This is a genomic window from Streptomyces sp. 5-10 (assembly GCF_014712245.1).
Taxonomy (GTDB): domain Bacteria; phylum Actinomycetota; class Actinomycetes; order Streptomycetales; family Streptomycetaceae; genus Streptomyces; species Streptomyces violaceusniger.
Genome location: NZ_JACVYG010000016.1, coordinates 1 through 176461, shown reverse-complemented (window position 1 = coordinate 176461; position 176461 = coordinate 1). Strand labels below are relative to the sequence as shown.

The window sequence follows — 176461 nt, the reverse complement described above, 5'->3', positions numbered from 1 at the left end:
CGCGGCCGTGCCGGGCGCGGCGCGGGCGCGGCATGCGGGATCACCCGCCGCGCACGCGGACGGGCCGCACCCCCGCCAGGGGTGCGGCCCGTCGCCGGCACCGTGAGCTGCTGAGCCGCGCTTACTTGCGGATCAGCGAGCGCAGCACGTACTGCATGATGCCGCCGTTGCGGTAGTAGTCCGCCTCGCCCGGGGTGTCGATGCGCACCTTGGCGTCGAACTCCACCTCGCCTGCCTTGACCTTCACCGTCTCCGGGATGCCGCCCTCGTTGAGCGCGGTGACGCCGGTGATGTCGAAGGTCTCCTCGCCGGTCAGGCCCAGCGACAGCGCCGAGGCGCCCTCGGGGAACTGGAGCGGGAGGACGCCCATGCCGATGAGGTTCGAGCGGTGGATGCGCTCGTACGACTCGGCGATGACGGCCTTGACGCCGAGCAGCGCGGTGCCCTTGGCGGCCCAGTCGCGGGACGAGCCGGAGCCGTACTCCTTGCCCGCCAGGATGACCAGCGGGATGCCGGCCGCCTGGTAGTTCTGCGAGGCGTCGTAGATGAAGGAGACCGGCCCGCCGTCCTGGGTGAAGTCGCGGGTGAAGCCGCCCTCGGTGCCGGGCGCGATCTGGTTGCGCAGCCGGATGTTGGCGAAGGTGCCGCGGATCATGACCTCGTGGTTGCCCCGGCGGGAGCCGTAGGAGTTGAAGTCGCGACGCTCGACACCGTGCTCGGTGAGGTACTTGCCGGCCGGGGTGTCGGCCTTGATCGCACCGGCCGGGGAGATGTGGTCGGTGGTGACCGAGTCGCCCAGCTTGGCCAGCACCCGGGCGCCGGCGATGTCCTCGACCGGGGCCGGGTCCATCGTCAGGCCCTCGAAGTAAGGGGGCTTGCGGACGTAGGTGGACTCCGGGTCCCACTCGAAGGTGTTGCCGGTCGGCACGGGCAGCGCCTGCCACTGGGCGTCACCGGCGAAGACGTCCTGGTAGGACTTGTTGAACATGTCCTCGCCGATGGCGTTGGCCACGACATCGTTGACCTCGGCCTCGGTCGGCCAGATGTCCTTCAGGAAGACCGGCTTGCCCTCCTGGTCGGTGCCCAGCGCGTCCGTGGTGATGTTCACCTTCATCGAACCGGCGATGGCGTACGCGACGACCAGCGGCGGGGATGCCAGGTAGTTCATCTTGACGTCGGGGTTGATCCGGCCCTCGAAGTTCCGGTTGCCGGAGAGCACCGAGGTGACGGCGAGGTCGGCCTCGTTGACGGCCTTGGAGACCTCGTCCGGCAGCGGGCCGGAGTTGCCGATGCAGGTGGTGCAGCCGTAGCCGACGAGGTTGAAGCCGACCTTGTCGAGGTAGGGGGTCAGGCCCGCCTTGTCGAAGTAGTCGGTGACGACCTTCGAGCCCGGGGCCAGGGTGGTCTTGACCCACGGCTTGCGGGTCAGGCCCTTCTCGACCGCCTTCTTGGCCACCAGCGCGGCGGCGACCATGACGTACGGGTTCGAGGTGTTGGTGCAGGAGGTGATCGCGGCGACGGTGACGGCGCCGTGGTCGATCTCGTACGTCGAACCGTCGGGGGCGGTGACCTGAGTCGGCTTGCTCGGCACGCCGTTGGAGACGGCCGGGGCGTCGGAGGCCGGGAAGGACTCCTTGCCCGCCTCGTCCTCCTCCGCCTCGGCGACGTAGTTGCGGACGTCCTGCGCGAACTGCGTCGCCGCCTCGGCGAGCACGATGCGGTCCTGGGGCCGCTTGGGGCCGGCGATCGAGGGGACGACCGTGGAGAGGTCCAGCTCCAGCTTCTCGGAGAAGTCGGGCTCGGCGGCCGGGTCCAGCCACAGGCCCTGCTCCTTGGCGTACGCCTCGACGAGCGCGACCTGCTGGTCGGAGCGGCCGGTGAGCCGGAGGTAGTTCAGGGTCTCGTCGTCGATCGGGAAGATCGCGGCGGTGGAGCCGAACTCCGGCGACATGTTGCCGATGGTGGCGCGGTTGGCGAGGCTCGTGGCCGCCACACCCTCGCCGTAGAACTCGACGAACTTGCCGACGACGCCGTGCTTGCGCAGCATCTCGGTGATGGTCAGCACGAGGTCGGTGGCGGTGGTGCCGGGCTTCAGCTCACCCGTCAGCTTGAAGCCGACGACGCGCGGGATCAGCATGGAGACCGGCTGGCCCAGCATCGCGGCCTCGGCCTCGATGCCGCCGACGCCCCAGCCGAGCACGCCGAGGCCGTTGACCATGGTGGTGTGGGAGTCGGTGCCGACGAGGGTGTCCGGGTACGCCTGGCCGCCCCGGACCATGACGGTGCGGGCCAGGTGCTCGATGTTGACCTGGTGGACGATGCCGGTGCCGGGCGGGACGACCTTGAACTCGTCGAACGCGGTCTGGCCCCAGCGCAGGAACTGGTAGCGCTCCTTGTTGCGGCCGTACTCCAGCTCCACGTTCTGAGTGAAGGCGTCGTTGGTGCCGAACTTGTCGGCGATCACGGAGTGGTCGATGACCAGCTCGGCCGGGGCCAGCGGGTTGATCTTCGCCGGGTCGCCGCCGAGCTCCTTGACGGCCTCACGCATGGTGGCGAGGTCGACCACGCAGGGCACGCCGGTGAAGTCCTGCATGATCACGCGGGCCGGCGTGAACTGGATCTCCTGGCTGGGCTGGGCCTGCGAGTCCCAGCCGCCCAGCGCACGGATGTGGTCGGCGGTGATGTTCGCGCCGTCCTCGGTACGGAGCAGGTTCTCCAGCAGCACCTTGAGGCTGTAAGGGAGCCGGGCCGACCCCTCGACCTTGTCCAGCCTGAAGATCTCGTACGATTCGTCGCCCACTTGCAGGGTGCTGCGGGCGTCGAAGCTGTTCGCCGACACGACAGTCTCCTTCATGCATGTTTTCGCGCGTACCACCGCAATGCTGCCGTCACATGCCCGCGCCGATCCGCTAAGGTATGACTAAGTTAGGTAAGCCTTACCGACGCGGGGCGGCGATGCGCCTTCCAGCAGATATCTCGATGTCGAGATAACTCTAGTACATCGCCCTCGTGCGGTCATGTCCTGCCCGGGTGCGAACGCGGTCCGGGTCGGCTCACCGGCGTTCACCGTGCTCACTCGCGTGCGGCGGTGTTCGCCCGTGGTGCTCTGCCGTGTGCACCCGTGTGCCGCCGTTGTGCTCACCCGTGTGCGCCCGTGTTCCCCGTCTTCCCCCGTCTTCACTGGTAAGGGTGATCGCCGACTGAGCCACCTCCGCCACCGCGATACTGCTGCCATGGACCCGCATCTGCTCCGCACGTTCGTCTCCGTGGCCCGCTGCGGATCCTTCTCCGACGCCGCCCATGAGCTGAGCTTCACCCCGGCGGCGGTCTCCGAGCACATCGCGTCACTCGAAGCGGATCTGCGGACATCGCTGTTGACCCGGCGGCCGGTCATGCTCACCAGCGCGGGCGCCCGGCTGCTGGAACACGCCGGTCCGCTGCTGCTCCGTCTGGACGCGGCACGGGCCGACGTCGAGCGGCTGTCGGGGTCGGGCGCCGCCCGGCTGGTGGTGGGGGCCTCACCGCTGGCGATGACCCCGAGAATCGCCGCGGCCCTGGAGCGGGTGCGGCAGGCGCATCCGGCCGCCAAAGCCTCCCTGCGGATCCTCGGCCGCCGGGAGATCCCGGCCGCGGTGGCGTCCGGGACCCTGGACCTGGGGCTGATCGACGGCCCGGCCACCCCCGCCGACGCGCTGCCGCTGCCCGAGGTGGGCCCGCTCACCGCGGTCACGGTCGCGGAGGCCCCGCTGGTGGTGGCCTTGCCCACCGGCCACCCGCTGGCCCGCCGCCTCGGCCTGCGGCTGGCCGACCTCGCCGACGCCCACTGGCTGGACGCCCCGGACGCCGCCATGCCGCTGGAGCAGCTGCGCGCGGTCAGCCGGACCGACGGCTTCCGCGCCTCGCTGACGTACGAGGGCACCGACGTCCGCGGCCTCCTCGCCCTCAGCGCCACCGGCCACGGCCTGGCCCTGCTCCCCCACCCCGCCACCAAGGGCACCCCCGGCATCGTCACGTCCCCCCTGATCGCCCCCCGCCTGGTCCACCGCACCGAACTCCTCCACGGCCCCGCGGTCGACGGCCCGGCCCGGACACTGGCGGCGGTGGTGACGGGGGATCGTCACCGGTATGGGTGACTACTGGGCACATTTGCCCATGCCCGTGGAGGATTGCGATAGACCTTGCGCAGTCGTCATGCTGCAACTACGCCGCCAGGTGGAGGACCGATGAGCGCGCAACCCCATTCGGAAACGGCTTCGTATGTGGCCGACGACCCCGAAACCGCATTGAAATACGCGATCCAGCACATCCGGGGGGATGACCGGGTGCAGATCGTGGAGGGGGTCATCGAACAGTTGTCACCGACGTGGGACCACGAGAACGCCGCCGATGTGATCCGCGAACAGATCGGGCCGGTGATGCGCAAGCTCGGCTGCAGAGCTGGGTCGGGAAATCTGGACTTGCCGGGCAGCAGCAATTGGTACGTACCGGATCTGGCCGTTGTGCCACGCGAACTCGCCAAAGGCGCCGGGGCCCTGCTCCCTGACCAGACCCTCCTGATCGTCGAGGTGACCTCCGACTCGAACGGAGACACCGACCGGGTCGTCAAGCGGCGCCGCTATGCCGAGTACGGCGCCCCGCTGTATCTGCTGGTCGACCGGCAGCAGCGCGCCTGCACGCTCTATTCGGTGCCCGGGAACCTCGGCTACACCAAGGTGGACGGCCCCCACCCCTTCGGCACCCCGCTCCCGCTCCCCGAGCCGTTCGGCCTGGAGCTGGACACCTCCGAATTCTGAATCCTGATCGGCCTCAGCCGCCCGCGAGGCGGGTTCTGACCAGGGTCAGGACCTCCTCGTCGGAGAGGCCCAGGGCGCGGGCCTGGTCCACCAGGCCCTGGACGCCCTCCAGGAGCCCGGCGCGGGCCCTGGGCTGGTCGCCGGTGACGACCGCGCCGCGGCCTCGGCGGAGTTCGATCAGGCCCTCCTCGCGGAGCCGCTGGTAGCCGCGCAGGACCGTGTGGACGTTGACGCCCAGGGATTCGCCGAGCGCGCGGGCGGCGGGGAGGCGTTCGCCGGGGCGTACGGTGCCGTCGGCGATGGCGCCGCGTACGGAGGCGGCGATCTGGTCGGCCAGCGGGACCGCGGAGCCGGGGTCGACGCGGAAGAGCATCTCAGCCGCGCTCCCCCGCCGTCGGGCGGTCGCGCTCGATCAGGGTGTTGAGCAGGGCGGCGGCGGTGGCGGCGTCGTCCACCGTGACCGCGAACTCCCGGCCCGTGGCGAGCGTCAGGAACAGCGCGTCGCCGGAGCGGAACACCAGGGCGCTGCCGCCGCCGCGGACCCGGTAGCCCCAGCCGCCGAGGCTCAGCGCGGCGACCTCACGGCTGGTGGCCCGCTCGATCCGGTCCAGCGGCATCCGCATCCGGGGCCGCGGGGCGAACCATAAGGCCACGGCGAGGCCCCGGCGGTCGACGGTCACCCGGCAGCGGGCCAGTGCCGTGCAGACCAGCCCGATGACGATCAGCCCCATGCCGATCAGCCACGCCGCCGTCCCCCGGCCCACGGGGACCAGCACAGCGGCCAGCAGCGCGGTCCCCGCGCCCACGGTGAGCAGCACGGGCGATCCGACGGTGCGCGTCCAGATGGCCACTTCGCCCTTGGTCAGCGGGAGCCGGGGCGCGGCGGCCCGGCGCCCGGCATCGGTCTCCGGCGCCACGTCACGGCTCGCGAGCAGCCATCCCAGCGCGCCCATGACGGCCGCGACGGCGAGGGCGATGCCCAACTGCCACAGGGGCTGGGAGACGCGGGAGGCGCGGGAGGCGTCGGCGTTGGCGAAGAGCAGGGAGGCGAAGGCGTAGCCCAGCAGTCCGGACATGCCGTAGCCGAGGGCGACCGCGAACCGCTGGACGCCGAGCCCCTTGGTCAGGCGGAGGGCGGGTACGAGGGTGAGGAGGCCGGAGCCGAGGAGGACGGCGGTGACCACCGAGAGGAACGCACCCGTACCGGTGAATCCGTCGGCCTTCCCGTCCGCGCCGAAATGCGTGGCGAGCGGATCCGGCAGCCGGTCGCGCAGCCCGGCGAACGCCGCCATGACCACGGCCCACGCCAGCGCGAAGGGCAGAACGACGATGAGCGCGCGCCGCCGGACAGGACGCATATCGACCCCTCACTTCACCACGCGTTCTCCCATTTGTTTGCATACTAATAGAACAATCGTGGGTGGAGAACCGCCACTCCTTCCACCTCCCCCGTCGCGTGTGCATCTCATATGTGAGATAACATCTCCCCCATGACTGACGACTACCTCTCACGTATCGGCAAGCTCATCCGTGACGCCCGTCAACACCGGGGCTGGACCCAGTCCCAGCTCGCGGAGGCCCTCGGCACCAGCCAGAGTGCGGTCAACCGCATTGAGCGGGGAAACCAGAACATCAGCCTTGAGATGATCGCCAGGATCGGCGAGGCCCTGGACAGCGAGATCGTCTCCCTCGGCTACGCGGGCCCGATGCACCTCCGGGTGGTCGGCGGCCGCCGGCTGTCCGGGGCCATCGACGTCAAGACGAGCAAGAACGCGTGTGTGGCGCTGCTGTGCGCCACGCTCCTCAACGCGGGCCGTACGACGCTGCGGAGGGTCGCCAGGATCGAGGAGGTCTACCGCATCCTCGAGGTCCTGGGCAGCATCGGCGTCCGCACCCGCTGGATCAACGACGGCGCCGATCTGGAGATCGTGCCGCCCGCCGAGCTGGACCTCGAGGCCATGGACACCGAGGCCGCGCGCCGGACGCGCAGCGTCATCATGTTCCTCGGCCCGCTGCTGCACCGGATGGACCGCTTCCGGATTCCCTACGCGGGCGGTTGCGACCTCGGCACCCGCACCGTGCAGCCGCATATGACCGCCCTGCGCCACTTCGGCCTCGAAGTGACCGCCACCGACGGGATGTACCACTCCCACGTCGACCGCTCGGTCGCCCCCACCCGCGCCATCGTGCTGACCGAACGCGGCGACACCGTCACCGAGAACGCGCTGCTGGCGGCCGCCCGGCACGACGGCGTCACGGTGATCCGCAACGCCTCGTCCAACTACATGGTCCAGGACCTCTGCTTCTTCCTGGAGGAGTTGGGCGTCAAGGTCGAGGGCGTGGGCACCACGACGCTGACCGTCCACGGCGTGGCCCACATCGACCGCGATGTCGACTACTCCCCCTCCGAGGACCCGGTCGAGGCGATGAGCCTGCTGGCCGCCGCCGTCATCACCGAGTCGGAGCTGACGATCCGCCGGGTGCCGGTGGAGTTCCTGGAGATCGAGCTGGCCGTCCTGGAGGAGATGGGGCTGGACCACGAGCGCGGCCGGGAGTACGCGGCGGACAACGGCCGCACCCGGCTGGTCGACCTGACCGTGCGCCCGTCCAAGCTGCAGGCCCCCATCGACAAGATCCACCCGATGCCGTTCCCCGGCGTCAACATCGACAACGTGCCCTTCTTCGCGGCGATCGCGGCCGTCGCCCAGGGCTCGACGCTGATCCACGACTGGGTCTACGACAACCGCGCGATCTACCTCACCGAGCTCAACCGACTCGGCGCCCACGTCAAACTCCTCGACCCGCACCGCGTCCTGGTCGAGGGCCCGACCCGCTGGCGCTCCGCCGAGATGATGTGCCCGCCCGCCCTGCGCCCCGCCGTGGTCGTCCTGCTGGCGATGATGGCCGCGCCGGGCACCTCCGTGCTGCGCAACGTGTACGTCATCAACCGCGGTTACGAGGACCTCGCGGAGCGGCTGAACTCGATCGGCGCCCAGATCGAGACCTTCCGCGACATCTGAGCACCCCTTCGGGGGCAGGCCGCCGCGATCCTCGGCCCAGCGGAGGGCTGTTTGAATGAATGACGGATAATCCTTGACAAGGTTTCGGCCGCGGGCAACAGTCTTCGCCGTGACGCCGCCGACGCCCTGTCCGAGGGCGGCCGCTCCGCGCCGTCCTGGACGATTTGCCTCGTATGGCGTGAATGCACCATTCGGTGCCTAGGTCCCGCCAAGAGTGGTCCACAGCCCCTTCCGGAACTATCGTCCGCTTCATACCGTCAAGGGCCGCGGTACTCCGCTTCACGCCGACCGACTGGACGCCTTCCGTGCCCGATCCCTCCCACGCCGCCACCTGGCGCTTCGCCCTGCCGCACACGGCGGCCGCCGTACCGCTGGCGCGTGCGCTGATCCGGAACACCCTGGCCGACATCGGGGCGCCCGTGGACGGCGACACGGCGGAGCTGCTGACGGCCGAGCTGGTGGCCAACGCGGTGCGGCACACGACCGGCGACGAGCCGATAGAGCTGGTGGTGGAGCTGGTGCCGACCGGGGGCTGGCAGGTCGAGGTGCACGACCAGGACCCGAATCCGCCCGGCGGGCTGGACTCGCTGGGGCGTCCCGAGGGGCCCAAAAGACCCGACGGCCTCGCCGAGGGCGGACGCGGTCTGCTGCTGATCCGGACCCTCAGCGCGGACGCGGGCTACCGGCCGACCCCCTACGGCAAGGCCGTCTGGTTCGTCCTCCCGCCGACGGAGGGCTGAGGGCCGCCCACCGACGGCCGAGGGCCGCCCGTCGAGCGCTACCGGGCGCCGAGCGTCGCGACCAGCACCGCCTTGATCGTGTGCATCCGGTTCTCCGCCTCGTCGAAGACGACGGAGTGCTCGGACTCGAAGACCTCGTCGGTGACCTCCAGCTCGGTCAGCCCGTGCCGCTCGTGGATCTCCCGGCCGACGTCGGTGCCCAGGTCGTGGAAGGCCGGCAGGCAGTGCAGGAACTTCACGGCGTCGTTGCCCGTGGCGCGCAGCACATCCATCGTCACCGCGTACGGCCCGAGCAGCGCTATCCGCTCGTCCCAGACCTCCTTGGGCTCGCCCATGGACACCCACACATCGGTGGCGACGAAGTCCGCGCCGCGCACGCCCTCCTCGACGTTCTCGGTGAGCGAGATGCGGGCGCCGGAGGCGGTGGCGAGCTGCCGGGCCAGCTCCACGATGGTGTTGTCGGGCCACAGCAGGCTGGGGGCGACGATGCGGACGTCCATGCCCAGCAGGGCGCCGGTGACGAGGTAGGAGTTGCCCATGTTGTACCGGGCATCGCCGAGGTACGCGTAGGCGACCCGCTCCAGCGGCTTGTCGCTGTGCTCGGTCATGGTCAGCACGTCGGCGAGCATCTGGGTGGGGTGCCACTCGTCGGTGAGGCCGTTGTACACGGGCACCCCGGCGTGGGCGGCGAGCTCCTCGACGACGCCCTGGCCATGGCCCCGGTACTCGATCGCGTCGTACATCCGGCCGAGCACCCGCGCGGTGTCCCGCACCGACTCCTTGTGACCGATCTGGGAGCCGACCGGATCGAGGTAGGTCGTCGAGGCGCCCTGGTCGGCGGCCGCGACCTCGAAGGCGCAGCGGGTGCGGGTGGAGGTCTTCTCGAAGATCAGGGCGATGTTCCGGCCCCGCAGCCGCCGCTCCTCGGCCCCCGCGCGCTTGGCCGCCTTCAGCTCGGCGGCCAGTTCGATCAGGCGGCGGAACTCGTCGGCGGTGAAGTCCAGCTCCTTGAGGAAGTGGCGGCCGGTGAGGTCAATCGCCATAAGGGGGGCTCCTAGGTCACGGCGAACACGTGGCGGATCTGCGGCTACGGCGGGGGTGCCGCGGCCCGGAACCATGGAAGCATATACGATGCTCTGCATATATGCGGAGACGGGTGGGTGAATCCTGGCCTGACGGCTCGAGCGCGAATACTGGCCTTACGGCTTCAGGGCGACTACTGGCCTTACGGCTTCAGGGCGACTACTGGCCCTGCGGTTCGAGGGCGAAACTTCGGCCCTACGGCTCCACCGGGTCCCGCTCGACCGGACAGCTCATGCACCGCGGCCCACCCCGGCCCCGGCCCAACTCGCTGCCCGGGATGTCGATGACCTCGATCCCGCACTTGCGCAGATGGGTGTTGGTCGTCGCGTTCCGCTCGTAGGCGACCACCACGCCCGGCTCGACCGCGAGCACATTGCAGCCGTCGTCCCACTGCTCGCGCTCGGCCGCGTGAACGTCCTGGGTGGCGGTGAGCACGCGGATGGAGTCCAGGCCGAGGGCCGCGGCTATCGCGCGGTGCATATGCTCCGGCGGATGGTCGGTGACCTTGAGGTCCTGGCTGCCCGCGCCCGGCTCGATGGTGTACGAGCGGAGCATCCCCAGCCCCGCGTACTGGGTGAAGGTGTCCCCGTCCACCATGGTCATCACGGTGTCCAGGTGCATGAAGGCCCGCCCCTTGGGCATGTCGAGCGCCACGATCGTCCGGGCCGAACCGGCCTCGAAGAGCCGGTGGGCGATCATCTCCACCGCCTGCGGGGTGGTCCGCTCGCTCATCCCGATCAGCACCGCGCCCTTGCCGAGCACCAGCACATCGCCGCCCTCGATGGTGGACGGGTACGCGGCCTGGCCCTCCGACCAGACGTGGAAGTCCTCCTTCGCGAAGAGCGGGTGATGGCGGTAGACGGCCTCGTAGTGCACCGTCTCGTGCCAGCGGGCGGGCCAGCGCATCGCGTTGATCGACACCCCGTCGTACACCCACGCGGAGGCGTCCCGGGTGAAGAGGTGGTTCGGCAGCGGATTGACCAGGAAGTCATCGGGTTCCATGGCGTGGAAGCGGACGGAGACCGGCTCCGGGTACCGCTCCAGATACTCCCGCTTGGTCATGCCGCCGATCAGCGCCTCGGTCAGCTCCGGAGCGGTCAGCTCGTCGAAGGCGGCGCGCAGGTGGTCGGTGGCCAGCGGCCCGTACTCCTTCTCGTCGAAGACCCGGTCCAGCACCAGCGCCCGCGCGTCCGGCAGGCTCAGGCTCTCGGTGAGCAGGTCCCCGAAGAGATGCACCGCGACCCCGCGGTCCCGCAGCACGTCGGCGAAGCCGTCGTGCTCCTGGCGGGCGCGGCGCACCCACAGGACGTCGTCGAAGAGCAGGGCGTCCTTGTTGGTGGGGGTGAGCCGCTTGAGCTCCAGGTCGGGGCGGTGCAGTATGACGCGGCGCAGCCGCCCGGCCTCGGAGTCGACATGGAATCCCATGCCCCCATCTTCGCCGCTCGCGGCCTCTTGTGAACGCTCCACGACACGGATCTCTCGGTCTCTCGCGCCGGTCGCCTTCGGCGGGGTGGGGAAACGCGCGCGCCGTAGGGCGGCGCCACCTCGGCCCGCCACGGGCGGAGAGCGGGCGCCGACCGGTCCCCGTTGGTTCCGCCGCGGGGCGGAAGAGCCGCCAGGCGCCCGGTGGGCAGGGAAGCGGAAGCGGCCGCCCGGCGGAGGCAGGGTCCGTGTCGGCCCCGGCCGGGGAGAACGCGCGCCGTATGGGAGGCGCCACCGCGTCCGCCACGGGCGGTTAGCTGGCGCCGGTCGGTCCCCATCGGTTCCGCCACGGGCCCGGATAGCCGCCACGCCGCACGGCGGGAAAGCCGCCAGGGGCCCGGTGGGCGGGAAGCGGGAAAGGGGCCCAACGGCCTCCCCGGCCGGGACGGGGTCCGTGTCGGCCCCGGCGAGGGCGCGCGCCGTTTGGCGCCGGTCCGTCCCCGTTGGTTCCGCCGCGCGGCGGAAGGGCCGCCACGCCGCGGGGCGGGAGAGCCGCCAGTGGTCCGGTGAGCCGGGCGGCGAGGATGCGCGCGCCGCGCGGAGGCGCCACGCGGGCGGTCCGCGGGCGGGAAGCAAGCGTCCGGTCGACCACCATCGTTCCGCCGCGACGCGGGAGGCCGCCAGCAGCCCGGTGCGCCGGGTGGCGGGAATACGCGCGCCACGCGGGAAGCGCCGTCGCGGCCCACCGGCCGGCCCCGGGCGGGGGCGGGGCCCGTATCAGCCCCAGCAGGGGCGGAGCTCGTGTCAGCCCTGGCGGGGGCTCGAGTCGGTCCCGGCGGGGGTCCGGGTCGGTCCCGGCGGGGGCCCGGGTCGGTCCCGGCGGGGGCCCGGGTCGGTCCCGGCGGGTCGGGGGCCGGGTCCGGGTCGGGCGGCTAGCGTGCCGCGATTACCACGATCAGCACCAGCGCCACCGCGATGAACCCCAGCAGCGCGGAGACCCACAGCTGGCCGGGCTTCAGGTCGATACGGCTGCCGTCCTCGGCGCTCCCGCGCCGTCGGCGGCGCCGTGTCGCGCGCCGGGCGGCGTCGGCCGCCGCCTGCTGGTGCTCCCGGCACTCCTCGGCCACGCCGCCGAACAGCGCCTTCCAGCCCTTCTCGCCGAACCCCGTGCTCTGCCGGGTGCCGACGATCCGGCGCACCACCTCGCGGCCCGCGCCGTCCCCGGCCGTCCACAGGCCGGGCAGGACGCACGCCATCAGCTCCGGCACCGCGCCGCGCCGCGCGTACGGGCGGACCAGCCCCTCGTACAGCATCAGCGCGTTGCGCACCCGCAGCCTGCGGTCGGGGTCCGGGGCCGGTCCGCCCGCGCCGCCCGGGGCGTGGTGCGGCGGGTCGAGGTAGAGCTGGGCGAGCAGCACCTTCTCGCAGATCGCGTCCGCCAGCTCCGGTCCGCGCTCGGGCGCGCGGCGCACCAGCTCGACCACGACGCGGGTGGCCCGCTCGGCGGGCAGCCCCTCGTCGAGGGCGCTCAGCAGCAGGCCGTCGTCGGCCTCCCGCAGCGCCGCGGACAGGGCGTCCCCGCCGTGGCGCAGCGCCTCGCGCAGCATCCGCGCCCCGGTGACCGAGATCCGGCGCGCCCCCGCGCGCGCCGGCCGCTCCTGGGCGTGGTCGTGTGTGGTGTCCCGTGTGGTCTCCGTACCCGTCGGGTCCTCTGTCTCTTTCACCATCGACGTCTCTCTCCTCACAGCGCCTCCAGCACCTCCCGTATCCGCGTGGCCGCCCCGGCGTCGAGCGGCTCGTCGCCGTCCTGTGCCAGCCGGGGCAGGAAGTCGCACAACACGGCCAGCTGCCGCTCGTCCCCCACCGCCCGCCGGATCCAGCCGACCAGCGCGTCCTCGGCCGCACCGGCGGATCTGGCCCAGGTCAGCGCGGCCCGCAGCAGTTCGGCCAGCCGTGGCCCGCACCCCGGATGGGCCGCGAGCAGCGCCGTGGCCAGCGGCCAGGCGGCGTACGGCTCCAGCTCCGGCACCTCGCCCAGCCCCCACAGATGGGAGGTGCGGGTGGTGACCGCGCGCAACGTCGCGAGCAGCGCCAGGTCCCGGCGGGCCCGCCGGGTGTCGCGCAGCCAGTGGGTGAGCGCGGCCAGCACGGTCTCCGGCTCGGCCCCGGCCAGCAGCCGCACCACGCTGTGGGAGGTGGTGCGGCCGTCGTCGGCGCGGGCGAGCCGGCCGAGTTCCTCCAGGGACGCCGCGACCGAGCCCGCGGCGAGGCCGTAGCCGTGGGCGAGCGCGGCGGTCTCGCGCTCCCGTTCGTCGTCGCCGCGCGCCCAGTCGTGCAGCAGCCCGTTCACGGCGGGGCGCACCTCCGGGGCGCGGGACGCCTCGGCGAGCGCGGTGGCCGCGGCCATCCGCTGCACCGGGCTGTCGGTGCGGCCCAGCGGCAGCGCCAGCTCGACCAGGCCGTAGAGGTAGTCGCGGGCGCACAGCACGCCCGCGGCGACCGCCGCGCGCACCCACACCTGGGGGCGCGGGTCGTCGCACAGCGCGCGCAGCCAACGGGCCATCGGGCCGCGGAGGTTGTGGTGGGCGTCCCAGGACTCGTGGAGCACGGCGGGCGCCAGCCGCCGCCCCTCGAACCACACCGCGCGCACGGGCACCGAGGCGTCCCCGAGGTCCTCCACCCCCTCGCCGTGGACCGCGCGCGCCGTGGCGAGGCAGGCCCCGGGGCGGGCGGAGAACAGCGGGCGGCCGGGCGCGTACTGCGGATCGAGCGTGACGGCCAGTTCCCAGGCCAGCAGCTCGGCGGCCTCCGCCACGAGGCTGTGCGCCGAGCCGTCGAAGACGGCGAGCGCGATCCGCAGCGCGGCGGCGCGCAGCGCGGGCAGGGCGGCGGGCAGGGTGCCGGGGTGCCCGGCCTCCAGGAACCACTCCCGGGCCTGGTGCGGGGCGAACGACCGGCAGTGCTCCAGCAGCCGCTCGTCGGACAGCCGGCCCTCGGCGTGCGCGGCCAGATGCCCGGCCAGCCGGGCGGCCTCGCCGGGCCGTGGCTCGTCCAGGCCGAGCGCCTCGGCCAGCTCGGGGCGCCGGGCGGTGGCCCGGGCCGTCTCCAGCAGTCCGGCGGGGCGGTCGGCGAGCAGCTCGGTGAGGTGGCGGTCGAGGACGTCGGCGGCGGCCGGGGACCGGTACGCCACGGCGTGGCGGCGGCCGCGCAGCAGCCGGTCGGCGGCCGGGCCGCCCGCGACCAGCACCACGCAGAACGCCTCGTGCTCGGCGAAGTGGGCGCGCAGCCGCTCCAGCAGGGGCTCGGCCGTCACGTCGGCCTGGTCGGCGGGGAGTTCGAGGAGATAGCCGTGGCCGCGCTCGGTCTTCTCCACGCCGGACGCCCCGTCCGGACCGGCGTATCCGAGCCGGGAGACCCCGCCGCCGGTCAGCTCGGCCAGCTCGGCGAGGAGGGCGAGCCCGGTCCAGGCGCGGCCGGTGCCGGGTTCGCCGCACAGCGCCAGCAGGTGGGTGCGGCGCAGCTGGTCGCGCATCGCGGCATGCCCGGGGACGGCCCGGTGGAGCCGGCGCAGCCGGGCCAACTCCTCGCGCGGCACCGGGCCTTCGGGCAGGGGGTACGGCGCCGGATCGTCGTACGGCCGGGCGGGGCCGCAGCAGACGATGTGCAGATGGGCGCGCGCCTCGCGCGCCGTACGGGCGCCGCCCGGCTGGCCCGCCCCGTCCAGCGGGCCGCCCTGGGGGATGTCCAGCCGTCGTCCCCGCGAGGGTGCCGGGGCGCTCACGCCTTCGGGTGCGCTTGTCTCTTCCGGTGCGCTCATCGCCCGCCTACCTTCATGCCGTGGCCCCCGTCTCATGCCGTGGCCCCCGTCTCGCTATGTGGTGGTGACGGGGTGCCGGTGAATGCCGGAAGCGGGCGGCGGGGCTCGTCCCCCGGCCCACCCCGCCGCCCTTCTCCGGTGCGGGGCGCTCGGGCCCTGTCCGGCAGACCCGCACCGGACAGCGGCCGGGCCGTGCGCACCCCCGTCGCCCACGGTCCCGCGCCCTGTGCCAACTCCAGGGTCGCCGGGGAACGGCGGGACGGCTGTAGCCGTTTACACAGTCGCGTCGAAACGCGGGGGAGTGCGCGCCCGCGCTCAATCGCGGGGGCGCGCCGGGATCTGCTCCCCCGTCGCGCGGCCCTCGGCCAGCAGCCGCAGCAGTCCGATGTCCATCACCTCGAAGCGGCGCGATGCGGTCCGGACCACGCCCTGGCCGCGCAGCAGCCGCAGCGCCTTGGCGACCGCCTCCCGGGTCGAGCCCACCGCGGCCGCGATGTCGTGCTGGGGCATCTGGAGATCGATGGTGATGGTGCCGTCGGCGCCGGGGTGGCCGGTGCGCTCGGCGAGTTCCACGAGCCGGGCCGCCAGCCGCTGGAGCACCTTCTCGGAGGCGAGTGACCGCCGCTCCCCGTCGGAGCTGCGCAGCCGGGAGCTGAACTGACGCATGATCAGTACGGTCGCGACGGGACGCGCGGCCAGATACGCCCGGAACCGGTCGCCGGAGACCACCACCGCCTCCATCCGGCCGAGCGCGGTGACGGTGGCGCTGCGCGAGCCGTGGTCCACGGCGGCCTGGTCGCCCACGACCTCGCCCGCCCCGCGCAGCGCGAGGATCAGCCGCACCCCGCGCTCGGTCTCCACCGAGACGGTGGCCCAGCCGGAGGTGATGGCCACGACGAAGGTCGTACGGTCGTGCTCGCGCAGTACGACCTCACCGGGGGCGTAGTCGCGGGGGGTGCCGAGGGCGAGCAGCGCGCGGCGGTCGTCGGCGGGGAGCGCGTGCAGGAAGGGACGTCCGTCCTCGAAGAGACTCATCCGCCCTCCCCGCTCAGCTCGTCGTCGTCATTGCCTGCGGAGAACCCAGGGACCGCTCAGCACGCTAGGCAGGTGGCACGGGCACGTCAATGGTGCCGTATCGGGTCCGTGCCGGATCCACGGTTCTCGCCGGTGGCGGCAGGAATCTCCGCCGGATCGGTGCGAACGCGCGTGCGCAGGGCGGCGCCCGCGACGGCCGCGAGCGCGGCCGTCACCGCCGTGAAGACCCACCCGGCGCGCAGCGCGTCAAGACCCGGCCGTGCCGCGCCGCCGGTGATCACGACCAACGCCGCGACGCCCAGGGCCGAGCCGCCCTGCCGGGACATCATCAGCACCCCCGAGCCCAGGGAGAGCTGACGGGCCGGAAGCAGTCCGGCGGCCGCGAACATCACCGGCTGGTAGAGCCCCGCGCCCAGCCCGGTGAGCACCAGGCCGGGCATGAACTCCACCGCGTAGTGCCCGCCGTCGCCGCCCGCGAGGAGCAGCCACCACATCGGCCCCGCGGCGAAGCACACCCCGCCCACGATCGCCGTGGTCCGCTCCCCCAGCGCCCGTACGATCCGCCCCGACAGCATCGACACCACCAGGACGGTGAGCGGCCAGGGCGTGACGGCGAGGCCCGCCCCGGCCGGGGACCAGCCCCACACCCCGGTGAACAGCCACGTCGCGGCGAGGAGCGCGGAGGCGTAGGCGAGGAAGTAACTGAGCAGACCGAGCGCGGCGGAGGTGAAGGCGCGGGTCCGGAACAGCGCCGGGTCCACCACCGGATCCGGGTGGCGGCGTACGTGCGCCACGGCCAGCGCGCCCAGGACCAGGCCGGCGGCGAGGAAGCCGAGGGTGGCCGGGGCGCCGTAGCCCCAGTCGGCGGCCTCGACACAGGCGGTGGTGACGGACCCGGTGCCGAGGAGGACCAGCAGCGTGCCCAGCGGATCGAGGCGGCGGCGGTCACCGCGGACGGGCCCGGTGCGCGGCAGCAGCCGCAGCCCGGCCAGCCAGGCCACCAGCACCACGGGCGGGTTGATGAGGAAGATCCAGCGCCAGTCGGAGGCGGCCAGCAGACCGCCCGCCACCGGCCCCGAGCTCGCCGCGACCGCGCTCACCGCCGTCCAGACGCCGACGGCCGTGGCCCGTTCGCGCGGCGGGAAGGCGGGCAGGGCGAGCGAGAGGGAGGTGGGCACCAGAACGGCCGCCGCCACGCCCTGCACGACGCGCGCCGCGATCAGCGTGCCGAGCCCGGGGGCGGCGCCGCAGGCGAGGGAGGCGAGCCCGAACAGCGCGATGCCGGTCAGGAACGAGCGTCGCCCGCCGATCGCGTCGGCCAGCCGCCCGGCCGGGACGAGCAGCGCCGCGAGCACGATGGTGTATGCGTTGAGCACCCAGGACAGCTCGGCGGTGGACGCCGAGCGGAAGTCCGCGCCGATCGCGGGGAAGGCGACATTGACCGCGATCATGTCGAGCACGGCGAGGAACTGGGCCGCCGACGCGACGGCGAGGACCAGCCAGCGGCGGCGGCCGGGGGCCGCGTCGGGCGCGGCAGCCGCGTCGGGCGCGGCGGGCGTATCGGCCGCGTCGGCCGCGTCGGAGGTGGGTGTGCCAGGGGCCGGATCGAGGGCGGGGGCCGCGTCGGGGGCGGGCACACCGCTCCCCTGGGCCTTCGGGGAAGGGGTCGTCATGCCCCTCCAGCATCGTCCCCGGGGCACGGCACAACGAGTGGCAGGAGTGACAGCATGCGCTACATTTCTGCCATGCGGTCCATAGCCCTCGCCGTCACCCCGGGCATGCCGATCTTCGATCTGGCGGTGCCCTGCCATGTCTTCGGCTCCGATCGCCCCGGCCTCCCCGACCCCTGGTACGAGCTGCGGGTCTGTGCGATCGGGCCGGGTGGCGAGGGGGCCGGTGCACCGGTCGCCGCCCGCTCGTGGTTCGCCGCCCACACCCCGTACGGCACCGAGGAGCTGATCACGGCGGACACGGTGATCGTCCCGGCCTCGGCCGATGTGCGCGGCGATCCGCCCCAGGAGCTGATCGACGCGCTGCGCGAGGCCCATCGGCGCGGCGCCCGCATCGTGTCGCTGTGCTCGGGCGCGTTCACCCTCGCCGCGACCGGACTGCTCGACGGCCGTACGGCGGCCACCCACTGGATGTACGCGGCGCTGTTCGCCGAGCGCTATCCGGCCGTACGGCTCGATCCGTCCGTGCTCTACGTCGACCACGGCGATGTGCTGACCGGGGCGGGGTCCACGGCCTGCATCGACGTCTGTCTGCATCTGGTGCGCGAGGACTACGGCACCGAGGCGGCGAACGCCCTGGCCCGGCAGCTCGTCGCGCCCGCCCACCGGCCGGGCGGCCAGGCCCAGTACATCGAGGCGCCGCTGCCGGAGCGCACCGACGACTCGCTCGCCCCGCTGCTGCACTGGGCCGCCGAGCGGCTGCACGAGCCGCTGACCGTGACCGACCTCGCCCGCCGCGCCCACACCAGCCCGCGCACGCTGGTCCGCCGTTTCCACGCCGCCACGGGCACGACACCGCTGCGCTGGCTCCAGGGCCAGCGGATCGCGCGCGCCCGGGAGCTGCTGGAGGGCGGCGATCTGCCGGTGGACCGGATCGCGGAGCTGTGCGGCCTTGGCACGGCGGCCAACCTGCGCCGCCACTTCACCCGGGCGGTCGGGGTGCCCCCACACGACTACCGCCGCGCCTTCCGCGCCCGGGAGGCGCGGGTCCCCTCGGCCGTCTGACGCGGGGCGCGCCGGGGCCCGGGGCCTGGGGCGCCAGGCCCTACNCGCCTTCCGCGCCCGGGAGGCGCGGGTCCCCTCGGCCGTCTGACGCGGGGCGCGCCGGGGCCCGGGGCCTGGGGCGCCAGGCCCTACGGGTGTCCGACGGTACGCGTACGCCTGCGGCGGGCTGTTCCCCTCCCCGCCCCTTCCCGGCAGTATCGATATGCGGCTCCGCCGCGTGGGGGGCTCCGCCCCAGACCCCGGGTCCAGGGGCGAAGCCCTTGGTATCGGGAAGGGGCGGGGAGGGGAGCCTTGGGTTCTAGGAGTCGTTGCAACACCCCAGTTCAGGGGATGCAATGGACTTCGAGATCCGTAAGGACCGGACGAAGCCTCAGGGGCGGAAGAAGCTCACCCGGGAGCGGGAGGCATACTCCCGGCTCATGCAGCAGGGCGTGAGCAACCGGGAAGCGTGCCGGATCGTCGGGATCGACGAGCGGACCGGCCAGAAATGGCGCAACGGGCGTCACGCATACGGGAACCGGAAGGCGCTGCCACCGATAGACGTGGTGGCAGCGCCTTCCGGGCCGTCCCGGTACCTGCGCGAGACGGACCGCATCCACATCGCCGACCGGCTCCGGGAGAAGGCCACGATCCGTGTGATCGCTGCTGAACTGGGCCGCAGTCCGTCCACGGTCAGCCGGGAAGTCCGCCGCAACCGCACCATGGGCACGCGCGGCCAGTGGCACTACCGGCCGCACGCCGCCCAGGCCCGAGCCGATGCCCGCCGCCCCCGCCCCAAGCCCCGCAAGATCAGCCAGACCCCCGAGCTGCGTGATGAGGTCCAGGGGATGCTGGAGGAGAAGTGGAGCCCGGAACAGATATGCCACGCTCTGCGGGCAAGGTTTCCCGACCGGCCGGAGATGCACGTGGTCCACGAGACCGTCTACCAGGCCCTCTATGTCCAGGGCAGGGGCCAATTGCGGCGCGAGCTGGCCGGCGCCCTGCGCTGCGGACGCGCCCGCCGCAGGCCCCAGCGGCAGGCCAACCGCCGTCGGCCACGCTTCACCACACCCATGGTGATGATCAGCGAACGCCCCGCCGAGGCCGCGGACCGGGCCGTCCCCGGCCACTGGGAGGGCGACCTGATCATCGGCAAGGACGGGAAGTCCGCGATCGGCACCCTGGTCGAACGCGCCACCCGCTACGTGATGCTCCTGCACCTGCCCGGCGATCACAGCGCCGAAGCCGTCCTGGGAGCCCTGACCGCCACCGTCCAGACGCTGCCCGCCCAGCTGATGCGGTCCCTGACCTGGGACCAGGGCAGCGAGATGGCCCGCCACGGCGAGTTCACGCTCACCACGGACATCCCGGTCTACTTCTGCGATCCCGCCAGCCCCTGGCAACGCGGCTCGAACGAAAACACCAACGGCCTGCTGCGGCAGTACTTTCCCAAGGGCACCGACCTGTCCCACCACAGCTCCGAACACCTCATCGCCGTCGCCGACCAGCTCAACCGCCGCCCACGCAAAACGCTCGGCTGGGAAACCCCAGCCCAGCGCCTGCATAAACTGCTCACGGCCTAGACAACCGACCACGTGTTGCAACGACCGCTAGAAACCGCCAAAGATTCCTGAACCGTCGCCGCTACAGCCGTGGGTCCACCGGCTCCGACTCCAGCGCGAGCACCGCGAAGACCGCCTCGTGAACGCGCCACAGGGGTTCGCCCTCCGCCAGTCGGTCGAGCGCCTCCAGACCGAGCGCGTACTCGCGCAGGGCGAGTGAGCGCTTGTGGCCCAGGTGTCGCTCGCGCAGCCGGGAAAGGTTCTCCGGGCGGGTGTACTCCGGGCCGTAGATGATGCGCAGATACTCGCGGCCGCGGCACTTCACGCCCGGCTGGACCAGCCTGCCGTCGCCCTTGCGGACGAAGCCCTGGAGCGGCTTGACCACCATGCCCTCGCCGCCCGCGGCCGTCAGGTCCAGCCACCACCGCACCCCCTCGGCGACCGACGCCTCGTCCTCGGTGTCGACGACCAGCCGGCGGGTGGGGGCCAGCAGCCGGGCGCCGTCGGCAGCCGGCTTCTCCGCCTCGACCATCCGGTCGATCAGGGCGAGCTGCTGATCGTGCGGAAGCGCGGTGGCGAGGTTGCGGCCCTGGACGGCCAGGATCTGGAACGGTGCCATCCGGATACCGTCCAGCCCGTCGACCGGCCAGCAGTAGCGCCGGTAGGCATCGGTGAACGCGGCCGCGTCCGAGGCCCGTTCACGCTGCTTGCCGAGCAGCGCGGACACCTCGACGCCGCGTGCCTCCGCGCCCTCCAGCGCCGCGAGGACCCCGGGGAAGACGGCGCGCGAGGCGGCGCCCACCGCCGCGTACTGGTGGCGCAGCAGCCCCTCGGCCTTGAGCGACCACGGCATCAACTCGGCGTCCAGCAGCAGCCAGTCGGTGTCCAGCTCCCGCCACAGCCCGGCGCGGTCGAGGCAGCTGCTCAGCCCGCGCAGCACCGTCTCCGTGAGCCGGGCGTCGTCGAAGAACGGCCGTCCGGTACGGGTGTGGATGGCGCCGCAGACGCCGTCCGGCGCGCCGAAGCGCTCCCGCGCGATGTCCGCGTCACGGCACACCAGCGCCACCGCGCGCGAGCCCATGTGCTTCTCCTCGCAGATCACCTGGCGCACCCCGTCCGCGCGGTAGGCGGCGAACGCCTCCGCCGGGTGCTCGAGGAAGCCGCCGTCGGCGGCTCCGCCGCCGGTCCCCTCCTTGGAGGTGGCGGTCGGCGCCATGGTGGGTGGCAGATAGCCGAGCAGCCGGGGGTCGACCGCGAACCGGCTCATGACCTCCAGCGCCGCCGCCGCGTTCTCCTCCTTGACCGCGATCCGGCCCATGTGGCGGGTCTCGACGATCCGGCGGCCGCGTACGTCGGCCAGGTCCAGCGGACGCCCGTCGGTGCCTCCGGGGGCCTCGGTGGTGAGCGGTTTGACCGGCTCGTACCAGACCCGCTCGGCCGGGACGTCCACCAGCTCGCGCTCCGGCCAGCGCAGCGCGGTCATCCGGCCGCCGAAGACACAGCCGGTGTCCAGGCAGATGGTGTTGTTGAGCCAGGAGGCGCGGGGGGTGGGGGTGTGGCCGTAGACGACGGCGGCACGGCCGCGGTAGTCCTCGGCCCACGGATAGCGCACGGGCAGGCCGAACTCATCGGTCTCCCCGGTCGTCTCCCCGTACAGCGCGTGCGAGCGGACCCGGCCGGAGGTACGGCCGTGGTACTTCTCGGGCAGCCCGGCGTGGCACACCACCAGCGCCCCGCCGTCCAGTACGTAGTGGCTGACCAGCGAGTCGATGAAGTCCCGCACCCGGTCGACGAAGGCCGGGTCCGCGGTGTGCTCGCGGTCCAGCTGCTCCACGGTCTCGGCGAGGCCATGGGTGACCCGGACCTTGCGGCCCCTGAGATAGCGGCCGAGCTTGTTCTCGTGGTTGCCGGGCACGCACAGGGCCGCGCCGGAGGCGACCATGCCCATCACCAGGCGCAGCACCCCGGGGGTGTCGGGGCCACGGTCGACGAGGTCGCCGACGAAGACCGCCGTACGGCCCTCGGGGTGGGCGGCGTCGACCGGGCGGCCGAGGTCGTCGCGGCGCAGGGCGTAGCCCAGCTTGCCGAGCAGGGTCTCCAACTCGGAGCGGCAGCCGTGGATGTCGCCGATGATGTCGAACGGGCCGGTGAGATGGCGCAGATCGTTGTAGCGGCGCTCGGTGGCGACCTCCGCGGCATCGACCTCCTCGACACCGCGCAGCACGTGCACCTTGCGGAACCCCTCCCGCTCCAGGGACTTCAGCGAGCGGCGCAGCTCACGGCGCTGGCGGGGGATGACATGGCCGGGCATTCCGGCGCGGTCGGGGCGCTGGGCGTTGCGCCGGGCGCACTCGCCCTCGGGGACGTCGAGGACGATGGCCACGGGCAGGACGTCATGCTCGCGCGCGAGCCGGATCAGGCTGCGGCGGGACTCGCTGCGGACGTTGGTGGCGTCGACGACGGTCAGCCGTCCGGCGGCAAGCCGCTTGCCCGCGATGTAGTGGAGCAGGTCGAAGGCGTCGGGGGTGGCGCTCTGGTCGTTCTCGTCGTCGGCGACCAGCCCGCGGCAGACGTCGGAGGAGACGACCTGGGTGGGCAGGAAGTGGCGCCGGGCGAAGGTGGACTTGCCGGAGCCGGTGGTGCCGACGAGCACCACGAGGGACAGGTCGGGCACGCCGATGGTGCGCTTCTCCTCGGTCATGCTGCGGCCTCCTTCGTCGTGGTCGCGGTGGTCGCGGTGGTCGTCGTGGTCTCGGTGGTCGTGTCGGTCGTGTCGGCCGTGTGGTCGCCGCCGATGCGGAAGAGCGCCAGCTGGGTGGGCGGGCCGACCTCGGGGTCCTCGGGGCCGACGGGGCGGAACTCCACCGCGTACCCGTGCCGTTCGGCGACCTTCCCCGCCCAGGCCCGGAACTCCTCGCGCGTCCACTCGAAGCGGTGGTCGCCGTGGCGCATCCGCCCGGCGGGCAAGGTCTCCCAGCGCACGTTGTACTCCACGTTGGGCGTGGTCACCACGACGGCCTGGGGCCGGGCGGCGCCGAACACCACATGCTCCAGGGCGGGCAGCCGGGGCGGATCCACATGCTCGATCACCTCGCTGAGCACCGCCGCGTCATATCCGGCGAGCCGGGAGTCGGTGTAGGTGAGCGCGCCCTGGGTCAGCTTCAGCCGGGCCGACTGCCGCTCGGCCGCGCCCGTGTCGAAGCCGGGGCGGTCCAGCCGCAGCCTCCGCGCCGCCTCGTTGAGCGCGCGCATCGACACATCGACGCCCACGATCTCGGTGAACCGCGCATCCTTCAGCAGCGCGCCCAGCAACTGCCCCTGACCGCAGCCCAGATCGAGCACCCGGGCCGCCCCGACCCCGCGCAGGGCGTCGAGTATCGCCTCCCGCCGCCGGACCGCCAGGGGCACCGGCCGCTGCTCGGAACCCTCCTCGCTCTCGTCCTCCTCCATCAGCTCGGCCGCCGCCGGTTCGCCGACGGCGTTGTCGATCTCCTCCGCCGCGGTGTCGTCGGCCTCGGCGAGCCGCGCCAGCTCCAGCCGCTCCAGCGCGCTGCGCGTCAGCGACCAGCGCCGGGCCAGATAGCGGTTGGTGATCAACCGCTGCTCGGGGTGGCTCTCCAGCCAGCCCTCTCCGGAGCGCAACAGCTTGTCGACCTCGTCCGGGGCGACCCAGTAGTGCTTGGCGTCGTCGAGCACGGGCAGCAGCACATACAGATGGCGCAGGGCGTCGGCCAGCCGCAGCTCGCCCTCCAGCACCAGCCGTACGTACCGCGAGTCACCCCATGCCGGGAACTCCTCGTCCAGCGCCACCGGCTCGGCCGTCACCGCCCAGCCCAGCGGCGCGAAGAGCCGCTCGACCAGGGCGGCGCCTCCGCGCGCGGGCAGCGCGGGCACCTCGATCCGCAGGGGCAGCGCCCGCTCCGGCAGCTCGGGCCGGGCCTTGCACTGGCCCCGCAGCGCGCTGGAGAAGACGGCGCTCAGCGCGACCGCCAGCAGGGAGGAGGCGGCGTACGGGCGGTCGTTGACGTAACTCGCGAGCGCGGAGTCGGGGGCGCCGCCCCGGCCCTTGCCGCGGCCCCGCCGCACCAGCGCCACGGGGTCCACTTCCAACAGCAGTGCCGCGGTGCAGCGTTCGGCGGTCGCCTCGGGGTAGAGGACGTGCGCGGTGCCGTAGGAGGTCGAGAACCGCTGCGCCTTGTCGGGATGCTTGTGCAGCAGAAACCCGAGGTCGGTCGCGGGGCGCTCGGCGGTGCCGGTGGTAGTTATCGTCAAGAACACCCGTCCGAGTATCGCCCGGCGGTCCTCCCTCACCTAATGGTTTCTCACCACGGCCGCCAGCTCCGCGATCCGCTCCGGGCCCACCCGGCAGCAGCCGCCGATGAGCCGTGCCCCCGCATCCCGCCATGCCTTCACCCGCCCCGGGTCGAAGGTCGCCCGGCCGCGCCAGCTCCGTGCCGTGGCATCCCACTCCTCTCCGCTGTTCGGATAGACCACCACCGGCTTGCCGGTGATGTCGGCCGCCATCTCCACGGCCCGGTCGGCGTCGTCCGGCTCACAGCAGTTGACGCCGACGGCGATCACCTGGTCGACCCCCGCGGCCAGGGCGAACGCCTCCCTCAGCGGCTGCCCGGCCCGGGTGGTCTCCCCCGCGATGCTGTAGGAGAGCCATACCGGCACCCCGCATCCCTCGACGGCGCTCAGCAGCGCCGCGGCCTCATCCGCGTCCGGCACCGTCTCCAGCGCCAGCGCGTCGGGGCCGGCCGCGGCCAGGGCCTCGATCCTCGGCCGGTGGAAGCGCGCCAGCTCGGCCACGCTCAGCCCGTACCGCCCGCGGTACTCGCTGCCGTCCGCCAGCATCGCCCCGTACGGGCCGACGGAGGCGGCGACCCACACCGGCTCCGCGCCCGGCTCGCCCGCGCCCCACTCGCCCACGGCCCGCTCGCCCTCAGCCGTCCGCTCGGCGGCCGCCCGCTCGGCCCCCGCGCGCGCCAGCTCGACGCTGCGCCGCAGCAGCGCCGTGGCCTCCTCGTGGCCCACGCCCCGGTGGGCGAACCCCTCGTAGGTGGCCTGATAGCTGCCGGTGATGAGCACCCGGGCGCCCGCCCGGGCGTAGGCGGTGTGGGCCGCCTCGAGCTGCCCCGGGTCGTCGGCCAGCAGCCGGGCCGACCACAGCTCGTCGGAGAGATCGCAGCCCTGTGCCTCCAGCTGGTTGGAAAGACCGCCGTCGAGGACGAGCGGTCCGCGCTCCAGCGCGGCGGCCAGGGAGGTGGAGATTACGGACATCACGGGTGCTCCTGGTGGTGCGCTCAGCCCAGCTGGGCCTGGACCTGCGAGGAAATCAGCTCCAGGTGGTCGAGGTCGTTCAGGTCCAGCATCTGGAGGTAGAGCCGGGAGGCGCCCGCCTCCGCATAGCGGCCGATCTTCTCGACCACCTCGGCCGGGGAGCCCGCCAGACCGTTCTCCTTCAGCTCCTCGACCTCCCGGCCGATCGCCGCGGCCCGCCGGGCGACCTCGGCGTCGTCCTTGCCCACGCACACCACGAGCGCGTTGGAGTACACCAGGTCGTCGCCCTTGCGGCCGACGGCCTCGGCCGCCTCCCGCACCCGGCCGAACTGGCGCTCGCTGTCCTCGGGCGAGGCGAACGGCATATTGAACTCGTCCGCGTACCGCGCGGCCAGCCGCGGGGTGCGGGTGGCCCCCTGGCCGCCGATCAGCACCGGCACCTTGCTCTGCGCGGGCTTGGGCAGCCCCGGGGAGTCCACCAGCTGGTAGTGGGCACCGTCATGGCCGAAGGTCTCGCCGACCGGGGTCTGCCACAGCCCTGTGACGATGGCCAGCTGCTCCTCCAGCCGGGCGAACTTCTCCTTGGGGAAGGGGATCCCATAGGCCCGGTGCTCCTCCTCGAACCAGCCCGCGCCCAGGCCCAGCTCGACTCGCCCACCCGACATCTGGTCGACCTGCGCGACCTGGATCGCCAGCACACCGGGCAGCCGGAAGGTGGCGGCGGTCATCAGGGTGCCCAGCCGGATCCGCCGGGTCTCGCGGGCCAGCCCGGCCAGGGTGATCCAGGCGTCGGTGGGGCCGGGGAGGCCATCCACGTCTCCCATGTGGAGGTAGTGGTCGGACCGGAAGAAGGCGTCGAATCCGAGGTCCTCGGTGGCCTTGGCGACGGTGAGCAGCGTGTCGTAGGTCGCCCCCTGCTGGGGCTCGGTGAAGATGCGAAGATCCATGACCCCCATCCTGCCTCCTCACGCGGCACCACCCCACTCCCCACCCCACTCGCGGAAGGTGAGGTGCCTGAGCATGCCGTGCACCCGGTCCCGGGCCTCGTCCGCCGCGTCGATCGCCTCCACGCACTGCCAGTACAGCGCCTCCTCCTCGGTATTGGAGGCGACCCCGACCAGCGCGAAGCCCGCCTCCGCCAACAGCTCCCCCAGCGCCAGCAGCACACCCCTCGGGTCGCGCACCTCCGAGAGCTGGGCGGCCCGTAAACCGCCGCCGCGCAGCGTGGGGTGGTGCAGCGCTGGGCGGAACAGGGCGCCGCGCGCCCGCCCGCCCGCCTCGCACAGACCGCGCGCCTCCGCTCGCGCGGCCGCCGGGCCGCTCACCACGAAATATCCGCCGACCGCTTCGGCCAGCGCTTGAACCTGCCAGGCTTCGGCCACGATGTCGTGCACGCTCCCGGCCTTCGCCAGGGCGTGCCGGGTGACACCGATCAGCCGCATCGCGTCCATTCCCCGCACCCCTCTCAACGGACTTTCGAGCCCGTCACTCCTCCACTACCCAGAGTGATGACTAACAGGCCGAAAAGCTAGGGGAATTCAGGAATCTGTTGACAACAGTTGCGATGTGGATAACTTCTTCACTACGGAGAGTGACGAATCAAGGGGTCGGGGCCCGGCGAGACACCGGAGATCACGGTTCACCGCCACGGCCCCCGTTCACCGCCATAGCCCCCTGTTCACCGCGAGATCACCCATTCACCGCCAAAGCCCCCGTTCGCGATCAGCCCCCGTTCGCGATCAGCCCTCGTTCGCGGTCAACCCGCGTTCGCGGTCAACCCCGTCAGCGCCGCGCCCCGCACCCGTACGCGCCCCGCCCCCGTACGCCGTCACCGCGCCCCGTTCACCGGAAACCGCACCTCGTTCCGGTCGATCTTCGCCGAGAGCGCCGCGAGCGCGTCGATCCCCAGCACCTCGCAGAACTGGAGCAGATACGCCAGCACATCCGCGACCTCGTCCTCGACCCGGGCCGCCTTCCCCTCGTCCTCCATCACCCGCACCGACTGCTCAGGCGTCAGCCACTGGAAGATCTCCACCAGCTCCGACGCCTCGACGCTCAGCGCCGCCGCGAGGTTCTTGGGGGTGTGGTACCGCTGCCAGTCGCGCGCCGCCGCGAAGGCGGCCAGTCTGCGCTGAAGGGCCGCCACATCCAGGCCGTCGGTTCGTCGCTCGCTCTCATGGGACTCGCTCACGCCCCAGGTTTACCACCGTGACGGGGGCGTCCCCGACCGCCCCCGTCACGTCCCCCACCGTCCCCACGAGCCGGATGTGCCCCCGTGCGCACATCCGGGCCGCCACCCCCAGGAGTTCCCGCGCCTGCCGCCGGTCCAGACACCGGTCGAAACCGTCGGCCAGCACGGTCAGCACCTGCCGCGCGGGGAGCACATCGGCCGCCGGGTCCACGGCCAGCACACCGGGCCCGGTCAGCAGCACCAGCGCCAGCGCGAGATACCGCAGCTCGCCGTCCCCGAGGCGCTCCACGGGCATCGCGCCGAGCTCCCCCTGCTCGACCAGGGCCCGCACCACCCCGTCCGAGCGCCCCTCCGTGACCAGCCCCTCGACCGGCCCGGCGCACCCCGCCCGGACCGCCGCGACCAGCGCCGCGTGCCGCGTACCGCACTCCCGGCTGGTCCGCCGCAGCACCGCCGCCAGGTTCTCGCAGCCGCCGCGCAGCCGCCCGTCCCTCGGCGGCGCCGGCGCCCGCATCCGGTCCGGCCGCGGATCGCAGGGGAAGACCGAGCGCAGCGCGATGACCACCTGCTCGGCGGCGGCCAGCGCGAGCCGCTGCCCCTCCGTCGTGCCCGCGACCCGCAGCGGCAGCAGCGAGGTCGCCAGCCGGTCGTCGGGCAGCGGGGCGCGGGTCACCGCGACCGCGCCCGCCGTGTGCCAGGCGGCCTGGACACAGCGCCGCCCCGGGTCGCGCAGCGCCGTCTCCAGCAGGGTCTCCCCCGCCCCCGTCATCCGCTCGCCCACGATGCGCAGTTCGGGCTCGGCCTGTACGGCGACATCGAGCCGTACGGGCCCGACCGGGCCGTCCACGGTGCAGCCGATGCGGAAGCCGCGCCGCCCCTGCCGGTCCGGCCGCGCCCGGCGCGGGATGTACGCGGCCGGATCGCGGAACACCTCCGCGAGCCGGGCGCCGCCCGCGAGCCGCGCGAGCGCCGCGTACGCCTCCAGCACCCCGGACTTGCCGCTGCCGCTCGGACCGGAGATCAAGGTCAGCGGTCCCAGCCGAAACGCGGCACGGCGGTGGCTCTTGAAGGCCGACAGCCTCAACTCGGAGACGATGGGCCGAAGTTCGGTCCTGGCGGGCAGCAGCCCGGATGCGCTCATGCTCCGGAACATATCTGTGGCACATACCGCCGAACCGTTACTCCTTCCGTATCTTCCTACCATCGGGGGATAGCCGCCGTGGCCGATGATGACCAAGGGACGGCAGATGTTCAGCGCTCGAGGAGTTGAGGACGGTACGGGGGCCCATGGCTGACAGCACGTTCTGGATAGCGGCCCTCACCGGCGGCACCGCCGTCCTGGCCAGCTGGGTCACCAGTCGCGGCAACACCCGTGCCGCCCGGATCCAGGCGGACACCGCGGCGCTCGCCCAGCGCGCGGAGCGGCTGCGCGACAGCAGGCGCACCGCGTATCTCGACCTGATCGAACAGACCCACAGCATCGGCGAGTTGTACTGGGAGGTCGACGCCGTCCGGCGCACCGGCGACGCCGAGCGCCGCACCGCGCTCCTGGACGAGCTGGCCGAGCGCGAACGCGACGAGTACGGCAGGATGCGCCGCTGTGTACGCGTGGTCGAGCTGGAGGGCCCGGCCGCCGCGGCCACCGCGGCGAACGCGCTGCAGAAGGCCACCGGCCCGTTCCACCGCGCGCTGAGCGCGATGCGCTCCGGCGAGCCGGAGGCGGGGCAGCGCTTCCACGCCGCCTTCAGCCCGTTCTGGCAGGCCCTCACGGACTTCGTGGACGCCGCGAAGACGGCCCTCCAGGAGGTCTGACGCTGAGTGCCGGCAAGGCGTAGCAGGGCGTCCTGACAAGGTGTTCCGGGACGTCCCGGCAGGGCATGGCGGACCATCCTGACCAGGCGTTCCGGGGCGTCCTGACGAGGCGTATGGGTGGGTTGTCAGGAAGCGGACGGGTCGGGCGGGAACGCGCCCGCGAGAAGCCGCCGGACGCGTCAATTTTGTCAACTACATGTCAGTCCGGCCCACTTCACGACCCGCCCGCAGCGCGACCCCCGAAACTCGGACGGTGGCCGTCGGCCCGGGACTCGAGGGGCGCCATCAGCACGGATGCCGAGACGCGGACCGCCTCCCTAAACCCTTTGGCGGAGCCCCCCTCACCCCCCAGGCCGATTTCCACGGGGACACGTGGTGTCACCCCGAACGGATGTCCTAGCGTGCCCTCTTACTGGAACCTTAACTCCCTAAGGAGCGTCATGTTCGGGCGAATAGGACGGTTCTCCGTCAACCGTCCATGGCTGATCGTCGCGTTGTGGGTCATCGCGGCGATCGGCCTGGCCATCCTTGCCCCACCGCTGAAGTCCAGCACCGACCAAGCGGACTTCCTGCCGTCGCACTACGAATCGGTGCGGGTGACCAAGCTCCAGGAGCACGCGTTCCCGCAGCAGGAGAGCGCGGCCGCCATCCTGGTCTACCAGCGGTCCGACGGCGGAAAGCTCTCCGAGGCCGACAAGGCCGCCGTCATCAAGGCGACCAAGGGGTTCCAGGACAAGAAGTACAAGACCTTCAAGTCCGTGCTGACCACGCCCGAGGCCGTCTCCAAGGACGGCAGGATGGCGCTGGCCAACATCTATTCGACCAAGAAGGACGCCTACAACGAGGACACCCAGAAGTCGGTCAAGGATCTGCGCGCGGACCGCGACAAACTACTGAAGGGCACCTCGCTGAAGGTCGATGTGACCGGTCCGGCGGCCTCGGCGCTCGACTCCACCGAGTCCTCGGGTGACACCGACGCCATGATCATGATGGCCACCCTGGTCCTGATCATCGTGCTGCTCGGCGCCATCTTCCGCAGTCCGCTCATCGCACTGATGCCCGTGCTGATGATCCTGGTGATGTTCATCATGGCCCAGGGTCTGATCGCCACCGCCAGCGACCTGTTCGGACTCGAGGCCGACAGCAGCGTCTCCGCGATCCTCATCGTGGTGCTGTTCGGCGTCGGCACGGACTACATGCTGTTCCTGCTGTTCCGCTACCGCGAACACCTCCGCCAGGGCCAGGAGCCCAAGGAGGCCCTGATCAAGGCGGTCTCCCGGGTCGGCGAGACCATCGCGTCAGCGGCCGGCGCGGTCATCGTGGCGTTCCTCGCGCTGACGCTGTCGACGATGGGCAGCATGCGCGCCATGGGACCCTCGCTGGCGATCTCCGTCGCGGTGACCCTGGTGGCGGCGCTCACCCTGGTGCCCGCGGTGTTCTCGCTGCTGGGAACGAAGGCGTTCTGGCCGTCCAAGGCGTGGAAGCAGGCTCCCCGCAACCGGCTCGCGGGCGCCACCGGCTCCCTGGTCTCGCGCCGTCCCGGCCTGATCGCCACGGTGTCCGCCTGTGTGCTGGCGGCCCTCGCGGTGGGCGCGCTCGGCTTCAAGGCCGAGTTCGACACCGACAGCTCGCTGCCGAAGGACCTGGAGTCCGTCCAGGCCATGGCACAGCTGCAGAAGAGCTTCTCGGCCGGTGAGTCCGACCCGAGCCTGGTGTACGTCCAGTCCGAGGGCGGCGCCAAGCTGGACGCCGCGGCGCTGGCCGGGTTCCGGAAGAAGCTGGAGGGGGTCGAGGGCGTCGGCGAGGTCTCCCCCGCCGTGCCCAACCCCAAGGGTGACGTGGCCCAGTTCAGCGTCGTGCTGAAGTACCGGCCCGCCTCCGAGAAGGCCATCTCGCTGGTGGCCGGGGAGCTGCGGGACACCGCGCACGACTCCGCGCCCCAGGGCACCGAGGCCCTGGTGGGCGGGACGACCGCGGTGCTGGCCGACATCGAGGACGCGGTCAACCACGACTACCGGCTGGTGTTCCCGGTCGCGGGCGTGGCCATCATGCTGATCCTCGGCCTGCTGCTGCGCAGCGTGGTGGCGCCGCTGTACCTGATGCTCGCCGTGGGCCTCGGCTTCGCCGCGACCCTGGGCTCGACGGTCTGGCTGTTCCAGGACATCAGGGGTGAGAACGGCCTGCTCTTCATGCTGCCGATCGTGGTCTATCTGTTCGTGGTGGCGATCGGCACGGACTACAACATCCTGATGGTGGCCCGATTGCGGGAGGAGGTCGGGAAGGGCAAGTCCCCGGCCGAGGCGGCCCGGCTCGCGGTGGCCCAGTCGGCGCCGACGATCGGTTCGGCCGCCATCATCCTGGCGGGCACCTTCGGTGTGCTGATGCTGGCCAGCAACACCATGCTCCAGCAGATGGGCTTCGCCGTCGCCTTCGGCATCCTGCTCACCGCGTTCATCATGGCGCTGCTGCTGGTGCCGACGGTGACCGCGATGCTCGGCTCCAAGGCGTGGTGGCCCAACCACCGCTTCGACTCCCCCCACTCCTCCGGTGCCTCCGGCCCGGGGCGGGCCGAGGAGACCGACACCGCGGCGACCGTACGGGTGTGATCCGCGGCTCACACGGCCGCCGAAACGCCGCGGTGGCCCTCCGCGACATCGTCGCGGAGGGCCACCGGCGGGGGGCCCGGGCGGATCAGGGACCGACGGCCACCGAGTGCGAAGGGATCGCAACGCGCGGACGGAGAGGTGAGCTGGGCACACCCGCCCCGAAAACGGCGAGAGGGTCCGCAAGACAAAAGGACGTCACCGCTCGAACGGACCTTTAAAACCACGGGTCAGGAGCGCTTGGTCACCGGTTCGAGGATGGCGACGCACTCCACATGATGCGTCACCGGGAAGAGGTCGAAGGCGCGAATGCGGCGCGGGGCGTAGCCCTCCTGGCGGAAGTACTTGAGGTCGCGGGCGAGGGCCGCCGGGTCGCAGGCGACGTAGGCGATGCGGCGGGCGCCCAGGGCCGCGAGGCGGGTCACGGTCTCCTTGCCCGCGCCCGCGCGGGGCGGGTCCAGGACGATCAGGTCGGCCTCGGTGATTCCGGTGCGGGGCAGCACCTGCTCGACCTTGCCGTGCTCGATGCGGACGCGCTCCAGGTCCTGGAGGTTGTGCCGGGCGTCCTCGACCGCGCGCTTGCTCGACTCGATGCCCAGCACCGCGCCGCGCTCCCCCACCCGCTCGGCGATCGCGCCCGCGAAGAGGCCGACGCCGCAGTACAGATCCAGGGCCATCTCGCCCTTACGGGGCATCAGACCCTGCATCACGGCCTCGACGAGGACGTCCGCCGCCTTCGAGTGGACCTGCCAGAAGCCGCCCTCGCCGACCCGCCAGGTGCGGCCCGCCGCGCGCTCGCGGACGAAGGGGCGGCCGTGGACGCGGTGCACCAGACGGGTCCGCTCGCGGCCGCGGGACTCGCTGACCCGCAGCACCGAGACCGGCCGGTCCAGCTCCACGATCGGCAGCCGCCCGCCGGGGCGCGGGGTGAGGACCACCTGCCGGTCGGAGGAGCCGGTGGCGGCGATGGCCTCCACGGTGGCGATCTGGGGCCATTCGCGCTTCTCGACGCCGAGTTCGGTGACGCCGGGGGCGGCGATCAGGCAGTGGTCGATCGGCTCGACCTCGTGCGAGCGGTGGCGGCGCAGCCCGGGACGGCCCTGCTCGTCCACCGCGTAACTCACCCGGGTGCGCCAGGCGGGGACCTCGCCGCGGGCCACCTTGTCGCCGGGCGCGGGCTCGACCGTGCCGTCCCAGGCCGCCTCTTCGGGGGTGAGCCCGGCCAGCCGGGCCAGCTGCTCGGTGATCACGTCGGCCTTGAGCCTGCGCTGGGCGCCGGGGGCGGCGTGCTGCCAGTCGCAGCCGCCGCACTTGCCGGGGCCCGCGAACGGGCACGGCGCCTCGACCCGGTCCTTGGAGGCGTCCAGCACCCGCACCGCGTCGGCGCGCAGGAAGCGCGCGCCCTCCTCGCCCTCGGTCACCCGGGCGACGACCCGTTCGCCGGGCAGCGCGTGCCGGACGAACAGCACCTGGCCCTCGGCGGTCCGGGCGATGCAGTGGCCGCCGTGCGCCACCGGGCCGACCTCGACCTCGTACTCCTCGCCGACCAGCGATGCCTTGGGTTCACTTTGCATGGCGGGCTCAGGCTCCAGAAGGGGTGAGGGGGCGCGGTGGGACAACAGCCCACCAGTCTACGTCGCGCCGGGCCTCACCCGTCACGGCCGCCCCTCACCCCGTCACGGCCGGAGGACCGGGGGCAGCGGCCTGAAGGGGCGCGGGGCCGTGCCGATGTACGGCTCCGGCTCAGCGACCCGGCACCTGCGAGGTGACGCCCGTCTCGCCCTTGGCCCCCTTCTCGCCCTTCTCCCGCTTGGGCGGGATCACCGGGCCGCGCCGCACCGCACCCGGCGCGCTCCACTCGGCCCGCTTGCGGGCCCGCTTCCGGGCCAGCTCGGAGGAGTCCAGCTGCCACGGTACGGAGGTCACCATGACGCCCGGGGTGAACAGCAGCCGCCCCTTGAGCCGCAGCGCGCTCTGGTTGTGCAGCAGATGCTCGTACCAGCGGCCGACCACGTACTCGGGGATGAAGACGGAGACGACATCGCGCGGGCTCTCCCGGCGCAGGCTCTTGACGTAGTCGATGACCGGCCGGGTGATCTCGCGGTAGGGCGAGTCGAGGATCTTGAGCGGTACGTCTATGCCGCGCTCGTGCCACACCGTCTGGAGCGCCTTGGTCTCGGCTGGGTCCACGTTGATGCTCAGGGCTTCCAGCCGGTGGGAGCGCATCAGCTTGGCGTAGGCCAGGGCGCGCAGCGTCGGCTTGTGGACCTTGGAGACCAGGACGATGGAGTGCACCCGGGAGGGGCGCACCTCCTCCTCGTCGAGCTGTTCGGTGGCCGCCGCCAGCTCCTCGGAGACGCCGTCGTAGTGGCGCCTGATGGCCGTCATGGTGACGTAGAAGATGACCATGCCGAGCAGGGCGACCCAGGCGCCGTGGGTGAACTTCGTCAGCAGCACCACGACCAGCACCAGACCGGTGAAGAAGGCGCCGAAGGCGTTGATCGCGCGGGAGCGGATCATACGGCGGCGGACGTTCGGGTCCCGCTCGGTGGCCAGATGGCGGTTCCAGTGCCGCACCATGCCGGTCTGGCTGAGGGTGAACGAGACGAAGACGCCGACGATGTAGAGCTGGATCAGCCGGGTGGAGTCGGCCCCGTAGAGGTAGACCAGGACGGCGGCGGCCGAGGCCAGCAGCACGATGCCGTTGGAGAAGGCGAGCCGGTCGCCGCGGGTGTGCAGCTGGCGGGGCAGGTAGCGGTCCTGGGCCAGGATCGAGCCGAGCAGCGGGAAGCCGTTGTACGCGGTGTTGGCGGCCAGGAACAGCACCAGCGCGGTCGCCGCGGCCAGCACCACGAAGAAGAACGAGCCGTCGCCGAAGACCGCGGCCGCGACCTGCGAGATCACCGGGTTCTGGGTGTAGTCGGCACCGAGCGGTGCCCCGTTCTTCAGCAGGTCGTGCGCGGGGTTTTCGGCCATCTTCACGTCGGTGGCCAGGGCGAGGGTGATGATGCCGACGAACATGGTCACGGCGAGGCCGCCCATCAACGCCAGCGTCGTGGCCGCGTTACGGCTCTTGGGCTTGCGGAAGGCGGGTACGCCGTTGCTGATCGCCTCGACGCCGGTCAGGGCGGCGCAGCCGTCGGAGAACGCGCGCAGCAGCAGGAAGATCAGCGCGAAGCCGGCCAGCCCGGTCTGCTCGGCGTGCACCTCGAAGCCCGCGGTGGGGGCCTTCATGTCGTCACCCAGGACCAGCCCGCGGTAGGCGCCCCAGAGGATCATCGCGAAGACGCCGCCGACGAAGACATAGGTCGGGACCGCGAAGAGCTTGCCCGACTCCCGTACGCCCCGCAGGTTCATCAGCGTCAGCAGCAGGATGATCCCGACCGCGCAGAGCGTCTTGTTCTCGACGAAGAAGGGGACGGCCGAGCCGAGGTTCTCCACACCGGAGGAGATCGACACCGCCACCGTGAGGACGTAGTCGACCAGCAGGGCGCTGGCGACCGTCAGCCCCGCCTTGGGGCCGAGGTTGGTGGTGGCGACCTCGTAGTCACCGCCTCCGCTGGGGTACGCGTGGACGTTCTGGCGGTACGAGGCGACCACCGTGAACATCAGCACGATGATGGCGATCGTGATCCACGGGCTGTAGTGGTAGGCCGACGCACCCGCCACGGACAGAACGATCATCACCTGCCCCGGCGCGTACGCGACGGAGGACAGGGGGTCGGAGGCGAAGACGGGGAGCGCGATGCGTTTCGGGAGGAGGGTCTCCCCCAGCTTGTCGCTGCGCAGCGCCCGCCCGATCAGGATCCGTTTCGGGAGGTCGGTCAGTTTGGACACGCAGAGGATCGTAAGGGGTAGCCCCGGCCCCCGCCCACCCGCCCACCCCGGGAAAGGGGGCGGGCGGGCGCGGGGATCTCCGGGCGGTCAGGCCAGCCGCGCGGGCAGGGTGCGGTGGCCGTTGGAGATGAAGGACTCCACCGGCTCCAGCGGCTCCTGCCCGGAGGCGAGCGTGAGCCCGGGGAAGCGGTCGAAGAGCGCCGGGAGCGCGATCGCGGCCTCCAGCCGCCCCAGCGGGGCGCCGACACACAGATGGACGCCGTGGCCGAACGCCAGATGGCTCTTGAGCCGCCGGGTGACGTCGAAGGCGTCCGCGTCCTCGCCGTGCACCTCCGGGTCGCGTCCGGCGGCCGCGTAGGCGGCCAGGATCGCGTCGCCCTTGCGCAGCACCACGCCGCCGTCCAGCTCGATGTCCTCCACGGCGTAGCGCAGCGGCAGATTGGCGACCGGGGCGGAGTGTCGCAGGGTCTCCTCGATCACGTCCTCCCAGGTGGCCCGGCCCGTCCGGACGTGCTCGAGCTGCTCGGGCCGGGTGAGCAGCGCGTGGATGGCGTTGTCCAGGAGGTTGACCGTGGTCTCGTGGCCGGCCGAGAGGAACAGGGCGAGGGTGTCGGTCAGCTCCTTCTCGCTGAGCCTGGAGTCGCTCTCCTCGTCCCGCACCGCGATCAGCCCGCTGGTCAGGTCGTCGCCGGGCTGCTCGCGCTTGGTGGCCACCAGCTCGCCGAGGACGGCGTACATCTCGCCATAGGTGGCGGTGACCTCCTCCGCGGAGGCGGAGGTGTGGAAGATGCTGTCCACGACCCGGCGCATCCGCTCGCGCAGGTTCTCGTCCTCGAGCCCGAACAGCTCGGAGATCACCTGGATGGGCAGCGGGTACGCGTACGCCTCGCGCAGATCGACCACCTCGCCGGGCCCCGCGGCGGCCAGGTCGTCCAGGAGCCTGGCGCAGATCTCCTCGATGCGCGGCCGCAGGGCGGCGGTGCGCCGGGCGGTGAACGCCTTGGAGACCAGGGTGCGCAGCCGCCGGTGCTCACCGCCGTAGGCCGTGAACATGTTCTCCACGGCGACCCAGGTGATCAGCGGCCACTCGGGCGAGATCTCACCGTTCTGCCACGCGGGCCAGTGCTGCCGGGGGTCCTTGGAGACCCGGGGGTCGGTCAGCAGCTGTTTGAGCGTGCGCTGGCGCGTTATTGCCCACGCCACCACGCCGTCAGGAAGCTCAACAAGCGTCGCCTCGCCGCCTGCTGCGACTCGGGCTGCCTCTCCGACGATGTCGCGGCCGGCGGGGTCGAGGACGATGGGGCGGGTTTCCACTGGCTGCCTCCAGGGCTCGCGTCGAATGGGGCCGAGTTGGACACGGACGCCGCGAACGGCTCGACCTGAGCCGCCGCCTGGGCGGGGAAGCGCACCGGCAGGGCGGCCAGGGCGCGGTGGAAGGGTCCGGTACGCCAGGTCAACTGCTCGGCGGGGACCGCCAGTTCCATGTCCGGGAGGCGGTCCAGCAGCCGCTCGATGGCCACGGAGGCGATCACCCGGGCGGGCCGCTCGGCGGGGCAGCGGTGGGCGCCCGCGCTCCAGGCCAGGTGGGCCCGGTTGCCGGAGCGGCGGTCGGAGGCCAGGGCGGCCTCGTGGTTGGCCGCCGCGTAGCTGATCAGCACCGGGTCGCCCTTGCGCAGCCGTACGCCCGCCACCTCGCAGTCGTACCGGGGGAACCGGGTGCCGTAGTTGGCCATCGGCGGATCGTTCCAGAGCACCTCGTCCAGGGCGTCCTGGACGGGCATGCTGCCGCCGGACAGCTCACCGGCGAAGCGGTCGTCCGACAGCAGCAGCCGCAGCGCGTTGGCGATCAGGTTCTGCTGGGGGTCGGTACCGGCCGCCATCAGCAGGATGATCTGCTGCATCAGCTCCTCGTCGGCGAGCTGCGAGGGGTGCGCGATCAGCCAGGAGGTGACGTCGGCAGCGAGGTGCTCGCGCTTTTCCGCCACCAGACCGGAGATCCACTGGAGCAGTTCGTCGTTGGCCGCCGCCGCGTCCTCGCCGCTGTCGAAGAGCTTCATCATCGTCTCGACCAGCTTCGGCCCGTCCGCCGGGCGGGCGCCGAAGAGCTGGTTGAAGACCAGCAGCGGGAGCACCGACGCGTACTCGCTGATCAGCTCGGCCCGGCCCCGGGAGGCGAAGGCGTCGATCAGCGTCTCCGCGCTGCGCTCGACGTACTCGCTCAGGGCGTGCGGATCCACCCGGTCCAGGCTGTCGGTGATCGCCCCGCGCAGCCGGGCATGGGCCTCCCCGTCGCTGAACAGCGCGTTCGGCCGGTACATCATCATCGGCGCGACCGGGTTGTCCAGCCCCACGGTGCCGTCCTGCATCGCCCGCCAGCCGCGCGGGTCCTTGGCGAACCGCTCGGTGTCGCGCAGGATCTCCAGGCCGAGTTGATAGCTGGTGACCAGCGAGGCGTACACCCCCGGCGACAGCTCGACCGGTGCGATCGGCCCGAAGGTGGCGCGCATCCGCGCATAGGCGCCGTGCGGATCGTCGGCGAACTCGGAACCGTACATCGGCACGGCCGCGCGGGATCCGGTGGCGCCCCCGGCCTCGGCGGGGGCGGCGTGCGCGGGGCAGCCGGGCGGCGGAACGGGTCCGGCGGCTGGACTGTTGCTCACACAATCTCCTGAGAACTACGGGTCTGGCGGGCCTGTAGGTACTGGACGAGGGCGATCAGCGCGTGGGTGGAGGAGGTCCGGTCCCGGGCGTCGCAGGTCACCAGGGGCGTCTCCGGCAGCAGATCGAGGGCCTCCCGGACCTCCGACTCGGCGAAGCGGGGAGCGCCCTCGAAGTGGTTGACGGCGACGGCGTACGGCAGTCCGTGCTCCTCCAGGACGGCCATCACCGGGAAGGACTGCTCCAGCCGCCGGGTGTCGGCCAGCACGAGCGCGCCCAGCGCCCCGAGCGTCATGTCCCGCCACAGCCGGGTGAAGCGCTGCTGCCCCGGCGTGCCGAACAGATAGAGCACCAGGGACTCGCTGAGGGTGAGCCGGCCGAAGTCCATGGCGACGGTGGTGGTCGTCTTGTCCTCGGTGCCGCGCAGATCGTCGGTGAGCGCACCGGCCTCGGTCATCGTCTCCTCGGTGCGCAGCGGCCGGATCTCGGACAGCGAGCTCACGTAGGTCGTCTTGCCGACCGCGAAGTGCCCGACGACCAGGATCTTCGCCGCCACCCGCACCGTGGCCGGGAGGTAGGCCGCCTGCTCAGAGGCGAGCGCGGAGTCCATCGAGCACCTCCTGGAGCAGCTGGACCTCGGGCAGCTCGGCGGGCGGGATGGGGGCCCGCGCGCTGATGTGGCCGCTGTCCACGAGGTCGCCGAGCAGGACCTTGGTGACGCTGACGGGCAGCTCCAGATACCCGGCGACCTCGGCCACCGAGAGCGCGCCGCCCAGACACAGCTCCATGACCCGCCGCTTCTCCGGGCTGAGCCCGGTGAGCGGCCGGTCGGGGTGGGCCATGACCAGGGTCACCAGGTCGAAGGTGTTACGAGTCGGGTAGGCACGGCCGTCGGTCACGACATACGGCCGTACCAATCCTCGTTCGCGCCTGCCCGGGCTCATGCGTGGCTGCCGATCCCCTGCCGCGGGAGGCCCTGCCGCGGCGGGCTGGTGAGCTCCTTGCCGAGCCGGTCGACGAGTTTCTGCATCCGGTAGCTGACCGCCTCCATGTCCACGGCCTCGGTGGCCGAGACCGCCAGATACGCACCGGGCCCGGCGGCGATCAGGAAGACGTACCCGCCGACGAACTCGACGAGCGTCTGCTGCCAGGGCGTCTCGTGCGGATCACAGAACTCGGAGGTGGAGCGGCTGATCGACTGAAGCCCGGAGAGTGCGGCGGCCTGGCGCTCGGCCTCGTCGCGCGCGATGCCCTGGGAGTGTGCCCGGAGCATCCCGTCCGCGGAGAGCAGGATCGCGTGCCGCGCCTCCGGCATCTTGACGACCTCGTCGAGCATCCAGCCGAGCTCGTTGTTGAGATGGTCGTTCATGCCTGGCGATTCCCTTCGTCATGGTGAGGGGCGGAGTCCTGGGTGGCGGAACGGCCGGAGCGGGTGCCGCGGGCGAACGCGCCCATCCGCGAAGCGGTTTCCTTCGCCGACCGCGCGCGGAACGCGCCCGTGTCGGGGTCGGCGGCGCCGCCCTGCCCGGCGCCCGTGGTCCAGTCGCCGGGCGGCGGGGTGGCGGCGGCCTGCCGACGGCGGCGCTTGGGCAGGCCGCCCGCCGTGGTGCCGTACACGCGGGTGCCCTCGCCGTCGGGGGACAGCTGGGGCGCCGGGGCGGGCGCCGGTTCCGGGGCGGGCGCCTCCGGGGCCGGTGCCGAAGGCTGGGCCTGGTGCGGGGCCGGGGCCTGGTGCGGGATCGGGGACGGCTCCTGCGCCCGGGCCGGGGCGGTCGGCGCCTGCGGCGCTCTTCTGGGGGGACGGGTCCGGCGGGAGGGCAGGGTGTGCAGCGGCTCGGCGCCCTCGGGGTCCTGCCCGGCGGTGCCCGGCCGCCCGTCGGGGTCGATGTGGGTGAGCAGCTCGGTCGGCAGGAACAGCACGGCGCGCACACCGCCGTACGGGGACCGGGTGTCCACCGAGACGCTGAAGCCGTACCGCGCGGCCAGCAGGCCCACCACGGCGAAGCCGAACTGCGGCGGGTCGCCGAGCCGGGAGACGTCCACCGCGCGCTGGCCGGAGAGCAGGTTGGCGGCCCGCTGGACCTCCAGGCCGTCCATGCCCACACCGGCGTCGTCGATCACGATGCAGGCCCCGTTGTGCACCGGCTGGAGGCTGACCTCCACCGAGGTGTTGGGCTGCGAGTGGCGGGCGGCGTTGTCCAGCAGCTCGGCGACCGCGAGCACGACGGGCTCCACGGCCCGGCTCACCACGGCGACGTCGATCAGGGCGTGCACCTGAACTCGCTGGTAGTCACGGATGCGCGACTTGGCGCCGCGGACCACATCGGTCAGCGAGGAGGCCAGCCGCTGCCGGCCGGGCCAAGAGCCGCAGAGTACGGCGATGGCCTGGGCGCGCCGGCCGAACTGGGCGTTGGCGTGGTCGATCTCCAGCAGGTCCCGCAGCACATCGGGGTTGTCGTGCCGCTCCTGCATCTCGGAGATGGAGACCTGCTGCTCGTTGGCGAGTCCCTGGACGGCTCGCATGGACGCCTTGAGCGCCGCCTTGGCGGAGGCGTCGGCGCGCGACTGCGCCCGGTCCACGGCCCGGGTGAACTGCTCCATGACGGCGTGCAGACTCTGCGCGAAGGCCGTACCGGCCAGCTTCTCGTCGCGCAGGCCCGGCAGCGGGCCGGGCTGGCTCAGCGCGTCGGCGATCGAGGGGAGGCGTACGTCGACGAGGTGGCGCACCTCCTCGTCACGGGCGCGCAGGCTGTCCTCGAGCGTGGCGTTGCGCCTGCGGACTCCGGCGGTGATCTGCCGCTGGCGGATCAGAAGCACCAGGACGACGAGAAGCGCGACGGCCAGACACCAGCTCACCGCCTCCGATATGTGATCAGTCATCAGGAACCTCGTGCAGGAGAAACGCGGGCGCGGAAGGAACGTTCAGAGCCCTGATGTCCCGTCCGGAAACGGAATACGACGATCATCTTAGCCATGTCGTGACCTAGCGTCCGACACCCGTGACAAAGTTCGAACCAGCGGGAATCGCCGGGTTTTTGTCATGGGGTTTCGGTGAAGATCCGGGATTTCAGGCGAAGATGAAGGGTCGCGACCACCTGAGGAGCGCCGTAACCCGGGCCCACCGTAGTGGTCACGGCTGATCACCGACAGTCCTTTCACCGGGCATCCGCAACCGGAAATGATCGTTACCTCTTTCCTCCCGGCGTGTCCGCGACCACCTCCGGCCACCTCCCCCCATCACCGATCACCGTGGGAACTTTCGCGCTATGTCATACGTCACCACCTTCATTTCCGGACCGTCGCGCGCGGACGGCGGAGCGGGCCGCCGGTACGGATACGGTGGGGAGAGGTGCCGCGGCGGCCGACTCACGTCGTCCCCGGGCACCGGCATCGGGGTCCCGCCCCGCTGTCGCCCCGTAGGTCCTGGAAGGAAGATGTGAGCAGGGTGTTTGCGCAGGTCGGCACGGTCATCAGGAGTGCGGGGTAGGACGCATGCATATCGTGATCATGGGCTGTGGCCGGGTGGGCGCGGCCCTCGCCCAGACCCTGGAGCAACAGGGGCACACGGTCGCGGTCGTCGACCAGGACCCCACCGCCTTCCGCCGCCTCGGCGCGGGCTTCGGCGGGCGCCGGGTGACCGGCGTCGGCTTCGACCAGGACACCCTGCGCGAGGCGGGCATCGAGGAGGCCGGGGCCTTCGCCGCGGTCAGCAGCGGCGACAACTCCAACATCATCGCGGCCCGGGTGGCCCGCGAGATGTTCGGCGTGGAGAACGTGGCGGCCCGGATCTACGACCCCCGTCGCGCCGAGGTCTATCAGCGCCTCGGCATTCCGACCGTGGCCACGGTGCGCTGGACCGCCGACCAGATGCTGCGGCGGCTGCTGCCGTCCGGCGCGGAGCCGCTGTGGCGGGACCCCAGTGGCGGGGTCCAGCTGGCCGAGGTGCACATCTCCCCCTCGTGGGTGGGCCACAAGGTCAGCAAGCTCCAGGAGGAGACCGGGGTGCGGGTCGCGTTCCTCACCCGGCTCGGCGAGGCGATGCTGCCGACCTCCGAGACGGTGCTCCAGGAGGGCGACCTGGTGCATGTGATGATGCGCACCGATGAGGTCGAGAAGGTCGAGGCGGCGTTCGAAAAGGGTCCCGAGGAGGCCGGCCGATGAGAGTTGCCATTGCCGGTGCGGGCGCCGTGGGGCGTTCCATCGCGAGCGAGCTGCTGGAGAACGGGCACGAGGTGCTCCTCATCGACAAGGCGCCGACCGCCATCTCGGTGGAGCGGGTGCCGCAGGCCGAGTGGCTGCTGGCCGACGCGTGCGAGATCACCTCGCTGGACGAGGCCGCCCTGCAGCGCTGCAACGTGGTCATCGCGGCCACCGGTGACGACAAGGTCAACCTGGTCGTCTCGCTGCTCGCCAAGACCGAGTACGGGGTGCCCCGGGTGGTCGCCCGGGTCAACAACCCCAAGAACGAGTGGCTGTTCAACGAGGCGTGGGGCGTCGATGTGGCCGTCTCCACCCCGCGTCTGATGTCGGCGCTGGTCGAGGAGGCGGTGAGCGTCGGCGATCTGGTGCGGCTGCTCCGCTTCAGCCACGGCGACGCCAACCTGGTGGAGCTGACGCTGCCGCCGGAGGCGGCGCTGGTGGGCACCCGGGTCGGCGATGTGGAGTGGCCTGAGGACACCACGCTGGTCACCATCATCCGCGGCACCCGCGTGCTGACCCCGAACAAGGACGATGTGCTGGAGGCCGGGGACGAGCTGCTGTTCGTCGCGGCGCAGGCGCGCGAGGAGCAGCTCGAGCAGCTGCTGTCCGTCCAGCGCCAGGACGCCGCCGGTTAGGCCGTGAACTCCTGCCCTGGGCTCCCGGCTCGGGAGCCCAGGGCGGGACCCCAGGGCGGCGGGACTCAGTGCCGGGGCGGCTAAGCAGGTCGGAGGAAGTCCGCTACGGTTCGGGCAGCGCCCCGAAGGGGCGCGGGGAACTGCGCGACCAGCCACGATGCGGCCGCAGACGCACGACGGCATCTCGTGGCACTTCCAGCGGAGCGCTTAGTGCCGGGGCGGCTGCCGGTCGGCGGATTCGGTACGGGTCTCGGACACGATCTGGCCGGTCCACTCCGAGAGCAGCGGATCGGCGATCTTGTCGGCCTCGGCCTTCGCCCGCTCCCGGTCCCGCTCGGCCTTCTCCTCCGCCTCCATCTCCGCGATGACGTCGATCGGCGGCGGGGCCTTGGCCAGGAAGATCCAGGTCAAGTAGACGCAGAGCAGGAACGGCGGAATGCCGAGCGCGACCTTGACCCAGCCGAGCTGGGTGGCGTCCCCCCACCAGTAGAGCGGGAACAACACCGCCGACTTGGCCAGCAGGATCAGCCCCCACGCCCAGGTGGACCGGGTGTAGGCGCGGAACCGGCCGGGGTTACGGGTGCGCCAGGAGAGGTTCTCCTTCAGCATCGGCCCGAGCAGTACCCCGATCAGCGGGAAGCGGAAGATCGCCGAGAGGATGTAGGCGATCGCCAGGCCCAGGGTGTAGAGCATGCCCGGCAGATAGAAGTTCTTCGCGTCGCCGGACATCATCGCGAAGATCGCGCCGAACGCGACCCCGAAGACCCCGCTGAAGGCGTGCTTCAGCGTCTCCTTGCGCACCAGCCGGGCGAGCCCGAGCAGCACGGTGAGGCCGAGCGCGGCGATCGCGGCGAGGTGGATGTCCCGCTTGATCGTGTACAGCAGGACGAAGACCAGACCGGGGACGGTGGTGTCCACCATGCCCCGCACCCCGCCGAACGCCTCCAGGAGCGCGGTGTCCGCCGCCGCCCTGCTGTCGGCGGCGGTGCGTCGGTGCCCGGTCGGGGGCGTCTTGTCGTCTGGCGTCACCGGCTACTCCTGTCCGAGCGGTCGGAGTTCGTACTTCGGATTGAACAGCACCCGGCGCCCATGGCTCATGGAGATCCGGCCGGAGGCGATCAGCTTGCGCCCCGGTTCTATCCCGATGATGGAGCGACGGCCCAGCCACACCACGTCCAGCGCGGCGGTGCCGTCGAAGAGCTCCGCCTCCAGTGCGGGAACTCCGGCCCGCGGTCTGAGCGTCACCGTGCGCAGCGTGCCCGTCACCTTGACGATCTGACGGTCGCCGCAGTCGCCGATCTTGGTACAGCCCGCGGCCTCCGCGTCCTGCTGCAACTCGGCGGAGTGCAGTTCCTCCTGGGAGCTCGACAGCCGGTCCAGCATCCGCCGGAACCGGCCGGCCGGCTTGTCGGACCTGTCTCCCCTGTCGGCCCCGTCGGAGGGGTGGCGTACGGAACTCATACGGCCAGCGTACCGGTGAGCCATCGCCGAAACGCCGTCCCCGCGCTCATCGCTCGAACCGGTACCCCATGCCCGGTTCCGTGACGAAGTGGCGGGGATGGGAGGGGTCGGCCTCCAGCTTGCGGCGCAGCTGCGCCATGTACACCCGCAGGTAGTTGCTCTCCGTGCCGTACGAGGGCCCCCAGACCTCCTGGAGCAGCTGCTTCTGGCTGACCAGGCGGCCGGCGTTGCGCACCAGGACCTCCAGCAGATGCCATTCGGTGGGGGTCAGCCGCACATCGCGGCCGTCGCGGTGGGCCTTCTTGGCGGCCAGGTCGACGGTGAACGCGTCGGTCTCCACCACCACCGAGTCCTCCGGCCGCCCGACGGGCTCGGCGCGGCGGACGGCCGCGCGCAGCCGGGCGAGCAGCTCGTCCATGCCGAACGGCTTGGTGACGTAGTCGTCCGCCCCGGCGTCGAGCGCCTCGACCTTCTCGTCCGAGGTCTGACGGGCGGAGAGCACCAGGATCGGCACCCGGGTCCAGCCCCGGAGCCCCCTGATCACCTCCACCCCGTCCATATCGGGCAGTCCGAGGTCGAGCACGACCACATCGGGATGGCGGGCGGCGGCGAGCCGGAGTGCGGTGGCGCCGTCCGAGGCCGCGTCCACCTCGTACTTGCGCGCCTTCAGGTTGATCACGAGGGCGCGCACGATCTGTGGCTCGTCGTCCACCACGAGCACCCGGTTCATCTGGCGGGCCTGCCTTTCCGTGTCGTTGTGCCTGACGTGGAGCCGACCTGGACCGGGGGGCCGGGCGCGGCCGGCCGGCGGTCGCGGGCGACACGCAGCGTGAGCACCATGGTCATCCCGCCGCCGGGGGTGTCCTCGGCGGTCAGCCGCCCGCCCATGGCCTCGGCGAAGCCGCGGGCGACGGCGAGCCCGAGGCCGACCCCTGCCCCGCGCGGGGCGTCCCCGTACCGCTGGAAGGGCTCGAAGATACGGTCCTTGTCGCTGTCCGGCACGCCAGGCCCGCCGTCGGCGACGCGCAGCTCCACCCGGTCGCCGAGGGCGCTCGCGGAGACCAGCACGGGACGGTCCGGCGGGCTGTACTTCACCGCGTTCTCCACGATGTTGGCGACGGCGCGCTCCAGCAGCCCGGGGTCGACCGCGACCATCGGCAGCTCCTCGGGGATGTCGAGGGCGACGTCGGCCTCGGGGACGCCGACGAGCGCCATCGGCACCACCTCGTCCAGGTCGATCTCCCGGATGAGCGGGGTGACGGTGCCGGTCTGCAGCCGGGACATGTCCAGGAGGTTGCCCACCAGGTGGTCCAGCCGGTCGGCGCCGCTCTCGATGCCCTCCAGCAGCTCGGCCTCGTCCTCCGCCGACCAGGCCACGTCGTCCGAGCGCAGGGAGCTCACGGCCGCCTTGATGGCCGCGAGCGGGGTGCGCAGATCGTGGCTGACGGCGGCGAGCAGCGCGGTGCGGATGCGGTTCCCCTCGGCCAGCTCGCGGGCCTGTCCGGCCTCCTGGGCCAGCCGCTGCCGGTCGAGGACGACGGCGGCCTGGGCGGCGAAGGCGGCGAGCACCCGGCGGTCCTCGGCGGGCAGGACCCGGCCGGAGAGCGCGAGCGCCATATGGTCGCCGACCGGCATGTCCACCTCCGCGTCCTCGGGCCGCTCGGGCGGCGGGGTGCCGCCGTGGCCGCCGACGCTGCCCGCGCAGGTCCAGGGGGCGACATCGCTCTCCCGCTCCAGCAGCGCGACGGAGTCCATGGCGAACGTCTCGCGGACCCGCTCCAGCAGCGCCTCCAGGCTGGTCTCGCCGCGCAGCACGCTGCCCGCGAGGAAGGACAGTATTTCGGACTCGGCGCGCAGCCGGGCGGCCTGATGGGTGCGGCGGGCGGCGAGATCCACCACGGAGGCCACGCAGACGGCCACCGCCACGAAGATCGCTATGGCGACGATGTTCTCGGGGTCGGCGATGGTCAGGGTGTGGGTGGGCGGGGTGAAGTAGTAGTTGAGCAGCAGCGATCCGACGGCCGCCGAGGCGAGCGCGGGCACCATGCCGCCCAGCAGGGCGGCCAGCACATTGAGGAACAGGAAGAGCAGCACCTCGTTGGCGAAACCGGGCCCGGCCTCCGAGGCGAGGGTGGCGCCGGTGGTGGTGAGCAGCAGCGTGAGCAGGACCGGCCCGGCCACCCCGACCACCCAGCCCGCGATCAGCCGGGAGCGGCCCAGCCGGGCGCCGCGCGCGACCGGCAGCCCGCGGCCCTTGGCGACCTCGTCGTGGGTGACGATGTGGACGTCCAGGTCGGGCCCGGACTCCCGGGCGACGGTGGCGCCCACCCCGGGTCCGAACATGTACTGCCAGGTCTTGCGGCGGCTGGAGCCGAGCACGATCTGGGTCGCGTTGACCCCGCGGGCGAACTCCAGCAGCGCCCGGGGGATGTCCTCCCCTATGACGTGGTGGAAGGTGCCCCCGAGGTCTTCGACGAGGGTGCGCTGGACCGCCAGCTCCTTGGGGGAGGCCGAGGTCAGGCCGTCGCTGCGGGCGATGTAGACGGCGAGGATCTCGCTGCCGGAGCCCTTGGCCGCCATCCTGGCCGCCCGGCGGATCAGCGTCCGCCCCTCCGGGCCGCCGGTCAGCCCGACGACGATGCGCTCACGCGCCTGCCAGGTGGAGCGGATGGAGTGCTCGTCGCGGTACTGCTGGAGGTATTCGTCCACCCGGTCGGCGGTCCACAGCAGGGCCAGTTCGCGCAGCGCGGTCAGGTTCCCGGGCCGGAAGTAGTTCGACAGCGCGGCGTCGACCTTGTCGGGCGCGTAGATGTTGCCGTGCGCCATGCGGCGGCGCAGCGCCTGGGGCGACATGTCGACCAGCTCGATCTGGTCGGCCCGGCGCACCATCTCGTCCGGGACGGTCTCCCGCTGGCGCACCCCTGTGATCGACTCCACCACGTCCCCCAGCGACTCCAGGTGCTGGATGTTGACGGTGGAGACGACGTCGATGCCCACCTTCAGCAGCTCCTCGACGTCCTGCCAGCGCTTCTCGTTCCGGCAGCCGGGGACGTTGGTGTGGGCGAGCTCGTCGACGAGGGCGACGGCGGGGCGGCGCGCCAGCACCGCGTCCACGTCCATCTCGCTGAAGGTGGACCCCCGGTACTCCACCTCCCGGCGGGGCACCTCCTCGAGCCCGTGCATCATCACCTGGGTGCGCCGGCGGCCGTGGTGCTCCACGAAGCCGACCACGAGGTCCGTGCCCCGCTCGACCCGGCGGTGCCCCTCGGAGAGCATCGCGTAGGTCTTGCCGACGCCCGGTGCCGCACCGAGGTAGATCCGCAACTTTCCGCGTCCCATGCCCCTATTTTCCCTGTTGGACGGCGCCTGAACGCTCGGCGAGCCTCCGGCGGGCGGTACCCGTCGAGCAAACCCCGCCCCCGGCCGGACCGGCCGTCCCTTGACGCCTCCCTTACGGCCGGTGGCGCCCTCTTGACGCGTCTCTGACGCGCGGCGCCCGAACGCCTCGCGGCAGACCGGGGAAAGCCGGCAGCCCCCGGGAAAAAGCCGGTGGGCCGTACTCCGCAGAGAAGAGTACGGCCCACCGGTAGACGCTCACATCGGGCCGGGCCTTACGCCGTCGGCTCAGCCGGACGCGAGCGAGCAGCCCGCCAAGGCGTCAAGACCGGAGGGGGCGGTCGAGCCCTGGCGGGAGAATGAGAGTTCGATGCGGTCGATCGTCGAGGCGCGCTTGTCCTTCAGCGGGCCGAGGATCGCGTTCTGGACGAAGTTGGGGCCGCCCTCGCCCGCGGAGGACGCCAGCCGCTTGTTGGCCTCGTCGAGCTGGGTCTGGAGCAGCGCGATATTGCGGTCCACCTCGGCCTGGGCGGCGGCCGGTACGTCGCCGATCTCGGAGGCGACATCGGGGCAGCTGATCGTCTGGCCGGAGCCCGCGCCGGCCCCGCCGCCGCCCTGCTCGGCCCCGCCGCCCTGGTCGGCTCCTCCGCCCTGCTCGTCCGCGGGCTGGGACGCGGCGGCGGTCGGGCTCGCGGCGCCGCCCGCCTCGCCACCCGCGCCGGTGTCGGAGCCCGCGCCCGCCCCGCCGTCCGACAGCGTGCACTCGGCGAGCGCGTCCAGCCCCGCCGGCTTCTCGGCGTGCCGTCCTATGGAGATCGCGATGCGGTCCAGGGTGGACTTCCGCTTGTCCGCCAGCGGGCCGAGGATGGCGTTCTGCACGAAGTTGGGGCCGCCCTCGCCCTGGCTGGTGCTGAGCCGCTTGTTGGCCTCCGCCAGCTGGGTGTCCAGGAGGGCGAGGTTGCGGTCCACCTCGGCCTGGGCCTCCGCCGGGATCTCCGGGAGGGAACCGGCGACGGCGGGGCAGCTGATGGTCGAGGCCGCCTTGGTCGACGCACTGGCGTCGCCGCCGCCGTCCTGACCGGCCATGGCGGCTCCCACCGCGACGGCCGCACAGGTGATACCGCCGATCGCCCCGGAGAGGAGGATTCTCCGGCGGTGGAATAACGGAAGGCCACGCGACATCTGATCACTCACCTCGTTGAGGTCGGACAGGGGGTGTGTCTCGTGACGCGCCCTCTCCCCCTCGGAGCGTCACAAGGTCTCGCGCCCATGAGTACGGCCGGTGCGGCGGGTGTGTTCAACGGGTCCCGGGAAAATCCCGAAAACCCGAAAGGAAGGCTCCGGAACATGCCGAAGGGGCCCGGGGCCCTGCCCCGGGCCCCTTCCGGGCCTTGGCTCTCTGTCGTGCGTGAGCTGACGTATGCGAGGTGCCGTAGTACGCGAGCTGACGTACGCGAGGGCGGCTCAGCGCACCTCGGAGATCTCCGGGCCGCGCTGGAGCCGGTCGGCGCCGCCCGCGAACCGCGAGCCCTGCGCCTCGTCCTGCTGCACCCCGTCGGGCACCATCTGCGCGTCGTCCGGCAGCTTGAGGACGATCGGGTCGCGCGGGGCCATCGGGCCCTCGCCGCGCACCACGACCGTGTCCCGGAAGATCGCTTCCAGGAGACTGCCGGTCTCGGGCTGCACCGCGCCCTGCCCGGAGATCACACCGCGCAGGAACCAGCGGGGCCCGTCCACACCGACGAAGCGGACCACCTGCACCCCGTTCTTGCCGTCCGGGAGCTGCACCGGCACCTGGGCGCGCAGCTCCCAGCCGAGCGGGCCCTCGACCTCGTCCACGATCCCGCCCTGCTGGGTGATGCCGGTGGCGATCTCGTCGCGCACCTCGCCCCAGATGCCTTCCTTCTTGGGCGCGGCGAACGCCTGGAGCTGCACGGCGCTGTCCCGCAGCACCACGGTCGCGGCGACGATCGCGTCCCCCGCGACCTCCACCCGCAGCTCCATGCCCTCCACGCCGGGCACGAACAGACCACCGAGGTCCACCCGGCCCTCGCCGGGCTCGCGCACCTCGGACACGTCCCAGGGGCCCTCGGGGCGCGGGGCCGGCGGCAGGCTCACCCGCCCGCTCTCCACGGGTGCGGCGGTGTCCTCAGCGCCGTCCGCGACCTCCGCGTCCTCGGCCAACTCGTCGGAGGTCACGTCGAGCGACTCGACGTCCTCCTTGCTGCGCTTGCGGCGACGTCCGAACACGTCATCGTCCTTCCCGGTCGGAACCGACCGAAGCGTATCCATTCCCACCCGTTGTGCCGTCCACGGCGGCATGACCGCCGGTGGACCCGAAGCCCCCTTCGGCCCGCGCCGACCCGGGAAGCTCCGCCACCTCCTGGAAGCGCACCTTCTCGACCTGCTGGACGACCAATTGGGCGATCCGGTCGAAGCGCTCGAACCGCACGCTCTCGCGCGGGTCCAGATTGACCACGATCACCTTGATCTCTCCACGGTACCCGGCATCGATGGTCCCCGGGGCATTCACCATGGCGACACCGCAGCGCGCGGCGAGTCCGGACCGTGGATGCACGAAGGCGGCATACCCCTCCGGGAGCGCGATAGACACTCCGGTGGGCAGAACCGCCCGCTCCCCGGGGGCCAGCTCGGCGGGCTCGGTGGTGACCAGATCGGCCCCGGCGTCGCCGGGGTGGGCGTAGCCGGGGATCGGCACCTCGGGGTCCACCCTGCGGATCAGCACGTCGACGGGGAGCGGACTCATGGGTTCACCTCGAAAGCGCGTGCGACCTTCACCTGATCCGGGTCGGCGAGCGCCGCGTCGATCTCCTCCGCCCGGCCGTTCTCGATGAAGTGGTCGACCCGCACCTCTATGAAGAGCGCCTGCGCCCGCACCGCGACGGGGCCATCGGGGGCGTCGATCCGGCCCGTGGCCGAGCAGTAGATCTTGCGGCCGTGCACGGCGGTCACCCGTGCCTCCAGGTGGAGCTCGGCGCCGACCGGCACGGGCCGTACGAAGTCCGTCTCCAGCCGCCCGGTCACCGCGATCACCCGCTGGAGCCAGTTGAGCGACCCGAGCGTCTCGTCCAGCGCCGCGGCCAGCACCCCGCCGTGGGCCAGCCCCGGCGCGCCCTGGTGGCCGGAGCGCACGGTGAACTCGGCGGTGACGCTCACGCCCTCGCCCGCCCGTGTGGTCAGCCCCAGGCCCCCCGCCTGGTCGCCGCAGCCGAAGCACTGGTCGTAGTGCGCGCCGAGGATCTCCCCGGGCGCGGGCGCGTCGGCGTGGCGCACGGGTGCCGTGGCGCCCTCCGGCGGCGTCAGCCCTGTCGTTCGTCCACTCACAACGGCTGACCTTACCCGCGAGAACAAGCCGGGTCGGCGGCCATGCCAAGCTGATACGCATGCAGCCTTACGAAGAACGCCTCAGCGCGCCCCGTTCCTGGTGGTTCATCGCGTTCCTGATCGGGGTCTCGGTGGGGTTGATCATGCTGCCGTTCGGCACCCTGCCGATGCTCGGCGGGCTGATCGGCGGGGCGGCACTGGCCTGTGTGGCGGTGAGTTCGTACGGCTCGGCGCGGGTGCGCGTGGTGGCGGACTCGCTGGTGGCGGGCGAGGCGAAGATCCCGGTGTCGGCACTGGGGACGCCCCAGGTGCTGGACGCCGCCGAGGCGGCCGCCTGGCGGACCTACAAGGCCGATCCGCGGGCGTTCATGCTGCTGCGCAGCTACATCCCGACCGCGCTGCGGGTGGACGTCACCGATCCGGAGGACCCCACACCGTATGTGTATGTGTCCACACGGAATCCGGAGGCGCTCGCCGCCGCGCTCACGGCCGTGCGCTCGGCGTGACGGGGGCGCGCGAGGAGCTCATTTCTCCAGCGGTACGGGGAGGTCCCAGGGGATCTGCTTGGCCCGCAGATCCTTGCGGACCTTGCGCGCGAGCTTCTTGGTGTCGCGCCGGTTCATCGCGGCTCCCACGGCCGCGCCGACCATGAAGGGCGCCAGGGACGGCATGTTCCGGAAGCCGCGTCTGAGGACCTGCTGCCGCAGCTCGCGCTTCATCTGGACGCCGAGAGCCGCGTTGACGGTCGCCGGCTGGGCGACGTCGATACCGCGCTCCTCGGCCCAGGCGCCGAGATAGGCGACGGCGCGCTGACGCGTGGAGCCCGGCGCACGCACTCCGTAGACCTCGTGCAGCTCGGCGATCAGCTTGAACTCTATGGAGGCCACGCCGACGATCTCGGCGGCCAGCTCGGTGGGCATGGCGGGCGGGGCCGGCAGCATCGCCGCGGCACCGACGCCCGCGCCCACTGTGGCGGTGCCGCCCGCGGCACCGGCCACCAGCTTGTCCGCGAGCTCTTCGGGGCCCAGCCCCGGGAACTGCTTGCGCAGCGTCGCGAGATCGCGGACAGGGATACGTGGGGCGTTCGCGATGATCCGGTCGGCGACCGCGTAGACCCCCGCTCTCGCGCGCTCACCGCCTCGTCGCACTCCACGGCCGACAGCGGTCGCGAGCGAGGCCATCCGGCCTCGCTCGGTCTCGTGCATGTCGTCGTGTTCCGCCTCCACGCCGACCACGCGGCTCAGGCCGCGCAGTCGCGGCAGATCGGCTGGCCGTTCTTGGTCTCGGCGGCCAGCTGGCTGCGGTGGTGCACGAGGAAGCAGCTCATGCAGGTGAACTCGTCGGCCTGGCGGGGCAGGACCCGGACGGACAACTCCTCGTTGGAGAGGTCCGCGCCGGGCAGCTCCAGGCCCTCGGCCTGCTCGAACTCATCCACGTCGACGGTGGACGCGGACTTGTCGTTCCGCCGGGCCTTCAGTTCCTCGATGCTGTCCTCGTTGACGTCATCGTCGGTCTTGCGTGGGGTGTCGTAATCCGTTGCCATGTCTGTCTCCCCCTCTGGGTGTCTGTGGTGTCTCCAGCGCACGTAACGCGTGAGAGGCCGGACTTGTGCCCGACCCGAGGCGGAGATTTTGCCTCACATCAAGGTCTGTTACTCAATCGACACCCAACCGCACCCCTGAAGAGGTGATCGGGTTGGATGGCCATCGGGACCGTACACGGTCCGAATGTCGCACTCACATGCGCCATGACGTGTACTTCCCGTGATCACGGCCCCTGAAAACCCGGATTTTCCCGGCTTTCCGTCAACCGTGACGATCACGCAGAGTATATGGCCGGAAAATCGCCCATGTGATCGATCACACACCCTACATCGGGTGGGCGGATCCCGAAAATTCCGCCCAAAGCGAACACATCCCGGCGGGTCCCCGGCAGCGCGCTCTCCTACGTCACACCGGGAGCACCACCCGCATCACCAGGCCACCTCCCTCGCGCGGCTCCGCCGCGATGCGGCCGCCGTGGGCGCGCGCCACGGAACGCGCGATCGACAGCCCGAGGCCGACGCCCTTGTCGCTGCCGGTGCGCTCGGTGCGGAGCCTGCGGAAGGGCTCGAAGATGTTGTCCATCTCGTAGGCGGGGACCACCGGGCCGGTGTTGGCGACCACCAGCACGGCCTGGCCCTGCCGGCTCTCGGTGGTGACCTCCACCCAGCCGTCCCGGGCCACGTTGTAGCGCACCGCGTTCTGGACGAGGTTCAGCGCGATCCGCTCCAGCAGCACCCCGTTGCCCTGGACCACCGCGGGGGCGCGCTGCCCGCGCAGCTCCACGCCCCTGTCCTCCGCCTCCGACCGCACCTGCTCCAGCGCCTGGGAGGCCACCTCGGCGAGGTCCACCGGCTTGCGGTCGACGATCTCGTTGTCGCTGCGGGCCAGCAGCAGCAGGCCCTCCACCAGCTGCTCGCTGCGCTCGTTGGTGGCCAGCAGGGTCTTGCCCAGCTGGGTCAGCTCCGGGGACGCCTGCGGGTCCGAGAGCTGCACCTCCAGCAGGGTGCGGTTGATCGCCAGCGGGGTGCGCAGCTCGTGCGAGGCGTTGGCGACGAACCGCTGCTGGGCGGTGAACGCCCGGTCCAGGCGCTCCAGCATCTCGTCGAAGGTGTCGGCGAGCTCCTTGAGCTCGTCGTCCGGGCCGTCCAGCTCGATCCTGCGGGACAGGTCCGAGCCCGCCACCTGGCGCGCGGTCCGGGTGATCCGGCCGAGCGGCGAGAGCACCCGCCCGGCCATCGCGTAGCCGAAGGCGAAGGCGATCACGGACAGGCCCAGGAGGGCTATCAGGGAGCGGCGCAGCAGCCCGTCGAGGGCCAGCTGGCGCTGCTCCTTCATACACGTGTTCAGGACCGCGTTGAACTGGTCGGGGCTGCTCTGGCCGATGATCTCGGGGCAGGTGTTGTTGGTCGGCTGGACACTGCCGCCGACCAGCTTGAACGGCAGCTCGTTGCCGACGTGCAGGGCCTGGGCGGCCAGCAGGTAGATGATCGTCAGCAGCACCACCCCGGCGATCAGGAACATCCCGCCGTACAGCAGGGTGAGCCGTATCCGGATCGTGGGGCGCAGCCAGGGGTTGGGGCGCGAGCCGGCCTGCGGGTCCCAGCTGGGCTTGGGCGGCACCGTCGGCGGCAGCGGGGTCGGAGTCGTCGCCATGTCCGATCAGATCCGGTAACCCGAGCCGGGGACGGTGACGATCACCGCGGGCTCGCCCAGCTTGCGGCGCAGGGTCATCACGGTCACCCGCACCACGTTGGTGAACGGGTCGGTGTTCTCGTCCCAGGCCTTCTCCAGCAGCTGCTCCGCGGAGACCACGGCGCCCTCGCTGCGCATGAGCACCTCCAGCACCGCGAACTCCTTCGGCGCCAGCTGGATCTCCTTGCCGTCCCGGAACACCTCGCGGCGGTTGGGGTCCAGCTTGATCCCGGCGCGCTCCAGGACGGGCGGCAGGGCCACGGTCGTCCGGCGGCCGAGCGCCCGGACGCGGGCGATCAGTTCGCTGAAGGCGAAGGGCTTGGGCAGATAGTCGTCCGCGCCGATCTCCAGGCCCTCCACGCGGTCGCTGACATCGCCGGAGGCGGTGAGCATCAGCACGCGGGTGGGGATGCCGAGTTCGACGATCTTGCGGCAGACGTCGTCGCCGTGCACGAGGGGCAGGTCCCGGTCGAGGACGACGACGTCATAGTCGTTGACGGCGATCCGCTCAAGGGCGGCGGCTCCGTCATACACGACGTCGACGGCCATGGCCTCCCGGCGTAGTCCGGTGGCCACCGCATCGGCGAGCAGCTGCTCGTCCTCGACGACGAGTACGCGCACGTCGTTGGTCCTTCCTTGATTGCCGCAGTGGGCGGGTGATCTCGCCAAACTCGATGAGTGTTCGGCGCCTCCATCCTGCCTCGAAGTCTCATAAACCGGCGGTAAGAGGGTCGCCCGGGGATCCCGAGTGCGGATCATGGCCGCGGCGGCGGGGGTCCGCGGCGGCTGGAACACCGAATTCAGATTCTTTCGGGTCCGGAGGTTTCCCCCGAAGACGGGGTGGGGAGGACGACTGCACACCCGCGATCACGCCCTGTCCCCGGCATATCTGGCTGGCATTGCCGTCGGCAGGGGCACGCACGTGATCAACCCGCCGTCGGCACACCCCCGTGCCACCGACCCACGACGAGGGGGCGCAACATGGACGCGTTCACCGCAGGCATTCTGCAGCGCATAGAGAACACCAAGTCCGATCTCATTCGCGCCCGTGAGACGGGCGACGACTTTCTTGTGGACGTGGAGCAGTCGGAGCTGGAAGACCTCCGTCGCCTCGCCGCCGAGCACGGCGTCGAAGTAAGCGCCTCGTTCGCCTGATCCCCTGTGGATTCCGGACCCGATCCAGATCCGGTTTCCCTGTGACCGATTCCCATTCACCGCCGGATGGCGATCCAGAAAACATCCGGTAACCACGCCGAAGCGCCCCGGTGTCCTCGTGACTCCGGGGCGCTTCCGCGTGTGTGGACGGGGCCGGGGGGCGTGATCAGTCGTGCCAGGCGCCCAGGTCGTCCAGAAGCCCCCGCAGCGGCTCGAAGAGGCCGGGGGCGGCGGCGATGGTCAGCTCGGTGGAGGCCGGGACGCCCGGCCGCCCTCCGGTGAGCGCGCCCGCCTCGCGCGCTATGAGCGCACCGGCCGCGAAGTCCCAGGGGTTGAGCCCGCGCTCGTAGTAGCCGTTGAGCCGGCCGCAGGCCACATCGCACAGATCGATGGCGGCCGATCCGCCGCGCCGGATGTCCCGCACCCGCGGCAGCACCTCTTGGAGGACCCTGGCCTGCCCGACGCGGCGCTCGCGCACATACCCGAAGCCGGTGCCGATCAGCGACTCCTCGAGCGGGGCCGCGGGGCGGCAGTGCACCCGCTCCCCGTTCCGCCAGGCGCCCTGGCCCAGGACCGCGTGGAAGGTCTCACCGCGCATCGGGGCGATCACCACCCCGGCGACCGTCTCGCCGTCCTTCTCGGCGGCGATGCTGACCGCCCACGACGGCAGGCCGTAGAGGTAGTTCACGGTGCCGTCGAGCGGGTCGATCACCCAGCGCACCCCGCTGCTGCCCTCGCTGCTCGAGCCCTCCTCCCCCAGCACCCCGTCCCGCGGGCGGCGGCGCGCGAGGAGGTCGGTGATCAGCTTCTCGGCGGCGATGTCCATCTCGGTGACGACGTCGATCGGGCTGGTCTTGGTGGCCGCCACCCCGAGGTCGGCCGGGCGGCCGTCGCGCAGCAGGTCCCCCGCGCCGCGGGCGGCCTCCAGCGCCGTCTCGAGGAGTTCGGTCATGAGCGGGTCGGTCATCGTGCTCCTTAGCGGATTGCCCGGAGGGGCGAGCGGCGGTGGCGGGCCGGGGCGGCGGGCGCGGTCGGCCGGGGCCCGGGGCGTGCGGGCGGGCGCGGTCAGTCGGCGCCCGCGGCGGCGGGGCGCGGCGACCGGGCCGGGCAGCAGCCCACCGGGCACACGTCATGGCTCGGGCCGAGGGCGCCCAGGGCGCAGCGCTCCGGGGCGGCCGCCGCCCGGCCCTCGGCGAAGCGCTCGGTGGCCGCGCGCTCCAGCACCAGATCGCGCACGCATGCGGCGAACCGCGGATCGGCGCCGACGGTCGAGGCGCGGGCGACCGGCAGACCGAGCTCGGCGGCCTTGGCCGTGGCCTCGGTGTCGAGGTCGTACTTGACCTCCATGTGGTCCGAGACGAAGCCGATCGGGACCATGACGACCGCGGGCGCGCCCTCGCCGTGCAGCTCCTCGAGGTGATCGCAGATGTCCGGCTCCAGCCAGGGGATGTGCGGCGCGCCGCTGCGCGACTGGTAGACCAGCCGCCAGGGGCGCTCGACGCCGGTCTCCTCGCGCACCGCGTCCGCGATCAGCCGGGCGACGTCGAGGTGCTGGGCGACGTACGCGCCGCCCTCCCCGTCCTCGGTGTGCGCCTCGACCGGGCCCGAGGTGTCGGCGGCGGCGGTCGGGATGGAGTGGGTGGTGAAGGCGAGGTGGGCCCCGGCGCGCCGGTCCTCGGGCAGCTCCGCGAGGGCGGCCAGCGTGGCGTCCACCATGGGCCGCACGAAGCCGGGGTGGTTGAAGTAGTGCCGCAGCTTGTCCACGCGCGGCAGCGGCAGGCCCTCGCCCTCCAGGGCGGCCAGGGCGTCCGCGAGGTTCTCGCGGTACTGCCTGCAGCCCGAGTACGAGGCGTAGGCGCTGGTGGCCAGCACCAGGATGCGCCGGTGGCCGTCGGCGGCCATCTCGCGCAGGGTGTCGGTCAGATACGGCGCCCAGTTGCGGTTGCCCCAGTAGACCGGCAGGTCCAGGCCGTGCTCGGCGAAGTCCTTGCGCAGCGCGTGCAGCAGCTCGCGGTTCTGCGCGTTGATCGGGCTGACCCCGCCGAAGAGGAAGTAGTGCCGGCCGACCTCCTTCAGCCGCTCGCGGGGGATGCCCCGCCCGCGCGTGACGTTCTCCAGGAACGGCACGACGTCATCGGGGCCCTCCGGACCGCCGAAGGAGAGCAACAGCAGTGCGTCATAGGGGTCGGGGGCAGGCTGTACTGACTGATCCGGCATGCTCCCGATCCTGCCACCCGCCTCTGACGGGCGGGAAACGGCCCTGCGCGGACCGGGCGGGGCCCGTAATCTGTATCAGCGCTCGACGATCCTTACCCTGCTCACGGCGGAGTCTGCCTTGCCCAGTGCCAGCCCCTACCGCGCGATCTTCGCCGCCCCCGGCGCCAAGGAGTTCTCCGCGGCCGGCTTCCTCGGGCGGATGCCGCTGTCCATGGCGGGCATCGGCGTGGTCACCATGGTCTCCGAACTCACCGGCCGGTACGGACTCGCGGGCGCCCTGTCGGCCACGCTGGCGCTCTCCGCCGCCGTCATCGGCCCGCAGATCTCCCGGCTGGTCGACCGGCACGGCCAGCGCCGGGTGCTGCGCCCGGCGACCCTCGTGGCGCTCGCCGCCGTCCTTGGGCTGCTGCTGAGCGCGCACCGGGGCTGGCCGGACTGGACGCTGTTCGTCTTCGCCGCCGCGTCCGGCTGTGTGCCCAGTGTGGGCTCCATGGTGCGGGCCCGCTGGGCGGCGATCTACGAGGACTCCCCGCGCGAGCTGCACGCCGCGTACGCGTGGGAGTCCATCGTCGACGAGATCTGCTTCATCGTCGGGCCGGTCATCTCGATCGGGCTGTCCACCTCCTGGTTCCCGGAGGCCGGCCCGCTGCTGGCGGCCTGCTTCCTGGCGGCCGGGGTCTTCTCGCTGACCGCGCAGCGGGCCACCGAGCCCGTACCGCATCCGCGCGGGCAGCACAGCGGCGGTTCGGCACTGCGCTCGCGCGGGCTCCAGGTGCTGGTGGCCACCTTCATGGCGACCGGCGCGATCTTCGGGGCGATCGACGTGGTGACGGTGGCCTTCGCCGAGGACGAGGGCCACAAGGGCGCGGCCAGTCTGGTCCTGGCGGTGTACGCGGCGGGCTCCTGCCTCGCGGGCGCGGTCTTCGGGGTGCTGCGGCTGAGCGGTCCGGTGTCCCGTCGTTGGTTGTGGGGTATTTGTGCGATCGCCGTGAGTATGATCCCGCTCCAACTGGTCGGGAACCTGCCGTTCCTGGCCGTGGCGCTCTTCGTCGCGGGCCTGGCCATCGCACCCACGATGGTCACCACCATGGCCCTTGTCGAACGGCACGTACCACGCGCGCATCTGACCGAGGGGATGACCTGGGTGAGCACCGGGCTCGCGGTCGGGGTGGCGCTCGGCTCGTCGGCCGCCGGATGGGTGGTGGACGCGTCCGGCGCCCGGGCGGGGTACGCGGTGCCGGCCGTGGCCGGGGCGCTCGCGGCCGCGGTGGCGTTCCTCGGGTACCGCCGGCTCCGGCCGGCGCCACAGCGGGAGGGGTCGGGTGCGGATGGCCGTCAGGACCGTGAAGACCGTACGGAGCAGCGTGTGGCGTAACTGGGCGGGGAACGTGATGGCCCGCCCGACGCGGATCGTCGCCCCGTCGTCCACGCAGGAGCTGGCCGAGGTGGTGCGCCGGGCGACGGCGGAGGGGCTGAAGGTGAAGGCGGTGGGCACCGGGCACTCCTTCACCACCGCGGCCGCCACCGACGGGCTGCTGATACGCCCCGACCGGATGGCGGGGGTGCGCGGTCTTGACCGCGAGGCGGGGACCGTGACCGTCGCGGCCGGTACCTCGCTCCGGCAGCTCAACGAGACGCTGTCGGCCCATGGTCTCTCGCTGGTCAATATGGGCGACATCATGGAGCAGACGGTGGCCGGGGCGACCTCCACGGGCACCCACGGCACCGGCCGGGACAGCGCCTCGATCGCCGCCCAGATCAAGGGCCTGGAGCTGGTGACGGCGGACGGTTCGGTGCTGCGCTGCTCGGCGCGGGAGAACCCGGAGATCTTCGCGGCGGCCCGGATCGGGCTCGGCGCGCTCGGCGTGGTCAGCGAGATCACCTTCGGGGTGGAACCGGAGTTCCTGCTCACGGCGCGCGAGGAGCCCATGCCCTTCGACCGCGTGATGGCCGATTTCGAACAGCTCGTGGCCGAGAACGAGCACTTCGAGTTCTACTGGTTCCCACACACCGGCAACTGCAACACCAAGCGCAACAACCGCAGCACCGGCCCCGCCGCTCCGGTGGGCCGGGTCAGCGGCTGGGTGGACGACGAACTGCTGTCCAACGGCATCTTCCAGGTGGCCTGTTCGGTGGGCCGGGCGGTCCCCGCCACCATCCCCGGAATCGCCAAGATCTCCAGCCGCGCCCTGTCCGCCCGGACCTACACGGACATCCCTTACAAAGTCTTCACCTCTCCGCGCCGGGTGCGGTTCCTGGAGATGGAGTACGCCGTGCCGCGCGAGGCCGCGGTCACCGTGCTGCGCGAACTCAAGGCGACCGTCGAGCGGTCCGGACTGCGGGTCAGCTTCCCGGTGGAGGTGCGCACCGCGCCCGCCGACGACATCCCGCTGTCCACCGCATCCGGGCGCGAGACCGCGTACATCGCCGTCCATCTGTACCGGGGCACCCCGCACCGGGCGTACTTCACGGCGGCCGAGCAGATCATGATCGCGCACGGCGGCCGTCCGCACTGGGGCAAGCTGCACAGCCGCGACGCCGCCTATCTGGCCGGGGTCTATCCGCGGTTCGGCGAGTTCGCGGCGGTGCGCGACCGGCTGGACCCGGACCGGCTGTTCACCAACGACTATCTGCGGCGGGTGCTCGGCGACTGAGGCGTCACGGCCTGTGGGTCGGCTGAGGCGTCATGGCGCGTCGGTCGGCTGACGCCTCACGACCCGTCGGCCGGCCGACACCTCACGGCGCGTCGGTGGCGCCGGGCGTGGGCGTGGCCGCGCCGGAACCGTCCGTCCCGCTCTCCGTGGCACCGCCGGACGGGGCCCGGGAGGGGCCCGGGGTGGCGGGCGCGGAGGTGCCGCTGTCGCTGACGGTGGTTCCGGTCCGGTTCTCCCCCCAGACGTTGGACACCGGGCCGCCGGAGAACATCTCGATCCCCGTGATCACGCTCATGGCGAGGGCGAAGACGGCGGCCGCCCCCAGGGCGTGGCGCCGCCGGACGCGCGGCCGGGCACCGTGCGTGGTCGGCTCGCCGTACTCGCCGGGGGCCGGGGTCCGCGCGGGCGCGACCGGCTCGGCGGGTCCGGCCGGCTCGACGGGACCGACCGGCTCGGCGGGACCGGCCCGCTCGACGGGACCGGCCGGACCGCCGTACCGCCGACGCCCGGTCGGCCGCGTCTGGACCCGCACCTCCTTGATCTGCTCACCGGTGCGCCGGAACAGATGCTGGAAGACGGTGCCGCCCGCGGTCGCCACCACGCTCACCACACCGGCGCCCAGGATCGTCCCGTAGACGCCCAGTTTGGACGCGAGCACCGCGGCGGCGACGGCCGCCAGCGCGCTGCCGGCCACATGGGCCACGTTCAGCTCGATCCGCCCGCTCTTGTGTTGTCCGTCGCTGTCGGCCTTGCCGTGCATCTCCCGCCTCGCTTGGACATTCGTTCCAGCCTGTAGGGAGAAGTGACCGATAAACGAAGCAGATCGTTCCGATTCTGTCGTTTCTGTGAAACTTGCCACCCAAATTGGGCCTCACTTCGAAGGATTCAGGCTGCCATCCCCCTCCCGGCCATGAACTCGGCTGGCGTGCCGCTCCACCTGAGCGGCCCGAATGGAGTACTGTGGCGAGCCCTGGCCCCGCTTTCCCGTCCGGCCGCCCGGACCCAGCGGGAGGGGTCAGAGGGCGGCAACCAACCGGCCCGGGCAACTCGGCAAAGTTGTGGCAGGCTGCACCCGGGCAGGCCACACTCGTCTAGCGGGAGAGCAGCGACGCAACCGTGACGTCGGCAGGCACCACCCGGGAGGTCCCCATGCCCGAACTGCGTGTCGTGGCCGTCAGCAACGACGGCACACGGCTGGTGCTCAAGGCTGCGGACAGCACGGAGTACACACTTCCCATCGACGAGCGACTGCGCGCCGCGGTGCGCAACGACCGCGCTCGGCTCGGCCAGATCGAGATCGAGGTCGAGAGCCATCTGCGGCCCCGTGACATCCAGGCCCGTATACGTGCCGGCGCCACCGCCGAAGAGGTCGCGCAGATGGCGGGCATCCCCGTCGACCGCGTGCGGCGCTTCGAGGGCCCGGTGCTCGCGGAGCGCGCCTTCATGGCCGAGCGCGCCCGTAAGACTCCCGTGCGCCGCCCCGGCGAGAACACCGGACCGCAACTCGGCGAGGCCGTCGCGGAGCGGCTGTTGCTGCGCGGCGCCGAGAAGGACACCACGCAGTGGGACTCCTGGCGGCGCGACGACGGCACCTGGGAGGTGCTGCTGGTCTACCGGGTCGCCGGTGAGCCGCACTCGGCGAGCTGGACCTACGACCCGCCCCGGCGGCTGGTCCAGGCGGTGGACGACGAGGCGCGGGCGCTGATCGGCGAGGCCGACGACACGCCCGAGCCGAGCTTCCCGTTCGTGCCGCGGATCGCCCGGCTGCCGCGTGACCGGGACAGGGACCGCGATCGCGACAGGGACCGGGACCGGACCTCGCCCGAGCGTCTCGGCGACGACGACGCCCCGGCGCCCGTGTCCGCCTCGCTGGACGACGGCCTTGGCGAGCGGGACTCGCTCACCAGCCTGCTGGAGGCCGTGCCCAACTTCCGGGGCGACATGGTCGTGCCCGACACGCCGGTCGCGTCGGCGGCCCCTCCGCCGGACGAGCCCGACGAGGAGCCGGAGGCCGTCGAGCCGCCCGCCTCCGCGGCGAGCGCGGGTTCGGCGTACGCGGATGTGCTGATGCCGCGCTCGGTGGCGGGCCACCGCGACCGGCTGACCGGTACGACGGACCGCCAGGCCGAGGCGGACGGCGTCCGCCCGGGCCGCCGGGCCGCGGTGCCGAGCTGGGACGAGATCGTCTTCGGCACCCGCCGCAAGAAGCAGGAGTAGCCGCCGTCGCGCTTGACGGGCCCTGCCACCGCACGCCGGTGGCAGGGCCCGTCGGTGTGGTCAGCCCCGCTCGGGCCCGGTGGCCACCGGACGGGAGCCGTCCGAGGACCATTCGCTCCAGGAGCCCACATACAGGGCCGCCGGAACGCCCGCGACCGCCAGCGCCAGCACCTGGTGCGCGGCCGAGACCCCGGAGCCGCAGTACACCCCGACCTCGGCGTCCCCGGTGGCGCCCAGGGCCGCGAACCGCTCGGCCAGCCGCTCGGCGGGCAGGAAGTGGCCGTCGTCCGTGACGTTCTCCGCCGTGGGGGCGGAGACCGCGCCCGGGATATGGCCGCCGACGGGGTCGATGGGCTCGACCTCCCCCCGGTAGCGCTCGCCCGCGCGGGCGTCCAGCAGCACCCCGCGCCGCGCGAGCGCCGCAGCGTCGTCCGCCTCCAGCAGCGGCAGGGCCCCGGGGCGCGGGACGAAGTCGCCCTCGGGCGCGTCCGGCGCCTCGGTGGTCAGCGAGCCGCCGACCGCCGTCCAGGCGGGCAGACCCCCGTCGAGCACCCGGACGGACGGATGCCCCGCCCAGCGCAGCAGCCACCAGGCGCGCGCCGCGGCCCACCCCTGTCCGCCGTCGTACGCCACCACGCGCCGGTCCTGACTCACCCCGGCTCGGCGCATAGCGGACGCGAACGCGGAAAGATCGGGCAAGGGGTGGCGGCCGGACTTTCCGGGCGGGCCCGCGAGCTCGGTGTCGAGATCGACGTAGACGGCACCGGGCAGATGCCCCGCCTCGTATGCGGGGCGGCCGGGAGGCCCGCCGAGCTGCCAACGCACATCGAGCAGGAGCGGAGGATGATCCTCCGCCAGCTCGCTCATGAGATCGGATGCGGTGATGATGGCATGCATAGGGATCATCCTTGCGTAGGTATCTCTGCGTCGATTGGACCACCCGGTCACCCGGTGTACGTCCGGGTGACACCCGAGCGCAATGAAGCCGAAACGGATGTGCGGTAATAATTCGGGCATTCTGCTGCGGGGCACGGCGAATTGCGGCTCCGCCAGGGCGCTATGTGCGACAGGTGGTGCAAACATCATCGGGCCCCCCGCATCAGCACCTCCGCACGACCGCCCCGCGCCGCCGACCGGCCCGGGGCCGTACGTCCACCACGATGGTCCGAGGAGAGATTGACGTATGACCGAGGCAGCGACTCGGCGCACACCGGGCACGCCCTGCTGGACGAGTCTGATGGTGCACAGCCTTGCCGCGACACAGGACTTCTACCACTCCCTGTTCGGGTGGGAGTTCACCCCGGGCCCCCAGCAGCTCGGCGCGTATGTCCGCGCGGTCCAGGGCGGCCGGCCGGTCGCCGGGTTGAGCGAGCTGCCTCCGGAACGCCATCTGCCCGTGGCCTGGATGACCTATCTGGCCTCCGACGACGCCGATGAGACCGCCGAGATGATCCGCGCGTGCGGCGGCACCGTGGCGGTGGGCCCGCTGGACGCCGACGAGGCCGGCCGGATGCTGATCGCCGCCGACCCCGAGGGCGCGGTGTTCGGGGTGTGGCAGGAGTGCACGTACGCGGCGGCGGAGCCCGGGGCGCCGGGCACCCCCGTCTGGCACGAGCTGCTGACCCGCGAGGGCACCGGGGTGCTGAAGTTCTACCGGATGGTCTTCGGCTACCAGGCGGAGGCGGCCCCGGAGGAGCCGGGCTGCCGCACGCTGCGCCTGGACGGCCGGCCGGTCTGCGCGATCCAGAGCGTGGGCGGCGCCCTGCCGCGCGGCCGCGGCCCGTACTGGATGACCCACTTCGCGGTGGACGACGTGGACGAGACCGTGCGCCGGGTGACCGCGCTGGGCGGTCAGGTGGTGCGGCCTCCGTCGCGGGGAGCGAGCGGCCATCGGGCCACGGTGCGGGACCCGGAAGGCGCCGCCTTCACCGTCGTACGGCGCACCGAGGGCTGAGCCGGAGCGCCCGCCGGAGGGCCGGGGAGCCGTGAGCCGGGGGGGCCGGCCGGAGGGCCTGGGCCACGAGGCGAGCGTCGGCCGGAGGGCCGGGCCACGGGAGGACCCGTCAGTCGACGGGCAGCACATCCGGCGACAGGGCGGCGGCGCGCGCCCGGGCGGCCGTCATCCGGCGCCGGTGGTGGCGCCGGCACAGCACCTCGTAACCGACCTCGCTCCCCGGCCGGTTGACGTCGCCCACGACCACCTGGGCGCCCTCGACGACCATCTGGCCGCCGACCGTACGGGCGTTGTGCGTCGCTCGGGCGCCGCACCAGCACAACGCCTCCACCTGCAGCACCTCCACCCGGTCGGCGAGCTCCACCAGGCGCTGGGAGCCGGGGAAGAGCTTGCTGCGGAAGTCGGTGGTGATGCCGAAGGCGAAGACGTCCACCTCCAGGTCGTCCACCACCCGGGCGAGTTGGTCGATCTGCGGCGGGGTCAGGAACTGCGCCTCGTCGGCGATGACGTAGTCGACCCGGCCCCCGGCGGTCAGCGCCTGGACCACATGGGTGTAGAAGTCGAGGTCGTCGGCGACCTCGATCGCCTCGGTGGCCAGCCCGAGCCGCGAGGAGAGCTTGCCCTCGCCCTCCCGGTCGTCCCGGGTGTAGATCATCCCCTGGAGCCCGCGCGCCGAGCGGTTGTGCTGGATCTGCAGAGCGAGGGTGCTCTTTCCGCAGTCCATCGTTCCGGAAAAGAACACCAGCTCGGGCATGAGGAGGCGGGGCCTTTCGTAGGGCGGGGGTGACCGGGGCGGGCGTGAACGGGCGGGAGTGAACGGGGCGGAGCTGAACGGGGCGGAGCTGAACGGGGGCGCTCAGGAGCGTACTTCGAGGAGCGGCACCAGCTGCTCCAGGGGGGTCATCGAACCGTGCAGCCCGACCATGGCGGACTCCTTGGGCTCGGTGTGCGAGGCGACGATCGCGACGTCGTCGCGCGCGGCGGCCACGATATCGCCGATCCGCTGGTACACCCGGTCGTCGACGCCCTTACCGCCGCCATCGGCACCGCCGGGCCCGCCGAACCAGCCCGCCTCGATGGCCTCGTCACGGCCGGCCACCCACATCCGCTCCCCCAGCACCTCGCGCCAGACGGCCAGCACATCGCCCGCGGCACCGGGGACGGCGTACACATGGCGGGCGCGGCCCTCGCCGCCGAGCAGCGAGACGCCCGCGCGCAGCTCCCAGTCCTCGTCGAAGTCGATGCGCGACTCCGGGTCGAAGGGGATGTCGATCATGCCGTGGTCGGCGGTGACATAGAGCGCCGCGCGGGGCGGCAGCCGCTCGGCGAGCCGCTGGGCGAGCCCGTCGACATAGCGGAGCTGGTCACGCCACTCGGGCGAGTCCACGCCGAAGCGGTGCCCCTTGCCGTCCACCTCGCTGTAGTACGTGTAGACGAGCGAGCGGCCCGCGGCCCCGAGCTGCTCGGCCGCGAGGTCCATCCGCTCCTCACCGGTGAGCCGCCCGTGGAAGGTGCCACCGCTGAGCGCGACCTTGGTGAGCGGGGTCTCGGCGAAGGTCGGCGCGGAGACCTGGCAGGTGTGCACGCCCGCGGCGTCCGCGAGCTGGAAGACGGTCGGATACGGCTGCCAGGCGTGCGGCTCCGTCCAGGGCTGCCAGCGCAGCTGGTTCATCAGCTGGCCGGTGTCCGGGTCCCGCACCGTGTAGCCGGGCAGGCCGTGGGCGCCGGGGGGCAGTCCGGTGCCGACCGAGGCGAGCGAGGTAGCGGTGGTGGACGGGAAGCCCGCGGTGAGCGGCTCCCCCGAGCCGTTCAGCGAACTGGGCAGCAGCGAGGTCAGGAAGGGCGCCTCGTCGGGGTGGGCGCGCAGCAGCTCCCAGCCGAGGCCGTCCACCAGGAAGACGCAGACGCGGTCGGCGGGGGCCAGCAGCAGATCGGAGGAGAGCCCCGGGACCTCCTGGCCCGCGGCCACGGCGGGCAGCAGATCGGCGAGCGAGCCGGTGCCGTACCGCGGCAGGGGCGCGGACCGGGGGTCGAGCGGGGTGGGCTCGGGCCAGAGGGAGGCGGTGGAGGGCAGCGGGCCGGTGGCGGAACCGGACATCAGCGGCCGGTGTCCGGGGTGGCCGCGGTGGCCTCGGAGAGCGCCTGGGCGAAGGCGAGGGTCTGACGGACGGTGTCGGGGCCGTCCCCGGCCTCGCTGACGCGCAGGCTGAGGTCGTCGGCGGTGGAGGAGCCGGTGTAGCCGTGGTCGGCCTCGCAGTTGGGGTCGCCGCAGGCGGCGGGCTCCAAGTCCAGGCGGCTGACGGCGCCCCAGCCGATGGTCAGCACGACCTCGCGGGGCAGCGTGCCCGGGGTGTACGACTCGGGGTTGGCGACGACGCGGCTGAGCACGACCGAGGAGATCCGCTGGAGCTTCACGGACTCGGTGGAGGTGGTGGCGTACGGCGACGGGGAGGTGCCGTCCGCGGCCTGCTCGTCGGTGTGGCTGACGATGAAGCGGTTGCCGGTGAGGACGAGGACCGTCACATGGCGGCGGACCTCGTTGGCGTCGAAGGTGGTCTCCTGGTGGACCAGGTACGACACGATGGGCTCGCCGCCCACGGCGGCCTCCACCGCCTCGGCCACGAGTGCCGGGTAATAGCCGCTGCGCTCGATCGCCGCGCGCAGCCCCTGGGTCGTCGTACCGGTCTTCGCCATGTGCACCATCCTACGGGGCGACGCCGACACGGGCGCCCGTGCCCGCCAAGGCTCGGACGACTCATGAGGCGACTCGGCAGACGACTCGGCGGACGACTCGGCGGACGACTCGGCGGACGACTCGGCGGGCGGCTCAGTAGGCGGGCATGTGGCGGGGGCCGAGGTCGGTGCGCGGGGGCGGCGGGGCGAGCCGCGCCGAGGCGCCGAGCACGGACAGGCCGTGCTGGGCGACGACGACGGGTTCGAGGTCGACGGCGACCATCTCGGGATGGTCGTCCACCAGGCGGGACACCCTCAGCAGCAGCTCTTCCAGGGCCGCGGTGTCCACCGGCTTGGAGCCGCGCCAGCCGAACAGCAGCGGCGCGGTCCGGATGGACCGGATCAGCCCGGCGGCGTCCCGGGCGGTGACGGGGACGAGGCCGTGGGCGGTGTCGCCGAGCAGTTCGGACGGGGCACCGGCGAGCCCGAAGGAGAGCACGGCCCCGGCGGCGGGGTCGATGGCGGCCCGTACGACGGTGTCCACGCCGCGCGGCGCCATCCGCTGGACGACCAGCCCCAGTTCCTCGGGGCGGCCCAGGTAGTCGGTCAACTCGGCGTAGGCCCGGCGCAGTTCCGCCTCGCTGCCCAGCTCCAGCCGGACCCCGCCCAGGTCGGCGCGGTGGCGCAGATGGGAGGCGGTGGGCTTGAGCGCGACCGGGAAGCCGAGCCGTTCGGCGGCCCTTACGGCGGCGTCGGGGTCGGGCGCGGGGAGGGCGGGCAGCACGCTGACGCCGTAGCGGGCCAGGAGGCGCTGGGTGTCGGCGGCGGACAGCTCGACGCCGGGGCCCGGGCCGTCGCCGAGCCCACCGCTCGTGGCTTCGCCGGTCCCGACACCGATGTCACGGCCGGTCCCGCCTCCCATGTCACGACCGGTTCCGCCGCCGGTTCCGGCGCTCGCGCCGTCGCCGGTCCCGACCCCCGCGCCGTCGCCGCCCGGGCCCTCGGCCGGGGCGAGCAGCACCTGGATGTCGGCGGCGGCGCCCGCCTCGTCGATGTCGTCGTACTCCGGGACCCGCCCGGGCTCGGCGGCCTCCTGCCGCCAGCGCGCGTACCGCACGGCCTCGGCGAGCGCGCGCACGGCCCGCTCGGCGGCGGGGTAGGCGGGGATCCGGCGGGTGCCGGGGGCGGGCTCGCCGCCGGTGCCGGCCAGGGCCTGCGCAAGCTCCTGGATCTCCAGGTGGACCACCGCCACCGGTTTGGCCGGACCGGGCCCCGGAGCCTGCGCCGCCTCCCTTACGGCCGCGGCGAGGGCCTGCGCGCTGCCGTCGCCGACCCACGGGATGGCGGTGACGACCACGGCGTCGCAGGTGTCGTCGGCCAGGGCCTCGGTCAGGGCGCGCCGGAAGTCGTCCGGGGTGGCGTCCGTAGTGAGGTCGCGGGGCGGCAGCGGGCGGAGTCCCTCGGTGAGGCAGGCGTCGTAGGTGATCAGGCCGAGCGACTCGGAGTTGCCGAGGATGGCGACGCGTGGACCGGCGGGCAGCGGCTGGGAGGCGAGCAGCACCCCGGTGTCGGCGAGTTCGGTCACGGTGTCGACCCGGATGACGCCCGCCTGCCGCAGCAGATCGGAGACGGTGGCGTCCGGGATCCGGGTGGTGGGCACGGCGTGGCCGGTGGGGGCGCTGCCGGTGTGGCGGGCGCCCTTGACGACGACCACCGGTTTGACGGCCGCGGTGCGCCTGGCGAGCCGCGTGAACTTGCGGGGGTTGCCGATCGACTCCAGGTACATCAGGACGACGTCGGTCAGCGGATCGTCGTACCAGTACTGGAGCAGGTCGTTGCCCGAGACGTCGGCGCGGTTCCCGGCGGACACGAAAGTCGATATTCCCGCGATCCCGGCGAGGCTCGCCAGCCCGGCGCCGCGCCGGTTCAGCCCGGACAGCAGCGCGATGCCGATCGCCCCGGACTGGGTGAACAGGCCCAGTCGGCCGGGGTTGGGCAGATGCGGGGACAGGGAGGCGTTCAGCCGGACGCCGTCGGCGGTGTTGATGACGCCGAAGGCGTTGGGCCCGATGACGCGCATGCCGTAGGACCGGGCCTGGCGGACGAGGTCGCGCTGCCGGTCGCGGCCCTCGCGCCCGCTCTCGGCGTATCCGGCCGAGAGCACGACGAGCCCCTGGACGCCGTGGTCGCCGCACTCGGCCACGACGGCGGGCACCCGCTCGGCGGGGACGGCGACGACGGCCAGGTCCACGGGCTCCTCTATGGCGCGCAGCGAGCGGTGGGCCGGGACGCCCTCGGGCTCCAGGCGCGCCATGCCGTCGGGGAAGGCGTGGTTGACGGCGTGGACGCGCCCGGTGAAGCCGCCGTCCAGGAGGTTGCGCAGCACGGTGCGGCCGACGCCGCCGGGCGTGCGGCTGGTGCCGATGACGGCCACGGAGCCGGGCGCGAGCAGCCGCTGGACGGACCGGGCCTCGGCCCGCTGCTCGCGGGCGCGCATGACGGCCAGGGAGCGGTCGGTGGGCTCGAGGTCGAACTCGAGGCGGACGACCCCGTCCTCGAAGCTGCGCTTCTGGGTGTAGCCCGCGTCCGTGAACACCTTGATCATTTTGTTGTTGGCGGGCAGCACCTCGGCGGCGAACCGCCGGATGCCCCGCTCGCGCGCCACGGCGGCGATGTGTTCGAGGAGCGCGGAGGCCACCCCGCGGCCCTGGTGGGCGTCCTGGACGAGGAAGGCGACCTCGGCCTCGTCGGCGGGGGCCGCGGCCGGCATCCCCCGGCCGTCGATGCGGTCGTACCGAACGGTGGCGATGAACTCATCCCCCACGATGGCCGCCAGGCCCACCCGGTCGACGTAGTCGTGGTGGGTGAAGCGGTGGACATCGCGGTCGGAGAGACGGGGGTAGGGCGCGAAGAAGCGGTAGTACTTCGACTCGTCCGAGACCCGCTCGTAGAAGCTGACCAGCCGCTGGGCGTCATCGGGGGTGATGGGCCTGATCTGTGCCGTACCGCCGTCCCGGAGCACCACATCGGCTTCCCAGTGGGTCGGGTAGGCGTGATGGTCCGACGGGCTCCGCATGGGAGCCAGGGTACGGGCCCGCCCGGTCCGAATGGTGGACACCCTTGCGTCGGGGCCAAGTGTCGGGGGAAGGTCCGTATCGGGCCAGTCCGGGCATGCCCGGGCTCACTCGGACATCGTTCGGGTGAATCCGGACACCGTATGATTTTGGTCTAGACAACAGCACCCGTCACACCTGAAGGGCAACACCATGGCTGAGCGCCGCGTCACCATCGGCTGGGCCGAGGGCCTGCACGCCCGCCCTGCGTCGATCTTCGTCCGGGCGGCCACCGCCTCCGGCGTCCCCATCACGATCGCCAAGGGCGACGGCACCCCGGTCAACGCCGCCTCCATGCTGGCCGTGCTCGGCCTGGGCGCCCAGGGCGGCGAGGAGGTCGTCCTCGCCTCCGACGCGGACGACGCCGAGGTCGCGCTCGACCGTCTGGCGAAGCTGGTGGCGGAGGGCCTCGAGGAGCTTCCCGAGACCGTCTGACCCCGGGCGAGCCCTGTCTGGAATTCCCGGCTGATTCTCAGGCGATTTCAGGGATTCGGCACGGCGGGGCCGCGGTGGCCGTATTGGTCGCCGCGGCCCCGCCGTTTTTCTGTTTCCGCCCACAGAATTCCCAAGGAGTTGTATACGGGAGCTCTGTTAATTCCGGCCGCTCGCCGTGTTGACGGTATGTTTCGAAGTCCTCACCGGAATCGGGCGGCGCAGCCGGTATTCCGACAGCGCGCGCTCGGTGTGCGCGGTGGCGAGCGCCCGCGCGCGGTCGGCGTCGCCGCGCGCCACCGCGTCCACCAGCGCGCCGTGCTCCGCCCAGGACTCCACGGCCCGCGCGGTCGGATCGGGGCGGGCGGCCGGGTCGGGGCGCGCGGCGCCCTCGGGCGGCGCGGGCCGCGCCCCGGGAGCGGCCGCGTACACCCACGCGGTCTTACGGCGCAGCTGGACGAGCAGCGCGGCCAGGCTCGGGCTGCCGGACGCCTGGGCCAGCGTCTCGTGGAACCAGTCGCCCAGCGGCCGCAGTTCGCCGAGCTGACCGCCCTGGGCGCGCTCCCGGCCGAGCCGGACCAGCCCGCGCAGCACCTTCAGATGGGCCTCGGTGCGACGCTGCGCGGCCCGTGCGGCGCCCAGTGGCTCCAGCAGCGCGCGGATGTCCAGCAGATCGGCCGCCTCGCGCTCGGAGGGCTGGGCCACGCAGGCCCCCGCGTGCCGCCGGGTCGTCACGAAGCCCTCGGACTCCAGGGTGCGCAGGGCCTCGCGCACCGGCACCCGGGAGACGCCGTAGCGCCGGGCGAGGAGTTCCTCGGTGAGGCGGCTGCCGGGCTGATACGCGCCGGAGACGATGTCGTCGCGAATCGCCGCGCAGACCGCGTGTGCCGAAATCCGGCGACCGCCCTGGACCGCGTTCGTATCCCCGCTCACTTACGGTCCCGCATTGTCGAACCTCCGCCTTAACGCCCGCGAAACGCGCCATGGAATGCGCGTTGAACGACTCTATTCCACGCGGACGCCTTTTCCGATGGCAGGGAGCATTTCATGGATATTTTTTGGTCAGGCGGGCGGCGGCACGCCGAAGGCCCCGTCCGGCGGACGGGGCCTTCTCGGAAGTCTCGCGGGATCTCATGATCTCGGGTCTCGGGATCGGGAGACCGCGCGGCGTTCGCGTCGGTCGCGCGACGGGTCAGACGTTGACGCCGTGCGTGCGCAGGTACGACAGGGGGTCGATGTCCGAGCCGTAGTCCGCGCTGGTGCGGGCCTCGAAGTGCAGATGCGGTCCGGTGACGTTGCCGGTGGCGCCCGACAGGCCGATCTGCTGGCCGGGGGTGACCTTCTGGCCGACCGAGACGCTGATCGACGACAGGTGGCCGTACTGGGTGTAGGTGCCGTCGTTCATCTTGATGACGACATTGTTGCCGTAGGAGCCGCCCCAGCCCGCCTCGACGATCTCGCCCATGCCCACGGAGTGCACCGCGGTGCCGGTGGAGGCGTGGAAGTCGATCCCGGTGTGGGTGCCGGAGGACCACAGGCCGCTGGACGCCTGGTAGCCGGTGGAGACGTAGGAGCCGCTGATCGGCGACACGAAGGTGTTGAGGCGCTTGCGCTCGGCCTCGCGCGCCGCGCGCTCCTTGGCCTCACGCTCGGCCTTGGCCTTCTTCGCCGCGGCCTCCGCCTTCCTGGCGGCCTCCTGGCGGGCGATCGCCTCCGCCTTGGCCTTGGCGGCGGCCTGCTCGGCGGCGGTCTCCTGGGACTGCGCCTGGGCCTCGATGTGGTCCGCGATCCCGTCGCCGATCACGATCGCCTGGGTCAGACCAGTCTGCTGGGCATTGGAGCCCCCGTCGGCCGCGAACGCCTGTCCGGTGATCCCGGCGACCACACCCGAGGCGACGGTCGTGATGCCCACGACGTTCGCGCTGGTGCGGATGTTGACCTTGTTGGTGCGGCGATGCTTCCCGGTGGCAGTGCGGGTGGACGCCATACTGAGGCGCACTCCTTTCCTTCCTTCTCGCCTACCGGGTTAGCTGACGGGTTCGGAGCAGGAAGGTCTCCTACGGACCCCTCCCCCGGCCGGGGAAGGCGCCCGATTCACCCCTGGGGACGTGTTGGGTCCCCGGCTCCCCTGGCTCGCGCCGTACGGGGACTCGGCGATGACTGTCCGGTGCCGCGGGTGCGGCGGGTCGCTGGCGAACAGCCGGACTGACGCTAAACGGGCCCGCTTTCGATCACCAAACGGTTCCGGTTTTTTGTTGCTCTCCCCACAAACCAAACAAGCAGTCAATCCCATAAATCGGGCATGTTGGAAGGACCCCGACGCCCTCACGGGGCCGGGGTCCTTCCTTCGTCGGCTCATGGACCGGACGTCCGCCGGACCGCCTGCCGGGCCGTCAACGAGCGGGCCGGAGCAACAGCTCATCGAACGGTTCCGGCCAACTCTCCTCGGCTCAGCCGGAGATGACGCGCACCTCGCCGATGCCCAGCGCCCGGACCGGCTCCTCGATCGCCGAGGCGTCCCCGACCAACACCGTGACCAGCCGGTCCGCCGGGAAGGCGCTCACCACCGCGGCGGTGGCCTCCACCGTGCCGGTCTCCGCCAGACGGGCGTACAACTGCGCCTGGAAGTCGTCCGGAAGGTGCTGCTCGACCTGATCGGCGAGGGTGTTCGCCACGGACGCCGCCGTCTCGTACTTCAGCGGGGCGACGCCCACCAGGTTCTGCACCGCGACATCGCGCTCGTCGTCGGTCAGCCCCTCCTCCTTCAGCGTGCGCAGCACCTTCCAGAGGTCGTCCAGCGCGGGGCCGGTGACCTCGGTGGCCACCGAGCCGCTGATCGCCAGCATCGCGGCGCCCGAGGATCCGCCCGTGGGCGACGGGGGCCCGGAGCGCAGCACCTGGCCGAAGGCGCGCACCCCGTAGGTGTAGCCCTTCTCCTCGCGCAGCACGCGGTCGAGGCGGGAGGTGAGGGTGCCGCCCAGGCAGTACGTGCCGAGCACCTGCGCGGGCCAGACCCGGTCGTGGCGGTCGGCGCCCACCCGCCCGATGAGCAGCTGGGTCTGCACCGCGCCCGGCCGGTCGACGATCACCACACGGCCGGTGTCGTCCGCGACGATCGGGGGCACCGTGCGCGGCGCGCCCGCACCGCCCGTCCAGGCACCGAGGGTGTCCGCGAGCGCCCGGTCCAGGTCGACGCCGCCGAGGTCGCCCACGATGACGGCGGTGGCGGTGGAGGGGCGGAGATGTGCCTCGTAGAAGGCCCGCACGGCCGCGGCGTCGATGCCCTCGATGGTCTCCTGGGTGCCCTGCCGCGGCCGGGACATCCGGGACTCGGCCGGGAAGAGCTCCGCGGAGAGGGCCATGGAGGCGCGGCGGGCCGGGTTGGCCAGCTCATGGGGGATCTCGTCCAGCCGGTTGCGCACCAGCCGCTCGACCTCGCCGTCCGGGAAGGCGGGGGCGCGCAGCGCGTCGGCCAGCAGGCCGAGCGCCTTGGGCAGCCGGGAGGCCGGGACCTCCAGGGAGACGCGGACGCCGGCGTGGTCGGCGTGGGCGTCCAGCGTGGCGCCGCAGCGCTCGAGCTCGGCGGCGAACTCCTCGGCGTCGTGCTTGTCGGTGCCCTCCGACAGGGCGCGCGCCATGATCGTGGCGACGCCTTCGAGCCCGGCCGGCTCGGCGTCCAGCGGCGCCTCCAGGTTGATCTCCACGGCGACGACCTGCTGGCCGGGGCGGTGGCAGCGCAGCACGGTGAGGCCGTTGGGCAACACACCGCGCTCGGGGGCCGGGAACGCCCACGGCCTGGGGGCGCCGCCCTTGGGCTGCGGGTGGAAGGTCATGGTCGCGGTGACGGCGTCGCTCACTGGGCCGCCTCCCCTTCTGCGTCGGTCTCGGCGGCTTCGGCGGTGTCGGCTGCGTCCTCGGCGCCCTGGACGGGCTCGTAGACCAGCACGGCGCGGTTGTCGGGGCGCAGCCGCGCCGCGGCCACGGCCCGCACCTCCTCGGGGCTGATGTCGAGCACCCGCTCCACGGCGGTCAGCGCCAGCTGCGGGTCGCCGAAGAGCACCGCGTAACGGCAGAGCTCGTCGGCCCGGCCGCCGACCGTGGCCAGCCGGTCCAGCCACTCGCGCTCGATCTGCGCCTGGGCGCGCTCCATCTCCTGCGGGGTCGGCCCCTCCTCGGCGAAGCGGGCCAGCTCCTCGTCGACGGCGGCCTCGATGGCGGGCACCTCGACGCCGCCGGAGGTCTTCACGTCCAGCCAGCCCAGCGAGGGGGCGCCCGACAGCCGCAGCAGGCCGAACCCGGCGGCCACGGCGGTGCGGTCGCGGCGCACCAGGCGGTTGTGGAGCCGGGAGGACTCGCCGCCGCCGAGGACGGTCAGTGCCAGGTCGGCGGCGTCGGCCTCACGGGTGCCGTCGTGCGGCAGCCGGTAGGCGGCCATCAGGGCGCGGGCCGGGACCTCCTCCTCCACGACCTCGCGCAGCTGGCCGCCGATCACCTCCGGGAGCGTGCCGTCGCGGGGCGGCCGCTTGCCCTCGTGGGAGGGGATGGAGCCGAAGTACTTCTCGACCCAGGCGAGCGTCTGCTCGGGGTCGATGTCGCCGACGATCGACAGCACGGCGTTGTTGGGGGCGTAGTAGGTGCGGAAGAACTCCCGCGCGTCCTCCAGGGAGGCCGCGTCCAGGTCGGCCATCGAGCCGATCGGGGTGTGGTGGTACGGGTGGCCCTCGGGGTACGCCATGGCGACGAGCTTCTCGAAGGCGGTGCCGTACGGGACGTTGTCGTACCGCTGGCGGCGCTCGTTCTTGACGACGTCGCGCTGGTTCTCCAGGCTCTCCTCGTCCAGAGCGGTCAGGAGCGACCCCATCCGGTCGGCCTCCAGCCACAGGGCGAGCTCGACCTGGTGGGCGGGCATGGTCTCGAAGTAGTTGGTGCGCTCGAAGCTGGTCGTGCCGTTGAGCGAGCCACCGGCCCCCTGCACCAGCTCGAAGTGGCCGTTGCCGGTGACCTGCGCCGAGCCCTGGAACATCAGGTGCTCGAAGAGGTGCGCCAGGCCGGTGCGCCCCTTGACCTCATGGCGCGAGCCGACGTCGTACCACAGACAGACCGCGGCGACCGGGGTCAGATGGTCCTCGGAGAGCACCACGCGCAGGCCATTGGCCAGGCGGTGCTCAGTCGCTTTCAAGCCGCCGGAGCCGGCCTGCTGCGTGGCCGTGTGACCCATGGGCATGTACGTCCCTTCGATCGCGTGATGGAGCGCGTGTCAGCCGCTTGCGCAGCGCTTCTGTCACTGTATGCAAGGGGACGGACATCTGGCGAAGTTCCGGTCCACTCCCGTCCCGCCGAGCTGTCCCGAACCGTTTCCGCGCCCCCTCCGGCGCCGGTTCCGGGCCCCTTCGAGGGGGCTTCGCGCGGGGCCGCCGGGCGCGGTTCCGGGGCCCGCCCCGGCCGCGAGCGCCCCGGGCCGTTCCACACTTGTCGGTGGACGGGGCCACAATGGTCCGCGTCAGATCCCGCATCGGCAGTTGAAGGAGCCCCAAGCGCGATGGCCCGCCGCCGCACGAAGACCCCGCCGCCGGACGACTTCGAGGAGCGCATCCTCGACATCGACGTCGTCGACGAGATGCAGGGCTCCTACCTCGAGTACGCCTACTCGGTCATCTACTCGCGCGCGCTGCCCGACGCCCGTGACGGGCTCAAGCCCGTGCACCGCCGCATCCTCTACCAGATGAACGAGATGGGCCTGCGCCCCGAGCGCTCCTATGTGAAGTGCGCCCGCGTCGTCGGCGAGGTGATGGGAAAGCTCCACCCGCACGGCGACGCGTCGATCTACGACGCGCTGGTGCGCATGGCGCAGCCGTTCTCCATGCGCCTGCCGATGGTCGACGGCCACGGGAACTTCGGCTCGCTGGGCAACGACGACCCGCCGGCCGCGATGCGGTACACCGAGTGCCGGATGGCGTCGGCGACCTCGCTGATGACCGAGTCGATCGACGAGGACACGGTCGACTTCTCCCCGAACTACGACGGCAGTGAGCAGGAGCCGGTCACCCTCCCCGCCGCCTATCCGAACCTCCTGGTCAACGGCACGTCCGGGATCGCGGTCGGCATGGCCACCAATATGCCGCCGCACAACCTGGGCGAGGTCATCGCCGCCGCCCGCCATCTGATCAGGCACCCGGGCGCGGACCTGGACACCCTCATGCGGCACGTGCCGGGGCCCGACCTGCCCACCGGCGGCCGGATCGTGGGCATGAGCGGCATCCGGGACGCGTACGAGACGGGCCGCGGCACCTTCAAGATCCGCGCCACGGTGGCCGTGGAGGACGTGACGGCCCGCCGCAAGGGCCTGGTCGTCACCGAGCTGCCCTTCGCGGTGGGGCCCGAGAAGGTCATCTCCAAGATCAAGGACCTGGTCGGCGCGAAGAAGCTCCAGGGCATCGCGGACGTCAAGGACCTCACCGACCGTGAGCACGGGCTGCGGCTGGTGATCGAGATCAAGAACGGCTTCAACCCCGAGGCCGTGCTGGAGCAGCTCTACAAGCTCACGCCGATGGAGGAGTCCTTCGGCATCAACAACGTGGCGCTGGTGGACGGCCAGCCGCTCACGCTGGGCCTCAAGGAGCTGCTGGAGGTCTACCTCGACCACCGCTTCGACGTGGTCCGGCGGCGCAGCGAGTTCCGGCGCACCAAGCGGCGGGACCGGCTGCACCTGGTCGAGGGCCTGCTGGTGGCCCTGCTCGACATCGACGAGGTCATCCGCCTCATCCGGCAGAGCGAGAACGCGGCCGAGGCCAAGCGGTCCCTCATCGAGCGCTTCGGCCTCTCCGACGTCCAGACGCAGTACATCCTGGACACCCCGCTGCGCCGGCTGACCAAGTTCGACCGGCTGGAGCTGGAGTCGGAGCGCGACCGGCTCAACGCCGAGATCGAGGAGCTGACCCGGATCCTCGACTCCGACGCCGAGCTGCGCAAGCTGGTCTCCTCCGAACTGGCCGCGGTGGCCAAGAAGTTCGGCACCCCGCGCCGCACGGTGCTGCTGGAGTCGTCGAACGCGCCGGTGACCGCGGTGCCGCTGGAGGTCGCGGACGACCCCTGCCGGGTGCTGCTGTCCTCCACCGGGCTGCTGGCCCGTACCGCCAACGGCGAGCCGTTCCCGGTCGAGGGGAAGGCCAAGCGCGCCAAGCACGATGTGATCGTCTCCGCGGTCCCGGCCACGGCCCGTGGCTCCGTGGGAGCGGTGACCTCCACCGGGCGGCTGCTGCGGCTCTCGGTGATCGACCTCCCGATGCTCCCGGAGTCGGCCGCACCCCCGAATCTGGCGGGCGGGGCGCCCATCGCCGAGTTCCTCTCGCTGGAGGACGACGAGGAGCTGATCTGCCTCACCACCCTGGACGAGTCCTCACCGGGGCTCGCGATCGGCACGGAGCAGGGCGTCGTCAAGCGCGTGGTCCCCGACTACCCCGCCAACAAGGACGAGTTGGAGGTCATCGGCCTCAAGGAGGGCGACCGGATCGTGGGCGCGGTGGAGCTCTCCACCGGCGAGGAGGACCTGGTCTTCATCACCGACGACGCCCAGCTGCTGCGCTACGCGGCCGGCCAGGTGCGGCCGCAGGGCCGCGCCGCGGGCGGTATGGCGGGCATCAAGCTCGGCTCCGGCGCCAAGGTGATCTCGTTCACGGCCGTCGACCCGGCGAGCGACGCGGTGGTCTTCACGGTGGCGGGCGCGAGCGGCACGCTCGATGACTCGGTGCAGCAGTCGGCCAAGCTCACCCCCTTCGACCAGTACCCGCGCAAGGGCCGGGCCACCGGCGGGGTGCGCTGCCAGCGGTTCCTGAAGGGCGAGGACCGCCTGGTCATGGCCTGGGCGGGCACGGTCCCGGCCCGCGCGGCGGGGGCGAACGGATCCCCGGCGGCACTGCCGGAGATCGACCCGCGCCGGGACGGCTCGGGCGAACCGCTCGCCAAGCCGGTGACGGTGGTGGCCGGGCCGGTGTAGCCCGGACGGGCCGGTCTGGTCGGACGGGCCCGATCTGGCTGAACGGGCCGGACGGACTGGTCAGGCTGGTCTGGCTTGACGGGCAGGGCGGGTCGAACGAGCGCGCAGGGGCGCGGCGCCGCGAGGTGCCGCGCCCCTCGCCGTTCCCGGGCACCCGCGCCGTTCACGCCCCTCGGGCCCGTCCGCACAGGCCGCCCCGCTCCCGGCGCGCGGTACGGCCCGCCGGGGCCCGGCATGACCCGATGTGACGGCCGCCCCGCTCCCGGCGCGCGGTACGGCCGCTCGCCGCGTTGCCGGAGTGGCCCGAGTACGTCTCCCGCCCAGGCCGGGGACGACCCCGCGCCGTGCTCGCGACCGCGCCAGGCTCCCCTGGCTGCCGCCGGGAGAGGCACCTGCTCGCGGCCGGGCGCCCCGGCGAAGGTGGCCCCGGACGGCGGACGGCGGACGGCGGACGGCGGACGGCGGACGGCCAGGCAAACGATTCAGTGCCCACTGCCGTTGCGCCGGGCCCGCATCTGCCGGAGGGCGAGGCGCGCACCGGCGTGGCCACGGTCCGCCGCCCGCTGGAAGTGCCGCTCCGCCTCGCCCAGCTCGCCGTGGTCCAGGTGGACCGTACCGAGCACCACCATGGCCGAGAGATCACCCGTCGCGGCCGCCTTACCGAGCCAGTGGACCGCCTCGGCGTACGCGCCCCGCTGCCCCAGCCCGATGCCGTAGACGGTCATCCCCCGCGGATCACCGGCCTCGGCCGCCTTACGGGCGAGGGATTCGGGGATCGGCCGCCCCTCGTCGTAGGCCGCCCTCACCATGGCCCTCAGCCCGGGATCCAGCGAGCGCGCCCCGCGTCTCCCCCGGCGTCTGCGCCACCGCGCCCATAAGCCGTCCATATCCGCCCCCTCCGCCTCCTCCGCCCCTGGGCGCCATTTTCCCGCCTGCTCCCACCCCATGGAACGGCGAGTACGCGGCGGAATGCGGACTGTCGCGCTCCGCCGCCTCGGGTCGATGAGGCGCGATCCGGCTCCGGTCGTTCGCCCCTCCACCACGGCTCCGGGGCGTACGCGCGGCCCGATGGGCGCTCTCGATCAAGAGAGGTTAGGCTTACCTTCGTGAGCACGTGCGCAACCGCCTCCCGCGACCTGTCCGAGCCGCTCGCCGGGACGGCGGCCACCGCCTCCACCTGGCTGCTGGTGGAACAGCCCGGGCCCTGGGGCACCGAGGCCCTCACCGCCAGTCGGCTCGACCCGGCCGTAGGGCGCGCCCTGGAGCGCGCCGCCGAGGGCACCGGCGTACGGGTCGCGCTGATCCGCCGCCCCGGCCGCCACGCCGATCTGCACACCGGCGCCCGGCACCGGGTGTTCGTGGCCCACACCCGGCCCGGCCGCTCCTGGATCCGCACCACCGCCCTGGACGACCCGGCACGGCTACTCGGCCTGGACTTCGCCGCGCTGGGCGCGGGCGACCCCGGCGGGCTCACCCTGCGGCCCCAGGCGCCCCACGAGCCCCATGACCCCGCCGCCTGGGAGGAGTACACGGGCGATCCGCTGGTGCTGGTGTGCACCAACGGCAAGCGCGACCGCTGCTGCGCCCTCCTCGGCCGCCCGCTCGCCGGTGAGCTGGCCGCCTCCGGGGTCCACGGCACCTGGGAGATCACCCATATCGGCGGCCATCGCTTCTCCCCCACCCTCGTCGTGCTGCCGCACGGCTACGCCTACGGCCGCGCCACCGCGCAGGGCGTCAAGGACGTCATCGAGGCGCTGCGGCACGGCCGGGTGGTCACCGGTGGCTGCCGCGGCCGCTCCACCTGGGAGCGCCCCGGCCAGGCGGCGGAGCTGGCCATCCGCGAGCTGACCGGCGAGGACGGGGCCGACGCGCTGACCGTCGTCGTACGGACCGAGCGCGAGGCCCGGGTCTGGTCCGTGACCGTCGCGCACCGCGACGGGCGGGTCTGGCAGGTGAGCGTCGCGCAGCTCGCCGCGGCTCCGCCGCGGCCGGAGAGCTGCGGCTTCCCCCTGGGCTCCCCGGCCCGGATGGAGGTCGTCGGGATCCGGACCGCCCAGCGGCCCGCACACGGCGTACGGGCGATGGCCGCCGGGCGCCTCTGACGCGTCGCCCCGCCCTCCGGGCGCCTCTGACCCCACCACCCCTCTCCAGCCGCCTCCGGCCTCCGCCCCGCCCCCGCCGCGCCCGTACCCACCCCCGTAGCACCCCGGGAACGCCACTCCGGCCCCCTCCCCAGGTCCTGCCCCGGCCCCTCCCACCCCGCTTGGTTACCCTTCGTTGCCATGAGCGCCGCGATACCGCCGGGGCCGGCCGCCACGGCCACAAGGTGGCGCATCGGCCGACCCCGACGCGTCTTCTCCCAGGTCCTGCTGATGCAGCTGGCCATCGCCACGGGTGTCACCGTGCTCGCGACCGGCCTCTTCCTCGCGCCGCTCAGCGATCACCTCGACGACCAGGCCATGCGCCGCGCCCTCGCCATCGCCCAGACCACGGCCGCCGAGCCCCGGATGGCCGACGCGCTCCAGCACACCCGGCCCACCCCCGGCGGGCCGGTGCAGACGGAGGCGGAACGTATCCGCAGGGCGACCGGCGCCGAATATGTCGTGATCATGGACCGGCGCGGGGTGCGCTGGTCCCACACCTCGCCGGGCGAGATCGGGAAGCATGTCTCCACCGACCCTACCGAGGCCCTCGAAGGCCGGGAGGTCATGGAGATCGACGAGGGCACCCTCGGCCGGTCGGCCCGCGGCAAGGTGCCCCTGCGCGCCAGGGACGGCCGCATCGTGGGCGCCGTCTCCGTGGGCATCTCCTACGAGAGCGTGCGCGCCCGGCTCGTCGCCGCGGTCCCGGAGATGCTCGCCTACGCGGGCGGCGCGCTCGCGGTCGGCGCCCTGGCCGCGTACGTGGTCTCCCGCCGGCTCCAGCGACGCACCCATGACCTGGCCTTCTCCGATATCTCGGCACTGCTGGCCGAGCGCGAGGCGATGCTGCACGGCATCCGGGAGGGTGTCGTCGCCCTCGACGGCCACGGCCGCATCCGGCTGATCAACGACGAGGCGCAGCGGCTGCTGGATCTGCGGCCCGAGGACACCGGGCAGCCCTTGGAGGCGGTGCTGGCCCCGGGCCGTACGCCCGATGTGCTGTCCGGGCGGGTCACCGGCGCCGATCTGCTGACCGTCAGCGGCGGCCGGGTGCTGGTCGCCAACCGGATGCCGACGGACGACGGCGGCGCGGTGGTCACCCTGCGTGACCGCACCGAGCTGGAGCGGCTGGGCCGCGAGCTGGACGGCACTCGCGGGCTGATCGACGCCCTGCGGGCCCAGGACCATGAGCACGCCAACCGGATGCACACGCTCCTCGGCCTGCTCGAACTCGAACTGCACGACGAGGCCATGGAGTTCATCACCGAGGCGATCGGGGTGCACCGGGCCACCGCCGAGCAGGTCACCGAGCTGGTGCACGATCCGCTGCTGGCCTCCCTGCTGGTCGGCAAGGCCACGGTCGCCACCGAGCGCGGCGTCTCGCTGACCGTCGCCGGGGACAGCCTGCTGCCCAACCGGCTGGTGGACCCACCGGGGCTGGTGACGATCGTCGGCAACCTCATCGACAACGCCCTGGACGCTGCGGTCGGTTCACCGGAGCCACGGGTCGAGGTGGAGCTGTGCACCGACGACCGTACGGTGCTGCTGCGGGTCTCCGACACCGGCCCCGGGATACCCGCCGACCGGCGCGACGTGGTCTTCACCGAGGGCTGGTCGACCAAGGAGCCGCCCGCGCACGGCAAGCGCGGCATAGGGCTCGCGCTGGTCCGCCGCCTCGCCGAACGCCAGGGCGGCAGTGTCCGCGTGTCCGACCGCGAGGGCGGGGGCGCGGAGTTCACCGTCGTCCTCCCCGAGGCGCTGGCCGAACAGCCGGCCGGGGCGCCGCTGACCGCGACAGGAGAGCCACGATGACCCTTGGAACCGGACCGGGCGGGCCCCTGGAGGTGCTGGTCGTGGACGACGACGTCCGGGTGGCCCGGGTCAACGCCGCGTACGTCGGCAAGGTGGCCGGGTTCCGCGTCGCCGGGCAGGCGCACACCGCCGCCGATGCGCTGGCCTTCCTGGAGGGCGCCCAGGGCAGCCACGTCGACCTGGTGCTGCTCGACCACTATCTGCCGGACGAGACGGGGCTGTCGCTGGTGCGGCGGCTGCGGCAGCTCGGCCACCACACCGACATCATCATGGTGACCGCGGCCCGCGACATCGCGACCGTCCAGGCGGCGATGCGCCATGGCGCGCTGCAATACCTCGTCAAGCCCTTCACCTTCGCGGGGCTGCGCGCCAAGTTGGAGGGGTACGCGGCGCTGCGCCGCGCCCTGGAGGGCGACGGCGAGGCCGGACAGGACCAGGTGGACCGGATCTTCGGCGCCCTGGGCGGCGCCTCGGCCGGCCCCGCCGAGCTGCCCAAGGGCCACTCGGCGCTCACCGCCGATCTCGTACGGGAGGTGCTGCGGGGCGCGGAGGGCCCGCTGTCGGCGCAGGAGGTGGCCGAGCGCGCCTCACTCAGCAGACAGACCGCACAGCGCTATCTGAAGCTGCTGGAGCGCACGGGCCGGGTGCGGCTCAGCCTCAAATACGGCGAGACCGGCCGCCCCGAGCACCGCTACGACTGGGTCTGAGCCCTCCCTGGCCTCAGGCCGCGCCCTTCCCTGCCTGAGGCAGCGCCCGCCCCTGCCTCAGGCCGCGCCCGCCCCGGTGAGCGCCCGCACCTCCGTCTCGGCGTGCTGGGCGGCATGGGCGGGGACGTCCGCGGGCGCCGGTGAGGTGACCGTCCCGAGCCAGCCCGCGAGGAACCCGAGGGGCACCGAGACCAGCCCCGGGTTCTGGAGCGGGAAGAGGTGGAAGTCCACCCCGGAGAAGATCGCGTCCGGGCCGCCGGAGACCACCGGGGACAGCACCACCAGCACCACCGCCGGAAGCAGCCCCCCGTAGACCGACCAGACCGCGCCGCGCGCGGTGAACCGCCGCCAGAACAGCGAGTACAGCAGCACCGGAAGGTTCGCCGACGCGGCGGCGGCGAACGCGAGCCCCACCAGGAACGCCACATTGAGGTCCTCGGCGAGCAGCCCCAGCCCGATCGCGGCCGCCCCGATCCCCACCGCCGCGATCCGCGCGACCGCCACCTCGCCGCGCGGGGTGCGGCCCGCCCGCCTGCTCAGCGAGGTGTGGAGGTCATGGGCGACGGAGGCCGAGGAGGCGAGGGTGATCCCGGCGACGACGGCGAGGATGGTGGCGAAGGCGATCGCGGCGACGACCGCGAACAGCACCGTGCCCCCGGTCGATCCGGCGCCGCCGCCGAGGTCGAGCGCGAGCAGCGGAACGGCCGTGTTCCCGGCCGCGTTGGAGGTCCGTACGGCATCGGTGCCCAGCACGGCGGCCGCACCGAAGCCGAGCACGATCGTCATCAGGTAGAAGCCGCCGATCAGCCCGATGGACCAGATCACCGAGCGGCGGGCGGCGCGGGCGGTGGGCACCGTGTAGAAGCGCGAGAGGATGTGCGGCAGCCCGGCGGTGCCCAGCACCAGGGCGAGGCCGAGGCTCACGAAGTCCAGCCGGGCGGTCCAGTCGCCGCCGTACTTGAGCCCGGGGGCGAGGAAGTCCACGCCATGGCCGCTGTTCCGCGCCGCGGTGCTGAGCAGGGCGTCGAGATCGCCGCGGAAGCGGACGAGGACCAAGGCGGTCAGCGCGACCGCCCCGCCCATCAGCAGCACGGCCTTCACGATCTGGATCCAGGTCGTGGCGCGCATCCCGCCGAGCGCCACGAAGACCACCATCAGGGTGCCCACGCCGATCACCGTCCAGGCCCGGGCGCGGCCGCCCGTCTCCCCGATCAGCAGGCCGACCAGACTGCCCGCGCCGACCATCTGGGCCACGAGATAGAGCACACAGACCGTGACCGAGGAGATGCCCGCGGCGATCCGGACCCGCCGCTCCCGCATCCGGGCGGCCAGCACATCGGCCAGGGTGAACCGGCCGCAGTTGCGGACCAGTTCGGCCACCAGCAGCAGGACCACCAGCCAGGCCACGAAGAAGCCCACGCAGTACAGCACCCCGTCATAGCCGAAGAGCGCGATCAGGCCGGAGATCCCCAGGAAGGACGCGGCGGACATGTAGTCACCGGCGATGGCGAAGCCGTTCTCCATCGGCGAGAACAGCCGCCCGCCCGCGTAGAACTCCTCCGGCGAGCGGTGCCGCCGGCGCCCCGCCCAGGTGGTGATGGACAAGGTGGCCGCCACGAAGACGCCGAAGAGCAGCAGCGCCAGGCTCCGCTGATCGCCGGTCACCGCCCGTGCCCCCGCATCATCTCCTGTGTGATCCAGCGGAGTTCGAGCGCGACCCGGTCCCGGCGCAGCCGTGCGTGCCGGGCGTACGCCCAGGTCAGCAGGAAGGTGGTGGCGAACTGCGCGAGCCCCGCGACCATCGCCACATTGAGCGTGCCCACGACCGGGCGGGCCATCAGATGGGGGGCGGTGGTGGCCGCGACGACATACGCGAGGTACCAGATGAGGAACGCGGCGGCCGCGGGGAACACGAACCGGCGGTAGCGCCGGCGCACCTCCTGGAAGGCGGCGCTGCCGTGCACCTCCATGTAGACCGCCTGGGCGGCGGGCGGACGGGCGCGCCGAGGTCCGCCGTCCGTGTCGCCCCAGCCGGACGCGAGCGCGTCGTACCACGGATCCTCCAGCCGCGCCGCTCCCGTGTCGCGCGCGTTGTGCATGTCCACCCCGAACACTCCTTGTTCACTGCCGCATTCGCCGCGTGACCAAGGATGGGCAGATCAGAAAGATCCAAGACCCTTCAACCTCGGACCTTCACTCCATCAGGTGACTCAGGTGATGAACGGCCCGGATACGGCGCTCCAGGAGCGGGCGGAGCGGAAGACGCCGAACGGGGTCCCCCGGGTGGGAGACCCCGCCGAACCGGCCCCGCCGAGGGGCCGGGCGTCAGACGTCGATGCGCGACCGGTCCAGGGTCGCCGCCGAGTTGGTGATGAACTCCTTACGGGGCGCGACCTCATTCCCCATGAGCAGGTCGAAGGCGCGCTCGGCGGCCTCCAGGTCGCTGATGTTGATGCGCCGCAGGGTGCGATGGCGCGGGTCCATCGTGGTCTCCGCGAGCTGGTCGGCGTCCATCTCACCGAGACCCTTGTAGCGCTGGATGCCGTCCTTGTAGCGGATCTCGCGGCGCTGGAGGTCCAGCAGCGTCTCCTGGAGCTCCTGGTCGGAGTAGGTGTAGAGGTACTTGCTCTGCCCCCGCTTGGGGTTCACCAGCTCCACCCGGTGCAGCGGCGGCACCGCCGAGAAGACCCGCCCCTGCTCGACCATCGGCCGCATGTAGCGCTGGAAGAGGGTCAGCAGCAGACAGCGGATGTGGGCGCCGTCGACATCGGCGTCGGCAAGGAAGATCACCTTGCCGTAGCGCGCCTGGTCGATGTCGAAGGTCCGGCCCGATCCGGCCCCTATCACCTGGATGATCGCGCCGCACTCGGCGTTCTTGAGCATGTCGGAGACCGACGACTTCTGCACGTTGAGGATCTTGCCGCGGATCGGCAGCAGCGCTTGGAACTCGGAGTTCCGGGCCAGCTTGGCCGTACCCAGCGCCGAGTCTCCCTCGACGATGAACAGCTCGCTGCGGCCCACGTCGTCACTGCGGCAGTCGGCCAGCTTCGCGGGCAGCGAGGAGGACTCCAGCGCGGTCTTACGGCGCTGCGCCTCCTTGTGCTGGCGGGCCGCGATGCGCGTGCGGGCCGCGGCCACGACCTTCTCCAGGACGGCCCGGGCCTGCTGCTTGGCGTCCCGCTTGGAGGAGGTCAGGAACGCCTTGAGCTCCTTGGAGACCACGTTGGCCACGACGCGGGAGGCCGCCGAGGTGCCCAGCACCTCCTTGGTCTGGCCCTCGAACTGCGGCTCCGCCAGCCTTACGGTCACCACCGCCGTCAGGCCCTCCATGGCGTCGTCCTTGACGACGTCGTCCTCGGCGACCCGCAGCAGCTTGGTGGCGCGCAGCGCCTCGTTCACGGTCCTGGTGATCGAGCGCTCGAAGCCGGAGACGTGGGTGCCGCCCTTGGGGGTGGCGATGATGTTGACGAAGGACTTGATGGTCGAGTCGTAGCCGGTGCCCCAGCGCAGCGCGATGTCGACGCCCAGCTCGCGGGTGACCTCGGTCGGGGTCATGTGCCCGCGCTCGTCGAGGACCGGCACGGTCTCCTTGAAGGTGCCCTGCCCGGACAGCCGCAGCACATCGCAGACGGCCTTGTCCTGGGCGAGGTACTCGCAGAACTCGCTGATCCCCCCGTCGTAGCGGAAGGTCTCCTCGACCGGCCCCTCCTGCCCCTCCAGGCCCCGCTCGTCCCGGACCACCAGGGTGAGCCCCGGCACCAGGAACGCGGTCTGCCGGGCGCGGGCGTGCAGCGTCTCCACGGAGAGCTTGGCGTCCTTGAGGAAGATCTGGCGGTCCGCCCAGTAGCGGATGCGGGTGCCGGTGCGGGTCTTGGGAACCCTCTTGCCCTTGAGGATGCCGCTGGACGGGTCGAACGGGGCGTCCGGCCCGGATTCGGTGAAGATCCCGGGGACGCCGCGGCGGAAGCTGATCGAGTGGGTCCTGCCGTGGAGGTCCACCTCCACGTCGAGACGGGCGGACAGCGCGTTCACCACGGAGGCGCCGACGCCGTGCAGACCGCCGGAGGCCGCGTACGCGCCGCCGCCGAACTTTCCGCCGGCGTGCAGCTTGGTCATCACGACCTCGACGCCGGACAGCCCCGTCTTGGGCTCGATATCCACCGGGATCCCCCGGCCGTTGTCCCGCACCTCCACGGATCCGTCGTCGTGGAGGATCACCTCGATGTGATCGCAGAAGCCGCCGAGGGCTTCGTCCACCGAGTTGTCGATGATCTCCCAGAGGCAGTGCATGAGACCGCGGCTGTCGGTGGAGCCGATGTACATGCCGGGGCGCTTGCGCACCGCCTCGAGCCCCTCGAGGACGAGAAGGTGCCGCGCGGTGTAGTTACCGCCGCCCCGGTCTGCTCCGGTCAGCAGCGCAGTGGACGGCACGGACGTGTCGGCGGTCACGCGGTTCGCTCCTCGCTGAATTTCTGGTTGGCCCGGCTGTGGGCACGATGGTGGCATGGTCGCCCGTCAGAGCGTACCGAGGCCTGATAGAGCCTTTGTGCCGCCACCCATGGAAACGTCCATGCTAGTCGCACCCGCCACCGTTTCGCTCGTACGTTCGATATACCACGGCGCTGCCGCACACATCACGTTCCCTTTCAGGCATGAACCATTTAGGCTCCGGGCACGTCCTCATTCACAACCGGCAACCCGGCCGGGAGGGCAAACCAGACAATCGACGCAAAGCATCAAAGCTAGGCAATACGGCTCATTCGCCGCCAAACGTCACCATCCGGCCTACTCAGAAGCAACTTTTGGGAAAAAGCCACGAGCGGGAACGATTTCAGGCTGGTTGGATGTTGACCCTGGTACGACAGCTCGTCGAGCTAGAGAAGAGGCGACGTGACTACTGTTCTGACCCCCGCGAGCCCGTTGACGGCCGCTGACCGCTGCGACCGCTGCGGCGCCCAGGCGTACCTGCGCGTCGTGCTGATCAGCGGTGGTGAACTGCTCTTCTGTGCCCACCACGGGCGCAAGTTCGAGCCGGAACTCAAGAAGATCGCCGCGGAAATACAGGACGAGACCGAGCGGCTCACCGCCGCTCCGGCGTCCGCGTCCGACGACGAACGCTGACGCCTCATACCCACGACGACGAGCGACGCCGGCCCAGGGCCGGATTCCGGGCGGTCTGCCCCCTGAGCGGGGCGGCCGCCCACGCTCGTATCGCGGGTCTTTCGGCATGGCCCAAGGGCGGCCTTTCGGCATGGCCCAAGGGACATTGCCAAGGGCCCCGCGCCGACTCGCTCCAGGCCCTTTCCAGGCTCGTCACATCCCATCGGCGTCCCCGGGCTCCGTGTCAGTCATGGGCGGCCACCAGATCGGCCACCGAAGAGATCCTCGTGTAGACGCCGGGCCGCCCCGCCACGGCGCATCCGCTCCCCCAGGACACCAGGCCCACCAGCCGCCCCCGGACCACCAGAGGTCCTCCGCTGTCCCCCTGACAGGCGTCCCGTCCCCCGTCCGGCAGCCCCGCGCAGACCATGGAGCGCGGGTCGTAGTCCCCCTCCGCATTGCCCGGATAGGCGCTCTCACAGACGCTGTCGGCCAGCACCCGGACCGTCGCGGTGCGCAGCGACGAGGCATAGGTGCCATCGCCCTCCGTATCGCCCCAGCCGTACACCGCGGCCCGCTCACCCGGCCGGTACGCCTGGTCGCCGGTGCCCGCCATGCGGATGGTGTAGGCCGCGGGCACCGCGACCCCCAGAGTGAGCACCGCGATGTCCCCGGCCCGGTTGTCGCCCTCGTACGCCGGGTTGACCCACACCCGCGCGAGCGGGTACTCCACCCCGTCCTTCTTGCGCAGGTCGTTGCGGCCGATGATCAGCTTCAGGTCCCGTACCTCCTGCCAGTCCTTGCCGAGCACCCCACGGCTCAGACAGTGGGCCGCCGTGACGACCGTTGTGGGGCCCACCACCGCCCCGCCGCAGAACTGGCCCGACCTCTTGTCCCCGAAGAGCGCACGGCTGGCCACGGCCACCGCCCAGGGCGCCTCGACCGTACGGGCCGGATGCCCGCCGATCACCACACGGTCGGCCGTCGCCGGGGCGGGTGCGGTGAGCACTATCGCGAGTGCGGCGGCCAGCGGCACCGCCAGGGCGATGAGGAGCGAGCGGGGCGACCTGGGCATGCGGCCTCCTGACCATACGGAGCAAGACGCATACTCAGCGTTACCCTCTCTGTCGCGAAGTGCATCCCGAGTGGGCCAAGCGGGGAACATGGCCCCGGGGAACACGCGCTCGCGCAGCGCGAAGGCCGGGTTCCTCGGAGGGAGCCCGGCCTTCGTGCTGTACCGCTTCCGCCATAAGGCGGCTATGCGGCTGTGCGGCTATAAGGCGGCCATGCGGCGGCGGTCCGCATCAGTCCAGGTAGTCGCGGAGGACCTGGGAGCGGGAGGGGTGGCGCAGCTTCGACATCGTCTTGGACTCGATCTGACGGATGCGCTCACGCGTCACGCCGTAGACCTTGCCGATCTCGTCGAGGGTCTTCGGCTGACCGTCAGTGAGGCCGAAGCGCATCGAGACCACGCCCGCCTCGCGCTCGCTGAGTGTGTCGAGCACGGAGTGCAGCTGCTCCTGCAGCAGGGTGAAGCTGACCGCGTCGGCCGGGACGACCGCCTCGGAGTCCTCGATGAGGTCACCGAACTCGCTGTCGCCGTCCTCGCCCAGCGGGGTGTGCAGCGAGATCGGCTCACGGCCGTACTTCTGGACCTCGATGACCTTCTCGGGGGTCATGTCGAGCTCCTTGGCCAGCTCCTCCGGGGTGGGCTCACGGCCCAGGTCCTGGAGCATCTGGCGCTGGACGCGCGCCAGCTTGTTGATGACCTCGACCATGTGCACCGGGATACGGATGGTGCGGGCCTGGTCGGCCATGGCGCGGGTGATCGCCTGACGGATCCACCAGGTGGCGTACGTGGAGAACTTGTAGCCCTTGGTGTAGTCGAACTTCTCGACCGCGCGGATCAGACCGAGGTTGCCCTCCTGGATGAGGTCCAGGAAGAGCATGCCGCGGCCCGTGTAGCGCTTGGCCAGGGAGACCACCAGACGGAGGTTGGCCTCCAGGAGGTGGTTCTTGGCGCGGCGGCCGTCCTCGGCGATGATCTCCAGCTCGCGCTTGAGCTTGGGGGCCAGCTTGTCGGAGTTGGCGAGCTTGTCCTCGGCGAACAGACCGGCCTCGATGCGCTTGGCGAGCTCGACCTCCTGCTCGGCGTTGAGCAGCGGGACCTTGCCGATCTGCTTGAGGTAGTCCTTGACCGGGTCGGCCGTGGCGCCGGCCGCGGCGACCTGCTGCGCGGGGGCGTCGTCCTCGTCCTCGTCGGAGAGCACGAAGCCCGCGTTCTCCGGCTCGGCCTCGGCGCCCTCGGGACCGGGCTTGCCCGGTGCCTCCTCGATGACGTCCTCGCCCTCGAGGAGCTCGTCGGTGACGTCCTTCTTGGCGGTGGTCTTCTTCGCGACCGTCTTCTTGGCGGCGGCGGTGGTCTTCTTCGCGACCGCCTTCTTGGCCGCGGTCTTCTTGGCGGCGGCCTTCTTCGCGGGGGCCGCCGTGGCCTCACCGGCCGGGGCGGCGCCCGGGTCCGCGGTGGGGGCGACCGGGGCGGCGGGGGCCTTCTTGGCGGTGACCGTCTTGGCCGCGACAGTCTTGGTGGCGGTGCGCTTTGCCGGGCTCTTCGCTGCGACGCTCTTGCGGGTGCGCTTGGGCGCCTCTGCGGCACTGACCATCAGCGTCACACCCTCCTCGTCGAGGATCTGGTTGAGGCTGCGCAGTACGTTCTTCCACTGGGTTGGCGGAATCTGGTCAGCCTCGAAGGCCCGGCGCACATCGTCGCCGGCGATCTGCCCCTCAGCCTTTCCCCGCTCGATGAGCGCCATGACAGACTCCGACTCGGCGATCTCCGGCGGGAGCGTACGGGATGTGCTGGCCGACACGAACAACCTCTCGGAACGTTGGAAACGGCTTCCGGCTCAGTCCACTGGGGACCGGAGCCGACGACCGCCGGCAGGGATGAACCGACGGCGCGGGCGGAGTGCGGAGGGGTACAGCGTTACGAGCGACATCCGTATTCCCTCCGCGGCTGCCACCTCTTTAATCATCGCGCTGCCCCAAAGAGCGTTACGCCCAATACTCGTGGCCCGAGTCACACCCCATAACGGTCTTAATGCCCATCCAACGGGACAGAAAACTCCCAGTCGCGCATCGATGGGAGTCATCGGCGCCGATCGATCAGATCGCGCCGCGCCGCCGAACCCGCGGCGCGGGATCCGGCGACGCCCTCTCGTACGCCGTACGGCATCCATCGGGCCGGAACTCGCCGCCTACTGACACCACCTTGCCGTACGTCGTACGCCGCACGCTCCGGACGCCCGGCGCTCCGGGCAACCGGACGCGCCGCGGATCAGTGCTCGCGCGGCGCGGGCACCCCGACCTCGGCATGATCGAGATCCGGGTGGACGGTCAGCAGCTGGCGCATCGCCGCCTCGGCCGCCGCGGCGTCGCCCTCGCCGATCGCCTCGACGATCCTGCGGTGGTGGGCGACCCCCGCCTCGCTGAGGCGGTCGCAGCCGGTGACCGGTGCCCCGGAGACGTGGAGCGCGGCGGCGACGATGCCCGCCAGGTGCTCCAGCATCCGGTTGCCACCGACCTGGAGCAGCAGACCGTGGAACTCGGCGTCGGCGCGGGAGAAGGTGAGGGCGTCACCCTGTGCCAGCGCATGGCTCATGATCTCGACCATGTCGCCGAGCCGCTGCTGCACCTCCTCGCGGCCGTGCCCGGCGGCGAGACGGGCGGCCAGCGGCTCGATGGTCCAGCGCAGCTCGCACAGCTCACGGCGCTGGTCGTCGCGCTGCGGACCGAAGGCGCGCCACTCGATGATGTCCGGATCGAGCAGGTTCCAGTCGCTGACCGGGCGGACCCGGGTGCCCACATTGGGGCGGGCGCTGACCAGGCCCTTGGCCTCGAGGACGCGCAGCGATTCCCGTACGACGGTGCGGGAGACCTCGAAGCGCTGACCGATCTCCTCGGGGACGAGCGGACGGTCCGCGCCCAGGTCACCGGAGACGATCATCTGGCCCAGCTGCTGAACGAGTTGGCCGTGCAGCCCGCGGCCCCGGTTGCCGGCCGCGCGTCGGCCCACCCGGCCGATCTCCGCCTCGGCACCGTCCCAGGAGGAGGGGGCGCTGCCGCGGTCGGCGCCGGGGGCTTCGGCGTAGGAGTAGCGGTCAAGCTCGCCCGAACCGGCCAGGCCGGAGTCGGCGGGGCGAGCCGCGGTCATCGTGGTGTGCGCAAGGGTACTCACGCATCCTTTGTCGGCGACGCCTCGGAAGCCCTTGAGGTCTTTGGTGAAAAGCACACGAAAGGGTGATCGCCCATTACCTCATAATTGACGCTCAATCGGACAGAAAGAAGCACCTTCGGGGAGTTGCGAGCAGTTCGCGCGATGGCTGTGCGAATCCGCTTCGGGCCTGATCCACTGGCTCGCGGGCGAGGGCGCCCGGCGCGGTGCGGGGTGCTACTGGCGGGTGCTCTTGCCCCGCAGACCGGTGAGGGCATAGGCGCACAGCAGGACGGCCACCGACAACATCAGCGCCTGTCCGACCGGTTGGGACGCGAGCCGCAGCGCGACCGCCAGCCCTCGGTCGATCATGGAGGGCGACCGGTCCAGCGTCGCCGCGCGCAGCCGGTGCGGCAGCATCACCAGCGAACGCAGCGACGGATCCTGCGCCGCGCGCTGGACGACGGGCACCGCGAGGATCGGCACGGCGAGCAGGGTGGCCAGCCCGAGGGCGGTGGAACGGAAGACTCCGGCGGCGAGCAGCCCGGCCCACGACGAGCCGATGGTCAGGCCGAAGACGCCGACCACCAGCGCGGGCCAGTCGCCCGGCAGCGGCACCGCGTTGCCGCCCACGAGCAGCAGGAGCGCCGCGCTGTCGAGCACGATGACGCCGAGCGACAGCAGGACGGCACCGGCCGCGCAGACCGCGAATTTGGCGGCCAGCAGCCCGAGTCGGCGGGGCACGGCGTCCCGGGTCGCCGCCAGTGCCGGAAAGCGGAACTCGTCGCCGAAGGCGAGGGCGCCCAGGAGACCGGCCGCGATGGCGACGGGAGGCAGCGGGAGGTCGGCGGGCCAGCCGGTGAGCCGGTGCAGCTCCCCGGCGTCACCGGCGCGGGCGAGCAGCACGGAGGCGAGGAGGGAGGCCACGATGGAGGCGACACCGATCAGCCAGCCGGTCCTTACGCCGGTGGCGCGGCGCACCTCGTAGCGCATCGGCCAGGCGGGGCCGGGGAAGCGGAGCTTGGGGAGCAGCCGCAGCGGGGGCGCCTGGGGGTCGCGGGCGCGGGCGGCCGCGGGAGTCCCCGGGCCCAGATCGGCGGTCTCCTCGACCAGCCGGTGGACCACGATGCCGTGGCGGTAGGCGGTCTCCCCGACCGATGCGGGGGACAGACCGTAGACGGAGATGTGGGTCTCGTCGTCCCGCACCACGGAGAACGGGTCGGCGGGCGCGGCGACCGGCTCCTCCTCGGCCTCGGTCCCGGCTCCGATCCCGGCGCCGACGCCGACCCCGGTCCGCGCGTGGACCGCTTCGGCGCTGGCCGCGTCGGCGTCGGCAGCGGGGGCGGGGATGGAGGTGGGGGCGGCCTTGTCCGCTGGGTTTGCCGTGTCTGCCTTGTTCGCCTTGTCGCCGGCCGTCTTGTCGTCGGTCGTCTTGTGGCTGGCCGCGGCTTCCGCGGCGGCCTTCTTCGCCTCGGCCCCGGCGGTGGAGCCCCGGGTGGCGAACTGGGCCTTCCTGACCTTGCGCCAGATCGCCCTCTTCCGGACCTTGGGCCCGGCGCTCCCGGCCTTGACGACGTCGCCACCCCCGCCGGCCACGTCGGGCTGGGCGGCGTCGGCGGCCTGGGCAGCCTCGGCCTTGGCCGCGAGCTCGGCCGCCACCCGGGCCTCCTCCGCCGCCTGGGCCTCGGCCAGCTGCCGGGCGGCCTCGACCTCCTCCTCCAGGACGGCGGCGAGGCGACCGACGAGCGGCGAATGGACGACGACACGGGGGCGCAGCCGGGTGCGGGCGAACTCGTCCACCGGTTGATCGGCCACCAGCCGCCCCGATTCCAGGGTGAGCACCTGGTCCGCGAGGCGGATCACACCCTCGGCGTCCTCGGTGGCGACGAGGACGGCGCCGCCCTGAGCGGCGAATTGGCGCAGCAGCCCGTACAGCCAGGTGGTCTCCCGGGCCGACAGGCCCCGTGCGGGCTCGTCGAGGACCAGGGTGTGCGGGTCCCCGAGCAGCGCGGTGGCGATCCCGAGACGACGCTCCGCCCCGGTGGACAGATCACCGAGACGCTCGTCCGCCAGATCGGTGAGGCCGACCACATCGAGCACGACGTCGGCGCGTGCGGCGGGCACCCCGGCCGCGGCACCGAGCATCCTCAGATGCCCCCGCACGGTGCGGCCCGGGTGACCGGGGACGTCCTCGAGGAGAACGCCGATCTCATGAGCCGGGCGCCGGATGCGGTGCAGGGGGCGGCCCCGGAAGAAGGCGGAGCCATGGCCCCGGTCGAGCTGCAGCAGAAGCCGCAGCGCGGTGGTCTTGCCCGCGCCGGGGCCGCCGAGCAGTGCGGTGACCCGGCCCGCCGGGGCCTCGAAGGTGAGGTCGTCGACAACGGGCGGATGGTTGCGGCGGGGGGTGCTGGTCAGTCCGGTGGCCTGGATCATGGCTTCTCCCGCGGGGCATGGAACCGCTCGATGGCACGTGGGGACTGGTGGCGTACCGGAGAACGTTAACCCGCTATGTCCTATTTCTTCAGGACATAGGACCCCCGGGGAGTCGTCGTGTCATGGCCCGTCACACCTCGGGACGAAGCATGGGCGGATTGAGCAGCGTCGCCCCACCGGCCCGGAACAGCTGGGCGGGACGGCCACCCTGACGGGTCGTCGTACCGCCGGTGGGCACCAGGAATCCCGGGGTGCCGGTGACCTTGCGGTGGAAGTTGCGCGGATCCAGGGCCACGCCCCACACCGCCTCGTACACCCGGCGCAGCTCGCCGACCGTGAACTCCTGCGGGCAGAAGGCGGTGGCCAACGAGGAGTACTCGATCTTGGAGCGGGCGCGCTCGACCCCGTCCGCGAGGATGCGTGCATGGTCGAAGGCGAGCGGGGCGGCCAGATCGCTGTCACGCCCGAAGGCCCCGTCCTGGTCGAGCAGCGACTCGACCGGCGCCCAGCGCACACTGTGCGCGTCGCCCCCGGCACGGGGCGCGGGCAGATCGGGCGCCAGCGCGAGATGCGCCACGCTGACCACGCGCATCCGGGGGTCCCGCTTCGGATCGCCGTAGGTGGCGAGTTGCTCGAGATGGGCCGCGTTCGGCGGGACCGGAAGCGTGGGGTCATGCGCGAGCAGCCCGGTCTCCTCGGCCAACTCCCTGGCAGCGGCGACGGCGATGTCCTCATCGGGCCGCACGAAACCGCCGGGCAGCGCCCACCGCCCCTTGAAGGGCGGCTCGCCGCGGCGTACGGCCAGCGCACACAGCGAATGCCGCCGCACGGTGAGCACGACCAGATCAACGGTGACGGCGAATGCCGGGAAAGCCGACGGGTCGTAGGGCATGACGCGATCATAGTCGTCTGCCTGACGATAATCAGGCTCTTGAGCATGATCACCGATGTTCGTGAAATCGCTCTCTCAAGCGCTCGCCTGCACGATTCCCACACTCCCTTCCGAATCTCCCGACCCGCGCCGCCCTCCCGGGCCGCCACATCCCCGACCCGCGCCGCGTCCCCGGTCCGCGCCGTGTCCCCGGTCCGCCGCACCTCGGCCCACCCAGCTGGCCGCCCACCGACCACTCCACCCCCGCGCCTCGGCCCACCTCCTTGCCTTCCCCTGGCCCCCTGCCCCCCCTGGCTCCCCGGACGCCGGGCCTCAGCACACCCTCCTGCCGCCCACCTGCCGCCCCCAGGCCGCCGTGTCTCGGTCGCCGTGCCTCCAGTGGATCGGCATCCCCGAGCTGGAGGGCCCCGCCAGCCGTTCGCTGTCTGCCTCTGGCCACCAGGTCTCGGCCCGCCCGCCGACCGTGACCGCCGGTGGCTCAGCCGCCGAACTCGTCCAGCAGATCGGGCTCCCGAATGGGAGAGCCACTCGCCGACCGTCCACTGTCCGCCCGCGACGGCCGCGCCTCGGCAGACCTGCCTCGCCGCCACCGTCCGCCCCTGGCCACCGGACCTCGGCCCATCCGACTGCCGCCCGTCGGCTGCTCCCGGGCCGCGTGTCTTCAGCCCGAGCCGTCCAGCGGACCGGGATCTCCGAGCCAACCCGCCGGCCGCCCCTGGCCCCCGCCCCAGGGCTCACCGGCCTGGCCAGGTCAACGGCGGCTGCGCGTTCCCCGGCCGCCGGTGCGGCGCCGGGTGCGCGGCCGCCCTTCCGGGCGGCGCTTGCCACCCGGGGCGCTCACCCCTGCCGACGCGCTCCTGCCGCCCGGGCCTACCGCCCCGCTCGGCCGCTCCCGCGCCGGCTGCCGCTCCCTCTGGCCTTCCGCCTCCCCTGATTCCTCCGCTTCCTCCAACTCCTCCGCTTCCTCCGACTGCTCCGATTCCTCCGACTGCTCCGATTCCTCCGACTGCTCCGATTCCGCGCGGGCGGCCGACTCGGCGGGCTCAGCCGACTCGACCGGTCCGGCTGTTTCCATGGCCGTTTCGGCCGGGGCTCCAGCCATCCCCCGCGGCTCGGTGACCGCCACGTCGCCGAGCCGCTCCAGCTCCGCGTGCACCGCGGCGTGCACAGCACGGTCGGCGCGGTCGGCACGGTTGGCACGGTCGGCCGGGTCGGAGCGGTCAGAGTCCTCCCGGCGCAGGCATTGACGCAGCAGCTTCGGATGGACCCCCTCATTGCACGCCTGGTGCAGCAGCCTCGCGAAGAGGTAGTCGGGATCGACCCGCAGGGCACGCCCGAGCGCCACCCGTGCCATGAGCTCATCACCCGCCGACCAGGCGACCCACCCCGCCAGGGTGAGCGGCGCCGCCGCATGCTCCCCGTAGGAGCCGACGCAGCGGCGGGCCAGCGCGCGCCACAGCCGCAGCGCCGCGTCGGCGTTCACTTCCTCCATCCACCCGGCCACCCGGTCCCGGGTCCGTCGGTCCTGCAGTCCGATGATCATGGCCGCCGCCTCCTGGTCGTCGAGCAGACCGTCATCGCGGAGATCGGCCGCGCAGGCGTCGGCCATCGGCGGCGCCGCCTGGAACGTGTCCAGCATCCGGCCCACCAGACCCAGGGTTTGCGCACACACCGTCGCGGAGCCGGCGCCGTCGAGAATCCTCGGCACGAGCTCGGCCCCGGCCGCGTCCAGCGCCCGCTCCTGCCCATCGGCCCGGGGTCCGCCGAGCGGGGCGAGCCTGGCCTCCATCTCGCGCAGCGAGCCACGCACCTGGACCCCCGCGAACGTGGCCGCCGCGGCCATGACCGAGGTGCCCGGCAGGGCGAGCGGTACGCCCTCCGGCGGACAGCAGCGCCGGTCGGGGCAGACATACGACCAGAACCGGCCGCCGGAGATGCACAGCGCCTCGAACACCGGCACCTCCAAACCGCCGCAGGCGATGCGCAGCCTCTGGGCGAGGGGCCGCAGCCGCTCCATCGCCTCCTGCGCGGACTCGCCCTCGGCCGGCTCCTGGCACAGGAACAGAACGACCCCGTCCGGCCGCACGCCACGCCGCTCACTGCCGCTGATCAGACATTCGGCGAGCTGATCGCAGACCTCGGGCCACTCCTCCGGGACCCGGGGAATGCCGAGCCTGAGCCTGCCGCCGAACCGGCCGCGGGCGCCGTGCAGCGCGATCATCACGATGCTGTCGTCCGGCTGGAAGCCCAGGACATACGGCAGGGCATCGGCGAGCTCGGCCGGGCTGCGGAGGGTGACCTGCTCTTCGCCGGGCAGACCGGCCGCTTCGTTGTGTCGAGTCATGGCCCGACGGTCCCTCAGCCCCGCCGACCCCGCCACCCCTGTGGATAACGTTATCCACAGGCTGTCCGGGGCGTTGGCGCGATGTCGGCGGGATCGGGTTGCATGGGGGCATGAGCGACGAAGACCTGCGCCTCTCGGCCGACCGCGTCCTGGCCCGCCTCGTCGGGGACCCCACCGATTCCGCCCGGCTCCGGGAGGATCAATGGCGGGCGATCGAGGCGCTCGTCGCCGAGCGCCGCCGGGCGCTGGTCGTGCAGCGCACCGGCTGGGGAAAGTCGGCGGTGTATTTCGTCGCCACCGCGCTGCTGCGCGAGCGCGGCAGCGGTCCCACCGTGATCGTCTCCCCGCTGCTCGCGCTGATGCGCAACCAGGTCGATGCCGCCGCGCGCGCCGGTATCCACGCCCGCACGATCAATTCCGCGAACACCGAGGAGTGGGACACCATCCAGGCGGAGGTGGCCGCTGGTGAGGTGGATGTGCTGCTGGTGAGCCCGGAGCGGCTCAACAACCCTGACTTCCGCGACCAGGTGCTGCCCCAGCTGGCCGCCGCCACCGGCCTGCTGGTCGTCGACGAGGCACACTGCATCTCCGACTGGGGCCATGACTTCCGGCCCGACTACCGCAGGCTGCGCACCATGCTCGCCGATCTGCCCCAGGGCGTGCCCGTGCTCGCCACGACCGCGACCGCGAACGCGCGGGTCACCGCCGATGTGGCCGAGCAGCTGGGCACGGGCGAAGGAACCGGGCGGGCGTTGGTGCTGCGCGGCCCGCTGGACCGGGAGAGCCTGCGGCTGGGCGTGCTGCCGCTGCCGGACGCCGCGCATCGGCTCGCCTGGCTCGCCGACCACCTCGATGAGCTGCCGGGCTCGGGGATCGTCTACACCCTCACCGTGGCCGCGGCCGAGGAGGTGACCGCGTTCCTGCGGCAGCGCGGCCACACCGTCGCCTCCTACACCGGCAAGACGGAGAACGCGGATCGCCAGCAGGCCGAGGAGGACCTGCTGGCCAACCGGGTCAAGGCGCTGGTCGCCACCTCAGCGCTGGGCATGGGCTTCGACAAGCCGGACCTCGGCTTCGTGGTGCACCTCGGTTCGCCGTCCTCCCCCATCGCCTACTACCAGCAGGTCGGGCGCGCCGGGCGCGGTGTGGAGCACGCCGAGGTGCTGCTCCTGCCCGGCCGCGAGGACGAGGCGATCTGGCGGTATTTCGCCTCGCTCGCCTTCCCACCCGAGGAGCAGGTGCGCCGCACGCTCGACGTGCTCGCGGCGTCGGACCGGCCGGTGTCGCTGCCCGCGCTCGAGCCCCAGGTCGAGCTGCGGCGGTCACGTCTGGAGATCATGCTCAAGGTGCTCGACGTGGACGGCGCGGTGCGGCGGGTGCGCGGCGGCTGGACCGCCACCGGGCAGCCCTGGGCGTATGACGCGGAGCGGTATGCGTGGGTGGCGCGCCAGCGGGAGACCGAGCAGCAGGCCATGCGGGAGTACGCCACGACGGCCGACTGCCGGATGGAGTTCCTGCGCCGGCAGCTGGACGACGAGAAGGCGGCGCCCTGTGGCCGCTGTGACAACTGCGCGGGGGCGCGGTTCACCACGGAGGTGTCCGCCGCCTCGCTGGACGCGGCGCGCGGTGAGCTGGGGCGGCCCGGTGTCGAAGTGGAGCCGCGCCGTATGTGGCCGACCGGGCTGCCCGCGGTGGGCGTCGACCTCAAGGGCCGCATTCCGGCGGATGAGCAGGCCGCTCCGGGCCGGGCCCTGGGCCGTCTGTCCGACATCGGGTGGGGAAACCGGCTGCGGCCGCTGCTCGCGCCGCAGAGCCCGGACGCCCCGGTACCCGACGATGTGGCCGGTGCGGTGGTGACCGTGCTCGCCGACTGGGCCAAGGGCCCCGGCGGCTGGGCCTCGGGCGCGCCGGATGCCCCGGACCGCCCGGTGGGTGTGGTCACGATCGCCTCCCGCACCCGCCCGCAGCTGATCGGGTCACTCGGTGAACGGATCGCCGCCGTCGGCCGGTTGCCCCTGCTCGGGAGCGTCGCGTACCACGACGGCGAGATCGACACCCGGGTGCCGCGCACCAACAGCGCCCAGCGGCTGCGGGCGCTGCACGGCGCGCTGACCGTGCCGCCGCCGCTGGCGGCGGCCCTCGCCGAGGCGGGTGGACCGGTGCTGCTGGTGGACGACCTGGCGGACACCGGCTGGACCTTGGCGGTCGCCTCCCGACTGCTCCGCCGGTCCGGGGCGGCGGGGGTGTTTCCGCTGGTCCTGGCCGTGCAGGGGTAGCGGAGGCCGGGCCGGCGCGGGGCGCGAACCGGCCAGGAATATAGAACGCACATCCAGGTAAAACGGTCAGGGGTGCCGACTGCGCATTGCCGCACGGGGGGCGCTACCGCGAGAATTGTCAGCAGCTCCCCCGCCCCCGGTCCGGCCGTGGTACCGACGGGGCTGTGTCGTGGCCCGCGCCCGTGCCCGACCCTTCGCACGGACCGTGGGCGCAGACGAAGGGAGGACCGTGACCTTCGGCTTCGCTCCGCCACCGTCCGCCGATTCCGCTTCCCGAGCCGGCCGGATACTTCAGCCCGCCGAGTGGGCGGCAGCGGGAATCCCGTTGCTGCGCAATCCGCGCGAGGTGGTCACCGGACTGCACATCCGTCATCTGCCCACGCCCTCGACCGCAGTCGTCGCGGTCCTCGATCCGGACGAACGGCTCACGGCGAGCGCCTCGTTCGTCCGCCGCGGCGCTGCCGCCGTCGACGGCTGGGACTTCCGGAACGCGCTGCTGGCGCAGTTGCGCCGGGTGATCCCGCACGATCTGCGGCGCCGCACACCGATCCGCACCGCCGTGCTGCTCTACTGCCGCGAGGGCGAGAGCCGGTGGACGGAGGAGGACGGCGCCTGGATGTGGGGGCTGCGCGACGCCTGCACCCTGCACGGCCTGCGCTGCGGTGCGTACATCACGCTGACCCACGACGGATGGCGGGTCCTCGGCGAGGGGCGGGGCGGCCGTCGGCCGCACTCCGCTTCGCTGCCCGCCGAGCTGGGCGTGGCCGTCGAGGACGACGGCGACGCCAAGGCGCTGCCGCGGCCCCACCTCGGAGGGCGGCGCACGGCACTGAGCCACTCCGCCGCCGTCTGACCGGTCGCGGGCCGCGCGGCCACCGGCCGTCCGGGCGCCGGACAGCTCCGCCACGGGGGACAGAGACTGCCGGACACCGGGCGTTCGGGGACGTGCGGCCTCAGGCGCCCGGACCGATGAGGGTGTTGATGCGCTTCGGATCGCCGCAGACGATCAGCAGCGTCCCGGCACGGCCCATCGCCTCGGGCAGCGCGCGGGCCACGGCGTCGTTCGCACCGCCGTTGACGGCGACGACCACGACCGGACGGCCCTTGACGCGGTCGGCATCCGCGGCGGCGTAGAAGACATCGTCTCCGGCGTCGTGCTGCGCCCAGTAGGACGCCTCGCCGAAGGACAACTCATGTGCCGCCCACGGATGCTGCTCCCCGGTGGTCAGCACCAGGATGTCACCAGGGGCTCGGCCGGAATCCAGCAGCAGGTCGACCGCCTCGTCCGCCGCGTCCAGGGCGCCGTCCACCGTGGCGGGGATCAGCTGGATCTGGGGCGTGGCCTTCGTGGCGGTGGGTGCGGCCTTGGCAGCCGAAGCCGCCGGGGCGGTCGGCACGGGCTTCGTCGCATCGCTCGTGGTGCGCTGCGACTGAGCCGACGAGGTTCCGGCGGAGCCACGGTTGGGACCGGGGCTTCCGGGCCGCCGCGGTGCGGGCCGGGGGCCGGGACCAGGGACAGGACGAGGGGTCGGCGCGGTACGGCCTGCGGCCGGTGTCGCGCGGGGACCCGGGACACTCTCGTGAATCTGAGGCTCCTCGGGGATGAGAGGCATGGGCTGATGTCTATCAAACGTCGGTGCGAGTCGCATCGGCGGGTGGTGGTTTCGACCGCTTGGTCTGCTCAGAAGTCGAAGCCGAGTTGGCCTTCGTCCTCCAGCCCGACCGGTTCGGATGTGCTGCGGAACCGCTTCAGGTGCCGCCAGCGGGGCAGCCCGTCCATATAGGCCCAGGACAGCCGGTGGTGGGGCGTGGGCCCCAGTTCCCGCAGGGCGGCGCGGTGCGTGGGGGATGGATATCCGGCGTTGTCCCCGAAGCAGAAGTCCGTGTGCTCGGCTCCCAGTTCGGCCATCATCGCATCCCGGCGGACCTTGGCGATCACCGAGGCCGCGGCGACGGACACACAGGACTGATCGCCCTTGATGACCGTACGAACCGTCCAGGGACCGCCGAGGTAGTCGTACTTCCCGTCCAGGATCACCGCGTCCGGCCGGACCGGCAGCGCGTCCAGCGCACGCGTGGCGGCGAGCCGGAGGGCGGCCGTCATCCCCAGGTCGTCGATCTCCTCGGGAGAGGAGTGACCCAGGGCGTGTGCGGTGACCCACGAGTCCAACTCCTGGGCCAGGGCCGTGCGCTTCTTGGGGCTCAGCAGCTTGGAGTCGGTGAGCCCGGTCGGCGGACGGCGAAGACCGGTGACCGCCGCGCAGACCGTCACCGGACCGGCCCATGCCCCGCGCCCGACCTCGTCGATACCGACGACGATCTTGGCTCCCGTCGTGGCGCGGAGCGAGCGCTCGACACTGTGGGTGGGCGGTTCATAGGCCATGGCGAGGACAACCTTACGCCGCTCTTACCTGCGTTCGGAACCCGGATCCCCGGCAGTGATCACCGGCCGCCCCCGACGGTGGCCGTCCTGGTGGATCCGGTGGCCGCTTCCGTTCAACACGACGCGTCGCACGGCGGGTTCGACGGGTGGGGCAAACCGGACGGCGCACCGCATCACGCCCACGCGAAAGGGTCAGCCGGCGCCCGCCGGGACCCACTCCGGCAGCGCCTCGGTGCGGTCCAGCCAGTCGGCGGGCGGCGCACCGGCGGCCTCGGACGCGACCACTCCCCCGACGATGGCGCAGGTGGTGTCCACGTCTCCGCCGGCCGAGGCCGTCCTCCAGAACGCCTCCTCGAAGGAGCCCAGGTGGCGGGCGGCCGCCCACAGGGCGAACGGCACGGTGTCATGGGCGCTGGTGCGGCGGCCGCAGCCGAGCACCGCGGCGACGGTCCCGGCGTCCGCGTAGTCGAGCATGTCGCGGGCGCGGCGCAGCCCCGCCTGGACGGCACTGCGCGGCACCACCTCGACCACCCGGTCCAGCAGTTCCCCGGGCCCACCGTGACCCGCCGGATCGGCCACCAGCGCCGCGGCCGCGGCCACCGCCATGGCTCCCGCCACCGCCTCGCGGTGCTGATGCGTGGTGTACGCCGAGATCTCCGCCTGATGCGTGGCCTGCTCCACATCGCCCGCATACCAGGCACCCAGCGGCGCGATCCGCATGGCGGCGCCGTTGCCCCACGACCCCTGCCCCTGGAACAGTCCGGCGGCCAGGTCGCGCCAGTCGCCGCCCTCCCTGATCAGGCGGAGCATCCGGTTCACCGCGGGGCCGTAGCCCCGGTCGAAATCATGGTGGTCGGCGAAGGACCGGGCGAGATCGTCCTGGTCGATCCGGCCGTGAGTCACCAGGACGGCCAGGATCGAACAGGCCATCTCGGTGTCGTCGGTCCACTGCCAGGGGGTGGGCGGCAGCTCGCGACGCTTGAGGTAGGGATGGTTGGCGGGGACGAAGAACTGGGAGCCGAGGGCGTCGCCCACGGCCAGCCCGCGCAGGCTCCGCAGAGCCCGGTGGAAACGGTCAGCGGTCATCGCTGCGCACTCTAACCGGTGTGGCCGTAGGACTTTGGGGTGCACCAGCGCTCGAAGGGCCGGTCGAGGTGGTAACGCCCGTCGGAACCGAGCAGCAGGGTCCGCATCTCACCGTTGCCGGGGTTCGACAGCGACTCGAATTCGGCGACGCTCCAGTGCAGCCACCGCATGCAGAACAGCCGCATGGTCAGCCCATGGGTCACCAGCAGGACGTTCGGCGGATGGGCCGGGTCCTCGAAGCTGCGCCACAGGCTCTCCAGGAAGGCGTCCACCCGGTCATAGACATCGGCGCCCGACTCACCCTGCGCGAACCGGTAGAAGAAGTGCCCGTAGGCGTCGCGGTACGCCATCTGTTTTCGCACGTCCTCGCGGTCCTGCCAGTTCCCCCAGTCCTGCTCCCGCAGCCGCGGCTCCTCCCTGACCCGGGTACGGGAGGGGTCGAGATCGAGCAGTTTCAGGGTCTGGTGGGTGCGGCGGTACGGCGACACATAGATCGACACGCGCTCGTCGCCGAAGGTGGCGCGCAGCCGCTCGCCCGCCTCCTCCGCCTGACGGCGCCCGGTCTCGGTCAGCCTCAGGGCATGGTCGGGCACCCTTTCGTACACCGAGTCATCGACATTCCCCTCCGATTCTCCGTGCCGTAGGAGGACGATGCGCCGGGGTCGTGCCATGGCGCCACCCTAGATCGAGGCCGTGGCCGGCGCCTCGCTCCCCTCCTCGGCCATGGGCCGGCCTCCTCGTATCTCGCGGCGCCGCCCGGTGAAACGGCTGCGCAGCAGCCGGTCGTGCGAGACCACCACCAGCGCCCCGGTCCACTGGGCCAGCGCCTCCTCCAGCTCCTCCACCAGGCCGAGGGCGAGATGGTTGGTCGGCTCGTCGAGCAGCAGCAGATCGGCGGGGCGGGCCAGCAGCCGGGCGAGCGCCAGCCGGCGGCGCTGGCCCGCGGAGAGCGACCCCACCGGGACGTGGAGGGCATCCGGGCGGAACAGCCCGTACGACAGCAGCAGGTCGGCCTGCTCCTCCGGTGTCCCCGGCAGCCCCCGGCCGAAGGCCGAGAGCAGCCGCTCCCGGGGCCGGGCAACCGATATCTCCTGGGCGAGGTAGCCGATCCTGCCCCGGCGGACCACCCGGCCGGCCTCCGGTTTCTCCACCCCGGCCATGACCCGCAGCAGCGTGGATTTGCCCGCGCCATTGGCACCGTGGACGAGCAGTCTGTCTCCGGCCGCCACCGTGAGCCGGTCGACCGCCAGCCGCTCCCCCACGCGGACATCGTGGAGGTCGACGAGCAGACCGTCCGCCGTGCCCGCGGCGGGGAGCGCCGAGAACCGCAGCGGCTCCGGAGGGCGCGGCACCGGGTCCTCCTGGAGTCTGCGCAGCCTCTCCCGCGCGTTCCGCACCCTGCTGGACATCGAGGACTGCACACGTCCCCGGTCCCGGTCGTAGGCCATCTTGTTGCCGTCTTTCATGCCGCGGCCCGGGGCGACCCGCCGGGCGACGGTGGTAGCGGCCTCGGCGAGCGCGGCCGTCTCCGCGCACCACTCGTCGTACGCCTGCTCCCAGCGGCGGCGCGCGGCGATCTGCTCGGCGACGAATCCGCCGTACCCCCCGCCGTACCGCACCAGGGTGCGCCGGTCGGCGTCCACCTCGACGATCGCGGTCGCCACCCGCTCCAGGAAGACCCGGTCGTGGGAGACCGCGAGGATGGTCCCCGGATGCGCCCGCAGCGCCTCCTCCAGCCAGCCGAGCGCCGCGCCGTCGAGGTGGTTCGTCGGCTCGTCCAGCAGCATCACCTCGGGGGCGGCCGCGATCAGACAGGCGAGCCCGAGCCGGGCCTGCTCACCGCCGGACAGGCTGCCGAGCCGCCGCTCGTACCCGATGCCGCCGAGCCCCAGGCCGTGCAGGCCCTTCTCCACCCGGGCATCCGCCTCATAGCCGCCGCGGGCCTCGAACGCGGTGAGCAGATCGCCGTACGCGGCGAGCACGTCGGGGGCGCCGCCACCGAGATCCGCCTCCAGCTCGCGCAGCCCGCGCTCCATGGCGCGCACCTCGGCGAGGGCGGCGTCCACCGCGTCGCGCACCGTGTGGTCCGGCGGCAGCTCGGGGGTCTGGCCGAGGTGGCCGACACCGCCGTCGGCCACCGTCACCACGGCGCCGTCGTCCGGTGACTCGCGCCCGGCCAGCAGCCGCAGCAGGGTGGACTTACCGGCCCCGTTCTCCCCCACGATGCCGATCCGCTCCCCCGGCCGCACCGCGAAGGACACGTCGTCGAGCAGCAGCCGGTCGCCCCGGGACAGCGTGACGCCTCGCAACGAGATCTGAGTGGGCAAGGGCGCACCTCCGAGCACGCGAGCGGCCGTCCGGACCGCACACTACAAACACAACTGAAGTTGCATTACCCTCAGCATGGCACAGCGAACCCACTAACACAACTGGAGTTGCACTTGTCCGCAGAGAGCGCCGCCCCGACGCCGGGCACCGTCCGCCCCGGCGGGCGCACCGCGCGTACCCGCTCGGCGGTGCGCGACGCCGTGCTCACCGGCCTCGCCGAGCACGGCTACCCCGGTCTGACCGTGGAGTACGTCGCCGAGCGCTCAGGCGTCCACAAGACGACCGTCTACCGGCGCTGGGGCAGCGTCGAGGGGCTCGTGGCGGACGCGCTGGACCTGGCGGGAGAGGACGCCTGGACGCCGCCCGACACCGGAAGTCTGGAGGGCGATCTGCGCGCCCTCGCCCGCGAGGTGACCGAGACCTTCGGCAGCGCGCCGACCGCCGCCGCGCCGACCGCCTTCATCGCGGCCGCGTTCCAGTCCGAGCGCGCGGCGCAGGCGCTGCGCGACTTCTACACCGAGCGCTTCGCGCGCTGCGAACCCGTGGTGCGGAGGGCCGTCGACCGAGGTGAGGCCCCCTCCGGCACCGACGCCGCGGCGGTCGTACGCGCCGTCTCCGCGCCCTTGTTCTTCCGGGCACTCATCACCCGCGAGCCCATCGACACCCCGCTCGCCGACCAGACGGCGGCCGCCGTCACCGCCGCGGTCCGGGCCGGGGCGTATCTCCCCGCCCGTCGCTGATCGGGACCGCCCCTTGACCGGCAGAGGGCTCCGCCTCACACCGTCCAGGCGGATTCGACCCGTACGACATCGCCGGCGATCGCCGCCACATCGGCTTCCGTCTGCGCGCGCAGGCCGAGCCGCTCGACCCGCTCCACGCGGTACTTCCCGTGCTCGGCCGCCGAGTCCCACATCGACAACACCAGGAACTCGTTCCCCGGCGCCTCCCCGAACACCCCCCGCAGCATTCCGGGCGACCCGGCCATCGCCGGATTCCACACCTTCTCCTGCACCAGCGTGAAGTGATCCACCCGGTCGGGGCGCACCCGGCAGTGTGCGACGCGCACCACGTCCGCGTCGGAGAACCGGGGCTCGAAGCCGACCTTCACATCGAATCGGTGCGCAAACAGCCGGACTTGCATATCCCGGTACGTGCCCGACTGCGAGGCCGCCAGCCGGTCGTGCGAGCGCGCCATGAAGGAGTCGTAGAACGCCCGGCTCTCCCAGAACGAGAAGACATGCGCCACATTCGGCCGCCCCCGGCTCCAGCCACCGCCCTGCCCCCGGAATCCCGGTTCGCCGGGCAACCCCGCCCACTTCCGCTGCCCCCGCTCGAAACCCGGGCGGTCCACCACGGTGCAGCGAATCCACTTGACCAGCACCGCGCCATCCTACGGCCGTACGGTGGCCCTCATCACATACCGGAGAGTCCGCCCCCGGTTGGCCATCGCGCCGTACGGCGCCGGGGCACAACGGCGGCGGGGCGCGGACCCGAAGGCCCGCGCCCCGCCTCGGACGTCATCCGCTCGGATGTCATCCGTAAAGGCTCACGATCAGCTAAGGCTCACGATCAGCTGCAGCCGCTCGTCGAACCGCAGCCCTCGCACAGGTAGCAGCTGCCCGCACGGCGCATCTTGGTGCCGCAGGAGAAGCAGAGCGGCGCGTCCGCGTTCAGCCCCAGCTGGATCTCGACCAGTTCGGTGGAGCTGTGGGCCTCCTTCGCCGACTCGGACCCGGTCCGCGACGGCGACGACGACCCACTGCTCTTCGGGGCAGCCACATGACGCGGCGCCGACTGGGCCAGACCCTCGACGTCCACCTCGTCATCGGCGGCCTCGTAGGACCCGGTCTCCAGGTGGCGCTGGCGCTCCTCGGCGGAGTGGATGCCGAGCGCCGAGCGGGTCTCGAAGGGCAGGAAGTCCAGCGCCAGCCGGCGGAAGATGTAGTCGACGATCGACTGCGCCATCCGCACGTCCGGGTCGTCCGTCATACCGGCCGGCTCGAAGCGCATGTTGGTGAACTTCGAGACGTAGGTCTCCAGCGGCACGCCGTACTGCAGGCCGACCGACACGGCGATCGAGAAGGCGTCCATCATGCCCGCCAGGGTCGAGCCCTGCTTGGACATCTTCAGGAAGACCTCACCGAGACCGTCGTCCGGGTAGGAATTGGCGGTCATGTAGCCCTCGGCACCGCCCACCGTGAAGGAGGTGGTGATGCCGGGACGGCCCTTGGGGAGGCGCCTGCGGACCGGGCGGTACTCGACGATCTTCTCGACCTCGGGCTCGGCCTGCTCCTTCTCCTCCTTCTTCTTGGCGGAGAGCGGCTGGCCGACCTTGCAGTTGTCGCGGTAGATCGCCAGCGCCTTGAGACCGAGCTTCCAGCCCTCGAAGTAGATCTCCTCGATCTCCTCGACGGTGGCCGACTCCGGCATGTTGACCGTCTTGGAGATCGCGCCGGACAGGAACGGCTGGGCGGCCGCCATCATCCGCACATGACCCATGGGCGAGATGGAACGCTCGCCCATCGCGCAGTCGAAGACCTCGTAGTGCTCGGGCTTCAGCCCCGGCGCGTCGATCACATTGCCGTGCTCGGCGATGTGGGCGACGATCGCCTCGATCTGCTCCTGCTGGTAGCCGAGCCGCTTGAGCGCCTTGGGGACCGTGTTGTTCACGATCTGCATGGAGCCGCCGCCGACCAGCTTCTTGAACTTGACCAGGGCCAGGTCCGGCTCGACGCCCGTGGTGTCGCAGTCCATCATCAGGCCGATGGTGCCGGTCGGCGCGAGCACCGACGCCTGGGCGTTGCGGTAGCCGCTCTTCTCGCCGATGCGCAGCACGTCCTGCCAGGCCTCGGTGGCCGCGGCCCAGACCGGGGTGTCCAGGTCGTCCATGCGCTTGGCGGCGGCGTTGGCGTCCGAGTGCTGCTTCATGACGCGCTTGTGGGCGTCCGCGTTCCGGGCGTAGCCGTCGTACGGGCCGACCACGGCGGCGAGCTCCGCGGAGCGCTTGTACGAGGTGCCGGTCATCAGGGAGGTGATGGCTCCGGCCAGGGCCCGGCCGCCGTCGCTGTCGTAGGCGTGGCCGGTGGCCATCAGCAGGGCGCCCAGGTTGGCGTAGCCGATGCCCAGCTGGCGGAAGGCGCGGGTGGTCTCGCCGATCTTCTCGGTCGGGAAGTCCGCGAAGCAGATGGAGATGTCCATCGCGGTGATGACCAGCTCGACGACCTTGGCGAAGCGCTCGGCGTCGAAGCGCTGGTTGCCCGCGTCGTCGTCCTGGAGGAACTTCATCAGGTTGAGCGAGGCGAGGTTGCACGAGGAGTTGTCCAGGTGCATGTACTCGCTGCACGGGTTGGAGGCGGTGATCCGGCCCGACTCCGGCGAGGTGTGCCAGTGGTTGATGGTGTCGTCGTACTGGATGCCCGGGTCGGCGCAGGCCCAGGCGGCCTCGGCCATCTTGCGGAAGAGGGACTTGGCGTCGACCTCCTCGATGGGCTCGCCGGTCAGCCGACTGCGCAGCCCGAACGAGGAGCCGGACTCCACCGCCTTCATGAACGTGTCGTTCACGCGGACGGAGTTGTTGGCGTTCTGGTACTGGACGGAGGTGATGTCGTCGCCGCCCAGGTCCATGTCGAAGCCCGCGTCGCGCAGGGCGCGGATCTTCTCCTCCTCCTTGACCTTGGTCTCGATGAACGCCTCGACGTCCGGGTGATCGACGTCGAGCACGACCATCTTGGCGGCGCGGCGGGTGGCGCCGCCCGACTTGATCGTTCCGGCGGAGGCGTCGGCGCCGCGCATGAAGGAGACGGGGCCGGAGGCGTTGCCGCCCGAGGAGAGGAGCTCCTTGGAGGAACGGATGCGGGAGAGGTTCAGGCCGGCGCCGGAGCCGCCCTTGAAGATCATCCCCTCTTCCTTGTACCAGTCCAGGATCGACTCCATGGAGTCGTCCACGGAGAGGATGAAGCAGGCGCTGACCTGCTGCGGCTGCTTGGTGCCGACGTTGAACCAGACAGGCGAGTTGAAGCTGAAGACCTGGTGCAGCAGCGCGTAGGTGAGCTCGTGGTCGAAGATCTCGGCGTCCGCGGGCGAGGCGAAGTAGCCATTGTCCTCACCGGCCTTGCGATAGGTGCGCACCACGCGGTCGATGAGCTGCTTCAGGCTCGCCTCGCGGTCCGGGGAGCCCACCGCGCCACGGAAGTACTTGCTTGTGACGATGTTGACCGCGTTCACCGACCAGAAGTCGGGGAACTCCACGCCGCGCTGCTCGAAGTTGACCGAACCGTCGCGCCAGTTGGTCATGACGACGTCACGGCGCTCCCAGACCACCTCGTCGTACGGATGCACGCCGGGGGTGGTGTGAATGCGCTCGATGCGCAGACCCTTGTTCGCCTTGCTGCCCTTGGAGCGGGAGCCTCGTGCCGGGCCGCTCGTCGTCTCTGTCATTCCGCCTCCCTGTACGGGCGAAAACGCCCTGATGTGCCCATTTCTTCCCCGGGCACGGTGTGTCTGTCTTTCACCCGGACGCGGCAAGCGCCCCGGGCGGGTGTGTGGGCCGCCGGTCAGTCGGCGGCGATGGCCGGCGCGGGGGCCTCCGCGGCCCCTTCGGCGCCGGGCCCGCGATCGTGCGCGGGAGGCCGTTGCTGGTCACGCAGCTCCGCCACGGCGGCCTCGAAGTCCTCGAGGGAATCGAAGGCGCGGTAGACGGAGGCGAAGCGGAGGTAGGCGACGAGGTCGAGCTTCTGGAGCGGGCCGAGTATGGCGAGCCCGACGTCATGGGTGGACAGCTCGGCGCTGCCGGTGGCCCGGACCGCCTCCTCCACCTGCTGACCGAGCTTGGCGAGGGCGTCCTCGGTGACCGGACGGCCCTGGCACGCCTTGCGCACCCCGGAGATGACCTTGTCGCGGCTGAAGGGCTCGGTGACCCCGCTCCGCTTGATCACCATGAGTGACGCGGTCTCCACGGTCGTGAAGCGACGCGAGCAGTCGGGGCACTGGCGGCGCCTGCGGATCGAGCAGCCGTCATCCGTGGTACGGCTGTCGACGACACGGCTGTCGGGGTGCCTGCAGAAGGGGCAGTGCATGACTCCGATCCCTCCCTCACCCTCAAAAACGGCGCATGACTGAACATGCCGGAACATGCCTGATGAGCCCCGTCCGGGCCGTAAGGCCCTCCGAGGCGGCCACAAGCATAGGCCAAAACTCTGTCGGCGGATCCACCAGGGACCACAACCTGTGGGTGGCTTGCATCCATCAAACCACTAGATCTGGTGTCCGGCACTCAACCGAGCCGGATGGCGTGTCACGGGCCGGGAGCAGGCACGAGACTACGCGAACCCCGTGCGTCCCGGATTCACAGGGGTCGGGATGCAAGACTGGGGCCGCCGCACGACGACCGGACCAAACGGCCCATACACCTAACCCTGTGATCACGTCAGTCCATCTGCGAAATTTCACTCGAACGTGTGTTTGGCGCAACCTTTCGAAAGCAACTACCGTTGTCCAACTAGGGAGAACATCTCGAGAGGGGCCGTCGTGACCACCACCGCAGAGAGCGCAACCGTTACCGCCCAGGAGCGCTCCCAGAGCCGACTCGAACAGACACACGCGATGAACCAGACCCACCCGATGAACGACGACACCACGACCCCGGAGGGGCAGAAGCCCGCGCGCTCGCTACCAGGGCGACCTCCAGGCATCCGGGCGGACAGCTCGGGGCTGACCGACCGGCAGCGGCGTGTCATCGAGGTCATTCGCGACTCTGTGCAGCGGCGTGGCTACCCGCCGTCCATGCGGGAGATCGGTCAGGCGGTGGGCCTCTCCAGCACCTCGTCCGTCGCCCATCAGCTGATGGCTCTGGAACGGAAGGGCTTTCTGCGGCGCGACCCCCATCGGCCCCGGGCCTACGAGGTCCGCGGCTCCGACCAGCCCAGCACCCAGCCCCCGGACACCACCGGCAAGCCCGCCGCCTCCTATGTACCGCTGGTCGGCCGGATCGCGGCCGGTGGCCCGATCCTCGCCGAGGAGTCGGTCGAGGATGTCTTCCCGCTCCCCCGCCAGCTGGTCGGCGACGGTGAGCTCTTCGTGCTGAAGGTGGTCGGCGACTCCATGATCGAGGCCGCCATCTGCGACGGCGACTGGGTGACGGTGCGCCGCCAGCCCGTCGCGGAGAACGGCGACATCGTCGCGGCCATGCTCGACGGAGAGGCCACGGTGAAGCGTTTCAAGCGCGAGGACGGCCATGTGTGGCTGCTTCCGCACAACGCCGCCTACCAGCCGATCCCCGGCGACGAGGCCACCATTCTGGGCAAGGTGGTCGCGGTGCTGCGGCGCGTCTGAGTGCGCCGGATCGAGGTGCGCCCTTAGCGTGCCCCACGACCGGGCCCCGGGACCACTGCGCCGGTTCCGGGGCCCTGCTGTGTCTGGCGACCGTCGGGGCCTGTCGTATGAGGCGGCCGCGCCCCCCGCTCAGGCCCCCTGGGCCTTGGCCGCCGCGTCGATGGCGGCCAGCGAGCGGCGCACCTGGTTGCGGTCGGTGGTGTACCAGAATTCCGGCATGGACTTGCGGAGGAACGAGCCGTAGCGGGCCCGCTCGACCCGCGGATCCAGGACGGCGACGATGCCCCGGTCGCCCGAAGCCCGCACCAGCCGGCCCGCGCCCTGGGCCATCAGCAGCGCGGCATGCGTCGCGGCGACGGCCATGAAGCCATTGCCCCCGGCCTCCTCCACCGCCTTCTGGCGGGCACTCATCAGAGGGTCGTCGGGACGGGGGAAAGGCACCCGGTCCATCACCACCAACTGACAGCTCGGCCCCGGCACATCAACGCCCTGCCAGAGGGACAGCGTGCCGAACAGGCAGGTCCTGGCGTCGGCGGCGAAGGAACGGATCAGCTCGCCCAGCGTCTCCTCGCCCTGGAGGAGGATGGGCATGTCCAGACGCCCACGCAGCTCCTCCGCGGCCGCCTGAGCGGCGCGCATGGACGAGAACAGCCCGAGCGTGCGACCACCCGCGGCCTCGACCAGCTCGGCGAGCTCATCGAGCATATCGGCGCGGCTGCCCTCGCGACCGGGCTGGGCGAGATGCTTGGCGACGTAGAGAATCCCCTGCTTGGAGTAGTCGAAGGGCGAGCCGACGTCGAGGCCCTGCCAGCGCGGCGCGGTCTCCTCGCCGCCCTCCGGATCCTGCGGGCTCTCGGGGGCGAGACCGAGTGAGGCCGCCACCCCGTTGAAGTCCCCGCCCAGCTTGAGCGTGGCGGAGGTGAGGACGACGGACCGGTCCTCGAACAACTTCTCGCGCAGCAGCCCCGACACCGAGAGCGGGGCGACACGCAGCGAGGCGCCGAAGCGGTCGTGCCGCTCGTACCAGACCACGTCGTACTCGGAGGCTTCGACGATCCGCTCGGCCACCTGGTGGATGTTCTCCACGGCGCCCAGCGCCTGCTTGCGGACCGCGTCCTCGTCCTTGACCGAGGCGTCCCGCGTGGCGCCGAGCGCCGAGATCACCGTACGGGCCGCGTCGCGCAGCGCCATCAGCACATAGCCGAGGTCCTCGGGGATCTTCTCGAGGCGGCCGGGCAGGGCGAGCTCCATCAGCCGCTCGAAGCCCTCGGAGGCGGTCTGGAGGGCGTCCGCCGCCTGTTCGTTGACCAGCTTCGCGGCACGCCGCACGGCGCGGTTGACCTGGCCCGGGGTGAGCTCTCCGCTGGCGACGCCGGTGACCCGGGAGACCAGCTCATGGGCCTCGTCGACGATCAGCACCTCATGGCTGGGCAGCACGGGGGCGCCCTCGATCGCGTCGATGGCGAGCAGCGCGTGATTGGTGACGACGACATCGGCGAGCTTGGCCCGCTCACGGGCGGCCTCGGCGAAGCACTCCGCGCCATAGGCGCATTTGGACGCGCCGAGGCACTCCCGGGAGGTGACCGACACCTGGGACCAGGCGCGGTCCGAGACACCGGGGGTCAGATCGTCCCGGTCACCCGTCTCGGTCTCGTCCGACCAGTCACGCAACCGCAGCAGGTCCTTGCCGAGCTTGCTGGTGGGCGCGGCGGCCTCGAACGGGTCGAAGAGCCCGGCCTCGTCGGCGTCCTCCTGCGGGACGCCCTCGTGGAGCCGGTGCAGGCACAGATAGTTGGAGCGGCCCTTGAGCATGGCGAACTCGGGGCGGCGGCGCAGCAGCGGATGCAGCGCCTCCACGGTGCGGGGAAGATCGCGCTCGACGAGCTGCCGCTGCAGGGCGAGGGTCGCCGTGGCGACGACGACGCGCTCGCCGTGGGCGAGGGCGGGCACCAGGTAGCCCAGGGACTTCCCGGTGCCGGTACCGGCCTGGACCAGCAGGTGGGAGCTGTCGTCGATCGCCTCCGCCACCGCTTGGGCCATGGCGGTCTGGCCAGGGCGCTCGGTGCCGCCGACGGCGGTTACGGCGGCGTGCAGCAGATCTTCGAGTGGCGGCGAGGACGATTCAGTCATAGGGCTGCCAGCCTAAGGGGCGGCACCGACATCACTCCTGCCGGTGTGGTCGGTGACGGACGGTTTCGGCCGGGGCGGGGTCCGGGCGGATCTTCGCTTCGTGGCACGGGCGGATCCGCGCCGCGTGGGAACCGGGGCCGGGCGAGCGGTGTATCAACAGTGGAATCTCGCATCGAGGCAGACGGATCACCGGGGGGCACGGATGGTTGCGGAGGCTCACAGGACGTGTCGCAGGGCACGGTCGCGCAGCAACAGCGCGGCGCGTTTGCCGGGGAGTTCGACTTCCGCGGAGAAGCGGAAACCGGCGCCGAGGAAGGCTGCCACGGAGGGGGTGTTGCGGAGATCCGGTTCGGCCACGACCCGGGTGCAGGACGGACGGTGCTCAAGGACGAGGTCGGCGGCCGCGCGGAGCAGGGTCGTCCCCAGACCGCGGCCGCGATCGCTCACCCGGCCGATGAGCAGGTGGATACCCGTGTCATGCGGGCGGGCCGGGTAGTACCGCGCGAGCGGGTCCAGATCGGCGCGGTACACCTCCCAGTAGCTCATCGGGACGCCGTCCAGGACGCCCAGACAGGGCACGCTGCGCCCATCGCCGTCCAGCTGGTCCCCGAGGTGGCTCGCGGTGGCCTCCTCGGGACCGTCGAGCTCCCAGAAGGCGGCCACGGACGGGTCGTTCATCCATTGGGCGATGAGCCGCAGATCGCGCCCGATGCGGACCGGAACGAGCTGGAAGGCGCCCAACGGGGTGTTGGTGGGCCCCCATTCGACGATGTGGTCGAGCAGATCCGGCCGGTCGTCGGCCTGCGGTCGAGCGGAGTCCAGGTCGATGAGTCGTGCGATGTCCTCTTCCTGGCGCAGCCGCATGTCGATGGTGTCGTCGGTGCTGGAGCTCGTACTGGAGTCGGTGTGCGGCACGGCGATGCTCTCCTCTCAGGGGTCTGGGCACGTCGGGAGGGACGTGGGGGCGAGGGGCGTGATCGCGGGTCGCGGAGTCAAGCCATGGGAGTGACAGCGGTGGAGCCGGAAGGCGAGACAGACATGGAGAGGGGGTTGGGGATGGTCACATAGACGGACTGGGTGTCCACCGGTCCCACGAGCTCGTCCAGGCCGTGCAGCCGGGTGAGCAGATTGGCCTTGCAGCGCAGGGTGGGTGTCTCCAGGAGCCGGGCGGGAAGCGGTGAGCGGGTTCTCCCGGGGCCGGACGCGGCCTCGGCGAGAAAGCGGCGGAACGCGGCCAGCAGGACGCGCTCGTCGACGAGTCGCTGGGATCCGAAGGCGCCGATCAGTCCGAGGACGTTGTTGACACCCAGGTAGTAGGCGAACCGCTCGTCGGTGACCTCGTCGGAGACGAAGGTGTCGCTGCGGCCGCCGATACCGGGCAGCCGACGCTGGAGTTCGGCGTGCCGGGACGCGCGGAAGTAGTAGCCCTGGTTGTCCCGGTAGCGGCCGCCGACCGGCCAGCCGTCGGGGTCCAGCAGCACCAGGGTGTTCTGCTGGTGCGCCTCGAGCGCGATGCCGGCCTCTCCGTCCAGCCAGAGCAGGGGGCGTACGACCGTGTGCAGATAGCGCAGGAACCACTCCGTGCCGGCCGCCGCGGTGGAACGGCCGGTGCGAGCGNCTCCGTCCAGCCAGAGCAGGGGGCGTACGACCGTGTGCAGATAGCGCAGGAACCACTCCGTACCGACGGCCGCGGTGGAACGGCCGGTTCGGGCGGCGAGCCGGGCGACGAGGTGGGCGAGCCGGGAGCGCATCACCGGCTGTCCGGGCCAGGGGCGCGGCGCGAGGAGTCCGGCGACGCAGACGGCGTCGTCGCCGGGGCCGAACGGGTTGTGCCGGATGACGACGTCGAGGCCGGTCAGGGGGTCGCCATCTGGTCCGTCGACGGCGAGCCAGGCCGGGTCCCGGACGATGTCGAAGCCCGGGAAGCCGGGAAAGGCCGCCCGCCACTGCTCGGCCAGTCCGCTGCGGAGCAGTCGGTGGACCTCGACACCGCGGCGGAGTTCCTTACGGAGGTTCTCACGACGGGAGTTGGTGATCCGCAGACCGAGGGAGAGTTTCAGCATGGCAGGAGCGCCGGGCCGGTAGACGGTGCGGACCGAGGAGGTGGGGTGCCAGGGCCCACCGGACGGCCCGAGGTCGTGCAGCAGGCCGGCGTCGAAGAGCGCGGCGGCCTCCGGACGGTGCCGGATCTCGCGAGCCTGCCAGGGATGCAGAGGCAAGGGCACGGTTCCCGTGGGCAGTTGGAGGCCGCTGCCCGCCAGGGAGAGGGCGAGCCGTTCGGCGGGCACGGTCCGGCCGCGCTCCGTCCAGGCCGACTCGCAGGCCAGTGCGGACCGGCCGACCGCGATCCAGTGAAGGGGGAAGGAGCCACGCGTTTCCGGTGAGCAGACGGTGGATTCGGAGTCGGAGAGGCCCTCGCGGCTCTTCGGCGTGGGATGCAGGGGGTGACCGAAGAGGAGGGACTGTTCCGCGCTGAGGAACGGTGTGCTCGTGCTCGGATCGGCGGGTGTGGCCCGGCGGAGGGTGAGGAAGAGGGCGGTGCGCCGTACGGAGTCCGCGACACGCCCGACGAGTTCGGTGGCGCCCGCGTCGGGGTCGTCCCGCCGCGCGCTGTACGTCGCCTCGCGGGTGAGCAGGGCCGCCAGGGTGACCGCGCCGACAGCGGGCGCGTCATGGGGGCCGTGCTCCAGCAGCGGCGGCCCGAAGCGGTGCCAGCCGGTGGGCGACCAATAGCGCACGGGGACGAGGAGGACGGTTCCGCTGGCGGCGAGGGAAATGCGCAGGGTGTCCCCGTCGGGCCGCGCGAGGCCGCTCTCGCGCACCCAGCAGCGCAGCAGGTTCTCGACGGCAGCGGTGTCGGCAGCGATCTGCGGGTCGGGGTCGTCGAGCGGATCCGCGACGACTTCGCGGGTGCTGACCTCGCGGACGTCAGCCTCGCGGGTGCGGTCGTCGGGCGTTTCCTGGCTGTCGCGGTGCTGCCGAGGCACGGCCGTCGCGGCGAGGGGCGGCGCCTGCCCGGACAGCCGCGGCGCCGGCGGCTCGTCCACCGAGGGCTCTGCGGCGGGTGGCGGCTCCGGGGCAGGCGGCCGGGGGGCTCCCGTCCCCGCACCCGCCGCGCTGGCGAGTGGCGCCGTGGCGGACGATGCCGCCGGGGGCAGTGGCACAGGTGCCGCGGGCGGTGGCACCGCGGCTGGGGGATGTGGCACTGCGGCTGGGGGCGATGGTGGTGCTGGGGGCGCCGCAGGGGCACCGGCGGCCGACGTGGCGGTGGGCGCACCGGCGGCCGACGTGGCGGTGGGCGCTCCGGCGGCCGACGTGGCGGTGGGCGGCGTGGCGGTGGGCGGCGTGGCGGTGGACGGCGTGGCGGTGGACGGCGTGGCGGTGGACGGCGTGGCGGTGGACGGCGTGGCGGTGGACGGCGTGGCGGTGGACGGTTCCCCGACCGTCGAGACCGCCGTGGGCGAGGCGGGCGGTCTTGCCGCCTCGGCCGGGGGAGGCGCTGTGTGGGGCGGGTGCGGGAGGGGCGGCGGAGGGCCGGGGCGGGCGGAGTCGTCGGGGTCGGTCAGGGCGCCGGGCACGGGCTGCGGTTGGGGAGACGAGGGGGCTCCCCCGGGAGTGTGCGGCATGGTGGGTGCGGCGCGGGCGTCACGGCGTTCATGTCCTGGGCCCGGCCTGCCTCCTTCGGTGGTGCGATGGCGATGCGGTCATACGGTGCGGGACGCGTCACCGGTGGTCTCCGGTGAGCGGCGGGGCGAACGGGGCAGCGGTGGGAGGGAGTTCACGGGAGCGGGTTCCGGCGGTGCGGATCGCCGCGTCCAGGGCGTCGGTGAGCCGGTCCAGGACGGCCTCTGCCTGCTCATCGGTGATGGTGAGTGGAGGGAGAAGGCGGATCACCGCGCTGTGGCGTCCGCCGAGTTCGACGATGAGCCCGCGCCGCAGGCACTCCTGCTGAACGGCCACCGCGAGCGCGGAATCGGCGGGCGGAGCCGCCGTACGCGTGGCACCGGCGTACGGGGCTCCCCCGCCCAACGCCCCGCCCGCACCCTCGCCCTGAGCGCCCGCCCGCCGGGCTCCCTCGCGGCGAGTCATCTCGCGGGGGACCGCCTCGCTCGGGGATGTCTGGTACGGGGATGCGCAGCCCGGGGTTCCCTCCCGGTCGGCGTTCGTTGCGGGCCCAGCCCCCGCGGCACACCCAGCCCCCGCGGCATACCCAGCCCTCGCGGCATACCCGGCGCCCGCGGCGGGCCGGGTCGACGGTGCGTTCCCGGCCTCCCCTGTAGGCCCACCCTCCGGGTCCACCAGCTCCACGCCGATCATGAGACCGCGGCCCCGTACGTCTCCGATCCACCGGCGCCCGGTGGCGAATTGGCGTAGCCGGTCCAGCATCCGGGTGCCGACGGTTGCCGCGTGCTCGGCGAGGTTGTTCTCGCGGACGTAGGCGAGGGTCGCGGCACCCGCGGCCATGGCCAGTTGGTTGCCGCGGAAGGTTCCCGCGTGGGCTCCGCGGGGCCAGACGTCGAGGTCCTCGTGGTAGACCACGACGGCCAGCGGCAGGCCACCGCCGATGGCCTTCGACAGCACCATCGCATCGGGCACCACCCCGCTGTGGTCGACTGCCCAGAAGGCCCCGGTGCGTCCGACGCCGGTCTGGACCTCGTCCGCGACGAGCGGGATGGAGCGGGCCGCGGTGATGTCGCGCATCCGGCGCAGCCAGCCGTCCGGGGCCGGGATCACCCCGCCCTCGCCCTGCACCGGTTCGAGGATCATCCCGGCCGGGTCGGGCACCCCGCCCTTCGGGTCGTCGAGCAGCTTCTCGGTCCAGCGCGCGGAGAGTTCGGCACCGTGCTCCCCGCCGACCCCGAAGGGGCAGCGGTAGTCGTACGGAAAGGGCAGCCGGGTCACCCCGGACGACGGGGCGCCGCCGGAGGCGGCCAGGGCTCCGGCCGTCATGCCGTGGTAGGCCCCGGAGAAGGCGAGCAGGCCGTCGCGCCCGGTGGCGGTCCGCACCAGCTTGAGCGCGGCCTCGACCGCGTCCGTGCCCGCCGGTCCGCAGAACTGCACCCGCGCGTGGGCGGCGAGTCCGGGCGGCAGGGTGGCGAACAGCTCGTCGGTGAAGGCGTCCTTGACCGGGGTGGCCAGGTCCAGGACCTGCAGCGGCGCCTCCGCGTCCAGGACGGCCCGGATCGCGTCCAGCACCACAGGGTGGTTGTGCCCCAGGGCCAGCGCCCCGGCCCCGGAGAGACAGTCGAGGTAGCGGCGGCCGTCGGCCCCTTCGACCGTCATCCCCCGGGCGCGCACCGGAACCATGGGCAGCGCCCGGGCATAGGTGCGGGCGGCGGACTCACGCAGCGCCTGGCGCCGCAGAATGCCCTGGGCGGCGCCGCCGTCGTCGGAGACGGCGGCCAGGGCCATCGGCGGGAGCTGGGTCACGGCCACGCGTCTCGGTCCTCCTGCTGCTGAACACCCTCCGGCTGTCCCCCGTACGTACCAACGACGCGTGGCGCTCTGGATCACGGGCTGGGCGAAGATCCTTGCGGCCGGGAACCAAGGACCCGCTCGCAGCCGTCGTAGGCGGCACCGGCATAGTGGGATACCACCCCATTGCCGGGGCGGTGCATGACAATTCCACACAGGCCGTAGAGCAGCTCAGAACCTCAGGGGGAGTCCCGCCCATGCCATCCAACCGCCGCCGACCCGCACTGGCCGTGGCCGCCATAGCCTCGGTTCTGGCGCTCACCGCCACCGCGTGCGGCTCCTCGGACGACAACACCGACGCCAAGCCGACCGCGTCGTCGGAGCAGCAGGGCGTGGGCGACATCAAGCTGCCCGACAACCTCAACGACAAGTTGAAGAACCTCGGCATCGATCTGGACCAGTGGAAGAACGGTGCCTGGAACAAGTGGGACAAGGACGACTGGCTGCGCGAGGCCGGTGACTTCATCAACCCGATCATCAAGGGCCTGTGGAAGCCGGACCGGATGCGCGACGCGCAGGAGCCCGACAAGCCGGTGGACGACAGCGACATCGCGGACGACCAGGGTGTGACCGACCCCGATCCGCAGCCCGTCACGGCCAAGGAGGTCGCCAGCCCGTACAGCTCCAACGTCCCCTACGCGGGCAAGGTCTTCTTCGACGGCCCCGAGGGCTCGATGGTCTGCTCCGCGACCGTGGTCGAGGACCCGGCGCACCCCGGCAAGTCCAACCTGGTGTGGACGGCGGGCCACTGCGTCCACGCGGGCAAGGGCGGCGGCTGGTACAAGAACCTGATGTTCGTGCCCTCCTACAACGACGCGGGCAAGTCGCAGGCGGAGCTGGAGAACGCCACCAAGGAGGAGCTGGCTCCCAAGGGCGTCTGGTGGGCCGACTGGGCCCAGACCTCCTCGCAGTGGATCGACAACGGCGCGGCCGTGGGCGGCAAGGGCGCTCCGTACGACTTCGCGGTGATGCATGTGAAGCCCGAGGTCAGCGGCGGCAAGTCGCTCGAGGAGACGGTGGGCGGCGCGCTGCCGGTCGACTTCAACGCCCCGGCGGTGAAGTCCATCGACGAGATCACGGCCACCGGCTACCCGGCCGCCCCGCCGTTCGACGGCCAGAAGATGAACCAGTGCGCGGACAAGCCGGGCCGGCTCTCCCTGGACGCCAAGCAGCCGACGATGTACCGCATCGGCTGCACCATGACCGCGGGCTCCTCCGGCGGTGGCTGGGTCGCCAACGGTGCGGACGGCAAGCCGGCGCTGGTGTCCAACACCTCGATCGGCCCGTCCAACGCGACCTGGCTGGCGGGCCCCCACCTGGGCCCCGAGGCGAAGGGCGTCTACAGCGCGGTCAGCAAGAAGTTCGCGAACCAGTGACCGGCTGAGCCGGTAGCCGTCAGGCGGCCGTCCATCCCATGGCGAGGGCCCGCCCCCGGATTTCCGGGGGCGGGCCCTCGTCGTGTAGGTGTCGTGGCCGACGCGGTGCGGCTGGTGTGACCTAGCGCTGTCCGGCGGCCGCGGCCGGGATGAAGCGCCGAAGCTCCGCCGCGAGCTCCTCGTGCACGCGCGCCTTGAGCAGCGTGCCCTCGGGGGTGTGCTCCTCGGAGAGCACCTCGCCCTCGGCGTGGGTGCGCGCGACGAGCTTGCCGTGGGTGTACGGCAGCAGCACCTCGATCTCGACCTGGGGCCGGGGCAGCTCCTCGTCGATCACCGCGAGCAGCTCGTCGATGCCCAGCCCGCTGCGGGCCGACACCGCCATGGCGCGCCGCTCCATGCGCAGCAGCCGCTGCACGACGAGCGGATCGGCCATGTCCGCCTTGTTGATCACGACGATCTCGGGCACGTCCACCGCGCCGACATCGCGGATCACCTCGCGCACGGCGGCCAGCTGCTCCTCCGGCGCCGGATGCGAGCCGTCCACCACGTGGAGGATCAGATCGGCGTCGCCGACCTCCTCCATCGTGGAGCGGAACGCCTCCACCAGGTGGTGCGGCAGATGCCGGACGAACCCGACGGTGTCCGCCAGCGTGTAGAGCCGCCCGCTGGGGGTCTCGGCCCGGCGCACGGTCGGGTCGAGGGTGGCGAACAGCGCGTTCTCCACCAGGACACCGGCACCGGTGAGCCGGTTGAGCAGCGAGGACTTGCCCGCGTTGGTGTATCCGGCGATGGCGACCGAGGGGACCTTGTGACGCCGGCGCTCCTGCCGCTTGATGTCGCGGCCGGTCTTCATCTCGGCGATCTCGCGGCGCATCTTCGCCATCTTCTCGCGGATGCGGCGCCGGTCCGTCTCGATCTTGGTCTCACCGGGACCACGAGTGGCCATACCGCCGCCCGAGGATCCGGAGCCACCGCCACCCATCTGGCGGGACAGCGACTGACCCCAGCCTCGCAGCCGCGGCAGCATGTACTGCATCTGGGCGAGCGAGACCTGCGCCTTGCCCTCTCGGGACTTGGCGTGCTGGGCGAAGATGTCGAGGATCAGGGCGGTCCGGTCGACCACCTTGACCTTGACGACGTCCTCGAGGTGGATCAGCTGTCCGGGGCTCAGCTCACCGTCGCAGACCACGGTGTCGGCGCCGGACTCGACCACGATGTCACGCAGTTCCTCGGCCTTGCCGGAGCCGATGTAGGTGGCGGGATCCGGCTTGTTGCGCCGCTGGATCACGCCGTCGAGCACCAGGGCACCGGCGGTCTCGGCGAGCGCGGCGAGCTCCGCCAGGGAGTTCTCCGCGTCCCGGACGGTGCCGGAGGTCCATACGCCGACCAGCACCACACGCTCCAGGCGCAGCTGCCGGTACTCGACCTCGGTGACGTCCTCGAGCTCGGTGGACAGCCCCACCACACGCCGCAGCGCGGCGCGGTCGGAGCGGTCGTACTGGTCGCCGTCACGCTCCTCGTCGATCTCGTGGCTCCAGGCGACGTCCTCTTCCATCAGGGCGTCGGCCCGAAGGCTCTCGGCGAGGCGCTGCCGGTCCTGCGGAAGGGAAGAGGAGTGGGTCAAAGGAATCCTTACGTCGTGGAATACCGTCACTGTCGACAACGCGTGGCGGGCCCGCGGGATTCCCCCCGCGGGGGCCGGTCGCGAACGCCGACCCCTTGATGGTCGCACGCGGCGGGCGGGGCGTCACCCGGGTTTCACGGCCCATGGCACCGAGTAACGTACCGCGTGCCGCCCCGCCCGCGCGCCAGGCAGCGCGGCGCCCTTCGTGGTCTCCTTCTCCGACTGCTTCCAGTCGGGGTGCCCCGGCATCGGCGGCGTCTTCCTGCCGTACAGCCACGGATGGAGGAACCCGCTCAGATCGCGCCCCGCCACGGTGGAGGCCAGCCGGACGAAGTCGGCGGTCGAGGCCACACCGTCGCGGTGGCGGAGCACCCACTGCCGCTCCAGCCGCTCGAAGGCGGCCCGGCCGATCCGCTGCCGCAGCGCGTACAGCACCAGCGCGCTGCCGTCGTAGACCACCGGGCGGAAGATGCCGATCGGCTGGCCGGGGTCGGCGGCCGCGGGGGCCGCGGGCGGCCCTCCCTCGGCCCGCCAGGCGTCGGACTGCCCGTACGCCTTGCGCATCCGCCGCTCCAGGCTCGCCTTACCGCGCTCATCGGCGTACAGCGCCTCGTACCAGGTGGCATGGCCCTCGTTGAGCCACAGATCGGACCAGCGGCGCGGGCTGACGCTGTCGCCGAACCACTGGTGCGCCAGCTCATGCACCATGATCGACTCGATGTACCACCGGGGCAGCTGATCGCTGGTGAACAGATCGCGCTCGAAGAGGGAGAGCGTCTGGGTCTCCAGCTCGAAGCCGGTGGTGGCGTGGGCGATCAGCACACCGTAGGTCTCGAAGGGGTAGCGCCCGGCCTTCTTCTCCATCCAGGCCAGCTGCCCGGGGGTGCGCGCGAGCCACTTCTCCAGCCGGGTGCGGTCCGCCGTGGGGACGACGTCGCGCACCGGCAGCCCATGGGGCCCGGTGCGGCGCGGCACGGCGGAGCGGCCGATCGAGATCTGCGCCAGCTCGGTGGCCATGGGGTGGGCGAGGCGGTACGTCCAGGTGGTCCGCGATCCCTTGCGGACGCGCTGTCCGGGCAGCCCGCCCGCGACGACCGTAAGGCTCTTCGGAGCGGTGATCCGGAAGGTGAAGCGGGCCTTGTCGGCGGGGTGGTCGTTGCACGGGAAGACCCGGTGGGCGGCGTTGGCCTGGTTGGCCATGGCCAGCCCGTCGCTGGTGCGGACCCAGCCGCCGTTCGTGCCGCTCCGCGGATCGCTGGTGTGGCGGACGGTGACCTGGAAGGCGGCGCCCTTACGGAGGGGGGCGGACGGGGTGATCACCAGGTCCTCACCGGCCGTCGCGAACCGGGCCCGCGCTCCGTCGACCCGCACCGAGTCCACGACGCCCTGGGTGAAGTCGAGGTTGAGGGTGCGCAGCGGGGCGGTCGCGCGGGCGTCGATGGTGGTGACGGCGTCGAGCGGGCGGTCCTGACGGTGGTAGGCGAACGCGATGTCGTACGCCGTGACGTCGTACCCGGGGTTGCCGAGCTGCGGGAAGAGGGGGTCGCCGATGCCCAGGGGACTCGGGTGCGCGGGGGACACCGGCCCCGCTGCGGAGGAGGGGCCGACCGCGAGGAAGACGGCGGCCATGGCGGCGGCCACCGGCGCGGTCCTGCGGCGCCCGGTGCGCGGCGACCTGGGGCGGCGCCCCGAAGAAAGCGTCATGCCCTACGGCTACCAGCGCCCCGGCGCCCGCGCAGTCGCTCCCGGCCTTGATCCACCCGAAGGAGTTCAGACAGCCGAACGCGTGCAGACGGCCCGACGGTGGTCAGCAGCGTGCCGCTCAGGAGCGCGACCGCCGGTCAGCGCGCCGCGGCCATGCTGCGGCCCTCGCGCGTCACGTCGTACACCCCGGGGACGTTCCGCATGGCCCGCATCAGCGTCGGCAGCCTGCCCGCGTCGGGCAGCTGGAGCGTGTAGGTGTGCCGGACCCGCTGCTCCCGCGGCGGTTCGACGGCGGCCGCCACCACCTCCGCGCCCTCGGCGGCGATGGCCTCGGTGAGGTCCGCGAGCAGATGTGGTCGGCTGAACGCCTCCGCGAAGAGGGTCACGCGGTAGTCGGCGCCCCCGTCTCCGTCGTCCTCGTCCGCCCAGCGCACCCCGACGGCCGTGCGCCCGGCCGCGGTCATCCGCGCCACTCCGGGGCACCGCTCGCGGTGCACGGTGACGGCCCCGCCGCGCACCGCGAAGCCGGTGATCGCGTCGGGCGGCACCGGGGTGCAGCAGCGGGCGAGCCGTACGGTCGCGCCGGGCAGGTCGACGACGATGCCCGCCTCGGGGCGGCCCGTACCGGGCGCGGGGGCGACGGTCTGGCCGCCCCGCGAGACCTGCGAGCCCCGGGTGACCTGCGCGTCCTTCGTCTCCTGTCCGTCCTGCGCGTCCTGGCCGTCCTGTGCATCCTGTGCGTCCTGGCCGGTGAGCTCGGAGGCGGACTCCGGCTCCTCAGCGGCCTCCCGGGGTCCGTGCTGCGACGCCGGATGGGCGGCCAGCCAGCGGTTGATGGCGATCCGGGCGGCCGGGGTGCGGGCGTGGTCGAGCCACTCCGGCGAGGGGCCGTGGGAGGCGGTGTCCCGGGCGTCGCTAGCCATCAGCAACTGCAGGGTGTCGCCGTCGCGCAGCACCGTGCTCAGGGTCGCGATCCGGCCGTTGACCCGGGCGCCGATACAGGAGTGCGCGTCGTCGCCGTACAGGGCGTACGCGGCGTCCACGCAGCTCGCGCCCGCGGGCAGGCCGAGCGTCCCGCCGTCGGAGCGGAAGACGGTGATCTCCCGGTCCTGGGCGAGGTCGTCGCGGAGCGAGGTCCAGAAGATGTCGGGGTCGGGGGTCGCGCTCTGCCAGTCGAGCAGCCGGGACAGCCAGCCGGGGCGGGTGGGGTCGGCCCGCTCGCCCTCGGGGGCGTCGGCTCCCTCCGTCGGGGCGTACGGATTGCCGAGGGCGATCACTCCGGCCTCCGCGACCCGGTGCATCTGGTGGGTGCGGATGAGGACTTCGGTGACCTCGCCGTCGCGCCCGGCCACGGCCGTGTGCAGCGACTGGTAGAGGTTGAACTTGGGGACCGCGATGAAGTCCTTGAACTCCGAGATCACCGGGGTGAAGCAGGTGTGCAGTTCGCCGAGGACCGCGTAGCAGTCCGCGTCGTCGGAGACGAGGACGAGAAGGCGGCCGAGGTCGGTGCCGGTCAGCTCGCCGCGCTTGAGCCCGACCCGGTGGACGGAGACGAAGTGCCGCGGCCGGACCAGGACTTCGGCGGTGATGCCCGCCTCGTGCAGCACGCCCCGTACGTCCTCGGCGGCCTGGGCCAGCGGGTCGGGGCGGCCGGCGTGGGCCTGGAGGAGCTCGCGGGTCCGCGCGTACTCCTCGGGGTGGAGGATGGCGAAGACCAGGTCCTCGAGCTCGGTCTTGAGCGCCTGGACCCCGAGCCGCTCGGCGAGCGGGATCAGCACATCGCGGGTGACCTTGGCGATGCGCGCCTGTTTCTCGGGGCGCATCACGCCGAGGGTGCGCATGTTGTGCAGCCGGTCGGCGAGCTTGATCGACATCACCCGGACGTCGTTGCCGGTGGCGACGAGCATCTTGCGGAAGGTCTCGGGCTCGGCCGCCGCGCCGTAGTCGACCTTCTCCAACTTGGTGACGCCGTCGACGAGATAGCGGACCTCCTCGCCGAACTGCTCCCCCACCTGATCGAGGGTCACTTCGGTGTCCTCGACGGTGTCGTGGAGCAGCGAGGCGGTCAACGTCGTGGTCTCGGCGCCCAGTTCGGCGAGGATCAGCGTGACGGCCAGCGGATGGGTGATGTACGGCTCACCGCTCTTGCGCATCTGGCCGCGGTGGGAGGACTCGGCCAGGACATACGCCTTGCGGAGCACATCCAGATCGGCTCCGGGGTGGTGGGCGCGGTGGACCTTGGCCACATGCTCGATCGCGTCCGGCAGCCGGCCGCGGGAGGCGGACCCCAGCAGGGCGGCCCGGCTGAACCTGCGGAGATTGCGCAGGTCGATGCGGGGGAGGCCGCGCCTGCGACCGAACGGGGCCTGGTCGGTGGCCTCTGCGCTCATGGGCACCTCCGGCGGCGTCGAGCGTCAACCGGCGTGGGTGCTCCCCCGGGGCCGGTGCTTGATGCTATCGAGCCCATCACGCACGGCCGACCGGCTCTCGCCCAGAGTGAAACGGATCACCCATTCGAGGGAAGTGTCAGCCGAGGTCCGTGCCCAGCCAAGAGGGATCTATCTCCCCCTCGGCCACGATCACGGCAGGGCCGGTCATCTCCACCGTACCGTCCGGCCGTTCGCTGATGACAAGCCGCCCTCCGGGGACGTCCACGGTGTACGTGACGGGGTGGCCGGTGACCGCCGGATCGGCCCCGTCACGGCGTGCGGCGGCGACCATCACGGCGCAGGCGCCGGTGCCGCAGGAGCGGGTCTCACCGGAGCCGCGCTCATGCACGCGCATCGCGACATGACGCAGGCCGCGGTCGACGACGAATTCGACGTTGGTGCCGTGCGGGTACGCGGCGGCGGGGCGCACGGCGGGGGCCGCGAACAGATCACCGGCCTCGGCGAGGTCGTCGACGAAGGCGACCGCGTGCGGATTGCCCATGTTCACGTTGCGCGCGGGCCAGCTGTGGTCACCGACCGTGACCGTGATCTCCCCGTCGGGGCCGGGCCCGGGCAGTGTGGCCTCGCCCATCACCACGGTGATCGGGGCGTCGGACCCGGCCGTGGCCTGGCCCGGCCGGGCGGCGTCACCGGCGTCCTTGGCGATGTGGGCCCGGCGCACCCCGGCCCGGGTGGCGATGGCGAGGTCGCCCGCCTCGACGAGCCCGGCGCGCTGAAGGTACCGGGCGAAGACGCGGACTCCGTTGCCGCACATCTCGGCGATGCTGCCATCGCTGTTGCGGTAGTCCATGAACCATTCGGCCTGGTCGGCCATGGCCAGCGCCTCGGGGTGTGCCGAGGACCGCACGACGCGGATCAGGCCGTCACCGCCGATACCGGCGCGGCGGTCGCAGATCCGGGCGACGGTGGCCGCGGACAGCTCCAGGCGTCCGTCCAGGTCGGGGACGATGACGAAGTCGTTCTCGGTGCCGTGCCCCTTCAGGAAGGCCAGCCGTGGTGCGGTGCTCATTCCTCGATCCTACGGGGCACCGCGCGCGCCGTCCCCCGGCGCCCGGGCCGCCTGGGGGACCCACGGGACGGAGGGCCCTAAGCAGGTCGGAGGAAATCCGCTACGGTTCGGGCAGCGCCCCGAAGGGGCGCGGGGCTGTGTCGATGTGCGGCTCCGCCGCGCGGGCGCGACCAGCCACGACGGCGCCGCAGTCGGCCAACGACGCATGGCGCCACTTCCCGCGGAGCGCTTAGCGGAGGCGGGCCACCCGCCAGAAGGTGAGGGCGGCCAGCAGCGCCACGATCACCACATAGAGCACGACGAAGCGCCAGTCCGGGCGGCGTCCGGAGCCTCTGGGGGGCAGGCCCGGCCAGGTGTAGCCCACCCGGCGGGCGGCCATCAGGCCCCAGCCCGCGGCGCAGCAGCTCAGCAGCAGGCCGAGCATGGCCACGACCGCCCCTCCGTCGCCGAACTCGAAGGCGAGCGGGAAGGCGAACATCAGCGAGCCGAGGATGGCGAGGGCGACGATCGGCGCGATCTGCCAGATCCGCAGCCGGCGCGGCGGGCGCAGCTCCCGGAAGGACTCCCCGGAGACCGAGTCCGCGCCGACCTCGCCCTCGGAGCCGTCCTCGAGGACCGGCGTGCCGGGTTCGTGGAGCTCTCCGGCCTCATCGGGGCCGTCCGGGGTCAGCGGCCGCGCGTCTCCGTGCGGCGATTGCTGCGATGCGTCGCGAGGGCCGGCCTCCATCGCCACACGCCCTCCCAACTCCAGACACCACGGCACGATCGGAGCTTGATGATGGCATGCCCGCCGGGGCCCGAATGACGAGCTGAGCTTCCCGATGCCATGACGTGATCAGGCTGTGACCGCCCGTTCAACCAACGCGAGCGCGCTCGCCAGGAGTTCCCCCCTGTGGTCGGCCGCTCCGCTGAGCCAGTGGACCCTGGGATCCCGGCGGAACCAGGAGTCCTGACGGCGTGCGAACCGCTTGGTGGCACGCACGGTTTCGGCCCTCGCCTCCTCCTCGCCGCACTCCCCGGCGAGCGCGGTGAGCACTTGCTGATAGCCCAGCGCACGGGAGGCGGTACGGCCGGAGCGCAGCCCGGCGCCCTCCAGCCGGCGGACCTCCTCGACCAGCCCGGTGTCCCACATCCGATCCACCCGCAGGGCGATCCGCTCATCCAGCTCGGGCCGCTCGACGTCGACACCGATCTGGAGCGTGTCGTAGACCGCCTCGTGCCCGGGCAGATTGGCGGTGAAGGGGCGGCCGGTGATCTCGATGACCTCCAGCGCCCGGACCACCCTGCGGCCGTTGCTGGGCAGGATCGCGCGCGCCGCCTCCGGGTCGGCGTCGGCGAGCCGGGCGTGGAGGACCCCGGAGCCCCGCTCCTCCAGCTCGGCCTCGAGCCGGGCCCGGACGGCGGGGTCGGTGCCCGGGAACTCCAGGGCGTCGATCGCTCCGCGGATGTAGAGGCCGGAACCGCCGACCAGGACGGGGGTGCGGCCCTCGGCGAGCAGGCGGTCCATCTCGGCGCGGGCCAGCCGCTGGTACTCGGCGACGCTCGCGGTCTGGGTGACGTCCCAGATGTCCAGCAGCCGGTGCGGCACCCCCTGCCGCTCGCGCTCGGTCAGCTTGGCGGTGCCGATGTCCATGCCCCGGTACAGCTGCATGGAGTCGGCGTTGACGACCTCGCCGTCGAGGTGTCTGGCGAGTGCGACGCCCAGATCGGACTTCCCGGCCGCCGTGGGGCCGACGACGGCGATGACTCGCGGCGGGTGGCCTGCAGTATTCACCGGGCCAGTCTCGCAAATACCCCGGGGGCTCCTCGAATGAGCGACGTGAGGGGGGGCACCGCCGGGTGCGTTGCCTGCTGCCGGGTTCCGAGGGCCGGTTCGGGGAATCGGCCGTCGTGCGCCGCACAGTCGCCGCGCACCGCCCAAGAGGACGCTCCGGGCGGCACGGGATTTCGCCCACGCGAGTTTCGCCCACACGAGTAAGGTATGGAGTAGATATGGGCGTGTTTTCCAGGTTTCGTCGTGTGTCGAAGGAGGCGAGCCGTTCGTCCGAGGAGGCACCGTCCGTGCGGGACGCCCAGGCGGGCGGGCCGGCCACGGCCGACGCCATGACGGCGGATACCGAATCCGGGACCGCCGATGGGGCTGAGACCGCGCGGAGCGGGAAGGAGAACCCGGCGGGTGAAGGCGCCGGGATCCCCAAGCAGCAGTCCGCGGCCGAGGCGGCCGACAGCGAGACCGGTGAGAGCGCCCGCGCATAGGCAACCGACGAGGGTAGGTGGCACATGGGCCTGATGGACAATCTCAAGGCCAAGGCCGGTCAGATGAAGGGCAAGGCCGGCAGCTTCGCGCAGCAGCACGAGGCCAGGATCGGGCGGGGCCTGGAGAAGGCGGCCAAGACCGTCGACACCAGGACCAAGGGCAAGTACAGCGCCAAGATCGAGACTGGCACGGGCAAGGCGAAGGACGCTCTCAACCGCCTCTCGCAGATGGACGAGCCCAAGCCCAAGCACAAGGGCGACGCATAAGACCGGCCAAGCGAACAAGGCACAGAGGACGGGGGCGGGCGATGCCGGGCCCGGACCGGCCGGCCCCGCCGGTACGCGGCCGTGGAGCGCAGGCTCCACGGCCGCGAGCGGTCTAGGACGACCAGCTCGCCACGAAATACCCCACGCCGTACGGCGCTTCGTCATACCGCAACTCCCCCTTCAGGCGCGCCCCCTCGCCCGCCCCCGCGAGCACCTGCAGCGGCGCGCGGCCCGCCGCCTTGAGCTCGTACGCCAACTCCTCGTCGAGCGCGGCCAGCGCCCCGGTGTCGGCGGCCGCCAGCGCCCGCGCCACCTCGGCGTCGAACGGGGCCGCCCGCTCGTCGAGATAGCCCGGCGCCTTCAGCGTGCGGCATGCGGTGCCGTCGCCCATCACCAGCAGCGCGACCCGCTCCGCCCGCCCGGCGAGCTCCCTTCCGACTTCAATACACCGCTCGGCCGCGAGAGGTTCCCCCACACCCAGCCCCTCGACGGGCACCGCCGGGTCCCACCCCGCGTGCTCCAGCAGCCAGGCGCCGACCGCCAGCGACGTCGGCAGCGAGCGCGGGGACCCGCCGCCGACTGCATCGCCGCCGCCGGACGTCCCGTCCTCCGCCACCGGCGCGGCGAGCCGCACATCCACTTCCACGCCGAAGCCGCGGAACGTCCCGGCCGCGCCCTGCGCATGCGGCCCGCGCCCGGCGCGATCGGCGGGCCCCACCACGATCAGGCGCTCCGGACGCGCCGCCGCAAGGGCGTGGATGACCTCGACGCACTCCGCGCGCAGCCCGTCCAGCTCGGGGGCGGCTCCGGCGGCGACCTCGGGCACCAGCAGCGGCGGACACGGGCAGACGGCGGCGGCGATCAGCATGATCGTCAGCCTAGCCGTGCGCTCAGTCGCAGCCGCAGCCCGCGGTGGGCGCGGCCGGCAGCGGCGGCGGGGCACCCACCGTCGGCAGGCCCAGCATCACACCCGCGGGCTTCTTCTCCTCGGGCGCGTTCCGCCGCTCCCAGGCGTCCCCGGCGCGGGTGCGCCGTACGCCCCGGGCCGGGCCCTCGGCGAGCAGATGGTGGGGAGCGGCGTAGGTGATGTCGACGGTGACGACATCACCGGGGCGCACCGGCTCCTCGGGCCGCGCGAAGTGCACCAGGCGGTTGTCGGGGGCACGGCCGGACAGCCGCCGCGTGGCGTCGTCCTTACGGCCTTCACCCTCGGCGACCAGCACCTCCAGCGTGCGCCCGACCTGCTTCTTGTTCTCCTCCCAGGAGATCTCCTCCTGGAGGGCGACCAGCCGCTCGTAGCGCTCCTGGACGACCGCCTTCGGCACCTGGCCGTCCATCTCGGCGGCGGGCGTCCCGGGCCGCTTGGAGTACTGGAAGGTGAACGCCTGGGCGAAGCGCGCCTCGCGCACCACGTGCAGCGTCTGCTCGAAGTCCTCCTCGGTCTCACCGGGGAAGCCGACGATGATGTCGGTCGAGATGGCGGCGTCCGGCATCGCGGCGCGCACCTTCTCGATGATGCCCAGGTAGCGCTCCTGCCGGTACGAGCGGCGCATCGCCTTGAGCACGGTGTCCGAACCGGACTGCAGCGGCATGTGGAGCTGCGGCATCACGTTCTCCGTCTCCGCCATGGCGGCGATGACGTCGTCGGTGAAGTCACGCGGATGCGGCGAGGTGAACCGGACCCGCTCCAGGCCCTCGACCTTCCCGCAGGCGCGCAGCAGCTTGCTGAACGCCTCGCGGTCGCCGATGTCGGAGCCGTACGCGTTGACGTTCTGGCCGAGCAGGGTGATCTCGGTGACGCCCTCGGCGACCAGGGTCTCCACCTCGGCGAGGATGTCGCCCGGGCGGCGGTCCTTCTCCTTGCCGCGCAGCGCCGGGACGATGCAGAAGGTGCAGGTGTTGTTGCAGCCCACGGAGATGGAGACCCACGCGGCGTACGCGGACTCGCGCCGCGTCGGCAGCGTGGAGGGGAAGGCCTCCAGGGACTCGGCGATCTCGACCTGGGCCTCCTCCTGGACGCGGGCGCGCTCCAGCAGCACCGGCAGGCTGCCGATGTTGTGGGTGCCGAAGACCACGTCGACCCAGGGGGCCTTGTTGACGATGGTGTTGCGGTCCTTCTGGGCCAGACAGCCGCCGACGGCAATCTGCATGCCGGGCCGCCGGGCCTTGATGGGCGCGAGCCGGCCGAGGTTGCCGTACAGCCGGTTGTCGGCGTTCTCCCGCACCGCACAGGTGTTGAAGACGACGATGTCGGCCTCCCCCTCGCCGGTGCCCTCGGGCGCGCGGACATAGCCCGCCTCTTCCAGGAGGCCCGAGAGCCGCTCGGAGTCGTGGACATTCATCTGGCACCCGTAGGTGCGGATCTCGTAGCTCTTGGGTGCTTGAACGTCCACTGCCGGGCTCCGGTCGCTGCTGATGGTCACCCAACAAGGGTAGGCGCTCACGCAAAGCCCCTCTGCCGGGCGGTGGACCGGGCCACCGCCCCGTCCCCCGGGGGTGGGCCGGCGGCCGGGCACCGGCACACTGTGTTCCATGACGCGGAACAGCGCACAGGGCAACATGCTCGACAAGGCGATGGCTGTCCTCGACTGCTTCCGGCCCGATGGCGGCGCGTTCCGTCTCACAGAACTGTCCGCGCGGACCGGGCTGGCCAAGACCACCGTGTTCCGGCTCTGCGCCGATCTGGTCCGCCTCGGCCTGCTCGAACGTGACGCCGAGACCTACCGGCTCGGAGGCGCCCTCTTCGAACTGGGCTCGCTCGTCCCGCGCCGACGCGATCTGCGAGAGGCCGCGCTGCCGTTCCTGCAAGACCTCTTCGAGGCCACGCACGAGACCGTGCACCTCGGGGTGCGCGAGGGCCACGAGGTGGTCTACGTCGAGCGCATCCACGGCCACGACGCCCTTCGGCTGCCGTCCCGCATCGGCGGCCGACTGCCCCTGACCTGCACCGGCGTGGGCAAGGCGCTGCTGGCGTTCTCGGGCTCCGAGCTGGTCGAGGAGATCTTGGCCGCGCCTCTGCCCGCCCTCACCCCCCACTCGATCACCGACCCGGACCGGCTGCGCACGGCCGTCGAGCAGGCCCAGGTCGCGGGTCTGGCCTACGAGGAGGAAGAGGCGGCTCCGGGAGTCAGCTGCATCGCGGCTCCCGTCTTCGACGGGCCGACCTCGGTGGCCGCGCTGTCGGTGGCCGTACCCCGCGGCCGCTTCCGCCCGGCGCAGTTGGCACCGGCGGTCCGGACGGCGGCCCTGGGCCTGTCGAGGGCGCTGCGCTCCGGCAGATGAGCGGAGGGCGCGCCCGCTCGACGGATGCGCGGCTCGCCCGTAGCGGCTCGCCCCTGCCCTCCCTCAGTGGCTCGGCCCCTCCCCCTCGTAGGGCTCGTCCCTCACCCCCTCCTAGCGGCCCGCCCCTCCCCTCCCGTCGGCGGCCCTGGCAGGATCCTCACCATGGCCCTCACCCTTCCGCGCCTGGACCGGCGCCGTGCCCTGCAGTCCGCCGCCGCGGGCCTCGCCGCCCTCGGGCTGCTGCTGTGGTGGCTGCTGGCGTCGGGCGGCGGCCCCTCGCCCAGCGGCCGGGTGACGTTCGCGACGGGGGTCTCCACCGGGGTCTACGACACCTACGGCCGGATGCTCGAGCAGGATCTCGCCCGGGACCTCCCCGATGTCGATGTGCGGCTGGAGCAGTCCAGGGGGTCCCCGGACAACGTCGAGCGGCTGGCCCGGGGCAGGGCCACCTTCGCCATCGCCGCCACCGACGCCGTCGCCGCCTACCAGGGCGAGGGAGCGGGGCGGCTGCGGGCCTGTGCGCGGCTGTACGACGACTACATGCAGCTGGTCGTGCCGAGGAGTTCGCCCGTGCGGTCGGCCCACGACCTGAAACATCTGCGGGTGGGGGTGGGCGACGACGGCTCGGGCGTGCAGCTGATCACCCGGGCGCTGATCAAGGCCGCCGGGCTCGACTTCGACCGGGACATCCGGGCCGAGCGGGTCGGCATCGACGCCATGCCGAGGCTGCTGCGGCAGGGCAAGCTCGACGCCTTCTTCTGGTCGGGCGGGCTGCCGACCACCGCGGTGCGCACCCTGGCCCATGCCTACCCGATCCGGCTCGTCCAGCTCGGCGACCTCACCGGCCCGCTGCACCGGCAGGGCGGGGTGACGCGCTACTACCGGGCGGCCACCGTGCCCGCCGACGCGTACGAGGAGATACGCAGGCCGGAGCCGGTCAAGACGATCGCCGTACCGAACCTCCTGGTCACCACGGACCGGGTGGCCCCCGATCTGGCGGAGGGAGTCACCCGCACGGTGATAGAGAACCGGGACCGCATCGGGGCAAAGGTGCACGCAGCCCAGAAGGTGGACCTGCGGACCGCCGTCTTCACCGATCCCCTCGCCCTCCACAAGGGCGCGGCGCGCTATTACCGCTCGGTCAAGCCGTAGCCCGCCACCGCCGCCGCCTCGATCTGGCCGACGACCGGAGCCCACGCCCGGAGTCCACATCCGGCAGGATGATCACATGACGGTGAAGAACCCGCCTCACGTCCTTACGGCCCGCCTCACGGTCCGCACAGCCCGCCTCACGGTCCGCACGGCCCGCCTCACATCCTTACGGTCGTCACGGTCTCGCCGGGCCCCGTCCGCGGCACCGTAATGGTCACGCGCAGACCGCGGGGCTCGTTGGGCGCGTAGTCGATCGTGCCCCCGCCCGCCGCGAGCAGCGCGCGGGTGATGGACAGGCCCAGGCCCGAGCCCGAGACGTTCTGGTGGCGGCTGCTGCGCCAGAAGCGGTCGCCGATGCGGGCGAGTTCGTCCTCGGTGAGGCCCGGGCCGCCGTCGGCGACGACGATCGCCACGGTGTCGCCCTCCGTGCGCGCCGAGACCTCCACATGCGCCCCCTCGGGCGTGAACTTCAGGGCGTTGTCGACGACGGCGTCCAGCGCGCTGGACAGGGCCACCGGGTCGGCCCAGCCGGTGATGGCCGCCGGGCCGGTGTAGGCGAGCCCGACCTCCTCCCGCTCGGCCACCGGAAGCCAGGCGTCCACCCGGTCGGCCGCCAGCTCCGCGATATCGGTGAGCCGCAGATCCGCGGCGGAGTGCTCGGCCAGGGCGAGGTCGAGCAGATCGTCCAGGACGCTGGCCAGGCGCTTGCCCTCCGCCCGTACCGAGGCGATCTCCTCATGGCCGTCCGGCAGCTCCAGCGCCAGCAGCTCGATGCGCAGCAAGAGCGCGGAAAGCGGATTGCGCAGCTGGTGGGAGGCGTCGGCCACGAACGCCCGCTGCTGCTCCAGGACCTGCTCGACGTTGTCGGCCATCTCGTTGAACGAGCGGGCCAGCCGCCGCAGCTCCGGGGGCCCCGAGGCGGCCGCGACGCGTGACTGCATCCGCCCGGTCGCGATGTCATGGGTCGCGGTGTCCAGGACGCGCACGGGCCGCAGCACCCATCCGGTGAGCCGGAAGGCGGCCCCCACGGCCAGCAGCATCGCGGCGCATTCGCCCGCGCCGATCACCAGCCAGCCGTGCAGGATCCGCGACCGCATCTGGCCGGTGGGCGAGTCGGTGACGACGACGGCCACCACGTCCCCGTCGCGGACGACAGGGGACGCCACGGTGAGCCTGCCCCGCTGCCAGGGGAACACCTGGGACGGATCGTGGCTGCGGCGCCCGGCGAGGGCCTCGTCGAACGCCTGGGCGCTCTCGCCCGCGTCCGGCAGCCGCCAGCCGCCGGGCGCCTCGGCCATGGGCGGTGCGTCCCGGTCCCGGTAGAAGACCCCGGCCCGGATGCCGTACAGGTCGTGATAGCGCTTGAGCTCGGCGCGCAGCGTGCCCAGCCGCTCGTTCCCCTCGGCGCCGACCGCCCCGGTGGGCCCGGCGGTCACGAACTGGGCGAGCGCGGCGAAGCGCGCGGTGTCGTCGATCCGGTCGACGACCACGCGCTGCTGCTCCCGGGCGGCCAGGCTCCCGGCGAGCGGGAAGCCGAGCGCGAGCAGCACGCCCGCCATGAGGACGATGAGGAGCGGGAGGAGCCGAGTGCGCACCGAGGGAGCCCCGGTCGCTCAGCAGGCCGGGGCGACGAGGCGGTAGCCCACCCCGCGCACCGTCTCGATCAGGGCGGGCATCCGCAGCTTGGAACGCAGGGAGGCGATGTGGACCTCCAGGGTGCGCCCCGTCCCCTCCCAACTGGTGCGCCAGACCTCGCTGATGATCTGCTCCCGGCGGAAGACCACGCCGGGGCGCTGGGCGAGCAGGGCGAGCAGATCGAACTCCTTACGGGTGAGCGAGACGGTCGTGCCGTTGACGGAGACCTGACGGGTGGGCAGCTCGATGGTCACCGGGCCGAGCCGCAGCGGCGGCTGCGAGCCGTCCGGGCTCTCCTCGGCGCCATGGCCCGGGTCGTGGGCGGCGGTGCGGCGGCTGACGGCGTGGATCCGGGCGAGCAGCTCCATGGTGTCGTACGGCTTGACCACGTAGTCGTCGGCGCCGAGGTTGAGCCCGTGTATGCGCGAGCGCACGTCGGCGCGCGCCGTCACCATGATCACGGGCGTGGCGGCGCGCTTGCGGATCTTGCCGCACACCTCGAAACCGTCCTGGTCGGGCAGGCCGAGGTCGAGCAGGACGACGCCGAAGGGGGCGCCGGAGTCCGGCAACAGCGCCTGCAGCGCCTCCTCGCCGCTGCGGGCGTGGGTGACCTCGAAACCGTGCTTGGAGAGCATGGCCGACAGGGCCGCGGCGACATGGTTGTCGTCCTCGACGAGCAGCAGTCTCACCGGCCCCTCCGCCACCTTCCCGTATCAGGGGAGACGCGCCCCGCACGCGTCCCCGTCACCATGTCTTCGAATGCGGCCACGAACATGGCCACAGGGCATCCACTCCGATCGACGGGCAGCCGTCAAGACGCATTCGGTCACACACTGGTTTCCGTTACGCAGCCGGTACGGCGCGCGTCGTCCCGCTCACGCAGAGTGTCGCGTCGCGGCCATATCGTTATCCTCAATTTCAGCTCAGATGTAATGACGCTGGTCGCGGGCGCTCACTAGTGTCCTCCCAACCGAGGAGGACGGAGCGAGACGCCGATGAGCGAAGTATCGGTGACCAAGGACGCCGCACCGGTGGCGAATGCGTTGGTTGCGTTGTCAGGAGTCAACAAGCACTTCGGCGCGCTGCATGTGCTCCAGGACATCGACCTGACCATCAGCCGCGGCGAAGTGGTCGTCGTCATCGGGCCGTCCGGGTCCGGGAAGTCGACGCTGTGCCGCACGGTCAACCGGCTGGAGACGATCGACTCCGGCTCCATCACGATCGACGGCAAGCCGCTGCCCCAGGAGGGCAGGGAGCTCGCCCGGCTCCGTGCCGACGTGGGCATGGTCTTCCAGTCCTTCAACCTCTTCGCGCACAAGACGGTGCTCGAGAACGTGATGCTGGGCCAGGTCAAGGTCCGTAAGACGGACAGGAAGGCCGCCGAGGAGAAGGCCCGCACGCTGCTCGACCGGGTCGGCGTCGGCGCCCAGGCGGACAAGTACCCCGCCCAGCTGTCCGGTGGCCAGCAGCAGCGCGTGGCGATCGCGCGCGCCCTGGCCATGGACCCGAAGGTGATGCTCTTCGACGAGCCGACCTCGGCGCTGGACCCGGAGATGATCAACGAGGTGCTGGAGGTCATGCAGCAGCTCGCCCGGGACGGCATGACGATGGTCGTCGTCACCCATGAGATGGGTTTCGCCCGCTCCGCCGCGAACCGCGTGGTCTTCATGGCCGACGGCCGGATCGTCGAAGAGGCCGAGCCGGAGCAGTTCTTCAACAACCCCCGCAGCGACCGGGCCAAGGACTTCCTGTCGAAGATCCTTCACCACTAGCCCGCCGGGCCCGCCGGGCCACCGAGCCCGCATTGGCCCGGCAGACCGCCGGCGGCACGTTCGCCACTGCGTATCTGAACCACGTACCGAACACAGAGGGATGGGCACCATGAGGATTCGTAAGACGGCCGCGGCGGCCACGGTGGTTCTCGCGCTGGCCGCTACGGCGACCGCCTGTGGCGGCGAGAAGGGCACCGCCGGGGACAAGCCGAAGGGCGGGGAGGTCTTCAGCGGCGACTACACGGTCGCGAAGGACGTGAAGGTCGACTCGCCGACCCTGAAGGCGGCGCAGAAGCGCGGCAAGATCGTCGTCGGCGCCAAGGCCGACCAGCCCTTCCTCGGGTTCCAGGACACCGAGGGCAAGCGCTCCGGCTTCGACATCGAGATCGCCAAGATGGTCGCCGCCGACCTCGGCTTCTCCGCGGACAAGATCACCTTCAAGACGGTGGACTCCAACGTCCGCGAGACCTCCATCTCCAAGGGCCAGGTTGACTACTACGTCGGCACCTACACCATCAACGACGAGCGCAAGAAGCAGGTCGGCTTCGCGGGCCCGTACTACCAGGCCGGTGCCGACCTGCTGGTCCGCGACGAGGACAAGGACAAGATCACCGGTCCGGACAGCATCAAGGGCAAGAAGGTCTGCTCGATCGTCGGCTCCACCCCGCTCCAGGAGATCAAGAAGCCGAAGTACGGCGCCAAGACCACCGAGCTGAGCAAGTACTCGCTCTGCGTCAAGCAGCTGCTCGACGGCCAGGTCGACGCTGTCACCACCGACGACGCGATCCTCAAGGGCTACGCCGCCCAGCGTCCGACCAAGCTGCACGTGGTCGGCAAGCCGTTCACCGAGGAGCCCTACGGCATCGGCATGAACAAGAACGACAAGGCGCTCCGCGACGCGATCACCGACTCGCTCGAGAAGCACATCAAGAACGGCGACTACAAGAAGGCGTACGAGGGCACGCTCGGCAAGTCCGGCTCCTCCTACGTCGCGCCGAAGACGCCCCTGCCGCGCTACTGAGCAGGGCGCTCCGTCCGCCCGTTCACCCGTTCGCCTGTTCACCTCGAAGCCGGTGCGCTCCGCACGCCGCTGACCTGACCGCTACCGCGGAGAATCGATGAACGTACTTCTCGATCATTTGCCCCAGTTCCGGGAGGGGTTCCTGGGAACCCTCTCCATCACGGCGGCCAGTGCGGCGCTGGCTCTCGTGCTGGGCGTCGTCATAGCCGGCTTCCGGGTGTCGCCCATACCGCCGCTGCGGGCGTTCGGGACGGCCTGGGTCACCCTGCTGCGCAACACCCCGCTGACCCTGCTGTTCCTGATCTCGTTCTTCGTGATCCCGCAGATCTTCTTCCCGGGGACGAGCCCCTTCGTCCTCGCCATGATGGCGCTGGGCTGCTACACGTCGTCCTTCGTCTGCGAGGCCGTGCGGTCCGGTATCAACACCGTGCCGCTCGGCCAGGCGGAGGCCGCCCGCAGCCTGGGGATGACCTTCTTCCAGACCCTCCGGCTGATCGTCCTCCCCCAGGCCACCCGGTCCGTGATCCCGCCCATGAGCAGCATCTTCATCGCGCTCACCAAGAACTCGGCCATCGCCGGGGCGTTCAGCAACACCGAACTGTTCAATGTCTCGAAGCTGCTGAGTGACAAGGGCTTCGCGATCGGCTGGATCTTCCTGTGGATCGCGCTGTGCTACCTGGTCATCACCTTCGCGATCAGCGGTCTCTTCCGGCTGCTGGAGAACCGCCTGGAGGTGGCCCGATGAGCTCGAGCGTCCTGTACGACGCCCCCGGCCCCAAGGCCCGCGTCCGGAACCGCGTCTTCTCCGTGGTCGGCGGCCTGGCCGTCCTCGGGCTGATCGTCTTCGCGGTGGTGCGGCTGAACGCCAAGGGACAGTTCGCGCCCGAGATGTGGGACATCTTCAACTACGCCGGGGTGCGGACCAGCATCCGCGACGGTGTGGTCACCACCCTGAAGGTGTTCGCGGTCGCGGCGGTCCTCTCCCTCGCCCTCGGTGTGCTGCTGGCCACCGGCCGGCTCTCGGACCACAAGCCCGTCCGCTGGTTCGCGACCGGTTTCATCGAGCTGTTCCGGGCCGTCCCGCTGCTGATCACGATCTACGTGCTGTGGGTGCTCTTCCTGACCTACCGCTCGGACCTGGGCATCAGCGGTGACAACACCGGCTTCTGGGCCCTGGTCATCGGGCTGACCGTCTACAACGGCTCGGTCCAGGCCGAGGTCTTGCGGGCGGGCATCAACTCGGTGCCCAGGGGCCAGCGCGAGGCCGCGTACGCCCTGGGCATGCGCAAGACCCAGGTCATGATGACGGTCCTGGTGCCGCAGGCCGTACGGGCGATGCTGCCGACCATCATCAGCCAGCTGGTGGTGACGCTGAAGGACACCTCCCTCGGCTATGTCATCACCTACCAGGAGCTGCTGTTCCAGCTTCAGCAGCTGGCCGGCAACATCGTGGTCAACGACGAGAACCCCTACGTCCCGGTGATCATCGTCGGCGGTGTCATCTACATCGCGATGTGTCTGGCCCTCTCCGCCCTCGCCACCTGGATCGAGCGGCGCGGCCGGCGCGCCAAGACCGGTATCCGGGTCGCGGACGCCGGACAGCCGCTCGCGGCCGCCGACGCGCTCGACGTCGTCGACCAGTCCGCGGTCTCGGCACCGGACGCGTCCGCGGGCAAGACGAACTGAGGGGCCGTCCGGGGGACCGGACGAATGCCGTCCGGAGGGCCGGGCGGATGAGCGAGACCCTTACCAGGGCGGTGGCGCACGCGCCACCGCCCTTCGTCGCTTGACGCGGGCAGCGGCAGTGGGTTGCATGCTTTCTGTGATCGCTCACCGGGTTTCAACTGCCAATTTCCGTACGTCACGTACGACCCGCAGGGCCACAGGAACCGCACCGTGGACCCGGTGATCGTCGCCGGGGCGGGCCCGGTCGGCCTCACCCTGGCCCTCGCCCTCGCGCGCCTCGAGGTGCCCGTCATCCTGCTGGACGAGTCCACGGAAGCCGAGGAGAGCCGTCTGGCCCGCACCGTCGTGCTGCGTCCGGACGCCGCCGCCCTGCTGGAGCGGCTGGGCTGCCGGGTCACCGCCCGCACCCGGCCGTGGACCGGATGGCGCACGATGCGGCGGCGGCAGCTGGTGCGGCAGGTACCCCTCACGCCCGGCGTCCTCTTCGGCGGTTCGCCGTCGCCCGGGCGCGGCACCGGCGGCTGGGACGGCGGCCTTACGGAGGCCATGAACGCTCCCGAGGGTGACGCGGCCTCCCCGGAAGACGAGTCGGCACCGGTGTCGGCGCCCTCACCCCTGCATCTGCCCCAGCACGAACTCACCCGGGCGCTACGGGGCTCGCTGGCCGCCATGGGCGACGAGGATCTCGTCCGGATCGTCTCCGGAACCCGGATCGACGACCTGGAGCAGGACGACCGCGGGGTCGGGGTGCGCACCCGGGGCGCCCAGGCCACCTGGTGGCGGGGCAGCTATCTGGTGGGCTGCGACGGGCCGCGGTCCACCGTCCGCAAGCTCCTGGGCGTGCGCTTCCCGGGCCGTACGGCGGTGGAGCGGCACGCCGTCGCGGCGCTGCGCGCCGAACTCCCCTGGCCCGGCGAGGCCCTGCTGCACCGCTCCCCGCCCTGGCGCAGCATCGACGCCGAGGTGACCGCCCGGCCGCTGCCGCACGGCCTGTGGCGGATCGACTGGCTGCTGCCGCCCGGCCGCGACCTGGTCACCCCCGATGCCCTGATGGTGCGGGTGCGCGACACTCTCGCGGGGTGGTGCGGGGAATCCGAGCCCCCCTATGAGCTGCTGGACACCGGCGTGCACACCGTGCACCACCGGCTCGCGCTGCGCTGGCGCGTCGGGCGCGCCTTCCTGGCCGGGGACGCCGCCCATCTGCTGGGCGCGCTCGGCACCCAGGGGCTCGAGGAAGGGCTGCGGGACGTCGACAACCTGGCCTGGAAGCTCTCCCTCGCCTGGCACCAGGGGGCCTCGGACGCCCTGCTCGACAGCTATCAGGCGGAGCGGCGCGGAGCCGTCGGGGCCCGGCTGCGCGCGGCGGACCAGGCGCTGCCGCTGGTGCGGGCGGCCGGCGGCTGGCACGCGGTACGGCGCACCGTGCGGCCCGGCGGGGCGCGCGGGCACGACGCGCTGCTCACCGACGGTCACCTCGGGCGGGGGCCACTGGGCGCGCCGCCGGTCTACGACCGCTCGCCACTGGCCCCGGCCGCGCCGCCGGACGGATCGATCACGGTGGGCACGGCGCTCGGGGCGCCGGTCGCCGATGTGCCGGTGACCGCGCCGGACGGCTCGGTCGTACGGCTGCGGGAGCGGCTCGGCCGGGAGCTGCTGGTGGTGCTGGTGGCCCCCGGCACCGGGGTGTGGGACCGTCGCCACTGGATGCGCGCCGGGCTGATGCCGCGGCTGGCGGCTGCCGTCGCGGCGCTGCCCCTGCGCACCGAGCTGCTGGTGGCCGAGGCCTACCCGGGAGCCCCGGCGCACACCGTGCTGCTGGTACGGCCGGACGGCCATCTCGCCGCGGCGCTGTCCGGGGTGCGGCCGAGCGCGCTGTACGCGTGCGCCGACGCGGCCCGGGGCGGGAACGCGGCCAGGGGCGCCCCGGCGGAGGCGAGCGCGCGGCGGTAGCCCGGGAAGCGCGGGCTCAGCGGAGCGCGCCCCAGGTCGCGGCCGGGCGCCTGGGCGCATCTCCCGGCGCGTGATCCGTGTCCGGGGCGCGGGCGGTCGTCCCCGGGCGTGCGTGGTCCGGGCGCGCATCCACGTCCGGACGGGTGAGGTTGACCTTCCTTCGCGGCACATGATTCACTTCGCAGCGTGACTGACACCTGCTTGCCTCGCTTCTGGCGGAGGGTCCATCTGGACCTGGTCCGCTACGCGGGCTGTGTCTGTCGTCCGTCCTGCTGATCCGCCTCTTTCCCGCGCGGCGCGGCCGCGCCCCTTTCGTGATCATTCAGGACGGTTCTCTGTGCCCGACGTACGCACCTCCACCCCCGGTCCCGTGCGCCCCTCCGCGGACCTCATCACGGACCCCGCATCCGGCCCCGTCGCCCCGCCCAGCGCCGCGGAACTGCTCGACTTCGCCCGCCGGACCGCCGCCGACGCCGAGCTCGTCGCCTCCCTTCCGCTCGATCCGGAGGGCCGCACCTGGCTGCGCCTCGACGGGCCGGGCGGCAGTGAAGCCTGGCTGATCGGCTGGCCTCCGGGCACCGGCACCGGCTGGCACGATCACGGCGGCTCCCATGGTGCCTTCGTCTCGGCGGCGGGTGAGCTCAATGAGCAGTCACTCACCGCGCGTCTGCCCACCGAGGGCTGGAAGACCCTGGAGCTGGCCGACGGCGTGGACCGCGAACGGCGGCTGCCCGCCGGGCAGGGCAGGGCCTTCGGACCGCATCATGTGCATGAGGTGATCAACCCGTCCGACACCGAGCATGCGGTGTCGGTGCACGCCTACTATCCGCCGCTGCCGCTCATGCGGCGCTACAGCCGCACCGGTCAGACGCTGCGGCTGGAGCAGGTCGAGCGGCCCGAGGAGTGGGGATAACGCGATGGGCACGACGAAGCGGAGTGTGGACGAGCTGCTGGCCGAGGCCCGCGAGGAACTCGTTCGACTGGAGCCCCTCGACGCCGCCGCGGCGCAGGCCGAGGGCGCGCTACTGGTGGACATCCGGTACGCGGCGCTGCGGGAGCGCGACGGCACCATCCCGGGGGCGCTGATCGTCGAGCGGAACGAGCTGGAGTGGCGGCTGGACCCGCAGGGCGACCACCGGCTGCCCGAGGCCACCCACCACGATCTGCGGGTCGTGGTGGTGTGCAACGAGGGCTACGCGTCCAGCTTCGCCGCGGTCTCGCTGCGTCGGCTGGGGCTGGAGCGGGCGACCGATCTGATCGGCGGCTTCCAGGCGTGGCGCGCGGCGGGCCTCCCGGTGAGCTGAGGGCCGTCACCGACTCCCAGCGCCCCGAGGCGGAGCCACCGGGCCTCTCAGGAGCCACCGGGCCCCGGGCCTCTCAGGAGCCGCTGGGCCTCTCAAAGCTCGGCGGCCGCGGCTCACAGGTCAGGCAGATGGTGCTCCAGCAGCTCCGGATCCTCTCCCTCCTCCTCCAGCGCGCGCCGCACCACCCGCAGTGCCAGCCCCTCGGAGTAACCCTTGCGGGCCAGCATCCCGGCGAGACGGCGTATCCGCTTCTCCCGGTCCAGGCCACGGGTGGCCCTCAGCTTGCGCTCGACCAGCTCGCGCGCGGTCCGCTCCTCCTGATCGGCGTCGAGCTGTCCCACGGCGTCGTCGATCAGGGCGGAGTCCACGCCCTTGGTACGCAGCTCACGGGCGAGCGCCCGCCGGGCGAGCCCCCGGCTGTGGTGCCGGGACTCCACCCATGCCTCCGCGAACGCCGCGTCGTCGATCAGCCCGACGTCCTCGAACCGGGACAGCACCTCCCGCGCCGCGTCATCGGGGATGCCCCGGGTGCGCAGCGCCTCCGCGAGCTGCTTACGGGTGCGCGGGGTCCCGGTGAGCAGGCGCAGGCAGATCGCCCGCGCCTGCTCCTCCGGGCCCGGCGGCGGCCCCTGCTCGGCCCTCGACAAGGAGGGGGCGCCGCTGTCCGGACGGTCCGGGCGCTCAGGACGGCCCGAACCGTCCTGCCATTCGGTCCGCCGTGTCATGGATCAGCTCTTGGCCGCGGCGGTCTTGGCCGCCTTCGCCCCGGACTTGGCCGCAGGGGCCGCCACGGCCTTCGCCGGGGCGGCGGCCACACCCGCGTCACCCGCCGCGTCCGCGGTGGGCTCCGCGGCCGCCGGGTCCTGGGGCTTCACCCCGATGCCGAGCTTTTCCTTGATCTTCTTCTCGATCTCATTGGCGAGATCGGGGTTGTCCTTCAGGAAGTTGCGGGCGTTCTCCTTGCCCTGGCCGAGCTGGTCGCCCTCGTAGGTGTACCAGGCACCGGACTTGCGGATGAAGCCGTGCTCGACGCCCATGTCGATCAGGCCGCCCTCGCGGCTGATGCCCTGGCCGTAGAGGATGTCGAACTCGGCCTGCTTGAAGGGCGGCGCGACCTTGTTCTTGACGACCTTGACGCGGGTGCGGTTGCCGACCGCGTCGGTGCCGTCCTTGAGCGTCTCGATCCGGCGGATGTCCAGCCGCACCGACGCGTAGAACTTCAGCGCCCGGCCACCGGTGGTGGTCTCCGGGGAGCCGAACATCACGCCGACCTTCTCGCGGAGCTGGTTGATGAAGATCGCGGTGGTCTTGGACTGGTTGAGCGCGCCGGTGATCTTACGGAGCGCCTGGCTCATCAGCCGGGCCTGGAGGCCGACATGGGAGTCGCCCATCTCGCCCTCGATTTCCGCGCGCGGCACCAGGGCGGCGACGGAGTCGATGACGATGAGGTCGAGGGCGCCGGAGCGGATCAGCATGTCGGTGATCTCGAGCGCCTGCTCGCCGTTGTCCGGCTGGGACAGGATCAGGGAGTCGGTGTCCACGCCCAGCTTCTGCGCGTAGTCCGGGTCGAGGGCGTGCTCGGCGTCCACGAAGGCGACGGTGCCGCCGGCCCGCTGGGCGTTGGCCACCGCGTGCAGGGTCAGGGTCGTCTTACCGGAGGACTCGGGCCCGTAGACCTCGACCACCCGGCCACGCGGCAGACCGCCGACGCCGAGGGCGACGTCGAGAGCGGTCGACCCGGTGGGGATGACCTCGACCGGCTCGTTCGGCCGCTCGCCCATGCGCATCACGGCGCCCTTGCCGAATTGCCGTTCAATCTGTGCGAGCGCGGCGTCGAGCGCCTTCTCGCGGTCGGTTCCTGCCATGGGTCCCACCCGGTTTGCTTGAGTCGATCGCTTCACGTCCAAGACGCTAGCGCCTGGCACTGACAAGCGGCCCTGTCGTCCTCGGCCTGTGGATAACTGCCGGGCCCTCCATGAGAATGGATGTTCGATTTTTGTGTCAACCACGCCGCGCCAGCGCGGCGCGCATCCGCGCGAGGGCCGAGGCTCCGCGCCGCCGCGTGCGCCCGTGCACCCGCGGATCGTCGGTCACGTCGTAGCGCTTGATGTACGCGCCGAGGAACGCCTGGAGCGTCGCGGTCGCCGGAATCGCGATCAGCGCGCCCACCGCGCCCAGCAGCGCGGTGCCCGCTATCACCGATCCGAAGGAGACGGCCGGGTGGATGTCCACCGTCCTGGCGGTGATCCTCGGCTGGAGCAGATAGTTCTCGAACTGCTGGTAGACCACGACGAAGATCAGGACCCACAGCGCGTACCAGGGCTCGACGGTGAACGCGATCAGCATCGGCAGGGCCCCGGCCAGGTAGGTGCCGATGGTCGGGATGAACTGCGAGATCAGCCCCACCCAGACGGCCAGAGCCGGGGCGTAGGGCACGCCCAGGGCCTCCAGCAGGATGTAGTGGGCGACACCGGAGATCAGGGCCATCAGCCCGCGGGAGTAGATGTAGCCGCCGGTCTTGGCGACCGCGATCTCCCAGGCGCGCAACACCTCGACCTGCCGCGTCGGCGGCAGCACCGAGCACAGGGCGCGGCGCAGCCGGGGGCCGTCGGCGGCGAAGTAGAAGGCGAACAGAGTCACCGTCAGCGTCTTGAACAACCCGCCGAGCACCTGGGCGGAGACGTCCAGCACATTGTTGGCACTGTTCTTGACGTAGCTCTGGAGCCAGTCGGAGTGCAGCAGGCTGTCCTGGATCTCCAGACGCGACAGATGCGTATGGAACGTGTCGTTGATCCAGCTGACCACGTCGTCGAGGTACTTCGGAAAGTCCTGGACCATGGTGATGATCTGGTCGGCGAGCATCGAGCCGAGCAGGGTGAAGAAGCCCGCGGCGCCGATGAGGATGGCGAGAAAGACCAGCCCGGTGGCCAGCCCCCGGCGCATACCGCGGGCGGCCATCCGGTCCACGGCCGGCTCGATCGCGAGCGCCAGGAAGAACGCGATCAGGATGTTCAGCAACAGCCCGGTCAGCTGGTCGAAGGCCCAGGTCGCAAGGCGATAACAGGCCACCAGCGCGAGTGCGAGAACCATGGCGCGCGGCAGCCAGCGCGGCATGCGCGCGGCGGGTTGCGGGGAATCCGAGGAGGCCCGAGCGGCGCTCGGGTTGTCGTCGGCGTCGGAGGGGAGGGTCTCTTCGGTCGGGGCCACGGAGCAAGTGTGGCGTACACCGGTCGAAGAATTCCGGCCACCCCGGGAAGCTGATGCGTCCGGAGTGCCCGGAGGCCGCTCAGCGCCTGCTCTCGGGGATCTCCATCGCGGCGCAGACCCCGCGCCACACGTCCTTGGCCTCCCAGCCGTCCCTCAGCGCCTCGTGCACCGTCCGGCCGCCGAGTTGCGACATCACATGATCGCGCGCGAAGGAGTCGGCGTACGCCGCGCCGAAGTGGTCCGCCATTCGCTGCCAGAAGTCCGTCAACCGCATGCGACCAGTATCGCGCTCCCGGGGTGCACCGGTGCGTGAGCCCCCTACCGACCGTGTCTCCCGGCCTACGGTCTGTCCATGGATCGATCCGCAAGCCTCCCCTCCTCGCCGTCGTCGCCCCCCTCGCCCACGCCCGGATCCGCCGAGCCTGCCCGGCCGGCCGGGTCCTCCGCGCTCTCCCGCGCCGAGCGGTTCGTCTGGCTGAGCGCCCGCGTGCTGGAGCAGCGCAGATTCGCGTACCACTTCCTGGGCGGCGGCGCCGACGCGGTCGAGACCGCGCTGACCGCGTACCTGGGGACAGACGGGGGCTACGGCCATGCGCTGGATCCGGATCTGCGCGGCCCGGTGAGCCAGCCGCCGCATGCCGTGCACGCCTTACGGGTGCTCGACGGGATCGGGCGGTGCGGCGGGCAGCGGGTGGAGCGCCTGTGCCGCTATCTGACGTCCGTGTCCACCCCGGACGGCGCGCTGCCCGTCTGCCGCCCCTCGCCGCACGGCTATCCGGCGGCCCCCTGGGTCCCGTCGGCGGACGATCCGCGCGGTGATCTGCTGACCACCGGGCCGGTGGTGGGGCTGCTGCACCGCAACCAGGTGTGGCACGCGTGGCTCTTCCGGGCCACGGACTTCTGCTGGGCGGCGGTCGCCGCCCTGGCGGAGGGCGGCACGACGGCGCGGCCGTACGAGGTCGCCGCGGCCGTCGCCTTCCTCGACGGGGCGCCAGACCGGGCCCGCGCCGAGGCGGCGGCCGATCGGCTCGGCCGCCGGGTGCGGGAGGAGCGACTGATCGTGCCGCACCCGGCCCCGGAGCCCGCCGACGACCGCCCCCTGGCCCCGGGGCCCGGTGAGCCCCTCCAGGTGCACGACATCGCCCGTACGCCCGGCTCCCTGGCGCGCCGGTGGTTCACCGACGCCGAGGTGGAGCGGTCCCTGGACGCTCTCGCGGCCGCACAGCAGGAGGACGGCGGCTGGCCGCCGCACCGGCGTGCGTGGACGCCGGTGGCCACGCTGGAGTGGCGGTCGGTGGCGACCATGGAGGCGCTGCTGACGCTGCGGGCCTACGGACGGCGGATCTGAGCGCGGGCGTCCGGGGCGGTCACAGGGCCCGGACGCCGGCCGTGACGGCGACGGCCACGGCGACCACGACCAGGAAGGGGGCGCGGAGCACCAGCGCGAGCGCCGCCGCCCCCAGCCCGGCCGCCCTCGCGTCCAGGAGGAGGTGCCGGCCGTCGCTGAAGGTCTGCTGGGCGGTGAGGGCGGCCAGCAGGGCCACGGGCATCAGCGCGGCCAGACGCCTGACGAGCGGGCGCTCCAGGACTCCGGCGGGCACCGAGAGGCCCAGCAGCTTGACCAGGTAGCAGCCCGCCGCGGTGACGCCGATGGCGATCCAGGTGGTCATCGGCGCTCACCCTCCGTGCCGCGTGCCATGCGCCCGTGCACCGTAAGGACGACGGGAGCGGCGAGCGCCGCCACCAGGACCGGCACCCCGGCGGGCAGCACCGGCTGGCACAGCAGCACCAGCAGGACGCCGAGACCGGCCACGGCCCGTTCGACGGTGCCGCTGAGCATGGGGGCCAGCAGGGCGAGGAAGACGGCGGGCCCGGCGGCGTCCAGGCCCCAGGCGTCGGTGTCGCCGAGCGCGGACGCCCCCAGGGCGCCGATCAGCGTGGTGAGGTTCCACAGGACGTACAGCGTCAGCCCGGTGACGGTGAAGCCGAGGCGCGCGGTGCGCCGGTCCGGCTGGGCGAGGGCCACGGCCGAGGTCTCGTCGATGACCCAATGGGCCGCGACGGGGCGTACCGCGCGCGGCAGGCCGAGGAGTCCGGACAGCCGCAGCCCGTAGAAGGCGTTGCGCACCCCGAGGAAGAACGCCCCGGCGGCGGCGGTGAACGGATTGCCGCCCGCCGCCAGCGCGCCCACGAGGGCGAACTGCGACGCCCCGGTGAAGACCAGCAGGCTGAGCGCGCAGGTCTGCAGCAGGCCGAGCCCGGCGCCCGCCGACGTCACCCCGAAGGCGAAGCCGGAGAGCCCGACCGCGACACCGACGCCCAGGGCGTCGCGGACGACGGCCGAGTCCGCCGGGGACTCGGCGGGATCGGTTCGTATCTCTATCTGTTCTGACACAGCGCGCACGTTAGGAGAGCGCTTCGACTCCGGTCTTGTACGTTCTTGCGCGCTCGCGCCGGTAGGCGCCCGGTGGCACCCCCACGATCCGGGTGAAGTGACGGTTCAGGTGGGACTGGTCGGTGAAGCCGACGGCGACGGCCACCTCGGCTGGCGCGGTCCCGGCGTCCAGCAGCCGCCGGGCCCGGCGGACCCGGGCGTCGGTGAGCCAGGTGTGCGGCGGCATCCCGTAGACCGCGCGGAAGGCGCGCAGGAGGGCGAAGGGACCGGTGCCCAGCTCGGCCGCCAGCCGTTCCAGGGACGGCGGGTCCGCCATCCGCTCCTGGAGGATCGCGCGGGCGCGCGCCGCCGTTCGCGCACCCGCGGTGTGCGCCGTGCGCTCGGGGAGCGGGCCGCCGTGGTCGCGCAACAGCCGGGCCAGCGCGATGCGCAGCAGGCTGTCGGCGGCGAGCGCGTTGCCCTCCTCGGCGGCCCGGTGCACCGCGGTGACCAGCCTCGCCCCCTGGGGGTCGTCGACGCTGGGGATCCGGAACCCGGCGGTGCCCCGGAGCGTGGTCGTCTCGGCGGCGATACCGGCGACCAGGTCCGCGGCCGGGTACAGCACGCTGTACGCCCACCCCTCGGGCGCCCCCGCCCGTCCGGTGTGGGGCACCTCCGGGTTGATGAGGGCGAGCCCGCCGGGCCCGGTGCGCTCGATGGCGCCGCGGTGGTGGAACTCCTCGACGCCCTCGGTGATCGCGGCGATCACGAAGGTCTCGTGGGTGTGCCAGACGAAGGTCTTGTCGATGTAGCGGGCGCGCAGCAGATCGACGCCCGGAAGCTGGGGGTACCGCCAGTGCCGCGCACTCTCCCGGTTGACCATGGCACCATTGTGCGCCTCGCCCGGGCCCCCCTCTGACCTGCGGCTCCGTGCATTGTCAGTGGTGCGGTGCACGATGGAGGGCATGGCAGGCTCGGCGCTCGACGGATTCTCCCCGGCCACCCGCGGCTGGTTCACGGGTGCTTTCACCGCGCCCACGCCCGCGCAGGAGGGCGCGTGGCGGGCGATCGGCGCGGGCTCGGACGTCCTGGTCGTCGCCCCCACCGGCTCGGGCAAGACCCTGGCCGCCTTCCTGGCCGCTCTGGACAAGCTGGCCGGTGAGCCGCCGCCCGCCGAGACGAAGAAGCGCTGCCGGGTGCTCTATGTCTCTCCACTGAAGGCCCTGGCGGTGGACGTCGAGCGCAATCTCCGCAGCCCGCTGACCGGTATCCGCCAGGAGGCGGTGCGGCTGGGCATGCCCGAGCCGGAGATCCGGGTGGGCACCCGCTCGGGCGACACCCCGGCCGCCGAGCGCCGCGCTCTGGCCACCCGCCCGCCGGACATCCTGATCACCACCCCCGAGTCGCTGTTCCTGATGCTCACCTCCGCCACCCGGGAGGCGCTGCGCGGGGTGGAGACCGTGATCCTGGACGAGGTCCACGCCGTCGCGGGCACGAAGCGGGGCGCCCATCTCGCGCTGTCCCTGGAGCGCCTCGACGAGCTGCTCGAGCGCCCCGCACGGCGCATCGGCCTGTCCGCGACCGTGCGGCCGGTGGACGAGGTGGCGCGGTTCCTGTCGCCGCGGCGCAAGGTGGAGATCGTCCAGCCGCCCTCGGGCAAGGAGTTCGACCTGTCGGTGGTCGTGCCCGTGGAGGACCTGGGCGAGCTGGGCGGCGCCCCCGCCCGGGAGGGCGAGGCGGGCGAGCGGCCGTCGATCTGGCCCCATGTGGAGGAGCGGATCACCGATCTGGTCCAGGCCCATCGCTCCACCATCGTCTTCGCCAACTCCCGCCGGCTGGCCGAGCGGCTGTGCAACCGGCTGAACGAGATCGCCTATGAGCGGGCCACCGGTGAGGCCCTGCCCGAGGACCACTCCCCCGCCGAGCTGATGGCCGAGGCCGGTGCGGCCCGGGGCGCGCCCGCGCTGCTGGCCCGCGCGCACCACGGCTCGGTGTCCAAGGAGCAGCGGGCGCTGGTCGAGGAGGACCTCAAGGCCGGCCGACTGCCCGCCGTCGTCGCCACCTCCAGCCTCGAGCTCGGCATCGACATGGGCGCTGTCGACCTGGTCGTCCAGGTCGAGTCGCCGCCCTCGGTGGCCTCCGGGCTGCAGCGGGTGGGCCGGGCCGGCCACCAGGTGGGCGCGGTCTCCACCGGCGTCGTCTTCCCCAAGTACCGCGGCGACCTGGTGCAGGCCGCGGTGGTCACCGAGCGGATGCGCGAGGGCGCCATCGAGTCGCTGCGGGTGCCCGCCAACCCGCTGGACGTGCTCGCCCAGCAGCTGATCGCCATGACCGCCATGGACACCTGGGACGTGGACGAGCTGCTGGCCCTGATCCGCCGCGCCGCGCCGTTCGCCTCGCTCCCGGAGTCGGCGTACACCTCGGTCCTCGACATGCTCGCGGGCCGCTACCCCTCCGACGCCTTCGCGGAGCTGCGGCCGCGCCTGGTGTGGGACCGCGTCGCCCATACGGTCACCGGCCGCCCCGGGGCGCAGCGGCTCGCGGTGACCTCCGGCGGCACCATCCCCGACCGCGGGCTCTTCGGCGTCTTCCTGGCGGGCGCCGACCCCAAGAAGGGCGGTGGCGGGCGACGGGTGGGCGAGCTCGACGAGGAGATGGTCTACGAGTCGCGGGTGGGCGATGTGTTCACCCTGGGCACCACCTCATGGCGGATCGAGGACATCACCCGCGACCGGGTCCTGGTCTCCCCCGCCCCCGGCGTCCCCGGCCGGCTGCCCTTCTGGAAGGGCGACCAGCTCGGCCGCCCCCTGGAGCTGGGCCGCGCCCTGGGCGCGTTCCTGCGCGAGGTGGGCGCGCTGCGGCCGGAGGACGCCCGCCTGCGGCTGCTGGCCGCCGGTCTGGACGCCTGGGCCGCCGAGAACGTCATCGGGTACCTGGACGAGCAGCGCCGCGCCTGCGGGCATGTGCCGGACGACCGCACGATCGTGGTGGAGCGGTTCCGCGACGAGCTGGGCGACTGGCGCGTGGTGGTCCACTCCCCCTTCGGCGCGCAGGTCCACGCCCCCTGGGCGCTCGCCCTGGGGGCCCGCCTCTCCGAGCGGTACGGCATCGACGCCCAGGTCATGCACGCCGACGACGGCATCGTGCTGCGGCTGCCCGACGCAGATCTGATGGGGCTTGACCTCCTCGACGCGGACCCGATGCGCCAGGGCGTGGAGTACGACACCGAGCAGTCCCCGGTGGGTGCGGCCGATGTCGCGTTCGACAAGGGCGAGATCAACCAGGTCGTCACCGACCAGGTCGGCGGCTCGGCGCTGTTCGCCTCCCGGTTCCGCGAATGCGCCGCGCGCGCGTTGCTGCTGCCCCGCCGCGACCCCGGCAAGCGCACCCCGCTGTGGCAGCAGCGCCAGCGCGCCGCGCAGCTCCTCCAGGTGGCGAGCGAGTTCGGTTCCTTCCCGATCGTCCTCGAAGCGGTCCGCGAATGCCTCCAGGACGTCTTCGACGTCCCCGGCCTCACCGAGCTGATGGGCGACATCGAGGCCCGCCGGGTCCGGCTGGTGGAGGTGACCACCCCCGAGCCGTCCCCCTTCGCCCGCTCGCTGCTCTTCGGCTATGTGGCGCAGTTCCTCTACGAGGGCGACTCCCCGCTCGCCGAGCGCCGCGCCGCCGCCCTCTCCCTCGACTCCCGGCTGCTGGCCGAGCTCCTGGGCCAGGCCGAGCTGCGCGAGCTGCTCGACGCCGACGTCCTGGCCGAGCTGGAGCAGGAGCTCCAGTGGCTCACCGAGGACCGCCGGATCAAGGACGCCGAGGGCGTGGCCGACGCCCTGCGGGTGCTCGGCCCGCTCACCGCCGCCGAGCTGGCCGAGCGCGGTGCCGAGCCCGGGTGGGCCGAGGACCTGGCCGGGGCCCGGCGCGCCATCCGGGTCCGGATCGCGGGCGAGGACCACTGGGCCGCGGTGGAGGACGCGGGGCGGCTGCGGGACGCGCTCGGCACGGCCCTGCCGGTCGGCGTCCCCGAGGCCTTCACCGAGCCGGTCAAGGACCCCCTCGGCGATCTGCTGGCCCGCCATGCCCGCACCCACGGTCCCTTCACCTCCGCCCAGGCCGCCGCCCGCTTCGGCCTCGGCGTGGCCGTCACCGAGGGCGCCCTGCACCGGCTCGCCGCGGGCGGCCGCGTCGTCCAGGGCGAGTTCCGCCCACCCATCACCCAGCACCACCCTTCTGACGATGCGCTGCGCGCGACCTCTTCCTTGAGCACCGGCCAGGAGTGGTGCGACGCGGCGGTGCTGCGCCGCCTGCGGCGCCGCTCCCTGGCCGCGCTGCGCCATGAGCTGGAGCCCGTGTCGCCCTCGGCGCTCGCCGCCTTCCTCCCGCAGTGGCAGCATCTGGGCACCCACAGCCTGCGCGGTATCGACGGGCTGGTGCGCGCGATCGAGCAGCTCCAGGGCGCGCCGGTCCCCGCCTCCGCCCTGGAGAAGCTGGTCCTGCCGTCCCGGGTGAGCGACTACACCCCCACGATGCTCGATGAGCTCAGCGCCTCCGGGGAGGTCGTCTGGGCCGGTGCGGGCGCACTGCCGGGCAAGGACGGCTGGATCACCCTGCACCTGGCCGACACCGCCCCGCTGCTGCTGCACACCCCGCACCCCCTCGAGGCGGGCCCCCTCCACCAGGCCGTCCTCGACTCTCTGGCCGGTGGGTACGGGCTGTTCTTCCGCCAGATCGCCGAGCAGGCCCGCGCCGCCGGGCACGAGTTCCTGGACCCCGAGCTCGCCGAGGCCCTGTGGGACCTGGTCTGGGCGGGCCGGGTCACCGGTGACACCCTCGCCCCGCTGCGCTCCCTGCTGGGCTCGGGCCGTACGGCGGGCTCCACGGCCCACCGCGCCAAGCGCACGGTCCCCCGGGGGCGCTATGGCGGCCTTACGGGCCGCACCGGCCGACCGGCGGCGTCGCGCAACGGCCCGCCCACCGTCGCCGGGCGCTGGTCCCTGCTGCCGGAGCGCGAGCCCGAGCCCACCCACCGCGCCCACGCCCTGGCACGCACCCTGCTCGACCGGCACGGCGTGGTCACCCGCGGGGCGGTCGCCGCCGAGGGGGTCGAGGGCGGCTTCTCCGCCGCCTACCGGGTGCTGTCCGCGTTCGAGGAGTCCGGCCAGGCGCGCCGCGGCTATGTGGTCGAGGGGCTCGGCGCCGCCCAGTTCGCGATGGACGGCGCCGTGGACCGGCTGCGCGCGGTCAGCACGGCCCGCGACCGCGCGGCGGCCCCTACCTTCGAGGGACCGCGTGGGCAGCCCCGGCGCGCCTTCGTGCTCGCCTCGGCCGACCCCGCCAACGCCTACGGTGCCGCTCTTCCCTGGCCCGATCCGCCCGTCGGCGCGAGCCACCGGCCGGGCCGTAAGGCGGGAGCGATGGTGGTGCTCGTCGACGGGGAGCTGACGCTCTACATGGAGCGGGGCGGCAAGACCCTGCTCGCCTGGCCCTCGGGCGAGGCCGAGGCCGCCTCCCCGGAGGACGACACCCGGCTGTGGACGGCGGTGGAGGCGCTGGCCGAGTCCGCCCGCGCGGGGGCGCTCGGCTCGGTCACCGTCGAGCGCGTCAACGGCGCCCAGGCGCTCTCGTCCCCGATCGGCAAGCTCCTGGAATCGGCGGGCTTCCACCCGACCCCACGGGGCCTCCGCCTGCGCCCTTGATCAACACCCGCCGTCTGCGCCTCTGCTCAACTCCCGGGGCTGTGCGCCGGAGCAACACCCGCCATCCGCGCCCCCGAACAACGGCCTTCGCCCGCGCCCCTGATCACCGGGCGCTCCCGTCGGCCCGCGGCCACCGGCATCATGGAGGGCATGCCCGAAGGAGACACCGTCTGGCAGACCGCACGGCGTCTGCACCAGGCCCTCGCGGGATCCCCGCTCATCCGCAGCGACCTGCGCGTCCCCCGGCTGGCGACCGCCGACCTCACCGGCCGCCAGGTGCTCGAGGTCGTCCCGCGCGGCAAGCATCTGCTGACCCGTGTCGAGGGCGGGCTGACCCTCCACTCCCATCTGCGGATGGACGGCTCCTGGCAGGTGTACGGGCCGGACGAGCGCTGGCGCGGCGGCCCGCACCACCAGATCCGGGCCATCCTCGCCAACGCCGCACACACCGCCGTCGGCTACCGCCTGCCCGTCCTGGAACTGCTCCGCACCGGCGACGAGGACCAGGTCGTCGGCCATCTCGGCCCCGATCTCCTCGGCCCCGACTGGGATCCGGACGAGGCGCTGCGCCGACTGCTCGCCGATCCCTCCCGGCCCCTGGGCGAAGCGCTGCTCGACCAGCGGAACCTCGCCGGGATCGGCAATGTCTACAAGTCCGAGCTGTGCTTCCTGCTGCGCGTGTCACCCTGGCTGCCGATCGGCGAGGTGACCTCCCCCGAGCGCCTGGTGACCCACGCCAAGAGGCTCCTGGAGGCCAACAGGAACCGGCGCGCCCGGATCACCACGGCCGAGTCGCGCCGCGACCGCAGACTATGGGTGTACGGGCGCCCGGGGCGGCCCTGTCTGCGCTGCGGTACGCCGGTGCGCGCCGCCGACCAGGGGCGCGCGGGTCAGGAGCGCTCGACCTTCTGGTGCCCGAGCTGCCAGGCGGGGCCACAGGGGCCGGATCCGTCCTGACGCGGAGGGCCTCCCCGGCGGCGGGTGCCGCCCCTTCTGGGCGAGGGACCGCAGTGCACCGGCAGTAGGCTCAGCCCCCAGCCGCCGATCGCTAACGCCCCCTCCACCGGCCCGGTCTCCCCCGGCTGCACCGCCAGCCGCAGTACGGACCACCACCAGACGCCGCCCAGAGCGAGCGCGAGCACCCATCGGACCGGCCTGAGGCCCTGGGTGTCGGCCCCTCCGACGGCTGCCATGACTGCCTCCTTCGGCGACGCTAGACGCCTGTTCGCACACGGCGGGAGGGCGCACAGGAGGCACGTCGGCGCGTGTCGGACACTCGCGCTCCCCCCAGTCTGCCCAGCCGGGCGATACGGCGCACCCAGAGCGAGCCACCGGGCCGGAACCACCGGGCCGGAACGCGGTGGCCTCAGCCGCCCGGGGCCGGGTCCGGCGTCTGGCCGCCTCAAGCCCACCGGGGCCCGGGCTCCGGCGCCTGGCGGCCTCAGGCGCACCGACCGCCGTATCTAGCCGCGCTGGCCGCCGTTCTCGGCCTGGAACATCCAGTGGTGCTTCTCCAGGTCGCGAGTGAGCTCGATGAGAATGTCCTGGGTCACCGGGTCCGGCTCGTCGGTCGCCCTGATGCGCTCCCGCATCCGCCCGATCACCGCTCCGAGGGCATCCACGAGCGTCCGGACGGCCTGCGCGTCATCGGTCCAGCCGTCCTTGACCGTGTCGACACCGCTGGTCGCGGCGACCGTCTGGGCCCGTCCGTCCGGCGGCACCCCGAGCGCAGAGGCCCGCTCCGCCACCGTGTCGGCATACTCCCTGGTCGACGCCACGACATCGTCGAGCTGCAGATGGACCGTGCGGAATCGCGGGCCCACGACGGTCCAGTGGATCTGCTTGCCCACCAAGTGGAGGTCGACGAGGTCGACGAGGGCGCCTTGCAGCGCATCGGCGACGATCTTGAGGTGCTCCTCCGGCAGCGGGCTCTTCACCACAGACATCCACTTCCTCCTGTTCGACCGTTCGGCCCCTCTTGATTGCCTCTCTTCATCCGGGGTGACCCGAATCCGGACGGACAAACATCGAGGCCCCGGGCCGGTATGGCTACCGGTCGGGGCCTCGGAGAGCTGGTTTCTCAGGGGGTTCTCAGGCCGCCACCACGTCCACGGCTTCCTTGGGCGTCTTGATGGTCACCCGCTCCTCCGGAACGCCCGTCACGGACGTCACAGAGACGGGATTGAGCACGGGCCGCATGGGCGCCGGCACCTTCTCGGTGGTGGACGCGGCCGACTCGGCCAGTTCGGCGAGCGACAGCTCGTCGCTGACCTCGCGCATGACCTGCGACATCCGTACCTCCAGGGCGTCGCAGATGGCCGACAGCAGCTCGGATGAGGCTTCCTTCTGGCCGCGCTCGACCTCTGACAGATAGCCGAGCGACACCCGGGCGGAGGAGGAAACCTCGCGCAGAGTACGGCCCTGGCGCTGGCGCTGCCGGCGCAGCACGTCACCCAGCAGGCGACGGAGCAGAATCATCGCTGGCTCCCTCCTCGGACCTCGGATCCGGATCCTTCTCGCCCCACCGTACCGCCTCCGGCTGTGCCCGTGCGGGGAGCGATGTCGTGTTCACTCAGGGCTGCAAACATCAAATCTCGTCGTGTTGTTCCGTATCCTTTGCCCCCGCCGTCGCGATCAATTCGCTGAACAGCAGCTTGACTGCGGCATGGACGGTCTGGCCGCGGATTCCGGCGCGGTCTCCTTCGAGTCGCAGCGCCGCCGCGGCCACCACGTCCGAAGGCCCTGCGACGGCCACATGAACGGTGCCCACGGGCTGTCCGTCCTGTGGTGTGGGACCCGCCACACCGGTGGTGGCCACGCCCCAGTCCGCGCCCAGCGCACGCCGTACGCCCCGGGCCATCTGGCGGGCCACCTCGGCGTCGACCGCGCCGCGCTCGGCCAGCAGGGCCCCATCCACGCCCAGCACCTCGCGCTTGAGGTCGGTGGCGTACGCCGTCACCGAGCCGCGGAAGGACCGGGAGGCGCCGTCCACCGAGGTCAGCTCGGCGGCGACCAGACCGCCGGTGAGCGATTCGGCGGCGGCCAGGGTCTGCCCGCGCCGCTCCAGCAGCGCCAGCACATCGGCCGCCGTCCCGCCGTCGCTCACTTCGTGGCCTCCTCCGTCGTCCGTCCCGCCCGGCGCAGCACGACCGCCTGCCGGACGTAGTCGAGGCCGGTGACCACGGTCAGGACGACGGCCACGGCCATCACCCAGAACCGCAGCGAGGCCAGCGGTCCGGTCAGCGCCAGGATGTACATCCCGACGGCGGTGCCCTGCGCGAGCGTCTTCATCTTTCCGCCCCGGCTGGCCGGGATGACCCCGATCCGGATCACCCAGAACCGCATCAGTGTGATTCCGATCTCACGGAAGAGGATCACTCCCGTCACCCACCAGGGGAGGTCGGACAGGGCCGACAGACAGATCAGCGCCGCGCCCATGATCGCCTTGTCCGCGATCGGATCGGCGATCTTCCCGAAGTCGGTGACCAGGTTGTACCGACGGGCCAGATGACCGTCGAAGAGATCGGTGATCATGGCGATGGCGAACGCCGCCCATGCGAAGGAGCGCCACGCCGGGTCGTACCCGCCATTGTGCAGCATCAACAACACAAACCCGGGCACCAGCAGCAGCCGCACCATGGTGAGGATGTTGGCGATGTTCCACAAACCGGCGGGCCTGACCGTGGCGGCGGCCGGTCGGTGGTGACCTCCCGCGGCGGAGGCCGGGACACCCGTCATCTGTCCGCCTCTCCGGTGGACGCGCCGCCACCCTGCCGCTCCAGCGGCTCAAGCGGCTCCGCGACGAGGTCCACTCCCTCCGTCGCGATCACCTTCGCTTCGACCATGCGGCCCGCCTCCGGCTCCCCGTCGGTGCGCAGCAGCGTCTGGCCATCGGTCTCCGGCGCCTGGTGGGCGCCACGGCCCAGGACCGCGCCGGTGTCGTCGATCTCCTCCACCAGGACCTCCACGACCTCGCCGAGCCGCTCCTCCGCCCGCTGGGCGGTCAGCTCCTCCGCGAGCCGCGAGACGCGCTCCAGGCGCTCCGCGACCACCTCCGGGTCGACCTTGTTCTCGTAACCGGCGGCCTCGGTGCCGTCCTCGTCCGAGTACCCGAAGACGCCGATCGCGTCCAGCCGCGCCGCATTGAGGAAACGCTCCAGCTCGGCCAGGTCCTCCTCGGTCTCGCCGGGGAAGCCGACGATGAAGTTGGACCGGGCGCCGGCCTGCGGCGCCTTGCCTCTGATCGTCTCCAGCAGCTCCAGGAACCGGTCGGTGTCCCCGAAGCGGCGCATGGCGCGCAGCACCCCGGGCGCCGAGTGCTGGAAGGACAGGTCGAAGTACGGCGCGACCTTCTCGGTCGAGGTGAGCACGTCGATCAGCCCGGGACGCATCTCGGCGGGCTGCAGATAGCTGACCCGGATCCGCTCGATGCCGTCCACCGCGGCCAGCTCCGGCAGCAGCGTCTCCAGCAGCCGGATGTCCCCGAGGTCCTTGCCGTACGAGGTGTTGTTCTCCGAGACCAGCATGATCTCCTTCACCCCCTGCTCGGCCAGCCAGCGGGTCTCGCCCAGCACATCGGAGGGGCGGCGGGAGATGAAGGAGCCGCGGAAGGACGGGATGGCGCAGAACGAGCACCGCCGGTCGCAGCCGGAGGCCAGCTTCACCGAGGCGACCGGGCTGGTGTCCAGTCTGCGCCGCAGCGGGGCCCGCGGCCCGGAGGCCGGGGCCACCCCCTCGGGCAGGTCCTCGGGCGCGGTGTCCTGGGCGTGGCCGGGGAGCGCCACCGAGGTGGCGTCCTGGCGCTCGGCGGGGCTGATCGGCAGCAGCTTGCGGCGGTCGCGCGGGGTGTGGGAGGCGTGGATGCCGCCGGAGAGGATGGTCTGGAGGCGGTCGGAGATATCGGCGTAGTCGTCGAAGCCGAGCACCCCGTCGGCCTCGGGCAGCGCATCGGCGAGCTCCTTGCCGTACCGCTCGGCCATGCAGCCGACGGCCACCACGGCCTGGGTGCGGCCGTGGTCCTTCAGATCGTTCGCCTCCAGCAGGGCGTCGACCGAGTCCTTCTTGGCGGCCTCGACGAAGCCACAGGTGTTGACGACGGCGACGTCCGCGTCGGCGGCTTCCTCGACGAGCTCCCAGCCGTCCGCCGCCAAGCGGCCTGCGAGCTCCTCCGAGTCCACCTCGTTACGGGCGCAGCCAAGAGTGACAAGGGCGACGGTGCGGCGTTCGGGCATGGGCTCAGACTACTTTGTCCCCACGACAGCCCCCGCTGCCAGGGCTGCCGATCCTCGCGCGGCTCAGCCCGCCTCGGGGTCTCCCTTGGTGTAGCTCAGCCGCTGGACGGCCCCGCTGGTGCCCACGTTCTTCACTTCCTTGCCGTTCACGAACAGCTTGATCGCGCCGGCGTTGCCCAGCACCAGGTCGATGCGCCTGCTGTCGCTGAAGGTCTTGGAGTCCCCCTCGCGCAGCACACCCTCCTCGATCAGCCGGCCGTTGTGGTCCTGGGCGGAGATCCAGCTCTGGCCGCCCTCGGCGGTCAGCTTGACGGTGACCTTGTCCGCCGGGACGCCCGCGATGGCGCTGTCGGACGGGTCGGGCTTGTGCGGGGTGGCGGGCTTGGAGGGGGCGGCGGTGTTGGTGGGCGCGGAGGCGCTGGCCTTGGGCGAGGCGGTGTCCTCGGCGACGCTCGAGCCGTCGCCGTCGCCGTCGCCGCCCCGGACCAGGGTGAAGCCCACGAATCCGACCACGGCGACGATCGCCGCGACCATCGCGGCCGTCCAGTTGGGGCGCCGGGGCTCGGGGCGGATCCGCTCGGCCTCGAACAGCGGCGCCGGCGCGGTCGGCGCGGGCCGGCCGCCGTGCTCGGCGTCGAACTGCGCGATCAGGGACTCCGGATCGAGGCCCACGGCGCGCGCGAGCACCCGGATGTGCCCCCGGGCGTAGACATCGCCGCCGCAGCGCGAGAAATCGTCCTGCTCGATGCCCCGCACGATGGGGGTGCGCACCCTGGTCGAGGAACTGACCTCGTCGACGGTCAGCCCCGCGGAGATACGGGCCTGCTGGAGGGCGCGACCGATGGAAGGCCGGTCGTCTTCGGGGGAGTTGCCGTCTTCGGGAAGGTTGCCGATGGACACGGGGGCGCCTTTCGAGCGTGAGCCACCTGCTGGAGGTTCAGTCTAGGGGTGGGGCGAAAGGGTCGGGCAAGCGGGAGGACGGAGTTTGTCCGCCATCGGGATTGCCGTTCGATCACGATTTTGGGGTCTCACTCCGCCACCTCCCTCAACTTGACGTTTCGGTAGGGGAAACGGTTGCCCGCCAAACCCTTATGAGTGAGCCTTACCGCGGATCACGTCGAGCACGCCATCCAATTCATCCGGCTTGACGAGCACATCGCGCGCCTTGGATCCCTCGCTCGGGCCGACGATGTTCCGGGACTCCATGAGATCCATCAGCCGCCCCGCCTTGGCGAAACCCACCCGCAGCTTGCGCTGAAGCATCGACGTCGAGCCGAATTGAGTGGAAACCACCAGCTCAGCGGCCTGACAGAGCAGATCGAGATCATCGCCGATCTCCTCGTCGATCTCCTTCTTCTTCGACGTCCCGACCGTCACGTCGTCGCGGAAGACCGGTGCCATCTGCTCCTTGCAGTGCGCGACGACCGCCTCGACCTCGGACTCGGTGACATACGCGCCCTGCATCCGGATGGGCTTGTTCGCACCCATCGGAAGGAAGAGGCCGTCGCCCTTGCCGATCAGCTTCTCGGCGCCGGGCTGGTCCAGGATGACGCGGCTGTCGGCCAGCGAGGAGGTGGCGAAGGCGAGTCGCGAGGGCACATTGGCCTTGATCAGACCGGTGACGACGTCCACGGAGGGCCGCTGGGTGGCCAGCACCAAGTGGATGCCGGCCGCGCGCGCCAGCTGCGTGATCCGCACGATCGAGTCCTCGACATCGCGCGGTGCGACCATCATCAAATCGGCCAGCTCGTCGACGATCACCAGCAGATACGGATAGGGCTTGAGCTCCCGCTCGCTCCCCTCGGGCTCCTTCACCTTCCCCCTGCGGACCGCCGCGTTGAAGTCGTCGATATGGCGGAAGCCGTAGGCCGCGAGGTCGTCATAGCGAAGATCCATCTCCCGTACGACCCATTGGAGCGCCTCGGCGGCGCGCTTGGGGTTGGTGATGATCGGTGTGATCAGATGCGGAATGCCCTCGTAGGCGGTCAGCTCCACCCGCTTGGGATCGACCAGCACCATCCGCACATCGTCCGGCGTGGCCCGAGCCATGATCGACGTGATCAGGCAGTTGATACAGGACGACTTGCCGGAACCGGTCGCGCCCGCCACCAGCACATGCGGCATGGTGGCCAGATTGGCCGCCACATAGCCGCCCTCGACGTCCTTGCCCAGCCCGACGAGCATCGGGTGGTCGTCGCCGACGGAGTCCGCCGAGCGCAGCACATCGCCCAGGTTGACCATCTCGCGGTCGCTGTTGGGGATTTCGATGCCGACGGCCGACTTGCCGGGGATCGGGCTGATAATACGAACATCGGGGCTGGCGACCGCGTAGGCGATGTTCTTGGTCAGCGCGGTGATCCGCTCGACCTTGACGGCCGGGCCGAGTTCCACCACATAGCGGGTGACCGTCGGGCCGCGAGTGAAGCCGGTGACGGCGGCGTCCACCTTGAACTCCGTGAACACCTTCGTCAGCGAGTCCACGACCGCGTCGTTGGCCGCGCTGCGGGTCTTGCCGGGGCCGCCGCGCTCCAGCAGCTCGAGCGAGGGCAGCGAGTAGGTGATGTCGCCGGAGAGCTGGAGCTGCTCGGCGCGCGGCGGCAACGGCTCGCCGGACTCGGCCGCGGGCCGGGTGAGATCGGGGACCTGCTGCGGATCCGCCTCGTCGGCCCTGTCCGGACGGCCCCTACCGGCCGCCGCCTTGCCCTTGGCACCGCCCTTCCCGGCGGCCCTTCCGGACTCCTTGTCGGCGTCGCGCGCGCCCGGCACCCCGCCGCTCGCGGCCCCGTCCTCGCGCTCGCCCGCGATCCCGTTGCTGAGCCCGGCGACGAGCGGCGAGGGCTGCACACCGTGCAGCACGGCCCCGTCCAGCGAGGCGGCGGCAGCGGCCGCCACGTCCACCGCGTCCAAGGGCCGGTCGAGCGGCGGTTGGGTGGACGACGAGCGGCGCGAGCGCCGACGCTTGCGCAGCGCCTCCTCCTCGGCCCGCTCCGGGCCTCCGGCACCGTCCGGGTCCTCTTTGGCGAGCGAGGCCCTGCGAGGCCGTCTGGCGGGCGTCTCGCGCCATTCGTCGGCGTACTCCGCCGCGTCGTACCCGGCCTCCGACGCGTACGCGTCCTCGTGGTCCCGCACCAGGCCCAGCCGGACGCCCAGCTGCCGCAGCCGCTGCGGAATGGCGGCGACCGGCGTCGCCGTGACCACCAGCAGCCCGAAGACGGTCAGCAGCACCAGCAGCGGTACGGCCAGCACGTCGCCCATCAGGTAGATCAGCGGCCGGGAGACGGCCCAGCCGATCAGACCGCCCGCGTCCTGCATCGCCTCGGTGCCCTGGCCGCGCCCCGGGGCGCCGCAGGCGATGTGCACCTGCCCCAGGACGCCGATGACGAGCGCCGAGAGCCCGATGACGATCCGCCCGTTGGCCTCCGGCCGCTCCGGGTGGAGGATCAGCCGGACGGCGATGGTGCCCAGCAGTATCGGCACCACCAGGTCGAGCCGGCCGAAGGCGCCGGTGATCAGCATCTCGACCAGCCTGCCGACCGGCCCGTCCAGATTGGACCAGGTGCCCGCCGCGACGATCAGGGCGAGGGCGAACAGCAGCAGGGCGCTGCCGTCCTTGCGGTGGGCCGGATCGAGTCCCTTGGCACCGCGTCCTATGCCGCGGAACATCGCCGCGAGGCCGCGCGCCATGCCCATCCACACGGCGCGCACGATGCGGAACACGCCGCTGGTGGGGTTCGGGGCGGGTGGCGGCGCCGCCTTTGCCGCCGCCTTCTTCGGCGCGGCCTTCTTCGCGGGCGCGGCGGACTTCTTGGCGGGTGCCTTCTTCGCGGGCGCCTTCTTGGCGGCCGCCTTCTTCGCCGCGCCTCCGGACTGCCCGGCGCGCTTCTTCGAGGTGCCCGCCGTGCTCTGGGAACCCTTGCCGGACGTACGAGAGGCCATGGAGGCGAGGTTACCCGCGTCCGCCGTACGGAGCACGCATGGCGGGGGTATCAGGCGCCACCGACGTCACTCCGGTGCCGCCGCGCCGACGAGGCGGTGAGACGGCCGTGACGGCGTGTCAAAGTGCGGGTGACCGGTCGGCGATGACCGACCGACGGTGACGGTGGGGCAGCGGGGTCAGTTCTGTGAGGGGACCTGGCCGGCTCCGCTGCCCGCGCCCGGCTCCAGCGCGTCCAGCGCCCGCCGCAGACCGGTCAGCTTGCGCTCCAGATGGGCCGCCGTGGCCACGGCCGCGGCGTCGGCCGACTCGTCCAGCTGCTTGGACAACGCCTCGGCCTGCTCCTCGACGGCGGCGAGCCGCGCGGACAGCTCGGCGAGCAGCCCCGCCGACTCCTTGGCCTCCCCGGCGGCGGGCTGGCCGCCCTCCAACTGCAGCCGCAGCAGCGACGCCTGCTCCCGCAGCTGGCAGTTCTTCATGTACAGATCCACGAAGACCGAGACCTTGGCTCTGAGCACCCACGGGTCGAAGGGTTTGGAGATGTAGTCCACCGCGCCGGCCGCATAGCCCCGGAAGGTGTGGTGCGGGCCGTGGTTGATCGCGGTGAGGAAAATGATCGGGATGTCGCGGGTCCGCTCCCGGCGCTTGATGTGCGCCGCGGTCTCGAACCCGTCCATGCCCGGCATCTGGACGTCCAGCAGAATCACCGCGAAGTCGTCCGTCAGCAGCGCCTTGAGCGCTTCCTCCCCTGACGATGCCCGCACCAGGGTCTGATCGAGCGCGGAGAGAATGGCCTCCAGCGCCAGCAGATTCTCCGGCCGGTCATCGACCAGGAGGATCTTGGCCTTCTGCACCATGCCCCGTCCTCCTCGTCCCGGCTTGGGGTCTCCCCAGCTCGCAGAGCTGGGGGAAGCACCGGGCGCCGCCCCAGGGGACGACTCCCTTGCGCCGCCCGTCCTTGTGCCGGTCATGGTAGCCGCACCCCGCTGTTCGCCACACCCTGTCACCGCGATGTCACTGTGCACGTAGCAGAAACGCGGTGGGAGACCAGAAGGTTCCCCGAATACCGCGTTCCCACACGTGTTCGGCGACACTCAGTCAACACCACGGCTGTCCCGCGCGTACCCCGGGTCACTCCACTGACATCCAGTGCTCCATCACCGTCAGGAGATGATCGGTATCGACCGGCTTGGTGACGTAGTCCGACGCGCCCGCGTCGATGCTCTTCTCCCGGTCGCCCTTCATCGCCTTCGCGGTGAGGGCGATGATCGGCAACCCGGCGAACTGCGGCATCCTGCGGATCGCGGCCGTCGTGGCGTAGCCGTCCATCTCGGGCATCATGATGTCCATCAGGACCAGCACGACATCGTCGTGCTGCTCCAGGACCTCGATGCCCTCCCGGCCGTTCTCCGCGTACAGCACCTGTAGCCCGTGCTGCTCCAGCACACTGGTCAGCGCGAAGACATTACGGATGTCGTCGTCGACGATCAACACCTTTTCGCCGTGGAAGCCGCCCGTCGGCTCCGGGGCCACCAGGTCCTGGCCGCCCAGCAGCCACGGCTCGGGGGCCTGCGCCTGCCCCCGGCGACGGCCCGCCGACCGGTCGCCCGACTCCGTCTCCGGCTGCGGCGGGGCCTGCTCCGCATCGGCCCGCGACGCCTCCTCGGCCCGCTGACGCCGCCGGAACAGCCCGGAGCCGCCATGGCCGCGCGACGCCTGGGAGCCGTCGGAGGCGTCCTGTGCGGCCTCCTCCCGCTCCGCCGCGGCACCGTGCTCCTCGGCCTCCTCCACGGCGCTGGGAAGCGCCTCGAGCGCCAGCGGGCCCCGGGCCGAGCTGCTCGGCGCGAGCTGCGGGTAGCCCTGGGGCGGCAGCTCGCTGGGGTGCAGCGGCAGGTAGAGGGTGAACGTCGAGCCGCGGCCCGGCTCGCTGGCCGCGTGGATCTCGCCGCCCAGCAGCCGGGCGATCTCCCGGCTGATGGACAGGCCCAGTCCGGTGCCGCCGTACTTACGGCTGGTGGTGCCGTCGGCCTGCTTGAACGCCTCGAAGATCACCCGCATCTTGCTCGCCGCGATGCCGATACCGGTGTCGGTCACCGAGAACGCGATCATCTCGGCGTCCGCGTCGCGCAGCGCACCGTGCTCCAGCAGCTGCTCCCGGATGGCGTGCGGCACATCCGCGCCCGCCGGCCGGATGACCAGCTCCACGGCGCCGCTGTCGGTGAACTTCACCGCGTTGGACAGCAGATTGCGCAGCACCTGCAGCAGCCGCTGCTCGTCGGTGTGCAGCGTCGCCGGGAGCTCCGGCGACACCCTTACGGAGAAGTCCAGGCCCTTCTCCGCGGTCAGCGGCCGGAAGGTGGCCTCCACATAGTCGACGAGCTGGACCAGGGCGATACGGGTCGGGCTGACGTCCATCTTGCCCGCCTCGACCTTCGACAGGTCCAGGATGTCGTTGATCAGCTGCAGCAGGTCCGAGCCCGCGCCGTGGATGGTCTCGGCGAACTCCACCTGCTTCGGCGAGAGGTTGCCGTCGGCGTTGTCGGCCAGCAGCTTGGCCAGGATCAGCAGCGAGTTGAGCGGCGTGCGCAGCTCGTGCGACATGTTCGCCAGGAACTCGCTCTTGTAGCGCATCGAGACGGCGAGCTGCTCGGCGCGCTCCTCGAGCACCTGCCGGGCTTCCTCGATCTCGGTGTTCTTGACCTCGATGTCGCGGTTCTGGCGGGCCAGCCGCTCGGACTTCTCCTCCAGCTCGGCGTTGGACGCCTGGAGTGCCTTCTGCCGGTTCTCCAGCTCGGCCGACCGCTCGCGCAGCTGCTCGGTCAGCTCCTGCGACTGCTTCAGCAGCACCTCGGTCTTGGTGTTGACGCTGATGGTGTTGACGCTGGTGCCGATCATCTCGGCGATCTGGTTGAGGAAGTCCTTCTGGATCTGGGCGAACGGCTGGAACGAGGCCAGCTCGATCACGCCGAGCAGCTGCCCCTCGAAGAGCACCGGCAACACGATCACATGGGCCGGAGCCGCCTCACCCAGACCCGAGGCAATCTTGAGATAGCCCGGTGGCACGTTCTCCACCAGGATCGGGCGCTTCTCCTCGGCCACCGTGCCGATCAGCGTTTCACCGGGCTTGAAGCGCGTGGGCATCGAGCCGTAGGTGTAGCCGTAGGAGCCGACCAGCAGCAGTTCGTAGCCGTCGTCGGAGGTGCTGTCCGCGACCACCTCGGTGCCCTCGCCGGGCGGCACGGCCAGGAAGAACGCGCCGTGCTGGGCGGAGACCACCGGCGTCAGCTCGCTCATGATCAGCCGGGCGACGTCCTCCAGGTCGCGGCGGCCCTGCATCAGGCCGGAGATCCGGGCGAGGTTGCCCTTGAGCCAGTCCTGCTCCTTGTTGGCGAGCGTGGTCTCGCGCAGGTTGGCGATCATGGTGTTGATGTGGTCCTGGAGGACCTGGATCTCGCCGGAGGCGTCCACGTCGATCTTGAGGTTGAGGTCGCCGCGGGTCACCGCGGTGGCCACCTCGGCGATGGCGCGCACCTGACGGGTCAGGTTCCCGGCCATCTCGTTCACCGACTCGGTCAGGTCCTTCCAGGTGCCGGCCACGTCCCGCACCCGCGCCTGGCCGCCCAGCTGGCCCTCGGTGCCCACCTCACGGGCCACCCGGGTCACCTGGTCGGCGAACGACGAGAGCTGGTCCACCATCGTGTTGATGGTCGTCTTCAGCTCGAGGATCTCGCCGCGTGCCTCGATGTCGATCTTCTTGGTCAGATCGCCCTGGGCGATGGCCGTGGTGACCATGGCGATATTGCGGACCTGGCCGGTCAGGTTGGACGCCATCGAGTTCACGGACTCGGTGAGGTCCTTCCACGTCCCCGAGACGCCGGGCACCCGGGCCTGGCCGCCCAGGATGCCGTCCGTGCCCACCTCGCGGGCCACGCGGGTGACCTCGTCGGCGAACGAGGACAGCGTCGTCACCATCGTGTTGACGGTGTCGGCCAGCGCCGCGACCTCGCCGCGCGCCTCGACCGTCACCTTCTTCGTCAGATCGCCGTTGGCGACCGCGGCCGAGACCTGCGAGATGTTCCGCACCTGGATGGTCAGGTTATTGGCCATCAGATTGACGTTGTTGCTCAGGTCCTTCCAGATTCCGGTCACGCCCGGAACCCGCGCCTGGCCGCCCAACTGCCCCTCGGTACCCACCTCACGGGCCACCCGGGTGACCTGCTCGGCGAACGACGACAGCTGGTCCACCATCGTGTTCACCGTGGTGACCAGCTCCAGGATCTCGCCCTTGGCGTCGACGGTGATCTTCTTCGACAGATCGCCCTTGGCGACCGCCGTCGTCACCTCCGCGATCGAACGCACCTGGGACGTCAGGTTGTTGGCCATGCTGTTGACGGACTGGGTGAGGTCCTTCCACGTCCCGGAGACGCCCTGCACCTCGGCCTGGCCGCCCAGCTGGCCCTCGGTGCCCACCTCCCGGGCGACCCTGGTGACCTCCTCCGCGAAGGACGACAGCTGGTCGACCATCGTGTTCAGGGTGTTCTTCAGCTCCAGGATCTCGCCGCGCGCATCGACGTCGATCTTCTGGGAGAGGTCACCGCGCGCGACCGCCGTGGCCACCTGGGCGATATTGCGCACCTGGGCGGTCAGGTTGCCCGCCATGCCGTTCACCGAGTCGGTCAGATCGCGCCAGACGCCCGCCACACCGGGCACCTGCGCCTGACCGCCCAGCCGACCGTCCGTACCCACCTCGCGGGCGACCCGGGTCACCTGCTCGGCGAAGTCGGAGAGCTGGTCGACCATCGTGTTGATGGTGTTCTTCAGCTCCAGGATCTCGCCGCGCGCGTCCACCTCGATCTTCTGCGACAGATCGCCGCGCGCGACCGCCGTCGTCACCTGAGCGATACCGCGCACCTGCGCCGTCAGGTTCCCGGCCATGGAGTTCACGGAGTCGGTCAGGTCCGCCCAGACGCCGCTGACCCCGTCCACCCGGGCCTGACCGCCCAGCCGGCCCTCGGTGCCCACGTCCCGCGCCATCCTGGTGACCTGGTCGGCGAACGAGGACAGCTGGTCCACCATGGTGTTCACGGTGTTCTTCAGCTTGAGCATCTCGCCGGAGACGTCGACGGTGACCTTCTGCGACAGGTCGCCGTTCGCCACCGCCGTCGTCACCTGGGCGATGTTGCGCACCTGTCCGGTGAGGTTCCGGAACGCGGTGTTCACCGAATCGGTGAGATCCTTCCACGTCCCCGCCGCACCCGGCACCTGCGCCTGACCGCCCAGCTCGCCCTCGACGCCGATCTCCCGGGCGACCCGCGTCACCTCGGCGCCGAACGACTGCAGCTGGTCCACCATCGTGTTGACGGTGTTCTTCAGCTCCAGCATCTCTCCGGCCACATCGACCGTGACCTTCTGCGACAGATCGCCGTTCGCCACCGCCGTCGTCACCTGGGCGATGTCCCGCACCTGCGCGGTGAGGTTCCGGAACGCGGTGTTCACCGAATCGGTGAGATCCTTCCACGTCCCCGCCGCACCCGGCACCTGCGCCTGACCGCCCAGCAGCCCCTCGGCGCCGACCTCGCTGGCCACCCGCGTGACCTCGTCCGCGAAGGTGCGCAGCGTCTCGGTCATGGTGTTGATCGTGTCGGCGAGCTGCGCGACCTCGCCGCGTGCGCTCACCGTCACCTTCTGCGACAGATCACCGTTGGCGACCGCCGTGGTGACCTGGGCGATCCCGCGCACCTGCGCGGTCAGGTTCCCGGCCATGAGGTTGACGGAGTCGGTGAGGTCCTTCCAGACGCCCGCGACGCCCGGCACCTTCGCCTGGCCGCCGAGCTCGCCCTCGGTGCCCACCTCACGGGCGACCCTGGTCACCTCGGAGGCGAAGGAGGAGAGCTGGTCCACCATCGTGTTGACGGTTTCCTTCAGCTCGAGCATCTCCCCGGACACATGAACCGTGACCTTCCGGGACAGGTCACCCTTGGCCACCGCCGTGGTCACGAGAGCAATGTCACGCACCTGGGCGGTGAGCCGGGACGCCATCGTGTTGACGGACTCCGTGAGGTCCTTCCACGAACCCGACATTCCGCGCACCCGGGCCTGACCGCCCAGCTTGCCCTCGGTGCCGACCTCACTCGCGACCCGCGTCACCTCGTCGGTGAACGCCGAGAGCTGATCCACCAGGCCGTTGACCGTGCGGCCCACCTTGAGGAACTCGCCCCGCAGCGGATGCGCCGACCCGTCGGCGCCCTGCGCCCGCAGGTCCATGCGCTGCTCCAGGTCGCCCTCGGCGACCGCCGACAGCACCCGGCCCACCTCGGACACCGGCCGTACGAGATCGTCCACCAGGGCGTTGGACGCGTCAATGGCCGCGGCCCACTGCCCCTCACAGGCGCCGGTCTCCAGCCGCTCGGTGAGCTTGCCCTCGCGGCCGACCACCCGCCGCACCCGGGTCAGCTCGCCCGTGAGCTGCAGATTGCGGTCCGCGACCTCGTTGAAGACCGCGGCGATCTCGGACATCACGCCCTCGCCCGAGACCGTGAGCCGCTTGCGGAAGTTCCCGTCCCGCATGGCCGTCATCGCGGTCAGCAGCCGGTTCAGGGCCGCCGTCTCCACTTCAGTCGTCCCATTGCTCCGGGACCGTCCGCCTTTCGCGCGCGTATTCGTGCCCCGCGCCGCTGCGCCAGACTCCACCGTGTCCCTCCCGCAGGGTTGACCGTCCTCGTCGGGTTCTTCTTCCAGCTTCCCCAGTGTTTCACCATGCCCCAACCAGGCCATAACAGTTCGGCAGCATCCCACACCGCCGAGGGCACCTCTGGGTGGAATCGAAGCCGACCGGCATTCGCGACGGCATCGGTGGTAAGTAACCTGGCAACCGGCCAGGGCATCGGAGGGGCGCTGCGACATGGGTGAGCAGATCGCCGAGACACTTATGAGGAGACCTGTGATCACCGCGCGGGCAGCCGCCACCTTCGAGCCGGTGGGACGCTCGGTCGCCGCCGCCCGCACCTTTGTCCGGGACACCCTCCAGGGGTGGGGCCTCACCGACATCGTGGACGACGCCGTCGTCCTGACCAGCGAACTCGTCACCAACGCGGTGGTGCACGCCGGTACCACCGCCGACGTTGTGTGCATCCGCGCCGACACCGGCGTACGCGTCGAGGTCGCCGACCGCTACCCCGAGCGCGAGGTCCCGCTGCAGAGCAACGGCGGCCACCACTTCGGCCACCCCGACCGCGAGGGCGGCCGCGGTCTGCTGCTGTGCGCCGCGCTCGCCGCCCGCTGGGGCGTCGAGTACACCGCGACCCACAAGCAGGTCTGGTTCCAGCTCGACTTCCCCGACCGCCCGGCCGGCACCCGGGCCGCCGGACCCGCCCTGCCCTCCAGCGCCCTGCCCATCGCCGACTCCCGGGTACGGGTCGGCGTCGTCCAGGTCGACAGCGGCGGACTGATCAGCGCCTGGAACGAGGACGCTCAGGAACTGTTCGGTTACCAGCCGGAACAGATCATCGGCAAGCCGCTGACCGACCTCGCGGCCTGGCCGCACACCCCCGGCACCAGCACCGGTGTCGCCGAGGCACTCCTGCTCTCCCGCTGGGAGGGCTCCTACGGCATCCGCGGCGCCGACGGCCGGGTCTCCCCCGTCTACGCCTCCCATCTGCGCATCCGCGACGCCGAGGGCGAGCCGTCCACCGTCTGTCTGCTGGTGCGCGACCGCGAGCGCGCGGTGCTCCAGAGCCCGATGCGCGGTGCGAACGTGGACACCGCCGAATCCGCCGAGCGGGGCCCGGCCACCGACGCCTTCGAGGTCTTCATCGGCTCCCCGGCCCCCGACGACCTCGACGGACTGCTCCAGCGCACCGTCGAGCGGGCCCGCGACATGCTCGACGGCGACGCCGCCTATCTGCTGCTCGCGACCGACGACGAGACCGAGCTGGAGGTCCGCGCCTCCACCGGGCTGCCCTCCGCCCGCCAGCGCTTCGCCCGCGTCCCCGTCGAAGCGGGCACCGGGCGCTATGGCTCGGCCCGGATGCCCGCCGTGCACGAGGACCTGTCCGCGGTGCCCGGCGCCGTTCCCCTGCTGGTGAACACCGGGATGCGCTCCGTGGTCACCGTCCCGCTGAAGGTCGAGGGTCGGCTCACCGGCTCGCTCGGCGTCGCCGCCGAGTCCCCCGCCCGCTACAGCAACGAAGAGGCCCTGCGGCTGCAGTTCGCCGCCGACCGCATCGCCCTCGCCGTCGAGCGCGCCCGCCTCACCGAGCTGGAGCGGCTGCGCCGCGGCTCCCTGTCCTTCCTCGTCGAGGCGTCCGACCTCCTGGCGGGCACCCTGGACCGCGATCAGACGCTGGCGCTCATGGCCCAGATGACGGTGCCCACGCTGGCCAGTTGGTGCGCCGTCTATACGGTCGCCGACCAGGCGTCCGAGCCCGAGCTGTCGTATGTTCTGCATGAGGACGAGGACCGCATCGACGGGCTCAAGGCCCTGCTGATGAAGATCGATCCACCGGAGCAGGTCCCCACCGGCGGCGCCCGCAGCTGGTCCGGCCCCTATGACGCGGCCCATGCCGCCGCTCTGCGCACCTCGCTGCGCAGCCTCAGCCTCGGCGACTCCGCCCGCCCCTCCTCCGGCCCCGGAGCCTCGCTCGCGACCGCCTCCGCGGTCGGCGGGGAGACGGTCGTGCTGCCGCTGGTGGCCCGCAACCGCGTCATCGGCATGCTCATCCTCGGCAAGCCCACCGACGAGCACTTCCGCCAGGAGAACCTGGAGCTGGCCGAGGACCTCTCCCGCCGGGCCGCGCTCGCCCTGGACAACGCACGGCTCTACTCGGAGCGCACCGCCATCAGCCAGTCCCTGCAGCGCAGTCTGCTGCCGCCCGAGCAGCCCGAGGTCCCCGGAGTCGAGGTCGAGGTCATCTACCGCGCGGCGGGCGAGGGCAACGAGGTCGGCGGCGACTTCTACGACCTCTTCCCGATCCGCGACGGGGCGTACGGCTTCGCCATCGGCGACGTCTGCGGCACCGGACCGGAGGCCGCCGCGGTCACCGGACTCGCCCGGCACGCCCTGCGGCTGCTCGCCCGCGAGGGCTTCGGCGGCCCGGCGGTCCTGGAGCGGCTCAACGCGGCGATCCTCGACGAGGGCGCCCGCAGCCGCTTCCTGACCCTCCTCTACGGGGAGTTGTGGCCGCAGCACGACGGCAGCGCGGTGCTCAAGGTCGTCTGCGCCGGACATCCGCTCCCGCTCCGGCTGCGCCAGGACGGCAGCGTGGAGGCGGCGGCCGAGCCCCAGCCGCTGCTCGGCGTCATGGAGGACCTCGAGCTGTACGAGCAGACGGTGACGCTCGACCCGGGCGATGTGCTGCTGTGCGTCACCGACGGGGTGACGGAGCGGCGCGAGGGCACCAGGATGCTCGGCGATGACGGCCTTATCGACGTCCTCACGACCTGCACCGGCCTTACGGCGGGCGCGGTGGCCGCCCGGGTGCTGCGGGCGGTCGAGCGCTTCGCGGCGGAGCCGCCGTCCGACGACATGGCGATCCTGGCGATGCGCGTCCCGGAGCCCGAGCCCGCCGACGCCTGAGGCGGCCGGGCGGGCCGGGGCGCCCCGGACGCCTGCCCGAACATGACGAAGGCCCCCGCCATATGGCGGGGGCCTTCGCAGGAGAGCCCCAATACGGAATCGAACCGTAGACCTTCTCCTTACCATGGAGACGCTCTGCCGACTGAGCTATTGGGGCGCGTCGACGAGATCGATCATACCCGAACTCGGGTGCGCTCCCGACCACCCGCCCCGTGACTCAGGCGGCTGACTGCAGCAGCCCACCCAGCGCGTTGCAGGCCGAGACCACGCGCTGCAACTCCCGCCGCGACATGGTCGGATCGACGGGCAGCGCCAGGCACTCATCGGCCGCGCGCTCGGTCTCCGCGAGCCACAGATCGCGCCGGAAGCGCGCGGTGCGGTGCGCGGGCGTCTGTACGGGAACATGGCATACGACGCCGCGAGAACGCAGCGTACGGGCGAAGGCGTCCCGGTCCGGCCGGCCGTTGCCGGGGACCCGGACGACGTATTGCTGGTAGGTGTGTTCCACGCCGGGCGCGACCGACGGCGTGAGGACGCCACGCAGCTTTCCGTCCAGATAGGCCGCGTTGGCCTGCCGCCGCAGTATCTCCCCGGCGGGCTCAGCGGCAGCCCCGTATCCGATCACCAGCACGCCGTGCCGCCGGCCGAGCTCGGTGAGGGCCGCCATGTCGGCGGGATGTCCGAAGGTGTGAATGGCCACGATGGCCGCGGTCCTGGGCGTCAGCGCCTCGGCCACCGCGGCCGGGTCTATGCAGTAGGTATGGGCGTCGATGTCCACGAACACCGGCCTGGCGCCGGCCAGCAGCACCGCTTCCGCGGCTTCGGGAGTGCCGTAGGACGGCACGATGACCTCGTCGCCCGGCCGCACACGCGCCCGGGTCAACTCATGCAGCAGCTCATCCGTAGGAGTCCCCATGAGCGGCATCGTGCCCAGACAACATGAACACCGAGTGGCCCGCAACACAACAAGAGAAGAGCCCTGCCGGTGACCGAAGTCCCGACAGGGCTCTCTGCAAAATTTGTTCGGCGGCGTCCTACTCTCCCACAGGGTCCCCCCTGCAGTACCATCGGCGCTGAAAGGCTTAGCTTCCGGGTTCGGAATGTAACCGGGCGTTTCCCTAACGC

The 176461-nt window shown here is 72.1% G+C and carries 141 protein-coding genes, 1 tRNA gene, 1 rRNA gene and 1 riboswitch; of the genes, 43 read left to right on the top strand and 100 right to left on the bottom strand.

The features are described from left to right. Positions 1 to 121 precede the first annotated feature (121 nt). Positions 122 to 2839 (bottom strand): aconitate hydratase AcnA, encoded by a 2718-nt coding sequence (acnA, locus tag IEJ02_RS20180; RefSeq protein WP_317985850.1) that lies wholly within the window; start codon positions 2837 to 2839, stop codon positions 122 to 124. 394 nt (positions 2840 to 3233) lie between these two features. On the opposite strand from acnA, the gene IEJ02_RS20175 reads away from it, so the two are divergent. Together IEJ02_RS20175 and IEJ02_RS20170 are read left to right on the top strand one after the other, a co-directional pair. Continuing rightward, a complete protein-coding gene (locus tag IEJ02_RS20175; RefSeq protein ID WP_191066146.1) occupies positions 3234 to 4133 on the top strand; it encodes a LysR family transcriptional regulator in 900 nt (299 codons plus the stop codon). A 90-nt stretch (positions 4134 to 4223) separates the two neighbouring features. Continuing rightward, positions 4224 to 4793, top strand: a complete 570-nt coding sequence (locus IEJ02_RS20170; RefSeq protein WP_191066145.1) for a Uma2 family endonuclease — start codon at positions 4224 to 4226, stop codon at positions 4791 to 4793. A gap of 13 nt (positions 4794 to 4806) precedes the next feature. Here the strand turns inward: IEJ02_RS20170 and IEJ02_RS20165 are convergent, their stop codons facing one another. Continuing rightward, positions 4807 to 5166 carry a GntR family transcriptional regulator gene (locus IEJ02_RS20165; RefSeq protein ID WP_037959014.1) on the bottom strand — a complete coding sequence of 120 codons (360 nt, stop codon included), beginning with the start codon at positions 5164 to 5166 and terminating at the stop codon, positions 4807 to 4809. Position 5167: 1 nt separating this feature from the next. Next, positions 5168 to 6151 (bottom strand): SdpI family protein, encoded by a 984-nt coding sequence (locus IEJ02_RS20160; protein ID WP_191066144.1) that lies wholly within the window; start codon positions 6149 to 6151, stop codon positions 5168 to 5170. A 132-nt stretch (positions 6152 to 6283) separates the two neighbouring features. Here IEJ02_RS20160 and IEJ02_RS20155 point away from each other — a divergent pair, with 132 nt between their 5' ends. Both IEJ02_RS20155 and IEJ02_RS20150 read left to right on the top strand, forming a co-directional pair. Next, positions 6284 to 7813, top strand: coding sequence for a helix-turn-helix domain-containing protein (locus tag IEJ02_RS20155; protein ID WP_037959016.1), 1530 nt, complete (start codon positions 6284 to 6286; stop codon positions 7811 to 7813). A 305-nt stretch (positions 7814 to 8118) separates the two neighbouring features. Further along, a complete protein-coding gene (locus IEJ02_RS20150) occupies positions 8119 to 8553 on the top strand; it encodes an ATP-binding protein (protein WP_191066143.1) in 435 nt (144 codons plus the stop codon). A 38-nt stretch (positions 8554 to 8591) separates the two neighbouring features. Here the strand turns inward: IEJ02_RS20150 and argF are convergent, their stop codons facing one another. From argF to IEJ02_RS20120, 6 genes are all read right to left on the bottom strand, one after another. After that, positions 8592 to 9596 (bottom strand): ornithine carbamoyltransferase, encoded by a 1005-nt coding sequence (gene argF, locus IEJ02_RS20145; RefSeq protein WP_137979905.1) that lies wholly within the window; start codon positions 9594 to 9596, stop codon positions 8592 to 8594. Between the two features lie 235 nt (positions 9597 to 9831). After that, positions 9832 to 11061, bottom strand: a complete 1230-nt coding sequence (locus IEJ02_RS20140) for an arginine deiminase (protein ID WP_191066142.1) — start codon at positions 11059 to 11061, stop codon at positions 9832 to 9834. Positions 11062 to 11990: 929 nt separating this feature from the next. Then, the gene (locus tag IEJ02_RS20135) at positions 11991 to 12785 is read right to left on the bottom strand and encodes a hypothetical protein (protein WP_191066141.1); all 795 of its coding nucleotides are present in this window, start codon (positions 12783 to 12785) and stop codon (positions 11991 to 11993) included. Positions 12786 to 12799: 14 nt separating this feature from the next. After that, positions 12800 to 14875: a hypothetical protein gene (locus IEJ02_RS20130; RefSeq protein ID WP_191066140.1), complete on the bottom strand. Its 2076-nt coding sequence runs from the start codon at positions 14873 to 14875 to the stop codon at positions 12800 to 12802. 315 nt (positions 14876 to 15190) lie between these two features. After that, the gene (locus tag IEJ02_RS20125) at positions 15191 to 15910 is read right to left on the bottom strand and encodes a Crp/Fnr family transcriptional regulator (protein ID WP_191066139.1); all 720 of its coding nucleotides are present in this window, start codon (positions 15908 to 15910) and stop codon (positions 15191 to 15193) included. An 86-nt stretch (positions 15911 to 15996) separates the two neighbouring features. Then, positions 15997 to 17583: an MFS transporter gene (locus tag IEJ02_RS20120; protein ID WP_191066138.1), complete on the bottom strand. Its 1587-nt coding sequence runs from the start codon at positions 17581 to 17583 to the stop codon at positions 15997 to 15999. A 54-nt stretch (positions 17584 to 17637) separates the two neighbouring features. Here IEJ02_RS20120 and IEJ02_RS20115 point away from each other — a divergent pair, with 54 nt between their 5' ends. Both IEJ02_RS20115 and IEJ02_RS20110 read left to right on the top strand, forming a co-directional pair. Further along, positions 17638 to 18645, top strand: a complete 1008-nt coding sequence (locus IEJ02_RS20115; protein ID WP_223864104.1) for a GlxA family transcriptional regulator — start codon at positions 17638 to 17640, stop codon at positions 18643 to 18645. Positions 18646 to 19076: 431 nt separating this feature from the next. After that, positions 19077 to 20207, top strand: a complete 1131-nt coding sequence (locus tag IEJ02_RS20110) for an IS30 family transposase (protein ID WP_370467084.1) — start codon at positions 19077 to 19079, stop codon at positions 20205 to 20207. A 61-nt stretch (positions 20208 to 20268) separates the two neighbouring features. On the opposite strand, the gene IEJ02_RS20105 is transcribed toward IEJ02_RS20110, so the two are convergent. The 7 genes from IEJ02_RS20105 to IEJ02_RS20075 all read right to left on the bottom strand — a co-directional run bounded on the left by IEJ02_RS20105 (position 20269) and on the right by IEJ02_RS20075 (position 28801). Beyond that, entirely contained in the window at positions 20269 to 22887 is a 2619-nt protein-coding gene (locus IEJ02_RS20105; protein ID WP_191066137.1) for a polynucleotide kinase-phosphatase, read from the bottom strand. Further along, complete coding sequence (locus IEJ02_RS20100) at positions 22884 to 24464, bottom strand: 3' terminal RNA ribose 2'-O-methyltransferase Hen1 (protein ID WP_191066136.1); 1581 nt, start codon at positions 24462 to 24464, stop codon at positions 22884 to 22886. Before IEJ02_RS20100 ends, IEJ02_RS20105 begins: the two co-directional genes overlap by 4 nt. 33 nt (positions 24465 to 24497) lie before the next feature. Further along, the gene (gene mmuM, locus IEJ02_RS20095) at positions 24498 to 25469 is read right to left on the bottom strand and encodes a homocysteine S-methyltransferase (protein ID WP_191066135.1); all 972 of its coding nucleotides are present in this window, start codon (positions 25467 to 25469) and stop codon (positions 24498 to 24500) included. A 23-nt stretch (positions 25470 to 25492) separates the two neighbouring features. Continuing rightward, a complete protein-coding gene (locus tag IEJ02_RS20090) occupies positions 25493 to 26416 on the bottom strand; it encodes an LLM class F420-dependent oxidoreductase (protein WP_191066134.1) in 924 nt (307 codons plus the stop codon). A gap of 18 nt (positions 26417 to 26434) precedes the next feature. Then, entirely contained in the window at positions 26435 to 26920 is a 486-nt protein-coding gene (locus IEJ02_RS20085; RefSeq protein ID WP_079259275.1) for a DUF6099 family protein, read from the bottom strand. A 377-nt stretch (positions 26921 to 27297) separates the two neighbouring features. Further along, on the bottom strand, positions 27298 to 27660 hold the full coding sequence (locus IEJ02_RS20080) for a nucleotide pyrophosphohydrolase (protein ID WP_191066133.1): 363 nt from the start codon (positions 27658 to 27660) through the stop codon (positions 27298 to 27300). Continuing rightward, positions 27644 to 28801, bottom strand: a complete 1158-nt coding sequence (locus IEJ02_RS20075) for an AAA family ATPase (protein WP_191066132.1) — start codon at positions 28799 to 28801, stop codon at positions 27644 to 27646. Before IEJ02_RS20075 ends, IEJ02_RS20080 begins: the two co-directional genes overlap by 17 nt. Positions 28802 to 28947: 146 nt before the next feature. Here IEJ02_RS20075 and IEJ02_RS20070 point away from each other — a divergent pair, with 146 nt between their 5' ends. Both IEJ02_RS20070 and IEJ02_RS20065 read left to right on the top strand, forming a co-directional pair. Then, on the top strand, positions 28948 to 29472 hold the full coding sequence (locus tag IEJ02_RS20070; RefSeq protein WP_191066131.1) for a hypothetical protein: 525 nt from the start codon (positions 28948 to 28950) through the stop codon (positions 29470 to 29472). A 440-nt stretch (positions 29473 to 29912) separates the two neighbouring features. Further along, complete coding sequence (locus IEJ02_RS20065; protein WP_191066130.1) at positions 29913 to 32078, top strand: MMPL family transporter; 2166 nt, start codon at positions 29913 to 29915, stop codon at positions 32076 to 32078. A gap of 227 nt (positions 32079 to 32305) precedes the next feature. On the opposite strand, the gene IEJ02_RS20060 is transcribed toward IEJ02_RS20065, so the two are convergent. The 8 genes from IEJ02_RS20060 to IEJ02_RS20030 all read right to left on the bottom strand — a co-directional run bounded on the left by IEJ02_RS20060 (position 32306) and on the right by IEJ02_RS20030 (position 41450). After that, positions 32306 to 33649, bottom strand: a complete 1344-nt coding sequence (locus tag IEJ02_RS20060; protein ID WP_191066129.1) for a class I SAM-dependent RNA methyltransferase — start codon at positions 33647 to 33649, stop codon at positions 32306 to 32308. A gap of 169 nt (positions 33650 to 33818) precedes the next feature. Continuing rightward, a complete protein-coding gene (locus IEJ02_RS20055; RefSeq protein ID WP_191066128.1) occupies positions 33819 to 35912 on the bottom strand; it encodes an APC family permease in 2094 nt (697 codons plus the stop codon). A gap of 87 nt (positions 35913 to 35999) precedes the next feature. Beyond that, positions 36000 to 37118 (bottom strand): cytochrome P450 family protein, encoded by a 1119-nt coding sequence (locus IEJ02_RS20050; protein WP_275560885.1) that lies wholly within the window; start codon positions 37116 to 37118, stop codon positions 36000 to 36002. Beyond that, positions 37100 to 38572 carry a cytochrome P450 gene (locus IEJ02_RS48660; RefSeq protein ID WP_275560884.1) on the bottom strand — a complete coding sequence of 491 codons (1473 nt, stop codon included), beginning with the start codon at positions 38570 to 38572 and terminating at the stop codon, positions 37100 to 37102. Before IEJ02_RS48660 ends, IEJ02_RS20050 begins: the two co-directional genes overlap by 19 nt. Further along, on the bottom strand, positions 38569 to 39180 hold the full coding sequence (locus IEJ02_RS20045; RefSeq protein WP_137979894.1) for a GTP-binding protein: 612 nt from the start codon (positions 39178 to 39180) through the stop codon (positions 38569 to 38571). The genes IEJ02_RS48660 and IEJ02_RS20045 overlap by 4 nt, the downstream gene beginning before the upstream one ends. Next, positions 39158 to 39514 (bottom strand): DUF742 domain-containing protein, encoded by a 357-nt coding sequence (locus tag IEJ02_RS20040; RefSeq protein WP_037962352.1) that lies wholly within the window; start codon positions 39512 to 39514, stop codon positions 39158 to 39160. Before IEJ02_RS20040 ends, IEJ02_RS20045 begins: the two co-directional genes overlap by 23 nt. Then, positions 39511 to 39939, bottom strand: coding sequence for a roadblock/LC7 domain-containing protein (locus IEJ02_RS20035; RefSeq protein WP_037962350.1), 429 nt, complete (start codon positions 39937 to 39939; stop codon positions 39511 to 39513). The genes IEJ02_RS20040 and IEJ02_RS20035 overlap by 4 nt, the downstream gene beginning before the upstream one ends. Next, positions 39936 to 41450, bottom strand: a complete 1515-nt coding sequence (locus IEJ02_RS20030; RefSeq protein ID WP_191066126.1) for an ATP-binding protein — start codon at positions 41448 to 41450, stop codon at positions 39936 to 39938. The genes IEJ02_RS20035 and IEJ02_RS20030 overlap by 4 nt, the downstream gene beginning before the upstream one ends. 612 nt (positions 41451 to 42062) lie before the next feature. On the opposite strand from IEJ02_RS20030, the gene IEJ02_RS20025 reads away from it, so the two are divergent. Both IEJ02_RS20025 and IEJ02_RS20020 read left to right on the top strand, forming a co-directional pair. Continuing rightward, complete coding sequence (locus IEJ02_RS20025) at positions 42063 to 42731, top strand: potassium channel family protein (RefSeq protein WP_037962347.1); 669 nt, start codon at positions 42063 to 42065, stop codon at positions 42729 to 42731. After that, positions 42728 to 43405, top strand: a complete 678-nt coding sequence (locus IEJ02_RS20020) for a potassium channel family protein (RefSeq protein WP_030834322.1) — start codon at positions 42728 to 42730, stop codon at positions 43403 to 43405. Before IEJ02_RS20025 ends, IEJ02_RS20020 begins: the two co-directional genes overlap by 4 nt. Before the next feature lie 207 nt (positions 43406 to 43612). On the opposite strand, the gene IEJ02_RS20015 is transcribed toward IEJ02_RS20020, so the two are convergent. The 8 genes from IEJ02_RS20015 to IEJ02_RS19980 all read right to left on the bottom strand — a co-directional run bounded on the left by IEJ02_RS20015 (position 43613) and on the right by IEJ02_RS19980 (position 51547). Next, positions 43613 to 44434: a DUF3159 domain-containing protein gene (locus IEJ02_RS20015; protein ID WP_191066125.1), complete on the bottom strand. Its 822-nt coding sequence runs from the start codon at positions 44432 to 44434 to the stop codon at positions 43613 to 43615. Positions 44435 to 44437: 3 nt separating this feature from the next. Next, positions 44438 to 44788, bottom strand: coding sequence for an OB-fold nucleic acid binding domain-containing protein (locus IEJ02_RS20010; RefSeq protein ID WP_037962343.1), 351 nt, complete (start codon positions 44786 to 44788; stop codon positions 44438 to 44440). A 124-nt stretch (positions 44789 to 44912) separates the two neighbouring features. After that, positions 44913 to 45596, bottom strand: coding sequence for a response regulator (locus IEJ02_RS20005; RefSeq protein WP_191066124.1), 684 nt, complete (start codon positions 45594 to 45596; stop codon positions 44913 to 44915). Continuing rightward, entirely contained in the window at positions 45593 to 48205 is a 2613-nt protein-coding gene (locus IEJ02_RS20000) for an ATP-binding protein (RefSeq protein WP_191066123.1), read from the bottom strand. The genes IEJ02_RS20005 and IEJ02_RS20000 overlap by 4 nt, the downstream gene beginning before the upstream one ends. 285 nt (positions 48206 to 48490) lie before the next feature. Further along, positions 48491 to 49384 carry a hypothetical protein gene (locus IEJ02_RS19995; RefSeq protein WP_191066122.1) on the bottom strand — a complete coding sequence of 298 codons (894 nt, stop codon included), beginning with the start codon at positions 49382 to 49384 and terminating at the stop codon, positions 48491 to 48493. A gap of 282 nt (positions 49385 to 49666) precedes the next feature. After that, positions 49667 to 50452 (bottom strand): DUF3710 domain-containing protein, encoded by a 786-nt coding sequence (locus IEJ02_RS19990; RefSeq protein WP_137979890.1) that lies wholly within the window; start codon positions 50450 to 50452, stop codon positions 49667 to 49669. A gap of 1 nt (position 50453) precedes the next feature. Continuing rightward, complete coding sequence (gene dut, locus IEJ02_RS19985; protein WP_191066121.1) at positions 50454 to 50969, bottom strand: dUTP diphosphatase; 516 nt, start codon at positions 50967 to 50969, stop codon at positions 50454 to 50456. Next, on the bottom strand, positions 50966 to 51547 hold the full coding sequence (locus IEJ02_RS19980) for a PaaI family thioesterase (protein ID WP_191066120.1): 582 nt from the start codon (positions 51545 to 51547) through the stop codon (positions 50966 to 50968). The genes dut and IEJ02_RS19980 overlap by 4 nt, the downstream gene beginning before the upstream one ends. Positions 51548 to 51606: 59 nt before the next feature. Between IEJ02_RS19980 and IEJ02_RS19975 the strand changes: the two genes are divergently transcribed. Beyond that, entirely contained in the window at positions 51607 to 52053 is a 447-nt protein-coding gene (locus IEJ02_RS19975) for a DUF3093 domain-containing protein (protein ID WP_137979888.1), read from the top strand. Between the two features lie 18 nt (positions 52054 to 52071). On the opposite strand, the gene IEJ02_RS19970 is transcribed toward IEJ02_RS19975, so the two are convergent. From IEJ02_RS19970 to IEJ02_RS19955, 4 genes are all read right to left on the bottom strand, one after another. Next, a complete protein-coding gene (locus IEJ02_RS19970) occupies positions 52072 to 52878 on the bottom strand; it encodes a hypothetical protein (protein WP_370467083.1) in 807 nt (268 codons plus the stop codon). Continuing rightward, positions 52788 to 53090 carry a DUF4193 domain-containing protein gene (locus IEJ02_RS19965; RefSeq protein WP_009714537.1) on the bottom strand — a complete coding sequence of 101 codons (303 nt, stop codon included), beginning with the start codon at positions 53088 to 53090 and terminating at the stop codon, positions 52788 to 52790. The genes IEJ02_RS19970 and IEJ02_RS19965 overlap by 91 nt, the downstream gene beginning before the upstream one ends. A gap of 406 nt (positions 53091 to 53496) precedes the next feature. Continuing rightward, positions 53497 to 54744, bottom strand: a complete 1248-nt coding sequence (locus tag IEJ02_RS19960) for a sensor histidine kinase (RefSeq protein WP_191066119.1) — start codon at positions 54742 to 54744, stop codon at positions 53497 to 53499. A gap of 6 nt (positions 54745 to 54750) precedes the next feature. After that, entirely contained in the window at positions 54751 to 55404 is a 654-nt protein-coding gene (locus IEJ02_RS19955; RefSeq protein ID WP_014055413.1) for a response regulator transcription factor, read from the bottom strand. Positions 55405 to 55764: 360 nt separating this feature from the next. Here IEJ02_RS19955 and IEJ02_RS19950 point away from each other — a divergent pair, with 360 nt between their 5' ends. After that, a complete protein-coding gene (locus IEJ02_RS19950; RefSeq protein ID WP_020867951.1) occupies positions 55765 to 55938 on the top strand; it encodes a hypothetical protein in 174 nt (57 codons plus the stop codon). 166 nt (positions 55939 to 56104) lie between these two features. Here IEJ02_RS19950 and IEJ02_RS19945 read toward each other — a convergent pair whose 3' ends face one another. After that, entirely contained in the window at positions 56105 to 56905 is an 801-nt protein-coding gene (locus tag IEJ02_RS19945) for an inositol monophosphatase family protein (RefSeq protein ID WP_191066118.1), read from the bottom strand. A 98-nt stretch (positions 56906 to 57003) separates the two neighbouring features. Next, positions 57004 to 58155, bottom strand: a complete 1152-nt coding sequence (locus tag IEJ02_RS19940; protein WP_137979885.1) for a ferrochelatase — start codon at positions 58153 to 58155, stop codon at positions 57004 to 57006. Between the two features lie 118 nt (positions 58156 to 58273). Between IEJ02_RS19940 and IEJ02_RS19935 the strand changes: the two genes are divergently transcribed. Together IEJ02_RS19935 and IEJ02_RS19930 are read left to right on the top strand one after the other, a co-directional pair. Next, on the top strand, positions 58274 to 59530 hold the full coding sequence (locus IEJ02_RS19935) for an MFS transporter (protein WP_191066117.1): 1257 nt from the start codon (positions 58274 to 58276) through the stop codon (positions 59528 to 59530). After that, entirely contained in the window at positions 59484 to 60809 is a 1326-nt protein-coding gene (locus IEJ02_RS19930) for a D-arabinono-1,4-lactone oxidase (RefSeq protein WP_137979883.1), read from the top strand. Before IEJ02_RS19935 ends, IEJ02_RS19930 begins: the two co-directional genes overlap by 47 nt. An 82-nt stretch (positions 60810 to 60891) precedes the next feature. On the opposite strand, the gene IEJ02_RS19925 is transcribed toward IEJ02_RS19930, so the two are convergent. Next, complete coding sequence (locus IEJ02_RS19925; protein ID WP_191066116.1) at positions 60892 to 61569, bottom strand: hypothetical protein; 678 nt, start codon at positions 61567 to 61569, stop codon at positions 60892 to 60894. 356 nt (positions 61570 to 61925) lie between these two features. Between IEJ02_RS19925 and sepH the strand changes: the two genes are divergently transcribed. Continuing rightward, positions 61926 to 63026 (top strand): septation protein SepH, encoded by a 1101-nt coding sequence (sepH, locus tag IEJ02_RS19920; protein WP_137979881.1) that lies wholly within the window; start codon positions 61926 to 61928, stop codon positions 63024 to 63026. Positions 63027 to 63086: 60 nt separating this feature from the next. Here sepH and IEJ02_RS19915 read toward each other — a convergent pair whose 3' ends face one another. After that, entirely contained in the window at positions 63087 to 63923 is an 837-nt protein-coding gene (locus tag IEJ02_RS19915) for a sulfurtransferase (protein WP_137979880.1), read from the bottom strand. A gap of 286 nt (positions 63924 to 64209) precedes the next feature. Between IEJ02_RS19915 and IEJ02_RS19910 the strand changes: the two genes are divergently transcribed. Next, positions 64210 to 64980 carry a VOC family protein gene (locus IEJ02_RS19910; protein WP_191066115.1) on the top strand — a complete coding sequence of 257 codons (771 nt, stop codon included), beginning with the start codon at positions 64210 to 64212 and terminating at the stop codon, positions 64978 to 64980. 109 nt (positions 64981 to 65089) lie between these two features. Here IEJ02_RS19910 and IEJ02_RS19905 read toward each other — a convergent pair whose 3' ends face one another. The 4 genes from IEJ02_RS19905 to IEJ02_RS19890 form a co-directional block, all read right to left on the bottom strand. Next, positions 65090 to 65734: a thymidine kinase gene (locus IEJ02_RS19905; RefSeq protein ID WP_191066114.1), complete on the bottom strand. Its 645-nt coding sequence runs from the start codon at positions 65732 to 65734 to the stop codon at positions 65090 to 65092. Between the two features lie 102 nt (positions 65735 to 65836). Further along, a complete protein-coding gene (locus IEJ02_RS19900) occupies positions 65837 to 67078 on the bottom strand; it encodes an alkaline phosphatase family protein (protein ID WP_191066113.1) in 1242 nt (413 codons plus the stop codon). Beyond that, positions 67078 to 67674 (bottom strand): DUF5998 family protein, encoded by a 597-nt coding sequence (locus IEJ02_RS19895; protein ID WP_030842663.1) that lies wholly within the window; start codon positions 67672 to 67674, stop codon positions 67078 to 67080. Before IEJ02_RS19895 ends, IEJ02_RS19900 begins: the two co-directional genes overlap by 1 nt. 133 nt (positions 67675 to 67807) lie before the next feature. After that, the gene (locus tag IEJ02_RS19890) at positions 67808 to 70729 is read right to left on the bottom strand and encodes a bifunctional acetate--CoA ligase family protein/GNAT family N-acetyltransferase (RefSeq protein ID WP_191066112.1); all 2922 of its coding nucleotides are present in this window, start codon (positions 70727 to 70729) and stop codon (positions 67808 to 67810) included. Positions 70730 to 70919: 190 nt separating this feature from the next. Between IEJ02_RS19890 and IEJ02_RS19885 the strand changes: the two genes are divergently transcribed. After that, positions 70920 to 71201 (top strand): HPr family phosphocarrier protein, encoded by a 282-nt coding sequence (locus IEJ02_RS19885; protein ID WP_137979878.1) that lies wholly within the window; start codon positions 70920 to 70922, stop codon positions 71199 to 71201. Positions 71202 to 71357: 156 nt separating this feature from the next. Here the strand turns inward: IEJ02_RS19885 and IEJ02_RS19880 are convergent, their stop codons facing one another. The 4 genes from IEJ02_RS19880 to IEJ02_RS19865 form a co-directional block, all read right to left on the bottom strand. After that, positions 71358 to 72131 (bottom strand): GntR family transcriptional regulator, encoded by a 774-nt coding sequence (locus IEJ02_RS19880; protein ID WP_191066111.1) that lies wholly within the window; start codon positions 72129 to 72131, stop codon positions 71358 to 71360. A 259-nt stretch (positions 72132 to 72390) separates the two neighbouring features. Next, positions 72391 to 73185 (bottom strand): M23 family metallopeptidase, encoded by a 795-nt coding sequence (locus tag IEJ02_RS19875; protein ID WP_191066110.1) that lies wholly within the window; start codon positions 73183 to 73185, stop codon positions 72391 to 72393. 14 nt (positions 73186 to 73199) lie between these two features. Beyond that, positions 73200 to 73364, bottom strand: a riboswitch (cyclic di-AMP (ydaO/yuaA leader). Positions 73365 to 73648: 284 nt separating this feature from the next. After that, positions 73649 to 75031: a M16 family metallopeptidase gene (locus IEJ02_RS19870; protein ID WP_191066154.1), complete on the bottom strand. Its 1383-nt coding sequence runs from the start codon at positions 75029 to 75031 to the stop codon at positions 73649 to 73651. A gap of 20 nt (positions 75032 to 75051) precedes the next feature. Beyond that, positions 75052 to 76422 carry a M16 family metallopeptidase gene (locus IEJ02_RS19865; RefSeq protein WP_137979875.1) on the bottom strand — a complete coding sequence of 457 codons (1371 nt, stop codon included), beginning with the start codon at positions 76420 to 76422 and terminating at the stop codon, positions 75052 to 75054. Between the two features lie 315 nt (positions 76423 to 76737). Between IEJ02_RS19865 and IEJ02_RS19860 the strand changes: the two genes are divergently transcribed. Beyond that, positions 76738 to 79191, top strand: a complete 2454-nt coding sequence (locus IEJ02_RS19860) for a DNA gyrase/topoisomerase IV subunit A (RefSeq protein ID WP_191066109.1) — start codon at positions 76738 to 76740, stop codon at positions 79189 to 79191. Positions 79192 to 79673: 482 nt separating this feature from the next. Here the strand turns inward: IEJ02_RS19860 and IEJ02_RS19855 are convergent, their stop codons facing one another. Then, positions 79674 to 80000, bottom strand: a complete 327-nt coding sequence (locus tag IEJ02_RS19855; RefSeq protein WP_223864098.1) for an SEL1-like repeat protein — start codon at positions 79998 to 80000, stop codon at positions 79674 to 79676. Positions 80001 to 80297: 297 nt separating this feature from the next. On the opposite strand from IEJ02_RS19855, the gene IEJ02_RS19850 reads away from it, so the two are divergent. From IEJ02_RS19850 to IEJ02_RS19840, 3 genes are all read left to right on the top strand, one after another. After that, on the top strand, positions 80298 to 81293 hold the full coding sequence (locus tag IEJ02_RS19850) for a ferredoxin family protein (protein ID WP_191066107.1): 996 nt from the start codon (positions 80298 to 80300) through the stop codon (positions 81291 to 81293). 180 nt (positions 81294 to 81473) lie between these two features. Next, complete coding sequence (locus IEJ02_RS19845; protein WP_191066106.1) at positions 81474 to 83144, top strand: ATP-binding protein; 1671 nt, start codon at positions 81474 to 81476, stop codon at positions 83142 to 83144. Continuing rightward, entirely contained in the window at positions 83141 to 83851 is a 711-nt protein-coding gene (locus IEJ02_RS19840; protein ID WP_191066105.1) for a response regulator, read from the top strand. Before IEJ02_RS19845 ends, IEJ02_RS19840 begins: the two co-directional genes overlap by 4 nt. 57 nt (positions 83852 to 83908) lie before the next feature. Here the strand turns inward: IEJ02_RS19840 and IEJ02_RS19835 are convergent, their stop codons facing one another. The 3 genes from IEJ02_RS19835 to IEJ02_RS19825 form a co-directional block, all read right to left on the bottom strand. Beyond that, on the bottom strand, positions 83909 to 85516 hold the full coding sequence (locus IEJ02_RS19835; RefSeq protein WP_191066104.1) for a monocarboxylic acid transporter: 1608 nt from the start codon (positions 85514 to 85516) through the stop codon (positions 83909 to 83911). Next, positions 85513 to 85950: a DUF485 domain-containing protein gene (locus tag IEJ02_RS19830; protein ID WP_223864119.1), complete on the bottom strand. Its 438-nt coding sequence runs from the start codon at positions 85948 to 85950 to the stop codon at positions 85513 to 85515. Before IEJ02_RS19830 ends, IEJ02_RS19835 begins: the two co-directional genes overlap by 4 nt. A gap of 226 nt (positions 85951 to 86176) precedes the next feature. After that, positions 86177 to 88300: a DNA gyrase/topoisomerase IV subunit B gene (locus tag IEJ02_RS19825; RefSeq protein ID WP_191066102.1), complete on the bottom strand. Its 2124-nt coding sequence runs from the start codon at positions 88298 to 88300 to the stop codon at positions 86177 to 86179. A gap of 441 nt (positions 88301 to 88741) precedes the next feature. On the opposite strand from IEJ02_RS19825, the gene IEJ02_RS19820 reads away from it, so the two are divergent. Next, positions 88742 to 88972 (top strand): DUF7455 domain-containing protein, encoded by a 231-nt coding sequence (locus IEJ02_RS19820; RefSeq protein WP_030842698.1) that lies wholly within the window; start codon positions 88742 to 88744, stop codon positions 88970 to 88972. Between the two features lie 223 nt (positions 88973 to 89195). On the opposite strand, the gene IEJ02_RS19815 is transcribed toward IEJ02_RS19820, so the two are convergent. The 6 genes from IEJ02_RS19815 to IEJ02_RS19790 form a co-directional block, all read right to left on the bottom strand. Next, positions 89196 to 90026, bottom strand: coding sequence for a S1 family peptidase (locus IEJ02_RS19815; protein ID WP_191066101.1), 831 nt, complete (start codon positions 90024 to 90026; stop codon positions 89196 to 89198). A gap of 229 nt (positions 90027 to 90255) precedes the next feature. Next, positions 90256 to 91821, bottom strand: a complete 1566-nt coding sequence (locus IEJ02_RS19810) for an RNA polymerase sigma factor (RefSeq protein ID WP_275560866.1) — start codon at positions 91819 to 91821, stop codon at positions 90256 to 90258. A 467-nt stretch (positions 91822 to 92288) separates the two neighbouring features. Beyond that, the gene (locus IEJ02_RS19805) at positions 92289 to 93242 is read right to left on the bottom strand and encodes a FadR/GntR family transcriptional regulator (RefSeq protein ID WP_275560865.1); all 954 of its coding nucleotides are present in this window, start codon (positions 93240 to 93242) and stop codon (positions 92289 to 92291) included. Positions 93243 to 93401: 159 nt separating this feature from the next. Next, on the bottom strand, positions 93402 to 95597 hold the full coding sequence (locus IEJ02_RS19800; protein WP_191066098.1) for an ATP-binding cassette domain-containing protein: 2196 nt from the start codon (positions 95595 to 95597) through the stop codon (positions 93402 to 93404). A gap of 130 nt (positions 95598 to 95727) precedes the next feature. Further along, positions 95728 to 96489, bottom strand: a complete 762-nt coding sequence (locus IEJ02_RS19795; protein WP_137979870.1) for an NUDIX hydrolase — start codon at positions 96487 to 96489, stop codon at positions 95728 to 95730. A 751-nt stretch (positions 96490 to 97240) separates the two neighbouring features. Beyond that, complete coding sequence (locus IEJ02_RS19790) at positions 97241 to 98833, bottom strand: DUF4192 domain-containing protein (protein ID WP_191066097.1); 1593 nt, start codon at positions 98831 to 98833, stop codon at positions 97241 to 97243. Positions 98834 to 98943: 110 nt separating this feature from the next. On the opposite strand from IEJ02_RS19790, the gene IEJ02_RS19785 reads away from it, so the two are divergent. Next, positions 98944 to 101109: a RecQ family ATP-dependent DNA helicase gene (locus IEJ02_RS19785; RefSeq protein WP_191066096.1), complete on the top strand. Its 2166-nt coding sequence runs from the start codon at positions 98944 to 98946 to the stop codon at positions 101107 to 101109. A 229-nt stretch (positions 101110 to 101338) separates the two neighbouring features. After that, the gene (locus IEJ02_RS19780) at positions 101339 to 101962 is read left to right on the top strand and encodes a hypothetical protein (protein ID WP_191066095.1); all 624 of its coding nucleotides are present in this window, start codon (positions 101339 to 101341) and stop codon (positions 101960 to 101962) included. Positions 101963 to 102062: 100 nt separating this feature from the next. On the opposite strand, the gene IEJ02_RS19775 is transcribed toward IEJ02_RS19780, so the two are convergent. The 5 genes from IEJ02_RS19775 to abc-f all read right to left on the bottom strand — a co-directional run bounded on the left by IEJ02_RS19775 (position 102063) and on the right by abc-f (position 106905). Then, on the bottom strand, positions 102063 to 102722 hold the full coding sequence (locus IEJ02_RS19775) for a hypothetical protein (RefSeq protein WP_191066094.1): 660 nt from the start codon (positions 102720 to 102722) through the stop codon (positions 102063 to 102065). A 68-nt stretch (positions 102723 to 102790) separates the two neighbouring features. Then, the gene (gene rnhB, locus IEJ02_RS19770; protein ID WP_137979865.1) at positions 102791 to 103492 is read right to left on the bottom strand and encodes a ribonuclease HII; all 702 of its coding nucleotides are present in this window, start codon (positions 103490 to 103492) and stop codon (positions 102791 to 102793) included. A gap of 192 nt (positions 103493 to 103684) precedes the next feature. Further along, complete coding sequence (locus IEJ02_RS19765) at positions 103685 to 104578, bottom strand: ADP-ribosylglycohydrolase family protein (RefSeq protein WP_191066093.1); 894 nt, start codon at positions 104576 to 104578, stop codon at positions 103685 to 103687. Positions 104579 to 104589: 11 nt separating this feature from the next. Further along, complete coding sequence (locus IEJ02_RS19760; RefSeq protein ID WP_191066092.1) at positions 104590 to 105249, bottom strand: histidine phosphatase family protein; 660 nt, start codon at positions 105247 to 105249, stop codon at positions 104590 to 104592. A 9-nt stretch (positions 105250 to 105258) separates the two neighbouring features. Beyond that, positions 105259 to 106905, bottom strand: a complete 1647-nt coding sequence (abc-f, locus tag IEJ02_RS19755; protein ID WP_191066091.1) for a ribosomal protection-like ABC-F family protein — start codon at positions 106903 to 106905, stop codon at positions 105259 to 105261. A gap of 114 nt (positions 106906 to 107019) precedes the next feature. Between abc-f and IEJ02_RS19750 the strand changes: the two genes are divergently transcribed. Continuing rightward, positions 107020 to 107646 (top strand): TetR/AcrR family transcriptional regulator, encoded by a 627-nt coding sequence (locus tag IEJ02_RS19750; RefSeq protein ID WP_223864096.1) that lies wholly within the window; start codon positions 107020 to 107022, stop codon positions 107644 to 107646. Positions 107647 to 107681: 35 nt separating this feature from the next. Here IEJ02_RS19750 and IEJ02_RS19745 read toward each other — a convergent pair whose 3' ends face one another. The 3 genes from IEJ02_RS19745 to nrdR form a co-directional block, all read right to left on the bottom strand. Beyond that, the gene (locus tag IEJ02_RS19745; protein ID WP_191066089.1) at positions 107682 to 108287 is read right to left on the bottom strand and encodes a YdbC family protein; all 606 of its coding nucleotides are present in this window, start codon (positions 108285 to 108287) and stop codon (positions 107682 to 107684) included. A 188-nt stretch (positions 108288 to 108475) separates the two neighbouring features. After that, positions 108476 to 111343, bottom strand: a complete 2868-nt coding sequence (locus tag IEJ02_RS19740) for a vitamin B12-dependent ribonucleotide reductase (RefSeq protein ID WP_191066088.1) — start codon at positions 111341 to 111343, stop codon at positions 108476 to 108478. Positions 111344 to 111459: 116 nt separating this feature from the next. Further along, positions 111460 to 111981, bottom strand: a complete 522-nt coding sequence (gene nrdR / locus IEJ02_RS19735; protein ID WP_020867993.1) for a transcriptional regulator NrdR — start codon at positions 111979 to 111981, stop codon at positions 111460 to 111462. 451 nt (positions 111982 to 112432) lie between these two features. Between nrdR and lexA the strand changes: the two genes are divergently transcribed. After that, positions 112433 to 113236: a transcriptional repressor LexA gene (lexA, locus tag IEJ02_RS19730; protein ID WP_191066087.1), complete on the top strand. Its 804-nt coding sequence runs from the start codon at positions 112433 to 112435 to the stop codon at positions 113234 to 113236. Between the two features lie 129 nt (positions 113237 to 113365). Here lexA and IEJ02_RS19725 read toward each other — a convergent pair whose 3' ends face one another. From IEJ02_RS19725 to IEJ02_RS19710, 4 genes are all read right to left on the bottom strand, one after another. After that, positions 113366 to 115366: an ATP-dependent DNA helicase gene (locus tag IEJ02_RS19725; RefSeq protein WP_191066086.1), complete on the bottom strand. Its 2001-nt coding sequence runs from the start codon at positions 115364 to 115366 to the stop codon at positions 113366 to 113368. A 216-nt stretch (positions 115367 to 115582) separates the two neighbouring features. Next, a complete protein-coding gene (locus tag IEJ02_RS19720) occupies positions 115583 to 116281 on the bottom strand; it encodes a GNAT family N-acetyltransferase (protein ID WP_191066085.1) in 699 nt (232 codons plus the stop codon). 77 nt (positions 116282 to 116358) lie between these two features. Next, the gene (locus IEJ02_RS19715; RefSeq protein WP_191066084.1) at positions 116359 to 118413 is read right to left on the bottom strand and encodes an IucA/IucC family protein; all 2055 of its coding nucleotides are present in this window, start codon (positions 118411 to 118413) and stop codon (positions 116359 to 116361) included. Positions 118414 to 119089: 676 nt separating this feature from the next. Further along, complete coding sequence (locus IEJ02_RS19710; protein WP_191066153.1) at positions 119090 to 120778, bottom strand: diaminobutyrate--2-oxoglutarate transaminase family protein; 1689 nt, start codon at positions 120776 to 120778, stop codon at positions 119090 to 119092. A 260-nt stretch (positions 120779 to 121038) separates the two neighbouring features. Here IEJ02_RS19710 and IEJ02_RS19705 point away from each other — a divergent pair, with 260 nt between their 5' ends. After that, positions 121039 to 122217, top strand: a complete 1179-nt coding sequence (locus tag IEJ02_RS19705) for a trypsin-like serine peptidase (protein WP_191066083.1) — start codon at positions 121039 to 121041, stop codon at positions 122215 to 122217. A gap of 121 nt (positions 122218 to 122338) precedes the next feature. Here IEJ02_RS19705 and hflX read toward each other — a convergent pair whose 3' ends face one another. The 6 genes from hflX to miaA all read right to left on the bottom strand — a co-directional run bounded on the left by hflX (position 122339) and on the right by miaA (position 130778). Beyond that, positions 122339 to 123841 carry a GTPase HflX gene (gene hflX, locus IEJ02_RS19700; RefSeq protein WP_191066082.1) on the bottom strand — a complete coding sequence of 501 codons (1503 nt, stop codon included), beginning with the start codon at positions 123839 to 123841 and terminating at the stop codon, positions 122339 to 122341. A gap of 123 nt (positions 123842 to 123964) precedes the next feature. Next, positions 123965 to 125545, bottom strand: a complete 1581-nt coding sequence (locus IEJ02_RS19695; RefSeq protein WP_223864095.1) for a M1 family metallopeptidase — start codon at positions 125543 to 125545, stop codon at positions 123965 to 123967. 137 nt (positions 125546 to 125682) lie between these two features. After that, positions 125683 to 127935, bottom strand: coding sequence for a RelA/SpoT family protein (locus tag IEJ02_RS19690; protein WP_191066081.1), 2253 nt, complete (start codon positions 127933 to 127935; stop codon positions 125683 to 125685). A gap of 136 nt (positions 127936 to 128071) precedes the next feature. Then, positions 128072 to 129004 (bottom strand): diaminopimelate epimerase, encoded by a 933-nt coding sequence (gene dapF / locus IEJ02_RS19685; RefSeq protein WP_191066080.1) that lies wholly within the window; start codon positions 129002 to 129004, stop codon positions 128072 to 128074. Positions 129005 to 129233: 229 nt separating this feature from the next. Then, positions 129234 to 129731, bottom strand: a complete 498-nt coding sequence (locus tag IEJ02_RS19680; protein WP_191066151.1) for a hypothetical protein — start codon at positions 129729 to 129731, stop codon at positions 129234 to 129236. Positions 129732 to 129839: 108 nt separating this feature from the next. Next, positions 129840 to 130778 carry a tRNA (adenosine(37)-N6)-dimethylallyltransferase MiaA gene (gene miaA / locus IEJ02_RS19675; protein WP_191066079.1) on the bottom strand — a complete coding sequence of 313 codons (939 nt, stop codon included), beginning with the start codon at positions 130776 to 130778 and terminating at the stop codon, positions 129840 to 129842. A gap of 287 nt (positions 130779 to 131065) precedes the next feature. On the opposite strand from miaA, the gene IEJ02_RS48655 reads away from it, so the two are divergent. Together IEJ02_RS48655 and IEJ02_RS19665 are read left to right on the top strand one after the other, a co-directional pair. Then, positions 131066 to 131260, top strand: a complete 195-nt coding sequence (locus tag IEJ02_RS48655) for a gliding motility protein (protein ID WP_317985847.1) — start codon at positions 131066 to 131068, stop codon at positions 131258 to 131260. 24 nt (positions 131261 to 131284) lie between these two features. Then, positions 131285 to 131527 carry an antitoxin gene (locus IEJ02_RS19665; protein WP_137979856.1) on the top strand — a complete coding sequence of 81 codons (243 nt, stop codon included), beginning with the start codon at positions 131285 to 131287 and terminating at the stop codon, positions 131525 to 131527. Positions 131528 to 131639: 112 nt separating this feature from the next. Here IEJ02_RS19665 and IEJ02_RS19660 read toward each other — a convergent pair whose 3' ends face one another. Together IEJ02_RS19660 and miaB are read right to left on the bottom strand one after the other, a co-directional pair. After that, complete coding sequence (locus IEJ02_RS19660; RefSeq protein WP_191066077.1) at positions 131640 to 132395, bottom strand: class III extradiol dioxygenase subunit B-like domain-containing protein; 756 nt, start codon at positions 132393 to 132395, stop codon at positions 131640 to 131642. A gap of 22 nt (positions 132396 to 132417) precedes the next feature. Then, complete coding sequence (gene miaB / locus IEJ02_RS19655) at positions 132418 to 133950, bottom strand: tRNA (N6-isopentenyl adenosine(37)-C2)-methylthiotransferase MiaB (protein WP_191066076.1); 1533 nt, start codon at positions 133948 to 133950, stop codon at positions 132418 to 132420. A gap of 136 nt (positions 133951 to 134086) precedes the next feature. On the opposite strand from miaB, the gene IEJ02_RS19650 reads away from it, so the two are divergent. Next, complete coding sequence (locus tag IEJ02_RS19650; protein ID WP_191066150.1) at positions 134087 to 134809, top strand: IclR family transcriptional regulator; 723 nt, start codon at positions 134087 to 134089, stop codon at positions 134807 to 134809. Positions 134810 to 134971: 162 nt separating this feature from the next. Continuing rightward, positions 134972 to 135961, top strand: coding sequence for a TAXI family TRAP transporter solute-binding subunit (locus IEJ02_RS19645; RefSeq protein ID WP_137979854.1), 990 nt, complete (start codon positions 134972 to 134974; stop codon positions 135959 to 135961). A gap of 158 nt (positions 135962 to 136119) precedes the next feature. Here IEJ02_RS19645 and IEJ02_RS19640 read toward each other — a convergent pair whose 3' ends face one another. Both IEJ02_RS19640 and IEJ02_RS19635 read right to left on the bottom strand, forming a co-directional pair. Then, positions 136120 to 137556 (bottom strand): ATP-binding protein, encoded by a 1437-nt coding sequence (locus IEJ02_RS19640; RefSeq protein WP_191066075.1) that lies wholly within the window; start codon positions 137554 to 137556, stop codon positions 136120 to 136122. A gap of 18 nt (positions 137557 to 137574) precedes the next feature. Further along, positions 137575 to 138285, bottom strand: coding sequence for a response regulator transcription factor (locus IEJ02_RS19635; protein WP_191066074.1), 711 nt, complete (start codon positions 138283 to 138285; stop codon positions 137575 to 137577). 306 nt (positions 138286 to 138591) lie between these two features. Here IEJ02_RS19635 and IEJ02_RS19630 point away from each other — a divergent pair, with 306 nt between their 5' ends. The 8 genes from IEJ02_RS19630 (at position 138592) to IEJ02_RS19600 (ending at position 145329) form a co-directional block, all read left to right on the top strand. Then, positions 138592 to 139368 carry an amino acid ABC transporter ATP-binding protein gene (locus tag IEJ02_RS19630; RefSeq protein WP_191066073.1) on the top strand — a complete coding sequence of 259 codons (777 nt, stop codon included), beginning with the start codon at positions 138592 to 138594 and terminating at the stop codon, positions 139366 to 139368. Between the two features lie 109 nt (positions 139369 to 139477). Beyond that, a complete protein-coding gene (locus IEJ02_RS19625; RefSeq protein WP_191066072.1) occupies positions 139478 to 140389 on the top strand; it encodes a glutamate ABC transporter substrate-binding protein in 912 nt (303 codons plus the stop codon). Between the two features lie 97 nt (positions 140390 to 140486). Further along, entirely contained in the window at positions 140487 to 141134 is a 648-nt protein-coding gene (locus tag IEJ02_RS19620; protein ID WP_020868017.1) for an amino acid ABC transporter permease, read from the top strand. Then, a complete protein-coding gene (locus IEJ02_RS19615; RefSeq protein ID WP_191066071.1) occupies positions 141131 to 142075 on the top strand; it encodes an amino acid ABC transporter permease in 945 nt (314 codons plus the stop codon). The genes IEJ02_RS19620 and IEJ02_RS19615 overlap by 4 nt, the downstream gene beginning before the upstream one ends. 210 nt (positions 142076 to 142285) lie before the next feature. Next, the gene (locus IEJ02_RS19610) at positions 142286 to 144025 is read left to right on the top strand and encodes an FAD-dependent monooxygenase (protein WP_191066070.1); all 1740 of its coding nucleotides are present in this window, start codon (positions 142286 to 142288) and stop codon (positions 144023 to 144025) included. 186 nt (positions 144026 to 144211) lie between these two features. Beyond that, entirely contained in the window at positions 144212 to 144301 is a 90-nt protein-coding gene (locus tag IEJ02_RS50410; RefSeq protein WP_309471148.1) for a putative leader peptide, read from the top strand. Between the two features lie 94 nt (positions 144302 to 144395). Then, on the top strand, positions 144396 to 144938 hold the full coding sequence (locus IEJ02_RS19605) for a cupin domain-containing protein (protein WP_191066149.1): 543 nt from the start codon (positions 144396 to 144398) through the stop codon (positions 144936 to 144938). 4 nt (positions 144939 to 144942) lie between these two features. Further along, positions 144943 to 145329 carry a rhodanese-like domain-containing protein gene (locus IEJ02_RS19600; RefSeq protein ID WP_191066069.1) on the top strand — a complete coding sequence of 129 codons (387 nt, stop codon included), beginning with the start codon at positions 144943 to 144945 and terminating at the stop codon, positions 145327 to 145329. Positions 145330 to 145442: 113 nt separating this feature from the next. On the opposite strand, the gene recX is transcribed toward IEJ02_RS19600, so the two are convergent. The 4 genes from recX to IEJ02_RS19580 form a co-directional block, all read right to left on the bottom strand. Next, positions 145443 to 146054, bottom strand: coding sequence for a recombination regulator RecX (gene recX / locus IEJ02_RS19595; RefSeq protein WP_191066068.1), 612 nt, complete (start codon positions 146052 to 146054; stop codon positions 145443 to 145445). Positions 146055 to 146057: 3 nt separating this feature from the next. Then, a complete protein-coding gene (recA, locus tag IEJ02_RS19590; RefSeq protein ID WP_137979845.1) occupies positions 146058 to 147194 on the bottom strand; it encodes a recombinase RecA in 1137 nt (378 codons plus the stop codon). 136 nt (positions 147195 to 147330) lie between these two features. Next, positions 147331 to 148536, bottom strand: a complete 1206-nt coding sequence (locus IEJ02_RS19585; RefSeq protein WP_191066067.1) for an AI-2E family transporter — start codon at positions 148534 to 148536, stop codon at positions 147331 to 147333. Positions 148537 to 148615: 79 nt separating this feature from the next. After that, positions 148616 to 148810, bottom strand: a complete 195-nt coding sequence (locus IEJ02_RS19580; RefSeq protein ID WP_137979843.1) for a DUF3046 domain-containing protein — start codon at positions 148808 to 148810, stop codon at positions 148616 to 148618. A 78-nt stretch (positions 148811 to 148888) separates the two neighbouring features. On the opposite strand from IEJ02_RS19580, the gene IEJ02_RS19575 reads away from it, so the two are divergent. Continuing rightward, positions 148889 to 149884: a hypothetical protein gene (locus IEJ02_RS19575; RefSeq protein ID WP_191066066.1), complete on the top strand. Its 996-nt coding sequence runs from the start codon at positions 148889 to 148891 to the stop codon at positions 149882 to 149884. A gap of 19 nt (positions 149885 to 149903) precedes the next feature. On the opposite strand, the gene IEJ02_RS19570 is transcribed toward IEJ02_RS19575, so the two are convergent. The 3 genes from IEJ02_RS19570 to IEJ02_RS19560 are packed head-to-tail and all read right to left on the bottom strand — an operon-like array spanning position 149904 to position 151793. Further along, a complete protein-coding gene (locus IEJ02_RS19570) occupies positions 149904 to 150206 on the bottom strand; it encodes an AzlD domain-containing protein (RefSeq protein WP_191066065.1) in 303 nt (100 codons plus the stop codon). Further along, positions 150203 to 150940, bottom strand: coding sequence for an AzlC family ABC transporter permease (locus IEJ02_RS19565; RefSeq protein WP_191066064.1), 738 nt, complete (start codon positions 150938 to 150940; stop codon positions 150203 to 150205). Before IEJ02_RS19565 ends, IEJ02_RS19570 begins: the two co-directional genes overlap by 4 nt. 1 nt (position 150941) lies before the next feature. Continuing rightward, a complete protein-coding gene (locus IEJ02_RS19560; RefSeq protein WP_191066063.1) occupies positions 150942 to 151793 on the bottom strand; it encodes an AraC family transcriptional regulator in 852 nt (283 codons plus the stop codon). An 82-nt stretch (positions 151794 to 151875) separates the two neighbouring features. Here IEJ02_RS19560 and IEJ02_RS19555 point away from each other — a divergent pair, with 82 nt between their 5' ends. Beyond that, positions 151876 to 156597, top strand: coding sequence for an ATP-dependent helicase (locus IEJ02_RS19555; RefSeq protein WP_191066062.1), 4722 nt, complete (start codon positions 151876 to 151878; stop codon positions 156595 to 156597). A 150-nt stretch (positions 156598 to 156747) separates the two neighbouring features. Continuing rightward, entirely contained in the window at positions 156748 to 157554 is an 807-nt protein-coding gene (locus tag IEJ02_RS19550) for an Fpg/Nei family DNA glycosylase (RefSeq protein WP_191066061.1), read from the top strand. Here the strand turns inward: IEJ02_RS19550 and IEJ02_RS19545 are convergent. The 10 genes from IEJ02_RS19545 to IEJ02_RS19500 form a co-directional block, all read right to left on the bottom strand. Next, on the bottom strand, positions 157488 to 157790 hold the full coding sequence (locus IEJ02_RS19545) for a hypothetical protein (RefSeq protein ID WP_191066060.1): 303 nt from the start codon (positions 157788 to 157790) through the stop codon (positions 157488 to 157490). The two genes, IEJ02_RS19550 and IEJ02_RS19545, sit on opposite strands and share 67 nt — an antisense overlap. Positions 157791 to 158060: 270 nt before the next feature. Next, entirely contained in the window at positions 158061 to 158543 is a 483-nt protein-coding gene (locus IEJ02_RS19540; protein ID WP_137979838.1) for a Dps family protein, read from the bottom strand. Positions 158544 to 158688: 145 nt separating this feature from the next. Further along, positions 158689 to 159075: a helix-turn-helix domain-containing protein gene (locus tag IEJ02_RS19535; RefSeq protein WP_020868033.1), complete on the bottom strand. Its 387-nt coding sequence runs from the start codon at positions 159073 to 159075 to the stop codon at positions 158689 to 158691. A gap of 109 nt (positions 159076 to 159184) precedes the next feature. Then, positions 159185 to 159703, bottom strand: coding sequence for a CinA family protein (locus IEJ02_RS19530; protein ID WP_191066059.1), 519 nt, complete (start codon positions 159701 to 159703; stop codon positions 159185 to 159187). Continuing rightward, positions 159700 to 160335, bottom strand: a complete 636-nt coding sequence (pgsA, locus tag IEJ02_RS19525) for a CDP-diacylglycerol--glycerol-3-phosphate 3-phosphatidyltransferase (RefSeq protein ID WP_191066058.1) — start codon at positions 160333 to 160335, stop codon at positions 159700 to 159702. The genes IEJ02_RS19530 and pgsA overlap by 4 nt, the downstream gene beginning before the upstream one ends. After that, on the bottom strand, positions 160332 to 161828 hold the full coding sequence (gene rimO, locus IEJ02_RS19520) for a 30S ribosomal protein S12 methylthiotransferase RimO (protein ID WP_191066057.1): 1497 nt from the start codon (positions 161826 to 161828) through the stop codon (positions 160332 to 160334). The genes pgsA and rimO overlap by 4 nt, the downstream gene beginning before the upstream one ends. 63 nt (positions 161829 to 161891) lie before the next feature. Then, a complete protein-coding gene (locus IEJ02_RS19515; RefSeq protein ID WP_191066056.1) occupies positions 161892 to 162728 on the bottom strand; it encodes a helix-turn-helix domain-containing protein in 837 nt (278 codons plus the stop codon). Positions 162729 to 162917: 189 nt separating this feature from the next. Continuing rightward, positions 162918 to 165764 carry a DNA translocase FtsK gene (locus tag IEJ02_RS19510; protein ID WP_191066055.1) on the bottom strand — a complete coding sequence of 949 codons (2847 nt, stop codon included), beginning with the start codon at positions 165762 to 165764 and terminating at the stop codon, positions 162918 to 162920. A gap of 177 nt (positions 165765 to 165941) precedes the next feature. After that, a complete protein-coding gene (locus tag IEJ02_RS19505; protein ID WP_020868040.1) occupies positions 165942 to 166619 on the bottom strand; it encodes a response regulator in 678 nt (225 codons plus the stop codon). A 274-nt stretch (positions 166620 to 166893) separates the two neighbouring features. Continuing rightward, complete coding sequence (locus tag IEJ02_RS19500) at positions 166894 to 172452, bottom strand: HAMP domain-containing protein (protein WP_191066054.1); 5559 nt, start codon at positions 172450 to 172452, stop codon at positions 166894 to 166896. A 250-nt stretch (positions 172453 to 172702) separates the two neighbouring features. On the opposite strand from IEJ02_RS19500, the gene IEJ02_RS19495 reads away from it, so the two are divergent. After that, a complete protein-coding gene (locus IEJ02_RS19495) occupies positions 172703 to 175336 on the top strand; it encodes a SpoIIE family protein phosphatase (protein ID WP_191066148.1) in 2634 nt (877 codons plus the stop codon). An 84-nt stretch (positions 175337 to 175420) separates the two neighbouring features. On the opposite strand, the gene IEJ02_RS19490 is transcribed toward IEJ02_RS19495, so the two are convergent. From IEJ02_RS19490 to rrf, 3 genes are all read right to left on the bottom strand, one after another. Further along, positions 175421 to 175493 (bottom strand) — tRNA-Thr (locus tag IEJ02_RS19490). A gap of 60 nt (positions 175494 to 175553) precedes the next feature. Continuing rightward, positions 175554 to 176252: a DegT/DnrJ/EryC1/StrS family aminotransferase gene (locus tag IEJ02_RS19485; protein ID WP_191066053.1), complete on the bottom strand. Its 699-nt coding sequence runs from the start codon at positions 176250 to 176252 to the stop codon at positions 175554 to 175556. Between the two features lie 105 nt (positions 176253 to 176357). Then, positions 176358 to 176461, bottom strand: a 5S ribosomal RNA gene (rrf, locus tag IEJ02_RS19480); the annotation flags it as partial.

Bases quoted from the DNA above. Each gene is read 5' to 3' on its own strand.
- IEJ02_RS20175 (WP_191066146.1), top strand. From the start codon at position 3,234: ATGGACCCGCATCTGCTCCGCACGTTCGTCTCCGTGGCCCGCTGCGGA.
- IEJ02_RS20170 (WP_191066145.1), top strand. From the start codon at position 4,224: ATGAGCGCGCAACCCCATTCGGAAACGGCTTCGTATGTGGCCGACGAC.
- IEJ02_RS20165 (WP_037959014.1), bottom strand. From the start codon at position 5,166: ATGCTCTTCCGCGTCGACCCCGGCTCCGCGGTCCCGCTGGCCGACCAG.
- IEJ02_RS20160 (WP_191066144.1), bottom strand. From the start codon at position 6,151: ATGCGTCCTGTCCGGCGGCGCGCGCTCATCGTCGTTCTGCCCTTCGCG.
- IEJ02_RS20155 (WP_037959016.1), top strand. From the start codon at position 6,284: ATGACTGACGACTACCTCTCACGTATCGGCAAGCTCATCCGTGACGCC.
- argF (WP_137979905.1), bottom strand. From the start codon at position 9,596: ATGGCGATTGACCTCACCGGCCGCCACTTCCTCAAGGAGCTGGACTTC.
- IEJ02_RS20140 (WP_191066142.1), bottom strand. From the start codon at position 11,061: ATGGGATTCCATGTCGACTCCGAGGCCGGGCGGCTGCGCCGCGTCATA.
- IEJ02_RS20135 (WP_191066141.1), bottom strand. From the start codon at position 12,785: ATGGTGAAAGAGACAGAGGACCCGACGGGTACGGAGACCACACGGGAC.
- IEJ02_RS20130 (WP_191066140.1), bottom strand. From the start codon at position 14,875: ATGAGCGCACCGGAAGAGACAAGCGCACCCGAAGGCGTGAGCGCCCCG.
- IEJ02_RS20125 (WP_191066139.1), bottom strand. From the start codon at position 15,910: ATGAGTCTCTTCGAGGACGGACGTCCCTTCCTGCACGCGCTCCCCGCC.
- IEJ02_RS20120 (WP_191066138.1), bottom strand. From the start codon at position 17,583: ATGACGACCCCTTCCCCGAAGGCCCAGGGGAGCGGTGTGCCCGCCCCC.
- IEJ02_RS20115 (WP_223864104.1), top strand. From the start codon at position 17,638: ATGCGCTACATTTCTGCCATGCGGTCCATAGCCCTCGCCGTCACCCCG.
- IEJ02_RS20105 (WP_191066137.1), bottom strand. From the start codon at position 22,887: ATGACCGAGGAGAAGCGCACCATCGGCGTGCCCGACCTGTCCCTCGTG.
- mmuM (WP_191066135.1), bottom strand. From the start codon at position 25,469: ATGTCCGTAATCTCCACCTCCCTGGCCGCCGCGCTGGAGCGCGGACCG.
- IEJ02_RS20090 (WP_191066134.1), bottom strand. From the start codon at position 26,416: ATGGATCTTCGCATCTTCACCGAGCCCCAGCAGGGGGCGACCTACGAC.
- IEJ02_RS20085 (WP_079259275.1), bottom strand. From the start codon at position 26,920: ATGGACGCGATGCGGCTGATCGGTGTCACCCGGCACGCCCTGGCGAAG.
- IEJ02_RS20075 (WP_191066132.1), bottom strand. From the start codon at position 28,801: ATGAGCGCATCCGGGCTGCTGCCCGCCAGGACCGAACTTCGGCCCATC.
- IEJ02_RS20070 (WP_191066131.1), top strand. From the start codon at position 28,948: ATGGCTGACAGCACGTTCTGGATAGCGGCCCTCACCGGCGGCACCGCC.
- IEJ02_RS20065 (WP_191066130.1), top strand. From the start codon at position 29,913: ATGTTCGGGCGAATAGGACGGTTCTCCGTCAACCGTCCATGGCTGATC.
- IEJ02_RS20060 (WP_191066129.1), bottom strand. From the start codon at position 33,649: ATGCAAAGTGAACCCAAGGCATCGCTGGTCGGCGAGGAGTACGAGGTC.
- IEJ02_RS20045 (WP_137979894.1), bottom strand. From the start codon at position 39,180: ATGGACTCCGCGCTCGCCTCTGAGCAGGCGGCCTACCTCCCGGCCACG.
- IEJ02_RS20040 (WP_037962352.1), bottom strand. From the start codon at position 39,514: ATGAGCCCGGGCAGGCGCGAACGAGGATTGGTACGGCCGTATGTCGTG.
- IEJ02_RS20035 (WP_037962350.1), bottom strand. From the start codon at position 39,939: ATGAACGACCATCTCAACAACGAGCTCGGCTGGATGCTCGACGAGGTC.
- IEJ02_RS20030 (WP_191066126.1), bottom strand. From the start codon at position 41,450: ATGACTGATCACATATCGGAGGCGGTGAGCTGGTGTCTGGCCGTCGCG.
- IEJ02_RS20025 (WP_037962347.1), top strand. From the start codon at position 42,063: ATGCATATCGTGATCATGGGCTGTGGCCGGGTGGGCGCGGCCCTCGCC.
- IEJ02_RS20020 (WP_030834322.1), top strand. From the start codon at position 42,728: ATGAGAGTTGCCATTGCCGGTGCGGGCGCCGTGGGGCGTTCCATCGCG.
- IEJ02_RS20010 (WP_037962343.1), bottom strand. From the start codon at position 44,788: ATGCTGGACCGGCTGTCGAGCTCCCAGGAGGAACTGCACTCCGCCGAG.
- IEJ02_RS20005 (WP_191066124.1), bottom strand. From the start codon at position 45,596: ATGAACCGGGTGCTCGTGGTGGACGACGAGCCACAGATCGTGCGCGCC.
- IEJ02_RS20000 (WP_191066123.1), bottom strand. From the start codon at position 48,205: ATGGGACGCGGAAAGTTGCGGATCTACCTCGGTGCGGCACCGGGCGTC.
- IEJ02_RS19995 (WP_191066122.1), bottom strand. From the start codon at position 49,384: ATGTCGCGTGGCCTTCCGTTATTCCACCGCCGGAGAATCCTCCTCTCC.
- dut (WP_191066121.1), bottom strand. From the start codon at position 50,969: ATGAGTCCGCTCCCCGTCGACGTGCTGATCCGCAGGGTGGACCCCGAG.
- IEJ02_RS19975 (WP_137979888.1), top strand. From the start codon at position 51,607: ATGCAGCCTTACGAAGAACGCCTCAGCGCGCCCCGTTCCTGGTGGTTC.
- IEJ02_RS19965 (WP_009714537.1), bottom strand. From the start codon at position 53,090: ATGGCAACGGATTACGACACCCCACGCAAGACCGACGATGACGTCAAC.
- IEJ02_RS19960 (WP_191066119.1), bottom strand. From the start codon at position 54,744: ATGGCGACGACTCCGACCCCGCTGCCGCCGACGGTGCCGCCCAAGCCC.
- IEJ02_RS19950 (WP_020867951.1), top strand. From the start codon at position 55,765: ATGGACGCGTTCACCGCAGGCATTCTGCAGCGCATAGAGAACACCAAG.
- IEJ02_RS19945 (WP_191066118.1), bottom strand. From the start codon at position 56,905: ATGACCGACCCGCTCATGACCGAACTCCTCGAGACGGCGCTGGAGGCC.
- IEJ02_RS19940 (WP_137979885.1), bottom strand. From the start codon at position 58,155: ATGCCGGATCAGTCAGTACAGCCTGCCCCCGACCCCTATGACGCACTG.
- IEJ02_RS19930 (WP_137979883.1), top strand. From the start codon at position 59,484: ATGGCCGTCAGGACCGTGAAGACCGTACGGAGCAGCGTGTGGCGTAAC.
- IEJ02_RS19925 (WP_191066116.1), bottom strand. From the start codon at position 61,569: ATGCACGGCAAGGCCGACAGCGACGGACAACACAAGAGCGGGCGGATC.
- IEJ02_RS19915 (WP_137979880.1), bottom strand. From the start codon at position 63,923: ATGCATGCCATCATCACCGCATCCGATCTCATGAGCGAGCTGGCGGAG.
- IEJ02_RS19910 (WP_191066115.1), top strand. From the start codon at position 64,210: ATGACCGAGGCAGCGACTCGGCGCACACCGGGCACGCCCTGCTGGACG.
- IEJ02_RS19905 (WP_191066114.1), bottom strand. From the start codon at position 65,734: ATGCCCGAGCTGGTGTTCTTTTCCGGAACGATGGACTGCGGAAAGAGC.
- IEJ02_RS19900 (WP_191066113.1), bottom strand. From the start codon at position 67,078: ATGTCCGGTTCCGCCACCGGCCCGCTGCCCTCCACCGCCTCCCTCTGG.
- IEJ02_RS19895 (WP_030842663.1), bottom strand. From the start codon at position 67,674: ATGGCGAAGACCGGTACGACGACCCAGGGGCTGCGCGCGGCGATCGAG.
- IEJ02_RS19890 (WP_191066112.1), bottom strand. From the start codon at position 70,729: ATGCGGAGCCCGTCGGACCATCACGCCTACCCGACCCACTGGGAAGCC.
- IEJ02_RS19885 (WP_137979878.1), top strand. From the start codon at position 70,920: ATGGCTGAGCGCCGCGTCACCATCGGCTGGGCCGAGGGCCTGCACGCC.
- IEJ02_RS19875 (WP_191066110.1), bottom strand. From the start codon at position 73,185: ATGGCGTCCACCCGCACTGCCACCGGGAAGCATCGCCGCACCAACAAG.
- IEJ02_RS19870 (WP_191066154.1), bottom strand. From the start codon at position 75,031: ATGACCTTCCACCCGCAGCCCAAGGGCGGCGCCCCCAGGCCGTGGGCG.
- IEJ02_RS19865 (WP_137979875.1), bottom strand. From the start codon at position 76,422: ATGCCCATGGGTCACACGGCCACGCAGCAGGCCGGCTCCGGCGGCTTG.
- IEJ02_RS19860 (WP_191066109.1), top strand. From the start codon at position 76,738: ATGGCCCGCCGCCGCACGAAGACCCCGCCGCCGGACGACTTCGAGGAG.
- IEJ02_RS19855 (WP_223864098.1), bottom strand. From the start codon at position 80,000: ATGGTGAGGGCGGCCTACGACGAGGGGCGGCCGATCCCCGAATCCCTC.
- IEJ02_RS19845 (WP_191066106.1), top strand. From the start codon at position 81,474: ATGAGCGCCGCGATACCGCCGGGGCCGGCCGCCACGGCCACAAGGTGG.
- IEJ02_RS19840 (WP_191066105.1), top strand. From the start codon at position 83,141: ATGACCCTTGGAACCGGACCGGGCGGGCCCCTGGAGGTGCTGGTCGTG.
- IEJ02_RS19830 (WP_223864119.1), bottom strand. From the start codon at position 85,950: ATGCACAACGCGCGCGACACGGGAGCGGCGCGGCTGGAGGATCCGTGG.
- IEJ02_RS19815 (WP_191066101.1), bottom strand. From the start codon at position 90,026: ATGCCCAGGTCGCCCCGCTCGCTCCTCATCGCCCTGGCGGTGCCGCTG.
- IEJ02_RS19800 (WP_191066098.1), bottom strand. From the start codon at position 95,597: ATGATCCAGGCCACCGGACTGACCAGCACCCCCCGCCGCAACCATCCG.
- IEJ02_RS19795 (WP_137979870.1), bottom strand. From the start codon at position 96,489: ATGCCCTACGACCCGTCGGCTTTCCCGGCATTCGCCGTCACCGTTGAT.
- IEJ02_RS19790 (WP_191066097.1), bottom strand. From the start codon at position 98,833: ATGACTCGACACAACGAAGCGGCCGGTCTGCCCGGCGAAGAGCAGGTC.
- IEJ02_RS19785 (WP_191066096.1), top strand. From the start codon at position 98,944: ATGAGCGACGAAGACCTGCGCCTCTCGGCCGACCGCGTCCTGGCCCGC.
- IEJ02_RS19775 (WP_191066094.1), bottom strand. From the start codon at position 102,722: ATGCCTCTCATCCCCGAGGAGCCTCAGATTCACGAGAGTGTCCCGGGT.
- rnhB (WP_137979865.1), bottom strand. From the start codon at position 103,492: ATGGCCTATGAACCGCCCACCCACAGTGTCGAGCGCTCGCTCCGCGCC.
- IEJ02_RS19765 (WP_191066093.1), bottom strand. From the start codon at position 104,578: ATGACCGCTGACCGTTTCCACCGGGCTCTGCGGAGCCTGCGCGGGCTG.
- IEJ02_RS19760 (WP_191066092.1), bottom strand. From the start codon at position 105,249: ATGGCACGACCCCGGCGCATCGTCCTCCTACGGCACGGAGAATCGGAG.
- IEJ02_RS19740 (WP_191066088.1), bottom strand. From the start codon at position 111,343: ATGACAGAGACGACGAGCGGCCCGGCACGAGGCTCCCGCTCCAAGGGC.
- nrdR (WP_020867993.1), bottom strand. From the start codon at position 111,981: ATGCACTGCCCCTTCTGCAGGCACCCCGACAGCCGTGTCGTCGACAGC.
- IEJ02_RS19725 (WP_191066086.1), bottom strand. From the start codon at position 115,366: ATGACTGAATCGTCCTCGCCGCCACTCGAAGATCTGCTGCACGCCGCC.
- IEJ02_RS19710 (WP_191066153.1), bottom strand. From the start codon at position 120,778: ATGGCCCTGGCCGCCGTCTCCGACGACGGCGGCGCCGCCCAGGGCATT.
- IEJ02_RS19705 (WP_191066083.1), top strand. From the start codon at position 121,039: ATGCCATCCAACCGCCGCCGACCCGCACTGGCCGTGGCCGCCATAGCC.
- IEJ02_RS19695 (WP_223864095.1), bottom strand. From the start codon at position 125,545: ATGACGCTTTCTTCGGGGCGCCGCCCCAGGTCGCCGCGCACCGGGCGC.
- IEJ02_RS19690 (WP_191066081.1), bottom strand. From the start codon at position 127,935: ATGAGCGCAGAGGCCACCGACCAGGCCCCGTTCGGTCGCAGGCGCGGC.
- dapF (WP_191066080.1), bottom strand. From the start codon at position 129,004: ATGAGCACCGCACCACGGCTGGCCTTCCTGAAGGGGCACGGCACCGAG.
- IEJ02_RS19680 (WP_191066151.1), bottom strand. From the start codon at position 129,731: ATGGAGGCCGGCCCTCGCGACGCATCGCAGCAATCGCCGCACGGAGAC.
- IEJ02_RS19665 (WP_137979856.1), top strand. From the start codon at position 131,285: ATGGGCCTGATGGACAATCTCAAGGCCAAGGCCGGTCAGATGAAGGGC.
- IEJ02_RS19660 (WP_191066077.1), bottom strand. From the start codon at position 132,395: ATGCTGATCGCCGCCGCCGTCTGCCCGTGTCCGCCGCTGCTGGTGCCC.
- IEJ02_RS19650 (WP_191066150.1), top strand. From the start codon at position 134,087: ATGCTCGACAAGGCGATGGCTGTCCTCGACTGCTTCCGGCCCGATGGC.
- IEJ02_RS19645 (WP_137979854.1), top strand. From the start codon at position 134,972: ATGGCCCTCACCCTTCCGCGCCTGGACCGGCGCCGTGCCCTGCAGTCC.
- IEJ02_RS19630 (WP_191066073.1), top strand. From the start codon at position 138,592: ATGAGCGAAGTATCGGTGACCAAGGACGCCGCACCGGTGGCGAATGCG.
- IEJ02_RS19625 (WP_191066072.1), top strand. From the start codon at position 139,478: ATGAGGATTCGTAAGACGGCCGCGGCGGCCACGGTGGTTCTCGCGCTG.
- IEJ02_RS19620 (WP_020868017.1), top strand. From the start codon at position 140,487: ATGAACGTACTTCTCGATCATTTGCCCCAGTTCCGGGAGGGGTTCCTG.
- IEJ02_RS19615 (WP_191066071.1), top strand. From the start codon at position 141,131: ATGAGCTCGAGCGTCCTGTACGACGCCCCCGGCCCCAAGGCCCGCGTC.
- IEJ02_RS19600 (WP_191066069.1), top strand. From the start codon at position 144,943: ATGGGCACGACGAAGCGGAGTGTGGACGAGCTGCTGGCCGAGGCCCGC.
- recX (WP_191066068.1), bottom strand. From the start codon at position 146,054: ATGACACGGCGGACCGAATGGCAGGACGGTTCGGGCCGTCCTGAGCGC.
- recA (WP_137979845.1), bottom strand. From the start codon at position 147,194: ATGGCAGGAACCGACCGCGAGAAGGCGCTCGACGCCGCGCTCGCACAG.
- IEJ02_RS19580 (WP_137979843.1), bottom strand. From the start codon at position 148,810: ATGCGGTTGACGGACTTCTGGCAGCGAATGGCGGACCACTTCGGCGCG.
- IEJ02_RS19575 (WP_191066066.1), top strand. From the start codon at position 148,889: ATGGATCGATCCGCAAGCCTCCCCTCCTCGCCGTCGTCGCCCCCCTCG.
- IEJ02_RS19570 (WP_191066065.1), bottom strand. From the start codon at position 150,206: ATGACCACCTGGATCGCCATCGGCGTCACCGCGGCGGGCTGCTACCTG.
- IEJ02_RS19560 (WP_191066063.1), bottom strand. From the start codon at position 151,793: ATGGTCAACCGGGAGAGTGCGCGGCACTGGCGGTACCCCCAGCTTCCG.
- IEJ02_RS19555 (WP_191066062.1), top strand. From the start codon at position 151,876: ATGGCAGGCTCGGCGCTCGACGGATTCTCCCCGGCCACCCGCGGCTGG.
- IEJ02_RS19550 (WP_191066061.1), top strand. From the start codon at position 156,748: ATGCCCGAAGGAGACACCGTCTGGCAGACCGCACGGCGTCTGCACCAG.
- IEJ02_RS19545 (WP_191066060.1), bottom strand. From the start codon at position 157,790: ATGGCAGCCGTCGGAGGGGCCGACACCCAGGGCCTCAGGCCGGTCCGA.
- IEJ02_RS19540 (WP_137979838.1), bottom strand. From the start codon at position 158,543: ATGTCTGTGGTGAAGAGCCCGCTGCCGGAGGAGCACCTCAAGATCGTC.
- IEJ02_RS19535 (WP_020868033.1), bottom strand. From the start codon at position 159,075: ATGATTCTGCTCCGTCGCCTGCTGGGTGACGTGCTGCGCCGGCAGCGC.
- pgsA (WP_191066058.1), bottom strand. From the start codon at position 160,335: ATGACGGGTGTCCCGGCCTCCGCCGCGGGAGGTCACCACCGACCGGCC.
- rimO (WP_191066057.1), bottom strand. From the start codon at position 161,828: ATGCCCGAACGCCGCACCGTCGCCCTTGTCACTCTTGGCTGCGCCCGT.
- IEJ02_RS19510 (WP_191066055.1), bottom strand. From the start codon at position 165,764: ATGGCCTCTCGTACGTCCGGCAAGGGTTCCCAGAGCACGGCGGGCACC.
- IEJ02_RS19505 (WP_020868040.1), bottom strand. From the start codon at position 166,619: ATGGTGCAGAAGGCCAAGATCCTCCTGGTCGATGACCGGCCGGAGAAT.
- IEJ02_RS19485 (WP_191066053.1), bottom strand. From the start codon at position 176,252: ATGGGGACTCCTACGGATGAGCTGCTGCATGAGTTGACCCGGGCGCGT.